We start from the raw sequence: 230,686 nt of genomic DNA, 5'->3' as shown, positions 1-230,686 counted from the left end.
CACAGGAAGACGGACTGGAGGGTGTCGGCGTACGCCTCCACGATGGGCGCGGCGGTCGCCGACGGCAGTCCGTGCAGCCCCTCGGGGCTGGTCGCGGCCTTCATGAGGCTCGCGGGGTCGGTCCCGCTCGTCCGGGCCGCCTCCGCGACACCGTCCGCGAGCTGGGGCGTCAGCGTGTTCGTGTAGATCGTGCCGAACACCGCGGTGCCGAACGAACTGCCCAGCGTACGGAAGAAGGTCACGCCGGAGGTCGCGGTGCCCAGGTCGGTGTACTCGACGGTGTTCTGCACGGCGATGGTGAGCACCTGCATGCACAGACCGATCCCGGTGCCCAGGACGAACATGTAGAGCGACGCGAGCCAGGCGCTGGTGCCGGGGCCCATCAGGGAGAGGAGATACAGGCCGACACCCATGACCAGGGACCCGACGATGGGGAAGACGCGGTAGTGGCCGGTCTTGCTGACGACGTTGCCGCTGAACACCGACGCGATGAGCAGCCCGATGACCATGGGCAGGGTGCGCACGCCGGAGACCGTGGCCGAATCGCCGTCCACGTACTGCAGGAACGTCGGCAGGAACGTCAACGCGCCGAGCATCGCGAAGCCCACGATGAAGCTGAGGATCGAGCAGACCGCGAAGACGGGGTTGCCGAACAGCCGCATCGGCAGCATCGGCTGGGCCGCGCGGGTCTCCACCCAGCAGAACACCGCGAGAGCGACGACGCCGCCCGCGAAGAGGCCGATGATGACCGGCGAGCCCCAGGCGTACTCGTTGCCGCCCCAGCTCGTCGCCAGGATCAGGGCGCTGGCGCCCACGGCCACGAAGGCGATGCCCAGGTAGTCGATGACCGGGCGGGAGGACGACTTCACCACCGGGATCGTGCGGGCCGCGGCCACGACGACGAGGATCGCGATGGGGACGTTGACGTAGAAGCACCAGCGCCAGGTGAGGTGATCGGTGAAGAGGCCGCCGAGCAGCGGGCCGATGACCGTGGCGACACCGAAGACGGCACCGATGGCACCCTGGTACTTCCCGCGCTCGCGCAGCGGAATCACATCGGCGATCAGGGCCATCGCGGTGACCATCAGGCCGCCCGCGCCGATGCCCTGCACGCCCCGCCAGATGATCAGCAGCATCATGTTCGAGGCGAGGCCGCACAGGAACGAGCCGGTGATGAAGATGATCGCCGACGCCTGGAAGACGACCTTGCGGCCGAACAGGTCACCGAACTTGCCGACCAGCACCGTCGCGACGGTCTCCGCCAGCAGATAGGCGGTGACCACCCACGACATGTGCTCCGCACCGCCGAGGTCCGACACGATCGTCGGCAGGGCCGTGCCCACGATCGTCTGGTCCAGTGCGGCCAGCAGCATGCCGAGCATGATCGTCACGAAGACGACGTTGCGGCGGCGCTTGTCCAGCACGGGCGGCTGCGCGGCTGCCGCCTCGGCGGCGGACGGCGGCTCGGCGGTGTCGGTGGTCGTCACACCCGTCAGCTTCACACCGGGGGGTGGTGCGTGCATGCGGGGCCGTCCGCACGGGTGCGGGCCCGCTGCCGCGGTGGTGTGGGGCAGGGGTGGGGTGTTCGGTGTCCCCTGAACGCTTCCCGCTGGAAGGCCGGTGCGTCGGCTGCGGGTCCGCCGTGGCCGGTCGCGCAGTTCCCCGCGCCCCTTTGGGGCGCGGTCTAGGCCCGGGGGTGTCTGCGCAGCAGGTAGGTGTCCATGATCCAGCCCTTGCGGTTGCGGGCCCGCTCGCGCAGTTCGGCGATGCGCGGGGCCGTCTCCGCGAGGGGGCCGGAGGCCAGGATCTCGTCGGGTGTGCCGATGTAGGCGCCCCAGTAGATGTCGATGTCCTGGTCGGCGTACCGCTGGAATGCCTGGTGGGCGTCGAGCATGACCACCACGTCGTCGACGTCCTCCGGGAAGCCCTGGGCGAGCCGGCGGCCCGTGGTGATCTGGACGGGGCGGGCCACGCGGTTGAGTCCGGTGCGGTGGCGGGCGACCAGCGCCGAGACGCTGCTGATGCCCGGCACCACGTCGTGCTCGAAGGAGACCGCGCCCCGGTCGAGGATCTCCTCCAGAATCCCCAGCGTGCTGTCGTACAAGGAGGGGTCGCCCCAGACGAGGAACGCCCCGCTCTCGTCCTCGCCCAGCTCCTCGGTGATCAGCCGCTCGTAGATGTCCGCGCGGGCACTGCGCCAGTCCCCGACGGCGGGGGAGTAGCCCGCACCTCCGGCGGCCCGGTCCCGCTCCGGGTCGCGCGCCTCCACCAGGCGGTACGTCCCGTCCGGCAGATGCGCGCCGAGAATGTCACGGCGCAGCTGGACGAGGTCCGACTTGACCTCCCCCTTGTCGAGGATGAAGAACACGTCCGTGCTCCTCAGCGCCTTGACCGCCTGCAGGGTCAGTTGGTCGGGATCGCCCGCCCCGATGCCGATGACATGAATCTTTCGCACACCCCGAGTCTGCCCCACGCCACCGACAGCCCCGTCACCGCGTCCGGCGGAGGGCCGACCTTCAGACTTCGTCGCCCCGCAGTCGCGGCGCCCACACCTCCGCGTCCACGGCCGCCCCGTCCTTCTCCACCGTGTCCGCCAACTCCCGTGCCCACGCGGCCAGTCCGGCCAGCTCCAGCCCGTACGGCCGCGACTGCCCGGCCTCCACCCCCCACTCCTGGACCGCTCCGGCGCCCCGCCGCAGCAACCGCGCCCCGCCCGTCACGTTCCCCCGGGCCGCGTGCGTGAGCCCCACCGCGAGCTGGGCCAGCCCGCGCCACAGCGCCCGCTCCTCGTCGGGACCCGACTTCCACGCGTCCTCGAACACCTCGTGCGCGTGGAACGGTTTGCCCGCCGTCAGCAGCGTCTGCGCCTCGGTGACGGTCTCCTCGGGCGCGCGGACCACCCCTTCGGGCTGTCGCTCCACCCCGTCGGTCCCGTACGGCAGGGGCCGCCCGAGCCCGTCCCGGGGCCGCGCGTTGCGCGCCCGTCCCTCGGTGTCCCGGTCCCGCCTGTCGTCAGAAGCACTGCTCATCTGCCGATTGTCCCTCGCCCCACGCCACCTTCGGAGCAGCCCCGGGTGTGGGGTAGTGTTCTGTTTGCGCGATCACGCGGTTCTGCCGCGACGGAGCGCATCGGGACGTGGCGCAGCTTGGTAGCGCACTTGACTGGGGGTCAAGGGGTCGCAGGTTCAAATCCTGTCGTCCCGACTCGAACGAGTCGCAGGTCAGGGGCGGTTTCGGAGAATTCCGAAACCGCCCCTTGATCATTTCACCGTCAGGGCAGGATCGAGTCGATGTATCCCCCGTCGACGCGCAGGGCTCCGCCCGTCGTGGCCGAAGCCTGGTCGGAGCTGAGGTAGACGACCATGTGGGCGATCTCCTCGGGCTCGATCAGCCGTTGCAGCAGGGACTGCGGCCGGTGCTTGCGCATGAATTCGCGCTGGGCCTCGTCCCAGGGCAGGTCACGGTCGACGAGTTCGTAGACGAAGTCCTCCACGCCGCCGGTGTGGGTGGGGCCGGCGATGACCGAGTTGACCGTCACCCCCGTGCCCGCCGCCTGCTTCGCGAAGCCGCGGCCGACCGCGAGGAGCGCGGTCTTCGACATGCCGTAGTGGATCATCTCGGCCGGGATGACGACCGCCGAGTCGCTGGCGATGTTCAGGATCCGGCCCCAGCCGCGCTCGGTCATGCCCGGCAGGTACATGCGGATCAGCCGTACCGCGGCCAGCACGTTCACCTCGAAGTAGCGCCGCCACTCCTCGTCGCTGATGTCGAGGGGGTCGGCGGAGCCGAAGACGCCGAGGTTGTTGACGAGGATGTCCACCTCCGGCAGCGTCTCCAGGACGCGCTGTGCACCCTCCTCGTTCGCCACGTCGGCGGTCACCGGGACGAAGACCCCGCCGGGCACCTCCGCCGCCAGCCGCTCCACGCCCTCCGCGACCCGCTGCTCGTTTCGGCCGTTCACCCCCACCCGGGCGCCGGAGCGCGCGAGTCCGGCGGCGATCGCCGCGCCGATGCCCTGCGTCGAGCCCGTCACCAGGGCGGTGCGTCCCGTCAGATCGATCTGCATGTGGAACCAGTCCCCTTGTGCGTTTGTCCGTGCTGCGTTCCGGTACGTCTGCCGTCAGCCTGGCGGCAGGGCGATCAGCCCGCCACTCCGGTCGCTGCCGACGGGGACGACCTCGGCTGCGTGTGCCCACTCGGCGACGGGTGACACTCGGGCCGGGCTCGTGTCGGGTGGAGCCGGCCGAGGCCGTGTCCCAAGCGCTGGTGTCCCGGGGCGAGTTGGAAACGGTGGTGGGGTCCCTGGATGTGTAGGACGTTTCTCGCGAGCCGGGAGGTGGCCGGGAACCCACCGCACCCGGACCGCTCACCCCGCGACGCGCCGACAGGCCCTTCGGGGCATTCGGCCGTCCACGGCAGGATGGCCGTCATGCGATTTCGACTGCTCGGCCGCCTGGAGCTGGTGAATGCCAACGGAGCGGTCGTCCCTCCCGGCGCCGTGTCCCGGGCGATCGTGGGACGGCTGCTGCTCGCCCACGGGTCGGTCGTACAGCGCGACACCCTCGTCGACGAGTTGTGGGAGGAGCGCGGGACCAAGAACCCGGTCGGCGCGCTTCAGGTCCAGATGGCCAAGCTGCGCGCTGCCTTCGCGGCGCAGGGCGAGGACGCTCGTCTTCTGTTCGGCCACGGTGGGTACCGGATCGTCCTGGGACCGGACGACGAGGTCGATGTGGCCGCCTTCGAGGCCGCGGTCCGGGACGGCCGTGAGCACCTGGCGACGGAGGAGTACGAGAAGGCGGAAGGCAACCTGCGGCTGGGGCTGTCGATGTGGCGTGGCCGCGCCCTGGACGGCCTGGAGGGACGGGTCTTCGAAACCGAGCGGACGCGCCTCGATGAGCTGCGGCTGGGCGCTCTGGAGGACGCCGCCACCGCCGGCCTCGAACTCGGTCGTGCGCAGGAACTGGTCCCCGAACTGAAGGCCCTCGTGTCTCTCGCACCGCTTCGCGAGCGGTCCCGGGCCCGCCTCATGCTCGCGCTCTACCGCTGCGGGCGGTTCGCGGAAGCCCTGGAGGTCTACGAAACGGGCCGACGGCTGCTGAAGTCCGAGCTCGGCGTCGTTCCCTCGCCGGAGCTGCGCTCCCTGCACGCCGCGATGATCCGCCACGATCCGTCCCTGCAGGGGCCGGCCTCCGCGTCGTACCGCCTGACGTCGACGCGCACCGATGTCCGGCAGATACCCGGCGAAGGCAATCCGATCCGGCCGCTCGGCCCGTTCGTCGGCAGGCGCAAGGACCTGAGCGCGCTGCGCGAGGCCGTCGACCGGGAGCGGATGGTGACCGTACTGGGCCCGGGAGGCGTCGGCAAGACACGTCTGGCGCTGGAGGTGTGCGCGCTGGTCCAGCCGTCCCGCGGCAACGTCTGGTGGGTCGAGCTGGCCCCCGCCGACGACGCGAACGTCCTCGCGGTGATCGCCTCCGTGCTCGGACTGTCCGACACCTCCGTCCGGCCGGACCAGCAGCCGTACGACCACGTACACCGGCTCACCTCGTTCCTGGCCGGACGTCGGACGATCCTCGTGCTCGACAACTGTGAGCACCTGCTCGACGCGGTCGCCCCGCTCGTGGCGACACTGCTGGGCCGGTGTCCCTCACTGACCGTGCTGACCACCAGCAGAGCACCGCTGGAGGTCCCCGCCGAGGTGCTGTACCCCTTGGCGCCGATGCCGGACGAGGAGGCCGCGGACCTGTTCGGTGCCCGCGCCGCCATGATCGATCCGTCCTTCGCCCCGGAGGAGGCGGCGCTGCACGACATCCGCCGCCTCTGCCGCAGGCTCGACGGACTGCCGCTGGCAGTGGAACTCGCGGCCGCGCACGTCCGGCTCCTGACGGTACGTGAGATCGAGGCCCGCCTCGACAACCGCTTCACCCTGCTGACCAAGGGGGAGCGCACCGCGCCGGCCAGACACCGCACCCTGCGCGCCGTCCTCGACTGGAGTTACGCCCTCCTCGACACCACCGAGCAGGGGCTGCTGACGGAACTGGCCCTCTACGTGGGCGGCAGCTCCCTGGAACTCATGGAAGCAGTCACTCCGCTGCCCGGGGCGGACAGTGCCGAACTGCTGCATGTGCTGGGGCAGTTGGTCGACAAGTCCCTTCTCGTTCCGGTCTCCACGCCCGACGGGAACCGATTGCGGATGCTGGAGACGGTCCGCGAGTACGCGCTCACCCGGCTCCGGGAGGAGGGCCGGGCGCCCGAGGCCGAAGAGCGCCTCATGACGTGGGCCACCCGTTTCGTACGCGAGGCCGGTGAGGGAATCTCGTCCCGTGACCAGAAGGAGTGGGCCAGGCGCCTCACCGACGAGTCCGCCAACATCAGGGCTGCGTCGGACCTGATGACGGCCAGGTCCAGGGAGGCCGAGGCCCTGCTGCTGGAGGCGCGGCTCGGCTACTTCTGGTTCATCGGCGGCCGCGAGGAGGAGGGAATCGACCGGCTCCAACGCAGTCTGCAGGCCTACGACGCGACGGCAGGACAGCGGGCCGCGGAACCCACCCAGGACGACGAGTGGGCGCTGTTCTACACGATCGCCTGGCTCACTTGGCTCAATCACGTCGCCGGACATCACACGGAAGCCACGTCCTACGCGGCGCGGCACAAGGCGGCCTGGCAGGACGCGAAGAACCCCGACCTCGCCGTCCTGGGTCTCTGCTACGACGCGCTCCACGCGATGCTCGACGGGCACGACGACGTCGAGGGACTCTTCGCCGTGGCAGAGGCCGCGGTGGTGGGCACGGGATTCCACTGGGACCGGGCGGTCCTGCAGACGAACTGGTCGACCTACTGCCTGCAGCACGGGGACACCGAAGGGGCCCGGCGCCACGGTCTGATCGCCGTGACGGCGTCACGCGCGGCCAACGACGACTTCGCCCGGGTCTTCTCCCTCACCCTCTGCGGCGACGCGGACGAGAGCGACGGCCTGCGCGAGCGGGCTCGCGAACAGTGGGCCGAAGCGGCCCGGATCCTCCGCGCCGTCGGGGCGCGTACCCGCTGGGCTTACGTGGTGCTCAGACTGGTCTGCCTGGACATCACCGAGGGAGAGTCCGCCTCGGCCGAGCAGCGGCTGGTGGACGTGAGCCGGCTCGCGGACGAACTGAGTGCGGACGATCTCCGGGCGGCCGTGGCCAACCTGCGCGGTGTGCTGGCGTTCCGCGGCGGTCGCTTCGCGGACGCGGAGAAGATCTTCCACGGTGTCTGGCGCTGTCCGGGGGCGCCGCCCGACCGCAGAGCGGTCTCGGCCATCGGCCTGGCGGTCATGGCGGCGTTCGGTCCGCCGAGCCCCACCGCCTCGGACGATGCGCGGGCCTGGACCGACCGGGCGCGCGAGACGCACGGCGGACTGCTGGAACCGCTCGCCCGGCACGCGGTGGGTGTGCTGCTGGACAGGCTGGACACCCGCCACCGGTCCGGGGCGAACGGGCGGGGCGGGACGGACCAGGTGTGCGACTGGCTCTCGGGCAGCCCCTCCGTACTGGCCGCCTTCCGCTGAGCGACCCCGTGGGCCACGGCCTGCGGTGCCGACGGCGGGGGCGATACGCGGACGGTGAACCTCTTCGAGGTGCGCGCCGTAGCAGCCATCGGACGGCACCCGGTCGCGTCGAGGAGCCGTTTCCATCGCTTCCCACGTGGCCGTCGCGCCGACGAAAGGCACAGCACCATGACCGAGCACCAGGGCCGGACCGTTCTTGGAGAGGACACCGTCACCGAACTGGCCGACCGGATCGAGGGATCCGTGTTCGCCCCGGACGACACGGGCTACGCGGCGGCGATCGCGGGGTTCAACCTGCGTTCGCGGCAGCGGCCCTGTCTGGTCGTCGCGGCGGCCGGCGCCGCCGATGTGCGGGCCGCGGTCGGTTTCGCCGCCGCGCGTGACATACCCGTCGGTGTCATGGCCACCGGGCACCAGCCGTTCCCCGCCGAGGACGGCTTCCTGCTCGTCACGACGGGTGCGATGCGTAACGTTGAGATCGACATCGAGCGTGGTGTGGCCCGGGTGGGTGCGGGTGCGCGCTGGTCGGACGTCGTGGAGCCGGCCCAGGCGGAAGGGCTGGCACCGCTGAACGGGTCCAGTCCGCTGGTGGGAGTCGTGGGCTTCACCCTCGGCGGCGGACTCAGCCCGTTCCTGGGCCGGTCCTACGGCTGGGCCGCCGACCACGTCGTCGCGATCGAGGTCGTCACCCCGGACGGCACGTTGCGTCGCGTCTCGGCGGAGGTGGAACCGGAGTTGTTCTGGGGCCTGCGCGGCGGACGCAGCAACTTCGGTGTCGTGACCGAGCTGGAGATCGGGCTCTTCCCCGTGACCTCCTTCTACGGCGGCGGGATCTACTTCCCCGCCGAGCACGCCGAGGCCGTGCTCCGCGCCTTCCCCGAGGTGGTCCGCGACGCGCCCGACGGCTTCACCTGCTCCGTGGCGCTGCTCAACTTCCCGCCGGTCCCGGAGATTCCGGAACCGCTGCGAGGCCGCTTCCTTGCACACGTCCGGGTGACCCACCTCGGCTCCGACGAGGAGGCCGAGAAGCTCATCGCGCCCTTCCGGGCCATCGGCCAGGGGGTTCTCGACACGATCGGCCGCCACCCCTACAGCGCGTTCGCCATCGTGCACACCGATCCGGCGGATCCCTTCCCGTACGAGGAACAGGGCACCCTTCTGGCCGAGTTGCCGGCCAAGGCCGTCGACTCGCTCGTGGAGATTGCCCAAATGGCCGCCGGTGGCCTTGTCACGGTCCTGGAGATCAGGCATCTCGGCGGCGCGCTGGCCGATCGGCCAGCCGCGGCGAGCCCTGTCGCCGCCCGGGACGCCGTGTTCAACGTGTGGGGAGCGACCGTCGGGCCCCCGGAGGCCGTCGACGCCGGTATGGCCGTGCTGGGCGGGATGATCGAGCGCCTGAGCCCTTGGTCCACGGGTCTCACGTACACGAACTTCGCCGGTCGTGACGACCGGGCGGAGAACGTGTTCACCGCCGACGACCTGGCACGCCTGCGTGCCCTGAAGAGGCGCTACGACCCGCGCAACCTGTTCCGGGTCAACAACCACAACGTCGCTCCGGAATAGGCGTCCGCCGAGCCGTCGGGACACCGACCTGATTCCAGGAGACCTCACGGTGAAATGCGAGCAGGAGACAAGCGAGTTGGCCGCCTTTGCCATGGCGGCCCTCGATCCCACAGAGACCGTGCTCGTCGACAGGCACGTACGGAATTGCCCGGCCTGCGCGGTCGACGTCGACGGGATCCGCGCGATGCTCGCCGCTGTCCGAAGGCTGCGCGCCGAGGAGACGCTGGGCGACTGGTCCGGCAAGCTCCCCGAACTGCGGGAGGCGGCGGTCCGAGCCGCCCGAGCCCGGATCCCCGACCGCGAGTGAACAGCTCCTGAGCATCCCAGGCACGCGGGGCTCCGTCAGACGGAGCCCCGCGTGCCCATCGGTGTTCGCTCCCCTTTCCCGGGCCTTTCCTGCGCCTGTCCTCGCGGACGCGGGCCGGGCAAGCGGACAGCAAGCGGTCGGCAAGAGGTCCCCCCGAAGGTTTCCCCGTTCAGCTTTCAACGAATTGGCGCGCCGTGCATCGACCCGCGGCGCACGGGGGAACGTGGCAATGAGGCACAGCACAGGAATCCGGGACACACAGCCGGGCGGGACCGGCGGAACCCCTGACAGTGCGCGCGACGAGGCGTTCATCCGCGCCGTCTACGACAAACACGGGGTGTTCCTGCTGAGAGTGACCACCGGGCTGCTCCTGGGCGACAGCCACCAGGCCCAGGACCTGGTCCAGGAGGCCGTCCTGCGCGCCTGGCAGAACGCCGGCATCCTCGATCCCGACGCCGAGGGCATACGGCCGTGGCTCCTCAGAGTCGTCCGCAACCTCGTCATCGACGGCTACCGTGCCCGCAGGGCCCGCCCGCCGGAGACGATCGACACCGCGCTGAACGACATGCCAGGCCCGGAATCCATGGACCCGGCCCTCACCAGGAAGCTCGTGCGCGAGGCCCTGGGAGACCTGACGGTGCAGCATCGCGAGATCCTCGTCCACGTCGAGTTCCTGGACCGGTCCGTGGCCCATACGGCGAAGACGTTGGGGATACCGAAGGGTACGGTCAAATCCCGGACGCACCTGGCCCTCAGGGCCCTGAGGGCCGCGCTGGCCGAGCGGGGTTACACCCCGTGAGCGTGCCTCTGGTGAGGACTCGTGGCGGAGAGGGAGCGCCGGCGGCCCGGCACTCCCTCGCTGCTGCCGGGCTCACCGATTCACAGCGGTCTCGCGCCCGGTCGCCCGTTGCCGTGCTGCTTCTATCCGGCTCCTCGCTCAGAATCCGGTGAGCGTCACTTTGCCGATGGCGGCGCCGGACTCCAGGACGCGGTGCGCCTCACGCAGATGGGCGGCGTTGATCGTGCCGAGGTCCCGGGTGGCCGTGGTCCGCAGGGCGCCCTCGTCCACGAGCCGGGCGATCCGGTCGAGGATGTGGTGCTGTGTCACCTGGTCCGGGGTCCGGTACAGGGAGCGGGTGAACATGAGCTCCCAATGGAAGGAGATGCTCTTGGACTTCAGCAGGCCGATCTCCACGGGACCGAAGTCGTCGATGGCGACGAGCTGACCGAACGGCTTGAGGATGTCGGCGTACGCGGCGAGGTTCCGGTCCGTACCGGCGGTGCCGAAGATGTGGTCCACCCCGCCGGGCGCCACCTCGGACACCTGCGCCGGCAGCGGGCGATGGTGGTCGACCACATGTGTCACGCCCATCCGGCGGGCGAACTCGACGGTCTCCGGGCGGGAGGCCGTGCCGATCACGGTCAGGCCGGTGAGGGCCCGGGCCAGCTGGGCCACCATGGCCCCGACGCCGCCCGCCGCCGCGGTCACCAGCAGCGTGCCGGTCTCCTCCGAAGCGCCCTCGCGCAGGCCGAGACGTTCGAACAGGCCCTCCCAGGCAGTGAGGGAGGTCAGCGGCAGCGCCGCCGCCTCGGTGAAGGAGAGCGTGCCGGGCTTGCGGCCGACAATGCGCTCGTCGACGGTGTGGAAGCGGGAGTTGCTGCCCGGCCGGTCGATCGCGCCGGCGTAGAAGACCTCGTCGCCGGCCTCGAACAGCTCCACCTGCTCGCCGACCGCGACGACCGTACCGGCGGCGTCCCAGCCGAGTACCTTGGGTTCGCCGCCCGGGTCGTTGCTCTGCCGGACCTTGTAGTCCACGGGGTTGACCGCGATGGCCTCCACCTGGACCAGCAGATCGTGTGGACCCGGCTGCGGCACGGGCAGTTCGACGTCCACCAGGCTCTCGGTGTCGTCGATCGGCAGGCTCTTGCGGTAGGCGACGGCGGGCATCGTCGTCTTCCCGGTCTCACTCATCAGGGATCTCCTCGACAGGTGCGGTGGGCCGGCGAGGATCGGCGGCCACGACTCGCAAAGTACCTATCGGGAGGTAGTAACCATCAAGGGCGCCTGCTTCCCAAAGGGAACTATTGAGATGGGGAGGCCCCGAGGAATCCCGTGCGTCGTGAGGTCAGGCGGATTCCGGGAACCGGTCTATGTTCTGCTCCACCCAGGTGCGCAGATGGGAGAGCGGCGCGCAGGCGTCCTTGCCGAGCGGGGTCAGGCTGTACTCGACCCGGGGCGGCACCTCCGCGTAGATCTGACGGTCGACCAGGCCGTGGTCCTCCAGGCGGCGCAGCGTCTGGGTGAGGACCTTGGGGCTTACTCCCTGCAGCCGGCCGCGCAGCGCTCCGAAGCGCCGTGGTCCGTCCTCGAGGGCGCCCAGTGCGAGAGCGCTCCACTTGTTGGCGAGGAGGTCCAGCATGTCGCGGCAGGGGCAGGCGGCCGAGTAGACGCTCTTGGGGTCGTCGCAGAGGCCCGATGTCTTCGTCATGCGGCAACAGTACCCAATGGGTACCAGTGTGCCTTGCCGGTAACCACTACCCGTCTCGTACGGTCATGGACATGCTCGGAACCTGGGTTTCGAACATGGGGACCACTGATGAAGGCTGACGCATGAACGATGACGCATGAACGATGACGCCCTGCACTTCCGGCTGCTCGGCCGCCTGGAGCTGGCCGACGGGAGCGGTGCCGTCGCCCTGCCGGGTGAACTCTCCCGCGCGATCGTCGGCCGGCTGCTGCTGGCCGGGGGAGCGGTCGTGCACCGTGACACTCTCCTCGACGAACTGTGGGAGCACCGCCGGGCGAAGGACCCGGTCAACGCGCTTCAGGTCCAGGTGGCGAAACTGCGTGCGGCGCTCGCGGCACGGGGCCAGGAGGGGCGACTGGAGTCGCGGCACGGGGGATACCGCTTCGTTCTGGGACCGAAGGACGAACTCGACACGGTCCGTTTCGAGGCGGCGGTCCGCGAGGGGCGCGAGCACCTGGAAGCGGGGGCGTACCGGCAGGCGGAAGGCGTTCTTCGGCAAGGGCTGGCGCTGTGGCGGGGCCGCGCGCTGGACGATCTGAAGGGCCGGGTCTTCGACGCCGAGCGGCTGCGCCTTGAGGAGCTGCGCCTGAGCGCACAGGAGGACGCGAGTGCCGCGGGTCTTGAGCTCGGCCGCGCGCAGGAACTGGTCCCCGAGCTGACGGCACTCGTCTCCGCCGCACCCCTGCGCGAGAGGTCCCGGGCCCGCCTGATGCTCGCGCTCCACCGCTGCGGGCGTCAGGCCGAGGCGATGGATGTGTACGAAGCGGGCCGCAGCCTGCTGAGATCCGAGCTGGGTGTCGATCCGTCCCCCGAACTGCGTTCCCTGCACAAGGAGTTGCTGACGGCCGACCCGCGTCCCGGGACGACGACCGCGGACTCCGTACGGCCGTCCTCGGCTCACTCCGATTCCGTACGGTTGTCCCCGGCGCCCCCCGATTCCCGCCCGGCGCCCGGTGAAGGCGGACCGGACCACCCGCTCGGCCCGTTCGTCGGCCGCGGTGAGGAACTCGGCGGATTGCGTGCGGCCCTGGACCGCGAGCGGCTGGTGACCGTCGTAGGACCGGGTGGTGTCGGCAAGACCCGCCTCGTCCTTGAGGCCTGCGTGCTGACGCGGTCCTCGTACGACGGTGCGTGGTGGGTCGATCTGGCCTCCGCCGACGGCGCGGGCGTCCTCGCGGCGATCGCCGGAGCCCTGGGCCTGTCGGACGCCTCGGTCCGGCCGGACCAGCCGCCGCACGACTACGTGCACCGGCTCACCTCGTTCCTGGCCGGACGTCGGGCGCTCCTCCTGCTCGACAACTGTGAGCATCTGCTCGACGCGGTGGCCCCGCTCGTGGCCGTCCTGCTCGGCCGGTGCCCCCTGCTCACCGTCCTGGCGACCAGCAGAGCCCCGCTGGCCGTCGCGGGCGAGACGCTGTATCCCCTTGCGCCGCTGCCCGACGGCGAAGCCGCGGAACTCTTCCGCACCCGCGCCGTCATGATCGACCCGTCCTTCACCGCGGACGAGACGGCGATGGACGACATCCGCTCGCTGTGCCGCAGACTGGACGGCCTGCCGCTCGCTGTCGAACTCGCCGCCGCGCACGTGCGGTTGCTGCCGGTACGCGAGATCGAACTCCGCCTCGACAACCGCTTCGCCCTGCTGGCCAAGGGGAAGCGGACCGCTCCCGCGCGGCACCGCACCCTGCGTGCCGTCCTCGACTGGAGCTACACCCTCCTGGACACCACCGAGCAGCGGGTGCTGACGGAACTCGCCCTGTATGTCGGCGGCTGTTCCCTCGACGTGGCGGAGACAGCGATCCCACTTCCCGAGGCGGACCACCACGAGATCCTTCAGGTACTGGCCCAACTGGTCGACAAATCACTCCTGTTCACCGTCTCGACGCCCGACGGAAGTCGGCTGCGGATGCTGGAGACGGTCCGCGAGTACGCGCTGGACCGGCTCCGGGAGGAAGGAAGGGCGACTGGGGCGGAGGAACGCTTCATGGCCTGGGCCCTGCGTTTCGTGCACGAGAGCACCGATGCCAACGCGCCCGGAGACCAGGGGGAGTTGATCAGGCGGCACACCGCGGAGTCCGCCAACATCAGGGCGGCCTCCGATCTCATGATGGCCCGGGCGAGAACCGCTCAGGCCCTGTCGCTGGAAGCACGACGGGGCTGCTACTGGATCATCAGCGGCCGTGAGGAAGAGGGGATCGACCGCCTCCAGCGCAGCGTGCGGGCCTATGACGCCGCAGAGGAGTACCGGGCCACCGAAGAGGATGAGCGGGCACTCTTCTACGCCCTCGCATGGCTTGTCTGGCTCAGTCATGTCGTCGGTCGGCACGTGGAGGGCAGCTGCTTCATCGATCGATTCGAGACGGCCTGGCGGCAGGCCAAGAGCCCCGATCTCGCTGTCCTGGGACCCTGTTACGAGCCGCTCCACGCCATGCTGAACGGGCAGGACGACGTGGCGGAACTCTTCGTACGGGCAGAAGCAGGCGTTGCGGGCACCGAGTTCCACTGGGACCGGGCGATTCTCCTGACGAACTGGACGACGTACTGCCTCCAGGCCGACGAAATCGACGGCGCCCGCAGCCATGGCCGGGCCGCCGTCTCGGCGGCACGTGCCTCCGGTGACGACTTCGCCAGGGCATGCGCCCTCACCCTTCGCGGCGACGCGGACGAGAGCGCCGGCCTCCGCGACCACGCCCGCGTGCACTGGACCGAAGCCGCGCGCATCCTCCGTTCCATCGGCGCGCGTGGTCAGTACGCGTACGCCGCACTCAGGATCGTGTGCCTGGACATTGCGGAGGGAGAGGTCGAGACGGCCGGGAAGCGGCTCTCGGAGGTGGCTCGGCTCGCGGACGAACTGAGCGCGGACGACCTCCGGGCCGCCGCGGCCATCCTGAACGGGGCCCTGGCGTTCCAGGCAGGTCGCTTCTCGGACGCGCGGACGATCTTCGCCGGCGTCTGGGACAGTCCCACGGCGCCACTCGACCGCAGAGCGATGTCCGCCGTCGGTCTGGTCGCGGTGGCGACGTTCGGCCCGTCCACCCCCTCGGCGTTCAGCGACGCGCGGATGTGGATGGACCGCGCAGGCGAGGCGCTCGACCGGGTACGTGAGCCGCTCGCCCGCCGAGCGGTGGGCGCCCTGCTGGACAAGCTGGACGCCTACTTCAAGTCCGGTCCGAGCGGCGCGATCGGGGCGGACCGGGTGCAGGCATGGCTCGCAGGCAACCCTTCCGTACTGGCCGGCTTCAGTGGAGTGCTGAACGGCCCGGGCCGGCATCGGTGATCCGATCCGACAGCGCGGAAATGGCTGTGAACAACACCGAACGGCGACGGAACCTCAGCAGAAGGCGGCCAGCACGGACGGCGAGCCCGACAGGCGCTCGTGGAGGGGATATCTCCGCCCGGGTTCAGCCTGTCGCCGCTGCGTGATGTCGGTCAGAAGACCGCCGAGCGCGTTCCGGGTGAGCGGCTCCACGAGCAGACCGGTCAGACGCCCGGCCTCGCCGAGGATGCCGTGCAGGTCCGCGCTCTCGGGGCTCTCGGGGCTCTCCGGGTCCGACGGCGGCACACAGGCGGTCAGTGCGAGTCCCGCCACCGCCCTGCGGTTTCGAGGAGAGGCCGGTGCCGACCAGACCTCCCGGAAGACGGTCTCGGCCTCGTCGAAGCGCGACTGACCGGCCAGGACCACGCCCCGCAGATTGGCGACGGCGGCCCTGAGGTCGTACGAGATGAGTTCGGCAGCGACCTTCTCCACTTCGGCCAGCCTTCCGTCCGCCGAGTCGAGGAGCCCCTCTCCCACATCGAGGAAAGCGAGCCGCAACGCCCGGTAGGCCCACCGCGAACGGGCGCCCATGGACCGGAAGATGCCGCTGGCCTCGCTCCACAGCTCCCGGGCCGCTTCCCTCCTGCCGACGCTCTCCTCGGCGTCGCCGCAGGCCGTGAGGCAGACCGACAGGGTGACGGGGTCGTCGATGGCCTTGGACACCTCGATGCCGATCAGCGCGTGCTCCCGTGCGGCGGCCGTGTCTCCCGCGTGCAGGCAGTACGTCGACCAGGCGTAGTGCAGGGCCACCCGGTCCCAGCCGAACTCCGTACCCACGATCCCCGCGTCCGCCGCCGCGAACCGGGCCTCCCAGCCCTCCTCGGCGGCAAGCCGCGCGTGCAGGGCCTCCCAGACCGGGCCCACGACGGCCAGATCCGGGTTGCCGGCACTCCGCCAGGAGTCTTCGTAACGCTCCTCGTATCTGAGCGCCATGTCGTGTCGTCCGGCGACATGGTTCAGCCAGGCCAGCCAGACGAAGACATAGGAGAGCGCCCACTCCTCCTCCGGCGTCGGCCGACGGGGATCGGACGAGGTCCGTACGGCCGTGTCGTAGGCGTCCAGGGTTCGGGTCAGCCTGTCGATTCCCTCTTCCTCGCGGCCGAGGATGTACCAGAAGTAGCCGAGCGTCGATTCGAGCCGCAGCGCGTCGGTGACCCGCGCGGTGCGCGTCATGAGTTCCGAGGCGACTCTGAGGTTCGCGGACTCCTCGGCGACACGGCGGGACCAGTGGGCCTGCTCCGGTGACGGCATGCCCTTGTGGCCCTGTCTGACGAACCCCAACGACCAGGCGATGAAGCGGTCCTGGGCCGACCCCAGCAAAAGCTGACGTCACGGACCTGCAGGATCCCGGAGACGAGTGAACCTGGCCCCGGAGTGGCTCGTAGACCGCATGTGGCGAGGCCTGCGAATGGCTCGTCGGAGGGCGGTCCGCCCCCTCACAAGCCTTGGGTCTGTTCGCTGCATGCCAGGGCTCCGTGAGTGTTTCGTCTTGGAAGGAATGACATGCCGAGCAGTTCCGCAGATCAGGCCCTGGCCGTCCAGGTTGTCGACAGCATGGAGCGTATGAGCGGGAGGCATCCCGGATACCGCCGGTCCAGTGCCCGGGGGGCCGGCTTCCGGGCCACCTTCACTCCCACCGGGGCCGCGGCCGCCCTGACCACGGCCGCGCACCTGCAGACGCGGACGGTTCCGGCCACCGTACGGTTCTCGAACTCCGAGGGAAATCCCCACACGCCCGACACCGCCCCGGTCACCCGCGGCATGGCCACCCGCTTCCACCTGCACGACGGGAGTGACACCGACCTCGTCGCCCTCACCGTCCCCCGGTTCGTCGCCTCGACGCCCGGGGAGTTCCTGGAGCTGACCGAGGCCCTGCGCCCCGACCCCGTGACCAACCAGCCCGACCCGGCCCGGGTGTACGCGTTCGTCGGTGCCCATCCCCACCTGGCCGAAGCCGTCGCACAGCAGCCGCCCATACCCGTCAGCTATGCCTCCGCCGCCTACTGGGCCATCCACGCCTTCATCTGGGTCGACGCGGCCGGCGGCAGGCGGCCCGTGCGGTACCGCTGGGAACCGGTGGCCGGACGCACCGACCTGACCGCGGCCGAGGCGGCCACCCGCACCCCGCACTACCTGACCGACGAACTGCACCAGCGCCTGGAGCACGCACCGGTGGCGTTCGAACTGCGGATCCAACTCGCCGAACCCGACGACCCCACCCACGACCCCAGCACCGTCTGGCCCGACCACCGCAAGGAGATCACCGCCGGGCGCCTGGAGATCAACGCCCCCGCCGACGACCAGGATCCCTGGAACACGCAGGCCTTCAACCCCACCCGCGTCACCACCGGCATCCAGCTCTCCGACGACCCCGTCCTCGCCTTCCGGGCCCACGCCTACGCCGAATCCCACCGCCGGCGCAGCCACAACCAGTAGAGCCCCGACCCATGTTGTCCCGCCCATGAGTGAACCTCCTTGATTCGTGCGGCGTTTGACGTGATGACAGCACAACGCCCCCGCACCCGGCACCTGTTGGCGGAGCGACTTGCGGAGTGACTCGACGAGCGCTTCGGGGGCCCGACGAATGGACGGACTTGAACAAGCAGACCAAGAGATCCCCCGGCCGACGAGGCCTGCTGCGCGGCGCCCTGGTGGGGTGTTGCGCGATGGCCCTGTCGACCGCGGGGGCGACAGCGGCGAGCGCCTCGGCACCCTCGACATCCACCGCGCGCACCGTGAACTACGTGGCCCTGGGCGACTCCTACGCCTCCGGCCCCGGCATACCGACCCAGGTCGACTCCGCGTGTGCGCGGTCCGACCGGAACCATCCGTCCCTCCTCGCGGCAGCGAGGAACTGGCAGCTGACCGACGTCAGTTGTTCGGGTGCCACGACGACGGCCCTGGCCGGCCCCCAGGGCGCGCAGCCGCCGCAACTGGACGCACTCGGCGCGGACACGGACGTGGTCACCCTGACCATCGGTGGCAACGACATCGGCTTCTCCAGAAATCTGGCCACCTGCGCCGGACTGACGTCCAAGGACCCGACGGGCAACCCGTGCCAGGCCTTCTTCACCAGCGGCGGCACCGACCAGCTGGAGCAGCGCGTCAACGACACCGCTCCCAAGATCGCCGCGGCGCTGGACGCCGTCCGGCAGCGGGCTCCGCACGCCAAGGTCCTGGTGGTCGGCTATCCCGACCTGTTCCCGGACGACGGGGTCGGCTGCACCGGCTCCGCCGTACCGCTCGCGGCCGGTGACTTCGCCTATCTGCGGGACACCGAGAAGAAGCTCAACGCGATGCTCGCGAGCCAGGCGTCGGCAAACGGCGCGGGCTACGTCGACACGTACACCCCGACGGTGGGACACGACATGTGCAAGCCGGCCGGCGAGCGCTGGATCGAACCCCTGGTCCCGGAGGGTCCGGCCGCACCCGCCCACCCCAACGCGCAGGGCCAGCAGACCATGGCCGCCACGGTGGAGCGTGCCCTCCACTGCCGCGTGTACCGCCGATGACCTGAGTGGGGCGTGGGCACCGGCGGTCCGGGGGAGAGCCGGTGCCCCGTCCCACAAGCGAGGATCGCCGTCCCGTGGCGCGCGCAACGCGCGTTCACGAAGCTGTACTTGCCCGGCGCGGGCGGCACGGGCGTCACGGCGGGAGTTGCGAACCGTGAGAAGTCGCCGAAGTCCGGCGATGTCTCGACCCGGTACGACGAAGGTCACAGTTATATATCGGACACTTCGCCCTTCAATCTTCACACGAGGTGCACATGTTGGCTAAGTTGACGGACAGGACGCACGACTCCCTCCGGTGAACCTCGCCGGGTCGCGCGGCCTCCGCCGAATTCGGTGGCCCTCGCGGCGACCGGAACCGGGGACCCAACCGAACTTTGGGGTGAATCGGCCCAACCGCCCGACAGGGCAAGGGCCGTAGGGCATACCTTCCGGATTCCTCGCCCGAACCCGACAGCTAACTCGGTAGGCGGAGCACGGAAGGAGTACGGCTCCCATCGCGCCGGAACGAACCACGCGCCCCGGAGGCAGCAACCTCCCGGGTATACCCCGGCCCGCCCTCGCGACGGCGGCCGCCACCTCAGTGGACCTCTACTCCTCGGCCGGCGGCTCCTCGCCCGCGCGAGAGGACGACAAGCCGAGTCGCGAAGAAGTCCAGCAGCGGATCAGCAGCCTCTACGACCAGGCAGAGACCGTCAGCGGGAACTACAACGCGACCCGGGCGATGAACTCGGGGCGCCCGCGCGAGCGTGTGACGCCCGGACCCGACGCTGGGCGTGGGCGCGCCGACACGGTTTCCGCCCCTGCCCCCGCTCTGAACGACCGCGCCAAGCAGTGGTTCGACGTCGGACGCTCGCAGCTGGGGCCCCTCATCCCCGCCGTGCTGCCGCCCGACAGGATGCCGGACCGCGGCCAGGCCGCGGCGCGGCCCAAGAGCACCGGTGACCGTCCGGGGGAGCGGTCGCCCGACCGTGCGCTGGAAGCGGCGGCCAAGCCCGTCCTGGAGCTGACCGCCGGACCCGGCGCCGCGACAGCCGCCCGGCCCGTGGCGGAGTTGACCGCGGGTCCCGTCGCCGCGCTGCCGGCCGTGCCCCAGCAGCGTCAGGACGCCACCGCGGTCATGCCCGCACTGCCCGCCGCTGATCCGCGGCAGCCGCTGAAGACCTCCAAGCAGCGGAACCAGAGCAAGCTCGCGAAGGCCCGTGAACTGCTGTCCGCGCACACCGCCCGGCGGAGCGCCCCGGTGGCGGCCATCGAACCCGCGCCGGCGGCGACCGCCTGGGCCACCACCGAGGGGCAGGGCTACCGCCAGGCCGAGGCCGAATGGTGGCAGCAGCAGTCGCAGCCGCAGTCGCAGTCGGCCGGTTTCGGCACGCACCTGTCCGTCGACGCCCTGGGCGGCCCGGACCTGACGCTCGGCATGGGCCTGCCCGCCGCTCCGGCTGCGGCTCCGGTTCCGTCCTTTGCTCCGGCTCCGTCAATCGGCATGGACCTGCCCATGGGACCGGACCTGTCGTTCGGTATGGCTCCGCCCGTCGACGCCCGTACGCCGGTCGGCACGGGCCTGCCCATCGGCTCGGACGGCGCTTCGAACCCCGGATACGCCACCTCGAACCCCGGATACGGCGCTACGACCCCCGGTTACGGCGGGTCGACCCCGGGATACGGCGGGAAGGCGGCGACAGCGGTCGACTTCGCCCGTGAGCAGATCGGCAAGCCCTGTGTGTGGGGAGCGATGGGGCCGGGCTCGTACGACTGCTCCAGCCTCACCCAGGCGGCCTGGAAGGCGGCCGGGGTCGCACTCCCGCGTGGCGTGAACGATCAGGCGACCGCCGGCATGGCGGTTCCCCTCTCCGACATCCGTCTCGGCGACCTGGTCCTCTTCCACGGGCACATCGGCCATGTCGGCATCTACAGCGGCAACGGCATGATGGTTCACGCGCCGAGCCCGGGGGCGGCCATCCGTGAGGAATCGATCCACTGGGCCGGCGAGTCGGCGATCCACAGCGTGATCCGGCCTGCCTGACCCTGACCCGGAGGCTGACCCGGAGGCCGTATCGGTGGGCGCGCGAGGCGCCGCCCGATACGGCCTCTGATCGTCTCGTTCCGGAGACGGCAGGTCTGCGAAAGTGTCAGCTCATGTCGAGCGAGACGGCGACATCGGTGATGGCTATGGGGAACTGGTCCACACTGGTCGTGGCTCCGGTGAGCACGTCGACGGTGTAGAACGTCGACGTCGAGGCACCGGCCGGGGTCAGGGTGGCGAAGGCCGTGTTCGAGATCGTCTTGCCGGCGCTCAGATCGCTGAAGATGTCGAAGCCCGCGTTGACACCGGCGTCGAAGCCGAGTGAGCCGGTCGGGACCAGCAGGCCGTTGGCGGGCGGCGACTGGATGACGACCTGGTCCGAAGTCGTGTTGATGTCGAACAGCGTCGTCGCGGTGGCCGAGTTCAGGTCGTTGTTGGTGTAGGCCGCTCCGGTGACACCGTGGGTCGTCGCCCCGTCCGTGGTCAGCGGGGTGTTCGTGGCGGTGCTGCTGTTGGCGAGGTTGTGCGCCAGGTTCTGACCGGTGTCACTGATGATCCGCAACCGGTCGGCCGCGGGGTTGAAGTCGACACCGAAGTTCGTGCCCTGCAGCGGAACACTGAGCTGCGAGACCTTGGTGACCAGCGGGTTCGGGACCGCGGGCGGGATCTGGACCGTGTAGATGCCGCCCTTGTTGCCGACCAGGTACAACAGTCCGTTCTGTACACGGAAGTCGAGCCCGACGACGGCGGTGTCGCCGACGAGCCCGTCGATGCGCTTGAACCAGTTGAGCGTGCCGGGGTCGTCGGTGTTGAACGCGGCCATCAGCGTACCGTCGGCCGAGATGCCGAACGCCAGCAGACGGGGCGGCGCCGCGTGGCTGGTGCCCGGCGTCGCCACGACGAGTGCCGCCATGGCGGACGCGGCCGCGACCGCCGCGGCCAGTCTCTTCTTGAGCCCTGCTTTCATCGCTACTTCCCTCTCGGTCGGCGTGAGCTTGAGCGTGGATGTGAGCGCGAGCGTGTGCTGTGTCAGAGGTGTTGCCGTCTGGTCCGCCCGGTCCGGCAGGCCGGATCGACAGGCGGCGACGGCAAGCTATGGGGCAGGACTGGACATCCACTGGACGGTGGTTGAACGACGGATCGGCGGATCGGCCGAACGGCGGGGGTTCCGCGGGCTCACGGCCCCGAAGTGGTCGACGACGCGGCGGCCGCCACCCATGGCCCCAGGGCCCGGCGTGCGCGCTCGGCGCCCGCGTGCGCCCGTGCCAACTGGTCGTGTTCACCGGTGACGGCCGCGACCGTCACCGCGGTGGAGTGGTGGTCGAGCGCCTCGTCGTGACGGCCACTGCCGTACAGCGCCTCGGCGAGGCCGTTGAGCGCCGACGCCTCGCCGTAGCCCTCCCCGTGCTCACGGAACAGTTCGAGGGCTTGCCGCTGACAGGTGACGGCGGCCTCGAACTCGCCCTGCCCCAGCCGGATGTCGCCGAGGCCGGACAGCGCGTACGCCTCGCCGCCGTGGTGCCCCAACTGCCGGAAGAGCGTGAGCGCCTGCTCCTGGCACTCGGCCGCGGCCTCCGAACGGCCCAGCCGCAGAAGGGCGTTGCCGAGGTGGGAGAGGGTGCGGGCGCGGCCGATCCGGTCGCCGGTCAGATCGTGCAGGGCGAGGGCCTGCCGTTGATGGTCGGCCGCCTGTCCGTACTCGCCCAGCCGTAGACAGACATTGCCGAGATTCGTGAGGGTGCGTGCCTGGCCCACCTGGTCGCCGGTCTCCCGGTAGAGGGCGAGGGCCTGTTGATGGTCGTGCGCGGCGTCGCGGAGGCTGCCCAGCCGCCAGTGGACGTTGCCGAGGTTGGACAGGGTTCTGGCGCGCCCCGCCAAGTCGCCCGTCCGGTGGTGCAGTTCGAGGGCCCGTACGAGGTGGTCCTCGGCCGAACCCGCGTCGGCGAGCCGCCAGTGCACGACCCCGAGGTTGGTCAGCGCGTGGGCCTGCCCGCCCAGGTCACCGATCGTCTCGGCGGCCCGCAGGGCGTGGCGGTGGATCTCCAGGGCCTCGGTGTGGTGACCGGAGTCGAGGTGGCGGAACAGCAGGGCGGCCAGCCGGACGGCGTGTCCGGGACTGCCGCGGTCCGCGGCCACCGCGCAGACGGCGGCCAGCGTCGGCCGCTCGGCGTCCAGCCAGGCCCGTGCCGCGTTCGCGTCGCCGGCGACGGGCGGGGCATGGTCGGAGGGTGCGACAGCGGGCCTGTGGTGCCGCTCGGCCGGGTAGAGCGTGTCCATGGCCGCCGCGGCCGTGCCCAGATAGTGGTCGAAGAGACGGACCAGCGCGGCCTGCCGATCGGCCTCGGAGTCATGCGTACGGGTCAGGCGGAACGCATAGGCACGCAGCAGATCGTGCGTGCCGAACCGACCCGGCCGGGCGGGCTCAAGGAGATGGGCCCGGGCCAGCAACGCCAGGGTCCCGGCGGCATGGCCCGGGCTCTCACTGGCATCCGAGGGCTCGCCGACCGGTACGACATCCGACGCGCGGGCGGACATCGGGCCTGGCGTCGGCCCTGACGTCGGGCCTGGCGTCGGCCCTGGCGTCCGGACCGGCGGGTGCTCCGGCGTGTGGTGCGGCGTGTGGTGCGGCGCGCTGCCCGGCGCCTGGCCCGGCGAGGCGCCGGGTACGTGCCCGGGTCTTTCGTCCGGCGTGGGGCCCGGGGCGTGGGTCGGTTCTTCGACCGGCACGCGGGTCGGTTCTTCGACCGGCACGCGGGTCGGTTCCTCGCCCGGGGTATGGGTCGGATCCTCGCGCGGCGCGCTGCCCGGCGCCTGGCCCGGCGAGGCGCCCGGCAGGTGCCCGGGTCTCTCGTCCCGCTTCTCGCCCGTGGCGTGGGTCGGCTCCCCGCCCGGCACGCGGGTCGGCGTCTGGCCCGGCGAGGCGCCCGGCAGGTGCCTGGGTCTCTCCTCCCGCGTGGGGCCCGGGGCGTGGGTCGGCTGTTTGCCTGGCACGCGGGTCGGCTTCGCGCCCGGGGCGTGGGCCGGCTCTTCGCCCGGCACGCGGGTCGGCTCCCAGCCCGGGGCATGGGTCGGATCCTCGCCCGGCGCGCTGCCCGGCGCCTGGCCCGGCGAGGCGCCCGGCAGGTGCCCGGGTCTCTCGTCCCGCTTCTCGCCCGTGGCGTGGGTCGGCTCCCCGCCCGGCACGCGGGTCGGCGTCTGGCCCGGCGAGGCGCCCGGCAGGTGCCTGGGTCTCTCCTCCCGCGTGGGGCCCGGGGCGTGGGTCGGCTGTTTGCCTGGCACGCGGGTCGGCTTCGCGCCCGGGGCGTGGGCCGGCTCTTCGCCCGGCACGCGGGTCGGCTCCCAGCCCGGGGCATGGGTCGGATCCTCGCCCGGCGCGCTGCCCGGCGCCTGGCCCGGCGAGGCGCCCGGCAGGTGCCCGGGTCTCTCGTCGCGCGTGGGGCTCGGGGCGCGGCTCGGTTCCTCGCCCGGCAAACGGGTCGGCGTCTCGCCCGGCACACGGGTCGGATCCCCGCCCGGCACGAGGGACGGTGATTCGCCCGGTGCCTCGCCGATCAGCGCCGCGACCGCGTGTGCGTCCGCCTCCGGGCCCGGGTGCAGGCTCAGTAGGCGGAAGGTGCGGGCGGCCGGGGCGGGGAGTCGTTCGTAGGACCAGGAGAAGACCGCCTCCACCGCCGCGCGCCGGTCGCCGCCCGCGTCCAGGAGGTCGAGCCGTCGCTGCTGGTCGGCCAGCTCCGCCACCAGGTCCGCCAGCCGTGACGACGGGTGGGCGACGGCGAGTTCGGCCGCGACCCGGAGCGCCAGCGGGAGACGCGCGCACTGTTCGGCCAGGGCGGCGGCCGGCCCCGGCTCGGCGTCGACACGCGCACCGACGAGCGTGCGCAGCAGGGCGACCGCGTCGGGCGGCGGGAGCGGGCCCAGAGCGATGCGGCGGGCGCCGTGCAGGGCCACCAGTCCCGTGAGGCTGTCCCGGCTGGTGACCACGACCGAACAGGCCGGCGAGCCGGGAAGCAGCGGGCGGACCTGTTCCTCGGAAAGGGCGTTGTCCAGGACCACCAGCATGCGCCGGTCGGCCAGTTCGGTCCGGAACCGGCTCGCGCGGTCGTCGACGTCGAGCGGGACCGCGTCACCGGGGACCCCGAGAACGGTGAGGAACCGAGTGAGGGCGTCGCCGGGAGGCATGGGGCGCTCCGGGTCGTAGCCGCGCAGGTTGACGTAGAGCTGGCCGTCGGGGAACCGGTGCCGCGTGCGGTGCGCCCAGTGCACGGCCAGTGCGGTCTTCCCCACTCCGGCCGTGCCGGAGACGACCGAGACGGCCCCGGCCGTCGGGCTGTCCGCCGCAGCGGCCAACAGTCGGTCCAGTGCGGACAGTTCGGGGTCACGGCCCGCGAAATCGGGTACGTCGGCCGGGAGTTGCGCGGGTAATCGGTGCGCCGAGGGCGGGTACGGGGGTACGTGGGCGGGCACCTGCGCGGCCAACTCGGCGGCACCTGCCGTGTCATGGCCGCCGCCGGGAGCGGAAGGCCGGGGGCGGCGGCGCAGCAGGGCGGCATACGCCTCGGCCAGCGCGGGGCCGGGGTCGACGCCGAGCTCGTCGGCCAGCCGACGGCGGCTCCGCCGGTAGACGGCGACCGCCTGGTCACGTCGCCCGACGGCCTCGTACGCCCGGATGAGCCGGGCCTGGGCGTCCTCGTCCAGCGGCTGCGCGACCGCGGCCTCCTCCAGGACGGGCAGCGCGTCGGCGCTCCGGCCCGCCGCGATCATGGCCTCGCCGTACTGGGCGACCGCACCACGATGTTCCTCCGCCAGCGCGACGACCATCGGGTGCGCGGAGAGGAAGGGCAGGTCCGCGAGGGGCGGTTGCTGCCACAGCCCGAGCGCCTCGGTCAGCAGCGCGGCGGCCCGCTCCTGGCCGCCGCCCCGGCCGTCCCGTCGTACGGTCACCGCCCCGGCGACCAGGGCCCTGAAGCGCAGCAGATCGATGGCGCCGTGCGGGACCCGCAGCGCGTAGCCGTCGCCGAGCCGGGGGAGCACCGCGCTCCGGGCGCGTGGTGGCCGGTCCGGTTCCAGCAGGTGGCGCAGGTGCTTGATGTGGGTCTGGACGACGTTCGACGCGGTCGCCGGCGGGCGCTCGCCCCACAGCGCGTCCGCGATCCCGAAGAACGGCAGTTGCTGTCCACGGGACACGGCGAGCAGGGCGAGTACCGCGCGGCGCTGGGGCGAACCGAGGTCGAGACGGGTGCCGTCCCGCCAGGCGCAGACCGGCCCGAGTACCTGAATGCGCATGCGTCCCCCGCCCGCCGTTTTACAACTCCCTCACTATTCCCTTTCTCTATCTCCCTCATCGGCATATCCGGAAGGGGTATTCCGGCCCACTGCCGCGCAGTTGTCACACCTGGCCGTGTGCCTGCGCTCAGCGGTCAGCGCTCGTCGACGGAGAGGTCCGGGTGATCGCCGAGGCGTCGTACGTACTCCTCGATGTGGCGGTACGCGGCGAGGGTGCCGGCCGCGTTGAAGTGGTCGAGGTGGGTGAGCGTCACCCAGAGGTCCCTGTCCGCGGTGCTGAGCTCATCGCCCAACACATAGGGGTGGCGGGCGAGTTGCCGGTCGAGCCGGTCCAGGGCGGACTCGCACGCTCCGTCGGCGAGCAGGCCGGCGAGGTCGCGGAGGATGTCGGGCGCGTGGTTGCTGACGACGCGTCCGCTCCAGCGGTCGCACAGCGCGGGTGCGGTGAGCGGGCCGTCGTAGTGGTGCCAGGTCGCCTCGTAGGCGCCGCGCAGCGATGCGAAGGCGTCCGGCGTCTCGGCGGGGAGCTTCAGGACCGTGGTGGTGAGCGAGCCCTTGAGGCCGAGCAGGTCGAGGACGACCGCCACACGCCCCGAGTAGGGACAGGCCTCGGACAGATACAGCTGATAGCGGTGCGGCGCCGGGTAGAAGCCGCCGGCGAGACCGACACCGATACGGCCGCGGAAGCGGTGCGGACGGGCGGCCGGACCGGGGACGGACGTACCGACGGCGGCCGCGCCGCGGCCGGACGAGTGGGCGGTGGCCGCACGGGAGGCCGTCGTCGTGAAGGTGTCAGGGCTGCTGGAACCGCGGGAAACTGTCTCGGGCATGACTCTCCAGGGGGACGCGGGGGCCCTGGCCGCCTCGTGGGCGCCAGTGGCGGAACGGAGTGACTGCGCTGCCGTACAGGTCCGGATCGGTCGGACGCGTAGCGGATCAGTAAGCGCTGGAGACACGCGACAAATCGATGTGCAGGCGCCTCGTCAAGCCGTTCCTGGACAATTCCCACCGGTCCTGCCGTCGGGGCTCGCGAGACGCGAGACCACGCTTGCCCCGCCGCTCCGGCGGAACCCGGTCGTCACCCGGGGCACCCCGTCGCGGTGGAAGGGTTGCCTGCCAGCGGGCCGGGGCCGATGACCGCACGAACGGGGAGTCCCCGCACGACGGGCGCTGGCAATCGTGACCGTCTCCGTCAGTGTTGATGCGCTCAGCGTGACCGTCAAGACGGCGTCTCAACAGCTGGGCAGCCGGCCGCCGGAGCCGCCGGACCGGCTTCGTCCCCTGTGATCCCCTGTGATCCCCTGTGATGAGGAGCCCTCAACAAAGATCTCCCTGTGGCAGGAAGAAAAGGCACAGCCGTACTGTTGTGCCCGTTGACGAGGAGGCGGTGCCCGATCGAGGGCCCGCGAACGCGAGGTCGGCCGGACGTCCGTCCGCCGGGCCGGAAGGGCGGAGGTGACGCAGGTGCGAGCGCGAACCGTGTCCCGCCGCAACGTCCCGAAGGCCGCCCCGCTCCATCGCGTACGCCTCTACTCCCGGCCGCACATCGACCTGCTGCGCGTAGCCGGCGCGCTCTGTTGCTCCTGACCTGTATCCCCCGCGGCCGCGCCCTCCGGTGAGGGCCGGCTTTCTCGTACGGTCGATCAGGAAGGCACACGTCCCGTGTCCTCAGCACCTTCTGCCCTGCCCTCTTCAGCGCAGCTGCACCTCGCCGTGGCGCTCGACGGCGCCGGCTGGCACCCCGCCGCCTGGCGCGAACCGGTGGCCCGGCCCCGGGAACTGTTCACCGCCGGGTACTGGGCCGGCCTCGTCGCCGAGGCCGAGCGCGGTCTCCTCGACTTCGTGACCTTCGAGGACGGCCTGGGCCTGCAGTCCTCGCACTTCATCGAGCCGGACGGACGGACCGACCAGGTCCGCGGCCGGCTCGACGCCGTGCTCATCGCCGCGCGCATTGCACCGTTGACCCGCCACATAGGTCTGGTGCCGACCGTGGTGGCCACGCACACGGAGCCGTTCCACATCTCCAAGGCCATCGCCACCCTCGACTATGTGAGCTCCGGCCGGGCGGGCCTGCGGGTGCAGTTGACGGCACGACAGAACGAGGCCGCGCACTTCGGCCGCCGTACGCTGCCCCGACTGGACGCCTACGACAGCCCGGCCACGCAGGACGTGGTGACCGAACTCTTCGACGAGACGGCCGACTACGTCGAGGTCGTGCGCAGGCTCTGGGACAGCTGGGAGGACGACGCCGAGATCCGGGACGTGGCCACCGGCCGCTTCGTCGACCGCGACAAGCTCCACTACATCGACTTCGAGGGCCCGCACTTCAGCGTCAAGGGCCCCTCCATCACCCCGCGCCCGCCCCAGGGCCAGCCCGTCGTCAGCGCCCTCGCGCACCAGAGTGTCCCGTACCGGCTGGTGGCCCGCGCCGCCGACATCGGCTACGTCACCCCGCACGACACCGACCAGGCCCGCGCGATCGTCGCCGAGATCCGCGCCGAACAGGCCCTCGCCGGCCGCGCCGGCCAACCCCTGCACGTCTTCGGCGACTTGGTGGTTCTCCTCGACGAGGATCCGTCCGTCGCGGCCGCCCGCAAGGACCGTCTCGACGCCCTCGCGGGAGCGCCGTTCACCAGCGATGCCCGCGTGTTCACCGGCACGCCCGCCCAACTCGCCGACCTGCTCCAGGAGTTGTGGTCGGCCGGGCTGAGCGGATTCCGGCTGCGCCCCGCAGTCCTCGGCCACGACCTGCCGGCCATCACCCGGGGCCTGGTCCCCGAACTCCAGCGCCGGGGCGCCTTCCGTCGCGCCTACGAGGCCGACACCCTGCGCGGACTGCTCGGACTCGCCCGCCCGGCCAACCGCTACGCCGCCAACGCCACTGGCGCTGCCGCCGACGCCACCGCCGCTGCCAACGCCACCGCCTGAGCCGGACGGAGACCGCAGGACCATGAGCAAGCCGCTGAAGCAGATCCACCTGGCCGCCCACTTCCCCGGCGTCAACAACACCACGGTGTGGAGCGACCCGGAGGCCGGCAGCCACATCGAGTTCAGCTCCTTCGCGCACTTCGCACGGACCGCCGAACGCGCCAAGTTCGACTTCCTGTTCCTCGCCGAAGGGCTGCGACTGCGCGAACAGGGCGGAAGGATCTACGACTTGGACGTCGTCGGCCGCCCCGACACCTTCACCGTCCTCACCGCGCTAGCCGCCGTCACCCAGCATCTCGGCCTGACCGGCACCATCAACTCCACCTTCAACGAGCCCTACGAGGTGGCCCGCCAGTTCGCCAGCCTCGACCACCTCTCGGACGGGCGCGCCGCCTGGAACGTCGTCACCTCCTGGGACGCCTTCACCGGCGAGAACTTCCGCCGCGGCGGCTTCCTCCCGCAGAACGAGCGCTACTCCCGGGCCAAGGAGTTCCTGGCCACCGCGAACGAACTCTTCGACTCCTGGCACGGCGACGAGATCGTCGCAGACCAGGACACCGGCACCTTCCTGCGCGATGCGAAGGCCGGCGCCTTCGTCCACCAGGGCCAACACTTCGACATCGAGGGGCAGTTCAACGTGCCGCGCTCCCCGCAGGGCCGCCCGGTGATCTTCCAGGCCGGCGACTCCGAGGAGGGCCGCGAGTTCGCCGCCGCAGGCGCCGACGCGATCTTCAGCCGGTACGCCACCCTCAAGGACGGCCAGGCGTTCTACACGGACGTCAAGGGACGCCTGGCCCGCTACGGCCGTACGCCCGACCAGCTGCTGATCCTGCCCGCCGCGACCTTCGTCCTCGGCGACACCGACGCGGAGGCGGAGGAACTGGCCCGCGAGGTGCGCCGCCGGCAGGTCAGTGGGGCGACCGCCATCAAGCACCTGGAGTTCGTCTGGAACCGCGACCTGTCCGCGTACGACCCCGACGGCCCGCTGCCCGACATCGACCCCGACCTCGGCGAGCACACCATCGCGCGCGGCCGGGCACAGGTGCGGATGTACCGCGACCCGCTGGCCACCGCCCGTGAGTGGCGGGAGCGCGCGGCCGCCAACAACTGGTCCATCCGCGACCTGGTCATCGAGACCGGCAACCGCCAGAACTTCGTCGGCTCCCCGGCCACGGTCGCGGCCACCATCGACGAATTCGTCCAGGCCGACGCGAGCGACGGCTTCATCCTCGTCCCGCACATCACCCCCGGCGGCCTCGACGCCTTCGCCGACACGGTGGTCCCGCTGCTCCAGGAGCGCGGAGTGTTCCGTACGGAGTACGAGGGCACGACCCTGCGCGACCACCTGGGCCTGGCCCATCCCGATTCCCGTACGAATGCCGATGCCGACGTCGATGGGCCGGGTGAGCGCGTGGCTTCGTGATCTGGCTTGATGCGGATGCCGAAGGGGACCATTCTTGTACACATGGTGACATTGCCGCGCGACGGAGGACCGGCGGCCACGGCCGGTGACGCCATGGCGGTGGTCGACGCGAGCGGCAATGTCACGGGCTGGAGCGAGGGCGCGCGGCTGCTGACGGGGCACACGGCCGAGGACGTGACCGGCCGGCCGGCGTCGGAGCTGGTGGCGGGGGAGCCCGCGGCGGCCCGGCGGGCTCTGCTGACACACGGCGACGCGGTCGTGGCCGTACGCCACAAGGACGGGCGGCGGCTGGAGCTGGCGCTGCGGATGTGCCCGCTGCAGGGCGGGAAGGGGCCGCGGCCGGGGTTCGTCGTCACCGCGACCACGGAAGCGGGTGAGCGGCCCCCCGGCGAGCGGATCCCGGGCGAGCGGACCCTGGACAAGCGGACCCCGGGCGAGCGGACCCTGGACAAGCGGCCCCTGGGCGAGCTGGCCTTCAAGCAGGCGTCGATGTCCATGTCGATCTTCGACACCGGACAGCGCTACCTGCGGATGAACGACTTCGCGTGCCAGGTCATGGGGCAGCCCGAGGACGCGTTCCAGCACCGGTACTTCCCCGACACCGTGGAGAACGCCGAGCACAGCCGCGGCTTCCTGCGCCATCTGGAGATCGTCGTCGAGACCGGGCAGCCGGTCCACTACGAGAGCTGGACCCGCTCACCGTCCGGCCGTCGCATGCACGCCTGGAGCTTCGAGATGTGGCCGGTGCGGGACCAGGCCGGCGAGCTGCTGGGCACCGCGCTGGCAGGGTTCGACAGCAGTGAGCAGTACTGGGCGCGACAGCGGCTGGCCCTGCTGAACGAGGCGGCCGGCTCCATCGGCACCAAGCTCGACGTGATCCAGACCGCCCGTGAACTCGCCGAACTGGCCGTGCCCCGGCTCGCCGACTTCGCCAGCGTCGACCTGCTGGACTCGGTGCTCCAGGGCGAGGAACCGTCGACCGGGCCGGTGGAGGGCGGCGTGGAGCTGCGCCGGGTCGCCCACCACTCCGACACCCCCGGTGTGCCGGAGGCGGCCATCGACCTGGGTGCCGCCGACATCTACCCGGCCTTCTCCCCGCCGGCCCGCGCCCTGGCCACCGGCGAGCCGGTGCTCACCCGGAGCGGCGACAGCGGCCTCGACACCTGGTTCGCCGAGCACGGAGCCCGCTCCGCCAAGCTGCGCGAGGGCGAGCACCACGAGCTGTCGCTGATGGCCGTACCGCTGGTGGCGCGCGGCACGACACTGGGCGTGGCCGTCTTCGTACGGATCCTCACTCCCGAACATCCCGACGCCTTCGACCTGGACGATGTGTCGCTCGCGGAGGAACTGACCAGCCGGGCGGCCGTCTGCGTCGACAACGCCCGCCGCTACACCAAGGAGCGCACCACCGCGCTGGCCCTGCAGCGCAGCCTGCTGCCCCAGGTGATGGCGGTGCAGGCGGCCGTCGAGTTCGCCTCCCGTTACCTTCCGGCGCTGTCGCAGGCGGGGGTGGGCGGCGACTGGTTCGACGTGATCCCGCTGTCCGGCACCAGGGTGGCGCTGGTCGTCGGGGACGTCGTCGGACACGGACTCCACGCCTCGGTGACCATGGGCCGGCTCCGTACGGCGGTCTGGACCCTCGCCGATGTCGACCTGCCGCCGGACGAACTGCTCACGCATCTGGACGACCTGGTCGGACACCTCGCGGCCGACGAGAGCGCGATGACCGGCGAGATCGGCGCCACCTGCCTGTACGCGGTGTACGACCCGGTGTCCCGCCACTGCACCGTCGCCTCCGCCGGCCACCCGCCGCCCGTCGTGCTGTACCCGGACGGGACGGTGAAGGTCGTCGAGGTGGCCGCGGGACCGATGCTCGGCGTCGGCGGGCTCCCGTTCGAGGCCACCGAGCTGGACGTGCCCGAAGGCGCCGTACTCGCTCTCTACACGGACGGTCTCGTCGAGGCACGCGATGTCGACGTGGACGCGGGCACCGCCGCCCTCTGCACCGCACTGGCCGCCCCGGCCCGGAATCTGGAGGACGCCTGCGACAACGTCCTCAAGGCCCTGCTCCCGAAGCGCCCCGCCGACGACGTGGCGCTGCTCCTGGCCCGTACCCGCGCCCTGGACGCCGACCAGGTGGCCGTCTGGGACCTGGAGTCCGATCCGGCGCTGGTCGGCACGGCCCGGCAGTACGCCACCGAGCAGCTGACCCGCTGGGGGCTCGACGAGGCCGCCTTCGTCACCGAACTCGTCGTGAGCGAACTGGTCACCAACGCCATCCGCTACGGCGGCTCCCCGATCCAGCTCAGACTCATCCGCGACCGTACGCTCATCTGCGAGGTCTCCGACGCCAGCAGTACCTCGCCGCATCTGCGCCGGGCCCGCACCTTCGACGAGGGCGGCCGGGGCCTGCTGCTCGTCGCGCAGCTCACCGACCGCTGGGGCACCCGGCCGAGCGGCACGGGAAAGACCATCTGGGCCGAGCAGGCACTGCCGGTCCAGTGAGCACCGGGCCGGACTCAAGGAAGCGGGCCGGCGCAAGGATCGGGCTGGACTCAAAGAGTCGGGCCGGGCCCAAGAACCGGGACCGGGTCAAGAACCAGGACCGAGTCAAGAATCGGGCGGCTCGGCTCAGTCGAGGCCGACGTAGTCGCGCAGGGCCTGGGAGCGGGAGGGGTGGCGCAGCTTCGACATCGTCTTGGACTCGATCTGGCGGATGCGCTCGCGGGTGACTCCGTAGACCTGGCCGATCTCCTCCAGGGTCTTCGCCTGCCCGTCCAGCAGTCCGTAGCGCAGGGTGATGATGCCTGCCTCGCGCGGGGTCATATGGGCGAGGATCTCCTGGATGGTGTCCTTGAGCAGGAGGAACGTCACCGCGTCGAAGGGGGAGATGCTCTCGCTGTCCTCGATGACGTCGCCGAGTTCGCTGCCGCCGTCCTCGCCGAGCGGCAGGTGCAGCGAGACGGGGTCCTTGGTGTACCCGTCGAGCTCGATGACCTTGGAGATGGGCAGCTCCATCCGCTCCGCCACCTGCCCCACCGTGGGCTCGACGCCCAGTTCCTGAAGCATCTCCCGGCGGAGCCTGGCCATTCTGTTGATGACCTCCACCGCGTGCACCGGAATGCGGATCGTGCGGCTCTGGTCGGCCAGGGCCCGTGTCAGTGCCTGCCTGATCCACCAGGTGGCGTAGGTCGAGAACTTGAAACCCTTGACGTAGTCGAACTTTTCCACGGCCCGAATCAGACCTGTGTTGCCCTCCTGGATCAGGTCCAGAAAATTGAGACCGCGTCTCGTATAACGCTTGGCGATGGAGACGACCAGGCGGAGGTTGGCCTCGATGAGGTGGGATTTCGCCCGGTGGCCGTCCTCGACGAGGATTTTCAGCTCGCGCCGGAGCGCCGGATCAAGATCTGGTTCTTCTTCCAGCCGGTGCTCGGCGAACAGGCCGGCCTCGATCCGCTTGGCGAGGTCGACCTCCTGTGCCGCGCTGAGAAGACGGACCCGGCCGATCACCTTCAGGTAGTCCCGGACAGGATCCACCGAGGCGCCGTCGGAGCCGAGCCGGGGCTCGGGAGCGTCGGCGTCGTAGTCCGGGGACAGCAGAAGAGTCTCCTGCCCCTGTTGTTGTTCCGGCGTATCCGTCTCCATTGCGGTCAACATCTCTTCCCGTGCCTCAGTTCTTTGTGCAAACTCAACAATGTCGAGCAAGACCTTCGGTCTTCAGGAATCCTGAATTCTTGTCGTCCACGGTGCTGATTGCTCGGCGTGGGAATCTTCATCAGGCTCGCCCCATTACGGTACACCCGCCGGAGCCCCGGCCGGCGGCCCCGCATTGCCTCGAAATGTGGGTGACATGAATCACGTCGTCCGCGCGGTTGATTTTCCCGAAGGATTCTGAACGCCCAAAATTCCGTGGCCCGTACGGGCTGGGTGAGCCCATACTTCGACACCGATGAGCACACTGACTTCCGGGGAGATCCCCGAAAGGTTCGCCGCCGGGGACTTCCTGGACCGCTGGGCGCTGACGCCGGACGGCCCGACGGCGAGCGGCATGGCCTCCGTCGTCCTGCCCGTGACCCGCGCGGACGGCACGCCCGCGGTCCTGAAGTTCCAGGACCTCAACGAGGACAACGCGGGCGCCGCACCGGGACTGCGGGTGTGGAACGGCGACGGCGCGGTGCGTCTGCTCGACCACGATCCGGACACCGGCACCATGCTGCTGGAGCGACTTGACGCGGCGCGGCCGCTGTCGTCGCTGACCGATGACGACGCCGCGCTGCGGATCCTCGCCGACCTGTTGGCGCGCCTGGTCGCGGTGCCCGCGCCGGACGGCCTGCGTCGGCTCTCCGACATCGCCGCCGCCATGCTCGCCCAGGTACCGCACGCGCTGCCGGCCCTCCGCGACCCCTCCGAACGGCGTCTGCTGCGCACCTGCGCGTCCGCGGTGGCCGAACTCGTCGGCGAGGCGGGGGACCGGCTGCTGCACTGGGACCTGCACTACGACAACGTCCTCGCCGGGCAGCGAGAGCCCTGGCTCGCCATCGATCCCGAACCCCTTGCAGGCGACCCGGGGTTCGACCTGTGGCCCGCGCTGGACAGCCGCTGGGACGCGGTGACGGCGACCGGCGACGAGGCCCGCGCGGTGCTGCGCCGCTTCGACGTGCTGACCGAGACGGTTGGCCTCGACCGGCGGCGGGCGGGTGGATGGACGCTGGGGCGCATCCTTCAGAACACGCTGTGGGACATCGAGGACGGGAAGACGGCGATCGATCCGCCTCAACTGGTCATCGCCTCGGTGGCGTTGGGGCGGTGGGCCGGGAGGGGGTAGGGGGTTGCTTCGGGTCGGTGGGTGCGTGCGGGGCGTACCTGGCTGGTCGCGCAGTTCCCCGCGCCCCTGAAGGGGCGCCCCCCGCGTTCCCAGCGAAAGTTTCGAATAGTGGTGCTCGTGCGATGGGAGCGTTGACCCTGCCGCAACCGGTTCCTACATTGAGCGCGCCTCGGCGAGAGGTGGCGGACTCCGTGAGAAGGGACCTGCATGACCGTGGGCCACATCAGCAATCCCGTGCTGCCCGGATTCCATCCGGATCCGAGCATCGTGCGGGTCGGCGCGGAGTACTTCCTCGCCACCTCCACCTTCGAATGGTTCCCGGGCGTGCCCGTGCACCGCTCGACCGATCTCGTCCGCTGGGAGCGGGCCGGGCACATCCTGGACCGGCCCGATCTGCTCGACCTGCGCGGAGTCGCCGACTCGGCGGGCGTGTGGGCGCCCTCGCTCTCGCACCACGACGGCCGGTTCTGGCTGGTGTACAGCATCGTGCGGACCATCGGGCACCCGTACAAGGACGTCGACAACTACCTGATCACGGCCCCGTCCATCGAGGGCCCGTGGTCGGAGCCGGTGTTCCTCAACTCCTCCGGCTTCGACCCGTCGTTCTTCCACGACGAGGACGGCCGCAGCTGGCTGCTCAACATCCAGTGGGACCCGCGCGACGGCCACCCGTCCTTCGCAGGGATCCTGCTTCAGGAGTACGACGCCGACAAGCGTGCCCTGATCGGACAGCCGCGCACGATCCTCACCCACGAGGAGCTGATCGAGGGGCCCAACGTCTACCGGCGCGACGGCTGGTACTACCTGATGCTCGCCGAGGGCGGCACCGGCTGGAACCACGGCATCCTGATGGCCCGCTCGCGCGAACTGACCGGACCGTACGAACTCGACCCGCACGGCTCGCTGTTGACGACCCGGGACACCCCGGACTGGCCGTTGCAGAAGGCCGGCCACGGCGAACTGGTCGAGACGCCTGAGGGGGAGTGGTACCTCGCCCACCTGGCCTCCAGACCCGTACGGACGCCGGACGGACCGCGCTGCGTCCTCGGCCGGGAGACCTGTCTGCAACGCGTGACCTGGACGGACGACGGCTGGCTGCGGCTGGCGGACGGAGGACGGCGGCCGAGTCTGGAAGTCCCGGCGCCCAAGGGAGTGGAGCCTCGACCGGTCGCCCGTCTCGCCGCCAGGGACGACTTCGACTCGCCGTCCCTGGAGGGGAGTTGGAGTACGCTCCGCGCGCCCGCCACCCCCGACTGGCTGAGCCTCCGCGAGCGTCCCGGGCATCTGCGGCTGCGCGGCAGGCAGAGCCTGCACTCGCGGTTCGACCAGAGTCTGGTCGCGCGGCGGCTCACCTCGGTGCGCTGCGAGGTGACGACGGTCGTCGACTTCCGCCCCTCGCACTTCAGTCAACTCGCGGGCCTCATCTGCTGGTACGACACCTCGACGCACTTCTATCTCCGTCTCACCCATGTCGAGGGCCGGGGTCGCGTCCTGGGCGTGGTCCTCACCGACGACGGCGCGTACGGAGAGCTCCCGGACAGCGAACTGGCCACGGACGACTGGCCGTCGGTGCATCTGCGGGCCCGGTTCGACGGCACGGAACTCCGCTTCTCCGCGTCGCCCGACGGCACGGACTGGCATGCCGTGGGACCGGTCCTGGACGCGAGCAAGCTCTCCGACGACTACGGGGACCGGCTGAGGTTCACCGGCGCCTTCGTCGGCATCTGCGCGCAGGACCTGGGCGGGACCCGCACCCCGGCGGACTTCGACCGGTTCGAGATGCGGGAGCTCGACGGCCGGCCGTAGGAGATCTACCGACCTGCCGATCCCCTGCTCACCGGGACTTTTCGAAAGTCGGCGCAGACCCTTGACGCCGTTTCCGGACAGGAAGAAGCTCTGCGCACCCACTCATGACAACCGGTTGTCCAAATCGCCGACGCACACAACCCGAAGCAGGAGATGACCAGTTGATGCGCTCACCCGCCGTCGCTCCCCTCGGCCGAGACCGCTTCCTTCCTCTGCCGGCGGCCGACACCGCCGGAGCGGAGGAGGACGGTCCGGAGGCCGCCGACCGGCTGGTGGTGCATCCCGTCCCGACCGGGTTGCCGCTCAACACCAGCTTCTCCGTCAAGGCCCGCAAGCCCGGCGGCGGTTGGCGGACGGTGCCCGTACTGCGCGCCCGGACGAGGACCGTCGACGAGACGACAGGCGCGGGCATCGTCAGGAACACCTCGGTCGCCGGCCTGGACTTCACCGGAACCGTCGAGATCGAGGTCACCTCCGCCAAGGGCGCCATCGGCTCCGCACGGATCCGCCCCTTGTCGTACGCCGTCGAGCACGAGGTCAGCGGCGACACCCTCCGCTTCAGCCTCACCGGGCCGTGCAACCTCTCGGTCGAGATCGACGGCGACCTCTACGACAACCTCCATCTGCACGCCAACCCGGTCGAGCAGGAGCGGCCCGACGCCGGCGACCCGGACGTCATCCACTTCGGCCCCGGTATCCACACGGTCCCGGACGACGTGCTGCAGGTGCCCAGCGGGAAGACGGTCTACCTGGCCGGTGGCGCGGTGCTCAAGGCCCGGGTGGACTTCACGAACGTCGAGAACGCCAGGCTGATCGGCCGGGGCATCCTGTACGACACGGACGGCGGCACCACGGTGGCGTTCTCCAGGAACATCGAGATCGACGGGATACTCGTCCTCGACCCGAGGACCGGCTACTCCTGCGCCATCGGCCAGTCCCAGCAGGTCACCGTCCGCAACCTGCACTCGTACAGCTGTGGCCAGTGGGGCGACGGCATCGACGTGTTCAGCAGCGAGGACGTCCTGATCGAGGGCGTCTTCATGCGCAACAGCGACGACTGCGTCGCCGTCTACGCCCACCGCTGGGACTACTACGGAGACTGTCGCAACATCACCGTCCGCGACTCCACCCTGTGGGCCGATGTCGCGCACCCGGTGAACATCGGCACGCACGGCAACCCGGAGAAGCCCGAGGTCATCGAGAACATCGTCCTCAGCGAAATCGACGTGCTCCAGCACCGCGAGCCGCAGGTGCTCTACCAGGGCTGCATCGCCCTCAATCCCGGCGACGACAACCTCATCCGGAACGTCCGCATCCAGGACGTCCGGGTCGAGGACTTCGCCTGCGGCCAGCTGGTCAACATGCGGGTCATGGCCAACCGGTACAACGCCTCGCCCGGCCGGGGCATCGAGGACGTGTACGTGCGGAACCTGACGTACGACGGCGTACACGCGGACACTGCGGTCCTGGCCGGCTACGACGCCGAACGGCCCGTCAAGAACGTCACCTTCCAGAACCTGACGGTCAACGGCACGGTCGTCCACGACGGGATGGAGAAGCCGGGCTGGTTCCTGACCACCGACATGGTGCCGATGTTCGCCAACGAGCACGTGCGAAACCTCCGCTTCCTCGACGAGGCGACAGCCGCCTCCACGATGGCCCCGGAGATCAGCGGCGCGGGCGAGGTAACGGCCACCAGGGACCGCGCCTTCAGCCACCTCGTCACCGCGACCGCGCTGCCGACGTCGTTCGACGCCGAGGGGCTGCCCGAAGGCCTGGTCATCGACAAGGGCACGGGCCTGATCTCCGGAACCCCGAAGGCGCCGGGCGTCAGCACGGTCACCGTCTCGGCCACGAACACGGCGGGCACGGGGGCCAAGTCCCTCAAGCTCACCGTCCGGAACGTGTGAGAGGGAGCCGGTCGTGTCGGGATCGGAAACGCTTTCTGTGCGAACCGAGCAGTACGCGCGGGTCGTACGTACTACTGCACGGTCTCCGCCACCAACCCGCAGGAGGCAAGCGGCAGCAACTCGGGGTGGGTGGCGGCGACCGTCAGCCTCCCCACTGTGCCGCCACTGTGCCGCGGCCGACGCGCACCGGGACTGCCTCCGGCGCGGCCGTTTCGCCCGATGACCGCGTCGCCCGGACCCCCCTCGCCGAGGGAGAGATCCCCGGCTTCGGCGACGCCCCCACCTGAGCGGTCTCCCGCAGTGCGGGTGTGCTCCCGTGCTGCCTCCGGGCCGCCGATCCTTCCCAGGATTGGAGATGCACAGAATGAGCCGCACTTCCCCCCACCAGCACCTCCCCAGCACGGAGTTGAGCCGCCGCGGACTGCTGAGGACCGCCGGTGGTCTCACCGCCGCCCTCGCGGTCGGCGCCTCCGCCACGGCCCTCACCGGCAGTACGGCAGCGGCGGCCCCGGCCACCTTCACCCACCCGGGCATGCTGCACGCGTACGGCGAACTGAACCGGGCCAAGGTAAGGGTGGCCGCGGGGAACGACCCCTGGCTGTCCGGCTGGAACCGGCTGACCGCCAACTCGCACTCCGCCGCCACCTGGACAGCGCGTCCGCAGGCCACGATCGTCCGCGGCGGCACCGGCGAGAACTACAGCCTCCTGTACAACGACATCCACGCCGCCTACCAGAACGCCCTGCGCTGGAGGATCGCCGGCACCACGGCCCACGGAGACAGAGCCCGCGACATCCTCAACGCCTGGTCGGCCACGCTCACCACGGTCACCGGCAACGCCGACCGCTTCCTGGCCGCCGGGATCTACGGCTACCAGTTCGCCAACGCCGCCGAACTCATGCGCGGCTACAGCGGATTCGACCTCGACCGGTTCAAGACGATGATGCTCAACGTCTTCTATCCGCTCAACAACCAGTTCCTCAACAACCACAACGACGCCTGCATCACCAACTACTGGGCCAACTGGGACCTCTGCAACATGAACTCGGTCCTGGCGATCGGCATCCTCTGCGACGACGCCGCCAAGTACGACCAGGCCGTGAACTACTTCAAGAACGGCGCGGGCAACGGCTCCATCAACCACGCCGTCCCGTTCGTGTACGACTCGCAGGGTCTCGCCCAGTGGCAGGAGAGCGGGCGCGACCAGGGCCACACCATGATGGGCATGGGCCAGATGGGCGCCTTCTGCGAGATGGCCTGGTCACAGGGCGACGACCTGTACGGCTACGGCGACAACCGGTTCATGAAGGCCGCCCAGTACGTCGCCAAGTACAACCTCGGACAGGACGTGCCCTTCACGACGTACACCTGGGGCACCGGTCAGAACTGTGCCCAGCAGTCGCACACCGTGATCTCCGCGGCGAGCCGGGGGCAGGCCAGGCCGGTGTGGGACATCCTCCACTACCACTACGCCCGTCGGCGCGGGCTGTCCGTCCCGTACATCACGGCCATGGCCGAGAGCGTGCGGCCCGAGGGCGGTGGCGGTGACTACGGTGCCGCCAGCGGGGGCTTCGACCAGCTCGGCTTCGGGACGCTGATGTACGCCAAGTAGGCGCCGAGGACCGGCACTTGGACGCAGGCGCCCCCGCCCGTCACTGACGTGTGTCGGGCGGGGGTGCCACCGAGGCCCGTACGACCACGTGGGTGCCCAGGAGGAGGTGTTCGTCGGGGGCGTCCGGGGTGCGGGTCAGGGCCGTGCGGACCGCGAGCCTGCCCAGGTCCTCGTAGGGGACGTGGACGGTGGTCAGCGGCGGGTTGAGGTCCCGGGCGAAGGGGATGTCGTCGTAGCCGACCAGGGAGACGTCCCCCGGGACGGAGAGCCCCGCCTCGTGGAGGGCGGTCAGGGCTCCCGAGGCGACCATGTCGGTGGACGCCATCACCGCGGTGAAGTCGAGGCTCTGGGCGAGGGCCTGGCGGACGAGGCGGTGGCCCGAGTCGCGGGTGAAGTCGCCGAAGAGGCGAAGAGCCGGGTCCGCGGTGACGCCGCGGGCCGTGGGCCGCGAGGTAGCCCTGTTCACGGCCCTGGGCCGTGGTGTTGGACGGTTTGCCGCCCAGGAAGAGAACGCGGCGGTGGCCCTGGGCGAGGAGATGGGCGCAGAGCGCGTACGCCCCGCTCTCGTTGTCGTACTCGATCACGGTCACCGGAGTGCCCGGGTCCAGGGGCGGGCGGCCGCAGAGGACCAGACGGGAGCCCGCGGAGGCCAGGGAGTCCGCGATACGGGCCATGCGGTCGCGGTACTCGGCGGTGTCCGCGGTGCCGCCGACCAGGATCACCGCGGCGGCACGCTGGGCGCGCATCATCTCGATGAACTCCAGCTGGCGTTCGGCGTCGCCGTCCGTGCTGCACACGAGGGACAGATGGCCGAGCCGGGTCGCCTCGCGTTCCACACCGTGTGCCATGTGCGCGAAGGACGGGCCCGTGATGTCGTCCAGGACGAACGCGAGCATGGGAGTGCCCGCCCCCGCGATGGCCTTGGCGCGGGCGTCCGCCACGTAGTCCAGGTCACGGACCGCCCGCATCACGCGGGTACGGGTCGATGTGCTGACCGGGTAGTCGCCGCCGAGGACGCGCGACACCGTGGACGCCGATACGCCGGCCCGTGCCGCCACGTCCCGGATGGTGCGCCGGCCCGCGACATCGCCGGTGGTCTTCCTGGTCATGACCCGCCCCTCTGCTCCGCCCCGGAAGCGACTCGTCCGCCGTCCGGGTGCGCCCCACCCCCGGGAAGTGCGGCAACGCTCGTGGCAACCGGTTCCCGGGCCGGAGGCTAGCAGGGGGAGCGGCGGACGGGGAGGGGGCGGAATCCCGCTGTCACAGGGAGTAGCCCCGCAGCTTTCGGTACAGGGTCGCGCGGGCGATGCCCAGCGCCGCCGCGGCACGCGCCTTGTTGCCGCCGTGGCGGCGCAGCGACTCCAGGATGGCGGTGCGCTCGGCGAGTTCCATCGGGCTCAACTGCCGTGTCGCGGGGCCCTCCCGGACCGGGTCGGGGAGTTCGGCGCGCCGCACCGGGCCCGCCACCTGGCGGTGCTCGGCCAACGCCCTGACGAGATGGGCGAGTTCCGTGATGTTGCCGGGCCACGGATGGCGTTCCAGTGCCCGTAGCGCGTCCAGTGTCCAGGTGAGCGGAGGCCGTCCCGGCACCGGACCAGGAGCCAGTTCGGGGAGCAACTCCCTGATGTCGTCCGGGCGTTCACGCAGCGCCGGAAGGGTAACCGAACGGACGGCCAGCGTGTCGAGCAGCCGCTGGAGGCAGGGGCCCGGGGGAGTACCGGGTGTGTACGTGAGGAGCAGAGGCGCGTCCGGGCGTTCGTCGAGCAGGGAGTTGAGAGCGGCGACGTCGGCCTGGGCGAGGCGCTCGGCATGGCGGAGGAGAAGCGCGCGGTCGCTCGCAAGTGCCGTCGCCCAGATGCCGGGTTCGTCGACCGGGCCCTCCGCCGCGTCCACGACCAGCGGATCCAGATCCCCGCGCGCTGTCAGCAACTCCCTTGCCAGGGCGGTCTTTCCGGTGCCGCGCTCCCCGGTCAGGAGCAACGGCTCCCGGGACCGGGCCAGCTCGGCGGCCTTCGCCGTCGCGTGACGCCACGGCACCGAGCGCCCGGCGAGCGCGACACGAGGCTGCCGCGCGTGCGGTCGCACCGCTTCGCCGACGGGCGGCTCGACCACGGCGACCACACCGATGACCGCGCCCTCATGGCGTACGGGGGTGACACGTGCCGTGCCCGTGCCGTCGGGGAGTTCGAGATCGAAGGCTACGGAAACGTTCCTGTGCCGTGCCGAGTCGTACGGCTCGGAGGGGTCATACGGCTCAGAAGTGCCGACGGGTCCAGAGAGGTTGTACGCCTCAGAAGTGCCAGCCGGTCCAGAGGGGCCGTACGCCTCAGAAGTGTCGGCCGGCTCGGAGGAGTCGTCCACCTCGGAGGCCCCGGTGGCATCCCGCCCCGAGCCGTTCGCCGCCGCCGTCCGCTCCAGGACCGCCACCGCGCCCGGCGACAGCATTCCCGCCGCCGCGTCGCTCAGCAGCCGGTTCTTGCCGTCGAGCGCCACGACCGCCGCCCCCGGCCGGGCGGCCGCCCGCTGGAAGGCGTCGAGCAGCACGCGTTCCGTCGTACGGGACCGGGCCAGCAGCTCCGCCTCGACGGCCGTCGCCGTGGCCTCGGCGAGGGCGGCGCCCGGATGCGGCGTACACCCGGTGCACAGGCCGGACGCGACGGTCACCGTCCCCAGGACCTGGCCGTTCTCCGGGGCCAGCACCGGCACGCTGACGGCGGACACGTCCTGCCACAGGTCGAGAAAGTGCTCGGGGCCGTGCACCTCCGCGCGATGCCGGGTGCGCAGGGCGAGGGCCGCACTGTTGTGCCCGACCTCCTGTTCGGACAGGTCATGGCACTTCTCGTCGCCGGGCCCGCTCCCGGCCGACCAGAGCACGCGCAGCCGCTCGTCGGTGAGGACGAGGGACGACTGCCCGGAGGCGAGGGCGGGGGCCAGCCGTTCGAGCACGGGCCGCGCGGCGGTCAGCAGCGCCGACCGCGCGGGAAGCAGGGGCTCGGCGGGTTCCGTCAGGTCGTGCCGTACGCCGAAGAAACGGGCGCGCCGCCAGGCGGCGACGATCTCGTCCGGCACTCCGTCGGGCAGCGGGCGTCCCGTCAGGAACCGCTCTCGCGCCTGGCGGAGCGGCGTGAGAGCGGGACGGGCGGGGGACTCTTCGGTGGTCGTCACGGCGCCTCCCACCGTACCGGGCATGGTTGAACAGGTAACAAAGGGGCGCCCCCGCTGTGTTCCGCGCCTGTGCCGATGTCCCGTTGGGCCCGCGCCGATGTCCCGTAAACCCGTGTCGGTGTCTCGTAATGAGACACCCGCGTTCCCGCGCTTCGCACCACGATCATGAATGGTTGGTGCTGTTCTCATCCTCTGGAGCGTGCCCGTGCACACCGTCGAGCCCGTAGTCGAGACCGACGTACTCATCGTGGGCAGCGGCCCCGCGGGCGCCTCGGCCGCCCTGGCCCTGAGCACCTACGGCGTGCCCAACATCGTGGTCACCCGCTACGCGAGCCTCGCCGACACACCCCGCGCCCACATCACCAACCAGCGCACGATGGAGGTCCTGCGCGACCTCGGCGTCGAGCAGGACGTCGTCGCGCGGGCCACGCCCCAGCACCTGATGGGCAACACCACCTTCTGCACCAGCCTGGCCGGCGAGGAACTGGGCCGCGTCCGGTCCTGGGGCAACGACCCCCTCGTACAGGCCGCGCACGACCTCGCCAGCCCCACCCGTATGTGCGACATGCCCCAGCACCTCATGGAGCCGGTGCTCGTCGACGCCGCCGTCGCCCGTGGCACCCATCTGCGCTTCAGAACGGTCTACAAGTCGTTCGTCCAGGACGCCGACGGAGTCACGGTCACCGTCGAGGACCGGCTGCGCGGCGACGAATACACCATCCGCGCCAAGTACCTGATCGGCGCCGACGGGGGCCGGTCGAAGGTCGCCGAGGACGCCGGGCTGCCGATGGGCGGCCAGATGGGCGTGGCCGGCAGCATCAACATCGTCTTCGACGCGGACCTGAGCAAGTACACCGCGCACCGGCCGTCCACGCTCTACTGGGTGCTCGCCCCGGGCGCCACCGTCGGCGGCATCGGCGCGGGCCTCGTCCGCAACGTCCGCCCCTGGAGCGAGTGGATGATCGTCTGGGGCTACGACGTGACGGCGGGCGCCCCGGACCTCACCACCGAGTACGCGGAGTCCATCGTCCGCAGACTCGTCGGCGACGACGAGATCCCCGTGACCATCAAGTCCTCCTCGGCGTGGACGGTCAACGAGATGTACGCCGAGTCGTACTCGAACGGCCGCGTCTTCTGCGCGGGTGACGCCACGCACCGCCATCCGCCGTCCAACGGCCTCGGCTCCAACACCTCCATCCAGGACGCGTACAACCTGGCGTGGAAGCTCAAGCTCGTCCTCGACGGCACGGCCTCGCCCAAGCTCCTCGACACGTACACCGCCGAGCGCGCCCCGGTCGGCAGGCAGATCGTCACCCGCGCCAACAAGTCCATCGGCGAGACCGCACCGATCTTCGAGGCGCTCGACGGTCTCTCCCCGCAGAGCCCCGAGCAGCTGTGGGCCAACATCGCCGCCCGCAAGGACGCCACCGAGGCCGCGGAGAAGCAGCGCGCCCGCCTCCGCGAGGCGATCGCCTTCAAGGTGTACGAATTCAACGCGCACGGCGTCGATCTCAACCAGCGGTACGTGTCGGACGCGGTCGTCCCCGACGGTACGGAGGATCCCGGGTTCGAGCGGGACCCCGAGCTGTACCACCAGCCGTCCTCGCGGCCCGGTGCGAAGTTGCCCCATGCGTGGATCACGGACGGGACCCGGACCCTGTCCACGCTCGATGCCGCGGGGCAGGGGCGCTTCACGCTGTTCACCGGTATCGGCGGTGACTGCTGGGTGCGGGCCGCCGAGGCCGTCGGCCTCGACATCGCCACCGTCGTCATCGGGCCCGGGCAGCAGTACGAGGATCCGTACGGTGACTGGGCGCGGCTGAGCGAGGTCTCCGACTCGGGTGTGCTGCTGGTGCGGCCCGACGGGTATGTGGCGTTTCGGTACGCGACGGGTGTTCGCGATGCGGGGGAGTTGTTGGGGGGTGCGGTGGGGCTGATTCTCGGGCGGTAGCCGGTAGCTCCGCTGGTTGTGCGGGTGGGTTTCGGGGTGCCTTGGGTTGTCGTGTTTGTGCGGGGTGTGTGTGGCTGGGCGCGCAGTTCCCCGCGCCCCTGAGGTGTGAATGGCTTGCGTCGCTCACCGGGCGAGGCAGGTTGTGCGGGACAGTGATCGTCGGGAAGCAGGACACGATGAATCGGGACACGGTGAATCAGGAGTCGTCATGACCATCGATGCCAGCGGGACCGCGGTCACCGAGGAGGCCGTTGGGAGTCTTGGTGCGGGTACCGATCCGCGGCTGCGGGAGTTGCTCACCGGTCTGATCCGGCACCTTCACGACTTCGCGCGGGAGACGCGGCTCACCCAGGAGGAGTGGGAGCGGGCGATCGGGTTCCTGACGGCGACCGGGCAGACGTGCACCGACACCCGGCAGGAGTTCATTCTGCTGTCGGACGTGCTCGGGCTGTCGATGCTGGTCGAGACCCTGAACGCCGACCGTGGCCCCGGGGCCACCGAGTCGACGGTCCTCGGACCCTTCCACATGACCGAGTCCCCGGTCCGTGAACTCGGCGCGGACATCGACCTGGTGGGCAGCGGCGAACCGTGCGTGGTGAGCGGCCGGGTGCTCTCCCAGGACGGCACCCCGCTGCCCGGCGCGGTCCTCGACGTCTGGCAGGCCGACGCCGACGGCTTCTACGACGTGCAGCAGCCGGACCTCCAGCCGCCGGGCAACGGCCGCGGCCTGTTCACGGCGGACGAGACGGGCCGCTTCTGGTTCCGCACCTGTGTACCGAGCCCGTACCCCATCCCCACCGACGGTCCGGTCGGCGACCTGCTCCGCGCCACCGGCCGGCACCCCTACCGCCCCGCCCACATCCACTTCATCGCGACCGCCGAGGGCCACGCCCCCGTCACCACACACATCTTCGTGGCGGGCAGCGACTACCTCGACTCGGACGCGGTCTTCGCGGTGAAGAGCAGTCTGGTCGAGGACTTCGCGGAGACCGACGATCCTTCCCTGGCACGGGAGTTCGGCATCCCGAACCCGTTCCGGCACGCGCGGTTCGATCTCGTACTGACTCCTGGGGCGAAAGCGTGAACTTCTCGTACGAGGCCCAGCCCATGCGGGTCGTCTTCCGGCCCGGCGCCTCGGTGAGCGCGACGGCGGAGGAGGTCCAACGGCTCGGTCTGCGGCGGGTGTTGGTGGTGTCCGGTGCGCGTGGCGCGGACACCGCTCGGGCCGTCGCCGACTCGCTGGGCGAGCTGTGCGCGGGACTGCACGCCGAAGCCCGGATGCACGTCCCGGCGGAGGTCGCCGACCGTGCCGTCGAGGTGGCTCGCGCTGCCGGTGCCGACGGTTGTGTCGCCGTGGGGGGCGGTTCGTCGATCGGCCTGGGCAAGGCGATCGCGCTGCGCACGGGGCTGCCCTTGATCGCCGTGCCCTCCACGTACTCCGGTTCCGAGATGACCCCCGTCTGGGGCCTCACCGAGCACGGCGCGAAGCGCACCGGGCGCGATCCGTCGGTCCTCCCGCGCAGCGTGGTGTACGACCCCGAGCTCACCCTCTCCATGCCCGTGCCCCTGTCCGTCACGAGCGGTGTCAACGCCGTCGCGCACGCGGTCGAGGCGCTGTACGCCCCCGACACCTCGCCCCTCGTCTCCCTGATGGCCGAGGAGGGCGTACGGGCGATGAACTCGGCCCTTCCGGAGATCGCCGCCGAGCCTGGGTCCCTGGAGGCCCGCGGGCGCGCCCTCTACGGGGCCTGGCTCTGCGGTTCCTGCCTGGGCGCGACCACCATGGGTCTGCACCACAAGCTCTGCCATGTGCTGGGCGGCACGTTCGGCCTGCCGCACGCGGAGACGCACACGGTGGTTCTCCCGTACGCCCTCGCGTACAACGCGCCCGCCGCTCCCGAGGCGATCAGGGCCCTCGAACGCGCCCTCGGCACAGATGACGCCCCGCTCGCTCTGTGGACCCTGTCCGGACGTCTGGGCGCGCCGCGGTCCCTCGCTCAACTGGGTCTTGCCGAGGCAGACTTGGCGGTGGCGGCCGAGCAGGTCGCGGGCCAGGCGTACGCCAATCCGCGCGAGGTCACGCACGAGGGCGCACTCGCCGTGCTGAGGGCGGCGTTCGCCGGGGACGCCCCTCGCGCCTGACTCCCCATGTCTTGACATACACCTGAAACGATTCTTAGCTGGCTGCGCGCCATCCAGATTCGTGACGCAGGTTCATGGGTGTGAATGGGGTGTGTGAAGCTCATCGACCAGCGCCTGGAGGCAGTCCGCGCATGACCACCCCCGACAGTCGGATCCGTGAACTGATCGTCACGCCGATCGCCTTCCGTGACCCGCCGCTCCTCAACTCCAGCGGCGTGCACGAGCCGCTCGCGCTGCGGCTGATTCTCCAACTCGTCCTGGAGGACGGCACGGTGGGCCTCGGCGAGTCGACCGGCGGCGACATCCGCATCGAACGACTGGGGGCCGCGGCGCGGGCGGTCGTCGGCATGGACGTCTTCGACACCACAGCCGTCGCGGCCGCGATCGACTCCGTCCTGCTGCCGACCGTGCCCAGTTCCCACGAGCGCGGCTGGACCACCTCCGCCGTGGAGGTCGCCTGTCTGGACGCCCAGGGCAAGCTCCTCGGACGCTCGGTCAGCGACCTGCTGGGCGGCACGGTCCGCGATTCCGTGCCCTTCGCCGCGTACCTCTTCTACAAGTGGGCCGAACACCCGGCGCTCGACGGCAATCCGGCCGTCGGTGACGAGTGGGGCGAGGCGCTCGACCCGGCGGGCATCGTCGAGCAGGCCCGGCTGATGCAACAGCGGTACGGATTCACCTCGTTCAAGCTCAAGGGCGGTGTCTTCCCGCCCGACGAGGAGATCGCCGCGATGAGGGCGCTCGCCGAGGCATTCCCGGGGCAGCCGCTGCGGCTCGACCCCAACACGGCCTGGACGGTGGAGACTTCGCGGTACGTGGCCCGGGAGCTGGACGGCTGCCTGGAGTATTTGGAGGACCCCACCCCCACCATCCCCGGCATGGCCGAGGTTGCGAAGGCCTCACCCATGCCGCTGGCCACCAACATGTGCGTGGTCGCCTGGGAGCACATCAAGCCGGCCGTCGAGCTGGACGCCATCCAGGTCCTCCTCACCGACCACCACTACTGGGGCGGGCTGCGCCGCACCCGTGAACTCGCTGCCGTCTGCGAGGCGTTCGGCATCGGGCTGTCCATGCACTCCAACTCCCACCTCGGTATCAGCCTCGCCGCCATGACCCATGTGGCCGCCGCGATCCCGAACCTCGACACCTCCTGCGACACCCACTACCCGTGGAACTTCGCGGACGACGTCATCGTCCCCGGGGCGCTGGAAGTGCGGGACGGCGCGGTCGAGGTCCCCACGGGTCCCGGTCTCGGCGTCGAACTCGACCACGACGCACTGGAACGGCTCCACCGGGTCTATCTCGACTCGGGCATGAAGGGCCGCGACGACACCGGATACATGCGACGCGTCCACCCGGAGTACGAGCTCAAGCTCCCTCGGTGGTGACACCGGCGCGCCCAGAAAGTATCGAAAGAGAAAGCGCTGTCACGCGTCTCGACAACCGTTTGCCCCCGCCTCATTCTTCAACCAGGTTGTGGCATGAGCGCGACAGGAGACCTCCATGATGAAGCGCAGATCGCTGCTGGCGGCGGCGGGCGGCACGCTGCTGGGCAGTGCGCTGGCGACGGGCACCGCCCGCGCCGACGCGACCATCGGCGTCAACCCCGGTAGCACCTACGGGAGTTGGGAAGGCTGGGGCACCTCGCTCGCGTGGTGGGCCAACGTGTTCGGCGCACGGGACGACTTCGCCGACATCTTCTTCACCACCAAGTCCGTGGCGTACGGCGGCAGGACGCTGCCGGGCCTCGGTATGAACATCGCCCGCTACAACCTGGGCGCGTGCAGCCCCAACAGCGTGGGCGGCCAGTCCATGGTCGCCTCGCCCAACATCCCGGCCTTCAAGCAGATCGAGGGCTACTGGCAGGACTGGAACAACGAGGACCCCGCCTCCTCCGCCTGGGACTGGACGGCGGACGCCAACCAGCGTGCCGCCCTGGTGAAGGCCGTCCAACGAGGCGCGGTCACCGAGCTGTTCGCCAACTCGCCCATGTGGTGGATGTGCCTCAACCACAACCCGTCGGGCGCGTCAGGAGGGGGCAACAACCTCCAGTCCTGGAACTACCGCCAGCACGCCTCCCACCTGGCGGCCGTTGCCCTGCGCGCCAAGAACAACTGGGGCGTGAACTTCGCGACCGTAGACCCCTTCAACGAACCCTCGTCCTCCTGGTGGACCGCCACCGGCACCCAGGAGGGCTGTCACATGGACGCCGCCGTCCAGGCCGCCGTCCTCCCGTACATGCGCAGCGAACTCGACGCGCGAGGCCTGTCCGGCATCATGATCTCGGCCTCCGACGAGACGAGCTACGACCTGGCCCGTACGACCTGGAACTCCTTCGGAGCGTCGACGAAGGCCCTCGTCGGTCAGGTCAACGTGCACGGTTACCAGGGTTCGGGCGGCCGCCGCGACCTCCTCCACACGGACGTCGTGACGACCGCCGGCAAGAAGCTCTGGAACTCCGAGACCGGTGACAGCGACGGCACCGGGCTCACCCTGGCGAGCAACCTGTGCCTGGACTTCCGCTGGCTGCACCCGACCGCCTGGGTCTACTGGCAGGTGATGGACCCCTCCACCGGCTGGGCGATGATCGCGTACGACGCGAGCACCCTGCAGCCGACCACCGTGCAGACCAAGTACTACGTGATGGCTCAGTTCAGCCGCCACATCCGCCCTGGAATGACCATCCTCGACACGGGCGTCGGGTACGCGGTCGCCGCCCATGACGCGGCACAGAAGCGCCTCGTCATCGTGGCCGTCAACTCCGGTGCCGCGCAGACGCTCACCTTCGACCTGTCCCGCTTCACCACGGTCACGGGCGGCAGCGGCGGGCTCGTACGGCGCTGGAACACCCTCACCTCCGGCGGCGGCGACCTGTACACGGCACGCTCGGACACCTACCTCAACGGCAAGAGTCTGAGCGTGCCGTTCGCCGCCGCCTCGGTGCAGACCTTCGAGATCGACGGTGTCACCGTGTGAGGGCGGCCCCGCCCGTTCCCTTGACCTTCAGGTCGCGCATCCGCCCGGTGTTGTCGAACGAGCCGAAGCCCACCCGGCCGGAGGAGAGCGTGGTGTCGACGGCAGTCATCAGGGGCTGTTTCGAGCCGTCGAGGTAGACCGCGATCTCACCGGTGCCGGGGCAGTGGACCACCCGCACCTTGTGCCAGGCCGAGTCGGTGATGGCCGGTGGCGCGCCGGTGGTGCCGTTCCACTGGTCCTCCAGGCGCAGCCGGTCGGCGTCGTTCACGACGAAGATCCCGTTGTGCGGATAGATGGTGTTGTCGGTCGAGAGGTGCGCGTAATAGAACTTCGTGTCCGACTGGTGGCCGAACACGATGATCACGTCCCGGTTGGTGACCTCGACTGGCGTGTCGATTCGGACCCGCGCGTCGATCCGTACGGAGCCGAAGGCCGGGGGACCCGCGGTGAGCACGGCGTACTCGAACGGGCGGCGCGGGCCGGGGCGGGCCACTCCCGCCTCGGCGAGGATCGCCTCACGGCCCGGGAACTGCCACTTGGACGGCGTGACCGGGGCCCAGTTCCGCCCGGCCATGACGTTGGTGACCTTCGTGCCGTCGGTGTCGCAGGAGGCGAACTTCCGGGTGCCGGTCACCTTCCAGATCCTGCCGTTGGCCTTGGAGAGCAGATAGAGCCCGCCGTCGGCGTCCTGCCCGAAACGGAGGTCGACCCGGCTGTCCCCGGCGAGGTCCCGCAGCGTCACCCGGGCGCCGCTCTCGTCGTACAGCATCAGGTCGTACAGCTTGGCCAGGTCCGTGCCGCCCCGGCGCATGTCCTTGGTGTCGGCGTAGAGGAGGCGGCCGTCGACGAGGTCGCCGAAGACGTACTTGCCGTACAGCTCGGGCAGGTCGCGGTCGCGCAGGACGAAGCCGCCGACGATCGCCCGGCCGACGTCGGAGGTGCAGTTCCAGTTGGCGGGCGGGTCGTGGTCGTAGGCGGCGACGGGATACGTGTAGCCGTACTTCTCGTCGTCGGCGGGCAGCGGCTGGATCTTGGCGCAGGGGTCGGTGGCGGTCTTGTCGAAGACGAAGGCGCCCTCACGTTCGCTCCAGCCGAGGTTGTCGCCCGCCCTCACCTCGTAGACGGCCTCGATGGCGTGCTCACCGATGTGGCCGAGATACATACGATTGCGGCCGCCGGTGTCCCAGCTGAACCGGTGCGGGTCGCGCATGCCGTACGCGTAGATCTCGCCGAGCGCGCCGGGGGTGCCGACGAAGGGGTTGCGGGACGGGATGCCGTACTTGCCGTTGGCGCTGTTGGTGCCCCGCGGGTCGATGCGCAGGATCTTGCCGTGCGGCACGGTCAGGCTCTGCGGCTCGCTGTTCCTGGCGCCCTGGCCGCCGTCGCCGACGGCGAGGTAGAGCTGCCCGTAGTCCTTGTCGTGGGGCCGGGCGGTGGGGTTGAAGTCGATCTGCTGGATGCCGTGGACGCGGCCCGTGAAGCCGATGCGCAGGACCTCGCGGCGCGTGCCCTCGAAGGTGTCGGCCGAGGGGTCCTCGGCCCTCCACTCGGTGACGATGCCGTGGTACACCGTGTTCGACGCCTGCCGCATGTCGGGCACGGCGGTGGTGGCGGAGGCCAGTTCGGTGTGGACGGTGTAGAAACGGCCGTTCTTCTTGAAGCGCGGGTCGAACGTGACGAACCCGAAGCCCATGCCGAGACCCTGGCTGCCGAAGAAGGCGGGGGAGAAGGTGCCGGCGACGTCGAGATAGACGCGCGGGGTGCCGTTCTCGACGAGATACAGCTTGCCGTTGAGGTCGGGCACGGCCATCCGGCCCGAGCCGTCGGGCAGTTCGCTCAGATAGTTGATGCGGGCGTGCCGCCGCAGCCGCGGGTCGGTCACGGGACCGTCCGGCGGCTCGCTCTTCGGGAAGGCCGCGAACTCCTCGACGGTGAGTCCGATACCGGAGGTGGCGGGCCGCTCGGTGATCGGGTCGGTGATCGGTTCGGCCGCGTGGGCCGTGGCGCCGGGCAGGGCGACGAGGACGGAAAGCAGCAGTGCCAGAACGAGTAACGATGTCAGCAGGATGGGTCTGGGACGGGGCGCGAGTCTGGGTCTGGTGCCGGGGGATCCGGTCATGGCTGTCACTCCTCTGCGGCCTTGTGCGTGACCAGTCGGTACTGTGCTCGGACCAGCGCGGCGTCCACCGCGCGGTCGAGGAACATCAGGCTGTCCATACGGCAGTTGCAGGGATTGCCCTCCCGGGTGTTCTGCGGGAAGCTGCCGCCGATCTTGAGGCCTCGCGGGTCGGTGGCCGAGGTGCGGTGCGGGCCGGGGCCCGAGAGGTCCCAGGGGTCGCCGGGCACGGTGTAGAAGCCGTCCAGCGGCTTGCCGTTGCGGTAGAGCGCCATCTCACCGGTGTCGAAGTCGAAGGTCGCGGCGAGGAACACCCACTCGCCGGGCGGCAGCAGGGTCCGCCAGTCCTGGGAGGCCGCGAACGTCTGGGAGGCGGCCCCGTCGATCCGCCGGCCGAGGGCGACCAGCCGGAGTTCGCCGTTGACGTTGATGAGTTCCAGGAGGGCGCGTACGCCATGTCCGTCGGAGTCGCCGGACAGTACCCCGGCAAGACCGATCGCGCCGTAAAGGTCGTCGGGGGAGGCCGTGTTGGAGTTGGGGCTCGGGTTCTGCCCGGTCATCTTGAACCACCCCATCACGGTGGTCCCGCGCACCGCGTTGAAGGCGTTCAGCGTCGGCACGCCGGACGCGGAGTACACGCCCGCCTTCCAGTCGTCGTTGCCCGCCGCGTCCGGATTGACCTGCCGGACCTGCAGCGAGGTCCGGCTGCCGCGGTGCGCGCCGTCCGGTGTCCGCATCCGGGCGCCACCGCCCACCAGGTCGATGTCGGTGCCGGAGAAACCCCGGTCGCGTTCCCGGGCCGGATTGCCGCGTACCGGATGCTCGAAGTCGTAGTAGGCGGCGAGGTCGGGTCTGAGCCCCGGATGCACGGCAGTTGGCCGCAGACCGTCGTCGCGTGCCCCGGCCGGTGGCGCCGCCGCCAGGGCCGTGAGGGCTGTCAGGAGAGCGGCGAGGGCCACTCCCGCGTACCGTCTGCGTCTGACCATGTCGCTCGCTCCTTTGCGAGGCGTGTCATGACATCGATGTCCTTGCCTGTCATCGCTTTCCCGTAGGGGGCACCGCTTTCTCCGGCTGGTCACCGCTTGGGTGCGGCCGGTGGCTGTGCCGGCCTGCCTCCGAGGTAGAGCTCGCCCAGTTGCGGATCGGCCAGCAACTCCCGTGCCGGGCCCGAGATATGGACCCGTCCGAGGTCGAGTACGCAGCCGATGTCGGCGGTCTCCAGCGCGCGGCGGGCGTTCTGCTCGACCAGCAGCACGGCCGTGCCCGCCTCCCGCATCCGCACGATCTGCTCGAAGACCACGCCCGTCGTCTTCGGGTCGAGCCCCATGGACGGCTCGTCGAGCAGCACCACCCGGGGCCTGACCATCAGCGAGCGGGCGAACTCCACCTGTTTCTGCTGGCCGCCGGAGAGCAGCCCGGCCAGGCTCGTCCAGCGTTCGGCGACGAGCGGGAAGAGATTGCGTACGAAGTCGGCGCGCTCGGCGACGACCGCCTTGTCCTTGATGGTGTAGCCGCCGAGCAGGACGTTCTCGGCGACCGTCATCTCCCGGAAGACGCTGTGTCCTTGGAGGACATGGGCGACTCCGGCGGCGAGCAGTTGCTGCGGTCCGCGGCCGGTGACGTCCACGCCGTCGACCAGGATCCGGCCGGAGCGCGGCGCGAGCAGCCCGCTGGCCACCTTCAGCACGGTGGACTTGCCCGCGCCGTTCGGGCCGACCAGGCACACCACGGCCCCGGCCGGCACCTGGACCGTAAGACCGCGCAGCACCAGGGCCGCCCGTCCGTAACCGGCGCGGATGTCGTCGAGTTCGAGCAGGAATCCGGAGTCGGGGTCAGACGCCAAGGTAGGCCTCCAGGACTCGTTCGTCGGACTGGATCACCGAGGGCGGGCCCTCCGCGATCGGCCGCCCGCGGTCGAAGACCACGACGTGGTCGCTGAGGGACATGACCAGGTCCATGTTGTGCTCGACGATCAGGAAGGTCCGGCCCTCGGCGTTGAGTTCGCGCACCAGGTCGCAGATGCGGTCGATCAGCGCCGGGTTGACCCCGCCCGCCGGTTCGTCGAGCAGGATCAGCTCGGGCTCGCTCATCAGGACGCCCGCGAGCTCCAGCAGCTTCTGCTGCCCCCAGGACAGGTTCCGCGCCTCCGCCGTCTCCAGGTGGTCGATGCCCATGCGGGTCAGCCAGTACCGGGCCCGTTCCGTCTCCTCCCGCTTGCGGGCACCGGCGAGTTGGGCCAGCAGGTTCGGCGGGCGTACGGCGACGAGCAGGTTGTCCAGGACCGTCATCCGGGGGAAGACACGGCAGAGCTGGAAGGAGCGGCCGATCCCCGCCCGGGCGATGCGGTGGGGCGGCCTGGCGGTGATGTCCCGGCCCCGGTACGTCGTGCGGCCCGCGTCGGGACGGATCATGCCGGTGACGCAGTTGAAGAACGTGGTCTTGCCGGAGCCGTTCGGTCCGATCAGGGCGTTGACCTTCCCGTGCTGGAAGGACACGGTGGCGCCGTCCAGGGCGGCAACCCCGCCGAAGGTCTTGGTGAGTCCGACGGTCGCCAGGCTCTGCTCACCCTCGTGCGCGCTCACTGCCTCACCTCTCTCTTCCCGTCGGGTCTTTTCCCGTCCGGCCGGTGGTCCGGCCGGACGTCCGCCTCGCGCTCGTCGCGCAGTTCGGCTGCGGTGACCTCGCGGATCGACGTCTCGCCGGTCCCGAGGACTCGTGCGACCAGTCCGGTGACCGCCGGGATGACCCCGTCCGGCATGAACATCACGACGACGCCCAGTAGCAGGCCCGCGAAGACCAGGTGCAGCGGGGTGTCCCCGTACTCGAGCTTGGAGTACTCAAGCCCGTACCCGACGATCACCGCCCCGAGCAGCGGCCCGTACAGATGGCGTACGCCCCCGAGGAGCGCCATCAGGACCATGTAGGCCCCGCTCAGGATCGAGAACTGGAAGACGGGGTCGAGGTCGCCGAACCACAGTCCGTAGAGCCCGCCGGCCAGCGCGGTGAAAGTCGCCGAGACCACGAAGACGACGAGCTTGTACGTGTAGGTGGGGGTGCCCAGCGACTGTGCCTTGTCCTCGTCCTCGCGGATCGCCTTCAGTCCCATGCCGAACCGGGAGCGGTCGATGATCCACCAGGCCAGCAGCGCCAGCGCGAGCAGCCCGAGGAACAGGAAGTAGAAGATCTCGTGATGTTCGGAGCGCAACTTGCCCGGGAACGGCCGCGGGACCACCAGACCGCGGGAGCCGCCGGTGAAGGAGGCCCAGCTCTGGAAGACCAGCAGCATGATCAGCACCAGTGCGATCGAGACGATGACGAAGGACGCCCCGCGCACCCGCAGCGCGGCGTAGCCGACGGGTATCGCGAGCACGGCGACCAGGGCGGCCGCGACGAACAGCGCGACGAACGACGGCAGTTCGCCCTTGGTCACGAGCAGCCCGGTCGCGTACGCGCCGAGCCCGGCGAACGCGCCGTGCCCCAGGGAGATGTAGCCGGTGAAACCGCCGACGAAGTTCCAGGAGGTGGAGAGCACCGCGAAGTTGAGGATGGCGATGCCCACGGTCAGTTCGTACGGGCTGGGGGCCATGGACGGGAAGGACAGCGCGACGGCGATACCGGCGAGCAGTGCTCCCAGCCGCAGCAACCTGCCGGTGTGGCGCGGGCGTTCAGAATCTCTGGGCAAGCCGACCCCCGAAGAATCCCTGCGGCCGGACGGCCAAGGTGGCGAAGAGCGCGACATAGAAGACCGTCTGCGCCCAGGTCGTGCTGAGTTCCAGCTGCAACAGGCTCTGTGTCAGGCCGAGGGCCATGGCGGCGATCGCCGCGCCCGGCACGCTGCCGAGGCCGCCGACCACGATGATCGCCATCAGCGGACCGATCCAGTGCCAGTGCAGCGAGGGGTAGATGGTCGTGTCGAGCGAGAGTGCCGTGCCGCCGACCGCCGCCGTGGCGAGACCGAGCCCGAAGCCGTATCCGGCGATCCGGTCGGTGTCGATGCCGACCAGCGCGGCGGCCTCCCGGTGCTGGATCGTCGCCCGCAGTGCCTGGCCGAATCTGCTGTGCCTCATCAGGAGATACAGCCCGAGCAGGGCGGCGGCCGCCAGGCCGAACGCGATGAGTTTGACCACCGCGACGCGCGCGCCGAAGAACTCCAGGCTCTCGGAGGAGTAGCCGAGCCGGATCCGCCGCTGGGTGCCGGAGAAGGCGTACCCGAGGAGCCCCTCGATGACGAGGGCGACGGAGAAGGTCAGCAGCACGGACATCATGGTCAGCGTCGCCGGGCGCAGCCGGGTCAGGAGCAGCCGTTGCATGGCCACGCCCGCGACGAAGAACAGCGGCACGGTGACGAGCAGGGTGAGCAGCGGGTCGACGCCGGTCTCCCGGTGGGCGTACCAGGCGAGGTAGGCGGCGAGGATCAGGAACGCGGAGTGGGCGATCATCACGACGCGCATGACGCCGAAGTAGAGGGTCAGGCCGGCCGCCAGGAGGGCGTAGAGCCCTCCCAGCAGCACGCCGAGGACGATGCTCTGGAACACGAGGCTCGCGGAGGGCACAGGCTCACCACTTCGGCTTGGGGTGGACCAGATCGGCTTCCTTCTGTTCCTCGGGCAGGACGATCTGGATCTCGCCGTCCACCCACTGCTGGATCATGTGCGCGCTCTGCGGGCGCCCCTTGTCGTCCCACTTGAGGGGGCCGACGACGGTCTCCACCTCGTTGCCCCGCAGCCATTCCACGAGCTTCTGCTGGCACTCCTCGTCCTGGGAGGCGCACTCGGCGGCCTCGACGGCCGCGGCGACGACCTGCCCCGTGGTGTAGGCGTTGGCCTCGTCCTCCTCCGGGGCCTTGCCGAACTGCTCGGTGTACTTCTCGACGAACTCCTTGTTGCTCGGATAGTCCGCGTGCTGGGTGTAGCCCGTCGGCGCGAGGATGCCCTCGGTCTTGTTGCCGATGGCCTTGGCGAACTCCGGTTCGGTGGGGGCGGTGGAGAAGGCCGCCATCTTCGGCTGGTAGTCGAGCTGTTGGAGGGCGACGATCAGGTTCACCCCGTCCTGGTACTGCGAGCCGCCCACCACCATGTCGGCCTTGGAGGAGGCGATCTGCGCGGCGATCGAGCCGAAGTCGGTGGTGTTGGGCGGGTAGACCTCGTCGACGACGGTCTTGATCCCGCCCTTCTCCAGCTTGTCCTTCAGCCCGTACGCCGTTCCCTGGGCGAAGGGGTCGTCCATCGCGGCGTACGCCACGGACTTGGGACGCTCCGCCTCGGGCAGCGCCAGGATGTAGTCGGCGAGATGGTTGTAGTGGTCGTTGGCGACCGCCGGGGCCGCGTAGAAGAGGTTCTTGAAGCCCTGGCCGAAGACCTCCGGGGCCGCGCCGGCCGGCTCGACGAAGAGCAGACCGTACTCCTCCGCCACCCGGGCCGCCGGCACCACGAGCCGGGTGGAGAACGGGCCGAAGACCAGGTCGACCTGGTCCCTGCCGATCAGCTGCTCGTAGTCGGAGACCACCCGGTCGGCGTTCGACTGGTCGTCGAGGATCTTCAACTCGACCTTGCGGCCGAGCAGTCCGCCCTTGTCGTTGACGATCTTCGCCCATGCCTTGTAGCCGCGCTCCACACCCTTGCCGGGCTCCGAGAAGTCCCCGGTGAGCGGCAGTGAGACACCGATGGTGATGGGGTCGTCGGGTGAATCCTCCGAGCCGCTCCCCGAGCCGCAGCCGGCGGCAGTGAGTGCCGTGGCGGACGCGAGGGCGGCAACTCTCCATGAAAGGCGCTGTGTTGTGCTCATCGCTGGACTCCCCTGTCCGCAGGCACTCTCTTCGCCGTTCGAAAGCGCTTTCGTGAGCGCTTGCGTACTATGTAAGCCACGTCACATGAGTTGAGACAAGCGTCGTGCACGGACCGATTGACAAGGCCCTGTTCGGAGGCGGTGACGAATGCCAAGGCCCCGTTCACGACTGCGGCTCGCCGATGTGGCCGAGCGCGCCGGCGTTTCACTGGCCACGGCGTCCCGGGCGCTCGCCGGACGGGACGGGGTGCGCGAGGAGGTGGCCGAGCGGGTCCGCCGCATCTCGCGGGAGCTCGGCTATGTCGCCAATCCCCATGCGCGCACTCTTGCGGGCGGTACGGCGTCGACGGTGGGGCTGATCGTCCATCAGATCGACGACCCGTACTTCTCGGAGATCGCGGGCGGGGTCGTACAGGCGGCGGACGAACGCGATCTGATCGTCCAGATCTGCCACTCCGGCCGGAATCCGCAGAACGAACTGCGTCAGATCCGCCATCTGATCGCCCAGCGCGTCGGCGTCATCATCATCGCGGGCTCCGGATACGTCGATCCCCGGATGGAGGCCGAGTCCAGGGCCGAGCTGTCCGCCTTCCAGGACGCCGGCGGGCGGCTCACGGTGATCGGCCGTCACTTCCTCAACGCGGACGCCGTACGGCCGGACAACAAGGAGGGCGCCGAGACCGTCACTGATCATCTGCTGTCCCTCGGACACCGCCGGATCGCGGTGGCGGCGGGGGAGATGCTGCTGTCCACGGTCGCCGACCGGTTCGCGGGGGTGACGGCGGCACTCGCTGAGGCCGGCCTTCCCTCCGACGAACTGCCGGTGGCACAGGCCGAGTTCACGCGCGACGGCGGGCGTGACGCGGCCGAGCGGATCCTGGGCGACCACCCGGACACCACCGCGATCGTCGCCCTCAACGACGCCATGGCCATCGGTGTCCTCTCCGCGCTCCGCGCCCACGGCGTACCCGTCCCGCACCGGATGTCGGTCGCCGGATTCGACGACGTGTCGTTCGCGGCGGACCTCGCCCCCGGCCTCACCACCGTGCGGCTGCCCCTCGCCGACATGGGCCGCCAGGCCCTCTCGATGGCCCTCAGGCCGCCCGCCTCCCGGCCCCGCCGGAAATCCACCGGCCATGCGCTGGTGGTACGCGACTCCACGGGGCCCGCGCCCTCGCGGTGAGCCGGCGGGCGCGCACTGGCTCGATCGGGACGGCGCGCACTGTCTCGAATTGAGACACCCATGCCGTGGACGGCCGGATCATGATCATGAGTGGCTCACGTCCCGGTTCGCCGTGCCCGTGTCCGTGCGGCCCACGGGCCCAGGGGCACGTGGAAGGGCGTCGAGCCGTGGCAAGCAACCGAATTGAGAAGACAGGTGAACATCATGGCCCTCGGACTGCTTCGGCGTCGGCGTTCCAAGGGCGCCTCCGCCGCCGCGGCGGGCCTCGCGCTGCCCCTGCCGCCCGGCGCGGGCGCGGTCGGCTGCGAGGTCGCGGACCCCATGGGCCAGCCCATGGGCGGCGCCGACGTCACGGTCACGGCGCTCGACTCCCACCGCGTAGCGGCCCGCGGCACCACCGATCCGTACGGCTTCTTCATGGCCGTGCTGCCGCCCGGCGGCTACAGCATGATGGTCACGGCCGAGGGACTCTCCCCGGTCCGCGAGACCGTCGAGATCGTCGCCGGTGTCACCCTCCCCACGCTGTACGCCCGCCTGGAGCCGGCCCGTCAGCTCGACCTGCCGCCGGCCGGTACCTGGCTCTTCGACCCGCCCCACACGGCGATCCGCTTCATCGCCCAGCACGTCGGAATGGCCCATGTGCACGGGCGCTTCGAGCGTTTCGACGGCGGCATCCAGATCGCGCAGGACATCACCGAGTCCCGCGTCCATGTCCGTATCGACGCGTCGAGCATCACGACCGGCAACACGACCCGCGACAACCACCTGCGGTCGGGGGACTTCCTGGACGTCGAGCGGTTCCCGTTCATCGACTTCCACAGCACGCGGTTCGCGTACCGCGGCGGCAGCAAGTGGGTCCTGCAGGGCTCGCTGACGATGCACGGGGTGAGCCGCTCGGTGGCCCTGGACACGACCTACCTCGGCACGGTGAACGGCGGTTACGGCGAGGAGCTGCGCTGTGCGGCCCTGGCCAAGGCCGAACTGCACCGGGAGGACTACACGCTCAACTGGCGTTCCATGCTGGCGCGCGGCATCGCGGTGGTCGGTCCGACGATCCAGCTCGAACTGGACGTCCAGGCGATGTACCGCACGCACGACACGCCCACTCCGCCGGAGTAGCGGCCCTCTCCGAACCCGCTCACCGTCCCATCGAGTTGAGGGCGTCGAGCAGCCGGGGGCTCGCCGGGGAGCCCTCGTCGGGCGGCCCGGCCGTGCGGTGGAGTTCGCCGTCGACGATCTCGTAGTGCCCGATGGCCTCGATCGGCGGCGAGTAGACGTGGATGGTCACGGCTCCGGCGTCGTGGTCCATCCGATGGACGCCCGAACCCGGGAACGAGAACGACTCGCCGGGCCCGTACCGGCGGGCGCGCCGCGGGCCGCCCACCGGCAGCCCCTCCTGCCAGGCGGCGCCCTCGATCACGTGCACGCCGACGCAGGAGCCCTGGTGGTCGTGGTAGCCGGTGTCGCGCGACTCCCACCAAGTGTTCAGCCAGGCCTCGGAGTTGTCGTTCCGCCACAGCAGCAGATACGAGCCGGGGCCGGAGCGGTCGAGCGCGGCGGTGTCGACGAACGCCGCCGCCCGGCGGGCCCGGTCCGCGCACTCCTCGGGCCGGAACGGCCGGTCGGACGCGCCGAGTTCGGCGAGCGCGGTCGTGTCGATCGGGGTCGGGTTCATGGTCATCCCCCTTGTGCCGGTGGCGAGTTGGACGATGGTCACGGGTGGCCGCCGCGTGAGTCCGTCGGGTGCGGTCAGTCCTTTCCGGTGAGCAGACGGCGTGGATTGGTGATGCGGAAGGCGTACGCGGCGGCCCCGCCCAGACCGAAGCCGGGCTGCTGCGGCGGTTCCGCGTAGGGCCGGTCCGAGCCCATCACGACGACGTCGGTACCGAGGACGCGGACGACCGAGTCGACGGCACGCGGACCGTACGAGGACGTCTCGACGAACACGTCGGGATCGACCCCGCCGCGCCCCTCGTCCCCACCACGGGCGGCGAAGCGCTCCCCGTGCAGCGGGGCGAGCCCGGCCAGCAGCGCGAAGCACACCCGTAGCCGGGGATGACGAGGCCTGCCGAACGCCCGGAAGGCGAACCACGCGGAGTGCATCTGCTGCACGTACGGCACCATCGCGGGCCACCAGCCGGGCCCCGGGGAGGCACCGGGCGCCGGGCCGGGGTGGACGAACAGCGGGAGCCCGCGCGCTTCGAGCAGATCGAGCAGCGGGGCACAGCGCGCGTACCCGGCCGCGTCGGTCAGGGCGTTCGCCGGGAGCTGGAGCCCGGCGAACCCCAGGTCGAGGTGCGCGGCGGTCGCGTCGGCGTCGATGTCCCGGACGCAGGCGGCGGCCCAGGCCCCGAACGGCTCGGGCAGGCCGGCCGCGTCCTCGTGGTAGGCGGCGAGCAGCGGGCGGGCCTCGTCGGACGGCAGCCACTCCACGCCGAGCGGGGCGGACATCGAGACGAGCGCCCTGCCGAGCCCGTCGGCGGCGGCCAGTTCGGCACGCCCGGCGACGTCGTGGTCGGCGGACGGGACCTCGTAGGGCGGCTCCCCGGCGGTGTGCAGGGTCCAGCCGTCCAGGAACGGCGGCTCGTCACGCGCGCGCAGGGCCGCGAGGAACGAGGCGGTCCACAGATGCTGGTGTACGTCGACGTTGGTCACGAAGGTCCTTCCACCAAGGCGTGCAGAGCGCTTCGTACCTCGCCGGACCCCAGGACGTCCCGGCTCACCAGGTCCACGTCCACTCCGCAGGGCCGGTCGTCGTCCAGGCGCGGGACCAGTTCGCGGATCGCGCGGTGCAGGAGACCGGGTCCGCGTCCCACGGTCGCCGGGGCCGCCAGGTCCACGGCCTGCGCCGCGGCCAAGGCCTCGACGGCGAGCAGCTGCCGCAGCCTGACCAGCATCGTCGTCAGCCGTCGCGCCCCGAGTGCCGCGTTGGTCGAGTCGTCCTCGACCGCGTCCGCGCCGTGCCGGGGGTCGGTGCACACGGGCGCGGACAGGGCGCGGATCTCGGCGACGAGCGCCTGCGCGGTCTTGGCCAGCGGCGCGAAACCCGAACGCTCAGGACCGTACGGCGAGAGGTTCGCGGGCAGTCCGCTGACAGCGGGATTCAGCAGCCGCCGCATGCGCTCGGCCGATATCGCCGCGGTCTGCGTCAGCGCCAGCGCGACGGTGTCGAAGCCGAGAGCCAGGGCCGGGGTGTGGAAGTTGCCGGACGAGAGGATCTCCCCGGTGTCGGCCAGCACCACCGGGTTGTCGCCGCAGCCGTTGAGCTCCGGTTCCAGCGCGGCCCGGGCGAAGTCCAGGGCGGCGTGCAGCGCCCCGTGCACCTGGGCGGCGCAGCGCAGGCTCACGGGGTCCTGGACGCGCCGCGCGTGCCGGGGATCGGCCAGCTCGCCGCCGTCCAGCAGCGCGAGCAACTCGCCCGCCGCCCGGGCCTGACCGGGGGCCGGACGCAGGCCCAGTACGCGGCTGTCGAGCGGGCTCATGTTCGCCCGGAACCCCTCGAAGGTGAGGGCCGTGACCGCCTGGGCGAGGGTGAGGACGGCGGCCGCCTCGTGGAGGGCGAGGGCGCCGACACCGGCGGCCAGCGGGCTCGCGCTGCACAGCACATGCCCGTCCTTGGGCCCCAGTTCGGCGGGGGCCAGCCCCGCCCGCCGCAAGGCCACCGCACCGTCGAGCACCTCGCCGGACACCTCGGCGCGGCCCTCGCCGATGACGACCAGGCCGACATGGGCCATCTGGCACAGGTCGGAGGCGCCGATCGACCCCACCTCGGGGATCACCGGGTGCACCCCTGAGTTGAGCATCGAGACCAGCAGCGGCACGATCTCCGGCCGTACCCCGCTGCCGCCGCCCGCGATGCCGTTCACCCGGGCGAGCAGGGCGGCGCGTACGACGGGACCCGGCAGCGGATCGCCGACCGCGTTGGCCCGGCCCCGGACCGTGCGCACGCTGAACTCGCCGAGTTCGGCCCGCGGCAGCGCGTACGACGACCGGCTGCCGAGACCCGTCGTCAGGCCGTACGTCGGCACCTCGCGGTCGACCACGTCGTCGACGACCGCGCGATCGCGCTCCAGCCGGGGCAGGACCTCCTCGGCCAACGCGACGCGGGCGCCGCGGAGTGCGACGGCGGCGACGTCGTCGCAGGTGAGCGCGCGCCCGTCGAGGACAACGGCGTCAGCGGCGACTGCCGGGGTAGGAGCGGGAGGCGTACCGGTCATGAGAACCGCAGGTTCTGCCCGAGGCCACGCTCTGCGGCCTTCTTGAGCATGGCCGCGCCCAGCGCGATGTCGGACAACGAGAGGCCGCGATGCCAGAACAGGATGGTCTCGTCGTCGCGCTCACGGCCGGGCTTGTCACCGACGACGATCTCGCACAGCTCGCCGTACAGCGTCTCCTCGCTGAGCCGCCCCGACTCGACATGCGCGCGCAGGGCACCGAACGGCCCGGACCGGCACTGGCCCCAGTCGTCGACGACGACCTTGTCCATGATGTCGGTGAGGGAGAGTTCGACCGCGCTCATCGTTCCGTACGGTACGACAAGCGCCCCCGGCGCGATCCACTCCGTCTTCAGCAGGGGCTCGGGCCGCTCCAGCCGGGACGCCTCCACGACGATGTCCGCGCCCTCGACGCACGACTTCCAGTCGTCGGTGACGGTCACGGGCTTGCCGAGGTCGCGCTCCAGCCGCTCGGCGAAGGCCTCGCGGCTCTCCGGACGGCGCGAGTGGACACGTATCTCCTCGAAGTCGAAGATCCGGTCGAGCAGGCGGACGTTCCAATACGAGGTGGCGCGGGCGCCGATGTGACCGAGCACCTTGGAGCCGGGGCGGGCCAGCTGCCGTGCCCCGAGCGCGGTGAGCGCTCCGGTGCGCATCTCGGTGATGGCGGTGGCGTCGACCACGGCCACCGGCATGCCCGTACGCGGGTCGAAGAGGTTCAGCAGCGCCATCTCGGACGGCAGCCCGGCCTTGTAGTTGCCGACGTAGTCGCCCACAATCTTGACTCCGGCCAGCCCCAGTGGCGCGATATAGCCGCGCAGGACGTTGAAGTGGCCGTTGAACGAGGGATCGGGCGTGAGGTGGACCCGTGGTTCGATGACCGTTTCCCCGCGGCCCTGAGCACGCAGCCCCTGCTCGACGGCGTCGAGCACCTCGGTGTCGTCAAGTTCGAGCTGTTCGATGTCCGAGCCGTTCAGGAACGTGAACCAAACCGGGTCAAACGCCTGCATTTCGGGCGCCCTTTCACTTTCTTCGGACGAACGTAACGTGCCGTTTACAAAAGGGGATTGACTGTAATTCAGCCACACACAACTCTGCATGACCATATGCAGTCGGGTAAGGGGCAGCTTTGATCAGATTCGACGCGGTGAGCAAAAACTATCCCAACGGCACGACAGCCGTGGACGAGCTGTCGCTGGAGTTGGCGGAGGGCGGCATCACGGTCCTGGTCGGCCCTTCCGGCTGCGGCAAGACCACGACGTTGCGCATGGTCAACCGCATGGTGGAGCCGACGGCCGGCACGGTGAGCCTGCGCGGCCAGGACATCCGGGAGATCGCCGCCCCGGAGCTGCGCCGGGGCATCGGATACGTGATCCAGCACGCGGGGCTGTTCCCGCACCGCACGGTGCTGGACAACATAGCGACCGTGCCGCTGCTGCTCGGCTGGGGCAAGAAGAAGGCACGCTCGCGGGCGGCGGAGCTGCTGGAGCTAGTCGGGCTGCCGGCCGCCATGGCCAAGCGCTATCCGTACCAGCTCTCCGGCGGACAGCAGCAGCGCGTCGGGGTGGCCAGGGCGCTGGGCGCGGACCCGCCGGTGCTGCTGATGGACGAGCCGTTCAGCGCGGTCGACCCCATCGTCCGGGGGGAGCTGCAGGCGGAGTTCATCCGGCTGCAGAAGGAACTGAACAAGACGATCGTCTTCGTCACCCATGACATCGACGAGGCGATCAAGCTCGGCGACCACATCGCGGTGCTCCGCACCGGGGGCAAGCTCGCGCAGTTCGACACCCCGGAGCGGCTGCTCGCGCATCCCGCCGACGACTTCGTGGCCGATTTCGTCGGTCAGGACCGTGGCATCCGCCGCCTGTCCTTCGTCAAGGCGGCCGATCTGCCGCTGCGGGAGGGGCTGGTCCTGCCGGCCGACTCCCCGGTGGCCCGGGCCCGGGCGGCGGACGAACCCTGGGTGCTCGTCGTCGACGGGGACCGGCGGCCGCTCGGCTGGGCCGCGGTCGCCGAACTGCCGACCGGCGGCACGCTCGCGGACGCCACGCTGACCCCGCTCGGCCACACGTTCAGCCTGGCCGGCGACTCGGCCCGGGCCGCCCTCGACGCGGCCCTGCTGTCCCCGTCCCGGCTCGCGGTGGGCGTGGACCCCCAGGGCGCGGTCGTCGGGGTCGCGGACGCGTACGAGCTGTCCGCGGCGATGACCGGGGACGGGGCGGGCGTCGACGCGGCAGCCGAGGAGAAGACGGCCGGCGACGCTGCGGCCGCACCTGAGAAGGACCGAGCGGCGACGACCGAAGCCGAGAGCGGCGAGGCGGTGGCGACCGACGCGGGGACGGCCGACGCTGCGGGGGCCGAGGGCTCGGTGTCCAAGGTGCCGGTAGCCAAGGACGAAACGGACGGCGGCAGCGGCGGCGACGCCGACGGAGCGGGCTCGGGCTCGGGCGGTGACGGGCGATGAGAGACGGCGAACCCCTCATACGCTGGGACTGGATCGGCGACCACATCGGTGAGCTGGCCGACTACACCGGCGTCCATCTGCGGCTCGGACTCCTGCCGGTGCTGTTCGGACTGCTCATCTCCATACCCCTCGGCATCCTCTGCCACCGCTGGCGGTGGATCTACCCGCCGACCCTGACCGCGGCCAACGTGCTGTACTCGATCCCGTCGCTGGCCCTGTTCATGATCTTCGTGCGCTACACAGGGCTGACCGAACGCACGGTGATGATCCCGCTGACGCTCTACACGCTGTCGGTGCTCATACCCAACGTCGTGGACGGACTGGCCTCGGTCCCCGAACCGGTACGGCAGGCGGCCACCGCCATGGGATTCAGCACGGTACGCCGTGTCGTCCAGGTCGAGCTGCCGATCGCCGTACCCGTCGTCGTGGCCGGCGTCCGGGTCGCCGCCGTGTCGTCCATCAGCCTCGTCGCCGTGGGGCAGCTGATCGGACAGGGCGGCCTCGGCTACTACATCACCCGTGGTCTCCAGCTCGACTTCCCGACGCCGATCATCACCGCGACCGTACTGATCATGCTGCTGGCCCTCGTCACCGACGCGCTGCTCGTGCTGGCACAGCGGCTGCTCACACCATGGGCGCGTGGGAAGGGGGCGACGGCGTGAACGACTTCCTGAACCAGATCGAGCTGGTGGGCGACTGGCTGACGTCGTCCCAGCAGTGGAGCGGGGACGACGGCATCCCGAACCGGCTCGCGGAGCATCTGACGTACAGCGGCATATCGCTGGTGTTCGCCACCCTGATCGGGCTGACGTTCGGACTGCTGGTCGGGCACACCGGCCGGGGCGCGTTCGCCGTCGCGAGCGTGGCGAACCTCGCGCGGGCCATCCCCACCTTCGGCCTGGTCGTCCTCGTCGTCACGGTCGCCGGGCTGAGCACCACACCGGTGCTGGTCGCCCTGGTCGCGCTGGCGGTCCCGCCGATCCTCATCAACACCTTCGAGGGCGTACGAGGCGTGGATCCCGACACCAGGGACGCGGCGCGCGGGATGGGCATGACCGGCTGGGAGGTCCTGCTGAAGGTCGAGGTGCCGATGGCGCTGCCGCTGATCCTGCTCGGGCTGCGGGTCGCCGCGATCCAGGTCGTGGCCACGGCGACCGTCGCCGCGTACCCCGGTCTCGGCGGTCTGGGGCGCTTCATCGTCGACGGACTCGCCCGCAACAACTACGAACTGGTCATCGGCGGCTCCGCCGTCGTCGTCATGCTGGCGCTCGTCGTCCAGGCCGTCTTCACCGCGCTGCGGCGCCTCGTCGTCTCGCCGGGGCTGCAGCCCTCGGCGACCAAGTCCTGATGTCCCGAGTTCCTGATTTCCCGAGTTCCTGAATTCTCGAGCTCCCACGCTCCTGAAGGCCCCGAGAGCTCCTGAGGGCTCCCAAGAAAGGAAACACCCATGAAAGCCATCGTCCGCGCCACCGCGTTCGGCCTCATCACCACGTTCGCCCTGACCGCCTGCGGAGGGGGCGGCGACAGCGACGACAACCCGCTGTCGGGCAGCAGCGAGGACAGCGGAGGCGGCAAATCCATCGTCGTCGGCTCGGCGAACTTCCCCGAGAACCAGCTCCTCGCCGAGATATACGCCCAGGCCCTGGAGGACAAGGGCCTGAAAGTGACCCGCAAGTTCGACATCGGAGCCCGCGAGGTGTACTACGACCAGGTGGTCAAGGGCGGCATCGGTGTCTTCCCCGAGTACAACGGCGCGCTGCTGTCCGTCGCGGTCGACAAGAAGAGCACCGCCACCAGCACCGAGGAGATCAACGCGGAGCTGAAGGCGAAGCTCCCGTCGTCCGTGGAGATACTCGACTCCGCCGCGGCCGAGGACAAGGACTCGGTCACGGTCACCGCCGAGACCGCGGCCAAGCACAACCTCAAGACCCTGGCCGACCTGAAGCCGGTCGCGAAGGACATGACCATCGGCGCCGGCTCGGAGTTCAAGACCCGCACCCAGGGCGGTGTCGGTCTGAAGACGGTCTACGGCGTCGAGTTCGGGAAGTTCCAGCCGCTGGACGCGGGTGCCCAGAGCACCCTGCTGAAGCTGCTGAAGGACGACAAGGTGCAGGCCGCCAACCTCTACACGACCGACCCCGCGATCGTCGAGGACAAGCTGGTCGTCCTGGAGGACCCGAAGAACCTCTTCTCCTCGCAGAACGTCACGCCCCTCGTCTACAAGTCCGCGGTCGACGACAAGGCCAAGGCGGCCCTCAACGCCCTCTCGGCCAAGCTCACCACCGAGGACCTGCTGGAGATGATGAAGAAGCTCGTCAACGACAAGGAGGACGCCTCCGACGTCGCCAAGGAATGGCTGACGAACGCCGGCCTCGCGGGCTGACGCCGACGGCCGCCCGGACCTTCCGCACCGGTTGAGGAGGGTCCGGCCCGCCGGACGAAGAGCCGGCATGCCCGGCGAAGGTCCGGCACGCCCGGCACAGTCAGGCAGGGCCGCGCTGACCTGGGCGGGACCGCGCTGACCTGGGCGGGACGGCACTGACTTGGGCAGGCCGGTATTGAGTCGGGCGAGACGGCCAAGGAGTCCGGTAGCCCGGCGGAGTCGGGCAGGGCGGCCGAGGAGGTCCGGTAGGTCCGGCATGGAGTTGGGCAGGACCGCACGGAGTCAGGCAGGACAGCACGGGGTCAGGCAGGACAGCCGAGGAGCCCGATACGGCCGGCACGGAGTCAGGCGGGGCCGCACGGAGTCAGGCAGGACGGCCGGGGAAGTCCGGTAGGTCCGGCATGGAGTTGGGCAGGACCGCACGGGGGTCAGGCAGGACGGCCGAGGAGTCCGATTCGGCCGGCACGGAGTCAGGCAGGGCCGGTGACGAGTCCGTACGCGCGGCAGGGAGGGGACCAAGGTGACCGACACGGACGGGACCGGCGTCGGTACAGGCGCGCCCCAGGGGGCCGTCGCGCCCGCGCGGCTGCACCAGCTGTTCGAGGGGCGCCGGCTGACGCCCACGCAGCGCCGTATCGCCCACTGTCTGGTCCGGCAGACCGCGGCCGCGCCCTTCCTGTCGAGCGTGGAACTGGCCCAACTGGCCGGGGTGAGCCAGCCGTCGGTGACCCGCTTCGCGGTCGCCCTCGGCTTCGACGGCTACCCGGCCCTGCGCAGACACCTGCGGGACGTGGCACCCGCCGGGCCGGCCGTGGACGCGCGGCCGGCCAACCCGTACCAACAGGCGGTACGGGCCGAGATCCACCACCTGCTCCAACTCGCGTCCCTGCTCGCCGATTCGGGGCCCGTGGAACGCGCGGGCCGGCTGCTCGCCGCCTCGCGGCCCCTGCCGGTGCTCGGCCTGCGTGCCTCCGCCGCCCAGGCCCGCGGCTTCGCCTACTTCGCGGCCAAGGTCCACCCGGACGTACGGCTCCTCGACGAGGGAGGCTCACGGCTCGCCGACCGCATCGACATGGCCAGGAACGCCGGCGCGAGCGCCCTCATGTGCTTCGCCCTGCCGCGCCACCCGGCCGAGCTTCACGCCGCACTCGACCACGCCCGCGCGACGGGACTGACCGTGGTGACGATCGCCGACGGCACCTTCGCCCCGGTGGCCGCCCACAGCGACCTGCTCCTCCCGGCCGCCGTCGGCACCGACCTGGTCTTCGACACCGTCAGTGCCCCCATGCTCCTCGGCCAGGTCCTCCTGGAAGCGATGTGCGACGCCCTGCCCGACGCCCAGGCCCGCCTGGAGGAGTTCGACACGAGGGCCGCGGCACGGGGCCTGTTCGTGGACTGACGGACACCGGTCACGCGTACTGTGCCGACCTCGGTCACCAGGCGCGTACGGTAAGGTTCACCTGCGTGTTCACGCGGAACTCCGCGACGAAGCGCAACGGGACGTGGCGCAGCTTGGTAGCGCACTTGACTGGGGGTCAAGGGGTCGCAGGTTCAAATCCTGTCGTCCCGACAGAGCGAAGGGTCTTCGCAGGCGAGAGCCTGTGAGGGCCCTTTTCGCGTACGGGTTCGCGTGCGGGTGTTGGGGCGATGTTCAGCATCGTCGGGGGAGGGGTGCGTGCCTCTGGCTGGAACCGATCATCATCAACGTCCGATATTTCGTTCGTAGTTCGAAGTTTCGGTGCCGAAAATAGAGCCGTGTCCGAAGTGCGTCAAGACCCTTGCCGTGAACCCGCGTTGTGGGCCGCCGGCCCGACACCGCATGCTTCCGCCGCGTTACTCAAACGTGACGTCCTCCTGCTGTCGGCCCCCTTGACCGGCATGAATTGTTAGCGCTCACAATGACCTCCGCAATCACCAGCCGACTTCCAGGGAGGTACGACCATGGCGTTCGCGACGCCCCAACTCGCCTCCGTGGCAACTGTCGTGGAGCTCCCGCCCGGAGAGTTACCCGGCTTGGCGGCGGGCCGGTTGCCGTCGTTGCGGGCCGGGCCCCGCCGCGCGGAGACGTCCACGGGTGTCACAGAAATCTTCCGGTATACGACCGCCAAGGAGGTGCGGCCATGGCACAATCGCAGCTTCGGCCGCCCACCATGGCCGATGTCGCGCGACTGGCGGGCGTGTCCCACCAAACTGTTTCCCGTGTTCTGGGGGATCACCCCAACGTGCGGGACGAGACTCGGGCCAGGGTGCTGCACGCGATCGAGGAAATGGGCTACCGCCGCAACTCCTCCGCACGAGCCCTGGTCACCCGGCGCACTCGGACCCTGGGTGTCGTCGCCTCCGACACGACGCTCTACGGTCCGGCCAGCACGCTCTTCGCACTTGAGGAGGCGGCGCGTGCCGAGGGCTACCTCGTCTCCACGGTCAGCCTGCGCAAGCTGACCGTCGACGCGCTGTCCGAAGCCCTGGACCACCTCAGCGAGGGCGGGGTGGAGGGAGTGGTCGCCATCGCCCCGCAGCGGTCGGCGGTCGAGGCACTCGCCGAACTCCGCCACCCGTTCCCGGTGGTGACCGTGGGCAGCGGACCGGGCGTGGGCATTCCCTGCGTCAACGTGGACCAGTACATGGGCGCGCGGCTGGCCACCGGTCATCTGCTGGCCGCCGGTCACCGTACGGTCTGGCACCTCGCCGGACCCGAGGACTGGCAGGAGGCGGCCGACCGGGCCGCCGGCTGGCGGGCGACCCTCGAAGAGGCCGGTGTCGAGCCGCCGATGTCGCTGCGCGGGGACTGGAGTCCGCTGTCGGGCTACCGGGCGGGCCAGGAACTGGCCGGCTGGGTGGGCAGAGGGCTGACCGCGGTCTTCGTCGCCAACGACCAGATGGCACTGGGGGTGTTGCGGGCCCTTCGGGAAGCGGGCGTGCGAACTCCCCAGGACGTCGCGGTGGTCGGCTTCGACGACATACCGGAGTCGGAGTTCTTCGCCCCACCGCTCACCACCGTCCGGCAGGACTTCTCGGCGGTGGGCAAACGGAGCATCGCCCTGCTCCTGGACCTGATCGAGGGCCGTGACCCGGCCGGGACACCCCGGTTCGCCATCGAGCCCCAACTCGTGGTCCGCGCAAGCACTTTCCCGTACACCGCGGACCCGGGCGCGGCCCCCACCTGACACCGCGCACAGCACCCGACGGCCGGTTTTCACCGCATCAGCATGGCCGATATGTCGAACAATGATCGACAGGCTGGACGAGGGCAGCCTGTCCCGGCGAGTAGCACGGCGTACCAGCAGGTCCCCCAGGGACCGGCTCTTCAAAGGAGAAGACACATGCTCAACAGAAGGAACTTCCTCACCGCGGCGGTCGGCGTGGCGGCGGCGGGCGGCCTGGCGGCCTGTGCCAAGGAGGACGAGGGCGGCTCGAGTTCCTCCGCCGGCGGCAGCGGTGGCAAGAAGATCACCCTCGGCTTCGCACAGGTCGGCTCGGAGAGCGGCTGGCGCACCGCCAACACCAAGTCGGTGAAGGAGGCGGCCAAGGAGGCCGGCTACAACCTCAAGTTCTCCGACGCCCAGCAGAAGCAGGAGAACCAGATCTCGGCGATCCGCAGCTACATCGCGCAGAAGGTGAACGTCATAGCCTTCTCGCCGGTGGTCGTCACGGGCTGGGACGCGGTGCTCAAGGAGGCCAAGTCCGCCAAGATCCCGGTCATCCTCACCGACCGTTCCATCGAGACCTCCGACGACTCCCTGTATGTCTCCTTCATCGGCTCCGACTTCACCGACGAAGGCCGGCGCGCGGCCAAGATGCTGGAGAAGGTCCTCGAGAAGGCCGGCCACAAGGGGGCGGTGAAGATCGCACAGCTGGAGGGCACCACCGGTGCCGCCCCCGCGATCGAGCGCGCCAAGGGCTTCAAGGAGATCATGGACGCCGATCACAAGGACGACTGGAAGGTCGTCGTCAGCCAGACCGGCGACTTCACCCGGGCCGGCGGCAAGCAGGTCATGGCGGCCTTCCTGCAGTCCAACCCGGACATCAACGTCCTCTACGCGCACAACGACGACATGGCCCTCGGCGCCATCCAGTCCATCGAGGCGGCCGGCAAGAAGCCCGGCAAGGACATCCTGATCGTCTCGGTCGACGGCGTGAAGGACGGCTTCGTCGCGATGTCCGAGGGCAAGATCAACGGCATCGTCGAGTGCAACCCGCTGCTCGGCCCCCAGCTCATGGACCTCGTGAAGCAGGTCAACGACGGTGAGACGGTCGAGCGCCGGATCAAGACCGAGGAGGGCGACTTCCTGCAGGAGCAGGCCAAGGACGCGCTCCCGACCCGCAAGTACTGACCGTCACATACTGACCGACCGCACCCACCGCCAGGGAGCCTCCGTCCGGCCGAAGACCTCGGCTCAGGGGGCTCCCTGCGGGCCTGAACGAAATCCATGAGGAGCGCTGCCATGGCAGAGCCGCTGCCCGTCCTGGAGATGACGGGCATAGTCAAAGAGTTTCCGGGGGTACGGGCTCTGTCGGGTGTCGACTTCCGGCTCTTCCCCGGCGAGATCCACGCCCTGCTCGGCGAGAACGGCGCCGGCAAGTCCACCCTCATCAAGGTGCTGACCGGGGTCCACTCCCTGGACGGCGGCACCATCACCCTCAGCGGCACGAACGTACGGTTCGCCAGCCCGTCGCAGGCGCAGCAGGCCGGCGTCAGCACGGTCTACCAGGAGGTCAACCTCTGCCCCAACCTGTCGGTGGCGGAGAACATCTTCATCGGACGCGAACCCACCCGCTTCGGCCGCATCCAGTGGAAGCGGCTGCGCCGTGAGGCCGCCGAGCTGGTCGACCGGCTCGGCCTCGACATCGACGTCACCGCGCCCCTGTCCTCGTACCCGCTGGCCGTGCAGCAACTGGTCGCGATCGTACGGTCGGTGGGCACCGGGGACGCCGACGGTCAGGGAGCGGGCACCAAGGTGCTCATCCTCGACGAGCCGACCTCCAGCCTCGACCGCGACGAGGTCCTCGAACTCTTCGCCCTGATGCGGCGGTTGAAGGACGAGGGCGTCGCGATCCTCTTCGTGTCGCACTTCCTCGACCAGATCTACGAGGTCTGCGACCGGATGACCGTCCTGCGCAACGGCGCCCTGGTCGGCGAGCACATGGTCCGCGACCTCGACCAGGTCGGCCTCGTCCAGCTGATGATCGGCAAGGCCCTCGACCAGCTGGAGGAGCTGCACGACCAGCAACTCCACTCCGACGTGGGCGAACCGCTGCTCCAGGCGGACGGCCTCGGCCGCGTCGGCGGCATCGCCCCCTTCGACCTGGAGATCAAGAAGGGCGAGGTCATCGGACTCGCCGGTCTCCTCGGATCGGGCCGCACCGAACTCGCCCGGCTGCTCTTCGGCGCCGACCACCCCGACAGCGGCAGGCTGACCATCGGCGGCAAGCAGGTCTCGATGAGCGCCCCGAACGACGCGATCGCCGCGGGCGTCGCGTTCTGCTCGGAGAACCGCAAGACCGAGGGCCTCGTACCGGACCTGACGGTGCGGGAGAACATCATCCTCGCCCTGCAGGCCACCCGCGGTTGGACCCGGCCCATCCCGGTCGCCCAGCGCGACGAACTCGTCGCCAAGTACATCAAGGCCCTGGACATCCGGCCTGCCAACCCCGAGGCCAGGGTGGGCCAGCTCAGCGGCGGCAACCAGCAGAAGGTGCTGCTCGCCCGCTGGCTGATCACCCAGCCCAAACTGCTGATCCTGGACGAGCCGACGCGCGGCATCGACATCGGCGCCAAGGCCGAGATCCAGAAACTCGTGGTCTCGCTCTCCGAGGAGGGCATGGCCGTGCTGTACATCGCGGCCGAGCTGGAGGAGGTCCTGCGGCTCAGCCACACCATCGGAGTGCTGCGCGACCGCAAGCTGGTGGCGCAGCTCGCCAACGGGCCCGAGATCACCACCACCCGGATCCTGGAGACCATCGCGAGCGGAGAGCACCAGTGACCACCACTCCCCGATGGCGAGCGCTGACGCACCATCACCTGTTCTGGCCGGTCGCCGTGCTGGTCATCCTGCTGCTCGTCAACGTTCCCTTCACACCAGACTTCTTCGCCGTCAAGATGACGGACGGGCACCTCTACGGCAGCCTCGTCTCGATCGTCCTGTTCGGCTCGCCCCTCATCCTGGTCGCGGTCGGCATGACCCTGGTCATCGCCACCGGAGGCATCGACCTCTCCGTCGGCGCCGTGGTCGCCATCACCGGCGCCCTGACCTGTTCGTACATCAGCGACCAGGCCGACCAGAGTGCCCTGTCCGGGGTGTTCCTGGCCCTGGGAATCGGACTGGGGGCCGCCATCGTCTGCGGCCTCTGGAACGGCTTCCTGGTCGCCCGGATGGGCATCCAGCCGATCATCGCCACGCTGATCATCATGGTCGCCGGCCGCGGTGTCGCCCAGCTCATCACCGACGGGCAGATCATCACCGTCAACAGCGAGCCGTACAAGCTGATCGGCGGCGGCTACTGGCTGACGCTGCCCTTCTCCATCTTCATCGTGGCCGCCGTCGTGGCCGTCACCGTGGCACTCACCCGCCGCACGGCCCTCGGCCTGCTCGTCGAGTCCGTCGGCGGCAACGCCGAGGCCAGCCGCCTGGTCGGCATCAGGTCCATGCGGATCAAGATCATGGTGTACGTGTTCTGCGCGCTGTGCGCCGGTATCGCGGGCCTGATGATCAGCTCCAACACCTCGGCCGCGGACGGCAACAACGCCGGTCTGTGGATCGAGCTCGACGCGATCCTGGCGGTCGTCATCGGCGGTACGTCACTGCTCGGCGGCCGGTTCTCCATCGGCGGCACGGTCGTCGGCGCCCTCGTCATCCAGACCCTGACCACCACGATCTACACCATCGGCGTGCCGACCCAGACCAACCTGGTCTTCAAGGCCGCCGTCGTCATCATCGTCTGCCTGATGCAGTCGCCGAAGTTCCGCGCCAAGGTGTTCGGCGCGAAGGGCGGCGGCAAGAAGGCCGCGCCACCGGCACCGGCGGAGACCGCCCCGGCGGCCGAGGCCTCTCCCAAGATGGAGGTGTCGTGATGAGCACGACCACCCAGCGGCCGACCGCGGCGGACAGCCGCACGGCAGGCAAGGCGTCACGCGTACTCGGCGACCGGCGGCTGCCCGTCCTGGTGACGGCGGTTCTCTTCCTCGTGATGTACGGCATCGGCCTGAGCCGGTACCAGAACTACGGCTTCGCCGAAGCACAGGTATTCCTGAACCTGTTCATCGACAACAGCTATCTGCTGGTCGCGGCCGTCGGTGCCACCTTCGTCATCCTGTCCGGCGGCATCGACCTCTCCGTCGGCTCGGTCATCGGCTTCACGACCATGTTCACGGCATGGCTGGTGGAACGTCAGGGACTGCCGATCGTGGTGGTGATACCCATGGCACTCGCCGTGGGTGCCTTCGGCGGCTTCCTGATGGGCTATGTGATCCAGAACTTCGAGATCCAGCCCTTCATCGTGACCCTCGCCGGCCTCTTCCTCTTCCGGGGCCTGTGCCTGGTCATCAGCAAGGAGTCCATCTCCATCGGCGACTCCTCCGTGAGCAGCATGGCCCAGACCCAGGTGTCACTGGGCGGGGCATTCCTCTCCATCGGGGCCATCGTTGCGCTGGTGGTGCTGGCCGCGGCGTTCTACGTCCTGCACTACACGCGCTTCGGACGCCGGGTGTACGCCATCGGCGGCAACGAGCAGTCGGCCCTGCTGATGGGGCTTCCGCAGGGCGGCACCAAGATCGCCGTCTACACGGTGAGCGGCTTCTGCTCGGCGCTCGCGGGTCTCCTCTTCACTCTCTACATCCAGTCCGGCGACCCGCTGCACGCCACCGGCATGGAGCTCGACGCCATCGCCGCGGTCGTCATCGGCGGCACGCTCCTCACGGGCGGCTCCGGCTATGTGATCGGCACCCTCTTCGGCGTCCTCGTCCTCGGCCTCATCAAGAGCCTCATCCAGTTCGAGGGCACGCTGAGTTCATGGTGGACGAAGATCGCGACGGGCGTACTCCTGTGCGCGTTCATCCTGATCCAGCGGGCGATGACGAGCCGCAAGAAAGCGGTGGCGGGGGGAACCTGACGGCTCTCTCCCGTCCGCGGCGCGGCGAGGGGTCACCTCAGGGGAGGTGGCCCCTCGCCGTCTGCCGTCGCCAACAGGGCCGCGGGCAGGGTGAGTTCGGTCGGGGCCTCAGGCCCGCAGCCCGTTCAGCAGCCGGTCCAGGGCCTGTTCGGTCCGGGCCTGCGCCTCCGGGTCCGCCACTCGGGCCAGCCACAGCGCGGCCTCGTTCATCGCTCCCGACAGCAGACGGGCCAGCGGCTCCACCGGCTGCTCGGCGATGATCCCGGCCTCCACCAGGGCCTCCAGCGCCTCGCCCAGATGCCGGGCGGAGGACTCCTCGTCCATGGCCCGCCACTCGTCCCAGCCGAGCGCGGTCGGGGCGTCCACCAGCAGGATCCGGCGCACGGCCGGGTCGGACCCGGCGGCCAGGAAGGCCCGGCAGCCGGCCCTTAGCTGCTCCCACGGGTCGTCGTACCGCTCGGCGGACTCCGCGACCCTCTCGCCGAGTTCGCGCTGCACCTCGGTGACCACGGCCCGGAAGAGCCCCGCCTTGCTCTCGAAGTGGTGGTAGGCCGCGCCCTTCGTGACCCCGGCGGCCCGGGCCACCTCGGCGAGCACCACGTCGTGGTAGCCGTCGGCGGCGAACCGCCGACGCCCCTCGGCCAACAGCGCCCGCCGGGTCGCCGCCCGCTGCTCGGCCCTCGTGACAGCCATCCGCGCTCCACCTCATCGAGTTCGCATACCCAGGGTATGTTAACGTTCTTTTTCACATACCCTGGGTATGCGAAACGGGGTGTGCGAACGGAGGAGAGCTGTCATGAAGGAGAGAGATGCCATGAAGACCCGGCTCAGCGGCTTCTACCCGGTGATCGCCACCCGTGACGTCGCCGCGTCGCGCGACTTCTACGTCCGTCATTTCGGGTTCGAGGCGACCTTCGAGGCCGACTGGTACGTGAGCCTCAGGCACACCGAGGCCCCGCAGTACGAACTCGCGCTGCTCGACCACACCCACCCGACCCTCCCCGAGGGGCATCGCGTCCCCGTCCGGGGCGGGCTCCTGCTCAACTTCGAGGTCGAGGACGTCGACGCCCAGCACCACCGGCTGGTCGAGGAGGCGGGCCTGCCCGTCCTCCTCACGCTGCGCACGGAGGAGTTCGGGCAGCGTCACTTCATCGTCGGGGCACCGGACGGCGTCATGGTCGACGTCATCACCACCGTCCCGGCCACCGGTGAGTACGCGGCCCAGTACGTTTCCGGCCGAGCCGAATAGCCGAGCCGAATAGCCCAGCCGAATAGAGGCGCCCGGGGCCAAGAGCCCCGGGCGCCTCTGCTGCTGCGGGTGGTGCGCCGGCCGTCAGCCGAACACGATGCCGTAGGCCTTCGAGCCGTTGCGGTTGTCGTAGACGATGTCGCCCGTGGACTTCTTCCAGATCTTGATTCGGTAGGTGTCGGGGGAGTCCGTGATGGTGATGCGGAAGGCGTAGCCGCCGGTGCCGTTTACCGTGCCCGAGCCCTGGTAGTGGGCTTCCGTGCGGGTGACGACCAGCCAGTCCGAGGCGGTGGAGCGGAACTTCACCTTGCCGGCCGCGAAGTCGAAGGTTGCGTTGCCGCTGGGCACGGTGTCCTTCGCCTTCTTGTACGCGGCGCCGAAGGAGAAGCCCGCGAGACCGGTCAGCGTGGGCTTCGCCGGGTAGGCGCCCGCCGGGGAGGAGATGACTCCGACGCCGGCGATCGGGCCCGCCCCGCGGTCGTAGACGGCCAGTTCGGGCAGTTGGGTGCTGTCCTTGCCGCCGTCGTCGTCGGTCACGGTGACCACCGGACGGTGGATGCCCGCCTTCTTGTAGGTGTGCGTGGCCTCGCAGCCGGTGGCGGTGACCTTGCCGGTGGTCGGCTCGGTGCCGTCCTTCCAGTCGACCTTGCACGTCTGGGTGTCGTCGGAACCCAGGTCGGTGAACGCGGCCTTGACGGCCGCACTCCTGCCGACGGACACCGCCGAGGCGGGCCCCCTCGCCGACGTGATCACCGGCGCCGCGTTGTCCACGGTCACGGTGAGCGTGTCACTGCTGCGGCCCCCGGTCAGCGTCACCTCGTACGTACCGTCGTCGGCGCAGGTGATCGAGGTGAGGATGGCCTCGGGGTCGGCGAAGGCGCAGGGTGAACCGTCCTCGACCGTCCACCGCGGCTTGCCCGCCCCGGAGATCGTGCCGGTGACCGGGATCGCGCTGCCCTCGGTGCCCATGGCGTCCGGACCGGCCCGGACGATCGTCACCGGGTCGATGCTCGACAGGGTCGGGACGACCTTCTTGATCAGGCCGTCGGCGTCGAACTCCAGCTTGTCGATGGTGGTTTCGCGGTTCGTGCCGTCGCCGCCGGGGATGGCGAAGCGGTGGTAGGCGATGTACCAGTCGTCGGTGTTCGGCACCTTGACCACCGAGTGGTGGCCGGGGCCCTTGATGCCCAGGGACAGGTCCTTCTCCAGGATCACGCCCCGCTTGGTCCAGGGGCCCGTGGGCGAGGATCCGGTCGCGTAGGCGACGCGGTAGTTCTCGTCCCGGGTGTCGTTCTCCGACCACATGAAGTAGTAGGTGCCCTTGCGCTTGATGACGAAGGTGCCCTCGTTGTAGCCGCTGGGAGTCATGTCGGTGACCTTCGACGCGTCGAAGGAGACCATGTCGTCGTTCAGCGGGACGGCGTACGCCCTGCCGTTGCCCCAGTAGAGGTACGGCGTGCCGTCGTCGTCGGTGAACACCGCCGGGTCGATCATCTGGCCCGGATACAGGCCCGCCTTCAGCAGCGGCTTGTCCAGCGCGTCCTTGAACGGGCCCGTGGGCGAGTCGGACACCGCGACACCGATGTTCGCGTCGGCGCAGAAGTAGAAGTAGTACTTGCCGTTCCGCTCCTCGATCGCCGGCGCCCAGGCCCTGCTGTCGGCCCAGCTGACATCCGGACCGAGGTCGAGGATGACGCCGTGGTCCTCCCAGTGGACCAGGTCCTTGGAGGAGTACGCCTTGAACTGTGTGCCGCTCCAGCCCGGGAAGCCGTCCGTGGTCGGGTAGATGTAGAAGGTGTCGCCGAAGCGTGTGATGTTCGGGTCGGCGTTGAGCCCCGGCAGCACCGGGCTCTTCATCTCCATGGCCCGGACCGTCCAGGTGCGTTTCCTGCCGTCCGAGCCGGTCACCTCGTACTGCACGGGCTCGGTGAAGTCGTGGAGCGAGCCGGACGCGGGGCTGATCGACGCCCCGTGGGCGAGGCCGAACTCCGGTGCCAGGGCCGTGACATCACTGCCCTCCGCGAGCGGCAGCGTGATCCTGCTGTCCGCGTCGTCGATGATCGCGTCGACCTTCAGAGCGGGGTGGGTCGCCGAGGCGATCCCCGTGGTGTTCCCGCTCAGCTCCAGGACCTCGGCGGGCGACAGCGCCCGGTTGTAGATCCGGAAGTCGTCCACCTCGCCGCCGAAGTACGGGTCGGGTGAGTAGAGCGACCTGCCGATGTAGCCGGAGTAGCCCTTCGACGCGTCGTACAGCTCGGACGGCTTGATGGTGACGCCGGTCGCCCGGGCCGCCTCGACACCGTCCACGTAGAGGATCGCGGTCTCGGTCGCGCTGTTCACGGTCACCGTGACGTGCTGCCACTCACCGGGGGTGAGCTGCGAGCCGCCGATCATCTGCTTCTCGCCCGACCAAGTGGCCTTGGTGATCGCGGAGAAGAGCTTGCCACCGCCGTTGGACGGGGTGGCGAAGAGGTACTTGTCGCTGTCCGGGCCAAGACCGAAGAGCCACTGGAAGTTGTCCCCGCCCTTCCACTTCGCGTACGTGGAGACGGTGACGCTGTCGGTGTTCTTGAGAACGCCGTTCGGGATCCGCACGTACGGAGAGGTGGTCGAACTGCTCGAACCGCCGGACATCTTGAACGAGCCGCCGTCCACGCCGGTCCCGAAGTCGGGCGTACGGACGTACGTGCCGTGGTAGCCATGGCCGCTGGAGTCACGGGCGATGCTGCCGCCCGTCTCGTCGAAGCCGTAGTGCAGGACCAGGTCGGCGGGCACGTCGGGGCCCTCCGCCGAGACCGTGACCTCGGCCTCGGCCCGGAGCGCGGCGCCGTCGGGCAGGCTGCCCTTCACGGTGAAGGTGCCGGCCTGCGCGTACGCCGAGGCCGGCACGTCGTCCCAGGTGACGGAGACAGGGCGCTTCACGCCGTCCGCGTACTCGGCGATTACCGTGCCCGGCAGGACCGGAGCGTCACCGATGCCCGTCGTCACCTTGACGTCCTCGACCGACTCGACGATCTGGTCCGGCTGGTACGCCTTGAGCAGCCGGTCGTACTCGGCCTGCGTGACCGGAAGTACCGTGCCGTGGCGGGGTCTTGACGGAAGGTCATATCCGGTGGAGGGGGTCCAGTTGCCCGAGGCGAGGTTCGTCGTCTCGAAGGGGATGTAGCCGCGACCGCCGAACTCGTCGAGGAACGCGTACCACTTCTCCTCGGTGTTGGACTTGAACACCAGCGGTCCCTCGGCGGCGCTCATCGCGCCCTTGCCGATGCCCTCGGCCACGAAGTCCCAGGACTCGTCGAGGATCGAGTCGCTCTTCTCCTGGAAGATGAACTTGCTGTTGGGGGTGGATGAGGAGTTGTTCCGCTCGTCCTTCGACAGGCGGTAGTAGGTGTCACCCTGCTTGATCATCGTGGAGTCGATGACCGAGTAGCCGCGGTCGATCCACACCCTGGGCTCGCTGAAGGTGCGGAAGTCACGGGTGGTCGCGTACATCATCCGGTTGTACGTGTCGCCCGAGTGCTCGGGGTTGTCGTACAGCTTCGACGCCCAGAAGACGACGTACGAGCCGAGCTTCTCGTCGTAGAACGCCTCGGGTGCCCAGGTGTTGCCGGCCGAGTCGGGTGAGACCTTGACCAGTCGCTGGTCGGTCCAGTGGACCAGGTCGGTGGACTCCCAGACCATGATGGACTTGCTGCCGGTGCGCTGGGAGGCGTCCCAGTTGCCGTTGCCGTAGATACGCAGGTCGGTGGCTATCTGGTAGAACTTGTCGCCCTCGGGGGAGCGGATGATGAACGGGTCGCGCAGGCCCTTCTCGCCGAGCGTGGAGGTCAGGACGGGCTTGCCGTCGTTCAACTCCCGCCATTTGAGAGGGTCGTTGCCCTTGCTGAGGGCCGCGTAGAGCTGCTCGCCGTCCGAGGTGCCCTCGCCGGTGAAGTAGCTGAACATATAGCCCTTGAGGGGCGCCTCGGCGGGGAGTTCGGGCACCTTCGCGGTGAGGACGCGGGTCGCCTGCGCGTCGCCCTTGGTGACAGTCGCGGTCAGCTCGACGGTGGTGCCGCCGTCGCCGTGCGCCGGACGGTGGACGACGCCGTCGGCGGAGACGACGTCCGGCTTCGCCGAGGTCCAGGCGACCTTCGTGGCGTACGAACCGGTCGTCGGCAGGGTGATGTTGCCGCGCACGTCGTCGAGGTTGTCGACCTTCAGCGCCTCGGCGGCCTGTTCGGTGGCCGTGTCGTCGTCGAAGGCGGCCGGGACCGTGATGTCGAACGACTTGATGTCGGTCACCGGCCCCTTCTTCAGGGTCGCCGTGAGCGTGGCGTGGCCGTCCGGTTCGCCGGCGGCGGGGCGGGTGACGGAACCCGAGTCCGACACCACCGAGGGTGTGTCGGACTTCCAGCTGATGGTGGAGCCGCCCGCCGTGCCCGTGGTCGGCAGGGTGAGGTCCGCGACGACGGCGCTCGTGTCGCCGAGGGTGAGGGCGGCCTTGTCGTCGGCCACGCCCCGGGTGGCGACGGGGAGGGAGAGCTGCTCGACCTCCGAGCCGGCCAACGCCCGGTCGTAGACGCGGAAATCGCGGATGCTGCCCTTGAAGAGCTTGTCGCCCGGGTACACCGACTTGCCGATGTAGTTGGCGGTAGTGGTGCCGGAGCCGATGGAGCCGGGCGTGATGGTGACCGCCGTGTTGCGGGCGACCTCGACGCCGTCCTCGTACAGGACACCGGTGTTGCCGGTCTGGGTGTACGTGACCTGCTTCCACACGGCACGGGTGATGGCGCGGGCGGGGGAGGGCTGGGTGGTCTGTTCCGTCGACCAGTTGCCGGAGGCGATGGACGTCCGGAAGGTGCTGCCGGTGGTGAACAGATAGCCGTTGCCCGCGGATCCGCTCGTGTTGCCGAAGCCGTAGATAAAGTACGGGGTGTTCTGCGCGGAGTCGACCTTCACGTCCATCGAGACGGAGATCGAGTTCATGCCGCTCATGATGTTGTCCGGCACCTTCACGTAGGTGTCGGAGCCGTTGAACGAGAGCCCCTCACCGGTGTCCGACCAGGTGGCGGTGCCGTTCACCGTCCCGGTCCGGCCGTTGCCGGAGGCGTCGGTGACCGCGGTGCCGGAGGCGGCGTCGAGCTTGTACCAGAGGGCCAGGCCGTCGGTGATGTCCGCGCTCCCGGCCGCGCTGGCGGGGGCGACGGGCCCGGCGAGGCCGAGGAGCAGTGAGGCCGCGGTCAGCCCCGCGAGCCCTCCTGCCCAACGTCTTGTACGGCCAAGGGGTCTCGGGGGTCTCGCGAGTCGCATCGTTTCAACTTCCTCTGCTGAGACATGCCGGAAGGAAAGGACCGCGAGGTCTCAGCAGCGGGCTCATGCCATTTCGCCTGTGTGACGTCGCGTTGCGAGAGTGTGAAGCGGTGTGAACGGGGGCGTCAAGAGGTTCCGAACAATGTCCGGCGGGCCGAACGGGTCGAGGGCTTCGCGCAACATCCGTAGGTCCGCGTGGCGTTCGTGGTTTTACGTCACGGAAAGCCGACCGGAACCAAACGTGTCAGAAGCGTTGACGCGTACCTGTTGCGTACCTATCTTCTGGTCGAAGTTACGCACGTCGTACGGTATTTCGAACATCGCGAACGTCGTGCTCATCGGAAGGGGATACGCCGTGTTCCGTGCCCGTCACTGGTGCACCCTCGTGGCAGCGCTGCTCGTGATGCTCGCTTCCGTCGCCACGCAGCCGGCCACGGCCGCGGAGGGGCGGCCGTACACGAACCCCGTCAAGGCGCAGAAGGGCGCCGACCCCTGGCTGGAGTACTACAACAGCAACTACTACCTGGTCACCACGTCGTTCACCGGTGTGCTGACCATGCGGAAGTCGCCGACCCTGGCCGGTCTGTCGGTGGCGCCCAGTGTCCAGGTGTGGAGTGACACGACCTCCACCCGCAACACCAACTTCTGGGCCCCCGAACTGCACTTCGTCGACGGGCACTGGTACCTGTACTACTCCGCGGGGCAGAGCGGCGTCGCCTGCTGCGACTCCCAGCGCACCTACGTCCTGGAGAGCGCGGGCACCGATCCGATGGGCCCGTACACCTTCAAGAACCAGCTCACGGGCTCCAACCTCACCCCGGGCGGCTGGCTCATCGACGCCAGCGTCCTGCGGCACAACGGCAATCTGTATCTGCTGGGCAGCGGCTTCATCAACGGCAGTACGCAGAGCCTGGTCATCGCGCCGATGAGCAACCCGTACACGCTGAGCAGCTCCACCTTCAGCGTCATCTCCAGCCCCACGCTGAGCTGGGAGACCTCGGGCGGCGCCGTCAACGAGGGCCCCGAGCCGCTGTACCACGACGGCCGCACCTTCCTCACCTTCTCCGCCAGCCACTGCCAGACCGCGGACTACAAGCTTGGCCAGCTCGAACTGACCGGCGCGAACCCGCTGTTGGCGTCCGCGTGGACGAAGAAGCAGACCCCCGTCTTCCAGCGCAACGATGCGGCCGGCGTCTACGGTCCCGGTCACAACGGGTTCTTCACCTCGCCCGACGGCACCGAGAACTGGATCGTCTACCACGGCAACAACACCGCGAACGGCGGCTGCGGCAACGGCCGGACGACCCGCGCCCAGAAGTTCACCTGGAACGCGGACGGCACGCCGAACTTCGGCACCCCGGTCGCCCTCGGCACCACCCTGCCCGGCCCGGCGGGGGAGACCGCGGCGACCCCGACGGCGTACACGCTGGTGAACCGCAACAGCGGCAAGTGTCTGGACGTGGCCGGCGGCAGCACCGCGGACGGCGCCAACATCTTCCAGTGGACCTGCACCGGCGGCGCCAACCAGAAGTGGCGGATCGAGGACCAGGGCAACGACACCAGCCGGCTGGTCAACGTGGCCACCGGCAAGGTCATGGACACCGCCGGCTGTGCCGCCGCCGACGGAACCGACATCGCCCAGTGGTCCTGGCTGAACAACAACTGCCAGAAGTACCGCCTCGTGTACACGGCCACCGGTGACTACGTGCGGATCGTCAACGAGAGCACCGGCAAGGTCGCCGACGTCGCCAACTGCGGTACGGGCGACGGCGTCGACGTACGCCAGTGGACCTGGCTCAACAACACCTGCCAGCAGTGGCAGTTCAAGCCCACGACGTGACCGGCGCGCATCCCGATCGACCGGCTCGAGTGGCTCGACCGACGCGCTCGACGTGACCGAGACGGATTCGACTTCGACGTGATCGAGAGGAACTCAGTGAGACGCACGATCGCAAGGGTGGTCACGGCGCTGCTCGTCATCCTGGCCGCCCTGACCTCCGGCATCGCCGAGGCCGCCGCCCCCGCCTCGCCCGCCGTCACCTTCACCAACCCCGTCGCCGAACAGCGTGCCGACCCGCACATTTTCAAACACACCGACGGCTACTACTACTTCACCGCCACCGTGCCCGCGTACGACAGGATCGTCATGCGGCGGGCCACCACCCTCCAGGGCCTGTCCACCGCCACCGAGACGACGATCTGGACGAAGCACGCCAGCGGTGACATGGGCGCGCACATCTGGGCGCCGGAGATCCACTTCATCGACGGCAAGTGGTACGTCTACTTCGCCGCCGGTGCCTCCAACGACATCTGGAAGATCCGGCCGTACGTCCTGGAGACCAGCGCCGCCAACCCGCTGACCGGGACCTGGACCGAGAAGGGCCGCATCGCCCTGCCGCTGGACACCTTCTCGCTCGATGCGACGACCTTCACCGTCGGCGGCACCCGCTATCTGAGCTGGGCGCAGAACGACCCGGCGGTCGGCACCGGAACCAGCGTCTATCTCGCCCCGATGTCCAACCCCTGGACCATCAGCGGCACTCCGGCGCGCATCTCCACCCCGACGCTCTCCTGGGAGATCGTCGGCCACCGCGTCAACGAAGGACCGGCCGTCATCCAGCGGAACGGCAAGGTCTTCATGACCTTCTCCGCCAGCGCCACCGACGCCAACTACTGCCTCGGCCTGCTGACCGCCAACGCCACCGCGAACCTGATGAACCCGGCCTCCTGGACGAAGACCCAGACCCCGGTCTTCAAGAGCAACGACGCGACCGGCCAGTACGGCCCCGGCCACAACACCTTCACCACGTCCGAGGACGGAAAGTCCGACATCCTCGTTTACCACGACCGCAACTACAAGGACATCAGCGGCGACCCGCTCAACGACCCCAACCGCCGTACCCGCTACCAGAAGCTGTACTGGAACGCCGACGGCACGCCCAACCTGGGCATCCCGGTGGCCGACGGTGTCACCCCGGTCCGCTTCTCCTCGTACAACTTCCCCGACCGGTTCATCCGGCACTGGGAGTACCGGGCGAAGATCGAGCCGAACGTCACCAACCTCGCGGACTCCCAGTTCCGTGTGGTGACCGGGCTTGCCGGCACCGGGACCGTCTCGCTGGAGTCGGCGAACTTCCCGGGCTACTACCTTCGCCATCGGAGCAACGGCGAGGTGTGGGTGGACAAGAGTGACGGGAGTACGGCCTTCAAGGGCGACGCGAGCTTCTATCGGCGGGCGGGGCTGGCCGATGCGGCGGCGGGGGTTTCGTTCGAGTCGTACAACGTTGCGGGCAGCTATGTCCGGCACTTCAACTATCTGCTCGTGACGCAGGCTGTCGATACGGCGACGGCTCGGGCTGACGCCACGTTTTACGCCGAGTAGGCGGGGGGCTCGCCCCGTGGGGCGTCGGGTGCGGGTCGACTGTGGCTGGTCGCGCAGTTCCCCGCGCCCCTGAAGGGGCGCCATTACGGAGTCAGCGGGAGGCTCATCGTGAACGTTGTTGCGCCCGGGCCGCTTGTCAGGGTGATCGTGCCGCCGTGGGCCTGGACCAGGGAGCGGGCTACCGCCAGGCCGAGGCCGCTGCCTCCGCGGTCTCGGCTGCGGGCCTTGTCTATGCGGAAGAAGCGGTCGAAGACGCGTTCCTGGTCGGCGGCCGGAATGCCGGGACCGGAGTCGGTGACCTTGACGACTGCCGCGTCGGCCACGACCGACACCTCGACGGACACCTTCGTACCGGCCGGGGTGTGCACGGCGGCGTTGGTGAGGAGGTTGTCCAGGACCTGTCGGATGCGCAGGGCGTCGAGGCGCAGCCGCACCGGACCGGGACCGGCGGTCACGGCCAGCGGATGGTCCGGGCGGGCCGCGCGGAAGGCCTCCGCGGCCTGGCGCACCAGCTCCGCCAGGTCCGCGTTCTCCAGCCGCACCGGTGCCTCCACCTCGGCGGCGTCCAGCCGGGCGAGCAGCAGCAGGTCGTCCAGGAGGATGCCCATCCTGGCCGCCTCGGCACGCAGCCGGGCCAGGTGCTTCTCCCGTTCCTCGGGCTCGTTTGCCGCCGCGTACTGGAAGAGGTCCGCATAGCCGCGTACCGACATCAGGGGCGTACGGAGCTCGTGCGAGGCGTCCGCGACGAATCGGCGCAGCCGCTGCTCGGCCTCCGTGCGGACGGCCAGCGAGTCGTCGATGTGCTGCAGCATGGTGTTGAACGCGGTCCGCAGCTCCTCGACCTCCGGGCCGCCGTTCCCGCGGTCGGCGCGCACCGGCAGCCGCGCCGAGTCGGTGAAGTCGTGCGAGGTGATGCCGCGGGCCGTGTGCGCCATGTCGCTGAGCGGCTTCAGGCCCCGCCGCAGCACCGCACGGCCGAACACCACGAGCCCGACCAGCGCGAGGGCGAAGGCGACGACCTGGACCGTGGCCAGCTGGTCCATGGTGTCCTCGATGTCGTCCATGGGCGCCGCGGTGACCAGGACCACCCCGGGTTCGGGCTCGCAGGCCCGCAGCCGGTACGTGCCCTCACCCTTGATGTGCGCGGTGCGGAAGACCGGGTCGTCGCCCGAGTCCCGTACCGCCTGGGCGACGACGGCGAGCTCGTCGGCGTCCGCCGGCACGTCCGCCGGCTCGCGGAGCACGGCCGAGTTCGCCGAGACCTCGTACGAGGCGGTGTACCAGCCGTAGTACGGCTTCCCCTGCACGGTGCCGTACGCCTCGACGTCCTTGGACTGGGTGAGCTGGACGAGCTTCATCTGGTCGTTGAGCTGGCGCTCCAGATAGTCCCGCATGTACATCGAGAGCGACGCCCCGACGACGGCGAACACGACCAGCGAGAGCACGCCCATGCCGAGAGCCAGCCGGGTGCCGAGGCGCAGCCTGCGGTAGGTCTCCCTGAAACGGCGGATCACTCGGCGACCTGCCGCACCACGTATCCGACGCCCCGCACGGTGTGGATGAGCGGCGCCTCGTCGTCGTCGCTGCCGTCGAGCTTGCGGCGCAGCCGGCTGATGACCAGCTCCACCACGTTCGACCGGCCGCCGAAGCCGTACTCCCAGACATGGTCGAGGATCTGCGCCTTGGTGAGGACCGTCGGCGACTTCCGCATCAGATAGCGGAGCACCTCGTACTCGGTCGGGGTGAGCGTCAGCAGCCGGTCGCCGCGGCGCACCTCGCGGGTGTCCTCGTCCATGGTCAGGTCCGCGACACTCAGGACCGACCGCTGGAACGCCGGTCCCGCACTGCGGCGCAGCACGGTCCGCAGCCGGGCCATGAGCTCCTCCACCGCGAACGGCTTCACCAGATAGTCGTCGCCGCCCCTGGTCAGGCCCGCGACCCGGTCGGCCACGCCGTCCCGCGCGGTCAGGAACACCACGGGCACCATCGTCCCGGACAGCCGCAGCCGGTCGAGCACGGCGAAGCCGTCGAGCCCGGGCAGCATCAGGTCGAGCACCACGATGTCCGGATGGAAGTCCGCGGCCCGGTGCAGCGCCTCCTCGCCGGAATTCGCGGTCACCGCCTCCCAGCCCTCGTAGCGGGCGACCGTCGCGACCAGGTCGGCGATGGGCGGGTCGTCGTCCACGACGAGAAGTCGTACTTTTTCCACGTGCCCATAGTGCTTCACGCGCCTCCTGACGCCATAGCCGCGGGCCTGTCTACTTCATATCGATAAAAACTTGAAAGTTGACCGACAGGAAAACGACAGCACCCGGCAGGCAGGCTCAGAGTCCCAGGACCCGATCTAGGAGTTGCCGTCCGTGACTACTGTCCAGACGACCGTTCCGCCGCCTCCCGCGGCTGTACGCCCCAAGGTGGTGGCCCGCGCCGGCCTGTACGGCGTGCTGGCCGTGAACGTGGCCGTGGTGACCGTGTTCTTCGTGCAGGCCGGGTTCGCCTCGAACGCCCTCATCGTCATCGGCCGGCTCCTCGGTCTGTACGGCGCGCTCCTGATGGCATTCCAGCTGCTGCTGGTCGCCCGGCTGCCGTGGCTCGACCGCCGGATCGGCATGGACCGGCTCACCTCCTGGCACCGCTGGGTCGGCTTCGGCCTGCTGTGGACGCTGCTGGGCCACGCCGTGTTCATCACCTTCGGCTACGCCGACTCCTCAGGCCTGGACCCGGTGAGCCAGGTGGTGGACCTCGCCGAGACCGTCGAGGGCGTACTGCGCGCAGTCGTCGCGCTGGTGCTGATCCTCCTGATCGGCGGCGTCTCTGCCCGCTACGCCCGCCGAAGGCTGGCCTACGAGACGTGGCACTTCATCCACCTCTACACATACCTCGCGGTCGTGCTGGCCTTCACGCACCAGGTCGCGGTGGGTACGACCTTCACCGCGTCGTCCTTCGCCACGGCGTACTGGTACGGGGTGTGGGGCGTGGCGCTCGGTGCGGTCGCCCTGGGCAGGCTCGTGCTGCCGCTGTGGCGGAACATGCGCCACCAGCTGCGGGTCTCGGCCGTGGTGCCCGAGTCCGACAACGTCGTGTCGATCTATATGACAGGGCGCGACCTGGACCGGCTGCCGGCGCGCGCGGGCCAGTTCTTCCTGTGGCGGTTCCTGACCAAGGACCGGTGGTGGCAGGCCAACCCGTTCTCGCTGTCGGCGGCACCGGACGGGCGGACGCTGCGGCTCACCGCCAAGACGGCGGGCGACGGCACCGCGGCCCTGCGGCATCTGAAGGTGGGCACGCGGGTCTTCGCCGAGGGCCCGTACGGCGCCTTCACCGCGATGCACCGCACCCGGCCCGAGTCCGTGCTCATCGCTGGCGGCGTGGGCGTCACCCCCATCCGGGCCCTGCTGGAGGAGGTGGAAGGGCACGCCGTGGTCATCTACCGCGTGGGGTCCGACCGGGACGCGGTCCTCTACGACGAGCTGCGGGAACTCGCCGAGGCCAAGGGTGCCGAACTGCACCTGGTGTCCGGGCCGGTCAGCCCCGACAAGCTGGCGCCGCACGAGCTCGTACGGCTCGTGCCGGACATCGGCGACCGGGACGTCTTCCTGTGCGGACCGCCTCCGATGATGAACGCGGTGCTGGGCAGCCTGCGAGTGCTGAACGTGCCCAAGCAGCAGATCCACTTCGAGCGCTTCAGCCTGGCGGGATGAGAGAGACACCGTGAAACGAGCCATTCCTGTCCTGGTCCTGACCGTCGCGGGTCTGATCCCGGTGTGGCGCTACGCGCCCTCGACCGACACGTCGTCCACCACGGAGGTCGCCGAACCCGCCTCGACACCTTCCACGTCCTCCTCGGGGGGTACCTCGAACCAGGTCGTCGCCGGTTCGACCATCAAGACCGAGAAGGGTCCCGTCCAGGTCGAGCTGACCTTCGACGGCGACAAGATCAGCTCCGTACGGATGCTGCAGCAGCCGAACCACCCGCAGACGAAGGCCGCGGTCCCGAAGCTGATCGCGGAGACGCTCACCGCACAGAGCGCCGACATCGATGCCGTCTCGGGCGCCACGATCACCAGTGAGGGGTACGTCGAGTCCCTCCAGGCCGCCATCGACGCGAAGCCGGCGTCTTCCTCGTCGTCTTCGTCCTCCTCCTCTTCTTCGGCCTCGCCGTCCGCCTCCGCCGCCGCCTCGCAGGTCGTCGCGGGTTCGGCCGTCGGCACGGAGAAGGGCACCGTGCAGGTGGAGGTGACCTTCGAGGGCGACAAGATCGGCGCGGTGCGGATGCTGCAGCAGCCGAACCACCCGCAGACGAAGGCCGCCGTGCCGAAGCTGATCGCGGAGACGCTGGAGGCGCAGAGTTCCGACATCGACGCCGTCTCGGGCGCCACGATCACGAGCGAGGGGTACGTCGAGTCCCTCCAGGCCGCCATCGACGCGAAGGGCTGATCGCGATGTCGACGGCTGAGGAAGTGCGCCGCGTCGAGCACATCATGGGGCTGCCGATCTCTTTGCGGATCGACGGCGGTGACGCTGACGGGGGTGACCCCGCCGGGGGCGCATCCGTCGCCGCGGACCCGGTGTTCGCCTGGCTGCGCGAGGTCGACGCGCGGTTCAGCCCCTTCATCGCCGACAGCGAGGTGTCCCGGCTGGGCCGGGGAGAGCTCGAATCCCACGAGCTCAGTGCGGACCTCGTCGAGGTGCTCGACCTGTGCGAGGAGTACCGGGTCGCGAGCGGGGGCGCGTTCCAGGTGCGGCTGCCCGGCCGCGGCCTCGACCCCTGCGCGATGGTCAAGGGCTGGGCGGTGCAGCGGGCGGCGGAACTGCTGCTCGCCGAGGGCGTGACGACGTTCTGTCTGAACGCCGGCGGCGATGTGGTCTCCGCCGGCCGTCCGTGGCGGGTGGGAGTCCGCCACCCGGAACAGGCCGACCGGCTGTGCGCGGTCCTGGAGATCACCGACGGCGCGGTGGCGACCTCCGGGCGGTACGAGCGGGGTGACCACATCCTCGACGGCCGCACCGGACGTCCGGCGACCGGGCTGCTGAGTCTCACCGTCGTGGCGCCGTCCCTGACCGAGGCGGACGCGACGGCGACCGCGGCGTTCGCGATGGGCGCGGACGGGATCGACTGGGCCGCCGCACGCGAAGGCTGTGAGGTGTTCGCCGTGGACGCCGGGCGTCGTGTCTTCCGCACGTCGGGGTTCCCCGTCGCCGCCTGATCGCGGGGAACCGCTCGCACGGACTCCTGAGGGCCCTGACATCCGCAACCGCGGGTGCCAGGGCCCTCGGTGGTATGCCCGGACCATATGGGGAACAAAATTGTTGACAATCTTGTTCGTCTAGATTTAGGTTCGACAGGCACTCACTCAGGGGGCACACATGCCGAAACAAGCCCGTCCGAGCACCGGAGAGCAGGCCAGGCAGCACGCGTTCGCGCAGCTGCGGCAGGCGATCCTGCGTGGCGAGATGGCACCGGCCCAGCGGCTGGTGGAGAACGAACTCGCCGAGCAGTTCGGTGTGACACGGGCCAGTGTGCGGGCTGCACTGATCGAGTTGGAGTCCGAGGGACTGGTCGAGCGGATCCGCAACCGCGGTTCGCGGGTTCGGGTGGTGACCGTGGAGGAAGCGGTCGCCATCACCGAGTGCCGCATGGCCCTCGAAGGGCTGTGCGCGGCCAAGGCGGCCGTCGCGGTCACGGACGAGCAGCTGACCCGGCTGGTCGACGTGGGCGAGGCGATGTCCAAGGCCGTCGCCGACGGCGAGCCGGTGACCTACTCCGACCTCAACCACGAACTGCACGCCCTCATCAGGCAGTTCTCCGGTCAGCAGACGGCCGTGGAACTGCTGGAGCGGCTCAACGGGCAGCTGGTGCGCCACCGTTTCCAGCTCGCGCTGCGACCGGGGCGGCCCCAGAAGTCCCTGGGTGAGCATCTGGCCATGATCGAGGCGATCAGGGCCCGGGACCCGCAGGCGGCCGAAGCAGCCGTCCGCGCCCACCTCGCGGGAGTGATCGACGCGTTGCGCGAGTGACCGACGTGTTGCGCGAGTGACACCGCGGGGGTGGGCCAACCGGCCTGTCCATCAAGGAGATTGCATCAATGACGCACGGCAATGCGCCCGCCGCCCCACCCCCGACACCCCCCGTTCCACGATCCACCCTTGTCGTCACCGCGCATGCCGGGGACTTCGTGTGGCGGGCGGGTGGAGCCGTCGCCCTCGCCGCCTCGCGCGGTGAGAAGGTCACCATCGCGTGCCTGACCTACGGCGAGCGCGGTGAGTCCGCGAAAGCCTGGCGCGAGGGCAGGTCGCTGGAGGAGATCAAGGAGATGCGCCGAGCGGAGGCCGAGGCCGCCGCCGCCACCCTCGGCGCCGAGGTCGTCTTCTTCGACGCCGGCGACTACCCCCTGACCGTCACTCCCGAGCTGACGGACCGGCTGGTGGCCGTCTACCGCGAGGCGCAGCCCGACGTCGTCCTCACCCACCCGCTCGAAGACCCGTACAACGGCGACCACCCGGCGGCCGCCCGGATGGCATTGGACGCGCGGGTGCTGGCACAGGCCATCGGCTACCCGGCGGAGGGGGAGATCATCGGTGCCCCGCCGGTGTTCTTCTTCGAGCCGCACCAGCCCGAGATGTGCGGCTTCAAGCCGGAGGTTCTCCTCGACATCTCCGAGGTGTGGGAGACCAAGCGCAAGGCCATGGAGTGCCTGGCCGCCCAGCGCCATCTGTGGGACTACTACACCGACCTCGCCGTCCGCCGCGGAGTGCAGCTCAAGCGCAACGCGGGCCCCAACCTCGGCCTGCCGCACACCACTTACGCCGAGGCGTACATGCGCCCGTACCCGCAGGTCACGGAGGAACTGGCATGAGCGGCCTGATCGTCACCAACCCTCCGAAGGCGCCCGAGAAGGACGTCGAGGCCCTGTCCGGATACGGTGTCGCCACCGTCCACGAGGCCCTCGGCCGCACCGGCCTCCTCGGCAGCGACCTGCGCCCGATCCAGCAGGGCGTACGGGTCGCGGGCACCGCCGTCACCGTGCTCAGCTGGCCCGGCGACAACCTCATGATCCACGCGGCGGTGGAGCAGTGCGGTGAGGGAGACATCCTCGTCGTCACCACCACCTCGCCCTCCACGGACGGCATGTTCGGCGAACTCTTCGCGACCGCACTGCAACGCCGGGGCGTACGCGGTCTGGTGACCGGCGCCGGAGTGCGCGACACCGAGGAACTGCGCGCGATGGGCTTCCCCGTCTGGGCGGCTGCCGTGTCCGCGCAGGGCACCGTGAAGGCCACCGGCGGATCCGTCAACGTACCCGTGGTGCTCGGCGGGCAGAGCGTCCGGCCTGGCGATGTGATCCTCGCCGACGACGACGGCGTGATGGTCGTCCCGCGCGAGCGGTCCGCCGAGGCCGTCGACGCGTCCGCCGCGCGCACCGCGAAGGAGGAGGCCACACGCGCCGCCTTCGCCGAGGGCCAACTCGGCCTGGACCGCTACGGGTTGCGCGAGACGCTCGTACGACTCGGCGTGCGCTATCAGTCGTACGAGGAGTACCGGCGGGAGCGGCGGGAGCAGCAGGAACGGCAGGAGCGGCGGGATCCGTGGGACGGGGCCGGAAAGTGACCGGGCTCAGGGCCGGAGTGGGCCCGTGACCGGGGCCGGGCCCGAGGAGGTGCGCTGCATGCTCATGCGCGGCGGCACCTCCAAGGGCGCCTACTTCCTGGCCGAGGACCTGCCCGCCGAACCCGCCCCGCGCGACGACCTGTTGCTGTGTGTCATGGGCAGTCCCGACCCGCGCCAGATCGACGGCCTGGGCGGGGCGCACCCCCTGACCAGCAAGGTGGCGGTGGTCGCCGCGTCGGCCGACCCCGAGGCGGACGTCGACTACCTCTTCCTCCAAGTCGGCGTCGACACACCGGTGGTGAGTGACTGTCAGAACTGCGGAAACCTCCTCGCCGGGGTCGGCCCGTTCGCCGTCGAACGCGGACTCGTCGCCGCGGGAGAGGGCCGTACGTCGGTGCGGATCCGCATGCTCAACACCGGGGACCTCGCCGTCGCGTCCTTCTCCACCCCGGAGGGGCGCGTCGACTACACCGGTTCCGCCGAGATCTCCGGGGTGCCGGGGGCCGCGGCGCCGGTGGTCATCGAGTTCCCGCAGGGCGGCAGTCCGCTGCTGCCGACGGGCCGGGTGCGTGACCTCGTCGCCGACGTACTGGTCACCTGCGTGGACAACGGTATGCCGACCGTGCTGATCGCCGCGTCCTCGCTCGGTGTCACCGGCTACGAGACGCCCACCGACCTGGAGGCGGACCGGACCCTCGCGGAACGGCTCCGGGAGATCCGGCTGGAGGCCGGAAAGCTGATGGGGCTCGGCGATGTCGAAAACGCCACCGTGCCCAAACTCAGCCTGCTGGCACCGCCGTTGGACGGTGGTGCGGTCATGACCCGCACCTTCATCCCGGTGCGCTGCCACACGTCGATCGGGGTCCTGGGAGCCGCGAGCGTCGCCGCCGGACTGCGGATCGAGGGCGGCGTCGGCCAGACGGTCGCACGTCTGCCGGCCCACGGGGACCGGGTGCGTATCGAGCACCCCACCGGCTTCCTCGACATAGAAACGACCCTCGCGTACGACGCCCCGGGCGCCGAACCGGGCGCCCCGATGAGTGCTGCTTCGGGCGCCGAACCGGGCGCCGCAACGAGTGTCGCTTCGGGCGCTGCTCCGGGCGCCGTCCCCGTGGCCCGGCGTACCGCCGTCGTCCGCACCGCACGCAAGATCTTCGACGGCACGGTCTTCCCCCGGCCGGCCGGAGTCGCACAACACCCCTGAGGAGGCCCCATGGCCCCGCCGCTCGGCGACATCGCCCACCTCGGGCACGTCGAACTGCTCACCCCCGACCTGGAAGCCAGCGTCCGGTTCTTCACCGACTACCTCGGCCTGACCGAGAACGGCCGCTCCGGAGACTCCGTATACCTGCGGACCTGGGACGACTACGAACACCACAGCGTGACCCTGACCGCGCACACGACGTCCGGGATCCGCCGCACCGCCCTGCGCGCCTCCAGCGAGGAAGCGCTCCAGCGCCGGGTCAAGGAGACCGAGAACGCGGGCCGCCCCGGCCGCTGGGTCGAGGACGAGCCGGGCATCGGACCGCTGTACGTCACCACGGACCCCGACGGCCATGAACTCGCCCTCTACTGGGAGAGCGAGTGGTATCAGGCGCCGGACGAGCTGAAGCCCGGCCTGAAGAACCAGCCGCAGGCCAAGCCCGGCCACGGCGTGGGCGTACGCCGACTGGACCACGTCAACTTCCTCGCCGCCGACGTCGAGCCCAACGGAGACTTCGTCCACGAGGTGCTCGGCGCCCGCCCCACCGAGCAGATCCGGCTCGACAGCGGGAGGACCGCCGCCCAGTGGCTGACCTTCAGCAGCAAGTCGTACGACATCGTCTACACCGAGGACTGGACCGGCTCCAACGGACGCCTGCACCACATCGCGTTCGCCACGGACACCCGTGAGGACATCCTGCGGGCCGCCGATCTCGCCCTGGACACCGGTGTGTTCATCGAGACGGGCCCGCACAAGCACGCCATCCAGCAGACGTTCTTCCTGTACGTCTACGAGCCCGGCGGCAACCGCGTCGAGCTGTGCAACCCGCTCACCCGTCTCGTCCTGGCGCCCGACTGGCCGCTGATCACCTGGACCGAGGAGGAGCGGAAGAAGGGCCAGGCCTGGGGTCTGAAGACCATCGAGTCCTTCCACACCCACGGCACGCCGCCGGTCGGCTGACACCGGTATCCCCACTGCGCGGACGGCACACCACCGCTGTGTGCCGTCTCGGCGCCGCTCATTGTTCCTGAGATTGTTGACAAAAACGTTGACAATCATGGAGTGGATTTCTAGCGTCATGCGCATCACGGGGCCAGTCGCACGAACCGCTCGCGCCGCGCGCTCCCCGCCTCCCCGATCCCCTCCAGGGACACGACTCCTGGACGAGAGGAAACAACGATGTCCTCCTCCTTCGCCCTGTCCGCCCGTGGCGGCAAGCTGGCGGCGCTGGCCGTCGGTCTGTGCTGGCTGGCTGTGCTCTTCGACGGCCTCGACATGTTCATCTACGGCTCGGTGCTGCCGCACATGCTGGCGGAGAAGGCCCTCGGCATCACCCCGGACCGGGCCGGTGACCTGGGCAGCTATGCCACCTTCGGCATGCTGGTCGGCGCGCTGACGGCGGGGACGGTCGCCGACCGCATCGGCCGCAAGAAGCTGATGGTCGCCTGCGTCACGCTCTTCTCGCTGGCCTCCGGCCTGTGCGCGATGTCGGGCAGCGTCGCGGTCTTCGGCCTCGGCCGCACCCTCGCCGGAGTCGGCCTCGGCGGACTGCTCCCGACCGCGATCAGCATGGTCTCCGACTACGCCCCGCGCGGCCGCACCGCCCTCACCATCGGCATGCTGATGACCGCCCACCACGCCGGCGGCATCCTCTCCGCGTACGTCGCCCTGTGGATCGTCGAGCCCCTCGGCTGGCGCGCCGCCTTCTGGGTCTGTGTGGCCCCGCTGCTCTTCGTCCCGGTGCTCGCCAGGTTCATGCCCGAGTCGCTGAGCTTCCTGGTCGCCAAGGGCCGTACCGAGGAGGCCCGTGAGCTGGCCGGCCGCTTCGAGGTCGAACTGCCCGCCGCGGCCGAGAAGAAGGCCCCCGCCGACCGCTGGAACGCCCTGGTCAACCTGTTCCGCGGCGGCGAGTGGACCCAGACCCTGCTGTACTGGCTGGCCTCCTTCGGCGGACTGCTCCTCGTCTACGGCGTCGCCACCTGGCTGCCCACCCTGATGCGCAGCGAGGGCTACGAACTGGGCTCCGCGCTCACCTTCGTCGTCCTCTTCAACCTCGGCGGCATCGTGGGCATGCTGGTCGCGGGCCGTGCCGCCGACCGGTTCGGCGCACCGCGCATCTCGTCGGTCTGGTTCGCGCTGACCGCCGCCGGAGTCTTCCTGCTCAGCGTCCACATGCCGCTCGCGGTGACCTTCACGGTGGTCTTCCTCACCGGTGTGTTCCTCAACAGCGCCCAGACCATGATCTACGCGACGGTCTCGATCCGCTCCACCCCCGACAACCGCGCCACCGCCGTCGGCTGGACCTCCGGCATGGGCCGCTTCGGTGCCGTGTTCGGCCCGTGGCTCGGCGGCCAGCTGCTCGCCGCGGGCAACGGGGACTGGGGCTTCACCGCCTTCGCGATCGCGGGCCTGTCGTCGATGGTCTTCATCGGCATCGCCGCCCTGCGCAGCTCGCGACAGACACCGCAGGGCAGCACGCGGCAGGAACTGATCGCCAGCGGCTGACCCACCACGGGGACATCTGCCCGGGCCGGGTTCGAGGGTGAGGCCGACTCAGGGGCGTATCGGAACTCACCCGGACAAACCCGGGCCGTCCCGCCCGCCCCAAGAACTGTCAACAATTACGTTCCGCATCTTGCCGACGCAATGGTCGCGCGGTTACGTTCACCGCCACGGAGCAGGCACCTCGCCGCCCACCGGAACCTCCCTCAACAAGCCCACCCCTCCTGGTTGTTCATGCCTGGCACGTCAACAGGAAGCAGGGATCGATGAGACGCATGAGACCACTCGGCGGAGCTGTGACCGCCCTGGTGAGCGCGAGCCTGATCGGCCTCGGGCTCCTGTCCCCTGGGGTGGCGCAGACACGGTCCGCGGAGGACTCGGCCCGGCCCACGTCCACGCTGGTGGAGACCACGAACGGGAAGGTACGCGGTCGCAGCCAGACCGGGTACGACCAGTGGCTCGGCATCCCGTACGCCGCCGACCCGGCCGGGAGGCTGCGGTGGACCGCCCCCCGGCCGGCCGCGCGGTGGACCGGGGTGCGTGACGCCACGAGGTTCAGCGACCGCTGTGCCCAGGCGAGTGGCTGGGACCCCGGCTACGAGGACCCGACGCTCACCGAGGACTGCCTGTCGCTCAACGTCTACACGCCGGACGGAGCGCGGGGACGGCTTCCGGTGCTCGTGTGGATCCACGGCGGCGGCTTCACGGGTGGCGCGGGGCAGGACACCAACCCCCGCAAGTTCGCGCAGCAGGCGAACGCGGTCGTCGTCACCGTCAACTACCGCCTGGGCGCCCTTGGTTACCTGAATCTGCCCCAGCTGCGGCAGGAGAACGCCGACGGCCCCGGCAACTTCGGGCTGCTCGACCAGCAGGCGGCCCTGCGCTGGGTGCGGGCCAACATCGGAGGCTTCGGCGGTGACGCGCGGAACGTCACCATCGCCGGCCAGTCCGCCGGCGGCTCGTCGGTCTGCGCACAGCTGGCCTCACCGACCGCCAAGGGACTCTTCTCCCGGGCGGTCGTCATGAGCGGCGGCTGCAGTCTGCAGTCCGCCGCGGCAGGGGAGGCGTCAAGTCTCGCCTTCGTCAAGGAGGTTGGCTGCTCGACGGCCTCGGACGTCCTCGCGTGTCTGCGCGGGAAGCCCGCCGCCGACATCGTCACCGCCCAGCAGAAGGCGGGCGTCCGGCCCTCCCTCGGCGGCTCCGCCTTCCCGGCCGATCCCGCGGTCGCGGTCCCGGCGGGGAGGTTCAACCGCGTTCCGGTCATGCTGGGGCAGGTCAACAACGAGCGGGCGCTGTCCACCTTCCAGAACTACGACTACCTGGGCAAACCACTGACCGCACCGCAGTACGAGGCACTGGTGAGGTCGACGTACGGCACCGACGCGGACCTGGTCCTCGCCGAGTATCCCGTCACCGGGTTCGACTCCCCAGGGGTGGCGTGGACCACCGTGCAGAACGACTCCACCTCGTACACCCGTCAGCAGGTCATGGGACAGCTGGCGCGGTATGTGCCCACGTACGCCTACGAGTTCGCCGAGAGCGACACACCGCAGTTCGCGTCCATCTACTTGATCCAGCAGAAGAGCGAGGTCGCCCGGAAGTTCCCGTTCGGCGCCACCCATGTCGACGACCTGGGCTACCTCTGGGAGTACCTCGGGCAGACCCTGCCGTACAGCGACGACCAGTTGGAGCTGTCCGACCAGATGATCCGGTACTGGGGCAGGTTCGCGGCGAAGGGTGACCCGAACGGCGAACGCACCCCGAAGTGGCCGAAGTACGACCCCCGGGCCGACGTGATGATGTCGCTGTCGGCCTGCGGCACCTCACCGGCCACCGGTCTGCCTCCGGCCGCGTGCTCCAGGACCAGCGACCGGTTCGGCACCGAGCACAACACGGCGTTCTGGAGGGGTCTTGCCTCCTGAACCCGTGACCTGGTGCCCTACCCCATCCGATCGCCCGCCGACAGGTGTTCCACCGTCACCCCGGTCTCGGTGAACGTGCGGGTCACCGTCCCCGACGTATAGACCCACAGGATGCGCAGAGGCGTGTCGCCGGTGTTCCGGAAGAGATGGGGGAGAGGGGAGGGGACGTACGTCGTGTCGAAGCGCTCCAGCTTCCTCACCTCACCGTCCACCACCACCTCCGCCTCCCCTTCGAGGATCGTCACGTGCTCGTCGCAGTTGTGCGAGTGCAACGGCGCCCCGGAGCCGACCGGATACACGCTCATCCCACTGGTGATCCGGTTCTCCCCGCCCGCCGAGGTCGTCGTGATGAGCGGGGTGCTCACGACGGCACCACCTCGGCTGAGCGGGGGCACGGACGCGACTTTGACGATGGTGGTCATCCGGGGTTCCTCACCGTTCTCTGGGGTCTTTCGGCTCTCTGGGGTCTCTGGGGTCTCTCGAGTTTCCCGACTCCGCGTCGAACGACGTTAGGTCGCGCGGCCGTGAATGGGTGCCCTCCGGCGTGCAGTTTTACGTTGCATTCCGGGAGGGGTGAGCTTCTCGAACCCGGTTGTACCGTCGGCTGCCATCGCACGGCTTCTCGATCCGTGCCGGAAACGCGCCGGAAAGAAAAGGCAGGTATCGGCCACATGAGGCTCCCCGTTCTCAGTGAAGAGGAAATGAATCCGCGGCAGCAGGAGCTGGCCGCCCGTATCGCCGGCCGCCGCGGTGCCGTCCGTGGTCCGTTCCGGGTCTGGCTGCACAGCCCGGAGATGTGCGAACGCGCCGAATCCCTCGGCGCGTTCGCCCGCTTCGACTGCGGTCTGCCCGAGCATCTGCGTGAACTCGCCCTGCTGATGGCCGCCCGCAACTGGGACGCGCAGTACTCCTGGAACGCGCATGTGCGCCAGGCGATCGAGGCCGGCATTCCGGAGGCCGCCGTCAAGGCGATCGCCGAGAAGCGCGAGGCGGTCCTCGACACCGAACCGGACCAGGCCTTCTACCAGTTCTGCCGCGAGATCCTCGACGAGCACTTCGTCTCCGACGAGACCTTCGCCCGCGCACTGGACCACTTCGGCGCCAAGGGGCTGGTCGACACCATCGGCGCGCTCGGCAACTTCACCATGCTCGGCATGTGCCTCAACACCTTCCAGGTGGACCTGCAGGCCGACCGTGAGCCGCCCTTCCCGGACATCCGCGGTTACGAGCGGGTTGTCCCCGGCGCCGACCGGCCGCGGCCGTGAATCCCCTCCTTCGCGTACGGGGCGTCACCAAGAGCTTCGGCGGAGCCGCCGCGCTGAAAGGCGTGGACCTCGACCTGTACCCCGGCGAGATCCACGCGCTGATGGGCATGAACGGCGCGGGCAAGTCGACCCTGGTGCAGATCCTCTCCGGCGTTCACCAGGCCGACGCGGGCACCATCGAGGTCGCCGGCCGGCCGCACACCGCACTGACCGTGCGCAGGGCCCGCCGCCTCGGCATCGCCTCGGTGCCGCAGCGCCGCGAACTCGCGACGGGTCTGACCGTGGCGGAGAACGTCATGCTCGGCGATCTCCCCACCCGGCGCGGCACCGTGCACTGGAAGGCGGTCAGGGACGAGGCGGGGAAGGCACTGTCCGCACTCGGCATCGGCATCGACGTCCAGCGCGTCGCGGGGTCCCTCACCGTCGCCGAACAGACCATGGTCGAGGTCGCCAGGGAGGTCCGCCGCGGCGGACGGATCCTGATCCTCGACGAGCCGACCGCCTGTCTGAGCGCCCAGGACGCCGACCGGATACGGGAGTTGGTGCGGACCCTGCGCGACGAGGGCGTCGCGGTCGTCTACATCTCGCACTACATCGACGAGGTCATGGCCGTCGCGGACCGCCTCACCGTCCTGCGCGACGGGGGAGTGGTGGCCGCCGCACCTGCCGTCGAGATGGACCGCGCCGGACTCGTCCGCAGCATGGTCGGCCGGGACGTGGTCTCCAGCCGTCCCGAGCGTCCCGCACCGAAGGACGAGAGCGGACTCGCCGTACACGGACTGAGCCACGGACGGGCGGTGCGGGACTTCACCGTCGAGGTGCGCAAGGGCGAGATCGTCGCCGTCCTCGGGCCCGCGGGCGACGCGCAGTCCCGGCTGTTCGACCTGCTGTCCGGACGGCAGCGCCCGGACACCGGCGAACTGCGGATCGACGGCAGGTCCGTCCCCTTCGGCCGGGTGGCGGCCCCGCTCGCCGCCGGACTGCGCTGCGTGACGGGTGACCGCCGGAGCCTGGGTCTGGTCCAAGGGCTGTCCCTGGACGAGAACCTGATGCTCGCGGGCGACCGCCTGGCAGGACGCCGGCTGCACCGCCGTGCCGAACTCGCCCGCCGGGCCGCCCCCTTGCGCAGCAGCTACGGAGTGGTCGCCCTCGCCGGGAATCCGCCGGTGGGCGCGCTGTCCGGCGGCAACCAGCAGAAGGTCCTGCTCGGCAAATGGCTGGAGACCGATCCGGTCGCCTGCTTCCTGGAGGACCCGACCAACGGGGTGGACGTGGCGGCCATGGCCGACATCCACGCCCTTGTGGACGACCTCGCCTCAAGTGGTGTCGCCGTGCTGCTCGCCTCCTCCTCCGCCGAGGAGGTGATGCGCCTCGCCGACCGTGTCGTCGTCGTCAGCGCCGGCCGCACGGTCGCCGAGCACGACATCACCGCCATCACCCGCGACGAGCTCGTCGCCACCGCTCTCGGAGGTCAACCCCAGTGAGCCTCAAGACCCCCGCCGCCTCCCCGGACGTGGTGGCCGACCCGCCCGAGCGCACCGCGTCGCGCCTGACACCCCGGGCCCTGCTCAGGATCCCGCACGCCGGACTGATCGCCGTGCTCGTCCTGGTGGCACTGTTCACCGCACTGCAGGCGGACTCCTTCACCAGCTCGCAGAACCTGCTCAACGTGCTGCGGCAGATCAGCGTGACCGCCGTCATCGCGGCCGGGCTGACCCTGCTGATGACCGCGGGCGGCATGGACTTCTCCATGGGCAGCAACGCGGCCGTTACCGTGTCCGTGGCGGCCCAACTCCTGCACGACGGCTGGTCGACACCCATGACCGTCGTGATCAGCCTGCTCCTCGCCACGGTGGTGGGCCTGGTCAACGGACTGGTCGTGACCTTCACCCGGGTCGCCCCGTTCGTCGCCACCCTCGCCTCCGCGATGCTGCTCGACGGTGTCGCACTGCTGGTCCTCAACGGCATGAGCGTCACCATCGGCGACAGGATGTCCGCGCTGGGCAACTCCGAACTCCTCGGCATTCCCTACCTGTTGATCGTTGCGCTGCTCGTACTCGCGGCGGTGGGGCTGGCCATGAGGTTCACCACCTTCGGCCGCGACGCGTTCGCGATGGGCGGGAACGAACACGTGGCCCGGTTGAGCGGCATCAACGTCTCCGGACGCAAACTCGCCCTCTACGCCCTCGCCGGCGCCCTCGCGGGTCTGGCCGGACTGATGCTGCTCTCGCGGCTCGGCGCCGCCGCCCCCAACACCGGTGGCCTGCAACTCCAGTTGACCGCCGTCGCCGCGGTGGTCATCGGCGGCACCTCGCTCGCGGGCGGTCACGGCACCGTCGTGGGCACGGTCCTCGGCGTGATGCTGCTCGGCGTCGTCGCCAACGCGCTCAACCTGCTCCAGGTCAACAGCTACTACCAATTCGTCGTCACCGGCGGGGTGTTGCTCGTCGCGGCGATCATCAACGAGTTCCAGCGCAAGTCCGAGCCGGGGCACTAGCGCCGGGGCACGGCCATAGGCGCCGGGCCGGGCAACCGGCGCCGGGCCGGACAACCGTCGCCAGGCCGGGCCACAGGTACCGGGCGGGCCGGTGGCACCGAGCCGAACGCAGGCGCCGCCCCGGGCCGTTGGCGCCGAGCCGGACGACTGGCAATGAGTCGGACGACCGGCGCTGAGTCGGACGACCGGCACCGAGCCGGGGTGTCCGGCGCCGGCCTCACCCAGGGCCCAAGTCCCGCTCGTACCGCCCCTCTTCCGTCACGCACCCCCGCACCACGTCTTCCTTCTCGCACCCCCGCACCCCCGCACCCCCGCACCACGTCACGCACGTCCTCCTCTCACGACGCAGGAAAGGCCAACCCCATGAAGCCCAAGGTCCGCTCCAGCCGCGCCACCGCGGTCTCGTTCGTCGGCGCCGCCGCGCTGGTCCTCTCCGGGTGCGGCTCGGAGAACGACGCCGGGGGCGCGGCCGACGGCTCGGTCACCCTCGGGTTCGTCAACGGCGCCAACACCCACTTCCACACCTGTCTCCTCAAGTCGGCGGAGGAGACCGCGAAGGCGGACGGGGCGAAGATCTACTCGGCCAACTCCAAGCAGGACGCCGGGACCGAGCTGTCCAACATCGAGGACATGATCTCCCGGAGCGTGGACGCGCTGATCGTCCAGACGGTCAACGTCGACGCCCTGGAGGGCGACATAGCCAAGGCGAAGAGCGCCGGCATCCCGATCTATCTGACCTCCGTGGCCACCTCCGACATGTCCGATGTCCTGGGTGCCGCAGTGGTGGACCTCAAGAAGGTCGGCGCGATGGACGCGGGCTGGATCGAGAAGGACGCGGCGGGCAGGAACGTGACCGTCGGAATCGTCGCGGGCGCCCCCGGTGCCGCCTCCGACCTGCTGGTGGGCGGATTCAAGGACGCCCTGCCGTCGAACGCCGAGGTGGTGGCGAACCAGCCAGGCATGTTCAACCCGGCCAAGGCACAGGACGTCGCCGAGAACATGATCCAGGCCCATCCCGACCTCGACTACGCCTTCGTCGCCAACGAGGAGATGGCCCTCGCCGTGCGCAAGGCGTTCGACGCGGCCGGCGCCGACGACGTCCGGATTGTCACCGTCAACGGCACCGAGGAGGGCCTGGCGGCCGTGGAGAGCGGGAAACTCGCCGCCACGGTGTCCAACTCGGCGATGGAGATCGGCAGGACAGCGGTCGAGAACACGATCGGTCTGCTCGATGACAAGCAAGGTGTTGACAAGATTGCCAACATTCCACTTGTCTTGGTGACCAAGGACAACGTGAGCGAGGCACCTCAGTACTGCCCCAAGTGAGCGAGCCCCGTACGGGACGCGATGTCCGTCCCACGCGTCCCCCGGAGGAATCATGGATCGCTTGCTGCTCATGCACAGCTTCGTCACCGTCGCGCAGTCCGGCAGCTTCAGCGGAGCCGCCAAGAAGCTGGGCTCCTCGGGCTCCCTGGTGTCACGGCACGTCGCCGAACTGGAACGGCAGGTGGGCGTCCGCCTGGTCAACCGCACCGCCCGCTCGGTGAGCCTCACCGAACCCGGCCTGCGGTACGCCGAGTTCGCCGCGCGCATCCTCGACGAGATCGACGCCGAGGACGCCAGCCTCTCCCACCTCCACGACCGCGCCGAGGGCTCGCTCAGCATCATCTGCCCCAAGTGGATAGGCAGCCTGGACCTCGGAGACGCGATCGCCGCCTTTTCCGCCGCCCATCCGAAAATCAGCGTGCGCTTCGAGCTCGGCGGTATGTCCGACCGCACCTACGACTTCCTGGACAGCGGATTCGACATCGCCTTCCACACCCGGGACCTGCGCGATTCGAGCGTCCGCCTGAAGAAGATCGCCTCGCTGCCCTTCGTGCTCTGCGCGGCCAAGGGCTACCTGGACCGTGAGGGCCCGCTCACCGAACCGAACGCCCTCGCCCACCACGACTGCCTGGTGCACGTCAACGACCCGGTCTGGCGCATCGGGCACGGACACGCGAGCACCCTCCACAAGATCCGCAACATCGCCTTCTCGTCCAACTCGTACATCGCCCTGCAGAAAGCCGCCGTGCACGGCCGTGGCATCGCCCTGCTGCCACAGCGTCCGGCGTACGACGACCTGATGTCCGGCGCCCTCCAGGTCCTGCTGCCCGAACTGGCCGTACCCGACCGGCCCTTGTACGCGATCTACGGCCCCGGGCAGGCGACGCCCCGCAAGGTCAGTGTGTTTCTGGACTTCCTCGCCGAGTGGTTCTCACAGAATCCGATTCCCGCGATCCGTTCGTAGTCACAAGCCGCAAGAAACGATTGCGAATTCAGCAGAGCCCAGGTCATTGAGGGCTCCTCGATCCGAAATCTACGCTCGCCGGGCGACCAGCGAAACGAGGCATCCATGGGAATCCAGCGAATCGAATCGGTCACCTACGGCATCGACAATGTCGACGAATGCGTCCGGTTCTTCGACGACTTCGGGCTGTTCCCGGTCGAGCGGACCGACGAGCACGCGGTCTTCGAGACACTCACCGGCCAGACCCTCCACCTGGACTCCCGCCCCGGCCCGCGGCTGCCGCCCCCGGTGGAAGCAGGCCCCACCCTGCGCGAGGTGGTGTGGGGCGTCGACACCCTGCCGGAACTGGAGCGGCTGGTCGCCGCGGCGAGCCGTGACCGCAAGGCCCACGAGAGCGCCGACGGCGTCCACCACACCGTGGACGAGACCGGTTTCGGAGTCGGACTGGCCCTCGCCCGGCCGAAGGCCGTGCCCGTCACATCCCGGCCCGCCAACGCCCTGGGCAACGTCAACCGCTGGAACACCGCCCTGGAACCGATCACCCGCGTACGCCCGCTGCGCATGTGCCATGTCGCCCTGAACATCGCCAAGCAGGGGCGGGAGGAAGCCGTCGCCTTCTATGTGGAGCGCCTCGGTTTCCGGCCCACCGACGTCGTCGAACCCATGGGCGTCTTCCTGCAGGCACCGGGCGACGACGACCAGCACACCATGCTCCTCTGCCACCGCCCCGACCGGCCCGGTGTCAACCACATCGCGTACGAGGTCCCGGGCTTCGACGACGTCGTCGAGGGCGGCAACCACATGATCGACCAGGGATGGCGGGAGGCCCGCAGGCTCGGCCGCCACACCATCGGGTCCAACGTCTTCCGCTTCCTGCACGCGCCGTGCGGCGGCCGGGTCGAGTACGCCGCGGACATGGACCGGGTCGACGACACCTACGAGACCCGTGTCCACGAGACGACTCCGCCCCACCACATCTGGGCACTGCGCACCAACCGCGACCAGGAAGCCCCGGCCCAGTCCTGACCCTGAGAGGGCACCCACTGATGACCACCGACCACGGCTACCCCGCCGTCAGCATGTACATCGCGGGCGAGTGGTGCCAGGGCGGCACCGGACGTACCGCCCCGATCGTGAACCCGGCCACCGAGGAGGTGATCGGAGACGTACCGCTCGCCACCACCGCCGACCTCGACCGCGCCCTCGACGCGGCGGACGAGGGCTTCAGGACCTGGTGGGACACGCCCGTCGCCCGGCGTACCGAGATCCTGCACGCGGCCGCCGACCTGCTCACCGAGCGGGCCTTCGCCGTCGGCCGGATCATGACCCTGGAACAGGGCAAGCCACTCGCGGAGGCGACCGGCGAGGCCCGCCGCGTCGCGGACACCCTGCGCTGGCACGCCGACGACGCCCGCCGCGCGTACGGCCGCATCATCCCGTCCGCACCCGGCACCCTGCTCTCCGTACGGCGTGAACCGGCGGGCCCCGTCGCCGCGTTCGTCCCGTGGAACTTCCCGGCGGGCGGTCCGATGCGGAAGATCTCCTCCGCGCTCTCCGCCGGCTGCTCGATCGTCATCAAGGCCTCGGAGGAGACGCCGGCCACCGCCGCGGCCCTGGTGGGCTGCTTCGAGGACGCGGGTCTGCCGGCCGGGGTGCTGAACCTCGTCTTCGGCGAACCGGCCGACGTCTCAGCCCAGTTGATCGGCTCCCCGGTCACCCGCGTCGTCGCCTTCACCGGCTCGGTCCCCGTGGGCAAGCTGCTGGCCGCCGCGGCCGGGAAGGTCATGAAGCCCTCCCTGATGGAGCTGGGCGGCCACGCCCCGGTGATCGTGTGCTCCGACGCCGACCCGGCCGTGGCCGCCCGCCGCGCAGCGCAGGCGAAGTTCGCCAACGCCGGCCAGGTGTGCACCTCGCCGAGCAGGTTCCTCGTCCACGAGAGCCTCGTCGAGGACTTCACCGCCGAGTTCGTGAAGGCCGCCGAGGCGATCGTCGTCGGTGACGGCCTGGCGGAGGGCACGACCATGGGGCCGCTAGCCAACGAACGCCGGCTGCGCGCCATGCGGCGCCTGACCGCGGACGCCGTCAACCGCGGCGCCACCGTGCGCACGGGAGGCGAACGGCTCGACCGCGCCGGGTACTTCTTCGCACCGACCGTCCTCACCGACGTACCGGCGGACGCGGATCTCATGCGCGAGGAGCCGTTCGGACCGATCGCGCCCATCGTGCCGTTCACCGACCTCGACGAGGCGCTCGCGACCGCGAACGAACTGCCGTACGGGCTGGCGGCGTACGGCTTCACGGAGTCCGCCGCCACCGCCGAGCGGCTCGTGCGCGAACTGGAGGCGGGGATCCTCTCCCTCAACCACTGCGGCGGCTCCGTCAGCGAGGCACCCTCCGGCGGCGTCAAGGAGAGCGGCCACGGCAGGGAGGGCGGGCCGGAAGCCCTGGACGCCTACCTGGTCACCAAGCGCGTCTCCCATCTGCTGGCGGGCTGAGCCGCCATGAGGTACTCCAGGGTCTCGGTCGGCGGCCGGGCGGTGTGGGGACGCGTGGGGGAGGCGGACATCGAGCTGCTGTCCGAGTCCCCGATCGACGGCGCCCCCACCGTGCTCGGCACGGTGCCACGCGCCACCGCGACCTGGCTGCCCGTCGTCGTACCGCCCGTGTTCTACGCGGTCGGCCTCAACTACCCGCGGCACATCGAGCACGCCGGCGCCGAGACGCCCGCCCGGCCGGAGGTGGGCTACCGGGCCAACAACGCGCTCACGGGCCATGGGCAGCCCATCGTCAAACCGGCAGGTGTCGAGGGCCGGTTCGAGGCCGAGCCGGAACTCGTCGCGGTCATCGGCCGCACCCTGCGGCACGCCACCCAGGAGGAAGCGCGCAAGTCGGTCTTCGGCTGGACGATCGGCAACGACGTCAGCGCCCGGACCTGGCAGCACCAGGACCGCACGTTCTGGCGCAGCAAGAACAGCGACACGTTCAAGCCGATGGGCCCCTGGATCGAGACCGACGTCGACGCGCTCGCGCAGACCACCACGCTCCGTGTGAACGGGGAGGTCCGCGCCTCGTTCGCCACCGGCGACATGGTGTTCGACCCCTTCGACCACATCGTCGAGATCACCAGACACATCACCATGCACCCGGGCGACGTGCTGTGGATGGGCGCCGAGTCCACCTGCCAACTCGAACCCGGGGACACCGTGGACATCGAGATCAGCGGCATCGGTGTCCTGTCCAACCCGGTCCAGGGAGAAGCCCCCGTCCAAGGAGAAATCCCCGCCCAAGGAGAAGCCCCCGTCACGGAAAGGCAGCAGTCATGAGCAGCGCACCCCGCTACATCCACCACGTCAACTTCCCCACCACCGACGCCGACCGGACCGCCGATTGGTACACCAAGGTCTTCGGAATGAAGCGGATCATGCCCAAGTCCAACACTCGTGTGGTGCTGATGACCCGGGGCAACTTCGATCTGCACTTCACCCCGGTCGAGGAGATGGAGCGCATGGCGCCCTATCACTTCGCCGTCGAGGTCGACGACTGGGACGACTTCCTCGCCCACCTCAAGGACCTGGGCATCCGGCACACCCGCCCGATCCAACGCCCCGAGAACCAGTCCAAGTTCTGCTACATCCACGACCCCGACCACACCATGATCGAGCTGGTCTGGCACAGCAAGCGCCCCAACTGACCGCGTGTGACTGGGAGTTCACCGACATGCCTTACGCCGACTCCGACGGCACCTCCATCTACTACGAACGCCACGGCAGCGGTCCGGCGATCCTGTTCGTGCACGGCAGCGGCGGGCACCACGCCGCCTGGTGGCAGCAAGTGGCCGCGTTGCGCGGGGAGTTCACGGTCGTCACCGTGGACCTGCGCGGCTTCGGCAAGTCCGACTCCTCCATGCCCGAGTTCGACGGGCAGGACTTCCCCGGTGACGTGGTCGCCGTACTGGACGCCGAGGACCTGACCGACGTCATGCTCGTCGGCCAGTCCATCGGCTCCGTCGCCGCACTGCGCGCCGCGCTCCAACGCCCCGAGCGGGTCGGCTCCGTCGCCCTCGGTCACTCCCTCGGCGGCATCAGTCACCCCGAACTGAAGGAGCTGGCCGCCGCCGACCGCGCCGAGGCCGTCAAACTCCCCGTCATCGACCGCCTGTTGACCAAGCGGTTCCAGGAGGAGCGCCCCGACCTCACGTTCCTCTTCCAGCAGATGGGCACCTTCAACGTCGCGAAGATGGCCGACCTGCGCAACCTCGACACGAACGGGCCTTCACTGCAGGACATCCAGGACTCTGGCGTCAAGGTCGCCTTCCTGGCCGGCGAGCGCGACGCCGTGCTCAGCGTGAAGACCGTGACCCGCGCACATGAACTGCTCCCCGGCTCCCACCTGGAGATCGTCCCGGACGCGCCCCACTCCATGTACTGGGAGACGCCCGACAAGTACAACGCGGCCGTCGCCCACCTGCGCCGCACCCTCACCACACCGAAGGAAGCCGCATGAGCGCCACACCCAAGGAAGCAGCATGAGCACCCTCACGCTCGACGCCGCCGACGAGATCGTCGACGCCGCACTCAAGCGCGCCCAGTCCCTGGGAAAGGCGGTGAGCGTCGCCGTGGTGGACGCGGGCGGCTTCGTCATCAGCGTGCGCCGCTCGGACGGCGCCCGCCCGCTGACGCCGGACATCGCCCGCGCCAAGGCGTACACCGCGGCCGTGATGCAGCGCCCCGGCAAGATGCTGAAGAAGTGGCAGGAGAGCCAGCCGGTCTTCTTCTCCCAGCTGTCCCAACTCCCGGGCGCGGCCCTGCCGATCATGGCCACCGAGGGCAGCGTCACCATCAAGAAGGACGGCGAGATCATCGGCGGCCTAGGCATCGCGGGCGGCACCGCCGACGAGGACCAGCAGGTCGCCGACGACGTACTCGAATCCCTCGGCTACGAGCTGGAGTTCGCGGCATGGGGCGTCGCGGGCACGCCGGCCGGGACCACGGAACGTGCCGGCACCACGGAACAGGCCGGGACCACGGAAACGGAACAGGTCGGCACCACGGAAAAGGAGGCCTGAGCCATGGCGGACACCTTCAACTACCGCATCGACCACCACGGCAGCCTGGTCCGCCCAGCCGAACTCCTCGCGGCCCGGGCGGCGGGCGACCCCGAGGCCCTGCACAAGGCCGAACTCACCGCGGTCGAGGAGGCGGTGGCCTACCAGCGCCGCCTGCGCTCCACGATCGTCACCGACGGCGACTTCCCCCGGGAGGACTTCCGCAGCGCCGTCCTCGACGCGCTCCCCGGCTTCCGGCGTACGCGGGAGCGGACCGCCGACGGGCTGCCCCGCTGGGTGGCGGAGGCCCTGCCCAAGGCCAACGGCCCGCTGCCGGCCGACTGGGCCGGGCGGATCGTGGACCTCACGGTGATCGCCCCCAAGGTCTCGCTCCCGTCACCGGCCTATCTGGCCGCGACCACCTTCGCCCCCGAGCTGGCCGGCTCCGGAGGCCCGGCCTCGGCACGCGAACTCGGCGAGGTTCTCGCGGAGATCATCCACGCGGAGATCGAGCTGCTGGTCTCCCGGGGCGTCCGGCTGATCCAGCTCAACAACCCGCTCCTCCTCGGCCAGATCGCCACCGACCCGGCCGCTCCCGGCCCGCTCTCCTTCGAGGACGCGCTGGCCGTGGAGGCACAGGCGGTACGGCTCGACGCGCGACCGGAGGGCGTACGGATCGGCGTCTGCCCCGGCTGGGAGGCCCCCGCGGTGGTGGACCGGGCCGGGGCCGAGAGCCTGTTCGGCGAGGTCCCGGCCGATCGCTGGATCCTGCCGTACCACAAGGGCACCGCGGCCGAACTCGACCTGCTGAGGGCGCTGCCCGAGGACCGGGACGCCTGCCTGGGCGTCGTGGACGCGACCGTGCCCCAACTGGAGGACATCGACACGGTGTTGGCCCGCATCGACGCTGGTGCCGAGGTCAAGGACATCGAGGACATGGCCGTCTCACCGTCCCGCGGCTTCGCCGACTCGGCCACCCGGCCGCTGCTGAGCGCCGAGGACCAGCGCCGCAAACTGGTCCTGGTGGAGACCGTCGCCCGCTACTGCTGGGGCAACGAGTTCTGAGTCGATGACCCCGATACGCCCGGGAAGCACGCCCACGCTTCCCGGCGGGGCAGCGCCTCACAGGACCTCGGCGAAGGTCACCGTCCGCTCCGTCAGCAGCGGCCACACCGTCCCCACGATCAGTTCGTCGAAGTGCCCGGCGGCCTTGTGCGCGTCGAATCCGGCCCGGTCGGTGTACTGCTCGTACAGCACGAAGCTCCCCGGACGGTCCGCCTCGGCGTGCACCTCGTACGCCAGGTTCGCCGGTTCGGCACGGGTGTGCTCGCGCGCCTTCAGCAGTGCGGCACGCACCGAAGCCTCGTCGGCGGGCGCGCAGTGGTAGCGGGCGATGACTGCGTAGGCCATGTCTGTCTCTCCTCGGCATCAGCGGAATCTCGGCTCCCGGCGGCCCGTCAGGCGCCTCCGGCCTGCCGATTCCAGCACGGATCAACCGCCCGCCGACCTGCGCGCGGCGCAAGCAATGACTGCCCACGCGGGGCTGGTGGCCCGTTCGCCCGTGGTGTGTTGTCGCATCCGGCCCGTACGGCCGCTCCCTGTGCAGACCGCGGACCCGCGCCGCGGCGGACGAAGGAAGTGATCTTCATGCGAACCCTGGAAACCCTCTCCGGTGGAGAGTGGGTGGCGACCGGCGAGTGGATCGACGTCCACGACCCCGCCGACGTCCGCACCCCGTTCGCACGCGTTCCCGCCCTCGCCGCCAAGGACGTCACCCGCACCTACGACCACGCCGAGCGCGGGTTCGCCGCCTGGAAGCGCACCAGCCCCTTCGAACGCGCCCGGATCCTCACCGAGGCCGCGCGGCTGATCCGGGAGCGGGCCGACGCGATCGCGGCCGACGTCACCGCCGAGAACGGCAAGACCGGCGCCGAGGCCCGCGGCGAAACCCTCAAGTCCGCCGACTTCCTCGACTACTACGCAGGCCTGGCCCGCCAGGGCTACGGCACGCTGCTGCACGACGTCCGCCCCGACACCCGTACGCACACCCAGCGGGAACCGATAGGCGTGATCCTCGTGATCAGCCCGTGGAACGATCCGCTGATCACCCCGGCCCGCAAGCTCGCCCCGCTGCTCGCGGCCGGCAACGCGGCCGTCTTCAAACCGGCGACCCAGACCCCGCTCTCCGGGCTGCACTTCGCCCGCGCCCTGCACGACGCGGGCCTGCCGGCGGGTGTCCTGAACGTGGTGACGGGCCGTACGGCCGAGATCGAGGAGGCGCTGCTCGACGACCTGCGGATCGCGGGCATCACCTTCACCGGCTCCAACGCGGTCGGCAACCGGATCCGCCGCCGCCTCGCCGACCGCAACGTCCGCTTCCAGGGCGAACTCGGCGGCAAGAACGCCTCCGTCGTCCTGCGGGACGCCGATCTGCCGGCCGCCGCGAAGGCCGTCGTCGCGGCCTCCTTCGGCCAGGCCGGACAGCGCTGCACCGCCACCAGCCGGGTTGTCGTCGAGCGGCCGGTGTACGAGGAGTTCGCCCGGCTCCTGGTCACCGAGGTGGAGGCGCTGACGACGGGTCCGGGCAGCGACCCGGCCACCACCCTGTGCCCCTTGTCCAGTCCCCAGCAGCGCGACAGAGTCCTCGCCGACCTCAACAGGGCGATCGACCAGGGCGCCACCGTCCTCACCGGCGGCGGCGCGGACACCGAGGGCGACCGCGCCCACGGCTGCTACGTACAGCCGACCGTCCTCACCGACGTCACCCCCGAGACGGCGATCTGGCGCGAGGAGGTCTTCGGCCCGGTCCTCGCTGTCCGCGTGGTCGAGGACTTCGACCGGGCCGTCGACGCGGTGAACGACTCCGACTTCGGGCTCGCCGCCGCCGTGTTCACCCGCGACCTCACGGCCGCGTACCGGTTCGTCGACGAGGCCGAGTGCGGGCAGGTCGCGGTGAACACCACCACGACCGGCTGGGACGTCCACCTGCCCTTCGGCGGGTTCCGGGACTCCGGCACGGCCTACAAGGAGCAGGGCGACGAGGTCCTGCGCTTCTCCACCCGCGTGAAGACCGTCGCCGTCCACTTCGGCGCGTGACGGGCGTGACGGGCGTGACGGGCGTGATCGTGGCGAGTTCGGCGCGCGACGGTCGTGCCGTTGGCGAGCGACATGAGGAGAGAGGAGGAGGACGCCGATGGCTGACGAGACGATCGGCATAGTCGGCGCCGGCATCGTCGGCCTCGCCACCGGCCGCGAGATCGCCCTGCGCCGCCCCGGCACCCGGGTCGTCGTGCTGGAGAAGGAACAGCGGATCGCCGTCCACCAGACCGGCCACAACTCGGGCGTCGTGCACGCCGGCATCTACTACGCCCCCGGCAGCCTCAAGGCCGACCTGTGCGTCCGGGGCGTGTCCATGCTCCGCGAGTACTGCCAGGAACGGGCCCTGCCGTACGAGGAGACCGGCAAGCTCGTGATGGCGGTGCGCGAGGACGAGCTGGACCGGATGGAGAACCTCTACCGGCGGGCCCGGAACAACCACGTGCCCGACCTCCGGAGGATCTCCAAGGAGGAGATCAAGGAGATCGAGCCCCACGCCGGAGGCATCGCGGCCCTGCACTCCCCGCGCACCGCGATCACCGACTACCCGGCGATCGCCCTGGAGTTCGCCAAGGACATCGAGGCCTCGGGCGGCGAGGTACGGCTCGGCTTCCCGGTCGCATCGATCACCGACGTGCCGGGCGGCATCGAGGTGGCCTCCGGGCAGAACCGCGCCCACCGAAACGAAGACGGGGGAAGGCTCCGCGTCGACCGGCTGATCCTCTGCGCGGGGCTCCACTCGGATTCCGTCGCGAAGCTGGCCCAGGACCGGAAGGAGCCACGGATCGTGCCCTTCCGGGGCGAGTACCTGCTCCTCAAACCGGAGTCGAGGGACCTGGTCCGCGGGCTCATCTACCCGGTGCCCGACCCGCGTTACCCCTTCCTCGGCGTGCACTTCACCCCGCGCGTCGACGGCTCCGTCGAGGTCGGCCCGAACGCCGTCCTGGCCCTGGCGAGGGAGGGCTACCGGCTCGGCAGCATCTCGCCCAGGGACCTCGCGGGACTCGCCGCCTACCCCGGCACCTGGAGGATGGCCGCCCGGCACTGGCGGACGGGCATCAAGGAGTACCGGGGCTCACTGTCCAGGGCGGCCTTCATGAAAGCCGCCCAGTCGTACGTGCCCGGCGTCGGTGTCCCGGACGTGGTGCGCGGCGGAGCCGGTGTACGCGCCCAGGCCCTGGACCGGGACGGCACGCTCGTGGACGACTTCCGCATCCACCGGCTGGGCCGGATCACCGCAGTCCGCAACGCACCCTCGCCGGCCGCCACCGCCTCCATGGCGATCGCCGAACACATCGTCGACGCCGTCCTCGACGAGGCGCCCGCACCCTGAGAACGTGCTGTTCACACCGCACTTCCGTGCAACAACAGCTTGCGCTCCCAGCGCTCTGCAAGACCGCACGTCCCGCCTAGCGTTCCTTTCCGCACCACCCCACCAGGCCGTCCCAGAGGAAGAGTTGAAGACATGTTCGTCGTCGACACACAGATCCACATCTGGAAGGAAGAGACCCCGGACCGCCCCTGGGTCCCCGGGGCGCGGGAGCGCATCCGCCTCAACGGCCACCGCGAGGACCCCTTCTCGTACGAGGAGGCCCTGGAGCTGATGGACGAGGCGGGCGTCAACCGGGCGCTGATCCTGCCCCCTTCATGGGAGGGCAACCGCATCGACTACGCCCTGGAGGCCTGCGAGGCGCACCCGGACCGCTTCGGCATCATGGCCCGCGTACCCCAGGACGACCCGGTCGAGGGCACCGCCCTGCTGAAGGACTTCGCCGGCAACCCGTACATCAAGGGCACCCGGCTCACCTTCCACCGCCCGCAGGACCGCAACTGGATGATCGACGGCACCAACGACTGGTACTGGCCCATCGCCGAGGAGCTCGGCATCCCGACCATGGTCCACGCCCCGATCTGGAAGCGCGAGCTCGGCCAGATCGCCGCCAAGCACCCCGGACTGAAGATCATCATCGATCACATGGGCATCATGGCGCGCTGTGTGGACGACGCGATCGGCTACTGGGTCCAGGAGACCGCCGACCTCGCCGAGCACCCCAACATCTACGTCAAGGTCTCGGCCCTGCCCGGCTACTCGACGCAGCCCTTCCCGAACAAGAACATCGAGAAGTACGTGCGCGAGATGGTCGACAAGCTGGGCCCACGGCGCTGCTTCTACGGCACCGACATCACGCGGCTGCTCGGCCACGGCATCACCTACACCGACACGATCGAACAGTTCACCAAGCACTGGGACTTCACTCCCGAGGAACTCGAATGGATCATGGGCCGCGGTATCTCCGAGGTCCTCGACTGGCCGATCGAGGGCTGAGGAAGCGTCGGAGATGACGGACACCCAGAACACGGCCGACACCCCCAGCAGCCCTAGCAGCCCCAGCGACCATGGCACCCCCGGTATCGACGGCATCGGTGGTGGTGCCGGCGTCGACGGCGGCGATGCCTTCGTATCGGCCTTCCACGCCGCCGGCGCCGACTACCTCTTCTGCTCCTCCGGTTCCGAGTGGGCCCCGGTGTGGGAGTCCCTCGCCCGGCGCCACCGCGACGGGCTGCCCTGTCCGCGGTACCTCGACCTGACGCACGAGACAGTCGCCGTCGGCATGGCCACCGGCTACGGACTAGTCAGGCGCCGCCCGCAGGGCGTGCTGCTCCACGCGGCCCCCGGCCTGCTGCAAGGCTCCATGGCCGTGCACGGGGCGCTGCTAGCCGGTGTGCCGATGGTGGTGGCCTCCTCGGAGTCGACCACGTACGGCGACGGGCCCGGCCAGGACCCGGGCGGCCAGTGGTACCGCAACCTGTCGATCGTGGGCGGCCCGCACGGCATCGCGCAGCCGTTCACCAAGTGGTCCAACGAGGCCGCGAGCGTCCACACCCTGCCCACGATGATCACGAGGGCGGCGGAACTGTCCTGGCGTGCCCCGGCCGGACCGGCGTACCTCAACATCCCGCTGGAGATCCTCCTGGAGGACTGGGACGGCCGCGAGGCCAAGCCCGTCGTGCCACCGGGCTCCACGCACAGTTCGCCCGAAGAGGCCGACTCCGTCGCGCAGTTGATCCGGGAGGCCCGCAATCCCGTGATCGTGACCGAGACGTCCGGCCGTGAGGAGGGCGGCTTCGAGGCACTGGTCGCCTTCGCCGAGGCCTGGCACATCCCGGTCGTCGAGCCGGACTCGGCGGTGTGCGGCAACTTCCCGCGTACCCACCCGCTGCACGCGGGCTCGGACATCGGGCCCTGGATGGACGAGGCGGACCTGATCCTGCTCGTCAACTGCCGTGCGCCCTTCTACCCGCCTTCGCGTCGGCCGTCCAGGGCGCGGATCGTCGTCATCGACGAGGTGCCGCAACGCCCGCACGTCGTCCACCAAGTTTTGTTTGCCGACGCCTACTTGGAAGGCAACGTCACCAACACCCTTCGCCAGCTCACCAAACGGGCGAGGGACCTCGACGAGACGGCACTCGCCGAACGCCGCACGGTACAGGAGGCCCGGGGCGCCGCCGAGCGAACTGCCGCAGCCACCGCGGAGACGAAGGCGGAACAGCAGACCGAGGGCATCGACCCCGTCCTCCTCGCCGTCACCCTGCGCACTCTGCTCGACGGCCGGGACGGAATCGTCGTCGACGAGACCATCACCCACAGCCGGATCGTCAGGCGCCATCTGCGGACCGACGCTCCCGACTCGTACTTCTACGTGCAGGGCGGCCTCGGGCAGGGCATCGCCGTCGCGCTCGGCGTCAAACTCGCCGCCCAGGAGCGCCCGGTGGTGCTCACGATCGGCGACGGCGCCTTCGCCTACAACCCGGTCATCCCGTCGTACGACGCGTCGAGGACGTACGAACTCCCCTTGCTCATCGTGGTGTTCAACAACCGTGTCTACAAGTCGATGAACCTCAACCATCGCAGGTTCTACCCCGAGGGCGCCGCCGCCGAGACGGGGGAGTGGCTCGGCACCGATCTGCGTCGGCTGCCCCGACTCGCCGCGTTCGCCGAGCCGTTCGGGATGCACACCGAGACCGTCGACGCGCCGGACGCGCTCGCTCCCGCGCTGGAGCGTGCCCTCAAGGCCGTGTCCGAGGGCACCACCGCCGTCGTCGACGTCCTCGTCACCCGCTGACCCAGGAGGCACCCGCCACCATGACCGACACCTCGACGACCCCCGAGCCGGGCCAGGTCCGCGTCCGGGCCGAGGACCTGCGCACCTTCTCCGCCGGCCTCCTGGAGAAGGGCGGGCTCAGCCCCGAGCACGCCACCACCACCGCCGACGTGTTCGTCTGGGCCGCCCTGCGCGGCGTCGACTCGCACGGCATCGCCCGCGTCCCCGCGTACCTGGAGCTCCTCGCCAAGGGCGTGGCCAACCCGCGGGCCGCGATCACGGTCGAGTCGGCCACACCGGCCGCCGCCGTCCTGGACGCCGACCGTGCCCCCGGCCCGGTGGCCCTCAGCGCCGCCGCCGAGGAGGCCGTGAGCCGGGCGCGGACCACCGGTATCGCGTCCGTCGGCGTGCGCGGCACCGTCCACACCGGCGCCATCGGCTACTACGTCTCGAAGATCGCCGAACAGGGCCTGGTCGGGATCGGGTTCGTCGCCGGTATGCCGAACATGGGCTACACGGGTGTGCAGGGCGCGGCCGTGGCGACCAGTCCGCTCGCCATCGCCGTACCCACGGCCGCGTCGTCGGGGCACGCCCCGCTGCTGCTCGACATGGCCACCGCCACCATCGCCCTCGGCAGGATCCGCCAGGCCAGGGCGAGCGGCACTCCGCTGCCCGAGGGCGCCGCCGCCACCGAGGACGGCACCCCGACCACCGACCCGGAGAAGGCCGTCATGCCGCTGCCGCTGGGCGGCGCCAAGGGGTCCGGCATGTCACTCGCGTTCGAGCTGCTCACCAGCGTGCTCGTCGGTGCGCCGATCTTCTCCGCCTTCCACTCGGACGACCCCAAGGCCCGCAGGCACCGGCAGAACGCCCTGCTCATCGCCCTCGACCCGGCGGCCTTCGGCGACCCGGACCGCTTCACGGCGGACGTCGACACGACCCTGAGCACCCTCAAGGGACTGCCCTCGGCGGACGGCGCGGCAGGAGTGTTCTACCCCGGCGAGCGCAGTGCCGCCGTGGCCGCGGAGCGGGCGGAGAAGGGAGTGCCGGTGACTCCGAAGGTATGGCGCGAACTGACGGAGAGCGCGGAGAGGTTCGGGCTCGCTTCGCCGACACCGATCGCCTGAGAGGCATGAGCAGCTGAGCAGTCGGCGGTGTTGTGGGCGGGGCCGGGGCGGGCGGCCTCGGTCTAACCCCGTTGCCGCGCGGCCAGTTCATGGGCGATGTCCCGTGTCGCCGGGTAGAGCCGGAGGTACAGCGCGTACAACTCGTCGTAGTCGGAGCGCAGTTGCGGGTCCGGGGTGACCCGTTCGCGTACCGGGTTCCACTCGTCGATGAGCGGGCCGCCGACCGCGCTCGCAGCGAGGAACGCCGAGCCGTAGCTCGCCCCGAGAGTGACGGTCCTGATCTCCTGCTGCAGGCCCGTCACGGCCGAGACGATCCGGGTCCACAGGCCGCCCCGGGTGCCTCCGCCCACGGCGACGACACGTCGGATGTCCGCGCCCGCCGCGCGCATCGCCTCGACGTTGTGCCGTACCCCGAAGGCCGTCGCCTCCAGGGCGGCACGGTAGAGGTCGCCGCGGGTGTGCTCGACCGTCAGTCCGGCGATCACCCCGCGGGCGTGCGGATCGGCCACCGGCGTCCGCTCGCCCGCGAAGTACGGCAGCATCAGCAGCCCCCGCGCACCGGGTCCGGAGGCCTCCGCCCCGGCGAGCAGACCGGTGTGCTCGGGCGTGCCGAACAGCTCCCGGAGCCAGTCGGTGATCATGCCGGAGGTGGCCATGCCGCCCGCGAGGCTGCGCGTTCCGGGCAACGCCCCGACGGTGCTCCACAGTTGGGGCACCAGCAGACGCTCGGAGAGGGTGTTGATCAGGAACATGGTGCTGCCGTACATCAGCATCAGGTCGCCGGTGTGTTGCGCCCCCACGCTCAGCGCCTCCGACCAGGCGTCGATCGTGCCGGCGATCACCGGGATCCCGGCGGGCAGCCCGGTGGCCTCCGCGGCCTCGGCCGTGAGCTGTCCGGCGATGTCTCCCGGCCAGAGCAGGCGCGGGAGTTCGAGCCAGGGCGCGATGTGCCGGGTCCACGGCTCGTACCACTCCTGGGCCACGGAGTCGTACAGCGGAACGGACTGGCTCGCCGAGTGGTGGTCGAGCACATAGGCCCCGGTGAGCCGGACCACCAGGTACGAGCTGGGCATGTACAGCCGCCGGGCCCGGGCGACCACATCGGGTTCGTGCTCCGCCAGCCAGGCGATCTTGGGGCCCACGGCCTGGGTGGACAGCAGGGACCCGCAGCGCCGCAGTACGGCGTCACCGCCCAACTCGCCGTCCAGGCGCGCGATCTGCTCGGTGGCCCGGGTGTCGACGCCGTACAGGATCGCCGGGTGCAGCGGCGTGTCCGTCGCGTCGGTGAGGGCGACGCACGGGCCCATGCCGCTGACGCCGACCGCGGTGACGGAGGTGCCGTCCGGCGCGGAGTTGAGCAACTCCCGGGCGATGGAGGCGAATTCGTCCCACCACACCCGTGCGTCCATCTCGACGTGCCCGGGGCGCGGACGGTCGACCGCGTGCGGGCGGACAGCCGTCGCGATGACGGTTCCGTCCTCGTCCACCAGCACGCCCTTGCTGCTGGACGTACCGATGTCGACCCCGACCACCGTCATACGCTCACGTCTCCCCGCTCACCCGCACCGGTTCAGGGGCGGTCCCGGCGTGACCGCCCCACCCCGATGTTCTACGGGATCGACAGGGATCCGTCGCGCTGCGGCGGAATCGCCACGCCGTTCTGCTGGAGGGCGACGGTGCGCGCGGGAGAGGGAATGCGGATGCCCTCCACGTGGTACCGCTTGTGCAGCCGCTTCACGAACTCGTGCTTGATCCGGTACTGGTCGCTGAACTCCCCGACGCCCAGGATGACGGTGAAGCTGATCCGCGAGTCCCCGAACGTGTGGAAGCGGATGGCGGGTTCGTGCTCCGGAACCGCGCCCTCGACGTCCGTCATGACCTCGGTGACGACCTCGGAGGTGACGCGCTCGACATGGTCGAGGTCGCTGTCGTAGCCGACGCCGACCTGCACGGTGAGCGTCATCTCCTGTTCCGGACGGCTGAAGTTGGTCATGTTGGTGCTGGAGAGCTGCGCGTTCGGGATGATGACGAGGTTGTTGGAGAGGTTGCGTACGACGGTGTTGCGCCAGTTGATGTCGACGACGTACCCCTCCTCCCCGCTGGTGAGCCGGATGTAGTCGCCGGGTTGGATCGTCTTCGAGGCGAGGATGTGGATGCCCGCGAAGAGGTTGGCGAGGGTGTCCTGGAGAGCCAGGGCGACCGCGAGACCGCCGACGCCGAGGGCCGTGAGCAGCGGAGCGATGGAGATGCCCAGGGTCTGCAGGACCACCAGGCAGCCCATGGCCAGCACGACGACCCGGGTGATGTTGACGAAGATCGAGGCCGATCCCGCGACCCCGGAGCGTGACTGGGTGACGGCCCGCACCAGGCCGGCGACCACGCGTGCCGCCGTGATGGTGGCGGCCAGGATGATCAGGACCGTCAGGATCTGGTTGACCGTGTGATTGACCTTGCCGGTCAGCGGCAGCGCCGCCGCGGCGGCCGCGATCCCGCCCGTGAGGGCGGCGACCGGTATCAGCGCGCGCAGCCCGTCCACGAGGACGTCGTCGCCGCTCCAGTTGGTCCGGGTCGCGTGCTTGCCCAGCCAGCGCAGGAGGAGGCGCAGCAGGACACCCGCCGCGAGTCCGACGGCCAGCCAGACACTCGCGACGATCCAGTCGTGCACAGTGAGGTCCCGGTTCACCAACTGCCTCCCGTCGTGCCGCGAAGGGCGTTCCCGCCCGGTATGTGATGTGTCGTCACCTTGTTGCCACCTGCTGCTCGATTCCTGGATGTACGACTCCGCCGGGAACGACAAGTCGTTGACCGGCGGGTTCGCTCATCTTGCTACATGCGCACAGGTGTTCCGTGCCAGGACCGCTCGGGTCAGGCCAACTCCCACCAGCATCGCCGCCAACTCGCCATGCCGTAGGCATGATTGGCGTCTTCCCCGCCTCGGCCGAGCGTCGAGGCACCCTCGCCGTCCGGCCCGGCGGGCGTCGACCGGCCCCTTTGCCGATCCCGCCCCAATTTGGCCTGGATACGTCGTACGGGACGTTCAGATCTCGCCGAACGACCCGTGCCGCCCCGCGCCGGCCGAGAACCGCGCGGCACCCTCCATACTCTCCTCCAGCACACCTGTCCCGTGACGGAATTCACCCCGCATGGCGGCGCGCTCGTTCAGCCCCTCCTGGTCGAGGACGGAACCGCGGTCGCCGCGGAGACAGGCCTGCGGGAAGCGGGCGATCGACGCGGCCAGCGCCTCCGCCTCCGCACGCGCCCGGCCCGACGGGACGACCCGGTTCGCGAGGCCCATCTCGTACGCCTCGGGAGCCGCCACCGGGCGGCCGGTCAGGATCATGTCCATCGCGCGGCCGGTACCGATGAGACGGGGGAGCCGAACCGTGCCGCCGTCGATGAGGGGCACGCCCCAGCGGCGGCAGAAGACTCCGAAGACCGCGTCCTCCTCGGCCACCCGCAGATCGCACCAGAGGGCCAGTTCCAGACCACCCGCCACGGCGTGGCCCGCCACCGCGGCGATCACCGGCTTCGACAGCCGCATTCGCGTGGGGCCCATCGGGCCGTCGCCGTCCTCCGTCACGTGGTTGCCGCGTTCCGTGCCGAGCGCCTTGAGGTCCGCGCCCGCGCAGAACGTGCCGCCCTCGCCCCACAGCACGGCCACCCGGGCCGCCTCGTCGCTCTCGAACGCGCGGAACGCGTCGGCGAGGTCGGCCGCCGTGGGTCCGTCCACCGCGTTGCGGACCTCGGGGCGGGAGAGGACGACGGTGGTGACGTGCTCCTGGCGCTCGATCCGGACCGGCATCGCGTGGACCCTTCGGGTGGCGACTCTGTGTGGCGACTTCGTGTGGCGACGCCAGCAGGCTACTCCCGGGTCACACCGACGAGTTCAGGCCGTCCCCGTCAACTTCGGGGCGGCCTGAGAAGAGTGCTTTCCGGCCCGGCGGCCGCAGTGCTCAGGCCATCGCAGCGCTGAGACCATTCCCGGCGGCCGAAGCGCTCAGACGATCGCAGCGCTCAGATCACCCCCGGCGGCCGACGCGTTCAGATCATCTTCAGCCGCACGAGCGCGCCGAGCGTCAGCGCCCCCGGCAGCAGCGGCAGCCACACCGTGATGATGCGGTACGCGAGTACCACCGCAGTCGCCACCGCCACCGGACCGCCCGCCGCCACCAGCGCCAGGATCAGTGCGGCTTCCACCGAGCCGATCCCGCCCGGCGTCGGCACCAGGGCGACGGCGACCGTGGCCGCCAGATACGCGAGCGCCATGTGCAGCGGCGGCACCGGCAGCCCGAGTGCCTGTCCCACCGCGGCCAGCCCGGCCGCCTGGAACATCGGGAAGGAGATGGAGCCGCCCCACAGCGCGAGCGCGCGGGCCGGCCGTGTGTGCACGGACCGGGCCTCGCCCAGCGCGGTCCGCAGGAACGTGAAGATGACGGTACGCACCCGTCGTACGAGCAACAGGACCATCACCGCGACACACACCACCGCACCGACGACGAGCAGCAGCGGGCCGACCGCGCCGTCCGGCAGGAGGGCCCCGACCCGCAGTGCGTCGGGGAAGGCGATCAGCAGGGCCAGCAGCAGCCCGACCCGGGCGATGGACTCCGCCAGCAGGTAGAGCGCGAGCGCGGCCGACGAACGGGCCAGCGGCACCCCGCACACCGTCATGAACCGCAGATTGACGGCACTCGCGCCAAGCCCCGTCGGCAGCAGATGGTTGGCGGCGCCGGCAGCGAACTGCGTGGCCAGCAGCCGCCGTTTGGGCAGCCGTTCGACGAGCGCGCCCTGCCGGGTGACGGCGGCCGCCACCCAGGTCAGACAGGTCGCGGCGACCGCGGCCAGCAGCCAGGGCCACTTGGCCGACGCCAGATGCCCGAAGCCGTCCGCGAGCACGGACCTGTGCTGCACCGCGACCACGGCCACGAGGGCGAGCGGGAGGAGGCACAGAATCTGCCGAACCGGAAGGCGTCTGGCGAATCCCAGGGGAAAGCGTTCGACCGTCACATCGGGAGAGGGTTTCCACACCGCACCAACGTGGGGTTGCGGGCACGGGGACAGGGGCTGACACGCCGGGCACATCGGGTCGTGCGCCCGCGCACGCGTCACCACTTCGCTGTCGACCTCAAGGTTGACCTCAAGGTTGACCTCAAGATTGCTTGAGGTTCTACGGTCTGTCCCATGAGTATGGAGACCACAGCCTGGACGCAGCTCCACAGCGTCATGAACGCCGAGCACGAACGCCGCCCCTTCGCCAGAGCCACCCTGCGCCGCATCGCCGGATTCGCCCGCCCGCACCGCCGCCGTATCGCGCAGTTCGTGGTGCTCAGTGTGGTGACGGCACTGCTCGCCGTGGCCACCCCGGTCCTCGCCGGACGCGTCGTGGACGCGATCGTCTCCGGCGGCGACGAGAGCACGGTCGTACGACTCGCCCTGCTCATCGCCCTGATCGCGTTCGCGGAGGCGGCGATCGGACTGGTGGGCCGCTGGCTCTCGGCGAACCTCGGCGAAGGACTCATCCTGGATCTGCGCACAGCGGTCTTCGATCATGTACAGCGCATGCCGGTCGCGTTCTTCACACGCACTCGTACGGGCGCGCTCGTCAGTCGACTCAACAACGACGTGATCGGCGCCCAGCGGGCGTTCAGCAACACTCTCTCCGGAGTGGTGAGCAATCTGGTGACCCTGCTGCTCACCCTCGCCGTGATGCTCACCCTGTCCTGGCAGATCACCCTGCTCGCGCTCGTACTCCTTCCGGTGTTCGTGGTGCCCGCCCGCCGGATGGGCAGCCGGATGGCGAAACTCCAGCGCGAGGCGGCCGACCTCAACGCGTCCATGGGCACCCGGATGACCGAGCGCTTCTCCGCACCCGGCGCCACCCTGATCAAGCTCTTCGGCCGGCCGGGCCAGGAGTCCGCGGAGTTCGCGGTGCGCGCCCGGCGGGTGCGGGACATCGGGGTGCGCACGGCGATGGCGCAGACCGCGTTCATCACGGCCCTGACCCTCGTCTCCGCCCTCGCGCTCGCCCTGGTCTACGGGCTCGGCGGCTGGTACGCCCTGCGCGGCAGCCTGGAACCGGGCGCCGTCGTCTCTCTGGCCCTGCTCCTCACCCGCCTGTACGCGCCGCTGACCTCCCTCGCCGGTGCCCGAGTCGAGGTCATGAGCGCCCTGGTCAGCTTCGAGCGGGTCTTCGAGGTCCTCGACCTGAAGCCGCTGATCGACGAGAAGCCGGATGCCCGAGCGGTTCCCGAGGGCCCGGCCTCCGTCGAGTTCACCGACGTCCGCTTCGCCTACCCGTCCGCCGACAAGGTCTCCCTCGCCTCCCTGGAGGAGGTCGCCGCGCTCGACACCCGCGGCGGCGCCGAGGTCCTGCACGGCATCTCCTTCCGCGCCGAACCCGGCCAGACCGTCGCCCTCGTCGGCTCGTCCGGCGCGGGCAAGTCCACGGTCGCCTCACTCCTGCCACGGCTGTACGACACCGACGAGGGCTCCGTACGCATCGGCGGCGTCGACGTCCGTGATCTGAGCGCCGAGTCGATGCGGGCCACCCTCGGCATGGTCACCCAGGACGGCCACCTCTTCCACGACTCGGTCCGCGCCAACCTGCTCCTCGCCCGGCCCGACGCCGACGAGGCCGAACTGTGGGACGTCCTGCGCCGGGCCCGCCTCGACGACCTCGTGCACTCCCTGCCCGACGGCCTCGACACGGTGGTCGGCGAGCGCGGCTACCGCCTCTCGGGCGGCGAACGCCAGCGCATGACCATCGCCCGGCTGCTCCTGGCCCGCCAGCGGGTGGTCGTCCTCGACGAGGCGACGGCCCACCTGGACAACACCTCCGAGGCCGCCGTCCAGGAGGCACTCGCCGAGGCCCTCCAAGGGCGCACCGCACTCGTCATCGCCCACCGCCTCTCGACGGTACGGGCCGCCGACCAGATCCTCGTCGTCGAGGCCGGCCGCATCGTGGAACGCGGCACCCACGACCAACTCCTCACGGCGAACGGGCGGTACGCCGAGCTCTACCGGACCCAGTTCGAGAAACCTGCACGGACCGACGGGGCCGAGGACGCTGTGCCGGAGGAGGCGGTGGCATAGGCGGCTGCGCCAGGCCGACGCGGTGCGCGCATTCGTTCACAATCCGTTTCCGCGACGGCCTGGGGAAGCAGCCCGAGGAGGGCGACTTCGACACGCAGGACGACCGAATACTCAACGGGCGAGCACTTCGCAGCGGCGAAGCCCGAATGGTGGCAGCGACGCGCGCTGTGTCACGTTTTACTGGTTGCACATTTCCGAATCGGAAATCTCTGGCAGGTGGCGCTACCACGCTGCGCAGCGGAATTGATGAGTAGGAGAAAAATTCCCGCCATCGTGGAGATTCCGGGCGTTTCAATCCGCGAGTGTTGGTGACAAATACGGCAAGGCGGTTCAAAATATCCACCGCAAATCAACATCAAGCGTCGCTAATTACCCACATCGCCAAGAAGATTGACAGTGTCCAGTTCAGCTTGAGAGGGTGAAGTGGATCAACATTGCTGTCAAATTTCTGAATTGATTTGCTCCTGGTGTGGGGCGCGAGTGTTGACCGGGGTGTGGAGATGTCTGGATCGCGTGGTGGCCGTCGTGAGCTGATGGCCGGACAGCTTGGCTTATGGCATGCGCAGCAACTGAATCCGGATAGTCCGATCTATAACATGGGTGAATACATAGCGATTCACGGAAAGGTGGACACGAGTTTATTCGAGGCGGCCGCGCGAAGGGCCGTATTGGAAATCGACTGTTTGAGTCTGCGCTTTGAGGAGAATGCAGAAAAGGTTCCGCGGCAATACTTTGACCCGCGGAGCGATTGGCTTTTTCATGTGATCGACATGAGCGGTGAGGAAGACCCCGGTTCCAGCGCGGAGAGTTGGATGCGGGCGGACATGCGACGCCCAGTGGATCTCCAGGGCGGTGAACTCTTCACCCACGCCCTCTTCAAGGTGGATGAAGATCTCTTCTTCTGGTATCAGCGAATACACCACATCATCGCCGACGGACTCGCGGGACCCCGGATAGCATCCCGAGTGGCCGCGGTCTACACGGCACTGTTGGCCGGTGAATCCCTCACGGGCAGTGCGCTTCCCTCAAGTTCCGTGCTGATGGATGCCGACGCCGATTACCGGGCGTCCGCAGAGTTCGAACTGGACCGGCAGTACTGGACGGAGCGTCTCTCCGATCGCCCTCAAGCGGTCAGCTTGAGTGGCCGGGAACCTTCCACCACACCGTATGAACTGACACGGCACACGCTCCACATCCCGCCCGGCGCCGCTGCGGAACTCAGAAGCTCCGCACGTCGGCTGGGAACAAGCCTCTCGGGTCTGGCCGTAGCCGCGAGCGCTGCCTACCTGCATCGCGCGACGGGACAAGAGGACATCATTCTCGGGGTCCCCGTAATGGGCAGAAAAACTGCACTGCGGGACATCCCGGGAATGACGGCGAATATCGTTCCCCTGCGCCTCACGGTGCAGCCGAAGGCCACGGTGCAGGAACTCGTGAAGCAGGTGTCTCGCGGGGTGAGAGATGCCTTGCGGCATCAGCGATACCGTTACGAGGACATCCTCAGAGACCTTAAGCTCATAGGCCGCGACGGACTGTACCCCCTACTGGTCAATATCGTCTCCTTTGATTACGATCTGAGATTTGGTGACGCCCCGAGCAGTGCGCACGGGCTCGGCGGCATAAATTTCAATGACCTGTCGATTTCCGTGTACGACAGATCGTCCGACGGAAGCATGTCCGTCGTTGTCGACGCCAACCCGGATCTCTACAACCGGGCAGCAGTGCATGAGCATGCTGCGAAATTCCTTGACGTGATGAACTGGATGGCGCGTTCCGCTGCGGAGGAACGCGTACACCGGATCACGTTGATGAGCCGTTCCGAGCAGCGTCTGGTTCTCGAGGACTGGAACGACACCGCCCGGGAGGTGTCCGCGGCGACCCTGCCTGAGCTGTTCGAGGCCCAGGCTGCCCGCACTCCGGACGCGGTCGCGGTGGTCTTCGAGGGTGTCGAGGTGACCTATGCGGAGCTCAATGCGCGGGCCAGCCGTCTCGCCCGTCTGCTGATCGGCCGGGGCGTGGGACCCGAGTCGCTGGCCGCGGTGATGATGCACCGCTCGGTGGACCTGGTGGTTGCCCTGCTCGCGGTGCTGAAGGCCGGTGGGGCGTACGTACCCGTCGACCCGGACTACCCCGCCGAGCGGATCACGTACCTCCTCACGGACGCCCGGCCCCTCCTGGTGCTCACCAGCACGGACTTGGCCTCCCGGCTTACCGACAGCCACCCGCCCTACGTGGCCGTCGACGACCCCCGGACGATCGCCGCGCTGGAGGATTTCGACGACTCGGACCCCACGGACGCCGAGCGCCGTACCGCCCTGCTGCCCGCCCACCCCGCCTACGTCATCTACACCTCCGGGTCCACCGGACGGCCGAAGGGCGTGGCCGTACCTCATGCGGGTATCGTCAACTGGCTGACGTGGCTGCAGGGAACCTACAACTTGACCGCCTCGGAACGGGTGTTGCAGAAAACACCCTTCGGTTTCGACGTGTCGGTACGGGAGTTCTTCTGGCCGCTGCTCCAGGGCGCGACGCTGGTGGTCGCCAAGCCCTCGGGCCACCGCGACCCCGGGTACCTGGCCGAGTTGATCCAACGCGAACGTGTCACGATCGCGCACTTCGTCCCGTCCCTGCTGCAGGTCTTCCTCCGCGAACCGGCCGCCGCCGCGTCTACCGACCTGCGAGCCGTGTTCTGCAGCGGCGAAGCGCTCCCCAGCGACGTCGCCGGACAGTTGCGGAACGTACTGGACGTTCCGCTTCACAATCTCTACGGTCCCACCGAGGCGTCGGTCGAGGTCACCGCATGGACGTATGACAGCGACGCCAGCAGGAGCAGTGTCCCCATCGGCCGCCCGGTGTGGAACACCCAGGTCTATGTGCTGGACGCGGCGTTGCGGCCGGTGCCCGTGGGCGTCGCGGGTGAGTTGTACCTGGCCGGTGTCCAGCTGGCCCGTGGCTATCTCGACCGGCCGGGGCTGACGGCGGAGCGGTTCGTCGCCAACCCCTTCACTCCGGGTGAGCGGATGTACCGCACCGGCGACCTGGCCCGCTGGAACGCCGACGGGCAGGTCGAATACCTCGGGCGGACCGATGACCAGGTCAAGATTCGTGGCTTCCGTATCGAGCTGGGTGAGGTCGAGGCCGCGCTGACCGCGCACCCGTCCGTGGCTCAGTCGGTGGTGATGGTGCGTGAGGACCGCCCCGGGGACAAGCGCCTGGTCGGCTACCTCGTCCCGGCGAGCGGTCCGGAGGGCCTGGATATCGCCGTAGTACGCAGGCATCTGCAGGGCGTGCTGCCGGAGTACATGGTGCCGTCCGCGCTGGTGGTGCTGGATGTGCTGCCGTTGACGGTGAACGGCAAGCTGGACCGTAAGGCTCTGCCCGCTCCGGACTACCTGACGGCGGACCGCGGCCGGGGGCCGGCCACGGTGCAGGAGGAGCTCCTGTGCTCGGTGTTCGCCGAGGTTCTGGGCCTGCCCGTGGTCGGGGTGGAGGACAACTTCTTCGAGTTGGGCGGCCATTCGTTGCTGGCGACCCGGCTGGTGAGCCGTATCCGGTCGGTCTTCGGGGCGGAGGTGCCGATCCGGGCGCTGTTCGAGGCGTCCACTCCGGCCGCCCTGGCGGGCCGGTTGGCCTCGTCCGGTGCGAGGCGGCAGCCACTGGTGAGGGTGGAGCGGGCGGAGCGGCTGCCGGTCTCGTTCGCGCAGCAGCGGTTGTGGTTCCTGGGCGAGCTGGAGGGTCCGTCGGCGACTTACAACATTCCCGTGGCTGTGCGGTTGACCGGGTCGCTGGATGTCGAGGCGTTGCGGTTGGCGTTGGGTGATGTGGTGGGCCGGCACGAGGTGCTGCGGACGGTCTTCGCCACGGTGGACGGACAGCCCCATCAGCGCATCCTTTCGGCCGAAGAGGTCCCGGTGTCCCTTGCGGTCGAGAAGGTGACGGACCTTGAGTCGGCGATCAGCGAGGTTGCGGGTCATCGCTTCGATCTCGCGACCGAGATCCCGTTTCGGGCCTCGCTGTTCGAGGCCGGCCCTGATGACCATGTCCTGGTGATGGTGGTGCATCACATTGCCGGTGACGGGTGGTCCCTGGCCCCGCTGACCCGTGATCTGTCAGCTGCCTATACGGCCCGGTCCACCGGCCGGACGCCGGATTGGGCAACGTTGTCGGTGCAGTATGCCGACTACAGCCTGTGGCAGCGTCAACTGCTGGGCGAGGAGGCCGACGCGGCCAGTGTGCTGGCCCGGCAACTCGGCTACTGGCGCGAGGCACTGGCCGACCTGCCCCAGGAACTGACGCTGCCGTTCGACCGGCCACGCCCAACGATCTTCTCCCACCAGGGTGGAAGCGTAGAACTGAGCATCGACGCTCACCTCCACAGCGCCCTGATGGAGCTGGCCAGAGCACAGGGTGTGACGGTGTTCATGGTGGTGCAGGCGGCGTTGGCCGTCCTGCTGCACCGGCTCGGGGCCGGGGACGACATCCCGGTCGGCACCCCGATCGCCGGCCGCACCGACGAGGCACTGGACGACCTGGTGGGGTTCTTTGTCAACACCCTCGTCCTGCGCTCGGACCTGTCCGGGGATCCGACCTTCCTGCAACTGCTGGCCAGAACGCGGGAAGCGGACCTCGGCGCCTACACGCACCAGGATGTGCCGTTCGAGCGGCTGGTGGAGGACCTGGCCCCGGCCCGGTCGATGGCCCGCCATCCGCTGTTCCAGGTCATGCTCACCCTGCAGAACAACGTCCAGGCCCGTCTCGATCTGCCCGGGCTGAACGTCGAGGTACTGCCTGCCGGCGTTCTTCCCGCCAAGTTCGACCTGGACTTCCAGATCGCCGAGCAGATCACAGACGGCGGCACCCCGGCGGGCCTGACCGGACTGATCATCTACGCCACCGACCTGTTCGATCCCGCGAGTGCCGAAGCGATCGCACGTCGCTTCCTCATGGTCCTGGAGACAGTGATCGCGGATCCGTCGGTGCCGGTCAGCCGCATCGATGTCCTGGATACCGCGGAGCGCGAGCGGATCCTGTCCGGGTGGAACGACACCACACACGAAGTTCCGCGGGCCACGCTGGCCGACCTGTTCGAAGCCCAGGTCACGCGCACCCCCGACGCGATCGCGGTGGTCTTCGACGGCACCGAGGTGACCTACGCGGAGCTGAACGCGCGGGCCAACCGGCTGGCCCGCGTCCTCGTGGACAGGGGCGCCCGGCCGGAAGAACGTGTGGCGGTGATGATGGACCGCTCCACCGACCTCGTCGTCGCACTCCTCGCAGTGGTCAAGACCGGAGCAGCGTACGTCCCGATCGACCCGGCCTACCCTGCCGACCGCATCACCTACATGCTCAACGACGCCCAGGCCACAGTGCTGGTCACACACCAGGCCATGACAGGCGCAGCGGATGACGGTGTGACACGCATCGTGACTGATGCCCCGGACACCACGGCGGCCCTGTCCACCATGGCCGGGGAGAACCTCACGCACCACGAGCGAGGAGCGGCACTCCTGCCCGCCCACCCCGCCTATGTGATCTACACCTCCGGCTCCACGGGTCGCCCCAAGGGCGTCGTCGTGAGCCACGCAGCAGTCTCCCACTACCTCGACTGGGCAATCAGCGCGTACCCCGGGCTGAGCGGTCGGACCGTGCTGCACTCGTCGGCTGCGTTCGACCTGACCGTCACACCGTTGTACGGCACGCTGATCTCGGGCGGCGCCCTGCACATCGCGGACATCCAGGATGGGCTTCCCGCTGAACTGGCCCCCACCTTCCTGAAGGTGACGCCGAGCCACCTGGGCCTTCTGTCCGAGGAGCCCGCCGGATCCTTCCCCCGGGGAGACCTCGTCGTCGGCGGCGAAAGCCTTACAGGCGAGCAGCTCACACGGTGGCGGTCCGCGCACCACGACGTCCTGATCACGAACGAGTACGGTCCGACCGAGGCGGCCGTCGGGTGTGTCACCTTCACCATCCGTCCCGGGGACCCGGATGTACTGGGTGGTGTCCCCATCGGCCATTCAGTTCCGAACACGAGAGCCTTCGTGCTGGACGCAGCCTTGCGGCCGGTACCGCCAGGGGTGGCGGGTGAGTTGTACCTGGCCGGTGTTCAGCTGGCGCGGGGGTATCTGGGCCGGCCGGGGTTGACGGCGGAGCGGTTCGTCGCCAACCCCTACGGCGGGTCGGGTGGGCGGATGTACCGCACCGGCGATCTGGCCCGGTGGAACGTCGACGGGCAGTTGGAGTATCTCGGGCGGACCGATGACCAGGTGAAGATCCGGGGTTTCCGTATCGAGCTGGGTGAGGTCGAGGCCGCGTTGACCGCGCACTCGTCCGTGGCTCAGTCGGCGGTGGTGGTGCGTGAGGACCGTCCCGGTGACAAGCGCCTGGTCGGCTACCTCGTCCCCGCCGGTGGCAACGGCGGCAGCCACGACAGTACGGAGCTTGCCGCGCTGAGCGCTCGTCTTGGCGAGGTGTTGCCGGAGTACATGGTGCCGTCGGCGCTGGTGGTGCTGGATGTGCTGCCGTTGACGGTGAACGGCAAGCTGGACCGCAGGGCTCTGCCCGCTCCGGACTACCAGGCAGCCGACAGCGGCCGGGGGCCGGCCACGGTGGAGGAAGAAGTCCTGTGCTCGGTGTTTGCCGAGGTTCTGGGCCTGCCCGTGGTCGGGGTGGAGGACAACTTCTTCGAGTTGGGCGGCCATTCGTTGCTGGCGACCCGGCTGGTGAGCCGTATCCGGTCGGTCTTCGGGGCGGAGGTGCCCATCCGGGCGCTGTTCGAGGCGCCGACCGTGGCTGGACTCGCGCGGCGGCTGGCGGATTCGGGTGCGGTACGTCCCGCGCTGGTGGCTGTGGCACGGCCCAAGGTGGTGCCGTTGTCGTTCGCGCAGCAGCGGTTGTGGTTCCTGGGTGAGTTGGAGGGCCCGTCGGCGACTTACAACATTCCCGTAGCTGTGCGACTGTCCGGGCCGCTGGATGTCGAGGCGTTGCGGTTGGCGTTGGGTGATGTGGTGGGTCGGCACGAGGTGCTGCGGACGGTGTTCGCCACGGTGGACGGACAGCCCTATCAGCGCATCTTTTCGGCCGAAGAGGCCTCGGTGTCCCTTGCGGTCGAGCAGGTGACGGCGCTTGAGTCGGCGGTCAACGAGGTCGCGGGTCATCGCTTCGATCTCGCCACCGAGATCCCGTTTCGGGCCCGGCTGTTCGAGACCGGTCCTGATGACCATGTCCTGGTGATGGTGGTTCATCACATTGCCGGTGATGGGTGGTCGATGGGGCCGTTGGCGCGGGATGTGTCGGTCGCGTACACGGCCCGTACTGCCGGGCGGGCCCCCGACTGGGAGTCGTTGGCGGTGCAGTACGCGGACTACACGTTGTGGCAGCGTGAGTTGCTCGGTGAGGAGAGCGGCCCGGACAGCTTGCTGAACGAGCAACTGGGGTATTGGCGCGGGGCGTTGGACGGGGTGCCGCAGGAGCTGGTGTTGCCGTTCGACCGGCCGCGTCCGGCGGTGGCCTCGCACCGCGGCGGCCGGGTGGAGGTCCGTGTTCCGGCCCAGGTGCATGCCCAAGTGGCCGGGTTGGCCCGTGCCCGGGGTGTGACGGTGTTCATGGTGCTTCAGGCGGCGCTGGCAGTGCTGTTGTCCCGGGTGGGCGCGGGCCGTGACATTCCGTTGGGTACCCCGGTCGCCGGACGCACGGACGAGGCGATGGACGACCTGGTCGGGTTCTTCGTCAACACGCTGGTGATCCGCACCGATCTGTCGGGTGATCCCACGTTCGCCGACCTGCTGGAGCAGGTTCGGGAGAACGGGCTGGCGGCGTTCGCGCATCAGGATGTGCCCTTCGAGCGGCTGGTGGAGGACCTTGCCCCGGCCCGCTCGATGGCCCGTCACCCGCTGTTCCAGGTCATGCTCGCCCTGCACAACAACGCCCCGGCCGTTCTCGACCTGCCCGGCATCGACGCCACACCACTGCCCACCGGCGAACCGGCAGCCAAATTCGACCTGTCCTTCGCCCTGGCCGAGACCTTCCACGCCGACGCGGACACCAGCACCGGCACCAGCACCGGCACCAACACCGGCAGCGGTGATCGCCCGGCCGGTCTGCACGGCGGTATCGACTACGCCCTCGACCTGTTCGACCGCGAAACGGTGGAGACCCTGGCCGAACGGTTCCTCCGCGTCCTGGACACCGTCACCGTCAACCCCCACCAGCACATCGACTCGATCGAGGTACTGGACCCGGCGGAGCGGCAGCGGATCCTGGTCGAGTGGAACGACACCGCCCGGGAGGTGTCCGCGGCGACGCTGCCAGAGCTGTTCGAGGCCCAGGCTGCCCGCACTCCGGACACGATCGCGGTGGTGTTTGAGGGTGTCGAGGTGACCTATGCGGAGCTCAACGCGCGGGCCAACGGTCTCGCCCGCCTGCTGATCGACCGGGGTGTGGGACCCGAGTCGCTGGTCGCGGTGATGATGCACCGCTCGGTGGACCTAGTGGTCGCTCTTCTCGCGGTGGTGAAGGCCGGTGGGGCGTACGTACCTGTCGACCCGGACTATCCCGCCGAGCGGATCACGTACCTCCTCACCGACGCCCGGCCCCTTTTGGCGCTCACCAGCACGGATCTGGCCTCCCGGCTCACCGACAGCCACCCGCCGTACGTGGCCGTCGACGACCCCCGGACGATGGCCGCACTGGAGGATTTCGACGACTCGGACCCCACGGACGCCGAGCGCCGCACCACCCTGCTGCCCGCCCACCCCGCCTACGTCATCTACACCTCCGGATCCACCGGGCAGCCCAAGGGCGTGGCCGTCACTCACCAAGGGCTGCCGAGCCTGACTGTCGCGCAGGCGGAGGAGTTCGGGATCACGGCGGGTAGCCGGGTGTTGCAGTTCGCTTCGGCGAGTTTCGACGCGGCGGTCTGGGAGATGGTGATGGCCTTGTGTAACGGGGCCTGTCTCGTGTCGGCCGCGTCGCACGACCTGCTGCCGGGCCAGGCGCTCGTCGGCCTGGTCGCGGAGCGTTCGGTCACACACGCGCTCCTACCTCCCGCCGTACTGGCTCTCCTGGAACCGGGCAGCCTGCCGTCGATCACGACCCTCATCACCGGCGGCGAAGCCCTGAACCAGAACCTGGTTGCTGATTGGGCCGTCGGCCGTCGCCTCATCAACGCCTACGGGCCGACGGAATCCACCGTCTGCGCCACTACCACCGACCCCCTGTCCGCCGACGAACCCAGCACCCCGCCCATCGGCACACCCGTCCCCAATACCCGGGTCTACGTGCTGGACCCGGCTCTGCGGCCGGTTCCGCCGGGGGTGGCGGGGGAGTTGTACGTCTCCGGTGCGGGCCTGGCCCGTGGCTATCTCGACCGGCCGGGGCTGACCGCACAGCGGTTCGTGGCGAACCCGTTCTCCCCGGGTGAGCGGATGTACCGCACCGGCGACCTGGCCCGCTGGAACGCCGACGGGCAGGTCGAATACCTCGGGCGGACCGATGACCAGGTGAAGATCCGGGGTTTCCGTATCGAGCTGGGTGAGGTCGAGGCCGCGTTGACCGCGCACCCGGACGTGGCCCAGTCGGCGGTTGTGGTGCGTGAGGACCGCCCCGGGGACAAGCGCCTGGTCGGCTACCTCGTTCCCGCCACCGGTCACACGGACGGTGTCGACATCGTTGCCCTGCGCGCCCATCTCGGCGCGATGTTGCCGGAGTACATGGTGCCGTCCGCGCTGGTGGTGCTGGATGAGCTGCCGTTGACGGTGAACGGCAAGCTGGACCGCAGGGCTCTGCCCGCTCCGGACTACCAGGCGGCCGAGCGCGGCCGGGGGCCGGCCACGGTGCAGGAAGAGGTCCTGTGCTCGGTGCTCGCCGAGGTCCTGGACCTGCCCACGGTCGGCGTGGACGACAACTTCTTCGAACTGGGCGGCCACTCACTGCTCGCGGTCCGGGTGGTCGAGCTGCTGCGTGCCCGGGGGGTATCGGTTGACGTGCGGTCGTTGTTCGCGGCGCCCACGGCTGCCGGACTGGCTGCGTCGGACGGCGGCCGGGCCGAGGTGGCGGTGCCGGAGAACCGGATCCCGGACAACGCCCTGACCATTTCTCCCGACATGCTCCCCCTGGTGGATCTGACCCGCGGGGAGATCGACCGGATCGTCGCCCGGGTTCCCGGCGGAGCGGGCAACGTGGCGGATGTGTACCCGCTGGCTCCGCTGCAGGAAGGGATCCTCTTCCACCACCTGATGGGTGACTCCGGGCACGGGACCGATGTGTATGTGCTGCCGGTGCTGTTGGGGTTCGATTCCCGGCAACGGCTCGACGGGTTCGTGGACGCACTGCAGAAGGTCGTCGACCGGCACGACATCCTGCGGACCGCCGTCGTGTGGGAAGGACTGCGCGAACCGGTTCAAGTGGTAGTGCGCCGTGCCGCGATCCCGGTGGAAAGCGTCGACTTGCCCGAGGGGCCTGACGACAACGTGACCGGCCGGATGCTGGCCGCGTGTCCTGGATCGATGGACATCGGCCAGGCACCGCTGATCCGCGTGTACACGGCGACCGACCCGGTGACCGGTCAGTGGCTCGCACTCGTTCAGGCCCATCACCTGATCTCGGACCACACCACCCTGGACGTGCTGCTCCAGGAGGTGCGCTCGTTCGTCACGGGCCGCGAGGACACCCTGCCCGCTCCCTTGCCGTTCCGGAACTTCGTTGCCCAGGCCCGCCTGCGCGTGGCGCAGGAGGAACACGAGAGGTACTTCTCCACCCTCCTGGGGGACGTGACCGAGCCGACCGCGCCGTTCGGTCTGCTCGATGTCCGCGGCGACGGCACCGGTGTGGCGGAGTTCCGTCGCGTGATGGACGCGGAACTCGCGCAGCGACTGCGGGACCAGTCACGTCGGCTTGGCGTGAGCCCGGCCACGGTCCTGCACGTGGTGTGGGCACGGGTTCTGGCGGCCACCTCGGGCCGGGACGACGTCGTCTTCGGTACCGTCCTGTTCGGCCGTATGGCCGCGGGAAGCGGCGCCGACCGCGTCCTGGGCCTGTTCATCAACTCTCTGCCGGTACGGGTGCAGACGCACGGCGCGCAGGTGATGGACACGGTCCGGTCGGTGCAGAACCAACTGGCGGACCTGCTCGTCCACGAACACGCCCCCTTGAAACTCGCCCGCCAGGCCAGCGGCATCAAGGCGGACACCCCGCTGTTCACCTCCTTGTTCAACTACCGGCACTCCACGAGCGCTGAGTCAGAGACGAACAGCAGGCTTGACGGCATCGAGTTGCTGTACGACCAGGAGCGGACGAACTACCCGATCGGGCTGAGTGTCGACGACACCGGTGACGGTTTCACCCTCACCGTGCAGGTCGCCGAACCCGTCTCGGGTGCGTCACTGTGCGCCATGGTCCACACCGCCGCCGAAGGCGTCGTCACCGCCCTGGAAACAGCACCACACCAGCGGATCAGCACGGTGGACGTCCTCGATCCCGCGGAGCGGCACCGGGTCTTGGCCGAGTGGAACGATACCGCCCGCGACGTGCCTGCCGCGACGCTGCCGGGACTGTTCCAGGCTCAGGCCGCCCGCACCCCCGACGCGACCGCCCTCGTCTTCGAGGACGTGGAGCTGAGTTATACGGAACTCAATGCCCGCGCCAACCGCCTCGCCCGGCTGCTGATCGACCGTGGAGTGGGACCCGAGTCGCTGGTCGCAGTCATGTTGGTGCGCTCCATCGACCTGATCGTCGCTTCCCTCGCAGTGACCAAGGCAGGCGGCGCCTACCTGCCCATCGACCCCGACCACCCCGCCGACCGCATCACTTACACGCTCACCGACGCCGAGCCCTTCCTGGTGCTCACCAGCACGGATCTGGCCTCCCGGCTCACCGACAGCCACCCGCCGTACGTGGCCGTCGACGCCCCCCGGATCACGGCCGCACTGGAGGATTTCGACGACTCGGACCCCACGGACGCCGAGCGCCGTGCCGCCCTGCTCCCCGCCCACCCCGCGTATGTCATCTACACCTCCGGCTCCACCGGACGGCCGAAGGGTGTGGCCGTCACTCACCAAGGGCTGCCGAGCCTGGCTGCCGCGCAGGCGGAGGAGTTCGGGATCACGGCGGGTAGCCGGGTGTTGCAGTTCGCTTCGGCGAGTTTCGATGCGGCGGTCTGGGAGATGGTGATGGCCTTGTGCAACGGGGCCTGCCTGGTGTCCGCCGCGTCGCACGACCTGCTGCCGGGCCAGGCGCTCGTCGGCCTGGTCGCGGAGCATTCGGTCACACACGCCACCCTGCCCCCCGCCGCACTGGCTCTCCTGGAACCGGACAGCCTGCCGTCGATCACCACCCTCATCACCGCCGGCGAAGCCCTCAGCCAGAACCTGGTTGCCGATTGGGCCGACGGCCGTCGTCTCGTCAACGCCTACGGACCGACGGAATCCACCGTCTGCGCCACCACCACCGACCCCCTGTCCGCCGACGGCCACGACACCCCGCCCATCGGCACGCCCATAGCCAACACCCGGGTCTACGTCCTGGACCCGGCTCTGCGGCCGGTTCCGCCGGGGGTGGCGGGGGAGTTGTACCTCGCCGGCGCGAGCCTGGCCCGTGGCTATCTCGACCGGCCGGGGCTGACGGCGGAGCGGTTCGTGGCGAACCCCTTCACTCCGGGTGAGCGGATGTACCGCACCGGCGACCTGGCGAAATGGCGACCGGACGGTGCTCTGGACTTCCTGGGCCGTGTGGATGACCAGGTGAAGGTTCGGGGTTTCCGTATCGAGCTGGGTGAGGTCGAGGCCGCGTTGACCGCGCACCCGGACGTGGCTCAGTCGGCGGTTGTGGTGCGTGAGGACCGCCCCGGGGACAAGCGCCTGGTCGGCTACCTTGTCCCGGCGAGTGGTCCGGAGGGTCTGGATATCGCCGTAGTACGCAGGCATCTGCAGGGCGTGCTGCCGGAGTACATGGTGCCGTCCGCGCTGGTGGTGCTGGATGCGCTGCCGTTGACGGTGAACGGCAAGCTGGACCGCAGGGCTCTGCCCGCTCCGGACTACCAGGCGGCGGACCGTGGGCGGGGGCCGGCCACGGTGCAGGAGGAGCTCCTGTGCTCGGTGTTCGCCGAGGTCTTGGGCCTGCCCACGGTCGGCGTGGAGGACAACTTCTTCGAACTGGGCGGCCACTCACTGCTCGCGGTGCAGCTGACCAACAGGATCCGGACGGCTCTGGGAGTCGAAGTTGCGATGCGGGCGCTGTTCGAGGCGCCGACCGTGGCTGGACTCGCGCAGCGGCTGGCGGATTCGGGTGCGGTACGCCCCCCGCTGGTGGCTGTGGCACGGCCCGAGGCGGTGCCGTTGTCGTTCGCGCAGCAGCGGTTGTGGTTCCTGGGCGAGTTGGAGGGCCCGTCGGCGACTTACAACATTCCCGTGGCTCTGTGGTTGACCGGTGGCCTGGATGTTGAGGCGTTGCGGTTGGCGTTGGGTGATGTGGTGGGTCGGCACGAGGTGCTGCGGACGGTCTTCGCGTCCAATGAGGGCAGGCCGTATCAGCAGGTCCTTCCCTCGCCTGCCTCCTTTGATCTGCCGGTGGTCGAGGTGGACAAGGAGGATCTGGCGGGGGTGGTTGCCGAGCTGGCGGGTCATGCGTTCGACCTGGCCGCTGAGGTTCCGTTGCGGGCGTGGCTGCTGCGGGTGGGGCCGGGCGAGCATGTCCTGGTGATGGTGGTGCATCACATTGCTGGTGATGGGTGGTCGATGGGGCCGTTGGCGCGGGATGTGTCGGTCGCGTACACGGCCCGTGCTACCGGGCAGGCTCCCGACTGGGGTCCGTTGGCGGTGCAGTACGCGGACTACACGTTGTGGCAGCGTGAGTTGCTCGGTGAGGAGAGCGGCCCGGAAGGTCTGCTGAACGAGCAACTGGGGTATTGGCGCGGGGCTTTGGACGGGGTGCCGCAGGAGTTGGTGTTGCCGTTCGACCGGCCGCGTCCGGCGGTGGCTTCGCATCGGGGCGGCCGGGTGGAGGTTCGTGTGCCGGCTGAGGTGCATGCCCGGGTGGCCGGGTTGGCCCGTGCTCGGGGTGTGACGGTGTTCATGGTGCTTCAGGCGGCGCTGGCGGTGCTGTTGTCCCGGGTGGGCGCGGGCCGTGACATTCCGGTGGGTACTCCGGTGGCCGGGCGCACTGACGAGGCGATGGACGATCTGGTCGGGTTCTTCGTCAATACGCTGGTGATGCGTACCGATCTGTCGGGTGATCCCACGTTCGAAGGCTTGTTGGAGCAGGTTCGGGAGAGCGGGCTGGCGGCGTTCGCGCATCAGGACGTGCCCTTCGAGCGGCTGGTGGAGGACCTTGCCCCGGCCCGTTCGATGGCCCGTCACCCGCTGTTCCAGGTCATGCTCGCGCTGCACAACAACGCCCCGGCCGTTCTCGACCTGCCCGGCATCGACGCCACACCGCTGCCCACCGGCGAACCAGCAGCCAAATTCGACCTGTTCTTCAGCCTGAGCGAAACCTTCCACACCGACACCAGCACCAGCAGCGGCACCGACACCGACAGTGGTGATCGCCCGGCCGGTCTGCACGGCGGTATCGACTACGCCCTCGACCTGTTCGACCGCGAAACGGTGGAGACCCTGGCCGAACGGTTCGTCCGCGTCCTGGACACCGTCACCAGGGAACCGCACCAGCGGGTCAGCGGCGTGGAAGTGCTGTCGGCGGAGGAGCGGCACCGGGTTGTGGCGGAGTGGAACGACACCGTCCAGGATGTGCCTGGGGCGGCGCTGCCGCAGCTGTTCCAGGCCCGGGTCGCCAAGCATCCTGATGCGGTAGCGGTGGTCTTCGAGGGTGTCGCGGTGACTTATGCGGAGCTCGACGAGCGTGCGAACCGGCTTGCCCGGTTGCTGATTCGTCGCGGTATCGGTCCCGAGCGCATCGTCGGGCTGGCCGTGCCTCGCTCGGTGGACCTGGTCGTGGGTCTGCTGGCGGTGCTGAAGTCGGGCGCCGGTTACCTGCCGATCGATTCGGAGTACCCGGCCGAGCGGATCGCCTTCATGCTGGCCGATGCCGTCCCCTCTCTGACGCTGACCACCACAGAGGTCGCCGGGCGTATGGCCACCGGGCCCGTGCTGCTGCTGGACGACCCCCCGGTTGTCGCCGAACTCGGCGCACTGCCGACCGACGCTCCAGGCGATGAGGAGCGGACCGGTCCGCTGCTGCCGCAGCACCCCGCGTACCTGATCTACACCTCCGGCTCGACCGGGCGCCCCAAGGGTGTGGTGATGTCCTGCGGCGCGCTGGTCAACCTGATGTCCTGGCACGCTTCCGTCATCCCCGCCGAGGCCGGTTCGCGGGTCGCTCAGTTCACCGCGATCAGCTTCGACGTCTCCGCCCAGGAGATCCTCTCGGCTCTCCTGGACGGCAAGACGCTCGTGGTACCGGACGAAGAGATCCGGCGTAACCCGGAAGAGTTCGCGGCATGGCTGGGGGAGCAGAAGGCCACCGAGTTGTACGCCCCCAACTTGATGGTGGACGCTCTTGGTGAGGCCCTGGCGGAGCAGGGCACGGACCTGCCGTGGCTGCGTCATGTTTCCCAGGCCGGCGAGGCCCTTGTGCTCAGTGATCGGGTCCGTGACCTGTGCCGGGCGGTCGGGACGGTGCTGCACAACCACTACGGCCCGTCCGAGACCCATGTGGTCACCGCCCATACCCTCCCGGCGGACCGGGCGGCGTGGCCCGGGGGTGCCGCCCCGATCGGCCGTCCGGTGTGGAACACCCGGGTCTACGTCCTGGATCAGGCTCTGCAGCCGGTGCCGGTCGGTGTCGCGGGCGAGTTGTACGTCTCCGGCGCCCAACTGGCCCGCGGCTACCACGCCCGGCCGGGGCTGACCGCTCAGCGGTTCGTCGCCAACCCCTTCGCTCCGGGTGAGCGGATGTACCGCACCGGCGACCTGGCCCGCTGGAACGCCGAGGGACAACTGGACTATCTGGGCCGTACGGATGACCAGGTGAAGGTTCGTGGGTTCCGTATCGAGCTGGGTGAGGTCGAGGCCGCGCTGACCGGGCACCCGGACGTGGCCCAGGCGGCGGTGATGGTGCGTGAGGACCGCCCAGGGGACAAGCGCCTGGTCGGCTACCTCGTCCCCCACAGCGGCAACACCGGCAGTGACGGCGAAACCGCCGACGTCGACCTGGCCGCCCTGCGCGCCCATCTCGGCGCGATGCTGCCGGAGTACATGGTGCCGTCCGCGCTGGTGGTCCTGGAGAGTCTCCCGCTGACGGCGAACGGGAAACTGAATCGACGGGAACTCCCGGCGCCGGACCACACTGCGTCCGCGCCGAGCCCGGAGCCCTCCTCGGTCCAGGAGGAAATCCTGTGCAGAATCTTCGCCGAAGAACTGAATGTGCCTCGCATCGGCGTCGCGGACAACTTCTTCGAACGCGGTGGACATTCACTTCTGGCGGTCAAGCTGGTGCGTCGGATTCGTACGGTCATGGGCGTCGATGTCTCCCTCCAGATGCTGATGGAAGCACCCAGCGTCGCGGGACTCGCACCTCGGCTCAGTCTTCCCGAGACAAAGGAATCCCTTCGTACGCTTCTTCCCATCAGGACGCACGGGAGCCGGCCACCCCTCTTCTGTGTCCACCCACGATCCGGGTTGAGCTGGTGCTTCGCGCCTCTGGCCGCATTCGTACCGTCTGGCATCCCCTTGTACAGCCTGCAGGCGCGGGATGTCGACGGCGCGGGTGAGTTGCCGAGTTCCATCCGGGAAATGGCGGAAGAGTACGTAAAAGAGTTGCGCACCGTGCAACCGTCCGGTCCGTATCATCTGCTGGGGTGGTCAATGGGGGGCCGCGTGGCGCAGGAGATGGCTGTGCAACTGCAGGAAGACGGCCAGCAAGTGGCACTGGTCATCATGGGAGGCTACGCACCCGCCCCACTCGACACACTCGACTCGGACGAGACCGGCCGGGACGGTCATGAGAGTGCGTCGGACGTGCTCGACGAGGCGCCTTCTCTCCGTGATCTCGCCGGACTTCCCGACTACTTCCGCAGCGAGATTTCAGACGAAGAGGCCGAAGTGCGGGCGAGAATCATTGCAAACAATACCCGCATCTACGTTAATCATTATCCTCGCAGATTCCACGGCGATCTCCTCTTCATCTCGTCGGACGAACTCGAGGACGGTTGGGGCCGTGCCATGTGGCAGCCTTATGTTTCCGGTCGCATAAGTGAGTCACGGCTGCCTTGTTCTCACGACGAAATGGCGGATCCTCCCATGCTCTCGCTGCTGTGGAATTTCGTCGCTGATTGGCTGTCCACGGCAAAGAGTAGATAATCGTTCACCCGTGTACTTCTACCTTCGAGTAACAGAAAGGACCGAATGATGACGAACCCTTTTGAGGACGAAGACGCCAACTATCTTGTTCTGAAGAACGAGGAGGGCCAGTTCTCGCTTTGGCCCACATTCGTCGACGTGCCGAACGGGTGGGAGTCGGTCTTCGGAGAGGCGGCGCGTCAGGAGTGCCTCGACTTCATCGAGAAGACCTGGACCGACATGCGCCCCAAGAGCTTGATAGATGCCATGAACGCCGGCTGAGCAGGGTCGGGGACGGCGTGACGGAGATCGCTGTGGCGGAGGAGACGGTGGCATAGGCATCGCGCACGGCGCCGCCGTACCCTGACGGCGTCGGCGCGTACCCGCACCCCGGGACGCGACCCTCTCACCCCAGGAGCAACGCCTCATGCTGCGCACCATGTTCAAGTCCAAGATCCACCGCGCCACGGTCACCCAGGCCGACCTGCACTACGTCGGATCCGTGACCATCGACGCCGATCTTCTCGACGCCGCCGATCTGCTGCCGGGCGAGCTGGTCCACATCGTCGACATCGACAACGGCGCACGCCTGGAGACGTATGTCATCGAGGGGGAGCGCGGGTCCGGTGTCATCGGTATCAACGGGGCGGCGGCGCACCTCGTGCACCCCGGGGAACTGGTGATCATCATCAGTTACGCTCAGGTCTCCGACGCCGAGGCCCGGTCGCTGAGGCCGCGGGTCGTGCACGTGGACGCCGGGAACCGGATCGTGGCCCTCGGCGCGGATCCGTCCGAGCCGGTGCCGGGCTCGGATCAGGAACGCAGTCCCCAGGCCGTCCCGGCCTGACCGCCATCCGCACCCGCCTCGGCACCCGCATCCGCATCCGCAAGGAGAGACCATGAGCGAGACCGCGATCCGCGACGACCGGGCGGCCGGCCGTCTGGAGGCGTACGCCGGTGACGAAGTAGTCGGCCACATCGAGTACTTCGTCCTCGAAAGCCCGGGTCGCGCGCTCGTCCCGGTCCACACGATCGTGGAGCCCGCCCATGAGGGCAAGGGCATCGCGGGCTCCCTCGCCCGCGAGCTGTACGCCATGTCGGCCCGCGAGGGAGTCCCGGTCGCCCCGCTCTGCCCGTACGTCGTCAAATGGGCGGCCCGCCACCCCGACGAGGCCCCGGCGGCCGACCCCGAGCTGCTGAGCGCGGCGATGGCATGGCTGGACGCCCACCCGGGCCGGTTCTGATGGGGCCCCTGGCCCTGCTGCACACCTCGCCCGTCCATGTCCCCGTGTTCGACGCGCTCCGCGACGAGGACCACCCGGCCCTGGAACTACGGCACTTCGTGTCCGAGGAACTCCTGGAACGGGCCCGGGCGGAAGGACCGGAGGCGGTGGCCGACGAGGTACGCGCGATGCTGGACCGGGCCGTCGCCGACGGGGCGGTGGCGGTCCTCTGTACCTGCTCCACCATCGGCGCGGTCGCCGAGGCCGCCTGCCCCGGTGTGCCCGTGCTCCGGGTGGACCGTCCGATGGCGGCCGCCGCGGTGGCGGCCGGCCCGCGCGTCGTCGTGCTCGCCACGGTCGAGAGCACCCTGGGCCCGACGGTGGCTCTCGTCGAGGAGGAGGCCGCCCGCGCGGGATCCCCGGCCGCCGTACGCACCCTGCTGGCGGCCGACGCCTGGGACCGCTTCGCGGCGGGCGACCTCGACGCCTACGCCCGTGCCGTCGCGTCCGCCGCCGACAGCGTCACGGACGCCGACGCGATCGTCCTCGCCCAGGCCTCGATGACCCCGGCCCAGCACCTCACCACGACCGCCGTACCGGTGCTGTCCAGCCCGCGCCCCGGCCTGGCGGCGGGAGCGGCCGCGGCGGGCATGGCCGGCGCGGCCGTCGGGGCGTAGGCCCACCTGGTCCCGCGTTCGTCCCGCGACGGGGTGAGTGGGCGCGCGGGGCACGGGTACGCGTGGGAGAAGTCCAGGGCCGAGACACCGACTGGCTGGAGGACGCCATGACGCACCCGTACCCCGACCCCGTGAAGCCGGGCCCCACACCGGGCCCGGGCCCCGACCACCCCCAACCCTTTCCGGAACCGGACCCGGTCCCGTCCCCCAAACCCCACCCGGTCCCAGAACCGTCCCCGTCCCCTCTCCCTCAGCCCCCCGATCCATCCCCGGCCCCACCCCCGGAGCCCCAGCCGGGCCCACTGGGCTGACACGCCACAAAAGATCGGGTGGCCCGGTGCGGAGAATCCGCACCGGGCCACCCGATCTTCAGGGGCGCGGGGCCGTTACATCGTGCGGCTCCGCCGCGTGGGCGCGACAAGCCCCCACGCACCCGCACTCCGAGAACCGCCCCCTGCGCGGAGCGCCTAGCCGGCCACCTCGGACCGGTCCCCACCCCACAACGTGTGGAACGACCCCTCCCGATCGGTCCGCCGATAAGTGTGCGCACCGAAAAAGTCCCGCTGCCCCTGAGTGAGCGCCGCAGGCAACCGCTCCGCACGCAACGCGTCGTAGTACGCCAGCGCCGCCGCGAACCCGGGCGTCGGCACCCCCTGCTGCACGGCGGAGACGAGCACTGCCCGCCAGTCGTCCTGCGCGGCCGCGATCTCATGGGCGAACGTCTCGTCGGCCAGCAGGCTCGGCAGATCGGCGCGCGTGTCGTACGCGGCGCGGATCCGGTCGAGGAAGGCCGCCCGGATGATGCACCCACCGCGCCAGATCGCGGAGACCGCGCCCAGGTCGACGTTCCAGTCGTACTCGGCGCTGCCGGCCGCGATCTCGTGGAAGCCCTGCGTGTAGGACACGATCTTCGACGCGTACAGCGCCTGCTCCACCTGGTCGGCGAAGGCCGCGGCCTCGGCCTCGCTCAGCGCCGTGGCCTTGGGCCCGGCCAGCCCCCGCGAGGCCTCACGCAGCTCGGTGTGACCCGACAGGGACCGCGCGAAGACGGCCTCGGCGATACCCGACACGGGAACACCCAGGTCGAGGGCGATCTGCACGGTCCACCGCCCCGTGCCCTTCTGCTCCGCCTGGTCCTGCACCACGTCCACGAAGGCCTTGCCCGTCGCCGCGTCCACGTGCGACAGGACCTCGGCGGTGATCTCGATCAGGTAGGAGTCGAGCCGCCCGGTGTTCCAGGTGCGGAAGATGTCCGCGATCTGCGCGGGGGAGTAGCCCGCCACGTCACGCAGCAGCTGGTACGCCTCGCCGATCAGCTGCATGTCGGCGTACTCGATGCCGTTGTGCACCATCTTCACGAAGTGTCCGGCGCCGTCGGGGCCGACGTGCGTGACACACGGGGCGCCGTCGGCGGCCTTCGCGGAGATCTTCTCCAGCATCGGGCCGAGCGACTCGTACGACTCCACCGGGCCGCCGGGCATGATACTCGGACCGTGCAGCGCGCCCTCCTCGCCGCCGGAGATGCCCGCGCCGACGAAGTGGATGCCCTGCTCGCGCAGGTCGCGCTCCCGGCGCCGGGTGTCCGCGAAGTGGGCGTTGCCACCGTCGATGATCATGTCGCCGGGCTCCAGGAGCGGGGCGAACTCCTGGATCACCGCGTCGGTCGGCTCGCCGGCCTTCACCATGATCACAAGGCGGCGCGGGCGTTCCAGCGCGGCCACGAACTCCTTGGCGGTCTCCGTCGCGACAAAGGTGCCCTCGCTGCCGAACTCCTCCACCAGCGCGTGCGTACGCGCCGCCGTCCGGTTGTGCAGGGCGACCGCGTATCCGTTGCGCGCGAAGTTACGGGCGAGATTGCGCCCCATGACCGCGAGTCCCGTGACGCCGATCTGGGCTGAAGTGCTCATACGGTTGGCTCCTAGAGGTGCTGAATCGGTAGTGCCGGTCATGCCTGCCAGTTTGCCCCACCGACCATCCTGACTTGCAGGTTCGCCGACCGCACATCCTGACTTTCCGACGGTGTGTACGCAGCGGAGCCGCCCCCGCCTCAGTGCCTCGCCGAACTTCGCTGTCACATCTGCCCCGGGCATACGTGCCGGCGATCGTGAACGAGCGGCGATTCCTGGTCACTTGGCGGGATAGGGCGGCCGATTGCCCTCTTGTCATGGCCTGTTAGGAGCGTTTACTTTTGCCGCTCCTGACGCTTGTCGAGGGGGCACCTTCATGGCCGTACGCGGCCGGCACCGCCGGTATCAGCCGAACAGGATCAACCGCGCCTCACTCACCGTCACGGTGGGCGGTGCCGGGATGGCGATACCGCTCATCGGTACCGGCGTCGCGAACGCGGCAGACGTGGACACCTGGAACAAGGTGGCCGCCTGCGAGTCCACCAACAACTGGCAGATCAACACCGGCAACGGCTACTACGGCGGGCTGCAGTTCAGCCAGTCCACCTGGGAGGCGTACGGCGGCAGGGCCTACGCGGCACGCGCCGACCTCGCCACCAAGGACCAGCAGATAGCCGTCGCCGAGAAGGTCCTCAAGGGCCAGGGCCCCGGCGCCTGGCCGACCTGCTCGGTACGGGCGGGCCTCACCCGCGGCGGTGACACGCCCGACATCAACCCCTCGGGCAAGTCCGCCCAGACGCCCAAGCGCACCGTCCGCGACGTACAGCCGCAGACCACGCCCCAGTCGCAGGCCGGCACCGCCGAGATGTACACCGTCGTCCGCGGCGACACGCTCTCGGGCATCGCGGGCACACGCGAGGTCCCGGGCGGCTGGCGGCAGTTGTACGACGCCAACCGCAGGACGGTCGGCGCCGACCCGGACATGATCATCCCCGGTCAGCGGCTGAACCTGAAGGCGAAGGCGTCGCCGGGCGCGGGGGCCGCCTCCACCTCCGACACGTCGGAGAAGACGGAGAAGAAGCCGAAGGAGAAGGCCAAGGCCAAGGCAAGGGTCGAGGAGAAGTCGGAGAAGAGGACCCAGTCGACCACGCGCGGCCTCACCGCCCCGGTGAGCGCCGGTACGGGAACGCCGTACCACGCCGCGGGTTCCTCCTGGTCGAAGGGCTACCACACGGGCGTCGACTTCCCGGTGCCCACCGGTACGTCCGTCAAGTCGGTCGGCGCGGGCAGCGTGGTGACCGCGGGCTGGGGCGGTTCCTTCGGCTACCAGGTGGTCATCCGGCACGGCGACGGCCGCTACACCCAGTACGCCCATCTGTCGGCGATCTCCGTGAAGGCCGGGCAGAGCGTGGTGAGCGGCCAGCGCATCGGCCGCTCCGGTTCCACGGGCAACAGCACGGGCCCGCATCTGCACTTCGAGGTGCGGACGGGGCCCGGGTTCGGCAGCGACGTCGATCCGGTCGCCTACCTGCGCGCCGGTGGCGTCACGATTTGACGCTGGAGCGGATCACGACCGGGGCGGGGAGCAACGGCAGGAAGGGAAGGCCGTAGTAGCCGCCGTTGGGCCAGGACGGTTGTTCGTCGATGCCCTCGATGTCGTCCGGCGTGTCGCCGGGCGGCGGGGGCCCGTTGGACCCGGGCGGCGGCAGGAGCGCGTCCTGCCGCGCCGAGGCGGAGGCGAACATCCCGACGTGGGCGAGCGTCTCCTCCCGGGTGCGCGCCTCGTCCCGTACCCCCGCCGAGACCACCATCCGCTCCGCCGGGACAAGCTGCTCCGGTAGTGCACGGTCGGGCGGAACGGCGGCGGTCTCCTCGATGAGGCTCGGCTCGGCGGCCGGGCCCGGCTCGGTCCTGACGGCCGCGTCCGTCATCGCTCCGGCCACTGCCACTGCGGGCACAAGTGCGGGTGCGGGCACGGACACCGGCGCCGTACGCTCCGAATCGCCGATGCGCTCCGTGGTGAGCAGGATCAGACCGCCGGCGGCGACGACCCCGCAGCCCAGCGCGAGGGCGGTGCCCGTCTCGCCGTAGCGGAACGTCTCGCCGAACATCGTGAGACCGACCGCGGCCGCGACTATCGGGTTGATGACCGTCAGCGTGGCCAGCGGTGCGGCGAGGCCGGCGCCCCGGTAGGAGGCCTGCGACAGGAGCATTCCGGCGGTCGCCAGGACACCGATCACGGCGAGGCTCGGCACGTCGGCGAGCGACACACCGCCGGTCCAGTCGACCGCGACCGTCTTCGTGAACACCGACGACATACCGAAGGCGACACCCGCGGCGGTCGCGAGGAGCACGCTGCGCACGGCCGGGTGCCGGTGCACGGCGCGGGCGGCCATCATCAGGGCCACCACGGCACCGCCGGTGACCAGGGCCACCACCACACGCTGGGTGCTGTTCAGGGACTGCGAATCGGCCGTGCCGACCAGGGCGAGCAGACCGGCCAGGCCGACCGTCGCCATGATCGCGCCGCGCCACGCCGTCGCCCCGGCCCTGCGGCGTACGAAGAGGGCAGCCATCGGCAGCGCGAAGACGATGGTCAGCGCGCCCAGCGGCTGGACCAGGCTGAGCGGTCCGTAGGCGAGCGCCACGACGTGCAGGAGCCCGCCGAGGGCGTTGAGGCCGACCGCGATCCACCAGGCCAGCTGGTGCATGGGTGCGTACGTCGTGCCGGGCGTGTTCGCCGCGACCCGTTCCTGCACGATCGCCCCGCCGGCGTACGCGACGGCGGAGACGAGAGAGAGCAGCACAGACAGCACGAGTGCGTTCATGTGTCGCTCCTCCTCTGCGTGTGACGGACGTTCTCCCGAAGGCGGGGAGTCCGGTGCGACGATCGGTCGGCTTCCATGGTTAATACGATCCCTTTTGAAAGCGCCCGTGTCGTCGTACCTGAGCAGTCATTGGGTCCTACTGCCGATGGAGTACGTCTTGGGCCTAGTCCTCCCCAGGTCGGGTGACACCGGGTACAACCCCCCTAGTGGCTCCGTTATGCCCCCTTGGTGTACTTGGTCTTCGTGAACCTCGATCCGGATCTGAATCGACTCGCCTCTCTCGAAGGTTTCTTCGCCCTGCGCACGGGACGGCCGTCGCTGCCGACCCTCGCGGAGGCGTATGAGACACGAAGCGTCACCGTCGAGTCGGATCCGCTCACTTTCCGTGTCCGCAAGGTCGTACGGCTGCTGGGCGCCCCCGAGACGCGTATCGGGGTCTCGGTGGCGCAGCAGGGACTCGCCGCCCGGCTGTGGTCGGTGGCCCTGGGCGCGGCGGTCCTCTACGGAGAGATTCCCGACCTCGACCCCCGGCTGCTGCACTGGGACGCGGACGGCAGCGCGCCCGACGACCTGTGGCTGGCCGAGACACGCCCCCTGCCCGGCGACGCGGCCACCGTCCGGCGGGTCGTACAGGACGGTCATCTCGAACCCCTCGCCGCGGCGCTGCGGGCCCGGCAGCCCGTCTCCGCGGGGCTCTTGTGGGGCAACGCGGCCTCCGCGCTCGCGGGCGCCGCACGCGAACTCGACCGCTGGGCCCGCGCGGGCGGCCGCCCGGAGGTCGGCGAGAGGGCCCGCTCACTCGCAGCCGAACTCTTCGACCACCCCGACCTGCGGGACACCGGCACCCTGAACGGCACGGCGTTCCGGCGGCGCAGCTGCTGCCTCTACTACCGGGTACCCGGCGGCGGAGTGTGCGGCGACTGCTGCTTCGTACGCCCTCCCGGCCGCCTCTGAGCACGGTGGTGCCGCGACTCCGGGCACCGTGGCGGCGAGCCGCGAGGCATGCGTTCCCTCGCGCTCTTCCCCAAGGGCCACTTCTGGGTGACCATGTGGGAACCAGCCGCTGAGACAGGGGGTTCCGGGTGCGTGTGGGACTGCTTTCCCGGGAGTACCCGCCGGATGTGTACGGCGGTGCGGGGGTTCACGTCGAGTTCCTCGCCCGGGAGTTGAGGCCCCTCACCGAGCTGGACGTGCACTGCTGGGGCGAGGGCGCCGCGGGCGGAGTCGTACGCCACCGGCCCTGGCCCACGCTCGACGGCGCGAACGACGCGCTGCGCACCTTCTCCGTCGACCTCTCCATCACCGCCGCCCTCGAAGGCCGCGAGCTCGTCCACTCGCACACCTGGTACGCCAACCTCGCGGGTCACATGGCGAAGCTGCTGTACGGCATCCCGCACGTCATGACCGCGCACTCCCTTGAGCCCCTGCGCCCCTGGAAGGCCGAGCAGCTCGGCGGCGGCTACGCCCTCTCCAGCTGGGCCGAGCGCAGCGCCATCGAGTCCGCCGACGCCGTGATCGCCGTCTCCACGGCCATGCGCGAGGACATCCTCGGCTGCTACCCGTCCCTGGACCCGGCGAAGGTGCGCGTCGTGCACAACGGCATCGACACCTCCCTCTACCGGCCGGACCACGGCACGGACGTGATCGACCGCATCGGCCTCGACCCCGGCCGCCCGTACGTCCTGTTCGTCGGACGCATCACCCGCCAGAAGGGCGTGCCCCATCTGCTGCGCGCGGTACGGGACATCGACCCGGCCGCCCAGGTCGTCCTCTGTGCGGGAGCCCCCGACACACCGGAGATCGACCAGGAGTTCCGCGACCTCTTCCAGGAGCTCAGCAGCGTCCGCGAGGGCGTGCACTGGATCCCGCAGATGCTGCCGCGTGCGGACGTGATCCAACTCCTCACGCACGCCGCCGTGTTCGTCTGCCCCTCGGTGTACGAGCCCCTGGGCATCGTCAACCTGGAGGCGATGGCCTGCGGAACAGCCGTCGTGGCCTCGCGGGTGGGCGGGATTCCCGAGGTCGTCGCGGACGGCGAGACCGGGCTGCTGGTGTCCGTCGAGGACGATTTCGAGACGCAGCTGGCCCGTGCCCTCGACTCGCTGCTCGCCGATCCGCAGGCCGCCCGGCGCATGGGCGAGGCGGGGCGGGAACGGGCGGTGCGGGAGTTCGGCTGGGACGCGGTGGCCCGGCGGACCGTCCAGCTGTACAAGGAAATCCTCAAACAGGGGTAGCCCGCGGGCGCGGATCGCCCGTCCACGGGGGTAGTCCTCTGGCAGGTGTAGTTCAAGAACGTGGCCCGAACCGGGCGGTAGAGGGGCGGCGGCATGCGACGCGGTGGACCTTCGGTACTGGGAATCGTCCTGGCGGGCGGCGAGGGCAAGAGGCTGATGCCCCTGACCGCCGACCGGGCGAAACCCGCGGTGACTTTCGGCGGAACGTACCGCCTCGTGGACTTCGTACTCTCCAACCTCGTCAACGCCGACATCCTGCGCATCTGCGTCCTGACGCAGTACAAGTCGCACTCGCTCGACCGGCACATCACCACGACCTGGCGGATGTCCAGCCTGCTCGGCAACTACGTGACGCCGGTCCCGGCCCAGCAGCGGCTCGGCCCGCGCTGGTACCTGGGCAGCGCCGACGCGCTTCTGCAGTCGCTGAACCTCGTGCACGACGAACAGCCCGACTACATAGCGGTGTTCGGCGCCGACCACGTCTACCGCATGGACCCGCGGCAGATGCTGACCCAGCACATCGACAGCGGCGCCGGAGTGACCGTCGCGGGCATCCGCGTGCCCCGGACCGAGTCCTCGGCCTTCGGTGTCATCTCTCCCGGGACGGACGGCCAGAGCGTCCGGGGCTTCCTGGAGAAGCCCGCCGACCCGCCGGGCCTCCCGGACGACCCGGAGTGCGTCTTCGCGTCCATGGGCAACTACATCTTCACCACCAAGACCCTGGTGGAGGCGCTGCACCGGGACGCCGAGGACGAGAACTCCGTGCACGACATGGGTGGTTCGATCCTGCCGACGCTCACCGACCGCGGTGAAGCCCAGCTGTACGACTTCAGCCAGAACCACGTGCCCGGTGAGACGGTCCGTGACCAGGGTTACTGGCGGGACGTCGGAACCCTCGACGCGTACTACGACGCCCACATGGACCTCATCGCCGAGCGGCCCGCCTTCAACCTCTACAACCGCAGCTGGCCCATCTACACCCACTCCGGCCAGCTGTCGCCGGCCCGCTTCAACGCCGGCGGCATGGCGAGCGAGTCCATCATCAGCGCGGGCTGCCTGATCCGCGGCCAGGTCACCCGGTCGGTCCTCTCGCCGGGTGTCGTCATCGATCCGGGCGCGGTCGTCCAGGGCTCGGTGCTGCACGACAACGTGCACGTGGGGCGGGGTGCGGTCGTGCGCGGCGCGGTCCTCGACAAGAACGTACAGGTGCCCCCGGGGGCGACGATCGGCGTCAACCCGGAGCGGGACCAGGAGCTCTACACGGTCTCCAAGGGCGGCGTGATCGGGCTCGGGAAGGGCCAGCACGTGTCGTAGCGGCCGGGCGCGTTGGGCTGCCGGGGTGGCAATGGCGCGGCCCACCCCGGCAGGTCCGGGGTGACGGGCGGGCCGAGCGGTCTTATAAGTACGACCGCACGGTGATCGAGCCCGACACGGAGGACCTGCGTATGAGATGGACCGGACGCCCGCGCCCGCGTACGGCGGCGGTGATCGCTGCCGCCCTGCTCGGGCTGGGCGGCGGGCTCACCGCTCCCGCCGTCCGGGCCGCCGAGCCGGGGGAGGGCCGCCTCACCGAGCTGGTCAACCCGTTCATCGGCACCCAGAACGAGGGCAACACCTTCCCGGGCGCCGCCGTGCCCTTCGGCATGGTCCAGCTGTCCCCGGACACCGGGCACAACACCGGCTACGACTACTCGCAGCGCCACATCCGCGGCTTCTCCCTCGTCCACCTGTCCGGTGTCGGCTGTCGCCTCGGCGGGGATCTGCCGGTCCTGCCGACCACGGGTGACGTCACACAGACCGACTACGCGAAGTACGCCGCCGAGTTCGGCCACGACTCGGAGAGGGCGAGCCCCGGCCACTACAAGGTCGGCCTGAAGAGCGGCATCGACGCCGAGCTGACGGCCACCGCGCGCACGGGTGTGCAGCGCTACACCTTTCCGGCCACGGACAAGGCGAACGTCCTCCTGAACGCCGGCCAGTCGCTGCACAAGACCGTCTCGACGACGATCGAGATCCTGGACGACCGCACCGTGCGCAGCACGATCACCGGCAGCGGCTTCTGCCGGGCCACCGGGCCGTACACCGTGCACACCCTCACCCGCTTCGACCGGCCGTTCACCACGTCAGGCACCTGGCAGGGCGACACGGTCACCGAGGGCTCGACGCGCTCGGCCGGCACGGGCCGCAACGGCGCGTACCTGCGCTTCGACACCACGAGGGACCGCACGGTCGAGGCGACCACGGCCCTGTCGTACGTGGACGCGCGCGGTGCGGCCGTGAACCTCCGCTCCGAAGGCGGCCGTTCCTTCGACAGTGTCCGGGACTCGGCGCGGCGGGCCTGGGAGGACCGGCTCGACGACGTACGGGTGCGAGGCGGCGAGGAGACGCTGCGGCGCACCTTCTACTCCTCTCTCTACCGGTCCTTCCTCGCCCCGAACATCGGCAGTGACGCGGACGGCCGCTACACCGGCTGGGACAGGAAGATCCACAGGGAGAAGGGCTTCACCTACTACCAGAACTGGTCGCTGTGGGACACATACCGCACCCAGGCACAGCTCCTCGCCCTGCTCGCGCCGCGTGAGTCGCGTGACATGGCGCTCTCCGTCCTGAAGATCGACGAGGAGGGCGGCTGGCTGCCCAAGTGGGGCTACGGGACGATCGAGACCAACATCATGACCGGCGACCCGGTCACCCCGTTCCTCACCAACGCCTACCAGCAGGGCCTGCTGGACGGGCACGAGGAGCGGACCTACCGGGCGCTGAAGAAGAACGCCGACGGGGTGCCGCCAGCCGATTCGCCCGCGCTGGGACGGGAGGGCAACAAGGAGTACATCGCCGACGGATTCGTGCCCCGCCTCAAGGGGCGCCCGCACGCCAAGCCCGGCGACTCGGACTACGACCACGGGGCGTCCGCGACGCTGGAGTACGCCCTGTCCGACGCGATGCTCGCCCAGATGGCACGGGACCTCGGGCACGAGGCGGACGCCGAGCGGTACGCCGCCCGCGCCCAGAACTACCGCCGGATCTTCGACCCCTCGACCGGCTTCTTCCGGGCCCGGGACGCCTCGGGCGCCTTCACGGGCGCGGCCGATCCGGCCCGGACCGAGGGATTCCACGAGGGCACGTCCTGGCAGTACCAGTGGCTCGTTCCGCAGGACCTGCCCGGGATGATCGACCTGATCGGCGGCAGAAAGGCCGCGAACGACCGGCTCGACGCGTTCTTCGCCTACGACCGGCTGATGCAGGACCCCGCGAAGACGGCCCGCGAGGTGTGGGTCAACGGGCCGTACGCCTACTACAACGCCGACAAGTACAACCCCCAGAACGAGCCCGACCTGATCGCCCCCTACACCTATCTGTCGACCGGCACGCCCTGGAAGACCACCGACGTGGTGCACGCCGCGCTGACCCTCTTCACGGACGCGCCGACCGGCATGACCGGAAACGACGACCTGGGGACCATGTCCGCCTGGCACGTCCTGTCGGCCATCGGGATCTTCCCGGTGCAGCCCGGATTCGACACCTGGGGCCTGTCCACACCGGTCTTCGAACGGGTCGACCTGGCCCTCGACCGCCGCTACCACCCGCTCGGCGCGCTGACCGTGACGGCGGGACCGGACGTCTCCGACGGACGCCGGTACATCCGGTCCGTACGCGGTGACGGGGCCGCGCACGACCGTACGTACCTGACGACCGACGAGCTGCACGGCATCCGCGAGCTCGCCTTCACGGTGGGCGGGAAGCCGTCCGGCTGGGGCACGACCCCGGACGCCGCGCCGCCCGTACTGAAGTGACATCGCCCACTCAGCCGACCCCATAGGCCACACGAGTCCCGCCACCGCCATCGGTGGCGGGACTTAATCTGCTGTTAACTGAGCGTAGCTTGATCGTACTTGACCGTAATCGCCTGCCCAGGATTGACTGCTGGCTCACCCGTCGTCGACGCGAGAGCCGACCCCTTGACCTCTGACCTTCTCGCACCACTCGACCTGGCGTTCTGGAACATCGAGTCCGCGGAGCACCCGATGCACCTCGGGGCCCTCGGGATCTTCGCGGCCAACTCGCCCGCCGCGGCCGCGCACGCGGCCGACCTCCTCGCGGCCCGCGCGGTCGGCGTCCCCGGACTGCGGATGCGGATCCGCGACATCTGGCAGCCGCTCGACCTGCGGCAGCCGCTGGCCTTCGCCTTCGGCGGCGCGGCCCGCGAACCCGCGACCGACTTCGAACCCTTCGACCACATCCGGCTGCACGCGCCCGTCGCGGACTTCCACGCCGCCGCGGGCGCCATCATGCAACGCCCCCTGGAGCGCGGAAAGCCCCCGTGGGAAGCCCATGTCGTGCCCGGCGTGGACGGCACCTCGTTCGCCGTGCTCTTCAAGTTCCACCACGCCCTGGCCGACGGACTGCGGGCACTGACGCTCGCCGCGGCGCTCATGGACCCCATGGACATGCCGACGCCCCGCCCCCGCCCCAAGGAGGCCTCGCGCGGCTTACTCCCCGACGTGCGCAAGCTGCCCGGACTCGTCCGCGGCACGCTCTCCGACGTGGGCCGGGCCCTCGACATCGGCGCCTCCGTGGCCCGCGCCACCTGGGGCGTACGCTCCTCCTCCGCCCTGGTCTCCGAGCCGACCGGCACCCGCCGCGTCGCGGGCGTGAACGTGGACCTCGACGAGATCCACAAGATCCGCAAGAGCGTCGGCGGCACCGTGAACGACGTGCTGATCGCCGTCGTCGCAGGCGCCCTGCGCCGCTGGCTGGACGAGCGCGGCGACGGCAGCGAGGGTGTGGCGCCCCGGGCCCTGATCCCCGTCTCGCGGCGCCGCCCGCGCACCGCCCACCCGCAGGGCAACCGGCTCTCCGGCTACTTGATACGGCTTCCCGTCGACGACCCGGACCCGCTCGGACGGCTCGACACGGTCCGAAGGGCGATGGACCGCAACAAGGACGCCGGCCCCAACCGCGGTGCGGGCGCCGTCGCGCTGCTCGCCGACCATGTGCCGGCGCTCGGCCACCGGCTCGGCGGACCCGTCGTCGGCCAGGCCGCCCGGCTGCTCTTCGACATCCTGGTCACCAGCGTGCCGCTGCCCAGCCTCGGCATGAAGCTCGGCGGCTGCCCGCTCACCGAGGTCTACCCCCTCGCGCCGCTGGCCCGCGGCCAGTCCCTCGCGGTCGCGGTCTCCACCTTCCGCGGACGCGTCCACTACGGGCTCGTCGCCGACGCGGAGGCCGTACCCGACCTCGACCGGTTCGCCAAGGCGCTCACCGCCGAGGTGGAGGAACTGCTCGCCGCCTGCATGCCCTGAGGCGCCGATTCCGGGTCCCGTGGACCGCCCGCCACGGGCCCGGAAGAGACCGGTGATCATCTCGGGTTTGGTGCCTGTGCCCTGCGCTCCGTAAAATTCCGCCTTCGAAAGCGAACGCGGTTCGAGCGCGGCGCGGAACCCTAGGAACGGCAACGGCGATGACGGTGACAGAGGACAGCCAGGCGGCCCCCGCCGTGGACACGGCAGAGGCCCCGGACGGCTCGTACGGTCCCGGTATCGACCCGGAGCGGCTGGCCGTCTGCCTCAGCGTGCTCGACGAACTCGAGAAGATCGAGGTCGACCACCCCGACGCCATCGCCGTGCGCCGCGCCACCGCGGGCGTCTACCGCACGGTCAAGCAGCGCCGCCGCCAGGAGCGCCGGGCCGCCAAGACCGCCCACGACAAGGCGGTCACCGAGGCCACGGCCACCGGCTCCGCCCAGCGCATCGACGACGAGACCGAGGGCATCCTGCCGTCGTCGGTGACGGACGAGGGCCAGATCGCGGGGATACTCCAGCGCCCCCGCTCCTGCTACATCTGCAAGGCGCGGTACGTCGAGGTCGACTACTTCTACCACCAGCTCTGCCAGAACTGCGCCGCCGAGAACCGCACCCGCCGCGACGCCCGCACCGACCTCACCGGCAAGCGGGCGCTGCTCACCGGCGGGCGCGCCAAGATCGGCATGTACATCGCCCTCCGGCTGCTCCGGGACGGCGCGCACACCACGATCACCACGCGCTTCCCGAACGACGCCATCCGCCGCTTCAAGGCCATGCCCGACAGCGACGAGTGGATCGGCCGCCTGAAGATCGTCGGCATCGACCTGCGCGACCCCGCCCAGGTCGTCGCGCTCGCCGACTCCGTTGCCGCCGAGGGCCCGCTCGACATCCTGATCAACAACGCGGCCCAGACCGTACGCCGCTCCCCGGGCGCCTACAGCGAGCTGCTCGCCGCCGAGTCGGGACCGCTGCCCACCGGTGAACTGCCGCCCGCCGAGGTGATCGGCACCTTCGGCTCCGGAGCCGTGTCCGCGCTTCCGGTGGCCGGGGGCGGCGCGCTGACCGCGAAGGAGGTCACAGACCTGGCGCTGGTGTCCGGCTCCGCGTCCCTGGAGCGGATCGCCGCCGGTACGGCCATCGACGCGGGCGGCCTCGTGCCCGACCTGCACGACACCAACAGCTGGATCCAGGCCGTCGAGGAGGTCACGCCGGTCGAGCTCCTGGAGGTCCAGCTCTGCAACTCGACCGCGCCGTTCATCCTCATCAGCCGGCTGCGGGCGGCGATGGCGGCGGCTGGGGCCGACCGGACGTACATCGTGAACGTCTCCGCCATGGAGGGCGTCTTCAACCGCGGCTACAAGGGTGCGGGCCATCCGCACACCAATATGGCCAAGGCCGCGCTCAACATGCTCACGCGCACCAGTGCGCAGGAGATGTTCGAGAAGGACCGCATTCTGATGACCGCGGTCGACACCGGGTGGATCACCGATGAGCGGCCGCATCCGGACAAGATGCGGCTCGCTGACGCGGGGTTTCACGCGCCGCTCGATCTGATCGACGGGGCGGCTCGGGTGTACGACCCGATCGTTCGGGGGGAGCAGGGCGAGGACCTGTTCGGGGTGTTCTTGAAGGACTACGCGCCCGGTAAGTGGTGAGTCCGCGGGTGTGTGGGGGCTGGTCGCGCAGTTCCCCGCGCCCCTTGAGGGGCGCCCCTGCCGCCCGGGGTCGCCGTGTGCGCTGCGCGTACCCTCGTGCCGCCGTCCACCAGTAGGTCCGTTCCCGTGATCCACTCCGCCGCGTCCGAGGCCAGCCAGACCACCGCCCTCGCGATGTCCTCCGGTTCGCCGATGCGGCCCAGGGGGAGGCCGGACGCGAGGTCGTCCTCGGACTGTTCCCATACGAAGCGGGCCATCTCGGTGCGGACGAGGCCGGGGGAGACGGAGTTGACCCGGACCCCGGGGGCCAGTTCGCCCGCGAGCTGCTGGGTGAGGTGGAGCAGGGCTGCCTTCGTCGTGGAGTAGGCGCCGACGTTCGGGCCCACGTGCGTGGCGCCCTCGGTGCAGATGTTGATCACCGAGCCGCCGTGGTCGGCCATCCAGGCCCGCCACGCGTACTGGACCAGCCGCAGCGGTGCCTCGACATTGACCGTGAACGCCTCGCGCCAGAGGTCCGGGTCGGCCTCCATGAGTCGGCCGTACGGCTGGTTGGTCGCCGCGTTGTTCACCACGATGTCGATACGGCCGAACTCGTCCATCGCCAGCTCGGTCAGCTCGCGCAGATGCGCCGGGTCCGCGACGGTGCCCGCGATCCCCACGCCACCCAGCGCGGCGGCGGCACGGCGTACGTCCTCGGCACCCCGGCCCGTGACACACACCCGAGCCCCCGCGGCCACGAGCCCCTCGGCGACGGCCAGGCCGATCCCGCGCGAGGCCCCGGTGACGACGGCGACCCTGCCCTGAAGTCCGTACGGCGACGTCATCCGCGTACGGTCTCATGACGGGCCGTCAGTCAACAGGCCTGCGTCGGAGCGTGCTCGACCGGTGGGCGGGTGGCCGTCAGCCGACGGTCCTGGGCCGTGCGTGACGTGCCGCGACCAGCTCCAGTACCGTGCGCCAGTCCTCCAGGACTCCGGCGTCCAGGCCGGACGCCCACGAGGCCTCGTCCGCCTGCCGCAAGGTCTGGACGTCCTCCATGACCGGATCGTCCTCCCACCCGTCCCGGTGGAGGCGTACGAGACGGGAGACGCGCTCGCCGAGCAGCGGGCGGACCGTGTCGGCCGCGTGGTCCGCGTGCCCCGCGACATCACCGGGCCTCAACAGCTGCCCGATGACATGGACCAGGCCTGCCACCTGGAGTTCCTTGTCGGCGGGGCGACTTCGACGCAGCAGCGCCGCGGTCTGCAGCGCGTGGTCGTGGAGATCGACCGGAGCGCCGCCGTGGCCGGCGGTGTTCCGGGACCCTCGGCAGGCGTGCAGCAGATCCATCAGCTCTTCGACACTGCGCAGCTCCATGCGCCAGTCCTCCCTGCGGGCGAGAAAGGCCGTTGCCACGCGTCAGCAGATCATGGCCAGCTTTCAACCGAACCAACGGGAACTGAACTGCGAGCCGTGGAATGCCCCCGGATGCCCCGGCCCCCGCCCCGGGCTTCGGTTCCCGGGGCGGGGCGCCCGTCTCGGTGGCCTCGGCTCAGTGCCCTCGGTCGATCCACTCCTGAAGGTGCGGGGCCTCGGCGCCGACCGTCGTCGCGTCGCCGTGGCCCGTACGGACCGCCGTCTCCGGGGGAAGGGCGAGCAGCCGCGTCCGGATCGACTCGACGATCGTCGGGAAGTGGGAGAACGACCGGCCCGTCGCGCCCGGGCCGCCCTGGAACAGGGTGTCCCCGGTGAAGACCGTGCCCAGCTCAGGGGCGTACAGACACACCGCGCCCGGTGCGTGTCCCGGCGTGTGCAGGACGGTCAGCTCCACGCCCGCGACGGAGAGCCGCTGTCCGTCGGTGAGTTCTCCGTCCGGCAGACGGTCCGGGTGGGTCTGCTTCCACAGCGGGAGGTCGTCCGGGTGGAGCAGGATCGGAGCCCCGGTGCGGGCCGCGAGGGCGGGGGCCGCGTCGATGTGGTCGTTGTGGGCGTGGGTGCAGACGATGGCCCTCAGCGTGCGGTCGCCGAGCGCCTCGGCGATGGCGTCGGCGTCGTGCGCCGCGTCGATGACCACCGCCTCGGAGTCGTCACCCACGATCCAGACGTTGTTGTCGACGTCCCAGGTGCCGCCGTCCAGGCTGAACGTGCCCGATGTGACCAGATGCTCGATACGGGCCGCCGTCACAGCTCCACCACCGAGCGCAGGACGTCGCCCTGGTGCATGCGGTCGAAGGCCTGCTCCACCGCGTCCAGTTCGATCGTCTCCGTGACGAAGGCCGCCAGGTCGAGGCGGCCCTGCTGGTGGAGGTCGATCAGCATCGGGAAGTCGCGGGAGGGAAGGCAGTCGCCGTACCAGGACGACTTGAGGGCGCCGCCGCGGCCGAAGACGTCCAGCAGGGGCAGCTCCAGCTTCATCTCCGGTGTCGGCACACCGACCAGGACCACCGTGCCCGCGAGATCCCGGGCGTAGAACGCCTGCTTGTACGTCTCGGGACGGCCGACCGCCTCGATGACGACATCGGCGCCGAAGCCGCCGGTCAGCTCCCGGATCGCCTCGACGGGGTCCGTCTCCTTGGAGTTGACCGTGTGGGTGGCGCCCATCGTGCGGGCCTTCTCCAGCTTCCGGTCGTCGATGTCGACGGCGATGATCCGCGCGGCGCCCGCGAGGTTCGCACCGGCGATCGCCGCGTCCCCGACGCCGCCGCAGCCGATGACGGCCACCGAGTCGCCACGCCCCACGTTGCCGGTGTTGATGGCGGCGCCGATGCCGGCCATCACACCGCAGCCGAGGAGGCCCGCCACCGCGGGGGACACCGACGGGTCGACCTTGGTGCACTGGCCGGCCGCGACCAGGGTCTTCTCGGCGAAGGCACCGATGCCCAGGGCGGGGGAGAGCTCCGTGCCGTCCTCCAGGGTCATCTTCTGCTTGGCGTTGTGCGTGTTGAAGCAGTACCAGGGGCGGCCGCGCAGACAGGCGCGGCACTGGCCGCACACCGCACGCCAGTTGAGGACGACGAAGTCGCCGGGTGCCACATCGGTGACGCCCTCGCCGACCGACTCCACCACACCGGCCGCCTCGTGGCCGAGAAGGAAGGGGTAGTCGTCGCTGATGCCGCCCTGCTTGTAGTGCAGGTCGGTATGACAGACCCCGCAGGCCTGCACCTTCACGACGGCCTCGCCGGGACCCGGGTCCGGGATGAGAATCGTCCGGATCTCCACCGGTTCGTTCTTGCCGGGGGCGATGACACCGCGTACCTGCTGGGCGGCCATGTCGGCTCCTTCGCGTGGACAATGGGGCGTTGATCATGTTGGCACAGGGCCGGTCGAGTGGATCCGAGCCTGTGGACAACCGAGTGAAACACGCCCGACCGGGGCCTGAACGGACCCTGAAAGACTTCAGACGGTTACACCTTGTTTTCAGCCCCATCGAGCGGACGTCCGCTCATTTGGTTACCCTGTACGGGACGGACAGCTTATTTGGGTCCCACCCACACCCACGGTCCGTCCCGGGACAAGCCGGTCACCACGGCCTGCTCTCATATGAGTTGACTGGCGCCACCGCGTCCGATCTGCCTCTACTCAGACCCGAGCGGGCGTCAGGCGACCAGTAGCAGAGTGGTCCTGCACGCCCCGAGGGTGACCGACACAAAAGGAGTGCGCGGTGACACCGGAGAAGACGAATCTCGATCAGGGCCCCAAGGAACGTACGGAGCTCGCAGGCCGGGCCGAGAAGCTCGGCAGCCTCGACGTCTGGGCCAGGTCCGCACCCATCCGCCTGGCGGGCTACGAGGACGACCTCGCCGAGCCCCACATCCTGCCCAGCGTGGACTGACCGCCCAGGTTTACCGCAGGACCCGCACGATCGCTGATCGGCATGGGCGTGCAAGACTCACGTCCATGCTGATCAGAGAAGCCGCGGCCGGTGACTGGCCGCGGATCTGGCCTTTCTGGCACCGCATCGTCGCCGCCGCCGAGACCTACGCGTGGGACCCGGACACGTCCGAGGAGGACGCCCGCGCTCTGTGGATGGCCCCGGGCAAGCGTGTGTACGTCGCCGAGGACGCCACCGGAGCGGTGGTCGGCTCCGCCTACGTCACCCCCAACTACGGCGGCCCCGCCTCCCACATCGCCAACGCCGCCTTCATGGTCGACCCCGCCCAGTCGGGCCGCGGCATCGGCCGGGCCCTGGCCAACCACATCCTGGAGTCGGCCAAGGCCGACGGCTACCGGGCGATGGTCTTCAACGCCGTCGTCGAAACCAACCCCGCCGTCAACCTCTGGCTCTCCCTCGGCTTCACCATCGTGGGCACGATCCCGGACGCCTACGACCATCCGACGCACGGACGGGTGGGCTTGCACGTGATGCACCGGGTCCTCTGACCGACGGGGGGACGGGGCGTAGGGCTGATCTCGGGGCTGCGGGCCGCATGCGCCTTCTTGCGCCGGGCACGGGCAACTGCCGTTTTGAGGGCCGCGGGCAGCACCTTTCTCACTCGGGCCCCGGGCAACCCCCATGCTTTTAGGGGCGCGGGGAACTGCGCGACCAGCCCCCACGCACCCGCAGCCGACCTACAACCCTCCCCCCGCACCCCCCAGCGGAGCCGTCCGCGTCCAAGGCCGCAACTCCTCCAACTGCCCCGCCAACTCCAACAACACCGCCTCACTACCGGGCCGCCCCACCAGCTGGACAGCACCCGGCACCCCCGAGGGCAACGTCCCGAACGGCACGGCCACAGCCGGCCACCCCGTCAGATTCCACGGCGGCGTCAACGGCGAACAGTTCGTGTTGACCAACACATTCCGCAGCCACCCCCGCCGGTGCCACTCCGCCGCCGCGGGCCCCCGCCGGGCAAGGGCGGGCGTCAACAACACCTCGTGCTCCGCGAAGAACGGCTCGAACCGCTTCCGCAACTGCTCCCGCCGCACCCCACCCCGCACAGACCCCACAAACCGCCGCCCCAAGGCCGCATGCACCCGGGTCCGCCGAGCCAGCCGCCGCGGATCGAGCCCCTCCGCATCCACCGCCGTCCCCGCGGTCCAGTGCGCGAGCGAGGTAGTCCCCAGCCACACGGGATACGGCGGATCCGCCCGCCGGACCCGATGCCCCGCACCCGCCAGCAACTCGCCCGCCTCACGGGCCGCGTCGGCGTAGGGCCGGCTGACGGTAACCCCCACCAGAGGACTCCGCACGGAGACGGCGACCGTCCGGGTGACGGATTCCCCGGCCCGTACGACACCGCTCGCGGCCTCGGCCCCCGTCGCGCCTGCCGTTCCGGCCAGGACCGAGAACATCAGCCGCGCGTCCTCGACCGTCGTCGCCAACGGCCCGTTCTCGGACATCCCGAACCAGTCACCGTGGCCGATGCCCGCAGGGACGACGCCATGCCCCGGCTTCAGCCCGATCAGCCCGCAGTTGGCGGCGGGTATGCGCAGCGACCCCATGCCGTCGTTGCCGAGCGCGATGGGCACCATGCCGGCGGCGACCGCGGCCGCGCTGCCACCGGACGAGCCGCCCGCGGTGCGCGTGGTGTCCCACGGATTGCGGGCCGTGCCGTACACGCCCTCCGTGGTGCCGAAGACGCAGAGTTCAGGGCAGTTCGTCAGCCCCACCACGACCGCGCCCGCCGCCCGCAGCCGCGCCACGGTGACATGGTCCTCGTCGGCCGGAGTGTCGGGGCTCGCGGCGGTGCCGTTGCGGGTGGACTCGCCCCGTACGGCCAGATTGTCCTTGACCGCCACCGGTACGCCCGCGAGGGGGAGTTCGGCCAGGTCGGCGCGGGCCGCCACCGCGTCCGCCTCGGCGAGCGCCGCCGTCGCGCGCAACGTCCGGAAGGCACCCACGCGGGCGTCGAGCAGCTCGATCCGGGCGAGATGCTCGGCCACCACCTCGCGGGGCGTGACCCGCTTCTCCCGTACTGCGGCGGCGATCTCGGCGGCGGTCCGGCCGGCCCAGCTGGTCACGATGGCTCCTCGGGGGCGTGTGATTACCGGTGAGTACGAGCGAGTACGAGGAGCACTGTGCCCCGGCGCGGGGCATCCCGTCGAGAGCCGCCGCGCTTGGACATTCGCTCCGGTCCTCTTGGACTTTTCGCGCCGAGGCCGTCCCGCTCCTCGCGCGGAGTGGCAGGTCATCCGACCACTGGGTCAACTTGGCTGAGTTCAGACCCCATTGACAGGCCCTGAAGCCAGCCCAATCATCACACCTCCGATGATTGGGAGGTGCCCGTGCGTACGGATGCCAGGAGTACGTATCCAAGACGGTCCAGGCTGGTCGGCGTCGTGGCGGCGCTGCTGCTGCTCGCGGCCCCGGTCCCGGCGGCCCAGGCGGCCGGCGGGACCGAGGAGGCCGGCCCGGCGACCCCGGTCACCGTGCCCGCGCTGTCCGGCTGGGCGCCGGAATCCGGACAGTACGTCTACGGCCGCGGTACGCGTCTGGTGGCGGACGGGAAGGCCGAGCGCCGCGTCGCCGACACCCTCGCCGACGACCTGCGGGCGGCGGGCCACGGCAGTGTCCCCGTCGTCGGCGGGGGAGCGCGTACGGGAGACATCGTTGTCGATGTCGCACCGCAGCGGGCCGCGCTCGGCAAGAAGGGGCCCGGCGAGAAGGGGCTCGGCAAGGAGGGGTACGAACTCCGCGCGGGCAAACGCCTGTCGGTGACGGGCGCCACCGAGACCGGCGCCTTCTACGGCACCCGGACCATCCTCCAACTCCTCGCCCAGGGCGACCGGTTGCCCGCCGGACGCACTGTCGACGTGCCGCAGTACGAGGAGCGCGGCGTCGGCGTCTGCGCCTGCTACATCCACATCACGACGGACTGGCTGGAGAACCTCGTACGCGACATGGCGTACAACAAGCTCAACCAGCTGCTGCTCGAACTGAAGGTGAAGAGCGACGCGCACCCCGAGGCCAACACCTGGGGCTACTACACCAAGGACGAGATACGACGCCTCGTCGCCCTCGGCGAGAAGTACCACGTCACGATCATCCCGGAGATCAACTCCCCGGGGCACATGGACCCTTGGATCGAGAACCGCCCGGATCTCCAGCTCACCGACTCCGACGGCAACAAGCAGCCGTCCCGGCTCGACATCACGCGCCCCGAGGCCTTCGCCTACTACACGAGCCTGATGGACGAGTACGCGGAGGTCTTCAAGGCCGACTCGTGGCACATGGGCGCCGACGAGTACATGCTCGGCTCCGACTTCGCCAAGTACCCGCAGGTCCTGGAGTACGCCCGGGCGAAGTACGGCGCGAACGCAACGCCCCAGGACGCGTTCATCGACTTCGTCAACCGTGTCCACGACTACGCGGCGGGCAAGGGCAAGAAGCTGCGCATCTGGAACGACGGGCTCACCGGCGCCAACACCGTGCCCGTCACGGCCGGGACGACGGTCGAGCACTGGCTGAACGTGGCGACGAAGCCCAGCCAACTCCGCGCCCAGGGCTACCCGTTGATGAACGCGGCCTACGCCCTCTACCTCGTGCGCGGCGGCTTCCACTCGGACACCAAGGGCCTGTACGACCAGAGTTGGGACCCGCGCAGCTTCGAGGGCGAGAAGCTCGCCTCACGTGAGGGCATCACCGGGGCGAAGATCAGCCTCTGGCCCGACAACGGGCGCGGCGAGACCGAGAACGAGGTCGCGGAGGACACCGACCCGGCCCTTCGTCACGTCGCCCAGGCCACCTGGGGCAGCCCCCACCCGGACGCCACGTACGCGGAGTTCACCGACCGCGCGGCAGCCGTGGGCCACGCGCCCGGATGGCGGGACCTCACCCGAGTGCCGGTCGCGGACGGCACGTACACCTTCCGCGCGGGGACCGCGGCCGTGACGGCCGAGGTGAAGCGCACCCCGGACGGCTACGTGACCTTGAGGACCGCGAACGGCTGTCTAGAAGTACGCGGCGGCAAGCTCACCCTCAATGTGCCGCTCCGGCCCGGTGTCGAGGTGTCCCGGCAGACCTGCGACCCCGAGAACACCCTGCAGCGCTGGCAGTTGGCGCCCGCGCAGGACGGCTACCGGCTCGTCAACGCGATCACGCAGATGGCGGTGCACGTGACCGACGGCGGTCGCCTCGTGCAGTACCCGCCGGACCAACAGCGGCCCGCTGTGTGGCAGTTGACCGCCGAATGACCCGCAGAGCCGTCGCCGGCAGCCCTGTTGACCCCCTGACCTGAGGAGTCCGACCCGCATGGCAGTCTCCAGACGTCTCTTCGTCACGGCCGCCGCCTCGCTCGTGGCGTCGAGTGGTACGTCCCTGGCCCTGGCGTCCTCGGCATCCGCCTCCCCTTCCGCACCCGACTCCACGGCTTCCGCTTCGGCCGAAGAACCGTGGTACCGAATCCCCGTAAGCCCCGACGACACCCCGGAGGAACTGGTCCGCAAGGCCTCCCAAGTGCGGCCCACGGAACGGCAGATCGCCTGGCAGGCCCTCGAACGCACCGCGTTCCTGCACTTCGGCGTGAACACCTTCACCGGCCTCGAATGGGGCATGGGGGACGAGGACCCCGACCTCTTCCAGCCGGTCGGCCTCGACACCGACCAGTGGGCCCGCGCCCTGCGCGACGGCGGGTTCAAGCTCGCCATCCTCACCGTCAAGCACCACGACGGCTTCGTGCTCTACCAGTCCCGCTACACCAACCACTCGGTGGCGTCGAGCAGTTGGCAGGGCGGACAGGGCGACGTCCTGCGCTCTTTCGCAGACTCGATGCGGCGCCACGGCATCAAGGTCGGCGTCTATATCTCCCCGGCCGACGAGAACCAGTACCTGCACGGCGTGTACGCCAACGGCAGTGCCCGCTCCGAGCGCACCATCCCCACCCGGGTCCCGGGTGACGACCGCCCGGACGGACCCACCTTCACGCTCCCGGCCACCGACTACGGCGCCCATATGCTCGACCAGCTCTACGAGGTCCTCACCGAGTACGGGCCCGTCGACGAGGTCTGGTTCGACGGCGCCCAGGGCCGTATCCCGCCGGACAAGGTCGAGAAGTACGACTGGGACAGCTGGTACACGCTGATCCGGACGCTCGTGCCGGACGCCACGGTCGCCGTGTCCGGACCCGACGTGCGCTGGGTCGGCAACGAGGGCGGCTTCGCCCGTGAGAACGAGTGGAGCGTCGTCCCCGTCCAGGAGAAGGACAACGGGCGCATGGACTTCGCGCTCTCGTACGACGCACCCGACATGGGCGGCCGGGACGCCCTGGTTGCCGCGCAGCCCGTCGCCGACTACCTCCAGTGGTGGCCGGCCGAGGCAGACGTCTCCATCCGCGACGGCTGGTTCTACCACGCCGACCAACAGCCCAAGTCGGTCCAGCAGTTGACGGACATCTACTTCGGCTCGGTGGGCCGCAACGCGGTACTCCTGCTCAACATCCCACCGGACAAGCAGGGGCTCCTCCCGGCCGCCGACGTCACCCGCCTACGCGAGTTCCGCGAACGAATCGACCGCGAACTGCCGGAGGACCTGGCCCGCGGCGCCCGGGTCACCACCTCCCCGGGCACGATCACGGTCGACCTCGGCCGGACCCGCGAGGTGGACCGGATCCGCCTCGCGGAGGACATCCGCCACGGTCAACAGGTGGAGAGCTTCGTGGTCGAGACCCACACCGAGGGAGCCTGGAAGCGCGTCACAGGCTCGGGCACACTCGGCGCGAGCCGCATCCTGCTCCTGCCGACTCCCGTACGGGCGAGGCACTGGCGTGTACGGGTAACACAGTCACGTCAACGGCCGCACCTGGCCCAGTTCGCCCTGTACCGCTCGCGAACCTGATTCCCGCAGTCCAGGGCGCGCCCGTTCAGCAGGGCGCGCCCCTTCAGGGGCGCGGGGAACTGCGCGACCAGCCCCCACTGCCCCGCAGACGAAACACCACCGCCCCCGTCCTTCGCGCTCAAGCCCCGCAGGGCCCCGTACTCTCCCGAGAAATCAACCGCGGCACAGGCACCCGCACAGCCCGCGCCGGCCCCCCGTCCAGCAGCGAGGTCAACTCCTTCGCCGCGGTCCGGCCGAACTCCACCGTGTCCCGGGACAACGCCGACAGCCACGGTTTGACCATGCGGCACAGCGCCGAGTCCTCCCAGGCGACGACCGAGACGTCACCCGGCACCGAGAAGCCCAGCTCCGTCGCCGCGGCGACCCCGGCGACGGCCATCACGTCGTTGTCATAGATCAGCGCGGTCGGCGGCGAACCGCCCTCCACAACGCCGCCCCCCAGCACCCGCCGCGTGACGGCGGCCCCCTCCGCGTCCGAGTAGTCCGTGGTCACCGAGCGCACCTCCGCGAGCCCGCGCCGCTCGGCCTCGGCGCGCAGCGTACGGATCCGGCGCTCGGTGTGCGCGAGGCCGGGCAGGCCCGCGATGTGCACGATCCGGCGGTGCCCCAGCGCGGACAGCTCGTCCACGACGGCGGCCATCGCGCCCGCGTCGTCCGCCCAGACGGTGGACAGACCCGGGTGCCGCGCGTCCGGCGCACCGCCGATGACCACCGCGGGCAGCCCCAGTTCGTCCAGCAGGTCCGGGCGTGCGTCGTCAGTCCGGGGGTCGACGACCAGCACTCCGTCCACGCGGTGCTCCGCCCACCAGCGCCGGTACACCGCGCACTCGTCGTCGACGTCCTCGACGACCTGGAAGAGCAGGCCGAGATGACGCTCCGCCAGGACCTCCTGTATGCCGGAGATGAGCTGCAGGAAGAACGAGTCCACGCCCAGGGTGTCCGCGGGCCTGGCCAGGACCAGGCCGACCGTCGCCGCGCCCTCGCCGGACAGCTGGCGCGCGGCCGTGCTGGGCCGCCAGCCCAGTTGCTCGGCGACCCGGCGCACCCGGTCCCGGGTGATCTCGGAGACCCCCGGCCGGTCGTTGAGCGCGAAGGAGACCGCGCTCTCGGAGACCCCGGCGCGCTGCGCGATGTCCTTCATCGTCGGCCGGCGCGCGGGAGACCGCTTGGCTGGCAACCTTGCTCCCCATTTCAATGAAGCCCCGCTCAATGGGGCTCCGCACTAATGCGCTTGAGCTCGAACACTCTAAAGCGCATTAGTGATCGGCTGCAAGAGGCGATATGCAAGCTTGTGACCTGGACTGATGTCCAGCTAATGAATTTAGCGGGGCGGAATCCATTGACTTCCCCACCGGGATGGATGCAAGGTCTGCCCGTCACCTCCGACCACACCGTCGCAAAGGAGCCCGGTCACTGTGCGCATGCCTCGCAGAGCACTCGCCGCCGCTGTCGTCGCCCTAGCCCTGCCGCTCAGTGCCTGCGGCTCCGGGGGTGACGAGGGCGGTTCCACGGACGCCTCCGGCAAGGTCGAGGGCGACATCACCTTCCAGACCTGGAATCTGAGGGCCAACTTCAAGCCGTACTTCGAGGGCCTGATCGCGGACTTCGAGAAGAAGCACCCCGGCACGAAGGTGAAGTGGGTCGACCAGCCCGCCGAGGGCTACGCCGACAAGATCAGCGCGGACGCGGCCGGCGGCACCCTGCCCGACGTCGTGAACGTCTCGCCGGACCTCGTCGCCCCGCTCGCCAAGGCGGGACTCGCGCTCGACCTCGACAAGTCCGCCGCGAAGTACAAGAAGGAGTACCTGCCGGGCGCCTGGGCGAGCCACGAGATACCGGGCATGGAGGGCACGTACGCCTTCCCCTGGTATCTGAACACCGGCCCGCTCTTCTACAACAAGTCGCTGTTCAAGGAGGCCGGCCTGGACGCCTCGAAGCCTCCGAAGACGTACGACGAACTCTTCGACGACGCCCTGGAGTTGGCGGACAAGAGCGACGGCAAGGTCGCCACCCTCGCGAACGTGCCCACGATCGAGGACTTCGGCCGGTACGGCGTCGAGCTGATGAACAAGGAGGGCACCGCCTTCGCGTTCAACGACGCCAAGGGGGTCGAACTCCTCACCAAGTACAAGGAGTTGTACGACGCCAAGGCGCTCGACTCGCAGGCGCTGACCGCGACCCCGGAGTCGTCCGGCAAGAAGTTCCTGACCGAGGCCGTCGCCATGAACCCGGGCAGCGCCCTGGACCTCGGCAACTTCAAGAAGCAGGCGCCGAACCTCTACAAGAACATCGGCATCACCGACCAGATCACCAGCACCGGCAAGGTCAACATGTATGTGATGGGTGTGATGGTCAACGCCCAGACCAAGCGGACGCCCGCCGCGGTCGCCTTCGCGCACTTCGTCACCGACGCGCAGAACCAGATGTCGTTCGCCAAGAAGGTCGCGATCTTCCCGAGCACCGCAGGTTCGCTGGACGACCCGTACTTCACCGAGGAGGACGGCACGGACGAGACCCGCGTCCGGATCGCCGCCGCCAAGTCCCTGAAGAACGCGGTCAATTACACGCCGGTCCTGTTCAGCGAGCAGATGAAGACCGAGCTGCGGAACTCCGTCGCCAAGGCGCTGCAGGGCAAGGTGAGCCCCGAGGAAGCGCTCGACAACGCTGTCAAGGCGTGCGACCGGCTGCTCCAGCAGCAGGGCTGACCGACATGGCGAGTTCTTCCAGCACCGCGACCTCCAAGAGCGCTTCCGCCGGCATCGGGTCGGCCGGCACCGCGCGGGTGCGGCGCCAACTGCCCACCAGTCCCTGGCTGTTCGCCGCCCCGGGACTGCTGGTCGTCGGCATCTTCATCCTCTACCCGTTCGTCTCGACGCTGGTCAACGCCTTCACGGACCGCCGGACCCTGATCCCCGGCGAGTTCGTGGGTCTGGCCAACTTCCGGGAGCTGCTGCACGACGAGATGTTCTGGATCGGCCTGCGCAACAGCACGCTGTACGTCCTCGGGGTGGTCCCCGCGCTCGTACTGCTGCCCCTGCTGCTCGCGCTCCTGGTCCAGAAGAACATCCCCGGCATCGCCTTCTTCCGGTCGGCCTTCTACACCCCGGTCGTGGCGTCCATCGTCGTGGTGGGACTCATCTGGGTGTGGCTGCTCGACGAACGCGGCCTGGTGAACTCGCTGTTGGAGACGATCGGCGTCGGCAGGATCGGCTTCCTCAGCGACCAGTGGCTGCTCCTGCTGAGCGCCATGGCCGTCACGGTCTGGAAGGGCCTCGGCTACTACATGATCATTTATCTCGCCGCGCTCGCCAACGTGCCGCGCGAGCTGCACGAGGCCGCGTCGGTGGACGGCGCGGGCGCGATCCGCCGCTTCCTCACGGTCACCGTGCCCGCCGTCCGCTCCACCATGGTGCTGGTCGGCGCGCTCTCCTCGGTCGCCGCCTTCAAGGTGTTCTCCGAGGTCTACCTGATGGCCGGCCCGGACGGCGGCCCGGCGGGCGAGGACACCACGCTCGTGATGCTCGTGCAGCGCACCGGCACCGGCCTGACCGGCCGGGTCGGCTATGCCTCCGCCATCTCGGTCGTCGTCTTTGTCGTCACCGTCGCGCTGATGCTGCTCGTGCTGCGCGCCGACCGGAAGGAGGACGCGTGAGCGTCGCCGAGAAGGTGCGCGAGGCACCGGCCGCCGTGGAGGCGGCGCCCCGCCGCAAGCGCGTCACCGACGAGCACGGCCGAAACGTCCGAGTGTGGGAACTCGCCCTGCGCTACCTGCTGTTGATCGCGGTCCTCGCGCTGACCGTCGGGCCGTTCGTGTGGCAGTTGTCCACCTCGCTGAAGGGCCCGACCGAGGACATCTTCAGCTCGCCGCCCAAGTTCCTGCCGAGCGACCCGACCCTGCACAACTACGAACGGGTCGCCGAGACCATCCCCGTGTGGGACTACGCCTTCAACTCGCTGAAGGTCGCCACCGCCAACGTCGTGACGAACTGCGTCGGTTCGGCGCTCGCTGGCTACGCGCTCGCTCGGCTGCGCTACCGCGGCCGCAAGGTGACCACGCTCGTGTTCATCCTGGCGATGCTCGTGCCCGTGGAGGGCATCATCATCGCCCAGTTCACGACGATGCGTGAGCTCGGTCTGAACAACACCCTCATCGGGGTCGTCCTGCCCGGCTGCATCGGCGCGATGAACGTCCTGCTGATGCGCAACGCGTTCCTCAACCTCCCCTACGAGATCGAGGAGGCGGCCTACGTGGACGGGGCGAACGTCTGGCAGCGGTTCCTGAGGATCGCCCTGCCCTCCGTGAAGGGCACCCTCGCAGTCGTCGCGATCTTCGCCTTCATGGGCGCCTGGGACGACTTCCTGTGGCCGCTCATCGTGCTCAGCGACCCGGACAAGTTCACCCTGACCATCGGCCTCAACTACCTGCACGGCACCTTCGCCAACGACGAACGGCTCGTCGCCGCGGGCACGATCATCGCGGTGGCACCGCTGATCGCCCTGTTCGCCTGTCTCCAGCGGTACTTCTTCCGCGGTGTCGGCGAGGGCGCGGTCAAGGGCTGAGCCCCCGGCAACCACGGGCTCACCCGCCCACACCACCACGGGCTCACCCGCCCGCAAGGCCCCACACCCCCACGTACGCACCCCAGAACCAGGACTCCCGCATGCCGCCTTCTGTCGTGCGCTTCGGCGTCAACTACACCCCGAGTGAAGGGTGGTTCCACCACTGGCTGGACTTCGACCTCGACTCCGTACGGGCCGACCTCGACTCCATCGCCGCACTCGGCCTGGACCACATCCGGGTCTTCCCGATCTGGCCCTACTTCCAGCCGAACCGTTCGCTGATCCGCCCACGGGCCGTCGAGCAGCTCGTCGACCTCGCGGACGCGGCCGCCGAGCGCGGCCTCGACGTCAACGTCGACGGTCTGCAAGGTCACTTGTCCAGCTTCGACTTCCTGCCCGCGTGGACACAGACCTGGCACCGGCGGAATCTGTTCACCGACCCCGAAGTCGTGGAGGGGCAGGCCGAGTACCTGCGGACCCTCGCGGCGGCCCTCGCGGACCGGCCCAACTTCATCGGCATGACCGTCGGCAACGAGGTCAACCAGTTCTCGGCGGGCCCCCATCCGGACCCCGACAGGGCGGAGCCCGCCCAGATTGACGCCTGGCTGGAGCGGATGCTCACCGCCTGCGAGAAGGGCGCGCCGGGCAGGCTGCATCTGCACGCGGAGTACGACGCGGCCTGGTACCAGGACGACATGCCGTTCACCCCGGCCCAGGCCGCCCGGCGCGGCGCGGTGACCGCCGTGCACTCGTGGGTCTTCAACGGCACGGCCCAGCGGCACGGACGTACCTCAGTCGCGACCGAGCACCACGCGGCCTATCTGATCGAGCTGTCCAAGGCCTGGGCCGACGACCCGTCCCGTCCGGTCTGGCTCCAGGAGGTCGGCGCACCGGCGCCGCTGGTCCCCGCCGAACACGCCGCCGCGTTCACGGAGGCGACCGTCGCGAACGCACTCGACTGCACCGATCTGTGGGGCATCACCTGGTGGTGCTCCCACGACGTGTCCCGCGATCTCGCCGACTTCCCCGAACTCGAATACGGGCTGGGCCTGTTGACCAACGACCGCCGTGCCAAGGACAGTGCACGGGCGCTCGCCCGCACGGCCCGCGAGCACACCTACGCCCCCAAGACCCGCACGACCGCGCTCGTCGTCCCCGACAGCCCGGCCGGCCGCTCGCTCTGCGCGCCCGGCGGACCCGTCTTCGAGGCGTTCTTCCGGCTGACCGCCGACGGCGCCCGCCCGGCCACCGTGCTCGCCTCACGCGCGGGCGACGAGGAACACCTCGCCGCCCGTGGCATCACCGAAGTCGTCACTCCCGATCAGGTTCCGTAGACCCCCACAAGAACTCCCACAAGGAGGCACTTGCTCGTGAACCCCACCAGACGCACCGTCCTGCTCGCCGCCGGCACCGGGGCGGCGGCCGCCCTGCTCCCGGCCTCGCCCGCCACCGCCGAGGCGAATGCCGCCGCGGCACTCCAGCCGTACGCGTCCTACTGGTACCCGGACTCGTTCCCCTCGGGCTCACCGGGCGCGGGCATCACCTGGCGCAGCCTGAAGGCATGGCGCGCCGCCGACGACACCGACCTGGCGTTCAACGCGGCGTCCGTGCCGCTCGCCGCCCGCTTCACCCCGACACCGGCGAACACGACGGCCCGCTCGGGCCAGGCCCGTATCCAGTCCCTGGTCTCCTTCGGCCCGACCGCGAGCAACCCCTCGCAGGGCGCGGCCAACGCCGACTACTACGCCCTCACCCACTGGTCGTACGTCGACGAGCTGATCTTCTGGGGCGGCTCCTCCGGCGAGGGCCTGATCCTGGCCCCGAACGCGCCGATCGTGGACGCCGCCCACCGGCACGGCGTGCCCGTCCTCGGCAATGTCTTCCTGCCGCCCGTCGCGTACGGCGGACAGCTGCAGTGGACCCGGGACCTGGTGCAGAAGGACGCGTCCGGGCACTACCCGCTGGCCGCGCAACTCGTGGCGGTCGCGGAGGCGTACGGGTTCGACGGCTGGTTCATCAACGCCGAGACCAGTGGCGGGAACGCCGCCCTCGCCACCGACATGCTCGGCTTCCTCACCGAGCTCAAGACGCTCGGCGCGGCGAAGGGGCAGCGCGTCACCTGGTACGACTCCATGACGGTGAGCGGCTCGGTGAGCTGGCAGGGTGCCCTCAACAACCAGAACAGGGTGTTCTTCCAGGCCGCCGACTCCATGTTCGTCGACTTCCGCTGGTCGTCGAGCAGTCTGGCCTCTTCGGGAACGGCGGCCCAGCAACTCGGTCGCAGCCGCTACGAGTTGTGGGCGGGTGTCGATGTGGAGGCCAACGGCTGGAACCGCTCCGTGAACTGGGACGCCATGGTGCCCAGCGGCTCGGCCCATGTCGTATCGGTGGGCTTCTACCGGCCCGAGTGGACCCGCAACCACCTGCCTGCCGGGCGCACCCCGGGCGACTTCCACGCCGCAGACGACCGCTTCTGGACCGGACGCTCGCTCGATCCGGCGAAGCCGGACGCCACCGACACCTGGCGGGCCCCCGCCGTCTCCGTCGCCGACCGCTCGACGGTCACCGCCGCCCCGTTCGCGAGCACCTTCAACACCGGGCACGGCCTGCGCTGGTACGAGGACGGCAAGGTCACCTCGACGGCCCCCTGGAACCACCTCGGCCTCCAGGACCGGCTGCCCTCCCGGCGCTGGGTCGTACGCACGACGGGCGCGCGTCCCGCCGTCACCTTCGACTTCGCGGACGCGTGGCACGGCGGCAGCAGCGTCCTGGTCGCCGGAGCCCTCGACGCGCCCGCCACGCTGGACCTGTACGCGACCAGACTGCCGATCGGCGAGGACACGGTCGTCGAGCTGACCCACCGCGCCGACTCGGGGAGCGTGACGGTCGAGCTGGCCGTCGCCACCGCCGAGCCGTCGGGCGCGGGCCAGCCGTACGGGTACACGTATTACCCGGTCACCGTCGGCAGCGGCTGGGGGACCTCGACCGTACGGCTGACCGGGCTGCCGGCGGGCGGCACGGTGCACGCCCTCGGTGTCCGGCTCACCGGGGCCGGCGGCGCAGTGAAGTGGCGGCTCGGCGGAATAGCCGTACGGAACCAGGCCGCCCAGAGCCCGTCGGTCCCGGCCGACCTGAGCATCACCGGCGCCACGGGAGGCGACCTGCGCTTCGCGTGGCAGGCCGTCCCCGGTGACGTACGCCACTACACGCTCCACCGGGTCCTGCCCGACGGCACCCGGCGCTTCCTCGGAGGCACCGCCCAGCGGGCCTTCTTCGTCGGCGGATTGACACCCGAGGGCGGTGAGTCCACGGCAAGGTTCGAACTGCGGGCCGTGGGGGAGCTTTACACCGCGTCGGCCCCCGCTACCGTCACACACACCTGGTGACCGCCGACCAGGTGGTCATCACCGAGAGCCGGTGCTGACCACCGACACCGAAGAACAACCCGCACAACGGAGTTACGGAGCACCTCACATGCATGACGACCGCAGCCTGGTCGAAGCCCGCCTCAAGCGTGTGCTCGACGAGCGCATACGACCCGCCGTGTACCCCGAGTCGGTACCACTGGAAGTGGCGGTGTGGCACGCGCCCGGCGAGCCCGTGCCGGTCGACGAAGGGCTGTCCGCCCCGGTCGAACCGATCGAGGCGGGCGCGCGGTGGGGTGCTCCGTGGGGCACCAGCTGGTTCCGGGTGACCGGAACCGTGCCCCGGGAGTGGGCCGGGAAGACCGTCGAGGCGATCCTCGACCTCGGCTTCGACGAGAACATGCCCGGCTTCCAGTGCGAGGGCCTCGTCTACCGGCCCGACGGCACACCGGTGAAGGGCCTCAACCCGCGCAACCAGTGGGTGCGGATCGGCGCCCCCGTCGAGGGTGGCGAGGAGGTGCGGCTGCACGTCGAGGCCGCGTCCAACCCCGTCATCCTCGACTACCACCCCTTCCGGCCCACGCAGTTGGGCGACAAGGAGACGGCGGGCAGCGAACCGCAGTACAAACTGGAGCGGATGGACCTGGCCGTCCTGGACGAGACGGTGTGGCAGCTGGTCATCGACCTGGAGGTGCTCGGCGAGCTGATGGCCGAGCTGCCGGTGGAGTCCGCGCGCCGCTGGGACATCCTGCGGGCGGTGGAGAAGGCCCTCGACGCCGTCGACCTGCAGAACGTGGGCGGCACGGCGGCCGCGGCCCGCTCGCACCTCGAAGGAGTGCTGGCCGCCCCCGCCGTCCCCTCCGCCCACCGCATCAGCGCGGTCGGCCACGCCCACATCGACTCGGCGTGGCTGTGGCCGCTGCGCGAGACCGTACGCAAGGTAGCCAGGACCACCTCCAACATGACCGCCCTGATCGAGGACGAGCCGGACTTCGTCTTCGCCATGTCGCAGGCCCAGCAGTGGGCCTGGGCGAAGGAGCACCGGCCCGAGGTGTGGGCGAAGGTGAAGAAGGCCGTGGCGGACGGGCGGTTCGTACCGGCCGGCGGCATGTGGGTCGAGTCGGACACCAACATGCCGGGCTCGGAGGCGATGGCCCGTCAGTTCGTGCACGGCAAGCGGTTCTTCCTCGACGAGTTCGGCGTCGAGAACGAGGAGGCGTGGCTGCCCGACACCTTCGGCTTCGCCGCCGGACTGCCGCAGATCATCAAGGCGGCGGGCTCCAAGTGGCTGCTCACGCAGAAGATCTCGTGGTCCCAGACCAACAAGTTCCCGCACCACACCTTCCAGTGGGAGGGCATCGACGGCACGCGGATCTTCACGCACTTCCCGCCCGTGGACACGTACAACTGCTCCATGAAGGGCAGCGAGATCGCCCACGCGGCGAAGAACTTCAAGGACAAGGGTGTCGCCCGGCACTCCCTCGCGCCGACCGGCTGGGGCGACGGAGGCGGCGGCACGACCCGCGAGATGGTCGCCAAGGCGGCCCGGCTGCGGGACCTCGAAGGTTCGGCGACCGTGGTCTGGGAGACGCCGGAGAAGTTCTTCGAGAAGGCGGAGGCCGAGTACCCCAACGCCCCCGTGTGGGTCGGTGAGCTGTACCTGGAGCTGCACCGCGCCACGCTCACCAGCCAGGCGAAGACCAAGCAGGGCAACCGCCGCAGCGAGCACCTCCTGCGCGAGGCCGAGCTGTGGGCGGCGACCGCGGCCGTCCGGACCGAATTCACCTACCCGTACGAGGAGTTGGACCGGCTCTGGAAGACGGTCCTGCTCCACCAGTTCCACGACATCCTGCCCGGCTCGTCCATCGCGTGGGTGCACCGGGAGGCCCGTAGGACGTACGAGGCCGTCGCCGAGGAGCTGAACGGCATCATCGGCGCCGCCCAGCGCGCGCTGGCCGGTGAGGGGACGACCGCCCTCGCCTTCAACTCGGCGCCGCACACTCGCGACGGGGTGCCCGCCGGCGGAGCGCGGACCCCGGCCGTCGGCGGCGAGTGCACGCTCGTGCCGCGCACGGACGGCGGTTATGTGATCGAGAACGGACGGCTGCGGATCGAGATCGACGAGCGCGGACTCGTGGTCTCCGCGTTCGACCTCGCCGCGGACCGCGAGACCCTCGCCCCCGGCAAGGCGGCCAACCTGCTCCAGATCCACCCCGACTTCCCCAACATGTGGGACGCCTGGGACGTCGACGAGTTCTACCGCAACACGGTCACCGACCTGGTCGACGCCGACGAGGTCGCCCCCGGCGACGACGGCGTCTCGGTCCGGATCGTACGGACCTTCGGGGCGTCGAAGGTCACGCAGGTGCTGTCGCTCGCGCCGGGGGAGTGGCGGCTCGACATCGGCACCGAGGTCGACTGGCACGAGACGGAGAAGTTTTTGAAGCTGGCCTTCCCGCTCGACGTGCACGCCGAGCGGTACGCGTCCGAGACGCAGTTCGGGCACTTCTTCCGGCCGACGCACACCAACACGTCATGGGAGGCCGCCAAGTTCGAGGCCTGCAACCACCGGTTCGTCCACATGGAGGAGCCCGGCTGGGGCGTCGCGGTCGTCAACGACTCGACGTACGGCCATGACGTGACGCGGGCGGTGCGCGACGACGGTGGTACGACCACCACGGTCCGTGTCTCGCTGCTGCGCGCCCCGCGGTTCCCCGACCCCGAGACCGACCAGGGCGTCCACCGCTTCCGGCACGCGCTGGTGCCCGGTGCCGGGATCGGCGACGCGGTGCGCGAGGGCTGGCGGATCAACCTGCCCGAGCGGAAGGTCGTCGGCGGGGCCTCCGAGGTCGCGCCCCTGGTGACCGTCGCCCAGGACGCCGTCGTCGTCACCGCGGTGAAGCTCGCCGACGACGGCAGCGGTGACGTGATCGTCCGCTTCCACGAGTCGCGCGGCGGCCGCAGCCGGGCCACCCTCACGGCGGGCTTCGAGGTCGAGTCCGTCACGGTGACGGACCTGCTGGAACGGCCGCTGGCCGACGCGGTCGCCCCGGAGCGGGACGGCAGCCGACTCACCCTGAAACTCCGCCCGTTCGAACTGGTGACGCTGCGACTCAAGCGTGGCTGAGGTTTCTTGTTGGCCGCGGGTGCGCTGTGGTTGCTCGCGCAGTTCCCCGCGCCCCTAAAGGCGAAAGACCGGGGCGCAGCCCCGTTTTTCAGGGGCGCGGGGAACTGCGCGACCAGCCCCCACCGGCCCGCAGACACCCCTCGACCGCCCCTCGACCCGACTTCGGACCCGGTTCAAGCCCTCAAGGCTGGAGCTGGGTCCGAAGCCATTGCTCAACCTCACCCACATGCGCCGCCGCAGCGGCCCGCGCGGCCTCCGGATCGCGGGCGACAAGCGCACGATGGATCGCCGCATGCTCCCGCCGAGTCCGCTCGAACGCACCCTCCTCCTGGTACCCGCGCCAGACCCGGGCGCGAAACGTCCGCGAGGACAACCCCTCCAGGATGGCCGCCATCGTGTCGTTGCCCGCGGCGACCCCGATGGCGCGGTGGAACGCCAGGTCGTGGGAGAGGATCTCCTCCGGGTCGTCCGTCGCGTTCATGGCCGTCAAGTGCTTCTCGACCTCGGCCAGTTGGTCGGGGGTGATCCGTGCCGCCGCGAGCGCCGTCGCCGTCGACTCCAGGATGCGCCGCACTTCGAGGAGCTCGACCAGCCCCGGCCCCCGGGAGAGGTCCGCGACCACGCCGAAGGTCTCCAGCAGGTCCCCGGCCTCCAGCTGAGTGACGTAGATCCCGGACCCGTGCCGGGCCTCCAGGACGCCCAGGACCGTGAGCGCCCGGATCGCCTCGCGCATCGAGCTGCGCGAGATGCCCAGCTGTGACGCCAGATCCCGTTCCGTCGGAAGCCGCGCGCCCGGCTCCAGACGGCCCTCGCCGATCATCGCCTTGATCTGGTCGATGGCGCGCTGTGTCACGGTCCCCTTCTGCGGGGCGGCCGTCGTCCCCTGGGGCAGGCTCTCGTCCACGCCATGTCCTCCTGTTGCCGGGTGCGCCGCAGTCTAACCACTCAGGTGGTCGGACCACTACGTATGAAAACCAGGGAAAATTGCGGTCCGGGGGTGTTGTCAGGGGGAAGTGGTCTGATAAATATGCGTGGCACCTGCTCGATCACGCTCAACGAGGAGCCGATACATGGCCGGCAGAACTGTGCGGTACCGGAACGGTCGAAACACCTCACGGGCGATACGTGCGGCGGCCGTGGCCGCCTGCGCCACGCTCGTACTCGCGGCATGCGGCAGCACCAAGGACAACGTCGCGTCCAAGGGCGACGGCGGAGGCGACGGCAGCGGCAAGGTCGGGGTGATCCTGCCCCTGCTGACCTCGCCGTTCTGGCAGTCGTACAACGACTACGTACCCAAGATGGCGAAGACCGAGGACGTCGACGCCCTCAAGACCGTGAACTCCAACAGTGACCCGTCGCAGCAGATCACGGACATCAACAACCAGCTCAACCAGGGCGTGAAGGGCCTCGTCGTGGCGCCCCTGGACAGCGCCGCGATCTCCGCCGGCCTCGACCAGGCCGAGCGCAAGGGCGTGCCCGTGGTCGCCGTCGACGTGGCGCCCGAGAAGGGCAAGGTCGCGATGGTCGTACGCGCCAACAACGTCGCGTACGGGGAGAAGGCCTGCGAGTACCTCGGCAAGCAGATCCCCTCCGGCAAGGTCGTGCAGATCATGGGCGACCTGGCCTCGGTCAACGGCCGGGACCGCTCCGAGGCATTCCGGGCCTGCGTCAAGGAGAAGTTCCCGAAGCTGAAGGTCCTGGAGATCCCGGCCAAGTGGGAGTCCGACACGGCGGCCTCCAAGCTGGACACGCTCCTCAACGCCAACCCGGACATCAAGGGCATCTACATGCAGGCGGGCGGCGTCTATCTCGCGCCCACGCTGCAGACCCTGAAGTCCAAGGGGCTGCTGAAGACGGTCGGCGAGAAGGGCCACATCGCGATCGTCTCGAACGACGGCATCCCGCAGGAGTACGACGCCATCCGCAAGGGCCAGATCGACGCGACCGTCTCGCAGCCGGCCGACCTCTACGCCAAGTACGGCATGTACTACATCAAGGCGGCGATGGAGGGGAAGACCTTCAAGCCGGGCCCGACCGACCACGACTCCGAGATCGTCAAGCTGCCCAGCGGCATCCTTGAGGACCAGCTGCCCGCGCCGCTGGTGACCAAGGAGAATGTCGACGACCCCGAGCTGTGGGGCAACACGGTCAAATGAGCACACCACTCGTTGAGGCGCGGGGCATAGCCAAGCGGTACGGCCCCACGGTCGCCCTCGCCGACGGACAGCTGACCGTGCACGCGGGCGAGTCCCATGCCCTCGTCGGCCGCAACGGCGCGGGCAAGTCCACCCTCGTCACCGTACTCACCGGCCTCCAGGCCCCCGACGAGGGCACGGTCAGCTTCGACGGTGAGCCCGCGCCCGCCCTCACCGACCGGGACGCCTGGCGGCGCAAGGTGGCCTGCGTCTACCAGAAGCCCACCGTGGTCCCCGAGCTGACGGTCGCCGAGAACCTCTTCATCAACCGGCAGCCGCAGGGCCGCGGCGGCTTCATCAGCTGGCGCAGGCTGAGGACCGAGGCCGCCGAGGTCCTCGACACCTGGGACGTCCACGTCGACCCGGAGGCGCGGACCGCCGACCTCAAGGTCGAGGACCGCCAAATGGTGGAGATCGCCCGGGCGTTGAGCTTCGGCGCCCGGTTCATCGTCCTCGACGAACCGACCGCCCAGCTCGACAACCGGGAGATCGAGCGCCTCTTCACCCGGATGCGCGCGCTCCAGGAGTCCGGCGTCACGTTCCTGTTCATCTCGCACCACCTCCAGGAGGTGTACGAGGTGTGCCAGGCCGTGACGGTCCTGCGCGACGCCCGCTGGATCACCACGGCCCCGGTGGCCGAACTGCCGAGGGCGGCCCTGGTCGAGGCCATGGCCGGGGAGTCCATCGCCGCCGTGGAGGAGAAGGCCTCCCGCGGTGACGTGGACGCCGGCGCGCCCGTCGTCCTCGAAGCGCACGGGCTCACCTCGGAGTCGTACGAGAGCATCGACCTCACCGTGCGCGGTGGTGAGGTCGTGGGTCTGGCCGGATCCAGCGGCAGTGGCAAGATCGAGCTGGCCGAGTCCTTCGCGGGACTGCACACGCCGACCGCCGGGACCGCCCAACTGGATGGCAGGCAGCTGCCGTTCGGCGATGTGACCGCCGCTCTGCGCGCCGGTGTCGGCTGTGTGCCGCGCGACCGGCACGGACAGGGGCTCGTCTTCGGCATGACCGTCGGAGACAACGCCACCATGAGCGTCCTGGACCGCCTCGGCCGGTACGGCTTCGTCGGCACCGACCGCAAGCGGGGCTTCGCCGACGAGCTGATCGACCGCCTCGACATCCACACCCAGGGGCCCGATCAGCCCGTGTCCGACCTCTCCGGCGGCAACGCGCAGAAGGTCGTCATGGCCCGGGCCCTCGCATCCGATCCCCGGCTGCTGGTCCTGATCAACCCCACCGCGGGCGTCGACGTGAAGTCCAAGGAGTCCCTGCTCGCCCGCATGGACTCGGCCCGTGACGACGGCACCGCCGTCCTCGTCGTCTCCGACGAACTCGACGACCTGCGCCGCTGCGACCGCGTCCTCGTCCTCTTCCACGGCCGCGTCGTCGCCGAGCACCCGGCGGGCTGGCGCGACCACGAGCTGATCGCCTCCATCGAAGGAGTGGACCACCATGGCTGACACCAAGGCCCCGTCGGCCTCGGCCTCCACCCCCCTACGGCCACTCAAGAGCAAGGCCGACGCCAAGGCCGTACTCCTGCGCAGGGCACGCGAACTCGCCCTCGTACCGGCCCTGTTGCTGCTGCTGGTCCTCGGTGCGTTCGTCAACGACGCCTTCCTCACCGAGCAGAACCTGATCTCCATCCTGGGCGCCTCGGCGGCCCTGGCGATGGTGGTGCTCGCCGAGTCGCTCGTGCTCATCACCGGCAAGTTCGACCTGTCCCTTGAGTCGGTCGTCGGCATCGCGCCCGCCGTCGGAGCGCTGTTGCTGCTGCCCGCCGCACAGTCGGGCTGGGGCACCGAACTGCCCGCCGGAGTCGCCCTGCTCGCGATCCTCGTGGTGGGCGCGATCATCGGCGGATTCAACGGCATCCTCGTGGTGAAGCTCAAGCTCAACGCGTTCATCGTGACGCTCGCGATGCTGATCATCCTGCGCGGTCTGCTGGTCGGCGCCACCGAGGGCAAGACGCTGTTCGGGATGCCCGACGCCTTCTACACGCTGGCCACCACCACGTTCCTGACCGTGCCGATCTCGGTGTGGCTGGCGGCGGCGTCGTTCGGCGTCGCCGGGTTCTTCCTCAAGTACCACCGCCTGGGGCGGGCCCTGTACGCGATCGGCGGCAACGCGGACGCGGCCCGCGCGGCCGGTATCCGTGTGGAGCGCGTGATGCTCGGCGTGTTCGTCGTCGCCGGGACGCTCGCCGCGGTCGGCGGGCTGATGCAGACCGGCTACGTCGGTGCGATCAATGCCAACCAGGGTCAGAACATGATCTTCACGGTGTTCGCGGCGGCGGTCATCGGCGGTATCAGCCTCGACGGCGGCAAGGGCACGATGTTCGGTGCCCTTACGGGCGTCCTCCTTCTTGGGGTTGTGCAGAACTTGCTGACTCTTGCGCAGGTGCCGTCCTTCTGGATCCAGGCCATTTATGGGGGGATCATCCTGGTCGCGTTGATGATCGCTCGGGTGACCACCGGCCGGGCGCAGGACTGAGCGTGGTGTGCACCTGCGGGTGCGCTGTGGCTGGCCGCGCAGTTCCCCGCGCCCCTGAAGGGGCTCGATCGAAAGGTAATTTTGTGTCCTCATCTGCCGCCCGCATCACCGCGGTTGACACCTACGACATCCGTTTCCCCACCTCGCGTGAGCTTGACGGCTCCGACGCGATGAACCCGGATCCCGACTACTCGGCCGCGTACGTGGTGCTGCGTACCGACGCGGCCGACGGCCTGGAGGGGCACGGGTTCACCTTCACCATCGGGCGGGGCAACGATGTCCAGGTCGCCGCGATCGAGGCGCTGCGCCCGCACATTCTGGGCCGGCCGGTGGACGAACTGTGCGCGGATCCCGGCGCGTTGAGCCGGGACCTGATCGGGGACAGCCAACTGCGGTGGCTCGGGCCCGAGAAGGGCGTGATGCACATGGCGATCGGTGCCGTCGTCAACGCCGTCTGGGACCTGGCCGCCAAGCGCGCCGAGAAGCCGCTGTGGCAGCTGCTCGCCGACGCCACGCCCGAATGGCTCGTGTCCCAGGTGGACTTCCGCTACATCGCGGACGTCCTCACCCCCGAGGACGCCCTGAGCCTGCTGACCCGGGGCCGGGAGGGCGCGACGGAACGCGTCACGCTGCTCAAGGAGCGCGGCTTCCCCGGCTACACCACCTCGCCCGGCTGGCTCGGCTACTCCGACGAGAAGCTGACCCGGCTGGCCCGCCAGGCCGTCGCCGACGGCTTCACCCAGATCAAGCTGAAGGTCGGCGCGGACCTAGCCGACGACATCCGCCGCTGCCGCGTGGCCCGTTCCGTCGTCGGCCCCGACATCCGTGTCGCCATCGACGCCAACCAGCGCTGGAACGTCGACGAGGCCATCGAGTGGACCAAGGCACTCGCCGAGTTCGACCCGTACTGGATCGAGGAGCCCACCAGCCCCGACGACGTCCTCGGTCACGCCGCGATCCGCAAGTCGATAGCCCCGGTCAAGGTCGCCACCGGCGAGCACGTACAGAACCGGATCATCTTCAAGCAGCTGCTCCAGGCAGGTGCCATCGACGTCCTGCAGATCGACGCGGCCCGTGTCGGCGGCGTCAACGAGAATCTCGCGATCCTGCTCCTCGCGGCCAAGTTCGGCGTCCCCGTCTGCCCGCACGCCGGCGGCGTCGGCCTGTGCGAACTGGTCCAGCACCTCTCGATGTTCGACTACGTGGCACTGTCCGGAACGACCGAGGACCGCGTGATCGAATACGTCGATCATCTGCACGCCCACTTCCTCGACCCGGTGGTGATCAGAGAGGGTCACTACATGGCACCCACCTCACCGGGCTTCTCGGCGACCATGCGGCCGGAGTCCATCGCGGAGTTCACGTTCCCCGGCGGCACCTTCTGGGCCGCCGACCTCGACCGGCAGAAGGAGCAGGCGGCATGAGCGACTTCGAGGGCCTCAAGGCCCTGGTGACGGGTGGCGCCTCCGGCATCGGCCGGGCCACCGCGGAACTCCTCGCGTCCCGGGGCGCCCAGGTCGCCGTCCTCGACCTGGACCCCGCGAGCGTCGAGAAGCCCCTGCTCGGCTACCAGGCGGACGTCACCGACGACGACTCCGTACGCCGGGCCGTCGCCGCAGCGGTCGCCGACCTGGGCGGTCTCGACGTGCTGATCAACAACGCGGGCATCGGCGCCCAGGGCACCGTCGAGGACAACGACGACGAGGTCTGGCACCGCGTGCTGGACGTCAACGTCGTCGGTATGGTCCGCACCGCCCGGGCGGCCCTGCCGCATCTGCGGAAGTCCTCGCACGCGGCCATCGTGAACACCTGCTCCATCGCGGCCACCGCGGGCCTCCCGCAGCGCGCCCTGTACTCCGCGTCCAAGGGTGCCGTCCTGTCGCTGACCCTCGCCATGGCCGCCGACCATGTCCGCGAGGGCATCCGCGTCAACTGCGTGAACCCCGGCACCGTCGACACCCCCTGGGTCGGCCGCCTCCTCGACGCCGCGACGGACCCCGCCACCGAACGGGCCGCCCTGGAGGCGCGCCAGCCCACCGGCCGCCTCGTCACCGCGTCCGAAGTCGCGGGCGCCGTCGCCTACTTGGCGAGCCCGCTGTCCGGCGCCACCACCGGCACCGCACTCGCCGTCGACGGCGGCATGCAGGGGCTGCGACTGCGTCCGGCGGGCCAGTGAACGGGCCGGTGAGCGAGCCGGTGAACAGGCTCGGCCGCAGCGGCGTCGAGATCACCGCCCTCGCCCTCGGCGCGGCTGCCATCGGCAACCTCTTCACCGAGGTCCCCGACGAGCAGGCACAGGAGACCGTGGGCGCCGCCTGGGACGCGGGTGTCCGGTACTTCGACACCGCGCCCCACTACGGCATCGGCCTCTCCGAACGCCGCGTGGGCGAGGCCCTGAGCGAGCGTCCCCGTTCGGCGTACACGATCTCCACCAAGGTGGGCCGCCGTCTGGAGCCCAGCGACGCGGGCGGCGACGACCTCGCCAACGGCTTCGCCGTGCCCGCCACACATCGCCGCGTATGGGACTTCAGCGCGGACGGCGTACGCCGCAGCCTGGACGCCAGCCTGGAACGGCTCGGCCTCGACCGGGTGGACGTCGTCTACCTCCACGACCCGGACGACCACGCCGAACAGGCCTTCCGGGAGGGCTATCCGGCGCTGGAGAAGCTCCGCTCGGAGGGCGTGGTGGGCGCGATCGGCGCGGGCATGAACCAGGCCGAGCTGCTCACCCGCTTCATCCTCGACACCGACGTCGACGTGGTGCTGTGCGCCGGGCGCTACACCCTCCTCGACCAGAGCGCGCTGACCGAACTGCTGCCGGCCGCGCAGGAGCGCGGGACCTCGGTCGTGATCGGCGGCGCCTTCAACTCCGGTCTGCTGGCCGACCCGAGGCCGGGAGCGACCTTCAACTACACGGCCGCACCACCCGAGTTGCTGGACCGCGCCCTCGCCCTCAACGCCATGGCCGACCGGCACGGCACCACCCTGCGCGCCGCCGCCCTGGCCTTCTGCGCCGCCCATCCGGCCGTCGCCGGCGTCCTGGTGGGAGCCAAGTCGCCGCACGAAGTCCGCGACTGCGCCGAGCAGTTCGCGGCGCCCGTGCCCGCGGCCTTCTGGCAGGAGGTGCGGGACGCGGACCTCCTGCCGGCCGACGCCCCCGTACCCGGCGACACGGCGTCGAAGCCGAAGGAGCCGTCATGAGAGTGGCCCTGCACACCAAGGTCCGCGCGGACCGCACAGCCGAGTACGACGCCGCCCACCGCGAGGTCCCCGAGAAGCTCACCGACGCGATCCGCGCCGCCGGAGCCACCTCCTGGACGATCTGGCGCAGCGGCACCGACCTCTTCCACGTCCTGGAATGCGAGGACTACCCGCGACTCCTCGCCGAACTGGAGCAACTGCCCATCAACGTCGCCTGGCAGGCACGGATGGCGGAGCTCCTCGACGTGGTGCACGACTACTCGGCCGACGGCTCGCGGGCCGAGCTGCCGGTCGTATGGGAGCTGCCATGACCGTACGCACGGGCGCCGTCGACGCCCACCACCACGTCTGGGACCTCTCCGTACGGGACCAGGACTGGATCACCGGCCCCGAACTGGCGTCCCTCAGAAGGAACTTCACCGTCGAGGACCTGGAACCGGAGGCGCGTGCCGTCGGAGTCACCCGGACCGTCCTCGTGCAGACGGTCACGGTGGCGGAGGAGACACCGGAGTTCCTGGCCCTGGCGGCGGAGCACGACCTGATCGGCGGAGTCGTCGGCTGGACGGACCTCACCAGCCCGGATGTGGCCGACGAACTGGCCCGTCTGCGCGAACTGCCGGGCGGCCGGTACCTCAAGGGAATCCGCCATCAGGTCCAGGGCGAGCCGGACCCCGAATGGCTGCTGCGTGAGGACGTTCGCCGCGGACTGGCGGCGGTCGCCGAAGCGGGCCTGGTCTACGACCTGGTGGTTCTCCCGACTCAACTCCCGGCCTGCGCAAGGGCCGCGGAGCGCCACCCCGAACTCACCTTCGTCCTGGACCACTTGGGCAAACCCCCGATCGCCGCAGGCGAGTTCGAACCCTGGGCCACCGGCATCCACGCGCTGGCCGCCCTGCCGAACACCGTCTGCAAGCTCTCGGGAATGGTCACGGAGGCGGACCCGAAGGGCTGGAAGGTGGGCGACCTGACCCGCTACTCGGACACCGTGCTGGAAGCCTTCGGTCCCGGCCGGCTCATGTTCGGCTCCGACTGGCCGGTGTGCACCCTTGTCGCCCCGTTCGCCGAAGTGGCCGATATCGCGAGTCAGTTGACCGGGAGACTCAGCGAGAGCGAACAGGAGGAGATCTTCGCGGACACCGCCACCCGCGTCTACGGCCTCTGAAGCACACTGCCGACCACATCTACGACCTCTGGACCACCACGTCCAGCCGCGTCGGCGGTAGGAATTCCCGTACGTACGTCCGCTGCCAGCACGCGCCCGTCTCCCGCAGTTCCTGCCAGGTGGTGTACCGGTAGCGGAAGAGGCGGGCCCGGACGTACCGGGGCGGTGCGTCCGGCGGGAACGGGGAGCGGCGCAGCAGCCGGAGCGTGTCCCGGTCGTTCTCCAGGAGCCGTTCCACCAGGGCGCCGAACCACGATTCGGCGTAGGCGGGGGAGAGCGCGGCGAACCACATCATCCAGTCGAGCCGCAGATGGTACGGGGCGAACTGACGCGGCCAGTGCCGTGGATCGCCGGGCTTGCCCCTGAACTCGTACTCCCGCCAGTCGGAGTCCTCGCGAGGTACGGCGTCGACCGTGCCCTCGACCACCACCTCGTACCGGATGCGGCTGACGCTGCCGAACGCCCCGTAGGTGTTCACCAGGTGGAGGGGGTCGAAGGAGCGGTTCATGACCTGGCGGCGGGAGATCATGTTGCGGACCGGACGGTAGCTCAGTGCCAGGAGCAGCGCGGCGACCGCGAGCACGACGACCTCGTACCAGAGCGGGGCACCGGGGACGTCCGGGGCCGTGCCCGGGAGCTCCAGGGCCGACAGGGCCAGCACGATCGTGATCCAGTTCAGCCAGGAGAAGTTGCCGGACAGGATCAGCCACAGCTGGGTGAGGATCATCAGGGCCGCGGCCGCCGTGGCGACGGGCTGAGGGGTGAACAGCAGCACGGGCACGACGAGTTGGGTGAAGTGGTTGGCGGCCACCTCGACCCGGTGCAGCGGCTTCGGCAGATGGTGGAAGAACCAGCTCAGCGGGCCCGGCATCGGCTGGGTCTCGTGGTGGTGGTCGAGGCAGGTCAGCCTGCGCCAGCACGCGTCGCCGCGCATCTTGATCAGCCCCGCCCCGAACTCGACGCGGAACAGGATCCAGCGCAGCAGGAAGAGCACCACGACCGGCGGGCCGATCTCGTCGTTGCCCAGGAAGACCGCGAGGAAGCCGGTCTCCAGGAGCAGGGACTCCCAGCCGAACGAGTACCAGGTCTGGCCGACGTTCACGATCGACAGATACATGACCCAGGGCACCAGCCAGAGCACCATGGCACCCCAGAGCGGCAGTTGACCGTCCAGCCCGGCGATCAGCGCCACCGACACCGCACAGCCGGTCCAGGCCCAGGCCGCGAAGAAGCGGTCGGAGTAGTGGAGATGGAACACGCTCGGCGCCTGCCGGAACGGCACCCGGGCCACGAACCGGGGCACCGGCAGCATGCCGCGCTCGCCGATCAGCGCACGGAACTGCAGCGCCGCGCCCAGGAACGCGACGAGATAGATCACGGCCAGAGCCTTCTGGAGGACCAGCCGGCTCATCCAGTACTCGGGGGCTGTGAACCACTCCACGGAGCCCGCTCCCTTCCCTTCCATTGTGACGCTGTGTGACTCTCTCCGGCTTGCGGCGTTCCCGGGACCGACGCAGACAATGGTGGACATATTGCCCGGGGTGGACCGGGACGGACGGGAGAACGTGGTGCGCATACCCACCAGAACCCTCGTCACGGCCTGCGTGCTCTCCGCAGCGCTCCTCACCGGCGGCTGCGGCGGTGACGGGGACAAGGCGTCCGACTCCGCCACCTCCGGCGGAGAGGTGTTCCTCCAGCCGGTCGCCGCCCAGGGTCCCGACCCCTTCACCGACTCCACGGCCACCACGACCGCGACCCCGCCGCCCGTCACCCGTACGCCCCAGTCCACGGCCACCGGAAACGCCACGGCCACGGCGGAGGGCGTCCGGTCCCTCTCCGGCGGCACGCCCGGCCTCTACGGCGGTACCCGGCGCGTCGGCAGCTGTGACGTCGACCGGCAGATCCGCTTCCTCACCGCCGACCGGGTCAAGGCGCGCGCCTTCGCACAGGCCGCCGGCGTCTCCCAGGCCGGCATCCCCGACTACCTGCGCGGGCTGACCTCGGTCGTGCTGCGCGCCGACACCCGAGTCACGAACCACGGCTTCCGGGACGGACGCGCCACCGAGTACCAGGCGGTCCTCCAGGCGGGCACCGCCGTGCTCGTCGACAACCGGGGCTTACCGCGCGTGCGCTGCGCCTGCGGGAACCCCCTCAAGCCGCCGGTCGCCCTCCAGGGAACCCCCGGGCACAACGGCCGCCCGTGGTCCGGCTACGAGCCCACCAGGGTCGTCGTCGTCACTCCGGCCCCGCGGGTGATCGTCGACATCACGATCATCAATATCCAGAACAACACCTGGATCGAGCGGAGGATCGGCGACCACGGCGGCGACAAGGACCGCATCGTGCCCGCGCCCCTCATCGACCCGCACAGCCCGCGCCCGGACGGATCCTCGCCGGCGCCGGACGAGTCGTCCTCCGATCGGCCGTCGCCCGACGGGTCGTCGTCGGAGAGCTCCACGGAGTCGGAAAGCGCCGACGAGTCCGCGAGCGACTGCGTGACACCGACCGTGACCGTCACCCCCGGCACCGCCGAGGACACTCCGACGGACGACTCCGCGGACACCACGTCCCCGGACCCCTCCGACTGCCCCACGGTCACCGTGACGGCCACCCCCTACCCCTCCGACGGCCTGGTGTCACCCCCGGACGGCACGGACACGGGCACGCCGCCCGACACGGACGTCCCCGACGAGCCCACCGTCGAGCAGCCCGAACCCCCGCTGGACTCACCGGCCGACTCCCTGATCCCCGACTAGGCCGGGCCGTGCGCAACCTGCCGTACATCCGTCGCCCGAGCGGTCCCCGGGGGCGTCCCACGGGTCGAGGAATCGCCCAAATCCTGGCAAGGTGGGCCCATGGTTGATCGGGGAGCGAGCGCCCTGTCACTCCCGGACGACTGGCCCGCCCACCCGGACCCGATCCTGGCGCTCAACCACATGGGCAGCTTCGACTGGGACCTGGACGCCGGAACCTTCCAGATGGATGCCCTGGCCCACGAGATCTTCGACGTGCGCCCGGACGAGTACGACGGCCGCCCCGAATCGCTGAGCATCCGGGTGCCGCCGACCGAGGGCCGCCGCCTGGACGCCCACGTCTCCCAGGCCATCAAGGACGGCAGCGAGAACTACGGGGCGTACTTCCGGGTCCGCCGCCGTGACGGCACCCTGCGCTGGACCCACACCCAGGGCTACATCCGGCGCGACGAGACGGGCCGTCCGCGCCGCATCATCGGCATCGTCCGCGACGCCACCGAGGAACTCGGCGAGGCCGAGGCCCGCCGGGAGCAGGCTGCCCAGGCCGAGGCCCGCCGCGAGCAGACGAACGTCGTGCAGATCACCACCGCGGCTCTCGCGCACGCCCACACCGTCCAGGACGTCATCGACGTCCTCAAGGACACCCACGGGGTCACCCACCTGGGCGCCACCAGCGTGGTCATGGGCCTGGTCGAGGCCGGCCGCATCCGGCTCGTCGCCGAGGGCCCCGAGGGCAGCTTCGTACCGGGCACGCTGGTCACCCGTATCGACGAGCAGTACCCGATGAGCGAGGCCGTGCGCACGCTCGCCCCGCGCTTCATCGAGTCGCCGGAGGAGTTCGCCGATTCGTACCCGCTGCTCTGGCCGCACATCACCGGTCTTGAGATCACCTCGGCCGCCTATCTGCCGCTCATCGCCCAGGCCAGACCCATCGGCGCCATAGGGCTGCTCTACAGCGACCGGCACGGCTTCTCGTCCCAGGACCGCAACGTCCTGGTCGCCCTCGGCAGCAGCATCGCGCAGAGCCTCCAGCGGGCCATGTTCTACGAGCAGGAGAAGGACCTCGCCCAGGGACTCCAGCAGGCCATGCTGCCGCGCTCCATCCCCAGCGTGCCCGGCGCCGACATCGCGGTCCGCTACCGCTCCGGCTCTCTCGGGCGGGACATCGGAGGCGACTGGTACGACGTGATTCCGCTGCCCGGCGGCCGCGTCGGGGCCGTCATCGGCGACGTCCAGGGCCACGACACGCACGCGGCCGCCGTCATGGGCCAGCTGCGCATCGTCCTGCGCGCCTACGCGGCCGAGGGCCACACCCCCGCCACCGTCATGGCCCGCGCCTCCGTCTTCCTGCACGAACTCGACACCGAACGCTTCGCGACCTGTCTGTACGCGGAGGCCGACCTGTCCACCGGTGTGGTGCAGGTCGTCCGGGCGGGCCACATCGACCCGCTCGTCCGCGACACCGACGGCAGCTGCCGCAGGCTGCCCGTCGAAGGGGGCCTGCCCCTGGGCCTGTCCGCCCTGTTCGGGCGCCTCGAATACCCGGTCAACACCCTCGAACTCGACCCCGGCCAGACCCTGCTGCTGTGCACCGACGGCCTCGTCGAACAGCCCGGGATCGACCTCGACGACGGCATGCAGACCCTGCGCGCGCTCATCTCCACCGGCCCCGACGACGTACGCGACCTCGCGGACCGGCTCATCGACGTGGCCGAGGAACGCGGCGGCGAGGACGACGTGGCGCTGCTCCTGATGCGGCGCCTCGGCCTGGACGCGCAGCGCCCCGGAGGCCGGCTCCAGCAGCACGTCGGACCCGGCGACCCCGAGGCGCTCGCCGAGGCCCGGCACATGATCCGTGCGGCCGTACGCGCCTGGGGCGCGGGTGAGAGGGCCGACGAGATCGAGCTGATCGCGGACGAGCTGATCACCAACGCCCTGATGCACACGGAGGGCTCCGCCATTGTGACGTTGCGTGTCCTCACCGGGCTCGACCGGCGGCTCCGTGTGGAGGTCGAGGACGCGTCCAGTGCGTTGCCGCGGCGGCGGGAGGCGGGGGAGTCCGGGGTCTCCGGGAGGGGGCTGCTGCTGGTGGACCGGCTCGCGGATGTTTGGGGGGTGGAGGCGAGGGGTGGTGGCAAGTGTGTGTGGTGCGAGTTCCTTGTGCCTGAGCGGGAGTGAGGGGGCGGGGGCTTGCGGGTGCGTTGTGGCGTGCGGGTCGTGGGGGCTTGTCGCGCAGTTCCCCGCGCCCCTGGTGGGGCGGTGGTGGCACCCTGGGATCTATGCCGGAGCTTCCCGAGGTCGAAGCGTTGAAGGACTTTTTGGTCGATCACCTGGTCGGTCGCGAGATCGTGCGGGTGTTGCCTGTGGCGATCAGTGTGCTGAAGACGTACGAGCCGCCGCTGAGCGCTCTCGAAGGGCGGGAGGTCGTGGCCGTGCACCGGCACGGGAAGTTTCTGGACCTGGAGACGGACGGCGGGCCGCGCTTCGTGACGCATCTGGCGCGTGCGGGGTGGCTGCACTGGAAGGACCGGCTTCCGGACGGGCCGCCGCGCCCCGGCAAGGGCCCGCTGGCGATGCGTGTCGCCCTGGAGACCGGCGAGGGCTTCGACCTCACCGAGGCGGGCACCCAGAAGCGGCTGGCCGTGTACGTCGTACGGGATCCGGGTGAGGTCCCCGGTGTCGCCAGGCTCGGCCCGGACCCGCTGGCCGACGACTTCGACGAGGCCCGTTTCGCGGAGCTGCTGCACGGCGAGCGGCGGCAGCTGAAGGGTGCCCTGCGCGACCAGAGCCTGATCGCGGGAGTGGGGAACGCCTACAGCGACGAGATCCTGCACGCCGCGAAGATGTCGCCCTTCAAGCTCGCCTCGGCCCTGACACCGGAGGAGACAGGGCGGCTGTACGAGGCCCTGCGGACGACCCTCGCCGACGCCGTCGAGCGCTCCCACGGACTCGCCGCGGGCCGGCTGAAGGCCGAGAAGAAGAGCGGCCTGCGCGTCCACGGCCGCACCGGAGAAGCCTGCCCGGTCTGTGGCGACACCATCCGCGAGGTCTCCTTCAGCGACTCGTCCCTCCAGTACTGCCCGACCTGCCAGACGGGCGGCAAGCCCCTCGCGGACCGCCGGATGTCCAAGTTCCTGAAGTAGCCGGGCGTCCGCGTACGGGCCCGTCAGGCACTTCCGCCTCAGGGGGCCTTGAGCGTCACCAGGGCCTTCCCGTCCGGGTTGCGCACCTCGTACCGGACGACCTCGTCGGGATGCAGTGCCGCCGCGCCCTGCATGGGCTCGGACGGCTTGCTCTCGACGGCCTCGCCGGTCTTCTCGGGCACGGTCCAGCTGAGTACGACCTGCTCCGAGTCGTCGCGGCCGATGGCCACGAGCTGGCAGCGCAGGAGACTCGGCGCGTTCTTGACCTTCAGGTCCACTTCGCTGCCCCAGGCACGGTTCAGGGTGGTGACCTCGGCCCATACGCCCGACGACGGGTCGGTCGCGGCGACCGTCTTGCCGCCGGAGGCCTCGTCCCCGGTGAAGACCGCGACCGCGGGGCCGCCCACGGCGAAGACCACCGCTGCGGCGACCGCGTACAGCCAGCGCCTGCGCCCGCTGCGGCGTGTCGCGACGACATCGTCCAGGAGCCGGTCCAGCAGGGCCGGCCCGGCCTGCGTCATGGGATGCACCGCACGTGGCGTCGCCTGGGCGTAAGCCCGCAACGACCGTGTGGTGGCTGCCAGTTCATGTATCTGAACCGCACACTGGGGACACTCCGTGAGGTGGTCCTCGAAGCGGAAGGCATCCGCCTCGTCCAGCACGCCGAGCGCATATGCGCCGACGTCGCGGTGGCGTTCCAGCGACCTCATACCAAATCCTCGGTGCCGATGGGGTGTGTGTGCGGGGAGTAGTTGCTTGCCCACCGGTACGCAGGAGACCGCCGAATCACTCAAGTCCCGTAGGAAACGAACCAAGAGATTCGGAGCGGACGGGCCCGCGGATTGGTCGAGGTTCAGAAAAAACTGGTCAGGGTAGTTGGAGGCGGAAGTGTGTCGGAAAATCGCTCAGAAAAGATGGATCGCCAGGTGCCCCAGTGGCAGCCCCAGCTGCCAGGCCGGTGTCCAGACCTTCGGGCCGTCGTCCTCCCCGATGACCGGACCGCCGCCCGGCACCGCGTCCAGGTCGGGCGCGAGCAGCTCGGTCTCCTCCAGCCAGCGCCAGGCCGCCGTCGCCAGGTCCAGGTCCGGCGCCGGACCACCCGCGTCGATCGCCTCGGCGGCGAGCCCGGCCATGCGCTCGCGGACCCAGTCCTGCCACGGCTGGTCGTACGCCGTCAGCGACAGCCACGTCTCCAGCTGTGTGACGACCCGGATGCCGGAGAGCTCACCGCTCGTGTCCGACAGGAAGATGGTGAGCGCCAGGGCGTCGCGCCCGGCGCGGAACTCGAAGGACGTCGGCGGCATCAGGTCGCCCGTCCGCAGCAGTTCGTCGGCGATGTACTCGGCGTACAACCACGCCATGGGGACGGTGAGTTCACCACCGCCCGCGCCGTCCGTGCTCTCTTGACCTCTGTGCAGCATCCCTTCCTGCCTTCCTCCGGTGCGTGCGCGTCGCCCGACCCCGGGCCCCAGTCCGGAACACGGATGAAGACAGCTGATTGCTCAACCATGGTCCTCGGCAAGGCGCTTTACGGAGGCTTGACCTAGCCTCCGGTTTCACCGCAGGTCGGCCGCGTATCCCGGAAGAACCCGGCGCAGGGCGCGCAGCGCGTAGTACGCGCGAGATTTCACGGTACCGGGCGGAATCCCCAGGGCCTCGGCGGCCTCCGCCACACTCGCCCCCCGGAAATACACCTGCACCAGGACTTCACGGTGCTCGGGAGTGAGTGTCTTCACAGCCTCCCGCACATCGAGGGTCGCCACCGAGCGTTCCGCGTGATCGGCCGCGACCCGTGCGCTCTCCAGCACGGCGTCCCCGACCTCGGCGGGCCGCGCCTGGCGGGCCCGTCGCGCGTCTATGGCAAGCCGCCGGCCGACCGTCAGCAGCCAGGGCCGTACGGAGTCGAAGTCGTCGGCTCGAAGCGCCTCGGGATGCTGCCAGGCGCGTACGAACGTCTCCTGCACCAGATCCTCGGCACGCTGGCGGTCTCCGTCGGAGAGCCTCAGCATCAGGGCGAAGAGCGGTGCGCCGTGCTCCCGCTGCAATTCGGCCAGCTCGTGCTCGGCGGTCGTCCTGCTGGTCATGGTCGTGGCGGCCGTCATGGCCGTATGCCAGCGCAGGGCGACCCGCCGGGACAGGCCACGGACACGGCTCGTCGGCAGACGGTCGAACCCGTCGACGAACGGTACGACGAACGGTCAACCGGGACGGAAGGCTCCGCCTCCGCATCTCGGTTCGCCCCAATGGCCCTGTCCTGGAACCCCGTTCGGGTCAGTGACAGTGGCGCCTTCTGGACTCCCATCGGCACGCTTATCCGGATACATATCGGTTCGTACTTAAATCCGACCGCATTGAGCGGTATTGAGCCGCAGGGGAGCGAGGCCGGGAATGGCGAGGACACCGCGCACCCGACAGGCGGTAACGGTCCTCGCGGTCCTGTGCTGCGCCGCAGTTGTCGCGAGCTGTCAAGGGCAGGACGGGCCGAACCGCCGGGGGAGCCCGGTCGGGGGCGGAGCCTCGGCGCAGAGCTTCACACTCGTCGCCTCCGGTGACGTCCTCCCGCACAGCTCGATCATCGACCGGGCGAAGGCCGACGCGGGCGGGTACGGCTACGACTTCCGCCCCATGCTGTCGGGGGTCAAACCCGTCGTGGCCCGCGCCGACCTGGCGATCTGTCACATGGAGACGGTCTACGGAGCCGACGGCCACTACACCGGCTACCCCACCTTCAAGTCCCCGCCGCAGGTGGCCGAGGGCCTCGCCGCGACCGGCTACGACGCCTGCTCGACCGCCTCCAACCACACCCTGGACGACGGCGCCGCCGGTATCCACCGCACCCTCGACGCGCTCGACCGGGCCGGGGTGCGGCACGCCGGATCCGCCCGCAGTGCCGCCGAGGCGAGCGCGCCCACCATCATGCAGACCGGCACCGCCAAGGTCGCCCACTTCGCGTACACCTACGGCACCAACGGCTTCCCGCTCCCGGCCGGCGAACCCTGGGCCGTCAACCTCATCGACCCCGACCGGATCGTCACGGACGCCAGGGCCGCCCGGAAGGCGGGCGCCGACGTCGTGGTCGTGTCCCTGCACTGGGGCACCGAATGGCAGGACGAGCCCGACACCAAGCAGCTCGCCCTGAGCAAGCGGCTCACCGGATCCCGCACGGACGGCCGCCCCGACATCGACCTGATCCTCGGCACCCACGCCCACGTCCCCCAGGCGTACGAGAAGGTCAACGGAACCTGGGTGATCTACGGGATGGGCGACCAGATCGCAGGCGAGATGTTCAACCACGGCGGAGCCCGGGATCCCCGCGGCAACGAGAGCACCATCGGCCGCTTCACCTTCGCCCCGCCGGAGAGGTCCGGCGACCGCTGGCGGGTCGAGAAGGCCGAATTCGTACCCCAGTGGTTCGACGTGGACTCGGGCCGAGTGGTCGACCTCAACAGCGCGATCGGCCAAGGAGCCGAGGTGAGCGCCGTACGCGACCGGATCCGCCGCGTCGTCCTCAGCCGGGGCGCGGCCGAGGACGGCCTGGTCATGGCGAAGCCGGCGCGCCAGTCGGAGTAGCGGGGCGCGTTGAAGCACCTCCCGGGCGTCCACCCTGAGGGAGCGCGTTGCCGTCCCCCCCGGCGCGCGCGCCGATGACACTGCCTACGCCGGTCGCCGCGCTCGGCGCTCTACGGCACCACCGTCACCGGCCACCGCCCCGCCTTCACCAGGCGGATCGCGACTGAACCGATGATCCGGTGGCCCGCCTGCTCGGAGGCGCCCACGACGACGGCGTCCGCCTTGAGCTGGTCCGCCGCCGAGACGAGGCCGTTGTACGGGTCGCCGCGGAAGGTGTGGAACTCCCAGCGCACATCGAATATGCCCTTGACCTGCTCGGTCCCCTCCCGGATCTGCTGGATCAGATCCTCGGCGATCTGGTCGGTCGTCTCCGCGACCGGAACCCCGAGCGCGGCACCGGCCGCCATCACCGGCTGGATGTACACCAGAGCGAGCAGCGCCCGCTGGCGCCGGGCCAGCCCCGCGGCGTAGGCGGCGGCGCGCAGGGACGAGTCGGAGCCGTCCACGCCGACCACGATGACCTTGGGCCCGTCGGTGCCCCGTTCGAACTGGTGGGAGTGCTGTTCCGTCACGGCGCAGAGGCTATCGGAACAGGCGGCTCCCGCAGCCGCCCGGGACCGCGCACGGGCGCGCTCGACAGGCGGCCGGGCCCCGCTCTTCCTACAGTCGAGAGCATGAATGCCGGCGTCCGGGCAGAAGCACCGAGGGACCCGAAGGACACGACAGGGCCGATACGCCCTTCGCGGGACGGTCTCCTCAGCAAGGTGCCCGAGGGATTCGCGGTCTTCTTCGCCGCCCTCGGCCTGCTCTGTCTGGTGCTGGCCTTCATCCCGCCACTGCGCAGGTTGCTGCGCCCGGTCGTCCACGTGCTGAACCTGGTCGTGGTCCCGGTCAGCGCGAACCTCGCGTACGCGGTCTTCCTGTTCCTCCTCGCCGCCGCGATCGCGGCCCGCAAGAAGATCGCCTGGTGGCTGGTCGTCGTCTACCTCGGACTGCTGGTCCTCGTCGACGTGCTGGGCACCGCGATGGGCCAGTACGCCGACTCCGTCCCCTCGCTCGTGGTCTGCGCCCTGGCCCTGGGCCTGCTGATCGTGGCCCGCCGGGAGTTCTACGCGGACTCGCGCAGGGCCGCGGTGCGCCGGGCGCTGGGCGTGCTGTTCGCCGGGCTGGCCGTGGCGATCCTCGTCGGCTGGGGACTCGTCGAACTCTTCCCCGGCACCCTGCCACGCGGCCAGCGGCTGCTGTGGGCCGCGGACCGGGTCTGCGGCGGACTCATCTCGGGCGGCGCCTTCGACGGGCGGCCACCCCGCCCGCTGTTCTTCTTCCTCGGCCTCTTCGGCGCTCTCGCGCTGCTGAACGCGGCCGCCACCCTCTTCCGCTCCCAGCGCCTGGAGGCGGCCCTGCACGGCGACGAGGAACGCCGCATCCGCGCGCTGCTCAAGGCGTACGGGGCGGACGACTCGCTCGGGTACTTCGCCACCCGCCGCGACAAGGCCGTCGTCTTCTCGCCCAGCGGCAAGGCCGCCGTCACCTACCGCGTCGAGGCAGGGGTGTGCCTGGCCAGCGGAGACCCCGTCGGCGACCGCGAGGCCTGGCAGCACGCCATCGGCGCCTGGCTCGACGTGGCCCGCCGCTACGCCTGGGCCCCCGCCGTCATGGGCGCCTCCGAGGAGGGCGCGAAGGCGTACGCGCGCTCCGGGCTCGGCGCTCTCCAGCTCGGCGACGAGGCGATCCTGCACGTCGCCGGCTTCGACCTCGACGGCCGCGACATGCGGGTGGCCCGGCAGGCGGTGGGCCGCGTCCGGCGCACCGGCGCCACCTGCCGCGTCCGCAGACACTCCACCCTCACCGACGAGGAGATGGAGGCGATCGTCGACAGGGCGGACGCCTGGCGGGACACCGAGACCGAGCGCGGCTTCTCCATGGCCCTGGACCGGCTCGGCGACCCCGAGGACGGCGACTGCCTCCTCGTCGAGGCGCTCGATTCCGACGGCAGACTGCTGGCGCTGCTGTCCCTCGTGCCCTGGGGCCGCGACGGCGTCTCGCTCGACCTGATGCGCCGGGACCGCAGCGCACCCAACGGCGTCATGGAGTTCATGGTCGCCGAACTGTGCGCGGTCGCCGGAAAGCTCGGTGTGCGCAGGATCTCGCTGAACTTCGCCGTGTTCCGCTCGGTCTTCGAGGAGGGCGCCCGCATCGGCGCCGGACCGGTCCTCAGACTCTGGCGCCGCCTACTGCTGTTCTTCTCCAAGTGGTGGCAGCTGGAGGCCCTCTACCGGTCCAACGCCAAGTACCACCCCGAGTGGTATCCGCGCTTCATCTGCTACGGGGACACCGCAGCCCTCGCCCGGATCGGTCTGGCCTCCGGCATCGCGGAGGGCTTCGTCTCCGTACCGTCGCTGCGCACGCTCTGGGGCAGGGGGCACGCGAAGGGCGGGCCGAAACCGGCGAGCACCGAGGGCCTGCCGTCGCTGTCGGCGCTCGGCCTCGACGGAGGGGACGAGGCCGGGGCCGCCGATCCGACCGCCGGACTGCCCGAACAGGTCCGCATCCGGCACCGCAAACTCGACCGTCTCCGCGCCGACGGCACCGACGCCTACCCGGTCGGCATCCCGCCCCGCACCCACACCCTCGCCGAGGTCCGCGAGGGGCAGCACGTGACCGTCGCAGGCCGCGTCATGCTCGTACGCGACTTCGGCGGCATCCTCTTCGCAGTCCTGCGGGACTGGTCCGGCGACTTCCAGCTCGCCCTCACCCGGAAGGACGCGGGGCCCGCCCTCGACCGGTTCCGCAAGGACGTCGACATCGGCGACCACGTCACCGTCACCGGCCTCACCGGTGTCAGCGACAAGGGGCAGCCCACGGTCTTCGTCACCTCCTGGCAGCTCATCGGCAAGTGCCTGCGCCCCCTGCCGGACAAGCGGCGCGGCCTCGCCGACCCCGAGGCCAAGGTGCGCCGCCGCTACCTCGACCTGGTCGCCAGCCCGGACGCCCGGGACGTCGTACGCGCCAGATCCACCGCCGTCCAGGCGCTGCGCCAGGGCCTTCTGGAGCGCGGCTATCTGGAGGTCGAGACGCCGATGCTCCAGCAGATCCACGGCGGCGCCAACGCCCGCCCCTTCACCACCCACATCAACGCCTACGACCTGGACCTCTATCTGCGGATCGCCCCCGAGCTGTATCTGAAGCGGCTGTGCGTCGGCGGCATGGAGAAGGTCTTCGAGATGGGCCGCACCTTCCGCAATGAAGGCGTCTCCTACAAGCACAACCCCGAGTTCACGATGCTGGAGGCCTACCAGGCCTTCGCCGACTACGACGTGATGCTCGACCTCGCCCGCGAACTGATCCAGGGCGCGGCGACCGCCGCTTTCGGTTCGCCGGTCGCCCGCAAGGACGGCACCGAGTACGACATCTCCGGGCTCTGGCCCGTCCGGACGGTCTACGGGGCGATCTCCGAGGCGCTGGGGGAGGAGACCGACGCCGACACGCCCCTGGAGTCCCTGCACCGGCTGTGCGACCGGGCGGGCGTCCCGTACACCGCCGAGCACGGCCGTGGCGATGTCGTCCTCGAAATGTACGAACGCCTGGTCGAGGAGAAGACCCAGCTGCCGACCTTCTACAAGGACTTCCCGACCGACGTCTCCCCGCTCACCCGCCAGCACCGCGTGGACCCGCGGCTCGCCGAGCGCTGGGACCTCGTCGCCTTCGGCACCGAGCTGGGCACCGCCTACTCCGAGCTGACCGACCCCGTCGAGCAGCGCCGGCGTCTCACCGCGCAGTCGCTGCTCGCCGCCGGGGGAGACCCGGAGGCGATGGAGCTGGACGAGGACTTCCTCGACGCCCTGGAGTACGCCATGCCGCCCACCGGAGGGCTCGGCATCGGCGTCGACCGGCTCGTCATGTTCCTCACCGGGCTCTCCATCCGCGAGACGCTGCCCTTCCCGCTCGTACGCCGCCGCTGAGCCGCCCCCCACCTCCGGGAGCTGCTCTCAACGGGTGCTTTCGTGCGTCCGCACCGGTGGACATGTGCTGAGACACACGTCGGCCGGGCGACTGATTACTCATGAATAAGGATCAGTTCCTCTCGCGGCGTCGGGCGTTGCTCGCCGGTGCCGCCGTGCTGGGAGCGGCGGGCGCGGCTGGCACCGTACAGGTGCTCACCGCCGACCCGGGCTCCCCGGTCCGGTCCTCCGCCGCTCCCGCCGCCGGTGCCCAGGCGAAACGGGCGGCCCTGAGACCCTCCGCCTACCGTCTTCAGCCCATCGCCGGATACGGGCCGGTCCGCGGCACGGCCGCGCGGACCCTCGTACGGCACCAGCCGTTCCTGCGTATGTCGGGGCGCGGCAAGAGCATGGTGCTGACCTTCGACGACGGGCCCGACCCCCGATACACCCCTGACTTCCTGCGCACACTCAAGGCCCACAAGGTGCGCGCCATGTTCTTCGTGTGCGGAGAGATGGCCGCCGAGCACAAGGACCTGTTGCGCCGGATGGCCGACGAGGGACACGTGGTGGGCAACCACACCTGGTCCCATCCGCTGCTGACGCGGCTGTCCCGGTCCGAGATCCGTTCCCAGATGGAGCGCACCTGCGATGTGATCGAGCAGGGAACCGGAGAGCGGCCAGGCTGGTTCCGTGCGCCGTACGGGGCCTGGAACCGGGCCGCCTTCCAGATCGGCGCCGAACTCGGCATGGAGCCGCTCGCCTGGACCGTCGACACCCTCGACTGGACCTCGCCCGGGGCCGGCGCGATCGAGAGCCGGGTCATCAAGGGCGCGGCCCCGGGCGTCGTGGTCCTCGGGCACGACGCGGGCGGGGACCGCACGCAGAGCGCGACGGCGCTGCGCGACTATCTGCCCCGGCTGCTGGACTCGGGATATCACATCATCGTTCCCCGGCGGCAGGCAGCATAGATCCGCGGAGTTCCACGGAACCGCAAGGATTCCGTGGAACTCCGCGGGATTTCACGAGCTTTCGCGGGATGCCGCCCGCCCGGCCGGGGAACGCTCAGCGAACCTCGATCAGGCGGGCGAACACGACGACGTTCCCGTCGTAGCCGTTCTGCTTGGAGAAACCGCCCCCGCAGGTGATGACGCGAATCTCGGGGGTTCCGGTGTTCCCGTAGACACGGTCTCCGGGGAAGTTGTTCTTCTCGAAGACCTCGATGCCGTAGATCTCGAACACGGCGGTCTTTCCGTCCTTGCGCAGGACATCCACGCGATGTCCCTTTTTCAGGGCCCCGAGTCCGTAGAAGACGGCGGGGCCCTGTCGGTTGTCGACGTGGCCGACCATGACGGCCGTGCCCTTCTCGCCGGGCGAGACCGCGCCCGAGAACCAGCCCGCGAGGTTCGGGTCCTCCGGCGGCGGCGCGTCCACCCAGCCCTCCATGTCGAGGCCCACGGGTGTGACGGGGGCGTCCACCCGGATCGCCGGGATGCTGATGCGGTCGGCCACCGAGAACGACAGGGGGGCCGGAACGCCCGTGCGCATCGTGTTGTCGGTGGCGCGGTTGCTGTCCGCGGCGGCGGCCGTCGCGGGCTGCGGGGGCCCGACGTCGAACTCTCCCGAACCATTCCGAATGAGAGCGAGGCCGGTCAGCAGGACAAGCGCTATCACGCCCCAAGGAGCGCGCCTCCTGGGGCGCTCCTCCTCTTCCGCCAGCTCGGACACGAACATTCGCAATCCCCTCTCGACGTGGCCGTCGCCACGTCCGTCGCGCATACGAGAACGCTAAGCGCAGTGCGCGCACAGGGCGACGGGAGAAGCGCGAACGGGTGGCGGAGCGGACTGCCGTGCGCCATCCGAGTTGCCATCGCCAGGAAATTTCTGACAGTCCGTGACCTGCGGCAATATCCGATTGTGTTCCTTTCTGTCGGCGTGTCCTCTCACCGGTACGGAGCATTCTCGAAATGCGGCCCTGTGCACGGCAACTGAGGGTCTGTCTGGGAGGCGTTTTCTCGCCGATCGACTCGGGGACGGTTCCCGGGGCGCCTTCCGCGGAGGATCACATGCGTACCAATCGTGCCCTGGCGGTCTCTGCGGTGGCGTTCGCCGCCGTCGGACTCGCCGCTCCCACGGCCGCGGCCTGGGACAACCCGAGCAACATCACCACCACGCCCAGCGTCATCGCCCGGGGAGGCCAGCTGTCGGTCAGCGTGGACGGCTGCCCGAACGGCGGCTCCATGACGTCGACGGCGTTCCCGCAGGCCAGACTCTCGCCCGTCGGCGGCAACAACGAGACCTCGAAGGGGACCGCCACCATCAACAGCTCGGCCAACCCGGGCTCGTACGACATCACGGTCCACTGCAGTGGCAAGACCCTCACCAAGCCGCAGGCCTTCACCGTCATCGGTGGTGTCCGAGGCGGTCTCGGTGGCAGCAGCTCCATCGGTGCCACTCCGGCGGACATCGCGATCGGCGGTGGCCTCGTCGGCCTCGCCCTCATCGGCGGCGGGGTGTTCTGGATGCGCCGCCGCTCCGAGAACAAGATCTGAGCGTGAACAGCCCTTCGCCCCGGACCCTCAAGGGTTCCGGGGCGAAGGGCTGTCCGGTGCGTCCGGTGGCGTCCGGCCGGTGTGTCGGGTGCGTCAGCCGCCGTGCTCGCCGGTGCGCCGCCGCGACCAGTAGTACGCCGCGCCGACCGAGCCCGCGATGAGCGCGGCTCCGAGGCCGATCTCACTCAGGTCGAAGCCGCCCGCGCCGCCGCCGACGCCCGCCTTGACGCCCCGGTGGACGGGGGTGTGCGTCGGCTCGCTGGGGCGGCCGGTGGCGATGGTGAGGTCCGTGTGGCCTGACTCGTTCCCGCACTGGAACGTCACCTCGTACACCGCGCCGGGCTTGGCGTCCCAGTCGACGGTGGCCGTGGCGGAGCCCTGTCCTTTGGGGATCGTCACCGTGTCGAAGACGCCCGAGGAGACCTTGGTGTCCGACTTGCAGCCGTTGACGGACAGCGAGACGCGCCCGCCCGCGGCGATGGTCGTGGGCGAGACGTTGAAGCCGAACGAGGTGATGTTGCGCTCGCCGTCGTCCCGGGCGGCGGCGACGGGTGCGGTGAGGGTCAGGGCGGTCATGCCCAGCAGTGCGGCACAAGCGACGCGTATCGCGCGCATGGTGAGTCCTCCGGGTCCCCGAGGCGCAGCCGCGGACCTTTTCCGCTGCGCCGTACATGCACCTCGATGATCGAAACGCTAGGAAGGTGCGGGCGCCGGCGCGATCGCAGTCGCGCGAATGGGGCAACCGTGTGGGCCGAACCGGGTATCCGATGCGTGCGGTTGGGGGACGGGCGCGGCGTGGCGTCCGTCCCCCGGTGGAGCGGGCTCGTAGGGGTCCGTCACTCACCGGCCTTCGGGAACAGCGTCAGGAACGGATCGGCCGTCGCCGTGATCCCGCGGCTGTAGGGAGCGTCGAAGTCCCAGATCAGGAAGAGCAGGAAGGCGATCAGGGCGGCGAACAGGCCCGCCAGGATCACCTCGCGCAGGGTGCGGCGGATCTGCAGCGCGAAGATCAGCCCGACGGTGACCACGGCTCCGGTGATCAGGCCGAACCACACGACGCCCGGCATGGTCGGGGCCGTGGCATCCGCGCGGGCCGTTCGCGCCGCGTCGGCCGCGGTGACCTGGTCGAGGAGCGGCTGGTAGGCCTGGGCCTCGAAGTCCGTCTTCGGCTCGTAGTCGGTGACGTCGTTGCGGATCTTCGCCAGCAGCTTCGTACCCTGCTCGGTGACCTTGCCGTCGTCGGCCATGGCCTTCCACTCGGTGGTGACGACGTGGCCGACATAGACGTTGACGTCGTCCCGGATGCGGTCGCGGACGTCTGGCGGGTACACCCGTACGCGCTCGGAGATCTCGTGCAGCGCGTTCGCCTCGTTCTGGACGTGATCCTGGGCGACGCCCCGCGCCTCCCAGACACCGGCGATGGCCAGGCCGAGCACGATGGCGTACACCACGCCGATCATCATCGTCATGTACTCGATCACGTCCGGGGTATCGGACGGATCGTCGTCCTCGGCGGCGGTGTGGTGCCGGACGACGGTGACGATGAGGACGACGACGCTGGCCGCCGCCATCGCGAGGGCGAGAACAAGCCATTCCGACAAGGGATTCCTCCAGGGGTCAGCGCGGGCGCAGCGCGGCGGCGGCGAGGACGGCGGGCGCGGTGATGAGCAGAGTGAGCGACACCAGGGACGGACCGCCGCGGGGCGGGGCCTTGCGCGCCCTGACGCGGTACGGCGGATAACTCACCGGAGTCGGCGAGGGGCTGGGGCGCACGGTGGGGGTCGGTGTCGGTGTCGGAGTGGGCTTCGGAGCCGGCACGGGAGCCGCCGGACGCGGTACGACGGGGGCCGGCCGTGGTGGGGCGGGCGCCGGCGGTCGCACGGTCGGCGGGGCGGGGGAGGGCCGCGGTGGGGGAGGCGGCGGGTCGGGTGTCGGGGTGGGCGTCGGGGTGGGCGTCGGAGTCGGCTTGGGCGGGGGCTTCGGCGGAGGGGGCGGTTCCGGAGTCGGGCACGGAGGGGTCGGCGTTGGTGTCGGGGTCGGGGTCGGTGTCGGCGTGGGGCAGGTCCCCGCGACGGCCACCGCCACCGTGCCGTTTCCGTCGGGTCCCGTGGCGGCGTACGCGCAGGAGTCGGCGGCCGCCGGAGCGGGCGCGCCACCCGCGATCCAGGTCAGCGCGAGCAGCATCAGCAGGCGTATGACGAGGGCGCATCGGGTCCGTGGCTGAGTTCGTAGTGGTCCAGGCACGACGGAGATCATCGGTGCCCACGCGCTCGCGCGCGCGAGAGTGCGCCCAGGTTGCCCCGAAGGAGGGACAAGCGGCTCACGCCCTTGCCGTCGCGCGCCGCAACCGGCCTCCCGGGCCCCACCAAAAGCAGGCTTCCCGGGCGTTACCAGAAAGAAATTTGTGCGCGCTTTGAACACTCACCGCACCCCCGCCCGTACCTAGGGCCATACGCGGTGTGGATCAGCGCCGCAACACCTAAGCAGACAGCGGGAGTTACCAATGAAGACCTCCTGGCGGAGCGCCTCACTCGTAGCGTCAGCTGCGGCAGTGCTGGTGCTGACGACGGCGTGCGGTCAGGACAAGGCGGACACCTCGACCGGCAGCCAGAACGTGGGCGCGGCGCCCGCGGCCAACGGTTACGGCTCGGCGGGGGCCGCGGCCAGCCCGAGCACCGGCGCCAACACCGGTGCCAATGCCGGTGCCCAGACGCAGAGCGCCGGACAGCTTGCCGTGGCGGACACCGACAAGCTCGGTGAGGTCGTCACGGACAGCGCGGGCATGACGCTCTACCGCTTCGACAAGGACACCGCCGAGCCGCCGAAGTCGAACTGTGACGGCGACTGCGCCACTGCCTGGCCTCCGGTTCCGGCCTCGGGCGCCACCGCGCCGATCGGCATTGACAAGACCCTGCTCGGCGAGGTCACCCGTACCGACGGCACCAAGCAGCTGACCTACGAGGGCTGGCCGCTGTACCGGTTCGCGAAGGACACCAAGGCCGGTGACACCAACGGCCAGGGTGTGGGCGGCACTTGGTACGCGACGGCCCCCGACGGCAAGAAGGCCTCCGGTGGTGGAGAGGCCGCGGCCGGCGGCAGCGCGGAAGCCGCCGACCTGCCGGGTCTGTCGACCCGCAACGACCCCGAGCTCGGTGAGGTCGTCGTCGACAAGAACGGCATGACGGTCTACCGGTTCGAGAAGGACGTCCCCTGGCCGATGAAGTCGAACTGTGTCGGCGAGTGCCTGGAGAAGTGGCCGGTCGTCGCGCCGGTCGACGCCGCCGACACCAAGGGCATCGACAACAAGAACGACGGACGGCGCGGCTACGTCGTCAACAACCGTCCGGACGGCCTGAAGCAGCAGAGCATCGACTGCTGGCCGCTCTACACCTTCGCGGGCGACAAGAAGCCCGGTGACACCAACGGCCAGGGCGTCGGTGGCACGTGGTACGCCATCTCCCCGGAGGGCAAGCCGCTCGGCAAGCCGAAGTAGCCCGCCCGAAGCAACCAGACAGAGTTGTGAACGCACGGAGAACGTGAACGCACAGAGAAGGCGAGTGCCGAAAGTTCGGAAAACGTGTGTAGAACCACCGGTTCGCCCCCTCCGCACCACACGGAGGGGGCGAAGCGGCTTTTTCACATCCGGCCGGATCCGGTCGCGTGAACGGTTTTCCGCACGCTCCTTCGTAACGCTGCGCAGTTTTCCCGGAACTCTTTGGAATGCTTCGGTGCGATTTCGCAAGGTGGCCAATTCGGCACGTGCCGGAGGCAGTGACGTGGAACGGACGGTCAATTTCCGTTTCTGCTCGCTCCTTTGGCGGGCGATCAGTAGCCTCAGCTCGAACACCGGATCGTCTACGCCTTGGAGAGATAGATGGAGCGTCCCGCCTGGGCCCCGCGTGGCATCGACATCTCGGTGCCCAGCGTGAGCCGCGTCTACGACTACTACCTGGGCGGATCGCACAATTTCGAGGTCGACCGGGAAGCCGCGCGCCGGGCCATGGAGTTCATGCCGGGACTTCCCAAGATCATGCAGGCGAACCGCGCGTTCCTGCGCCGCGCCGTGCGCTTCGCGGCCGACGAGGGCATCTCCCAGTTCCTCGACATCGGTTCGGGCATCCCCACCTTCGGGAACGTCCACGAGGTGGCTCAGAGCGCCCGCCCGGGCGCACGCGTCATGTACGTCGACCACGACCCCGTCGCCGTCGCGCACAGCACGGCCGTCCTGGCCGGAAACGAGGACGCGGGCGTGGTCACCGCCGACCTCCGCAAGCCCCGGGAGATCCTGGCGAGTCCTCAGGTTCAGCGCCTGATAGACCTGAATCAGCCAGTCGCACTCCTTCTCGTTGCCATACTTCACTTCGTGGAGGACACGGACGACCCGTACGGGGCGGTGGCAGAGCTGAGGGACGCGGTGGCGCCCGGCAGCCTGTTCGTCGTCTCGCACGCCTCGTACGAGGGACTTCCGCTCCCCCAGGAGCGGGCCGAGGGCGCCGTCGACGTCTACAAGGACATCCGCAACCCGCTGATCATGCGCTCGCGCGAGGACGTCGCGCGGTTCTTCGAGGGGTACGACATGGTGGAACCCGGACTGGTGCCGATGGCGAAATGGCGGCCCGACTCGGCGTCCGAGGACGAGGATCCTTATTCCTACTCGGGTTTCGCGGGCGTGGGGCGCAAGGCGTGACCGCCGAGCCGGACGGGCCGGAGGACAGACTGCGCAGGTTCGCGACGATCTGGAGCCGGGCCGTGTTCCCGGCGACCGCGACATCGCTGACCCGGCCGGAGTTCGAGCAGCGCCTGGTGCCGCTCGCCCGGCGGCTCAGTGAGGCGCTGCGGGCCAGGACGTTCGACGCGGCCGAGGGCCAGGCCGTCGGCGCCGCACTCATCGACGCGCACTGCACCGAACCCGAGGCGCTCAGCCGCACACTCGACTGCGTCGACGCCTATCTGGTGCTCTACTGCGGCGGCGACGGATCCCAGGAGGCCCTGCGCGCCCGCTCCTCGCGGCTGCAGCACGCCATGGCGGCCGGGTTCGCGCACGCGCTGCGGGAACGGACGCTGGCCGAGCAGGAGTCCATCGCGCGCGCCGCCCTCCAGGCCCAGGGCGTCGTGGCGGACGCGCTGCACGCCACCGAGGCACGCTTCCGCGCGGTCTTCGAGGGCGCCGCGATAGGCATCGGCGTCGCCGACCTCGACGGCAACATCCTGCAGGTGAACAACGCCCTGCTGCGCATGTTCGGCGGCACCGAGCAGCTGATGCGCGGCCGCAACGTCACCGACTGGACCCACCCCGAGGACGCGCCCCAAGTGTGGCGGCTCTACGAGGAGTTGGTGCGCGGCGACCGCGAGCACTACCACGTGGAGAAGGCCTTCTACCGCCCCGACGGAACGGTCCTGTGGACCAACCTCACCGTCTCCCTGCTGCGTGACGCGGACGGCCGGCCCCAGTTCCAGCTCGCCCTCATGGAGGACACCACCGAGCGGCGGCTGCTCAACCTGCGGCTGCGGTACGAGGCCACACACGACGCGCTCACCGGACTGCCCAACCGGACGCTGTTCTTCGAGCGGCTCGACAAGGCGCTCGCGGCAGGCGACGGCATGCGCTTCGGTCTCTGCTACCTCGACCTCGACGGCTTCAAGACCATCAACGACAGCCTCGGGCACGCGGCCGGCGACCGGCTGCTCGTCGAGGTCGCCGACCGGCTGCAGTCCTGTGCCACCGCGCCCGGCGAGATGGTCGCCCGGCTCGGCGGCGACGAGTTCGTCGCCCTGACGACCGGGCCCGACACGGAGAGCGAGGTCGACGCGCTCGCCGACCGCATCATGAACGCCCTGATCACACCGGTGCGCATCGACGGCAGGGAACTGACCGTCCGGGGCAGCATCGGCATAGTCGAGGGCCCGGCGGGCGAGCGCGGCCCGGCCGAGGTGCTGCGCAGCGCCGACATCACGATGTACCGCGCCAAGTCGGCGGGCGGCAACCGTTACGAACTCGCCGACCCCGAGGCCGACGCCCGTGCCATCACCCGGCACGGGCTCACCACGGCGCTGCCCGCGGCCCTGGACCGGGGCGAGTTCTTCATCGAGTACCAGCCGCTCGTCCACCTCGGCGACGGCAGTGTGCGCGGCGCCGAGGCTCTCGTGCGCTGGCTGCATCCACAGCACGGTGTGCTCGGACCCGACCGGTTCATCCCGCTCGCCGAGCACACCGGACTGATCGTGCCGCTGGGCCGCTGGGTCCTGGAGCAGTCGGTCCGCCAGGCCCGTGAGTGGCAGGAACGTCACGCCGACGCGGGTCCGCTGCGCATCAACGTGAACCTCTCGCCGTGCCAGCTGACCCATCCCGGTCTGGTCGCCGACACGGTCGACATCCTGGAGCGCATCGGACTCGAACCGTCCTCGCTCTGCCTGGAGGTCACCGAGTCCGCGCTGATCGGCGCCGACGACGATCTGCTCAAGCCGTTGCGCCGGCTTGCCGAGATGGGTGTCGACATCGCCCTCGACGACTTCGGCACGGGCTATTCGAACCTCGCCAACCTGCGTCGCCTGCCGGTGAGCATCCTCAAGCTGGACCGCTCCTTCACCCAGGGCATGCAGCAGTTCCCCGCCGATCCCGTCGACCTCAAGATCGTCGAAGGGATCGTCTCCCTCGCCCACAGCCTGGACCTCGCGGTCACGGTCGAGGGCGTCGAAACGGCGGCCCAGGCCGAGCAACTCCGCATACTGGGCTGCGACACGGCCCAGGGCTGGTACTACGCCCGCCCGGGTCCCCCGGACCGCCTCCACGAGTTGGCGTTGGTGGACGCGACGGGTTGAGCGTGGCCGCTTCGCGGGAGTGCCGTACCGGGGAGCGCCGTTTTGGGGTGCGGGTGCGCTGTGGCTGGTCGCGCAGTTCCCCGCGCCCCTGAAAAGCGGGCTGCGCCCCTGGCTTTTCGCCTTTAGGGGCGCGGGGAACTGCGCGCTCAGCCACAGCTCACCCGCACCCGACACACCACACCGCCCCCCACCCACCCAGGGGCGCGGGGAACTGCGCGACCAGCCACAACGCACCCCGCACTCACAAACGGCGCCCCACCAAAACGGCGCTCACCGTTCAAGAAGCATCCGCTGAAGCTCCCGAGCCGCCCGAGGCGGAGCCACATCGCTGCGGTGCGCCAACGCGATGGTCCGGGCCAGCCCGGGCCGGGCCAGCGGAGTCACCCGCAACCCCCGCCCGGTCCGCGCAGCGACCATCCGCGGCACCACAGCCACCCCCAGCCCCGCCCGCACAAACCCCAACACCGCGTCCATCTCCCCACCCTCCACCGCGAAATCCGGCTCGAACCCCGCGGAGCGACACGCGGCGACGGTCAGCTCCCGCAGGTCGTACCCGTGCCGGAACATCACCAGCCGCTCACCCTCCAGGTCGGAAACCCGCACGGCCCGCCGCCCACCCCCCGGCGCCGACGCCTCGGGTGAAGACACCACCACCAGGTCCTCCCGCAGCACCTCCACCGTGGTCAGCGCGGGCGACGGCGAGGGCAGCGGCAGCACCACGAGGGCCAGATCGAGCGCCCCGCGCGCGAGCTCCCGTACGAGATCGTGCGAGCCGCCCTCCTCGATCAGCAGCCGGATGCCGGGATACCGGTCGTGGAAGGCGCGCAGCACGTCCGGCAGCAGCCCCGTGCACAGGCTCGGCGTCGCCCCCAGCCGGACCCGCCCGCTGCGCAGCTGGGCCAGCTCCTGGACCTCCTGCCGGGCCGTGTCCGCGTCGGCCAGGATGCGGCGGGCCAGCGGCAGCAGCGCCTCGCCCGCGTCCGTGAGCGTGATGTTCCCGCGCGCCCGAAGGAAGAGATCGGCGCCCAACTCCCGCTCCAGCGCCTTGATCTGCTGGGAGAGCGAGGGCTGGGCGACATGGACCAGATCGGCGGCCCGGGTGAAGTGCCGGGTCTCGGCGACGGCCACGAAGTACTGGAGCTGCTGGAACTGCATGCCCTCAAGAATACGCCCACGATAGCCAGCACCTATGGAAACGAGCCGGACCATGTCTTGGACCGATCGGCCCGCCCGGCCCTAGCGTGCGTTCCATGGCTCTGGCAACGCGGACGGAACGAAAACCGTCCATGACGCGCACCATGTGGGACTCGTCCGTAGGCAAGAAGACCGTGATGGCCGTCAGCGGCCTGATCATGCTGGGGTACCTGGTCGTCCACATGCTGGGCAACCTCAAGATCTTCTTCGGATCGGACGAGTTCAACCACTACGCGCACTGGCTGCGCACCATCGGCGAGCCCCTCCTGCACTACGAGTGGGCGCTGTGGATCATCCGCGTGGTCCTGGTCGCCGCCGTCGTCGCACACGCAGTCTCCGCGTACCAGCTCAGCCGCCGCGACATCAGGGCGCGCCCCACCAAGTACGTGCACAAGAAGCCACGAGCCAGTTACGCCACCCGCACGATGCGCTGGGGCGGGATCATCCTCGGCCTGTTCATCGTCTGGCACATCCTCGACCTGACGACCGGCACCGTGCACCCGGACGGCTTCCAGTCGGGACACCCGTACCAGAACGTGATCGACACCTTCTCCACCTGGTACGGCAACGTCATTTACATCGTCGCGGTGCTCGCGCTCGGCCTGCACGTACGGCACGGCTTCTGGAGCGCGGCACAGACTCTCGGCGTGGGCAGCCGTACCCGCGACCGGGCCTTCAAGACCATCGCCAACGTGCTCGCGGTGGTGCTGACGGCGGGCTTCATCGCCGTACCCGTGGGCGTGATGACCGGAGTGGTGAGCTGACATGAGCGCTGAATTCGCCGAGTACACGACCGGAGAGCCGGTCGTCGACACCAAGGCTCCCGAGGGGCCGGTCGGTGAGCGCTGGGACACCCGCCGCTTCGAGGCCAAGCTGGTCAACCCGGCCAACCGCCGCAAGCACACCGTGATCGTCGTCGGTACGGGTCTCGCGGGCGGCTCCGCCGGCGCCACGCTCGCCGAACAGGGCTACCACGTCGTGCAGTTCTGCTACCAGGACTCCCCGCGCCGCGCCCACTCGATCGCCGCGCAGGGCGGCATCAACGCCGCCAAGAACTACCGCAACGACGGCGACTCGATCCACCGGCTGTTCTACGACACCGTCAAGGGCGGCGACTTCAGGGCGCGCGAGTCGAACGTCCACCGGCTCGCCCAGATCTCCGTCGAGATCATCGACCAGTGCGTCGCGCAGGGCGTGCCCTTCGCCCGCGAGTACGGCGGCCTCCTCGACACCCGTTCCTTCGGCGGCGTCCAGGTGTCCCGCACCTTCTACGCCCGCGGACAGACGGGCCAGCAGCTCCTGCTGGGCGCCTACCAGGCGCTGTCCCGCCAGATCGCCGCCGGGAACATCGAGATGCATCCGCGCACCGAGATGCTCGACCTGATCGTGGTCGACGGACGGGCCCGCGGCATCGTCGCCCGCGATCTGATCACCGGGAAGATCGACACGTACTACGCGGACGCCGTGGTGCTCGCGAGCGGTGGCTACGGCAACGTCTTCTACCTCTCCACGAACGCCATGAACTCCAACGCCACCGCGATCTGGCGGGCCCACCGGCGCGGTGCCTACTTCGCCAACCCGTGCTTCACCCAGATCCACCCCACCTGCATCCCGCGCACCGGCGAGCACCAGTCCAAACTCACGCTGATGAGCGAGTCGTTGCGCAACGACGGCCGGATCTGGGTCCCGAAGGCGAAGGGCGACAACCGCCCCGCGAACGAGATCCCCGAGGACGAGCGCGACTACTACCTGGAGCGCATCTACCCCTCCTTCGGCAACCTCGTGCCGCGCGACATCGCCTCCCGCGCCGCGAAGAACGTCTGCGACGAGGGCAGGGGAGTGGGCCCCGGCGGCCAGGGCGTCTACCTCGACTTCGCCGACGCCATCGGGCGCATGGGCCGCAAGGCGGTGGAGGCCAAGTACGGCAACCTCTTCGACATGTACCAGCGGATCACCGACGAGGATCCGTACGAGGTGCCGATGCGGATCTACCCCGCCGTGCACTACACGATGGGCGGCCTCTGGGTCGACTACGACCTCCAGACCACCGTCCCGGGTCTCTTCGCGATCGGCGAGGCCAACTTCTCTGACCACGGCGCGAACCGGCTCGGCGCCTCCGCGCTGATGCAGGGCCTCGCCGACGGCTACTTCGTCCTCCCGTCGACCATCAACGACTACCTCGCCCGCAACCCGCACCACGAGGAGGTCGACGACGAACACCCCGTAGTCCAGGAGGTGTTGGCCGACACCGAGGACCGGCTCAGGCTGCTCCTCGCCGTCGACGGCGACCGCACCCCCGACTCCTTCCACCGCGAACTCGGCGAGCTGATGTGGGAGTTCTGCGGAATGGCGCGTACGGACTCGGGGCTGCGCAAGGCCCTGGAGCGCATCCCGCAGATCCGCGAGGAGTTCTGGCGGCGCATCAAGGTCCCCGGCACCGGCGAGGAGTTCAACCAGTCGCTGGAGAAGGCCAACCGCATCGTCGACTACCTGGAGCTCGCCGAGCTGATGTGCCTCGACGCGCTGCACCGCGACGAGTCCTGCGGCGGCCACTTCCGCGAGGAGTCCCAGACCCCGGACGGGGAGGCGGAGCGGCGGGACGAGGAGTTCTCGTACGCCGCCGCCTGGGAGTTCACCGAGACCGGCGAAGCCCCCGTCCTGCACAAGGAAGACCTCGTCTTCGAGTACGTCCACCCCACCCAGCGGAGCTACGCATGAAGCTCACCCTGCGCGTCTGGCGGCAGCGGAACGCCGACGCCGACGGAGCGATGTCCACGTACGAAGTGGACGACATCTCGGCCGACATGTCCTTCCTGGAGATGCTGGACACCCTCAACGAGGAGCTCATCCTCAAGGGCGAGGACCCGGTCGCCTTCGACCACGACTGCCGTGAGGGCATCTGCGGCGCGTGCTCGCTCGTCATCAACGGCGACGCGCACGGGCCGGAGCGTACGACCTCCTGCCAGCTGCACATGCGGTCCTTCGAGGACGGCGACACGATCGACATCGAGCCGTGGCGGGCCTCCGCCTTCCCGGTCGTCAAGGACCTCGTCGTCGACCGGTCCGCCTTCGACCGGATCATCCAGGCCGGCGGGTATGTCACCGCGCCGACGGGGGCCGCGCCGGAGGCGCATGCCACGCCGGTGCCCAAGCCGGACGCCGACTTCGCCTTCGAGCACGCCGAGTGCATCGGCTGCGGGGCGTGTGTGGCGGCCTGCCCGAACGGGGCGGCGATGCTCTTCACCTCGGCGAAGATCAACCATCTGAACGTGCTGCCGCAGGGTGCGCCGGAGCGGGAGACGCGGGTGCTCGACATGGTGGCGCAGATGGATGAGGAGGGGTTCGGTGGGTGCACGCTTGCGGGGGAGTGTGCCACGGCTTGCCCCAAGGGGATCCCGCTGGTCTCCATCACGGGGATGAACAAGGAGTGGCTGCGGGCTACTCGGAAGGCCGGAAAGAGGTAGCGCCGTAGGGGCCGTGGTTGTTTGCGGGCTGCGGGTCCGATGTGGCTGGTCGCGCAGTTCCCCGCGCCCCTGAAGGGGCGCGGTTTGCCGCGGTCTTACGGGGGCTTTAGTGGGCGTTCGCCTAAGGTGCGGATGAGTGGGGCGGGGTGTAATCAGCCCCGGCCGTACCAGGCACCCCTGGCATTCAACAAGCTCACACCCGGTCTCTCTCCGGGGGTTACTCGCCGGTCAGCCGGCGTCGGAAGAACAGGAGCGCACGGACCGTTCGTTTCGGTCCGCCGCGCCGCTCCGCTGAACCGGCCCGTGACCAGGAGAGTGCCATGACCGGCGTTTCCACGCTCGACAGCCCCCCACTGTCGACGGCCCCCACCCGCTACACCGTCACCCTCGCCCGCGACGAGGCAGACGTCCGCGCCGCCCAGCGGCTGCGTCACGACGTCTTCGCCGGGGAGATGGGCGCGTTGCTCTCCTCCTCGCAGCCGGGCCTGGACGTCGACTCCTTCGACGCGTACTGCGACCACCTGCTCGTACGCGACACCACGAACGGGCAGGTGGTCGGCACCTACCGGCTGCTGCCGCCCGACCGTGCCGCGGTCGCCGGACGGCTCTACTCGGAGGGCGAGTTCGACCTCGGACCGCTGGCCGGAATCCGCTCCGGGCTCGTCGAGGTCGGCCGCTCCTGCGTCCACCCCGACCACCGCGACGGCGCGGTCATCGGTCTCATATGGGCCGGGATCGCCCGCTACATGGTCGACGGCGGCCACGAGTGGCTGGCGGGCTGCTGCTCCATCCCGCTCGCCGACGGCGGGACGCTCGCCGCGGGCACCTGGGACCGGGTGCGGGAGAAGCACCTGGCGCCCGAGGAGTACCGGGTACGGCCGCTGCTTCCGTGGAGCGCCGAGGGCGTCGCCCGTCCCGCCCGCACCGAACTGCCCCCGCTCCTGCGCGGCTACCTCCGCCTCGGCGCCTGGGTCTGCGCGGAGCCGGCTCACGACCCCGACTTCGGCGTCGCCGACCTGTACGTGCTGCTGTCCATGCGCCGGGTCAACCCGCGCTACCTGCGGCACTTCCTGTCGCTCGTGCCGGCGTGATCACCATGTCCCGCATGGGTGCGATGGGCGCGACGGGTGTGTCCCGCGTGGCCGTGAAACTCCGCCCGCGTCGTGGTGGCACCACGACGCTCGTGAGCCCGGGCGTGAGCACTCCGGTGTTCCCGGGCGCCGGGAAGGTACCGCGCCCACGGCGCGGCGGGGTGCGTGTCGGGGCAGGGGCACGTCCGGGCGCGGTGCCCTCGGCGCCCGCCCCGGTGAGCGCGTGGCTGCCCAGCGCCCCGTGCTCGCGGGTCTGCGTGGAGTCCGTGGGGTCCCTGGCCGCCGTGCCGCGCGCCCTGCTGCGCCTTGCGGCACTCCTGTCCGTGCTCCTCTTCGGGATCGCGCTGATCCCGGTCGTGGGGCGGCTCCCCGCTGTGTGGCGCGACCGGCTCACCCGGCTGTGGTGCCGGACGATCGTGCGCGCCGCGGGCGTGAGGCTGCGGATGACCGGCGCGGCCCCGCCCGGCGGCGGACTGCTTCTGGTGGCCAACCACATCTCCTGGATGGACATACCCCTGCTCGCCGCCGTCCGCCCCGCCCGGATGCTCGCCAAGGCGGAGATCAGGCAGTGGCCCGTCGCCGGAGTCCTCACCGCGAGCAGCGGCGCCCTGTTCATCCAGCGCGACCGCCTGCGCGCACTGCCGAGGACCGTGGAACGGATCGCGGACTCCCTGCGCGGCGGATCGGCGGTCGTGGTCTTCCCGGAAGGGAGCACCTGGTGCGGCAGGGCCCAGGGCCGCTTCCGCAGAGCCGCCTTCCAGGCAGCCCTGGACGCCGCCGTGCCCGTACAGCCGGTGCACCTCCACTACCGGTTCGACGGGGGAGCGGCGACCACCGCGCCCGCGTTCGTCGGGAGCGACTCGCTGCTCACCTCGGTCTGGCGGGTCGTGTCGGCCCGCGCCCTCGTGGCCGAGGTACGCGTGGAGCCGGTGCTCCCGGCGGGCAGCGCACCCGACCGGCGAACACTCGCCCTCGCCGCCGAGACGGCCACCACCAAGGGGGCCCACACCGGGAAGGTTGTCGTCGAGACCGCCGACGCCCACCGAAGGAGGGCGAACTCCGAAGCGTATGCACACCTCTGACGCACCGTCATCACTGCGGGGTACCGTCCCCGCATGTATCCCGGAGCGTACGACCCCGCCAGGCCGGCCGTCGTCACCGCGGACGGCGGCCGGACCCTCACCTACGGCGAACTCGAGGAGCGTTCCCTGCGCCTCGCGGACCACCTGCGGACCGCCGGACTGCGCCCGGGCGACCATCTGGCGCTCCTCTCCGACAACGACCCCCGCGTCCTGGAGGTCTACTGGGCGGCCCTGCGCTCGGGCCTCTACCTCACCGTCGTCAACCATCACCTGACCGCCGACGAGGCCGCGTACATCGTCCGCGATTGCGGTGCGAGGGCACTCGTCGTCTCCGGCCCGCTCACCGAACTCGGGGAGCAGATACGGGAGTTGGCGCCCGGTCCGGCGTCACACCTGGGCTTCGACGACGGTTCGTACGAGCGGGCGCTGGCCGCCGCCTCACCCGAACCCCCGGCCCACCAGCCCCGCGGCGTCGACATGCTCTACTCCTCCGGCACCACCGGCCGCCCCAAGGGCATCGCGCCGACGCTCCCCGAGGGCGACGTCCGCGAGGTGATGAGCACGTACCAGCTGCTCTTCCAGCCCATGTACGGCTTCGGCGAGGACACCGTCTACCTCTGCCCGGCCCCGCTCTACCACGCCGCGCCCCTCCGCTTCTGCTACGTCGTCACGGCGACCGGCGGCACGGTCGTCCTGATGAACTCCTTTGATCCACAGGGGGCGTTGGCGGCGATCGAACGGCATCGGGTGACACACAGCCAGTGGGTGCCCACCATGTTCGTACGGATGCTGAAGCTGCCGCGCGAGGTGCGGGACGCGTACGACGTGTCGTCGCTGAAGGTCGCCATCCACGCCGCCGCGCCCTGCCCCGTCGAGGTCAAGTGGCGGATGATCGCCTGGTGGGGTGCCGTCCTGCACGAGTACTACGCGGCGACGGAAGCCAACGGGATCACCTTTATCGGACCCGAGGAATGGCTGCGCAAGCCGGGGTCCGTGGGCCGCGGCGGCCTGCTCGGCGAGCTGCGGATCTGCGGCGAGGACGGCAAGCTGCTGCCCGTCGGGGAGACGGGAACCGTGTACTTCGAGCGTGAGGAACTCCCGTTCAGGTACCACAACGACGACGCGCGCACCCGTGAGGCACAGCACCCCGAGCACCCCAACTGGACCACCACCGGGGACATCGGACACGTCGACGAGGACGGCTACCTCTTCCTCACCGACCGCAGGGCCTTCACGATCATCTCCGGCGGCGTGAACATCTACCCCCAGGAGATAGAGGACTGTCTGACCCTGCACCCCAAGGTCACCGACGTCGCGGTCGTCGGCGTCCCGGACGCGGAGATGGGCGAGGCGGTCAAGGCGGTCGTCCAGCCCGCCCCCGGCGTGGCCCCCGGTCCCGAACTCGAACGCGAACTCCTCGACTTCGTCCGCGACCGTATCGCCCACTACAAGTCGCCCCGCAGCGTCGACTTCACGGACGCGCTGCCGCGCACACCCACCGGGAAACTGGCCAAGTCCAAGCTCAGGAAGGCCTATTGGGACTGAGAGCCCCCGGTCCCGAGCACCCGGGCGAGGTACGGAGCCGTGGCGCTCGACTCCGCCCGTGCGACCTCCGCCGGAGGTCCCGTCGCCACGATCCGGCCTCCCGCGTCGCCGCCGCCCGGCCCCAGGTCGATCACCCAGTCCGCGCCCGCCACCACCGCCATGTCGTGCTCCACGACCACGACGCTGTGCCCGCCGTCGACCAGACCGTGCAACTGCCGCATCAGGACCTCGACATCGGCCGGGTGCAGACCGGTCGTCGGCTCGTCGAGGAGATAGAGCGTGTGACCTCGGCGTACGCGCTGGAGTTCGCTCGCGAGCTTGATGCGCTGCGCCTCGCCGCCGGACAGCTCGGTCGCCGGCTGGCCGAGCCGCAGATAGCCGAGACCGACATCGAGGAGCGCGGCGAGACTCCGGGCGACGGCCGGGGTGTCCGCGAAGAAGTCCGCGGCGGCCTCGACCGTCAGGTCCAGCACCTGCGCGATACTCCTTTCCCTGTACGTCACTTCGAGCGTCTCGGGGTTGTAGCGCGCCCCGCCGCAGTCCGGGCACGGGGCATAGGTGCTCGGCAGGAAGAGCAGCTCGACGCTGACGAACCCCTCGCCCTGACAGGTCTCGCAGCGCCCGCCCGCCACGTTGAACGAGAACCGCCCCACGCCGTATCCGCGCCGGTGCGCCTCCTGAGTGGCCGCGAAGACCTTGCGCACGACGTCGAAGAGTCCCGTGTACGTCGCCAGGTTCGAGCGGGGCGTCCGGCCGATCGGCTTCTGGTCGACACTCACCAGCCGCCCCACACCCGCAAGGTCCTCCGTGATCTCCCCGATGAGCGTGGACTTGCCCGAGCCGGAGACGCCGGTGACCGCGGTGAGCACGCCGAGCGGGAACTCGGCGGTCACGCCACACAGGTTGTGCCGTGTCACCGGACCGACCTTCAACTGGCCGCGCGGCGACCGGACTTCACGTACCGGAGCGGGGGAGCGGTCGAAGAGGAACCGGGCCGTCGCGGACTCCGTGACGTTCTCCAGCTCCGCCACCGGGCCGCTGTGCAGCACCTGTCCGCCGTGCTCGCCCGCCGCAGGCCCCACGTCGACGAGCCAGTCGGCGCCGCGCATGACATCGAGGTGGTGCTCCACGACGAACACCGAGTTGCCGGCCGCCTTCAGCCGGTCGAGGACCGTCAGCAGCGCCTCCGTGTCCGCCGGGTGCAGTCCGGCGGACGGCTCGTCGAGCACGTACACGACCCCGAAGAGACCGGACCGCAACTGAGTGGCCAGACGCAGCCGTTGGAGCTCGCCGGCCGAAAGGGTGGGTGTGGCCCGGTCGAGGCTGAGATAGCCGAGGCCCAGTTCGGTGACGGGCGAGATACGCGCGAGCAGATCCTCGGTGAGGACGCGAGCGGTCTCCGAATCGCCATGCTCGGTAAGGGAGTCGGCCAGTTCGACGAGCGGCAGCGCGGCCAGCTCCGCGATGGTCCGGCCCGCGAACGTCACCGCGAGCGCCTCGGCCCGCAGCCGACTGCCACCGCACACCGGACAGGGCGCGGCCTCCAGAAACCGCTCGGCCTTCGCCCGCAACGTCTGACTCTTTGAGTCCGAGAAGGTCTTCATGACATAGCGCTGAGCGCTCATGTACGTGCCCTGGTACGGGCGTTGGATTCGCTCGGCGTCCCGCACCGGATGCACGGTCACGACCGGCTGCTCGTCCGTGAACAGGATCCACTCGCGCTGCTCGGCGGGCAGTTCGCGCCAGGGCCGGTCCACGTCGTACCCCAGCGCGTCGAGGACATCGCGCAGGTTCTTGCCCTGCCAGGCACCCGGCCACGCGGCGATCGCGCCCTCGCGGATGGACAGCGACGGGTCGGGGACCAGCGACTCCTCGGTCGTACGGTGCACCCGACCGAGCCCATGACACTCGGGACAGGCCCCGACGGCCGTGTTCGACGAGAAGGAGTCCGAGTCGAGACGCTCGGCGCCCGCCGGATAGTCGCCCGCGCGCGAGAACAGCATCCGGAGCGAATTGGAGAGATTGGTGACCGTACCCACCGAAGAGCGAGAGGTGGGCGTCGACCGCCGCTGCTGCAACGACACCGCGGGCGGCAGCCCGGAGATGTCCCCGACCTTCGGCGCCCCCACCTGATGGATCAGCCGCCGCGCATACGGGGCCACCGACTCGAAGTACCGCCGCTGAGCCTCCGCGTAGATCGTCCCGAATGCGAGCGACGACTTCCCGGACCCCGACACCCCCGTGAAGACCGCCACCACATCCCGCGGAACATCGACATCGACCCCCTTGAGATTGTGCTCACGGGCACCACGCACACGGACGTAGGGGTCGTGGGGGCTGTGCATGGGCGGACTCCAGCGGGACGATGACCTCGATCAGGGGCAAACCCCATGATTCTAGGCAGGGTGCAGATGGGTGCCCCGAAAGGGGCGCGGGGAATTGCGCGACCAGCCAAACACGGCCCGCAGGCAAGAAACGACCGACGCGGAAAACTCAGGCGGGGCCCAGCCCCACAACCCCCGCCAACCGCCGATACGAGTCCACCAGCGCCTCCCGGTCGTACGTGCTGGTCGTGACCAGCACCTCATCCGCCGCGGTCTCCTTGATCACCATGCCCAGCTCGTGAGCAACCTGCTCCTCCGTGCCGACGACATGGCCGGTGAGACCGGATTCGTAGAAGCCGCGCTCCCTGTCCGTCATCGTCAGCGACTCGACGCGTTCGGCGGGCGGCAGTGGCGGAAACGTGCCGTGCGTGCGTGAGTACGCCATCGACCAGGCTTCCGGGACCAGGAGGCGCCGAGCCTCGTCCGGCGTGCGCGCGACGGCGACCGTGCCGGAGATGACCACGTACGGCTCCCGTGCCCAGGCGGACGGCCGGAACGTCTCGCGGTAGTGGTCGATGCCGCGGCGCATCTTGTCGCGGTTCCTGAGGTCGCCGATCACCATGGGGAGGCCGGCCCGGGCGGCGATGGTCGCGCCCTCGCCCATGGCCAGTACGAACGGCGGCACGGTCAAGCCCTCGGCGGGGCGTGCGTGCACGCCGGTCGGGGAGGTGCCGCGGAACCAGCCGAGCAGCTCGTCCAGCTGGGCCGCGAAGTCGTCGGCGACGTCCTTGTCCCGGCCCAGCGCCTTCCGTACGCCGTCCGTGAACCCGACGGAACGGCCGAGGCCCATGTCGATGCGGCCGGGGAACAGGGACTCAAGGACACCGAACTGCTCGGCCACCACCAAGGGCTGATGGTTGGGCAGCATCACCCCGCCCGTGCCCACCCGGATCGTGCGGGTCGCGGCGGCGACCGCGGCGGCCAGCACGGTCGGCGCGGAACCGGCCACACCCGGCACCCCGTGATGCTCCGAGACCCAGATTCGGTGGTAGCCCAGCCCCTCCAGCTCCCGCGCCAGTTCGACGGTGTCGCGCAGCGCCTCGGGGGCGTCGTGTCCCTCCCGGGTGCGCGAGCGGTCGAGGACGGAGAACCGTGTCCCTCCGAGACGAGAGCCCAGGTCCGGCTCCAGTCGGGCTTCGTGATCCTGCTCGTTCACCATGGTCTCTCCGCTGGAAGAACTGGGCTCTGTTCTCTCAACAGCCGTTCCGCTGTTTTCTTCCGCGCCCGCCGGGACGGGTGATCCCGATGATGGGAAAAAGATGGGACCAATGATGGTCTATTGACGGATCCCACCCCTTCAACATTCCGCCGGAACGCACCTAACGTTGCGCCCACGTAAACGGCCTGGCCGTCGGCCCTCGCCCATCTCCCGCTCACCCGCGGGGTCTCGCGAGAGCCGCGTTCCAGAGCTGACGGATGTCTGAAGGGAGAACGCGATGGCACCGACGGAGCTGCTCATCGGAAGCCGGTGGCAAGCGTCGACAGGGCCGGGCCGGACACGGGAAGTGAAGTCGCCCTTCGACGGTTCGGCCGTCGGCACCGTGGCACTCGCCGGCCCCGAGGACGTCGACGTGGCCCTGGCCGCGGCCGAACGAGGAGCCGCGGTGTGGCGGCGCACGCCCGCCCACGAGCGCATGACCATCCTGCTGAGGGCCGCCGCACTGGCCGACGAACGGGCCGGCAAGATCGCGCAGACCATCAGCGCGGAGTCCGGCAAGACCATCACCGAGGCCACCGGCGAGGCATCGCGCTCCGGCGACCTGATCCGGCTCGCGGCCTTCGAGGGGACCCAGCTCTACGGCGAGACGCTGCCGCTGGACGCGAACCGCGGCACCGGCTTCGACAAGGTCGGCTTCACCCTGCGCCAGCCCTGCGGTGTCGTGGTGGCGATCACGCCCTTCAACTACCCCGCCCTGCTCGTCCTGCACAAACTGGCACCGGCGCTCGCGGCGGGCAACGCCGTCGTCCTCAAGCCGGCCACCTCGACGCCGCTGACCGCGCTGGAACTCGCCTCGTGCTTCGTCGACGCAGGGCTTCCCGAGGGCGTGCTCTCGGTGCTCGTCGGTTCCGGCGGAGTGCTGGGGGACCTGCTCGTCACGGACCCCCGGGTGCGGAAGATCTCCTTCACGGGTTCCACCGCCACCGGCGAGCACATCGCGCGGGTCGCCGGGGTGAAGAAGCTCTCCCTCGAACTGGGCGCCTCCTGCCCGGTCGTGGTCCTGCCGGACGCGGACCTCGAACTCGCCGCGAGCGCGGTCGCGTTGGGCGGCTATGTGAACGCCGGGCAGGTGTGCATCTCCGTCCAGCGGGTCATCACCCACCCCTCGGTCACCTCCGACTTCCTCGACGCGCTGGTCCCCAAGGTCAAGGCCATCCGGACCGGCGACCCCTCGTCCGCCGAGACGACGATGGGCACGCTGATCACGACCGCCGAGGCGGAGCGCGTGGAGCGGGCCATCGCCCAGGCCGGCACCGACGGCGCCCGGATCCTGACCGGCGGCGAGCGCGACGGGGCCGTCGTGAGCCCCGCCGTGGTGGCCGACGTCCACCCCGACTCCGCGTTCAGCCAGCAGGAGCTGTTCGGACCCGCCGTCGCCGTCAGCTCGGCCGCGGACTGGGAGTCCGCGATCGCCCAGGCCAACGGCACTGCGTACGGCCTGGGAGCGGGCGTGTTCACCTCCGACGTGGCCGGCGCGATCCGGGCCGTACGCGAGATCGACGCGGGCTCGGTGCACATCAACTGGACGCCGCTGTGGCGCGCCGACCTGATGCCGTACGGCGGCCTGAAGGGCAGCGGCTACGGCAAGGAGGGCCCGCGCGCGGCGGTCAGCGAGATGACCGAGGTCAAGACCATCGTGCTGCACGGCCGTCCCTGGTGAGTTCGCGGCCCTCCGACTCAACTCCCCACCCGACTCCGGACATCCACGCCGCCCGAGGGCCGTGGGCAACTCCCCAACAGGAGCCCGACCATGACTGACCCGACGACCCGGCGCACCGTGCGCCTCACGGTGGCCCAGGCACTCGTCACCTACCTCTCCCGCCAGCACTCCGTGGCCGACGGTGAGCGGCGCCGTCTGATACCCGCAGCCCTGGGCATCTTCGGCCACGGCAACGTGGCAGGACTCGGCCAGGCGCTGGACCAGCTCAGCGACGAACTCCCCTTCGTCCAGGGGCGCAACGAGCAGGCACTCGTCCACATCGCGACGGCCTACGCCAAGGCGTCCACCCGGCATGCCACCCTGGCGGTCACCGCCTCCATCGGCCCGGGCGCCCTCAACATGGTCACCGGCGCCGGACTCGCGACCGTCAACCGGCTGCCCGTCCTGCTGCTGCCCGGCGACACCTACGCGACCCGCCACCAGGGGCCCGTACTCCAGCAGTTGCAGCACCCCGTCGAGGCCGACACCTCCGTCAACGACGCCTTCCGGCCCGTCTCCCGGTTCTTCGACCGCATCACCCGGCCCGAGCAGCTGCTCACCTCGCTGCCCGCGGCGATGCGCGCCCTCACCGACGTGGACACCGGCGCGGTCGTCGTCTCCCTCCCGCAGGACATCCAGTCCCACGCGTACGACTACCCGGTGGAGTTCTTCGCCGAGCGCGACTGGCCGATCCGGCGGCCCGCGGCGGACGCCGACGAGGTCGCCGCGGTGGCGCGGATGCTCGCCGAGGCGCAGAAGCCGCTGATCATCGCCGGTGGCGGTGTCGTGTACTCCGGTGCCACCGAGGAGCTGGAGGCGCTGGCCGACGCGGCGGGGATCCCCGTGGCGGAGACGTTCGCGGGCAAGGGCGCGGTCCAGCGCCGGGCCTGGTGGCAGCTGGGCGGCATCGGTCTGGAAGGCACCCCGGCCGTCAACACTCTTGCCAGGGAAGCCGACTTCGTGCTGACCGTGGGCTCGCGCCTGACGGATTTCTCCACGGCCTCGCACTCGATCTTCCAGAACCCGGACGTACGGTTCGCTGCCGTCAACGTCAACGTGCACGACGTGAGCCGCCTGGGCGCCACCGGGATCGTGGCCGACGCCAAGCGGGCCCTCGCCGCACTGACGGAAGCGGTCCGCGCGAACGGCACCACCACCTCCACGGCCTGGCAGGACAAGGCCCGTGCGCTGCACGAGACTTGGTGGGCCCGGCGCGCCGCGGCCCTCGACCCGGACACACCCTTCGACGTCTCGGCCCTGCCGGACGACTCGGACGTCGTCCGCGACACCGACGCGGTGCTCACCCAGGGCCAGTTGATCGGCCTGCTCCAGGAACACGCACAGGCCGGCGACACGATCATCGCCGCCGCCGGTGGCCCGCCCGGCGACCTCCAGAAGGTGTGGGACGCCACCGAAGGCCGCTTCGCCCACCTGGAGTTCGGCTTCTCCTGCATGGGCTACGAACTGCCCGCCGCGATCGGCGTACGGTTCGCCACCCCCGACCCGGCCAGGCGCGTCCTGTCCCTGCTGGGCGACGGCACCTTCCTCATGGCGCCGACCGAACTGGTCACCGCGGCCCAGGAGAAGCTCCCGCTCACCGTCGTGATCCCGGAGAACCACGGGTACCAGGTCATCCACCGCCTCCAAATGCTGCGCAACGGGCGGGAGTTCGGCAACGAGTTCCGCTACCGGGAGGGCGGCCTCCACCTGGCGGAGGCCGGCGGCGACACCAAGCCGGCCCGCCTGGAGGGCGACTACCTCAAGGTCGACCTCGTCCAGACCGCGACGGGACTCGGCGCCCGCGCCATCCGCGCCACCACCGCCGACGAGGTACGCGCCGCACTCGCCGAGACCCGCGACCACGCGGGCCCCGTCGTCCTCGTCGTACCCGTCGTCCCCCACGCGGACCTGCCCGGCGCGGGCGTGTGGTGGGACGTGGCACCCGCCGAGGTGTCCGAGCAGGAGTCGGTCGCCCAGCTGCGCGGCGAGTACGAAGAGGGCCTGGCCTCCCAGAGGTGGTACGGATGAACCGCTCACCGCTCGACCACGGCCGACTGCGCGCCCGGCTCGCCGAGGGAGAGCCCACCTTGGGCACCTTCGTCGGGATGGCCTCCCCGGTCGCGGCCGAGGTGTGCGCCGCCGCCGGCGCCGACTGGCTGCTCCTCGACCTCGAACACGGCGCCGGGGGAGAGGAACAGGTCCGCGAGACCGTCCCGGTGGCCGCCGCCTACGGAGTCCCGACCGTCGTACGCGTCGAGTCCGCCGCCCGGATCCGCATCGGCCGCGTCCTCGACCTGGGCGCCGCCGGGATCATGCTGCCGCGCCTCGACACGGCGGCCGAAGTCCGGGAAGCACTACGGCACTTGCGTTACCCGCCCGCGGGCGACCGGGGCGTGGCCACGTACAACCGTGCCTGCCGCTTCGGACTCGACTCCGCCGCCCTGGACCGTGAGGGCGAGATCCTCGGCGTGGTCCAGATCGAGTCGGCGAGCGCCCTGGCGGAGGCCGAGGCGATCGCCGCACTGGACGGCGTCGACGTGCTGTTCGTCGGCCCCCGCGACCTCAGCCACGACCTCGGCGTGCCGGGCGACTTCGCGGCCCCGGTCTACCGCGAGGCCCTGGAACGCGTACGCAAGGCCGCCGCCGCACACGGCAAGGCGTGCGGACTCCTCGTACCCGACGGCCCGGCGGCCGCCGCAAAACGCGCCGAGGGCTGGACCTTCATCGCCATCGGATCCGACTCGACCCTGCTCGCAGCCGCCCTGTCCGCCGCCCTCGGCGAGGGCAGGCCGGAGCCCCGGGACCACCAGGAGACACACTCATGACCACGACCCCCTCGGGCGCCGCACGCGAGATCGGCGTCGGACTGATCAGCGTCGGCTGGATGGGCAAGCTGCACAGCCGCGCCTACCAGGCACTCCCCTCCGTCTACCCCGAACTGGGCCTCAAGCCCCGGCTCGTTCACGCGGCGGACACGGCCGAGGACCGCGCGGCCTACGCCCGTGACGTACTCGGCTACGAGAAGGCGGGCACCGACTACCGCGCCGTACTGGACGACCCGGACGTCGAGGTCGTCTCCATCTGTGCGCCGAATATGCTCCACCACGAGATAGGCATCGCCGCCGCCAAAGCGGGCAAGCCCTTCTGGATCGAGAAGCCCGTCGGACGCGGCGCCGAGGAGACCGCCGAGGTCGCCGCCGCGGCCCGCACCGCCGGAGTGGTGACGTCCATCGGCTACAACTACCGCCACGCCCCCGCGGTCGAGCGGGCCAGGCAGCTCGTCGCCGAGGGAAGACTGGGCCGCGTCACCAACGTGCGCGCCACGTTCTTCTCCGGCTACGCCTCCGAACCCAAGGGCGCCCTGTCCTGGCGCTTCAAGCGGGAACTGGCCGGACACGGCGCACTGGGCGACCTGATGAGCCACGTCGTGGACCTGGTCAGTTACGTTGTCGCCCCGATCCGCGAGGTCTCCGCGCTCACCAGCACCGTCTACACCGAGCGCCCGATCCTCCCGATGGGCTCGGGCACGCACTTCGCCGTCATCGAGGACGGCGAGATGGCACAGGTCGAGAACGACGACTACACCGCCGCCCTCGTCCGCTTCCACGGAGACGCCGTCGGCACGCTGGAGGCGTCCCGCACCATCGTCGGCCCGCAGTGCGGCATCGGCTTCGAGATCTACGGCACCGACGGCTCGCTCACCTGGAACTTCGAGCGGATGAACGAGCTGCGCGTCGCCCTCGACCGCAGTGGCCCGCACCAGGGCTACACCACCGTGCTCGGCAACGGCCACATGGGCGACTACGCCAGCTTCCAGCCCGGCCCCGGCAACAGCATGGGCTACGACGACCTGAAGGTCATCGAGGCGAAGAAGTTCCTCGCCGCCGTGGCCGGCATCGAGCACCACAACTCCACGATCGACGACGCGCACGCCGTCGCCGAGGTGATCTCCGCCGCCGCCGTCTCCGCCGAGAGCGGCGCCTGGGAGCCGGTGCCGGACGTCGTCGGCGCGACCTTCGGCCACCAGGCACGGAGCTGATCGCATGGACGGGCATGTCGTAGTGGCCCTCGGCCCGGTCGACCCGGCCACCGTCGGCCACATCCTCGGCGACCGGGTCACCTTCGTCACCCACCCCACGCCCGACGACCTCGCGGTCGCGGAGGGCGCCATCGTCCGCGCCGACCGGATCGTCGACGAGGACTTCCTCGCACGGGCCCCGCGGCTGCGCGTCATCGCCCGCACCGGAGTCGGCGTGGACCTCGTCGACGTGACCGCGGCCACCGCCCGGGGCATTCCCGTGGTCATCACCCCGCAGAGCGGCTCGCGGGCCGTGGCCGAGGGCGTCCTCGCCATGACCCTGCACCTGACCAAACGGCTGCGCCAGCTCACCGACCTCGTACGCGAGAACCGCTGGGCCGAGCGGAACAGCGTGCCCGTCGGCGACCTCGACGGCGCCACCATGGGCATCGTCGGCCACGGCCGCATCGGCCGCCGGGTCGGTGAACTCGCCTCGGCCTTCGGGATGCGGACCCTGGCGTACGACCCGTACAGCCCGCCCCCGCCCGAGGTGGCCTGCGCCGATCTCG

The 230,686-nt window shown here is 70.1% G+C and carries 170 protein-coding genes, 2 tRNA genes, 3 pseudogenes and 2 riboswitches (2 of these 177 running past the window's edge); of the genes and pseudogenes, 119 read left to right on the top strand and 56 right to left on the bottom strand.

Going from position 1 to position 230,686, the window contains the following annotated elements:
- The 3 genes from ACFWXQ_RS03855 to ACFWXQ_RS03845 all read right to left on the bottom strand — a co-directional run.
- Positions 1–1,523 carry the 5' portion of an MDR family MFS transporter gene (locus ACFWXQ_RS03855; protein WP_384083468.1) on the bottom strand. 616 nt of this gene lie to the left of the window's left edge, so only the first 1,523 of its 2,139 coding nucleotides appear in the window; the start codon lies at positions 1,521–1,523; the stop codon falls past the left edge of the window.
- Positions 1,524–1,684: 161 nt separating this feature from the next.
- A complete protein-coding gene (cobF, locus tag ACFWXQ_RS03850) occupies positions 1,685–2,455 on the bottom strand; it encodes a precorrin-6A synthase (deacetylating) (protein ID WP_383946459.1) in 771 nt (256 codons plus the stop codon).
- 61 nt (positions 2,456–2,516) lie between these two features.
- Positions 2,517–3,029 (bottom strand): DUF309 domain-containing protein, encoded by a 513-nt coding sequence (locus ACFWXQ_RS03845; RefSeq protein WP_383946456.1) that lies wholly within the window; start codon positions 3,027–3,029, stop codon positions 2,517–2,519.
- A gap of 101 nt (positions 3,030–3,130) precedes the next feature.
- On the opposite strand from ACFWXQ_RS03845, the gene ACFWXQ_RS03840 reads away from it, so the two are divergent.
- Positions 3,131–3,204 (top strand) — tRNA-Pro (locus ACFWXQ_RS03840).
- 67 nt (positions 3,205–3,271) lie between these two features.
- Here ACFWXQ_RS03840 and ACFWXQ_RS03835 read toward each other — a convergent pair.
- On the bottom strand, positions 3,272–4,066 hold the full coding sequence (locus ACFWXQ_RS03835; protein WP_383946453.1) for an SDR family NAD(P)-dependent oxidoreductase: 795 nt from the start codon (positions 4,064–4,066) through the stop codon (positions 3,272–3,274).
- Positions 4,067–4,429: 363 nt separating this feature from the next.
- Here ACFWXQ_RS03835 and ACFWXQ_RS03830 point away from each other — a divergent pair, with 363 nt between their 5' ends.
- The 4 genes from ACFWXQ_RS03830 (at position 4,430) to ACFWXQ_RS03815 (ending at position 10,212) form a co-directional block, all read left to right on the top strand.
- The gene (locus ACFWXQ_RS03830) at positions 4,430–7,543 is read left to right on the top strand and encodes a BTAD domain-containing putative transcriptional regulator (RefSeq protein WP_383946450.1); all 3,114 of its coding nucleotides are present in this window, start codon (positions 4,430–4,432) and stop codon (positions 7,541–7,543) included.
- Between the two features lie 168 nt (positions 7,544–7,711).
- Complete coding sequence (locus tag ACFWXQ_RS03825; RefSeq protein ID WP_386267435.1) at positions 7,712–9,106, top strand: FAD-binding oxidoreductase; 1,395 nt, start codon at positions 7,712–7,714, stop codon at positions 9,104–9,106.
- Between the two features lie 49 nt (positions 9,107–9,155).
- On the top strand, positions 9,156–9,413 hold the full coding sequence (locus ACFWXQ_RS03820; protein WP_383946529.1) for a zf-HC2 domain-containing protein: 258 nt from the start codon (positions 9,156–9,158) through the stop codon (positions 9,411–9,413).
- A 229-nt stretch (positions 9,414–9,642) separates the two neighbouring features.
- Complete coding sequence (locus ACFWXQ_RS03815; protein WP_383946532.1) at positions 9,643–10,212, top strand: sigma-70 family RNA polymerase sigma factor; 570 nt, start codon at positions 9,643–9,645, stop codon at positions 10,210–10,212.
- Between the two features lie 138 nt (positions 10,213–10,350).
- Here the strand turns inward: ACFWXQ_RS03815 and ACFWXQ_RS03810 are convergent, their stop codons facing one another.
- Positions 10,351–11,385: a zinc-binding alcohol dehydrogenase family protein gene (locus ACFWXQ_RS03810; RefSeq protein WP_383946535.1), complete on the bottom strand. Its 1,035-nt coding sequence runs from the start codon at positions 11,383–11,385 to the stop codon at positions 10,351–10,353.
- Between the two features lie 154 nt (positions 11,386–11,539).
- Positions 11,540–11,833 (bottom strand): winged helix-turn-helix transcriptional regulator, encoded by a 294-nt coding sequence (locus ACFWXQ_RS03805; protein WP_383946581.1) that lies wholly within the window; start codon positions 11,831–11,833, stop codon positions 11,540–11,542.
- A gap of 205 nt (positions 11,834–12,038) precedes the next feature.
- On the opposite strand from ACFWXQ_RS03805, the gene ACFWXQ_RS03800 reads away from it, so the two are divergent.
- A complete protein-coding gene (locus tag ACFWXQ_RS03800; protein WP_383946538.1) occupies positions 12,039–15,218 on the top strand; it encodes a BTAD domain-containing putative transcriptional regulator in 3,180 nt (1,059 codons plus the stop codon).
- Positions 15,219–15,272: 54 nt separating this feature from the next.
- Here the strand turns inward: ACFWXQ_RS03800 and ACFWXQ_RS03795 are convergent, their stop codons facing one another.
- Positions 15,273–16,577 (bottom strand): hypothetical protein, encoded by a 1,305-nt coding sequence (locus tag ACFWXQ_RS03795; RefSeq protein WP_383946541.1) that lies wholly within the window; start codon positions 16,575–16,577, stop codon positions 15,273–15,275.
- A gap of 183 nt (positions 16,578–16,760) precedes the next feature.
- Between ACFWXQ_RS03795 and ACFWXQ_RS03790 the strand changes: the two genes are divergently transcribed.
- The 3 genes from ACFWXQ_RS03790 to ACFWXQ_RS03780 all read left to right on the top strand — a co-directional run bounded on the left by ACFWXQ_RS03790 (position 16,761) and on the right by ACFWXQ_RS03780 (position 20,792).
- Positions 16,761–17,693, top strand: a complete 933-nt coding sequence (locus ACFWXQ_RS03790) for a catalase family peroxidase (RefSeq protein ID WP_383946544.1) — start codon at positions 16,761–16,763, stop codon at positions 17,691–17,693.
- Positions 17,694–17,923: 230 nt separating this feature from the next.
- Entirely contained in the window at positions 17,924–18,769 is an 846-nt protein-coding gene (locus ACFWXQ_RS03785; RefSeq protein WP_383946584.1) for an SGNH/GDSL hydrolase family protein, read from the top strand.
- Between the two features lie 312 nt (positions 18,770–19,081).
- Positions 19,082–19,254, top strand: a riboswitch (cyclic di-AMP (ydaO/yuaA leader).
- A 95-nt stretch (positions 19,255–19,349) separates the two neighbouring features.
- Positions 19,350–20,792, top strand: a complete 1,443-nt coding sequence (locus ACFWXQ_RS03780) for a C40 family peptidase (RefSeq protein WP_383946547.1) — start codon at positions 19,350–19,352, stop codon at positions 20,790–20,792.
- A 106-nt stretch (positions 20,793–20,898) separates the two neighbouring features.
- Here ACFWXQ_RS03780 and ACFWXQ_RS03775 read toward each other — a convergent pair whose 3' ends face one another.
- The 3 genes from ACFWXQ_RS03775 to ACFWXQ_RS03765 form a co-directional block, all read right to left on the bottom strand.
- On the bottom strand, positions 20,899–21,759 hold the full coding sequence (locus ACFWXQ_RS03775) for a DUF4394 domain-containing protein (RefSeq protein WP_189839424.1): 861 nt from the start codon (positions 21,757–21,759) through the stop codon (positions 20,899–20,901).
- A gap of 209 nt (positions 21,760–21,968) precedes the next feature.
- Entirely contained in the window at positions 21,969–26,075 is a 4,107-nt protein-coding gene (locus ACFWXQ_RS03770) for a tetratricopeptide repeat protein (protein ID WP_386267430.1), read from the bottom strand.
- A 134-nt stretch (positions 26,076–26,209) separates the two neighbouring features.
- On the bottom strand, positions 26,210–26,905 hold the full coding sequence (locus tag ACFWXQ_RS03765; protein ID WP_383946554.1) for a glutathione S-transferase C-terminal domain-containing protein: 696 nt from the start codon (positions 26,903–26,905) through the stop codon (positions 26,210–26,212).
- A gap of 209 nt (positions 26,906–27,114) precedes the next feature.
- A riboswitch (SAM riboswitch) is annotated at positions 27,115–27,260 on the bottom strand.
- Between the two features lie 279 nt (positions 27,261–27,539).
- On the opposite strand from ACFWXQ_RS03765, the gene ACFWXQ_RS03760 reads away from it, so the two are divergent.
- From ACFWXQ_RS03760 to ACFWXQ_RS03745, 4 genes are all read left to right on the top strand, one after another.
- Positions 27,540–27,662, top strand: a complete 123-nt coding sequence (locus ACFWXQ_RS03760; RefSeq protein ID WP_383946557.1) for a putative leader peptide — start codon at positions 27,540–27,542, stop codon at positions 27,660–27,662.
- Between the two features lie 75 nt (positions 27,663–27,737).
- The gene (locus ACFWXQ_RS03755; RefSeq protein ID WP_383946560.1) at positions 27,738–29,003 is read left to right on the top strand and encodes an LLM class flavin-dependent oxidoreductase; all 1,266 of its coding nucleotides are present in this window, start codon (positions 27,738–27,740) and stop codon (positions 29,001–29,003) included.
- Between the two features lie 22 nt (positions 29,004–29,025).
- A complete protein-coding gene (locus ACFWXQ_RS03750; RefSeq protein WP_383946563.1) occupies positions 29,026–30,426 on the top strand; it encodes an NtaA/DmoA family FMN-dependent monooxygenase in 1,401 nt (466 codons plus the stop codon).
- A 42-nt stretch (positions 30,427–30,468) separates the two neighbouring features.
- Positions 30,469–32,931, top strand: a complete 2,463-nt coding sequence (locus ACFWXQ_RS03745; RefSeq protein WP_383946565.1) for a SpoIIE family protein phosphatase — start codon at positions 30,469–30,471, stop codon at positions 32,929–32,931.
- A gap of 126 nt (positions 32,932–33,057) precedes the next feature.
- Here the strand turns inward: ACFWXQ_RS03745 and ACFWXQ_RS03740 are convergent, their stop codons facing one another.
- Entirely contained in the window at positions 33,058–34,074 is a 1,017-nt protein-coding gene (locus ACFWXQ_RS03740; protein ID WP_383946568.1) for an RNA polymerase sigma factor, read from the bottom strand.
- A gap of 304 nt (positions 34,075–34,378) precedes the next feature.
- Between ACFWXQ_RS03740 and ACFWXQ_RS03735 the strand changes: the two genes are divergently transcribed.
- From ACFWXQ_RS03735 to ACFWXQ_RS03720, 4 genes are all read left to right on the top strand, one after another.
- On the top strand, positions 34,379–35,254 hold the full coding sequence (locus ACFWXQ_RS03735) for an aminoglycoside phosphotransferase family protein (protein WP_383946572.1): 876 nt from the start codon (positions 34,379–34,381) through the stop codon (positions 35,252–35,254).
- A 207-nt stretch (positions 35,255–35,461) separates the two neighbouring features.
- Positions 35,462–37,060 (top strand): glycoside hydrolase family 43 protein, encoded by a 1,599-nt coding sequence (locus tag ACFWXQ_RS03730; RefSeq protein WP_383946575.1) that lies wholly within the window; start codon positions 35,462–35,464, stop codon positions 37,058–37,060.
- A 164-nt stretch (positions 37,061–37,224) separates the two neighbouring features.
- Entirely contained in the window at positions 37,225–38,970 is a 1,746-nt protein-coding gene (locus tag ACFWXQ_RS03725) for a putative Ig domain-containing protein (protein WP_383946578.1), read from the top strand.
- 364 nt (positions 38,971–39,334) lie between these two features.
- Positions 39,335–40,582 (top strand): alginate lyase family protein, encoded by a 1,248-nt coding sequence (locus ACFWXQ_RS03720; RefSeq protein ID WP_383950743.1) that lies wholly within the window; start codon positions 39,335–39,337, stop codon positions 40,580–40,582.
- Between the two features lie 40 nt (positions 40,583–40,622).
- Here ACFWXQ_RS03720 and ACFWXQ_RS03715 read toward each other — a convergent pair whose 3' ends face one another.
- The 3 genes and pseudogenes from ACFWXQ_RS03715 to ACFWXQ_RS03705 all read right to left on the bottom strand — a co-directional run bounded on the left by ACFWXQ_RS03715 (position 40,623) and on the right by ACFWXQ_RS03705 (position 43,747).
- Positions 40,623–41,048, bottom strand: a complete 426-nt coding sequence (locus ACFWXQ_RS03715; protein WP_386267425.1) for a LacI family DNA-binding transcriptional regulator — start codon at positions 41,046–41,048, stop codon at positions 40,623–40,625.
- A gap of 37 nt (positions 41,049–41,085) precedes the next feature.
- A pseudogene (locus ACFWXQ_RS03710) lies at positions 41,086–41,691 on the bottom strand (LacI family DNA-binding transcriptional regulator); the annotation flags it as partial.
- Between the two features lie 151 nt (positions 41,692–41,842).
- Positions 41,843–43,747, bottom strand: coding sequence for a helix-turn-helix domain-containing protein (locus ACFWXQ_RS03705; RefSeq protein ID WP_383950737.1), 1,905 nt, complete (start codon positions 43,745–43,747; stop codon positions 41,843–41,845).
- 169 nt (positions 43,748–43,916) lie between these two features.
- On the opposite strand from ACFWXQ_RS03705, the gene ACFWXQ_RS03700 reads away from it, so the two are divergent.
- The 5 genes from ACFWXQ_RS03700 (at position 43,917) to ACFWXQ_RS03680 (ending at position 50,816) form a co-directional block, all read left to right on the top strand.
- Entirely contained in the window at positions 43,917–45,698 is a 1,782-nt protein-coding gene (locus tag ACFWXQ_RS03700) for an FAD-dependent monooxygenase (RefSeq protein WP_383950735.1), read from the top strand.
- Between the two features lie 208 nt (positions 45,699–45,906).
- Positions 45,907–46,782 carry an intradiol ring-cleavage dioxygenase gene (locus tag ACFWXQ_RS03695; RefSeq protein ID WP_383950733.1) on the top strand — a complete coding sequence of 292 codons (876 nt, stop codon included), beginning with the start codon at positions 45,907–45,909 and terminating at the stop codon, positions 46,780–46,782.
- A 23-nt stretch (positions 46,783–46,805) separates the two neighbouring features.
- Complete coding sequence (locus ACFWXQ_RS03690; protein WP_383950749.1) at positions 46,806–47,840, top strand: maleylacetate reductase; 1,035 nt, start codon at positions 46,806–46,808, stop codon at positions 47,838–47,840.
- Between the two features lie 131 nt (positions 47,841–47,971).
- Positions 47,972–49,228: a glucarate dehydratase family protein gene (locus ACFWXQ_RS03685; RefSeq protein ID WP_383950730.1), complete on the top strand. Its 1,257-nt coding sequence runs from the start codon at positions 47,972–47,974 to the stop codon at positions 49,226–49,228.
- A 115-nt stretch (positions 49,229–49,343) separates the two neighbouring features.
- Complete coding sequence (locus tag ACFWXQ_RS03680; protein WP_383950727.1) at positions 49,344–50,816, top strand: beta-1,6-galactanase; 1,473 nt, start codon at positions 49,344–49,346, stop codon at positions 50,814–50,816.
- Here the strand turns inward: ACFWXQ_RS03680 and ACFWXQ_RS03675 are convergent.
- The 7 genes from ACFWXQ_RS03675 to ACFWXQ_RS03645 all read right to left on the bottom strand — a co-directional run bounded on the left by ACFWXQ_RS03675 (position 50,806) and on the right by ACFWXQ_RS03645 (position 58,716).
- Complete coding sequence (locus ACFWXQ_RS03675; RefSeq protein WP_383950724.1) at positions 50,806–52,935, bottom strand: PQQ-dependent sugar dehydrogenase; 2,130 nt, start codon at positions 52,933–52,935, stop codon at positions 50,806–50,808. The two genes, ACFWXQ_RS03680 and ACFWXQ_RS03675, sit on opposite strands and share 11 nt — an antisense overlap.
- Positions 52,936–52,940: 5 nt before the next feature.
- A complete protein-coding gene (locus ACFWXQ_RS03670; RefSeq protein WP_383950722.1) occupies positions 52,941–53,918 on the bottom strand; it encodes a hypothetical protein in 978 nt (325 codons plus the stop codon).
- Between the two features lie 89 nt (positions 53,919–54,007).
- The gene (locus ACFWXQ_RS03665) at positions 54,008–54,775 is read right to left on the bottom strand and encodes an ABC transporter ATP-binding protein (RefSeq protein ID WP_383950718.1); all 768 of its coding nucleotides are present in this window, start codon (positions 54,773–54,775) and stop codon (positions 54,008–54,010) included.
- Positions 54,765–55,514 carry an ABC transporter ATP-binding protein gene (locus ACFWXQ_RS03660; protein WP_383950715.1) on the bottom strand — a complete coding sequence of 250 codons (750 nt, stop codon included), beginning with the start codon at positions 55,512–55,514 and terminating at the stop codon, positions 54,765–54,767. Before ACFWXQ_RS03660 ends, ACFWXQ_RS03665 begins: the two co-directional genes overlap by 11 nt.
- Positions 55,511–56,614, bottom strand: coding sequence for a branched-chain amino acid ABC transporter permease (locus ACFWXQ_RS03655; RefSeq protein WP_383950712.1), 1,104 nt, complete (start codon positions 56,612–56,614; stop codon positions 55,511–55,513). Before ACFWXQ_RS03655 ends, ACFWXQ_RS03660 begins: the two co-directional genes overlap by 4 nt.
- Positions 56,598–57,485 carry a branched-chain amino acid ABC transporter permease gene (locus ACFWXQ_RS03650; RefSeq protein WP_383950710.1) on the bottom strand — a complete coding sequence of 296 codons (888 nt, stop codon included), beginning with the start codon at positions 57,483–57,485 and terminating at the stop codon, positions 56,598–56,600. The genes ACFWXQ_RS03655 and ACFWXQ_RS03650 overlap by 17 nt, the downstream gene beginning before the upstream one ends.
- 4 nt (positions 57,486–57,489) lie before the next feature.
- On the bottom strand, positions 57,490–58,716 hold the full coding sequence (locus ACFWXQ_RS03645) for an amino acid ABC transporter substrate-binding protein (RefSeq protein ID WP_383950707.1): 1,227 nt from the start codon (positions 58,714–58,716) through the stop codon (positions 57,490–57,492).
- Between the two features lie 148 nt (positions 58,717–58,864).
- On the opposite strand from ACFWXQ_RS03645, the gene ACFWXQ_RS03640 reads away from it, so the two are divergent.
- A complete protein-coding gene (locus tag ACFWXQ_RS03640) occupies positions 58,865–59,899 on the top strand; it encodes a LacI family DNA-binding transcriptional regulator (protein WP_386267419.1) in 1,035 nt (344 codons plus the stop codon).
- Positions 59,900–60,103: 204 nt separating this feature from the next.
- Entirely contained in the window at positions 60,104–61,018 is a 915-nt protein-coding gene (locus ACFWXQ_RS03635; RefSeq protein WP_383944337.1) for a YceI family protein, read from the top strand.
- Between the two features lie 19 nt (positions 61,019–61,037).
- Here ACFWXQ_RS03635 and ACFWXQ_RS03630 read toward each other — a convergent pair whose 3' ends face one another.
- The 4 genes from ACFWXQ_RS03630 to ACFWXQ_RS03615 all read right to left on the bottom strand — a co-directional run bounded on the left by ACFWXQ_RS03630 (position 61,038) and on the right by ACFWXQ_RS03615 (position 65,123).
- The gene (locus ACFWXQ_RS03630) at positions 61,038–61,574 is read right to left on the bottom strand and encodes a hypothetical protein (RefSeq protein WP_383944340.1); all 537 of its coding nucleotides are present in this window, start codon (positions 61,572–61,574) and stop codon (positions 61,038–61,040) included.
- 74 nt (positions 61,575–61,648) lie between these two features.
- On the bottom strand, positions 61,649–62,554 hold the full coding sequence (locus tag ACFWXQ_RS03625; protein ID WP_383944342.1) for an amidohydrolase family protein: 906 nt from the start codon (positions 62,552–62,554) through the stop codon (positions 61,649–61,651).
- Entirely contained in the window at positions 62,551–64,116 is a 1,566-nt protein-coding gene (gene hutH, locus ACFWXQ_RS03620; protein ID WP_383944344.1) for a histidine ammonia-lyase, read from the bottom strand. The genes ACFWXQ_RS03625 and hutH overlap by 4 nt, the downstream gene beginning before the upstream one ends.
- Entirely contained in the window at positions 64,113–65,123 is a 1,011-nt protein-coding gene (locus ACFWXQ_RS03615) for an ornithine cyclodeaminase family protein (protein WP_383944347.1), read from the bottom strand. Before ACFWXQ_RS03615 ends, hutH begins: the two co-directional genes overlap by 4 nt.
- A 119-nt stretch (positions 65,124–65,242) precedes the next feature.
- Here ACFWXQ_RS03615 and ACFWXQ_RS03610 point away from each other — a divergent pair, with 119 nt between their 5' ends.
- The 11 genes from ACFWXQ_RS03610 to yjfF all read left to right on the top strand — a co-directional run bounded on the left by ACFWXQ_RS03610 (position 65,243) and on the right by yjfF (position 77,069).
- Positions 65,243–66,577, top strand: coding sequence for an ABC transporter ATP-binding protein (locus ACFWXQ_RS03610; RefSeq protein WP_383944350.1), 1,335 nt, complete (start codon positions 65,243–65,245; stop codon positions 66,575–66,577).
- Positions 66,574–67,239: an ABC transporter permease gene (locus tag ACFWXQ_RS03605; RefSeq protein ID WP_383944353.1), complete on the top strand. Its 666-nt coding sequence runs from the start codon at positions 66,574–66,576 to the stop codon at positions 67,237–67,239. The genes ACFWXQ_RS03610 and ACFWXQ_RS03605 overlap by 4 nt, the downstream gene beginning before the upstream one ends.
- The gene (locus tag ACFWXQ_RS03600; protein ID WP_383944356.1) at positions 67,236–67,925 is read left to right on the top strand and encodes an ABC transporter permease; all 690 of its coding nucleotides are present in this window, start codon (positions 67,236–67,238) and stop codon (positions 67,923–67,925) included. Before ACFWXQ_RS03605 ends, ACFWXQ_RS03600 begins: the two co-directional genes overlap by 4 nt.
- Positions 67,926–68,033: 108 nt before the next feature.
- The gene (locus tag ACFWXQ_RS03595; RefSeq protein ID WP_383944404.1) at positions 68,034–68,960 is read left to right on the top strand and encodes an ABC transporter substrate-binding protein; all 927 of its coding nucleotides are present in this window, start codon (positions 68,034–68,036) and stop codon (positions 68,958–68,960) included.
- 520 nt (positions 68,961–69,480) lie between these two features.
- Complete coding sequence (locus ACFWXQ_RS03590) at positions 69,481–70,359, top strand: MurR/RpiR family transcriptional regulator (RefSeq protein WP_383944359.1); 879 nt, start codon at positions 69,481–69,483, stop codon at positions 70,357–70,359.
- Between the two features lie 97 nt (positions 70,360–70,456).
- Positions 70,457–70,530: transfer RNA gene (locus tag ACFWXQ_RS03585), tRNA-Pro, on the top strand.
- 550 nt (positions 70,531–71,080) lie between these two features.
- A complete protein-coding gene (locus tag ACFWXQ_RS03580) occupies positions 71,081–72,127 on the top strand; it encodes a LacI family DNA-binding transcriptional regulator (protein WP_383944362.1) in 1,047 nt (348 codons plus the stop codon).
- Positions 72,128–72,283: 156 nt separating this feature from the next.
- Positions 72,284–73,294, top strand: a complete 1,011-nt coding sequence (locus ACFWXQ_RS03575; protein WP_383944365.1) for an ABC transporter substrate-binding protein — start codon at positions 72,284–72,286, stop codon at positions 73,292–73,294.
- Between the two features lie 111 nt (positions 73,295–73,405).
- Entirely contained in the window at positions 73,406–74,944 is a 1,539-nt protein-coding gene (locus tag ACFWXQ_RS03570) for a sugar ABC transporter ATP-binding protein (protein ID WP_383944368.1), read from the top strand.
- Positions 74,941–76,032 carry an ABC transporter permease gene (locus ACFWXQ_RS03565; RefSeq protein WP_383944371.1) on the top strand — a complete coding sequence of 364 codons (1,092 nt, stop codon included), beginning with the start codon at positions 74,941–74,943 and terminating at the stop codon, positions 76,030–76,032. The genes ACFWXQ_RS03570 and ACFWXQ_RS03565 overlap by 4 nt, the downstream gene beginning before the upstream one ends.
- A complete protein-coding gene (gene yjfF / locus ACFWXQ_RS03560) occupies positions 76,032–77,069 on the top strand; it encodes a galactofuranose ABC transporter, permease protein YjfF (protein WP_383944373.1) in 1,038 nt (345 codons plus the stop codon). Before ACFWXQ_RS03565 ends, yjfF begins: the two co-directional genes overlap by 1 nt.
- A 108-nt stretch (positions 77,070–77,177) precedes the next feature.
- On the opposite strand, the gene ACFWXQ_RS03555 is transcribed toward yjfF, so the two are convergent.
- Positions 77,178–77,762 carry a TetR/AcrR family transcriptional regulator gene (locus ACFWXQ_RS03555; protein ID WP_383944376.1) on the bottom strand — a complete coding sequence of 195 codons (585 nt, stop codon included), beginning with the start codon at positions 77,760–77,762 and terminating at the stop codon, positions 77,178–77,180.
- Between the two features lie 103 nt (positions 77,763–77,865).
- Between ACFWXQ_RS03555 and ACFWXQ_RS03550 the strand changes: the two genes are divergently transcribed.
- Positions 77,866–78,318, top strand: a complete 453-nt coding sequence (locus ACFWXQ_RS03550) for a VOC family protein (protein ID WP_383944379.1) — start codon at positions 77,866–77,868, stop codon at positions 78,316–78,318.
- Positions 78,319–78,402: 84 nt separating this feature from the next.
- On the opposite strand, the gene ACFWXQ_RS03545 is transcribed toward ACFWXQ_RS03550, so the two are convergent.
- Positions 78,403–83,610, bottom strand: coding sequence for a family 43 glycosylhydrolase (locus tag ACFWXQ_RS03545; RefSeq protein ID WP_383944382.1), 5,208 nt, complete (start codon positions 83,608–83,610; stop codon positions 78,403–78,405).
- Positions 83,611–84,013: 403 nt separating this feature from the next.
- Between ACFWXQ_RS03545 and ACFWXQ_RS03540 the strand changes: the two genes are divergently transcribed.
- Together ACFWXQ_RS03540 and ACFWXQ_RS03535 are read left to right on the top strand one after the other, a co-directional pair.
- Entirely contained in the window at positions 84,014–85,450 is a 1,437-nt protein-coding gene (locus ACFWXQ_RS03540; RefSeq protein WP_383944407.1) for a family 43 glycosylhydrolase, read from the top strand.
- 117 nt (positions 85,451–85,567) lie between these two features.
- Complete coding sequence (locus tag ACFWXQ_RS03535; RefSeq protein WP_383944410.1) at positions 85,568–86,992, top strand: family 43 glycosylhydrolase; 1,425 nt, start codon at positions 85,568–85,570, stop codon at positions 86,990–86,992.
- Between the two features lie 83 nt (positions 86,993–87,075).
- Here ACFWXQ_RS03535 and ACFWXQ_RS03530 read toward each other — a convergent pair whose 3' ends face one another.
- Positions 87,076–88,506, bottom strand: coding sequence for an ATP-binding protein (locus ACFWXQ_RS03530; RefSeq protein WP_383944384.1), 1,431 nt, complete (start codon positions 88,504–88,506; stop codon positions 87,076–87,078).
- Positions 88,503–89,201, bottom strand: a complete 699-nt coding sequence (locus tag ACFWXQ_RS03525) for a response regulator transcription factor (RefSeq protein ID WP_383944387.1) — start codon at positions 89,199–89,201, stop codon at positions 88,503–88,505. The genes ACFWXQ_RS03530 and ACFWXQ_RS03525 overlap by 4 nt, the downstream gene beginning before the upstream one ends.
- A 151-nt stretch (positions 89,202–89,352) precedes the next feature.
- Between ACFWXQ_RS03525 and ACFWXQ_RS03520 the strand changes: the two genes are divergently transcribed.
- From ACFWXQ_RS03520 to ACFWXQ_RS03475, 10 genes are all read left to right on the top strand, one after another.
- Positions 89,353–90,693 (top strand): ferric reductase-like transmembrane domain-containing protein, encoded by a 1,341-nt coding sequence (locus ACFWXQ_RS03520; RefSeq protein WP_383944390.1) that lies wholly within the window; start codon positions 89,353–89,355, stop codon positions 90,691–90,693.
- A gap of 10 nt (positions 90,694–90,703) precedes the next feature.
- Positions 90,704–91,429: an FMN-binding protein gene (locus ACFWXQ_RS03515; protein WP_383944393.1), complete on the top strand. Its 726-nt coding sequence runs from the start codon at positions 90,704–90,706 to the stop codon at positions 91,427–91,429.
- A 23-nt stretch (positions 91,430–91,452) separates the two neighbouring features.
- Positions 91,453–92,199 carry an FAD:protein FMN transferase gene (locus tag ACFWXQ_RS03510; RefSeq protein ID WP_383944413.1) on the top strand — a complete coding sequence of 249 codons (747 nt, stop codon included), beginning with the start codon at positions 91,453–91,455 and terminating at the stop codon, positions 92,197–92,199.
- 160 nt (positions 92,200–92,359) lie between these two features.
- The gene (locus ACFWXQ_RS03505; RefSeq protein ID WP_383944396.1) at positions 92,360–93,010 is read left to right on the top strand and encodes a GntR family transcriptional regulator; all 651 of its coding nucleotides are present in this window, start codon (positions 92,360–92,362) and stop codon (positions 93,008–93,010) included.
- Between the two features lie 68 nt (positions 93,011–93,078).
- Positions 93,079–93,849: a PIG-L deacetylase family protein gene (locus ACFWXQ_RS03500; RefSeq protein ID WP_383944399.1), complete on the top strand. Its 771-nt coding sequence runs from the start codon at positions 93,079–93,081 to the stop codon at positions 93,847–93,849.
- Positions 93,846–94,601 (top strand): 4-carboxy-4-hydroxy-2-oxoadipate aldolase/oxaloacetate decarboxylase, encoded by a 756-nt coding sequence (locus ACFWXQ_RS03495; RefSeq protein ID WP_383944402.1) that lies wholly within the window; start codon positions 93,846–93,848, stop codon positions 94,599–94,601. The genes ACFWXQ_RS03500 and ACFWXQ_RS03495 overlap by 4 nt, the downstream gene beginning before the upstream one ends.
- A 58-nt stretch (positions 94,602–94,659) precedes the next feature.
- On the top strand, positions 94,660–95,805 hold the full coding sequence (locus ACFWXQ_RS03490; RefSeq protein WP_386267510.1) for a 4-oxalomesaconate tautomerase: 1,146 nt from the start codon (positions 94,660–94,662) through the stop codon (positions 95,803–95,805).
- A gap of 9 nt (positions 95,806–95,814) precedes the next feature.
- Positions 95,815–96,765 carry a catechol 2,3-dioxygenase gene (locus ACFWXQ_RS03485; protein ID WP_383939720.1) on the top strand — a complete coding sequence of 317 codons (951 nt, stop codon included), beginning with the start codon at positions 95,815–95,817 and terminating at the stop codon, positions 96,763–96,765.
- 219 nt (positions 96,766–96,984) lie between these two features.
- Positions 96,985–98,310, top strand: coding sequence for an MFS transporter (locus tag ACFWXQ_RS03480; protein WP_383939723.1), 1,326 nt, complete (start codon positions 96,985–96,987; stop codon positions 98,308–98,310).
- A gap of 263 nt (positions 98,311–98,573) precedes the next feature.
- Positions 98,574–100,229, top strand: coding sequence for a carboxylesterase/lipase family protein (locus ACFWXQ_RS03475; protein ID WP_383939726.1), 1,656 nt, complete (start codon positions 98,574–98,576; stop codon positions 100,227–100,229).
- Positions 100,230–100,246: 17 nt separating this feature from the next.
- On the opposite strand, the gene ACFWXQ_RS03470 is transcribed toward ACFWXQ_RS03475, so the two are convergent.
- A complete protein-coding gene (locus tag ACFWXQ_RS03470) occupies positions 100,247–100,651 on the bottom strand; it encodes a cupin domain-containing protein (protein WP_383939729.1) in 405 nt (134 codons plus the stop codon).
- Positions 100,652–100,930: 279 nt separating this feature from the next.
- Here ACFWXQ_RS03470 and ACFWXQ_RS03465 point away from each other — a divergent pair, with 279 nt between their 5' ends.
- The 12 genes from ACFWXQ_RS03465 to ACFWXQ_RS03410 all read left to right on the top strand — a co-directional run bounded on the left by ACFWXQ_RS03465 (position 100,931) and on the right by ACFWXQ_RS03410 (position 112,390).
- The gene (locus tag ACFWXQ_RS03465) at positions 100,931–101,494 is read left to right on the top strand and encodes a carboxymuconolactone decarboxylase family protein (RefSeq protein ID WP_359712492.1); all 564 of its coding nucleotides are present in this window, start codon (positions 100,931–100,933) and stop codon (positions 101,492–101,494) included.
- Positions 101,491–102,978, top strand: a complete 1,488-nt coding sequence (locus ACFWXQ_RS03460) for a sugar ABC transporter ATP-binding protein (protein ID WP_383939732.1) — start codon at positions 101,491–101,493, stop codon at positions 102,976–102,978. Before ACFWXQ_RS03465 ends, ACFWXQ_RS03460 begins: the two co-directional genes overlap by 4 nt.
- A complete protein-coding gene (locus ACFWXQ_RS03455; protein WP_383939735.1) occupies positions 102,975–103,991 on the top strand; it encodes an ABC transporter permease in 1,017 nt (338 codons plus the stop codon). Before ACFWXQ_RS03460 ends, ACFWXQ_RS03455 begins: the two co-directional genes overlap by 4 nt.
- A 363-nt stretch (positions 103,992–104,354) precedes the next feature.
- Positions 104,355–105,317 (top strand): sugar ABC transporter substrate-binding protein, encoded by a 963-nt coding sequence (locus ACFWXQ_RS03450; RefSeq protein WP_383939738.1) that lies wholly within the window; start codon positions 104,355–104,357, stop codon positions 105,315–105,317.
- Between the two features lie 52 nt (positions 105,318–105,369).
- The gene (locus ACFWXQ_RS03445) at positions 105,370–106,281 is read left to right on the top strand and encodes a LysR family transcriptional regulator (protein ID WP_383939741.1); all 912 of its coding nucleotides are present in this window, start codon (positions 105,370–105,372) and stop codon (positions 106,279–106,281) included.
- A 105-nt stretch (positions 106,282–106,386) separates the two neighbouring features.
- Positions 106,387–107,307: a VOC family protein gene (locus tag ACFWXQ_RS03440; protein WP_383939744.1), complete on the top strand. Its 921-nt coding sequence runs from the start codon at positions 106,387–106,389 to the stop codon at positions 107,305–107,307.
- Between the two features lie 20 nt (positions 107,308–107,327).
- A complete protein-coding gene (locus tag ACFWXQ_RS03435) occupies positions 107,328–108,776 on the top strand; it encodes an NAD-dependent succinate-semialdehyde dehydrogenase (protein ID WP_386267406.1) in 1,449 nt (482 codons plus the stop codon).
- 6 nt (positions 108,777–108,782) lie between these two features.
- Positions 108,783–109,604, top strand: a complete 822-nt coding sequence (locus tag ACFWXQ_RS03430; protein ID WP_383939752.1) for a fumarylacetoacetate hydrolase family protein — start codon at positions 108,783–108,785, stop codon at positions 109,602–109,604.
- Entirely contained in the window at positions 109,601–109,972 is a 372-nt protein-coding gene (locus tag ACFWXQ_RS03425; RefSeq protein WP_383939755.1) for a VOC family protein, read from the top strand. Before ACFWXQ_RS03430 ends, ACFWXQ_RS03425 begins: the two co-directional genes overlap by 4 nt.
- A gap of 26 nt (positions 109,973–109,998) precedes the next feature.
- Entirely contained in the window at positions 109,999–110,784 is a 786-nt protein-coding gene (locus tag ACFWXQ_RS03420; protein ID WP_383939758.1) for an alpha/beta fold hydrolase, read from the top strand.
- A gap of 22 nt (positions 110,785–110,806) precedes the next feature.
- A complete protein-coding gene (locus ACFWXQ_RS03415; RefSeq protein ID WP_383939761.1) occupies positions 110,807–111,346 on the top strand; it encodes a heme-binding protein in 540 nt (179 codons plus the stop codon).
- Positions 111,347–111,349: 3 nt separating this feature from the next.
- Positions 111,350–112,390 (top strand): methionine synthase II (cobalamin-independent)-like protein, encoded by a 1,041-nt coding sequence (locus tag ACFWXQ_RS03410; RefSeq protein ID WP_383939763.1) that lies wholly within the window; start codon positions 111,350–111,352, stop codon positions 112,388–112,390.
- A 57-nt stretch (positions 112,391–112,447) separates the two neighbouring features.
- On the opposite strand, the gene ACFWXQ_RS03405 is transcribed toward ACFWXQ_RS03410, so the two are convergent.
- Entirely contained in the window at positions 112,448–112,735 is a 288-nt protein-coding gene (locus ACFWXQ_RS03405; protein ID WP_383939766.1) for a putative quinol monooxygenase, read from the bottom strand.
- Between the two features lie 237 nt (positions 112,736–112,972).
- On the opposite strand from ACFWXQ_RS03405, the gene ACFWXQ_RS03400 reads away from it, so the two are divergent.
- The 5 genes from ACFWXQ_RS03400 to ACFWXQ_RS03380 all read left to right on the top strand — a co-directional run bounded on the left by ACFWXQ_RS03400 (position 112,973) and on the right by ACFWXQ_RS03380 (position 119,651).
- Positions 112,973–114,421, top strand: a complete 1,449-nt coding sequence (locus tag ACFWXQ_RS03400) for an aldehyde dehydrogenase family protein (protein WP_383939769.1) — start codon at positions 112,973–112,975, stop codon at positions 114,419–114,421.
- Between the two features lie 97 nt (positions 114,422–114,518).
- Positions 114,519–115,754: an L-2-hydroxyglutarate oxidase gene (gene lhgO, locus ACFWXQ_RS03395; protein WP_383939772.1), complete on the top strand. Its 1,236-nt coding sequence runs from the start codon at positions 114,519–114,521 to the stop codon at positions 115,752–115,754.
- A 132-nt stretch (positions 115,755–115,886) separates the two neighbouring features.
- Positions 115,887–116,747 (top strand): amidohydrolase family protein, encoded by an 861-nt coding sequence (locus ACFWXQ_RS03390; RefSeq protein ID WP_383939775.1) that lies wholly within the window; start codon positions 115,887–115,889, stop codon positions 116,745–116,747.
- A gap of 13 nt (positions 116,748–116,760) precedes the next feature.
- Entirely contained in the window at positions 116,761–118,545 is a 1,785-nt protein-coding gene (locus ACFWXQ_RS03385; RefSeq protein ID WP_383939778.1) for a thiamine pyrophosphate-dependent enzyme, read from the top strand.
- A gap of 20 nt (positions 118,546–118,565) precedes the next feature.
- A complete protein-coding gene (locus ACFWXQ_RS03380) occupies positions 118,566–119,651 on the top strand; it encodes an Ldh family oxidoreductase (RefSeq protein ID WP_383939781.1) in 1,086 nt (361 codons plus the stop codon).
- A gap of 62 nt (positions 119,652–119,713) precedes the next feature.
- Here ACFWXQ_RS03380 and ACFWXQ_RS03375 read toward each other — a convergent pair whose 3' ends face one another.
- The 4 genes from ACFWXQ_RS03375 to ACFWXQ_RS03360 form a co-directional block, all read right to left on the bottom strand.
- The gene (locus ACFWXQ_RS03375; RefSeq protein WP_383939784.1) at positions 119,714–121,189 is read right to left on the bottom strand and encodes an FGGY-family carbohydrate kinase; all 1,476 of its coding nucleotides are present in this window, start codon (positions 121,187–121,189) and stop codon (positions 119,714–119,716) included.
- A 71-nt stretch (positions 121,190–121,260) separates the two neighbouring features.
- Positions 121,261–122,334, bottom strand: coding sequence for a mechanosensitive ion channel family protein (locus ACFWXQ_RS03370; RefSeq protein ID WP_383939787.1), 1,074 nt, complete (start codon positions 122,332–122,334; stop codon positions 121,261–121,263).
- 354 nt (positions 122,335–122,688) lie between these two features.
- Entirely contained in the window at positions 122,689–123,453 is a 765-nt protein-coding gene (locus tag ACFWXQ_RS03365) for a crotonase/enoyl-CoA hydratase family protein (RefSeq protein WP_383939789.1), read from the bottom strand.
- A 239-nt stretch (positions 123,454–123,692) separates the two neighbouring features.
- Positions 123,693–124,730, bottom strand: a complete 1,038-nt coding sequence (locus ACFWXQ_RS03360; protein WP_383939801.1) for a YbhN family protein — start codon at positions 124,728–124,730, stop codon at positions 123,693–123,695.
- 105 nt (positions 124,731–124,835) lie between these two features.
- On the opposite strand from ACFWXQ_RS03360, the gene ACFWXQ_RS03355 reads away from it, so the two are divergent.
- From ACFWXQ_RS03355 to ACFWXQ_RS03330, 6 genes are all read left to right on the top strand, one after another.
- On the top strand, positions 124,836–126,740 hold the full coding sequence (locus ACFWXQ_RS03355; protein WP_383939803.1) for an ABC transporter ATP-binding protein: 1,905 nt from the start codon (positions 124,836–124,838) through the stop codon (positions 126,738–126,740).
- Positions 126,741–127,273: 533 nt separating this feature from the next.
- Positions 127,274–144,046: an amino acid adenylation domain-containing protein gene (locus tag ACFWXQ_RS03350; RefSeq protein ID WP_383939792.1), complete on the top strand. Its 16,773-nt coding sequence runs from the start codon at positions 127,274–127,276 to the stop codon at positions 144,044–144,046.
- Positions 144,047–144,094: 48 nt separating this feature from the next.
- Entirely contained in the window at positions 144,095–144,307 is a 213-nt protein-coding gene (locus ACFWXQ_RS03345; protein WP_383939808.1) for an MbtH family protein, read from the top strand.
- Between the two features lie 145 nt (positions 144,308–144,452).
- Positions 144,453–144,872, top strand: coding sequence for an aspartate 1-decarboxylase (gene panD, locus ACFWXQ_RS03340; protein ID WP_383939796.1), 420 nt, complete (start codon positions 144,453–144,455; stop codon positions 144,870–144,872).
- Positions 144,838–145,269 (top strand): GNAT family N-acetyltransferase, encoded by a 432-nt coding sequence (locus ACFWXQ_RS03335; protein WP_383939811.1) that lies wholly within the window; start codon positions 144,838–144,840, stop codon positions 145,267–145,269. Before panD ends, ACFWXQ_RS03335 begins: the two co-directional genes overlap by 35 nt.
- On the top strand, positions 145,239–145,925 hold the full coding sequence (locus ACFWXQ_RS03330) for an aspartate/glutamate racemase family protein (RefSeq protein ID WP_383939798.1): 687 nt from the start codon (positions 145,239–145,241) through the stop codon (positions 145,923–145,925). Before ACFWXQ_RS03335 ends, ACFWXQ_RS03330 begins: the two co-directional genes overlap by 31 nt.
- Positions 145,926–146,392: 467 nt before the next feature.
- Here ACFWXQ_RS03330 and gndA read toward each other — a convergent pair whose 3' ends face one another.
- The gene (gene gndA, locus ACFWXQ_RS03325; protein WP_383954531.1) at positions 146,393–147,832 is read right to left on the bottom strand and encodes an NADP-dependent phosphogluconate dehydrogenase; all 1,440 of its coding nucleotides are present in this window, start codon (positions 147,830–147,832) and stop codon (positions 146,393–146,395) included.
- A gap of 316 nt (positions 147,833–148,148) precedes the next feature.
- On the opposite strand from gndA, the pseudogene ACFWXQ_RS03320 reads away from it, so the two are divergent.
- Positions 148,149–148,439 (top strand): annotated as a pseudogene (locus tag ACFWXQ_RS03320) (transglycosylase family protein); the annotation flags it as partial.
- 150 nt (positions 148,440–148,589) lie between these two features.
- Positions 148,590–149,327 (top strand): annotated as a pseudogene (locus ACFWXQ_RS03315) (peptidoglycan DD-metalloendopeptidase family protein); the annotation flags it as partial.
- Here the strand turns inward: ACFWXQ_RS03315 and ACFWXQ_RS03310 are convergent.
- Positions 149,317–150,600, bottom strand: coding sequence for a DMT family transporter (locus ACFWXQ_RS03310; RefSeq protein WP_383954533.1), 1,284 nt, complete (start codon positions 150,598–150,600; stop codon positions 149,317–149,319). The pseudogene ACFWXQ_RS03315 and the gene ACFWXQ_RS03310 overlap by 11 nt on opposite strands.
- Before the next feature lie 225 nt (positions 150,601–150,825).
- On the opposite strand from ACFWXQ_RS03310, the gene ACFWXQ_RS03305 reads away from it, so the two are divergent.
- From ACFWXQ_RS03305 to ACFWXQ_RS03280, 6 genes are all read left to right on the top strand, one after another.
- On the top strand, positions 150,826–151,554 hold the full coding sequence (locus ACFWXQ_RS03305) for a (2Fe-2S)-binding protein (RefSeq protein WP_383954535.1): 729 nt from the start codon (positions 150,826–150,828) through the stop codon (positions 151,552–151,554).
- Between the two features lie 128 nt (positions 151,555–151,682).
- Entirely contained in the window at positions 151,683–152,834 is a 1,152-nt protein-coding gene (glgA, locus tag ACFWXQ_RS03300) for a glycogen synthase (RefSeq protein ID WP_383954537.1), read from the top strand.
- Positions 152,835–152,927: 93 nt separating this feature from the next.
- A complete protein-coding gene (glgC, locus tag ACFWXQ_RS03295; protein WP_383954539.1) occupies positions 152,928–154,148 on the top strand; it encodes a glucose-1-phosphate adenylyltransferase in 1,221 nt (406 codons plus the stop codon).
- A gap of 131 nt (positions 154,149–154,279) precedes the next feature.
- The gene (locus ACFWXQ_RS03290; protein WP_383954541.1) at positions 154,280–156,628 is read left to right on the top strand and encodes a GH92 family glycosyl hydrolase; all 2,349 of its coding nucleotides are present in this window, start codon (positions 154,280–154,282) and stop codon (positions 156,626–156,628) included.
- Positions 156,629–156,793: 165 nt separating this feature from the next.
- Entirely contained in the window at positions 156,794–158,137 is a 1,344-nt protein-coding gene (locus tag ACFWXQ_RS03285) for a wax ester/triacylglycerol synthase family O-acyltransferase (protein ID WP_383948940.1), read from the top strand.
- 158 nt (positions 158,138–158,295) lie between these two features.
- Positions 158,296–159,792 (top strand): SDR family NAD(P)-dependent oxidoreductase, encoded by a 1,497-nt coding sequence (locus tag ACFWXQ_RS03280; protein WP_383948898.1) that lies wholly within the window; start codon positions 158,296–158,298, stop codon positions 159,790–159,792.
- Here ACFWXQ_RS03280 and ACFWXQ_RS03275 read toward each other — a convergent pair.
- The 4 genes from ACFWXQ_RS03275 to ACFWXQ_RS03260 all read right to left on the bottom strand — a co-directional run bounded on the left by ACFWXQ_RS03275 (position 159,771) and on the right by ACFWXQ_RS03260 (position 163,041).
- The gene (locus ACFWXQ_RS03275; protein WP_383948901.1) at positions 159,771–160,616 is read right to left on the bottom strand and encodes an SDR family oxidoreductase; all 846 of its coding nucleotides are present in this window, start codon (positions 160,614–160,616) and stop codon (positions 159,771–159,773) included. The genes ACFWXQ_RS03280 and ACFWXQ_RS03275 overlap by 22 nt on opposite strands.
- 76 nt (positions 160,617–160,692) lie before the next feature.
- Positions 160,693–161,148 carry an HD domain-containing protein gene (locus tag ACFWXQ_RS03270; protein WP_200401368.1) on the bottom strand — a complete coding sequence of 152 codons (456 nt, stop codon included), beginning with the start codon at positions 161,146–161,148 and terminating at the stop codon, positions 160,693–160,695.
- Positions 161,149–161,323: 175 nt separating this feature from the next.
- Complete coding sequence (locus ACFWXQ_RS03265; RefSeq protein WP_383948904.1) at positions 161,324–161,956, bottom strand: MBL fold metallo-hydrolase; 633 nt, start codon at positions 161,954–161,956, stop codon at positions 161,324–161,326.
- On the bottom strand, positions 161,953–163,041 hold the full coding sequence (locus tag ACFWXQ_RS03260) for an S-(hydroxymethyl)mycothiol dehydrogenase (protein ID WP_383948907.1): 1,089 nt from the start codon (positions 163,039–163,041) through the stop codon (positions 161,953–161,955). The genes ACFWXQ_RS03265 and ACFWXQ_RS03260 overlap by 4 nt, the downstream gene beginning before the upstream one ends.
- Before the next feature lie 391 nt (positions 163,042–163,432).
- On the opposite strand from ACFWXQ_RS03260, the gene ACFWXQ_RS03255 reads away from it, so the two are divergent.
- Complete coding sequence (locus ACFWXQ_RS03255) at positions 163,433–163,603, top strand: hypothetical protein (RefSeq protein ID WP_169801989.1); 171 nt, start codon at positions 163,433–163,435, stop codon at positions 163,601–163,603.
- Positions 163,604–163,668: 65 nt separating this feature from the next.
- Positions 163,669–164,151 (top strand): GNAT family N-acetyltransferase, encoded by a 483-nt coding sequence (locus ACFWXQ_RS03250; protein ID WP_383948910.1) that lies wholly within the window; start codon positions 163,669–163,671, stop codon positions 164,149–164,151.
- A gap of 189 nt (positions 164,152–164,340) precedes the next feature.
- On the opposite strand, the gene ACFWXQ_RS03245 is transcribed toward ACFWXQ_RS03250, so the two are convergent.
- A complete protein-coding gene (locus tag ACFWXQ_RS03245) occupies positions 164,341–165,732 on the bottom strand; it encodes an amidase (RefSeq protein ID WP_383948913.1) in 1,392 nt (463 codons plus the stop codon).
- A 264-nt stretch (positions 165,733–165,996) separates the two neighbouring features.
- On the opposite strand from ACFWXQ_RS03245, the gene ACFWXQ_RS03240 reads away from it, so the two are divergent.
- Positions 165,997–167,904, top strand: coding sequence for a family 20 glycosylhydrolase (locus ACFWXQ_RS03240; protein ID WP_383948916.1), 1,908 nt, complete (start codon positions 165,997–165,999; stop codon positions 167,902–167,904).
- A 58-nt stretch (positions 167,905–167,962) separates the two neighbouring features.
- Positions 167,963–169,543 carry an alpha-L-fucosidase gene (locus ACFWXQ_RS03235; protein ID WP_383948919.1) on the top strand — a complete coding sequence of 527 codons (1,581 nt, stop codon included), beginning with the start codon at positions 167,963–167,965 and terminating at the stop codon, positions 169,541–169,543.
- Positions 169,544–169,661: 118 nt separating this feature from the next.
- Here ACFWXQ_RS03235 and ACFWXQ_RS03230 read toward each other — a convergent pair whose 3' ends face one another.
- Entirely contained in the window at positions 169,662–170,720 is a 1,059-nt protein-coding gene (locus ACFWXQ_RS03230; RefSeq protein WP_383948922.1) for a LacI family DNA-binding transcriptional regulator, read from the bottom strand.
- Positions 170,721–170,964: 244 nt separating this feature from the next.
- Between ACFWXQ_RS03230 and ACFWXQ_RS03225 the strand changes: the two genes are divergently transcribed.
- The 6 genes from ACFWXQ_RS03225 to ACFWXQ_RS03200 all read left to right on the top strand — a co-directional run bounded on the left by ACFWXQ_RS03225 (position 170,965) and on the right by ACFWXQ_RS03200 (position 180,595).
- Entirely contained in the window at positions 170,965–172,248 is a 1,284-nt protein-coding gene (locus ACFWXQ_RS03225; RefSeq protein WP_383948925.1) for an ABC transporter substrate-binding protein, read from the top strand.
- A gap of 5 nt (positions 172,249–172,253) precedes the next feature.
- Positions 172,254–173,195 (top strand): carbohydrate ABC transporter permease, encoded by a 942-nt coding sequence (locus ACFWXQ_RS03220; RefSeq protein ID WP_383948928.1) that lies wholly within the window; start codon positions 172,254–172,256, stop codon positions 173,193–173,195.
- On the top strand, positions 173,192–174,103 hold the full coding sequence (locus ACFWXQ_RS03215; RefSeq protein WP_383948931.1) for a carbohydrate ABC transporter permease: 912 nt from the start codon (positions 173,192–173,194) through the stop codon (positions 174,101–174,103). Before ACFWXQ_RS03220 ends, ACFWXQ_RS03215 begins: the two co-directional genes overlap by 4 nt.
- 116 nt (positions 174,104–174,219) lie before the next feature.
- A complete protein-coding gene (locus ACFWXQ_RS03210) occupies positions 174,220–175,437 on the top strand; it encodes a glycosyl hydrolase (protein WP_383948943.1) in 1,218 nt (405 codons plus the stop codon).
- Between the two features lie 36 nt (positions 175,438–175,473).
- A complete protein-coding gene (locus ACFWXQ_RS03205; RefSeq protein ID WP_383948934.1) occupies positions 175,474–177,489 on the top strand; it encodes an endo-beta-N-acetylglucosaminidase in 2,016 nt (671 codons plus the stop codon).
- An 88-nt stretch (positions 177,490–177,577) separates the two neighbouring features.
- On the top strand, positions 177,578–180,595 hold the full coding sequence (locus ACFWXQ_RS03200; RefSeq protein WP_383948937.1) for an alpha-mannosidase: 3,018 nt from the start codon (positions 177,578–177,580) through the stop codon (positions 180,593–180,595).
- 181 nt (positions 180,596–180,776) lie between these two features.
- Here the strand turns inward: ACFWXQ_RS03200 and ACFWXQ_RS03195 are convergent, their stop codons facing one another.
- Positions 180,777–181,499: a FadR/GntR family transcriptional regulator gene (locus ACFWXQ_RS03195; RefSeq protein WP_383946294.1), complete on the bottom strand. Its 723-nt coding sequence runs from the start codon at positions 181,497–181,499 to the stop codon at positions 180,777–180,779.
- A 166-nt stretch (positions 181,500–181,665) separates the two neighbouring features.
- On the opposite strand from ACFWXQ_RS03195, the gene ACFWXQ_RS03190 reads away from it, so the two are divergent.
- The 8 genes from ACFWXQ_RS03190 (at position 181,666) to ACFWXQ_RS03155 (ending at position 189,643) form a co-directional block, all read left to right on the top strand.
- Positions 181,666–182,751: a sugar ABC transporter substrate-binding protein gene (locus tag ACFWXQ_RS03190; RefSeq protein ID WP_383946291.1), complete on the top strand. Its 1,086-nt coding sequence runs from the start codon at positions 181,666–181,668 to the stop codon at positions 182,749–182,751.
- Entirely contained in the window at positions 182,748–184,250 is a 1,503-nt protein-coding gene (locus ACFWXQ_RS03185) for a sugar ABC transporter ATP-binding protein (protein WP_383946288.1), read from the top strand. The genes ACFWXQ_RS03190 and ACFWXQ_RS03185 overlap by 4 nt, the downstream gene beginning before the upstream one ends.
- Complete coding sequence (locus ACFWXQ_RS03180) at positions 184,243–185,280, top strand: ABC transporter permease (RefSeq protein WP_307519318.1); 1,038 nt, start codon at positions 184,243–184,245, stop codon at positions 185,278–185,280. The genes ACFWXQ_RS03185 and ACFWXQ_RS03180 overlap by 8 nt, the downstream gene beginning before the upstream one ends.
- 83 nt (positions 185,281–185,363) lie before the next feature.
- Complete coding sequence (locus ACFWXQ_RS03175; RefSeq protein ID WP_383946284.1) at positions 185,364–186,704, top strand: L-fuconate dehydratase; 1,341 nt, start codon at positions 185,364–185,366, stop codon at positions 186,702–186,704.
- Positions 186,701–187,456, top strand: coding sequence for an SDR family NAD(P)-dependent oxidoreductase (locus ACFWXQ_RS03170; RefSeq protein WP_383946281.1), 756 nt, complete (start codon positions 186,701–186,703; stop codon positions 187,454–187,456). The genes ACFWXQ_RS03175 and ACFWXQ_RS03170 overlap by 4 nt, the downstream gene beginning before the upstream one ends.
- 20 nt (positions 187,457–187,476) lie before the next feature.
- A complete protein-coding gene (locus tag ACFWXQ_RS03165) occupies positions 187,477–188,481 on the top strand; it encodes an aldo/keto reductase (protein WP_383946300.1) in 1,005 nt (334 codons plus the stop codon).
- Positions 188,478–188,792, top strand: coding sequence for an L-rhamnose mutarotase (locus tag ACFWXQ_RS03160; protein ID WP_383946279.1), 315 nt, complete (start codon positions 188,478–188,480; stop codon positions 188,790–188,792). The genes ACFWXQ_RS03165 and ACFWXQ_RS03160 overlap by 4 nt, the downstream gene beginning before the upstream one ends.
- Positions 188,789–189,643, top strand: a complete 855-nt coding sequence (locus tag ACFWXQ_RS03155) for an amidohydrolase family protein (protein ID WP_383946276.1) — start codon at positions 188,789–188,791, stop codon at positions 189,641–189,643. The genes ACFWXQ_RS03160 and ACFWXQ_RS03155 overlap by 4 nt, the downstream gene beginning before the upstream one ends.
- Positions 189,644–189,662: 19 nt before the next feature.
- On the opposite strand, the gene ACFWXQ_RS03150 is transcribed toward ACFWXQ_RS03155, so the two are convergent.
- Positions 189,663–191,084: a lipase maturation factor family protein gene (locus tag ACFWXQ_RS03150; RefSeq protein WP_383946273.1), complete on the bottom strand. Its 1,422-nt coding sequence runs from the start codon at positions 191,082–191,084 to the stop codon at positions 189,663–189,665.
- 100 nt (positions 191,085–191,184) lie between these two features.
- Between ACFWXQ_RS03150 and ACFWXQ_RS03145 the strand changes: the two genes are divergently transcribed.
- The 3 genes from ACFWXQ_RS03145 (at position 191,185) to ACFWXQ_RS03135 (ending at position 195,539) form a co-directional block, all read left to right on the top strand.
- Positions 191,185–192,399, top strand: coding sequence for a DUF6777 domain-containing protein (locus ACFWXQ_RS03145; RefSeq protein ID WP_383946270.1), 1,215 nt, complete (start codon positions 191,185–191,187; stop codon positions 192,397–192,399).
- A 99-nt stretch (positions 192,400–192,498) separates the two neighbouring features.
- Complete coding sequence (locus ACFWXQ_RS03140) at positions 192,499–194,574, top strand: SpoIIE family protein phosphatase (protein WP_383946267.1); 2,076 nt, start codon at positions 192,499–192,501, stop codon at positions 194,572–194,574.
- Between the two features lie 101 nt (positions 194,575–194,675).
- Positions 194,676–195,539 (top strand): Fpg/Nei family DNA glycosylase, encoded by an 864-nt coding sequence (locus ACFWXQ_RS03135; protein WP_383946264.1) that lies wholly within the window; start codon positions 194,676–194,678, stop codon positions 195,537–195,539.
- Between the two features lie 38 nt (positions 195,540–195,577).
- Here ACFWXQ_RS03135 and ACFWXQ_RS03130 read toward each other — a convergent pair whose 3' ends face one another.
- From ACFWXQ_RS03130 to ACFWXQ_RS03120, 3 genes are all read right to left on the bottom strand, one after another.
- Positions 195,578–196,249 (bottom strand): anti-sigma factor family protein, encoded by a 672-nt coding sequence (locus tag ACFWXQ_RS03130; protein ID WP_383946261.1) that lies wholly within the window; start codon positions 196,247–196,249, stop codon positions 195,578–195,580.
- A gap of 195 nt (positions 196,250–196,444) precedes the next feature.
- A complete protein-coding gene (locus ACFWXQ_RS03125; protein ID WP_200394486.1) occupies positions 196,445–196,960 on the bottom strand; it encodes a hypothetical protein in 516 nt (171 codons plus the stop codon).
- Positions 196,961–197,095: 135 nt separating this feature from the next.
- The gene (locus ACFWXQ_RS03120) at positions 197,096–197,641 is read right to left on the bottom strand and encodes a sigma-70 family RNA polymerase sigma factor (protein WP_200394485.1); all 546 of its coding nucleotides are present in this window, start codon (positions 197,639–197,641) and stop codon (positions 197,096–197,098) included.
- 286 nt (positions 197,642–197,927) lie between these two features.
- Here ACFWXQ_RS03120 and ACFWXQ_RS03115 point away from each other — a divergent pair, with 286 nt between their 5' ends.
- Positions 197,928–199,109: a CapA family protein gene (locus ACFWXQ_RS03115; RefSeq protein WP_383946257.1), complete on the top strand. Its 1,182-nt coding sequence runs from the start codon at positions 197,928–197,930 to the stop codon at positions 199,107–199,109.
- 110 nt (positions 199,110–199,219) lie between these two features.
- Here ACFWXQ_RS03115 and ACFWXQ_RS03110 read toward each other — a convergent pair whose 3' ends face one another.
- Positions 199,220–199,681: a universal stress protein gene (locus ACFWXQ_RS03110; RefSeq protein WP_383946254.1), complete on the bottom strand. Its 462-nt coding sequence runs from the start codon at positions 199,679–199,681 to the stop codon at positions 199,220–199,222.
- Between the two features lie 102 nt (positions 199,682–199,783).
- Between ACFWXQ_RS03110 and lysX the strand changes: the two genes are divergently transcribed.
- Together lysX and ACFWXQ_RS03100 are read left to right on the top strand one after the other, a co-directional pair.
- Positions 199,784–203,071, top strand: a complete 3,288-nt coding sequence (gene lysX / locus ACFWXQ_RS03105; protein ID WP_383946252.1) for a bifunctional lysylphosphatidylglycerol synthetase/lysine--tRNA ligase LysX — start codon at positions 199,784–199,786, stop codon at positions 203,069–203,071.
- A 101-nt stretch (positions 203,072–203,172) separates the two neighbouring features.
- Positions 203,173–204,021: a polysaccharide deacetylase family protein gene (locus tag ACFWXQ_RS03100; RefSeq protein WP_383946248.1), complete on the top strand. Its 849-nt coding sequence runs from the start codon at positions 203,173–203,175 to the stop codon at positions 204,019–204,021.
- Positions 204,022–204,115: 94 nt separating this feature from the next.
- Here ACFWXQ_RS03100 and ACFWXQ_RS03095 read toward each other — a convergent pair whose 3' ends face one another.
- A complete protein-coding gene (locus ACFWXQ_RS03095) occupies positions 204,116–204,784 on the bottom strand; it encodes a class F sortase (protein WP_383946297.1) in 669 nt (222 codons plus the stop codon).
- A gap of 332 nt (positions 204,785–205,116) precedes the next feature.
- Between ACFWXQ_RS03095 and ACFWXQ_RS03090 the strand changes: the two genes are divergently transcribed.
- The gene (locus tag ACFWXQ_RS03090; RefSeq protein ID WP_383946245.1) at positions 205,117–205,602 is read left to right on the top strand and encodes a hypothetical protein; all 486 of its coding nucleotides are present in this window, start codon (positions 205,117–205,119) and stop codon (positions 205,600–205,602) included.
- Between the two features lie 93 nt (positions 205,603–205,695).
- On the opposite strand, the gene ACFWXQ_RS03085 is transcribed toward ACFWXQ_RS03090, so the two are convergent.
- From ACFWXQ_RS03085 to ACFWXQ_RS03075, 3 genes are all read right to left on the bottom strand, one after another.
- Positions 205,696–206,217: a hypothetical protein gene (locus tag ACFWXQ_RS03085; protein WP_383946242.1), complete on the bottom strand. Its 522-nt coding sequence runs from the start codon at positions 206,215–206,217 to the stop codon at positions 205,696–205,698.
- 221 nt (positions 206,218–206,438) lie between these two features.
- A complete protein-coding gene (locus ACFWXQ_RS03080) occupies positions 206,439–207,203 on the bottom strand; it encodes a hypothetical protein (RefSeq protein ID WP_383946239.1) in 765 nt (254 codons plus the stop codon).
- A gap of 16 nt (positions 207,204–207,219) precedes the next feature.
- Positions 207,220–207,375, bottom strand: coding sequence for a hypothetical protein (locus tag ACFWXQ_RS03075; protein WP_383946236.1), 156 nt, complete (start codon positions 207,373–207,375; stop codon positions 207,220–207,222).
- Between the two features lie 280 nt (positions 207,376–207,655).
- Between ACFWXQ_RS03075 and ACFWXQ_RS03070 the strand changes: the two genes are divergently transcribed.
- From ACFWXQ_RS03070 to ACFWXQ_RS03055, 4 genes are all read left to right on the top strand, one after another.
- Complete coding sequence (locus tag ACFWXQ_RS03070; RefSeq protein ID WP_383946233.1) at positions 207,656–207,826, top strand: hypothetical protein; 171 nt, start codon at positions 207,656–207,658, stop codon at positions 207,824–207,826.
- Between the two features lie 279 nt (positions 207,827–208,105).
- Positions 208,106–209,095, top strand: coding sequence for an SCO0930 family lipoprotein (locus ACFWXQ_RS03065; protein WP_383946230.1), 990 nt, complete (start codon positions 208,106–208,108; stop codon positions 209,093–209,095).
- A 381-nt stretch (positions 209,096–209,476) separates the two neighbouring features.
- On the top strand, positions 209,477–210,289 hold the full coding sequence (locus tag ACFWXQ_RS03060; RefSeq protein ID WP_383946227.1) for an SAM-dependent methyltransferase: 813 nt from the start codon (positions 209,477–209,479) through the stop codon (positions 210,287–210,289).
- Positions 210,286–212,421 carry a putative bifunctional diguanylate cyclase/phosphodiesterase gene (locus ACFWXQ_RS03055; RefSeq protein WP_384097270.1) on the top strand — a complete coding sequence of 712 codons (2,136 nt, stop codon included), beginning with the start codon at positions 210,286–210,288 and terminating at the stop codon, positions 212,419–212,421. Before ACFWXQ_RS03060 ends, ACFWXQ_RS03055 begins: the two co-directional genes overlap by 4 nt.
- A gap of 270 nt (positions 212,422–212,691) precedes the next feature.
- Here ACFWXQ_RS03055 and ACFWXQ_RS03050 read toward each other — a convergent pair whose 3' ends face one another.
- Complete coding sequence (locus ACFWXQ_RS03050) at positions 212,692–213,576, bottom strand: LysR family transcriptional regulator (protein WP_383956425.1); 885 nt, start codon at positions 213,574–213,576, stop codon at positions 212,692–212,694.
- Between the two features lie 95 nt (positions 213,577–213,671).
- On the opposite strand from ACFWXQ_RS03050, the gene ACFWXQ_RS03045 reads away from it, so the two are divergent.
- The 6 genes from ACFWXQ_RS03045 (at position 213,672) to ACFWXQ_RS03020 (ending at position 220,797) form a co-directional block, all read left to right on the top strand.
- The gene (locus ACFWXQ_RS03045; protein WP_383956428.1) at positions 213,672–214,379 is read left to right on the top strand and encodes a succinate dehydrogenase; all 708 of its coding nucleotides are present in this window, start codon (positions 213,672–213,674) and stop codon (positions 214,377–214,379) included.
- 1 nt (position 214,380) lies between these two features.
- A complete protein-coding gene (locus ACFWXQ_RS03040; protein ID WP_383956430.1) occupies positions 214,381–216,333 on the top strand; it encodes a fumarate reductase/succinate dehydrogenase flavoprotein subunit in 1,953 nt (650 codons plus the stop codon).
- On the top strand, positions 216,330–217,079 hold the full coding sequence (locus tag ACFWXQ_RS03035) for a succinate dehydrogenase/fumarate reductase iron-sulfur subunit (RefSeq protein WP_055611311.1): 750 nt from the start codon (positions 216,330–216,332) through the stop codon (positions 217,077–217,079). Before ACFWXQ_RS03040 ends, ACFWXQ_RS03035 begins: the two co-directional genes overlap by 4 nt.
- 320 nt (positions 217,080–217,399) lie before the next feature.
- Positions 217,400–218,170 carry a GNAT family N-acetyltransferase gene (locus ACFWXQ_RS03030; protein WP_386267383.1) on the top strand — a complete coding sequence of 257 codons (771 nt, stop codon included), beginning with the start codon at positions 217,400–217,402 and terminating at the stop codon, positions 218,168–218,170.
- Between the two features lie 215 nt (positions 218,171–218,385).
- Positions 218,386–219,252: a lysophospholipid acyltransferase family protein gene (locus tag ACFWXQ_RS03025; RefSeq protein ID WP_386267505.1), complete on the top strand. Its 867-nt coding sequence runs from the start codon at positions 218,386–218,388 to the stop codon at positions 219,250–219,252.
- Between the two features lie 33 nt (positions 219,253–219,285).
- Positions 219,286–220,797, top strand: a complete 1,512-nt coding sequence (locus ACFWXQ_RS03020; RefSeq protein WP_383953070.1) for an acyl-CoA synthetase — start codon at positions 219,286–219,288, stop codon at positions 220,795–220,797.
- Here ACFWXQ_RS03020 and ACFWXQ_RS03015 read toward each other — a convergent pair.
- Together ACFWXQ_RS03015 and ACFWXQ_RS03010 are read right to left on the bottom strand one after the other, a co-directional pair.
- A complete protein-coding gene (locus ACFWXQ_RS03015; protein WP_383953072.1) occupies positions 220,785–223,142 on the bottom strand; it encodes an ATP-binding cassette domain-containing protein in 2,358 nt (785 codons plus the stop codon). The genes ACFWXQ_RS03020 and ACFWXQ_RS03015 overlap by 13 nt on opposite strands.
- Before the next feature lie 148 nt (positions 223,143–223,290).
- The gene (locus tag ACFWXQ_RS03010; RefSeq protein ID WP_383953074.1) at positions 223,291–224,340 is read right to left on the bottom strand and encodes an LLM class flavin-dependent oxidoreductase; all 1,050 of its coding nucleotides are present in this window, start codon (positions 224,338–224,340) and stop codon (positions 223,291–223,293) included.
- A 277-nt stretch (positions 224,341–224,617) separates the two neighbouring features.
- On the opposite strand from ACFWXQ_RS03010, the gene ACFWXQ_RS03005 reads away from it, so the two are divergent.
- The 5 genes from ACFWXQ_RS03005 to ACFWXQ_RS02985 form a co-directional block, all read left to right on the top strand.
- The gene (locus ACFWXQ_RS03005) at positions 224,618–226,060 is read left to right on the top strand and encodes an aldehyde dehydrogenase family protein (protein WP_383953076.1); all 1,443 of its coding nucleotides are present in this window, start codon (positions 224,618–224,620) and stop codon (positions 226,058–226,060) included.
- Positions 226,061–226,150: 90 nt separating this feature from the next.
- Entirely contained in the window at positions 226,151–228,127 is a 1,977-nt protein-coding gene (gene iolD, locus ACFWXQ_RS03000) for a 3D-(3,5/4)-trihydroxycyclohexane-1,2-dione acylhydrolase (decyclizing) (protein ID WP_383953078.1), read from the top strand.
- A complete protein-coding gene (locus ACFWXQ_RS02995) occupies positions 228,124–228,924 on the top strand; it encodes an HpcH/HpaI aldolase/citrate lyase family protein (protein WP_383953080.1) in 801 nt (266 codons plus the stop codon). The genes iolD and ACFWXQ_RS02995 overlap by 4 nt, the downstream gene beginning before the upstream one ends.
- Entirely contained in the window at positions 228,921–230,138 is a 1,218-nt protein-coding gene (locus tag ACFWXQ_RS02990) for a Gfo/Idh/MocA family protein (protein ID WP_383953082.1), read from the top strand. Before ACFWXQ_RS02995 ends, ACFWXQ_RS02990 begins: the two co-directional genes overlap by 4 nt.
- 4 nt (positions 230,139–230,142) lie before the next feature.
- Positions 230,143–230,686: the 5' portion of an NAD(P)-dependent oxidoreductase gene (locus tag ACFWXQ_RS02985; protein WP_383953084.1), read on the top strand. The gene runs 404 nt beyond the window's last position; the window shows 544 of its 948 coding nt (coding positions 1–544); it begins with the start codon at positions 230,143–230,145; its stop codon lies beyond the right edge, outside the window.

The sequence above is a fragment of the Streptomyces sp. NPDC058697 genome (genome assembly GCF_042715345.1).
GTDB lineage: Bacteria > Actinomycetota > Actinomycetes > Streptomycetales > Streptomycetaceae > Streptomyces > Streptomyces liliifuscus.
This window is presented reverse-complemented; position numbering and strand designations above follow the sequence as displayed.

Excerpts from the sequence above, each read along its gene's own strand:
- ACFWXQ_RS03845 (WP_383946456.1), bottom strand. The coding sequence starts at position 3,029 with ATGAGCAGTGCTTCTGACGACAGGCGGGACCGGGACACCGAGGGACGG.
- ACFWXQ_RS03835 (WP_383946453.1), bottom strand. The coding sequence starts at position 4,066 with ATGCAGATCGATCTGACGGGACGCACCGCCCTGGTGACGGGCTCGACG.
- ACFWXQ_RS03830 (WP_383946450.1), top strand. The coding sequence starts at position 4,430 with ATGCGATTTCGACTGCTCGGCCGCCTGGAGCTGGTGAATGCCAACGGA.
- ACFWXQ_RS03825 (WP_386267435.1), top strand. The coding sequence starts at position 7,712 with ATGACCGAGCACCAGGGCCGGACCGTTCTTGGAGAGGACACCGTCACC.
- ACFWXQ_RS03815 (WP_383946532.1), top strand. The coding sequence starts at position 9,643 with ATGAGGCACAGCACAGGAATCCGGGACACACAGCCGGGCGGGACCGGC.
- ACFWXQ_RS03810 (WP_383946535.1), bottom strand. The coding sequence starts at position 11,385 with ATGAGTGAGACCGGGAAGACGACGATGCCCGCCGTCGCCTACCGCAAG.
- ACFWXQ_RS03805 (WP_383946581.1), bottom strand. The coding sequence starts at position 11,833 with ATGCTGGACCTCCTCGCCAACAAGTGGAGCGCTCTCGCACTGGGCGCC.
- ACFWXQ_RS03800 (WP_383946538.1), top strand. The coding sequence starts at position 12,039 with ATGAACGATGACGCCCTGCACTTCCGGCTGCTCGGCCGCCTGGAGCTG.
- ACFWXQ_RS03790 (WP_383946544.1), top strand. The coding sequence starts at position 16,761 with ATGCCGAGCAGTTCCGCAGATCAGGCCCTGGCCGTCCAGGTTGTCGAC.
- ACFWXQ_RS03785 (WP_383946584.1), top strand. The coding sequence starts at position 17,924 with ATGGCCCTGTCGACCGCGGGGGCGACAGCGGCGAGCGCCTCGGCACCC.
- ACFWXQ_RS03775 (WP_189839424.1), bottom strand. The coding sequence starts at position 21,759 with ATGAAAGCAGGGCTCAAGAAGAGACTGGCCGCGGCGGTCGCGGCCGCG.
- ACFWXQ_RS03770 (WP_386267430.1), bottom strand. The coding sequence starts at position 26,075 with ATGCGCATTCAGGTACTCGGGCCGGTCTGCGCCTGGCGGGACGGCACC.
- ACFWXQ_RS03765 (WP_383946554.1), bottom strand. The coding sequence starts at position 26,905 with ATGCCCGAGACAGTTTCCCGCGGTTCCAGCAGCCCTGACACCTTCACG.
- ACFWXQ_RS03750 (WP_383946563.1), top strand. The coding sequence starts at position 29,026 with ATGAGCAAGCCGCTGAAGCAGATCCACCTGGCCGCCCACTTCCCCGGC.
- ACFWXQ_RS03745 (WP_383946565.1), top strand. The coding sequence starts at position 30,469 with ATGGTGACATTGCCGCGCGACGGAGGACCGGCGGCCACGGCCGGTGAC.
- ACFWXQ_RS03740 (WP_383946568.1), bottom strand. The coding sequence starts at position 34,074 with ATGGAGACGGATACGCCGGAACAACAACAGGGGCAGGAGACTCTTCTG.
- ACFWXQ_RS03735 (WP_383946572.1), top strand. The coding sequence starts at position 34,379 with ATGAGCACACTGACTTCCGGGGAGATCCCCGAAAGGTTCGCCGCCGGG.
- ACFWXQ_RS03730 (WP_383946575.1), top strand. The coding sequence starts at position 35,462 with ATGACCGTGGGCCACATCAGCAATCCCGTGCTGCCCGGATTCCATCCG.
- ACFWXQ_RS03725 (WP_383946578.1), top strand. The coding sequence starts at position 37,225 with ATGCGCTCACCCGCCGTCGCTCCCCTCGGCCGAGACCGCTTCCTTCCT.
- ACFWXQ_RS03720 (WP_383950743.1), top strand. The coding sequence starts at position 39,335 with ATGAGCCGCACTTCCCCCCACCAGCACCTCCCCAGCACGGAGTTGAGC.
- ACFWXQ_RS03700 (WP_383950735.1), top strand. The coding sequence starts at position 43,917 with ATGGTTGGTGCTGTTCTCATCCTCTGGAGCGTGCCCGTGCACACCGTC.
- ACFWXQ_RS03695 (WP_383950733.1), top strand. The coding sequence starts at position 45,907 with ATGACCATCGATGCCAGCGGGACCGCGGTCACCGAGGAGGCCGTTGGG.
- ACFWXQ_RS03690 (WP_383950749.1), top strand. The coding sequence starts at position 46,806 with ATGCGGGTCGTCTTCCGGCCCGGCGCCTCGGTGAGCGCGACGGCGGAG.
- ACFWXQ_RS03685 (WP_383950730.1), top strand. The coding sequence starts at position 47,972 with ATGACCACCCCCGACAGTCGGATCCGTGAACTGATCGTCACGCCGATC.
- ACFWXQ_RS03680 (WP_383950727.1), top strand. The coding sequence starts at position 49,344 with ATGATGAAGCGCAGATCGCTGCTGGCGGCGGCGGGCGGCACGCTGCTG.
- ACFWXQ_RS03675 (WP_383950724.1), bottom strand. The coding sequence starts at position 52,935 with ATGACCGGATCCCCCGGCACCAGACCCAGACTCGCGCCCCGTCCCAGA.
- ACFWXQ_RS03670 (WP_383950722.1), bottom strand. The coding sequence starts at position 53,918 with ATGGTCAGACGCAGACGGTACGCGGGAGTGGCCCTCGCCGCTCTCCTG.
- ACFWXQ_RS03645 (WP_383950707.1), bottom strand. The coding sequence starts at position 58,716 with ATGAGCACAACACAGCGCCTTTCATGGAGAGTTGCCGCCCTCGCGTCC.
- ACFWXQ_RS03640 (WP_386267419.1), top strand. The coding sequence starts at position 58,865 with ATGCCAAGGCCCCGTTCACGACTGCGGCTCGCCGATGTGGCCGAGCGC.
- ACFWXQ_RS03635 (WP_383944337.1), top strand. The coding sequence starts at position 60,104 with ATGGCCCTCGGACTGCTTCGGCGTCGGCGTTCCAAGGGCGCCTCCGCC.
- ACFWXQ_RS03630 (WP_383944340.1), bottom strand. The coding sequence starts at position 61,574 with ATGAACCCGACCCCGATCGACACGACCGCGCTCGCCGAACTCGGCGCG.
- hutH (WP_383944344.1), bottom strand. The coding sequence starts at position 64,116 with ATGACCGGTACGCCTCCCGCTCCTACCCCGGCAGTCGCCGCTGACGCC.
- ACFWXQ_RS03615 (WP_383944347.1), bottom strand. The coding sequence starts at position 65,123 with ATGCAGGCGTTTGACCCGGTTTGGTTCACGTTCCTGAACGGCTCGGAC.
- ACFWXQ_RS03605 (WP_383944353.1), top strand. The coding sequence starts at position 66,574 with ATGAGAGACGGCGAACCCCTCATACGCTGGGACTGGATCGGCGACCAC.
- ACFWXQ_RS03580 (WP_383944362.1), top strand. The coding sequence starts at position 71,081 with ATGGCACAATCGCAGCTTCGGCCGCCCACCATGGCCGATGTCGCGCGA.
- ACFWXQ_RS03575 (WP_383944365.1), top strand. The coding sequence starts at position 72,284 with ATGCTCAACAGAAGGAACTTCCTCACCGCGGCGGTCGGCGTGGCGGCG.
- ACFWXQ_RS03570 (WP_383944368.1), top strand. The coding sequence starts at position 73,406 with ATGGCAGAGCCGCTGCCCGTCCTGGAGATGACGGGCATAGTCAAAGAG.
- yjfF (WP_383944373.1), top strand. The coding sequence starts at position 76,032 with ATGAGCACGACCACCCAGCGGCCGACCGCGGCGGACAGCCGCACGGCA.
- ACFWXQ_RS03555 (WP_383944376.1), bottom strand. The coding sequence starts at position 77,762 with ATGGCTGTCACGAGGGCCGAGCAGCGGGCGGCGACCCGGCGGGCGCTG.
- ACFWXQ_RS03550 (WP_383944379.1), top strand. The coding sequence starts at position 77,866 with ATGAAGGAGAGAGATGCCATGAAGACCCGGCTCAGCGGCTTCTACCCG.
- ACFWXQ_RS03545 (WP_383944382.1), bottom strand. The coding sequence starts at position 83,610 with ATGCGACTCGCGAGACCCCCGAGACCCCTTGGCCGTACAAGACGTTGG.
- ACFWXQ_RS03540 (WP_383944407.1), top strand. The coding sequence starts at position 84,014 with ATGCTCGCTTCCGTCGCCACGCAGCCGGCCACGGCCGCGGAGGGGCGG.
- ACFWXQ_RS03505 (WP_383944396.1), top strand. The coding sequence starts at position 92,360 with ATGCCGAAACAAGCCCGTCCGAGCACCGGAGAGCAGGCCAGGCAGCAC.
- ACFWXQ_RS03500 (WP_383944399.1), top strand. The coding sequence starts at position 93,079 with ATGACGCACGGCAATGCGCCCGCCGCCCCACCCCCGACACCCCCCGTT.
- ACFWXQ_RS03495 (WP_383944402.1), top strand. The coding sequence starts at position 93,846 with ATGAGCGGCCTGATCGTCACCAACCCTCCGAAGGCGCCCGAGAAGGAC.
- ACFWXQ_RS03490 (WP_386267510.1), top strand. The coding sequence starts at position 94,660 with ATGCTCATGCGCGGCGGCACCTCCAAGGGCGCCTACTTCCTGGCCGAG.
- ACFWXQ_RS03485 (WP_383939720.1), top strand. The coding sequence starts at position 95,815 with ATGGCCCCGCCGCTCGGCGACATCGCCCACCTCGGGCACGTCGAACTG.
- ACFWXQ_RS03480 (WP_383939723.1), top strand. The coding sequence starts at position 96,985 with ATGTCCTCCTCCTTCGCCCTGTCCGCCCGTGGCGGCAAGCTGGCGGCG.
- ACFWXQ_RS03475 (WP_383939726.1), top strand. The coding sequence starts at position 98,574 with ATGAGACGCATGAGACCACTCGGCGGAGCTGTGACCGCCCTGGTGAGC.
- ACFWXQ_RS03470 (WP_383939729.1), bottom strand. The coding sequence starts at position 100,651 with ATGACCACCATCGTCAAAGTCGCGTCCGTGCCCCCGCTCAGCCGAGGT.
- ACFWXQ_RS03465 (WP_359712492.1), top strand. The coding sequence starts at position 100,931 with ATGAATCCGCGGCAGCAGGAGCTGGCCGCCCGTATCGCCGGCCGCCGC.
- ACFWXQ_RS03450 (WP_383939738.1), top strand. The coding sequence starts at position 104,355 with ATGAAGCCCAAGGTCCGCTCCAGCCGCGCCACCGCGGTCTCGTTCGTC.
- ACFWXQ_RS03445 (WP_383939741.1), top strand. The coding sequence starts at position 105,370 with ATGGATCGCTTGCTGCTCATGCACAGCTTCGTCACCGTCGCGCAGTCC.
- ACFWXQ_RS03440 (WP_383939744.1), top strand. The coding sequence starts at position 106,387 with ATGGGAATCCAGCGAATCGAATCGGTCACCTACGGCATCGACAATGTC.
- ACFWXQ_RS03435 (WP_386267406.1), top strand. The coding sequence starts at position 107,328 with ATGACCACCGACCACGGCTACCCCGCCGTCAGCATGTACATCGCGGGC.
- ACFWXQ_RS03430 (WP_383939752.1), top strand. The coding sequence starts at position 108,783 with ATGAGGTACTCCAGGGTCTCGGTCGGCGGCCGGGCGGTGTGGGGACGC.
- ACFWXQ_RS03425 (WP_383939755.1), top strand. The coding sequence starts at position 109,601 with ATGAGCAGCGCACCCCGCTACATCCACCACGTCAACTTCCCCACCACC.
- ACFWXQ_RS03420 (WP_383939758.1), top strand. The coding sequence starts at position 109,999 with ATGCCTTACGCCGACTCCGACGGCACCTCCATCTACTACGAACGCCAC.
- ACFWXQ_RS03415 (WP_383939761.1), top strand. The coding sequence starts at position 110,807 with ATGAGCACCCTCACGCTCGACGCCGCCGACGAGATCGTCGACGCCGCA.
- ACFWXQ_RS03410 (WP_383939763.1), top strand. The coding sequence starts at position 111,350 with ATGGCGGACACCTTCAACTACCGCATCGACCACCACGGCAGCCTGGTC.
- ACFWXQ_RS03405 (WP_383939766.1), bottom strand. The coding sequence starts at position 112,735 with ATGGCCTACGCAGTCATCGCCCGCTACCACTGCGCGCCCGCCGACGAG.
- ACFWXQ_RS03400 (WP_383939769.1), top strand. The coding sequence starts at position 112,973 with ATGCGAACCCTGGAAACCCTCTCCGGTGGAGAGTGGGTGGCGACCGGC.
- lhgO (WP_383939772.1), top strand. The coding sequence starts at position 114,519 with ATGGCTGACGAGACGATCGGCATAGTCGGCGCCGGCATCGTCGGCCTC.
- ACFWXQ_RS03390 (WP_383939775.1), top strand. The coding sequence starts at position 115,887 with ATGTTCGTCGTCGACACACAGATCCACATCTGGAAGGAAGAGACCCCG.
- ACFWXQ_RS03385 (WP_383939778.1), top strand. The coding sequence starts at position 116,761 with ATGACGGACACCCAGAACACGGCCGACACCCCCAGCAGCCCTAGCAGC.
- ACFWXQ_RS03380 (WP_383939781.1), top strand. The coding sequence starts at position 118,566 with ATGACCGACACCTCGACGACCCCCGAGCCGGGCCAGGTCCGCGTCCGG.
- ACFWXQ_RS03375 (WP_383939784.1), bottom strand. The coding sequence starts at position 121,189 with ATGACGGTGGTCGGGGTCGACATCGGTACGTCCAGCAGCAAGGGCGTG.
- ACFWXQ_RS03365 (WP_383939789.1), bottom strand. The coding sequence starts at position 123,453 with ATGCCGGTCCGGATCGAGCGCCAGGAGCACGTCACCACCGTCGTCCTC.
- ACFWXQ_RS03360 (WP_383939801.1), bottom strand. The coding sequence starts at position 124,730 with ATGTGCCCGGCGTGTCAGCCCCTGTCCCCGTGCCCGCAACCCCACGTT.
- ACFWXQ_RS03355 (WP_383939803.1), top strand. The coding sequence starts at position 124,836 with ATGGAGACCACAGCCTGGACGCAGCTCCACAGCGTCATGAACGCCGAG.
- ACFWXQ_RS03350 (WP_383939792.1), top strand. The coding sequence starts at position 127,274 with ATGGCCGGACAGCTTGGCTTATGGCATGCGCAGCAACTGAATCCGGAT.
- ACFWXQ_RS03345 (WP_383939808.1), top strand. The coding sequence starts at position 144,095 with ATGACGAACCCTTTTGAGGACGAAGACGCCAACTATCTTGTTCTGAAG.
- panD (WP_383939796.1), top strand. The coding sequence starts at position 144,453 with ATGCTGCGCACCATGTTCAAGTCCAAGATCCACCGCGCCACGGTCACC.
- ACFWXQ_RS03330 (WP_383939798.1), top strand. The coding sequence starts at position 145,239 with ATGGCTGGACGCCCACCCGGGCCGGTTCTGATGGGGCCCCTGGCCCTG.
- gndA (WP_383954531.1), bottom strand. The coding sequence starts at position 147,832 with ATGAGCACTTCAGCCCAGATCGGCGTCACGGGACTCGCGGTCATGGGG.
- ACFWXQ_RS03310 (WP_383954533.1), bottom strand. The coding sequence starts at position 150,600 with ATGAACGCACTCGTGCTGTCTGTGCTGCTCTCTCTCGTCTCCGCCGTC.
- glgC (WP_383954539.1), top strand. The coding sequence starts at position 152,928 with ATGCGACGCGGTGGACCTTCGGTACTGGGAATCGTCCTGGCGGGCGGC.
- ACFWXQ_RS03290 (WP_383954541.1), top strand. The coding sequence starts at position 154,280 with ATGAGATGGACCGGACGCCCGCGCCCGCGTACGGCGGCGGTGATCGCT.
- ACFWXQ_RS03280 (WP_383948898.1), top strand. The coding sequence starts at position 158,296 with ATGACGGTGACAGAGGACAGCCAGGCGGCCCCCGCCGTGGACACGGCA.
- ACFWXQ_RS03275 (WP_383948901.1), bottom strand. The coding sequence starts at position 160,616 with ATGACGTCGCCGTACGGACTTCAGGGCAGGGTCGCCGTCGTCACCGGG.
- ACFWXQ_RS03270 (WP_200401368.1), bottom strand. The coding sequence starts at position 161,148 with ATGGAGCTGCGCAGTGTCGAAGAGCTGATGGATCTGCTGCACGCCTGC.
- ACFWXQ_RS03260 (WP_383948907.1), bottom strand. The coding sequence starts at position 163,041 with ATGGCCGCCCAGCAGGTACGCGGTGTCATCGCCCCCGGCAAGAACGAA.
- ACFWXQ_RS03250 (WP_383948910.1), top strand. The coding sequence starts at position 163,669 with ATGCTGATCAGAGAAGCCGCGGCCGGTGACTGGCCGCGGATCTGGCCT.
- ACFWXQ_RS03235 (WP_383948919.1), top strand. The coding sequence starts at position 167,963 with ATGGCAGTCTCCAGACGTCTCTTCGTCACGGCCGCCGCCTCGCTCGTG.
- ACFWXQ_RS03225 (WP_383948925.1), top strand. The coding sequence starts at position 170,965 with ATGCCTCGCAGAGCACTCGCCGCCGCTGTCGTCGCCCTAGCCCTGCCG.
- ACFWXQ_RS03220 (WP_383948928.1), top strand. The coding sequence starts at position 172,254 with ATGGCGAGTTCTTCCAGCACCGCGACCTCCAAGAGCGCTTCCGCCGGC.
- ACFWXQ_RS03200 (WP_383948937.1), top strand. The coding sequence starts at position 177,578 with ATGCATGACGACCGCAGCCTGGTCGAAGCCCGCCTCAAGCGTGTGCTC.
- ACFWXQ_RS03190 (WP_383946291.1), top strand. The coding sequence starts at position 181,666 with ATGGCCGGCAGAACTGTGCGGTACCGGAACGGTCGAAACACCTCACGG.
- ACFWXQ_RS03185 (WP_383946288.1), top strand. The coding sequence starts at position 182,748 with ATGAGCACACCACTCGTTGAGGCGCGGGGCATAGCCAAGCGGTACGGC.
- ACFWXQ_RS03180 (WP_307519318.1), top strand. The coding sequence starts at position 184,243 with ATGGCTGACACCAAGGCCCCGTCGGCCTCGGCCTCCACCCCCCTACGG.
- ACFWXQ_RS03170 (WP_383946281.1), top strand. The coding sequence starts at position 186,701 with ATGAGCGACTTCGAGGGCCTCAAGGCCCTGGTGACGGGTGGCGCCTCC.
- ACFWXQ_RS03160 (WP_383946279.1), top strand. The coding sequence starts at position 188,478 with ATGAGAGTGGCCCTGCACACCAAGGTCCGCGCGGACCGCACAGCCGAG.
- ACFWXQ_RS03155 (WP_383946276.1), top strand. The coding sequence starts at position 188,789 with ATGACCGTACGCACGGGCGCCGTCGACGCCCACCACCACGTCTGGGAC.
- ACFWXQ_RS03140 (WP_383946267.1), top strand. The coding sequence starts at position 192,499 with ATGGTTGATCGGGGAGCGAGCGCCCTGTCACTCCCGGACGACTGGCCC.
- ACFWXQ_RS03135 (WP_383946264.1), top strand. The coding sequence starts at position 194,676 with ATGCCGGAGCTTCCCGAGGTCGAAGCGTTGAAGGACTTTTTGGTCGAT.
- ACFWXQ_RS03130 (WP_383946261.1), bottom strand. The coding sequence starts at position 196,249 with ATGAGGTCGCTGGAACGCCACCGCGACGTCGGCGCATATGCGCTCGGC.
- ACFWXQ_RS03125 (WP_200394486.1), bottom strand. The coding sequence starts at position 196,960 with ATGCTGCACAGAGGTCAAGAGAGCACGGACGGCGCGGGCGGTGGTGAA.
- ACFWXQ_RS03120 (WP_200394485.1), bottom strand. The coding sequence starts at position 197,641 with ATGACGGCCGCCACGACCATGACCAGCAGGACGACCGCCGAGCACGAG.
- ACFWXQ_RS03115 (WP_383946257.1), top strand. The coding sequence starts at position 197,928 with ATGGCGAGGACACCGCGCACCCGACAGGCGGTAACGGTCCTCGCGGTC.
- lysX (WP_383946252.1), top strand. The coding sequence starts at position 199,784 with ATGAATGCCGGCGTCCGGGCAGAAGCACCGAGGGACCCGAAGGACACG.
- ACFWXQ_RS03100 (WP_383946248.1), top strand. The coding sequence starts at position 203,173 with ATGAATAAGGATCAGTTCCTCTCGCGGCGTCGGGCGTTGCTCGCCGGT.
- ACFWXQ_RS03095 (WP_383946297.1), bottom strand. The coding sequence starts at position 204,784 with ATGTTCGTGTCCGAGCTGGCGGAAGAGGAGGAGCGCCCCAGGAGGCGC.
- ACFWXQ_RS03090 (WP_383946245.1), top strand. The coding sequence starts at position 205,117 with ATGCGTACCAATCGTGCCCTGGCGGTCTCTGCGGTGGCGTTCGCCGCC.
- ACFWXQ_RS03085 (WP_383946242.1), bottom strand. The coding sequence starts at position 206,217 with ATGCGCGCGATACGCGTCGCTTGTGCCGCACTGCTGGGCATGACCGCC.
- ACFWXQ_RS03065 (WP_383946230.1), top strand. The coding sequence starts at position 208,106 with ATGAAGACCTCCTGGCGGAGCGCCTCACTCGTAGCGTCAGCTGCGGCA.
- ACFWXQ_RS03060 (WP_383946227.1), top strand. The coding sequence starts at position 209,477 with ATGGAGCGTCCCGCCTGGGCCCCGCGTGGCATCGACATCTCGGTGCCC.
- ACFWXQ_RS03050 (WP_383956425.1), bottom strand. The coding sequence starts at position 213,576 with ATGCAGTTCCAGCAGCTCCAGTACTTCGTGGCCGTCGCCGAGACCCGG.
- ACFWXQ_RS03045 (WP_383956428.1), top strand. The coding sequence starts at position 213,672 with ATGGCTCTGGCAACGCGGACGGAACGAAAACCGTCCATGACGCGCACC.
- ACFWXQ_RS03040 (WP_383956430.1), top strand. The coding sequence starts at position 214,381 with ATGAGCGCTGAATTCGCCGAGTACACGACCGGAGAGCCGGTCGTCGAC.
- ACFWXQ_RS03035 (WP_055611311.1), top strand. The coding sequence starts at position 216,330 with ATGAAGCTCACCCTGCGCGTCTGGCGGCAGCGGAACGCCGACGCCGAC.
- ACFWXQ_RS03030 (WP_386267383.1), top strand. The coding sequence starts at position 217,400 with ATGACCGGCGTTTCCACGCTCGACAGCCCCCCACTGTCGACGGCCCCC.
- ACFWXQ_RS03020 (WP_383953070.1), top strand. The coding sequence starts at position 219,286 with ATGTATCCCGGAGCGTACGACCCCGCCAGGCCGGCCGTCGTCACCGCG.
- ACFWXQ_RS03015 (WP_383953072.1), bottom strand. The coding sequence starts at position 223,142 with ATGCACAGCCCCCACGACCCCTACGTCCGTGTGCGTGGTGCCCGTGAG.
- ACFWXQ_RS03010 (WP_383953074.1), bottom strand. The coding sequence starts at position 224,340 with ATGGTGAACGAGCAGGATCACGAAGCCCGACTGGAGCCGGACCTGGGC.
- ACFWXQ_RS03005 (WP_383953076.1), top strand. The coding sequence starts at position 224,618 with ATGGCACCGACGGAGCTGCTCATCGGAAGCCGGTGGCAAGCGTCGACA.
- iolD (WP_383953078.1), top strand. The coding sequence starts at position 226,151 with ATGACTGACCCGACGACCCGGCGCACCGTGCGCCTCACGGTGGCCCAG.
- ACFWXQ_RS02995 (WP_383953080.1), top strand. The coding sequence starts at position 228,124 with ATGAACCGCTCACCGCTCGACCACGGCCGACTGCGCGCCCGGCTCGCC.
- ACFWXQ_RS02990 (WP_383953082.1), top strand. The coding sequence starts at position 228,921 with ATGACCACGACCCCCTCGGGCGCCGCACGCGAGATCGGCGTCGGACTG.